The sequence below is a fragment of the Lentzea sp. NPDC055074 genome, assembly GCF_053608005.1.
In genome coordinates this window covers 55,305-279,972 of sequence record NZ_JBSGUQ010000006.1, presented here as the reverse complement: position 1 = coordinate 279,972, position 224,668 = coordinate 55,305, and the positions used below count along the sequence as shown (strand labels likewise).

Annotated in this window: 227 protein-coding genes, 2 tRNA genes and 1 riboswitch (2 of these 230 only partly in view); of the genes, 97 read left to right on the top strand and 132 right to left on the bottom strand. The window is 69.3% G+C overall.

Translation table 11 applies throughout. The features are described from left to right. From ACWF7A_RS17180 to ACWF7A_RS17170, 3 genes are all read right to left on the bottom strand, one after another. Window positions 1-153: the 5' portion of a hypothetical protein gene (locus ACWF7A_RS17180; RefSeq protein ID WP_452251405.1), read on the bottom strand. The gene continues 498 nt to the left of window position 1, outside the view; only the first 153 of its 651 coding nucleotides appear in the window; it begins with the start codon at window positions 151-153; its stop codon lies beyond the left edge, outside the window. Between the two features lie 13 nt (window positions 154-166). Next, window positions 167-934 (bottom strand): hypothetical protein, encoded by a 768-nt coding sequence (locus ACWF7A_RS17175; protein ID WP_452251404.1) that lies wholly within the window; start codon window positions 932-934, stop codon window positions 167-169. Window positions 935-1,078: 144 nt separating this feature from the next. Then, window positions 1,079-2,275 (bottom strand): acyl-CoA dehydrogenase family protein, encoded by a 1,197-nt coding sequence (locus tag ACWF7A_RS17170; RefSeq protein WP_452251403.1) that lies wholly within the window; start codon window positions 2,273-2,275, stop codon window positions 1,079-1,081. Window positions 2,276-2,477: 202 nt separating this feature from the next. Between ACWF7A_RS17170 and ACWF7A_RS17165 the strand changes: the two genes are divergently transcribed. After that, window positions 2,478-2,885, top strand: a complete 408-nt coding sequence (locus ACWF7A_RS17165) for a DUF4190 domain-containing protein (protein ID WP_452251402.1) — start codon at window positions 2,478-2,480, stop codon at window positions 2,883-2,885. A gap of 32 nt (window positions 2,886-2,917) precedes the next feature. On the opposite strand, the gene ACWF7A_RS17160 is transcribed toward ACWF7A_RS17165, so the two are convergent. Together ACWF7A_RS17160 and ACWF7A_RS17155 are read right to left on the bottom strand one after the other, a co-directional pair. After that, window positions 2,918-3,094 carry a hypothetical protein gene (locus ACWF7A_RS17160; RefSeq protein WP_414099906.1) on the bottom strand — a complete coding sequence of 59 codons (177 nt, stop codon included), beginning with the start codon at window positions 3,092-3,094 and terminating at the stop codon, window positions 2,918-2,920. 146 nt (window positions 3,095-3,240) lie between these two features. Next, window positions 3,241-4,200: an HpcH/HpaI aldolase/citrate lyase family protein gene (locus ACWF7A_RS17155; RefSeq protein ID WP_382427682.1), complete on the bottom strand. Its 960-nt coding sequence runs from the start codon at window positions 4,198-4,200 to the stop codon at window positions 3,241-3,243. Between the two features lie 110 nt (window positions 4,201-4,310). Here ACWF7A_RS17155 and ACWF7A_RS17150 point away from each other — a divergent pair, with 110 nt between their 5' ends. From ACWF7A_RS17150 to ACWF7A_RS17135, 4 genes are read left to right on the top strand one after another with little or no spacing between them, the layout of a single operon-like run. Then, a complete protein-coding gene (locus tag ACWF7A_RS17150) occupies window positions 4,311-4,646 on the top strand; it encodes a hypothetical protein (protein WP_452251401.1) in 336 nt (111 codons plus the stop codon). Next, window positions 4,643-5,482: an aminoglycoside phosphotransferase family protein gene (locus tag ACWF7A_RS17145; protein ID WP_452251400.1), complete on the top strand. Its 840-nt coding sequence runs from the start codon at window positions 4,643-4,645 to the stop codon at window positions 5,480-5,482. The genes ACWF7A_RS17150 and ACWF7A_RS17145 overlap by 4 nt, the downstream gene beginning before the upstream one ends. Before the next feature lie 15 nt (window positions 5,483-5,497). Continuing rightward, entirely contained in the window at window positions 5,498-6,751 is a 1,254-nt protein-coding gene (locus ACWF7A_RS17140) for a magnesium transporter MgtE N-terminal domain-containing protein (protein WP_452251399.1), read from the top strand. Continuing rightward, the gene (locus ACWF7A_RS17135; protein WP_452251398.1) at window positions 6,744-7,226 is read left to right on the top strand and encodes a DUF1003 domain-containing protein; all 483 of its coding nucleotides are present in this window, start codon (window positions 6,744-6,746) and stop codon (window positions 7,224-7,226) included. The genes ACWF7A_RS17140 and ACWF7A_RS17135 overlap by 8 nt, the downstream gene beginning before the upstream one ends. On the opposite strand, the gene ACWF7A_RS17130 is transcribed toward ACWF7A_RS17135, so the two are convergent. Together ACWF7A_RS17130 and ACWF7A_RS17125 are read right to left on the bottom strand one after the other, a co-directional pair. Further along, a complete protein-coding gene (locus ACWF7A_RS17130; protein WP_452251397.1) occupies window positions 7,216-7,614 on the bottom strand; it encodes an NUDIX hydrolase in 399 nt (132 codons plus the stop codon). The genes ACWF7A_RS17135 and ACWF7A_RS17130 overlap by 11 nt on opposite strands. A gap of 4 nt (window positions 7,615-7,618) precedes the next feature. After that, window positions 7,619-8,086: a MarR family winged helix-turn-helix transcriptional regulator gene (locus tag ACWF7A_RS17125; RefSeq protein WP_089909775.1), complete on the bottom strand. Its 468-nt coding sequence runs from the start codon at window positions 8,084-8,086 to the stop codon at window positions 7,619-7,621. Window positions 8,087-8,189: 103 nt separating this feature from the next. On the opposite strand from ACWF7A_RS17125, the gene ACWF7A_RS17120 reads away from it, so the two are divergent. Continuing rightward, entirely contained in the window at window positions 8,190-9,335 is a 1,146-nt protein-coding gene (locus tag ACWF7A_RS17120; RefSeq protein ID WP_452251396.1) for an Mrp/NBP35 family ATP-binding protein, read from the top strand. Between the two features lie 64 nt (window positions 9,336-9,399). Here ACWF7A_RS17120 and tatB read toward each other — a convergent pair whose 3' ends face one another. From tatB to sigE, 4 genes are all read right to left on the bottom strand, one after another. Continuing rightward, complete coding sequence (gene tatB / locus ACWF7A_RS17115; RefSeq protein ID WP_452251395.1) at window positions 9,400-9,777, bottom strand: Sec-independent protein translocase protein TatB; 378 nt, start codon at window positions 9,775-9,777, stop codon at window positions 9,400-9,402. A 177-nt stretch (window positions 9,778-9,954) separates the two neighbouring features. Then, on the bottom strand, window positions 9,955-11,475 hold the full coding sequence (locus tag ACWF7A_RS17110) for a trypsin-like peptidase domain-containing protein (protein ID WP_452251394.1): 1,521 nt from the start codon (window positions 11,473-11,475) through the stop codon (window positions 9,955-9,957). Between the two features lie 65 nt (window positions 11,476-11,540). Beyond that, on the bottom strand, window positions 11,541-12,071 hold the full coding sequence (locus ACWF7A_RS17105) for a zf-HC2 domain-containing protein (protein ID WP_452251393.1): 531 nt from the start codon (window positions 12,069-12,071) through the stop codon (window positions 11,541-11,543). After that, window positions 12,068-12,649: an RNA polymerase sigma factor SigE gene (gene sigE, locus ACWF7A_RS17100; RefSeq protein WP_439663329.1), complete on the bottom strand. Its 582-nt coding sequence runs from the start codon at window positions 12,647-12,649 to the stop codon at window positions 12,068-12,070. The genes ACWF7A_RS17105 and sigE overlap by 4 nt, the downstream gene beginning before the upstream one ends. Window positions 12,650-12,868: 219 nt before the next feature. Here sigE and ACWF7A_RS17095 point away from each other — a divergent pair, with 219 nt between their 5' ends. Beyond that, window positions 12,869-13,501, top strand: a complete 633-nt coding sequence (locus ACWF7A_RS17095) for an O-methyltransferase (protein WP_452251392.1) — start codon at window positions 12,869-12,871, stop codon at window positions 13,499-13,501. A 59-nt stretch (window positions 13,502-13,560) separates the two neighbouring features. Here the strand turns inward: ACWF7A_RS17095 and glgC are convergent, their stop codons facing one another. Next, window positions 13,561-14,775 (bottom strand): glucose-1-phosphate adenylyltransferase, encoded by a 1,215-nt coding sequence (gene glgC, locus ACWF7A_RS17090; protein ID WP_360037695.1) that lies wholly within the window; start codon window positions 14,773-14,775, stop codon window positions 13,561-13,563. 88 nt (window positions 14,776-14,863) lie between these two features. On the opposite strand from glgC, the gene glgA reads away from it, so the two are divergent. Both glgA and ACWF7A_RS17080 read left to right on the top strand, forming a co-directional pair. Then, entirely contained in the window at window positions 14,864-16,015 is a 1,152-nt protein-coding gene (gene glgA / locus ACWF7A_RS17085; RefSeq protein WP_452251391.1) for a glycogen synthase, read from the top strand. Between the two features lie 100 nt (window positions 16,016-16,115). Then, a complete protein-coding gene (locus ACWF7A_RS17080; RefSeq protein WP_452251390.1) occupies window positions 16,116-17,510 on the top strand; it encodes a hypothetical protein in 1,395 nt (464 codons plus the stop codon). A gap of 16 nt (window positions 17,511-17,526) precedes the next feature. On the opposite strand, the gene ACWF7A_RS17075 is transcribed toward ACWF7A_RS17080, so the two are convergent. Continuing rightward, window positions 17,527-18,741 (bottom strand): MFS transporter, encoded by a 1,215-nt coding sequence (locus tag ACWF7A_RS17075; RefSeq protein WP_452251389.1) that lies wholly within the window; start codon window positions 18,739-18,741, stop codon window positions 17,527-17,529. Between the two features lie 85 nt (window positions 18,742-18,826). On the opposite strand from ACWF7A_RS17075, the gene ACWF7A_RS17070 reads away from it, so the two are divergent. Continuing rightward, window positions 18,827-19,717, top strand: coding sequence for a LysR family transcriptional regulator (locus ACWF7A_RS17070; protein WP_452251548.1), 891 nt, complete (start codon window positions 18,827-18,829; stop codon window positions 19,715-19,717). Here ACWF7A_RS17070 and ACWF7A_RS17065 read toward each other — a convergent pair. From ACWF7A_RS17065 to ACWF7A_RS17050, 4 genes are all read right to left on the bottom strand, one after another. Next, window positions 19,701-20,063, bottom strand: coding sequence for a hypothetical protein (locus ACWF7A_RS17065; RefSeq protein ID WP_452251388.1), 363 nt, complete (start codon window positions 20,061-20,063; stop codon window positions 19,701-19,703). The genes ACWF7A_RS17070 and ACWF7A_RS17065 overlap by 17 nt on opposite strands. 25 nt (window positions 20,064-20,088) lie before the next feature. Continuing rightward, window positions 20,089-21,687: a hypothetical protein gene (locus ACWF7A_RS17060; protein ID WP_452251387.1), complete on the bottom strand. Its 1,599-nt coding sequence runs from the start codon at window positions 21,685-21,687 to the stop codon at window positions 20,089-20,091. An 81-nt stretch (window positions 21,688-21,768) separates the two neighbouring features. Next, window positions 21,769-23,178: a leucyl aminopeptidase family protein gene (locus ACWF7A_RS17055; protein ID WP_452251386.1), complete on the bottom strand. Its 1,410-nt coding sequence runs from the start codon at window positions 23,176-23,178 to the stop codon at window positions 21,769-21,771. A gap of 162 nt (window positions 23,179-23,340) precedes the next feature. Continuing rightward, a complete protein-coding gene (locus tag ACWF7A_RS17050) occupies window positions 23,341-23,508 on the bottom strand; it encodes a DUF3117 domain-containing protein (RefSeq protein WP_065914675.1) in 168 nt (55 codons plus the stop codon). Window positions 23,509-23,728: 220 nt separating this feature from the next. On the opposite strand from ACWF7A_RS17050, the gene ACWF7A_RS17045 reads away from it, so the two are divergent. Together ACWF7A_RS17045 and ACWF7A_RS17040 are read left to right on the top strand one after the other, a co-directional pair. Further along, window positions 23,729-24,526, top strand: a complete 798-nt coding sequence (locus ACWF7A_RS17045; RefSeq protein WP_452251385.1) for a PaaX family transcriptional regulator — start codon at window positions 23,729-23,731, stop codon at window positions 24,524-24,526. A gap of 10 nt (window positions 24,527-24,536) precedes the next feature. Further along, window positions 24,537-25,322: an enoyl-CoA hydratase-related protein gene (locus ACWF7A_RS17040; RefSeq protein ID WP_452251384.1), complete on the top strand. Its 786-nt coding sequence runs from the start codon at window positions 24,537-24,539 to the stop codon at window positions 25,320-25,322. Between the two features lie 143 nt (window positions 25,323-25,465). Here the strand turns inward: ACWF7A_RS17040 and ACWF7A_RS17035 are convergent, their stop codons facing one another. The 5 genes from ACWF7A_RS17035 to ACWF7A_RS17015 are packed head-to-tail and all read right to left on the bottom strand — an operon-like array spanning window position 25,466 to window position 27,695. Beyond that, window positions 25,466-26,008: a DNA-3-methyladenine glycosylase I gene (locus ACWF7A_RS17035; protein ID WP_452251547.1), complete on the bottom strand. Its 543-nt coding sequence runs from the start codon at window positions 26,006-26,008 to the stop codon at window positions 25,466-25,468. Then, on the bottom strand, window positions 26,008-26,409 hold the full coding sequence (locus ACWF7A_RS17030) for an SRPBCC family protein (RefSeq protein WP_452251383.1): 402 nt from the start codon (window positions 26,407-26,409) through the stop codon (window positions 26,008-26,010). The genes ACWF7A_RS17035 and ACWF7A_RS17030 overlap by 1 nt, the downstream gene beginning before the upstream one ends. Then, window positions 26,393-26,701 (bottom strand): DivIVA domain-containing protein, encoded by a 309-nt coding sequence (locus ACWF7A_RS17025; protein ID WP_452251382.1) that lies wholly within the window; start codon window positions 26,699-26,701, stop codon window positions 26,393-26,395. Before ACWF7A_RS17025 ends, ACWF7A_RS17030 begins: the two co-directional genes overlap by 17 nt. Continuing rightward, a complete protein-coding gene (locus tag ACWF7A_RS17020) occupies window positions 26,698-27,375 on the bottom strand; it encodes a permease prefix domain 1-containing protein (protein ID WP_452251381.1) in 678 nt (225 codons plus the stop codon). Before ACWF7A_RS17020 ends, ACWF7A_RS17025 begins: the two co-directional genes overlap by 4 nt. After that, a complete protein-coding gene (locus tag ACWF7A_RS17015) occupies window positions 27,360-27,695 on the bottom strand; it encodes a PadR family transcriptional regulator (protein ID WP_452251380.1) in 336 nt (111 codons plus the stop codon). Before ACWF7A_RS17015 ends, ACWF7A_RS17020 begins: the two co-directional genes overlap by 16 nt. 131 nt (window positions 27,696-27,826) lie before the next feature. Here ACWF7A_RS17015 and ACWF7A_RS17010 point away from each other — a divergent pair, with 131 nt between their 5' ends. Genes ACWF7A_RS17010 through ACWF7A_RS16995 form a run of 4 tightly spaced genes read left to right on the top strand, consistent with a single transcriptional unit; the run spans window position 27,827 to window position 32,227 of the window. After that, entirely contained in the window at window positions 27,827-28,987 is a 1,161-nt protein-coding gene (locus ACWF7A_RS17010) for a cytochrome ubiquinol oxidase subunit I (protein ID WP_452251379.1), read from the top strand. After that, window positions 28,987-29,610, top strand: coding sequence for a cytochrome d ubiquinol oxidase subunit II (locus ACWF7A_RS17005; protein ID WP_452251378.1), 624 nt, complete (start codon window positions 28,987-28,989; stop codon window positions 29,608-29,610). Before ACWF7A_RS17010 ends, ACWF7A_RS17005 begins: the two co-directional genes overlap by 1 nt. Then, window positions 29,580-30,929, top strand: coding sequence for an ABC transporter ATP-binding protein/permease (locus ACWF7A_RS17000; RefSeq protein ID WP_452251377.1), 1,350 nt, complete (start codon window positions 29,580-29,582; stop codon window positions 30,927-30,929). Before ACWF7A_RS17005 ends, ACWF7A_RS17000 begins: the two co-directional genes overlap by 31 nt. Continuing rightward, on the top strand, window positions 30,926-32,227 hold the full coding sequence (locus ACWF7A_RS16995) for an amino acid ABC transporter ATP-binding/permease protein (protein WP_452251376.1): 1,302 nt from the start codon (window positions 30,926-30,928) through the stop codon (window positions 32,225-32,227). Before ACWF7A_RS17000 ends, ACWF7A_RS16995 begins: the two co-directional genes overlap by 4 nt. Here ACWF7A_RS16995 and ACWF7A_RS16990 read toward each other — a convergent pair. Next, complete coding sequence (locus tag ACWF7A_RS16990) at window positions 32,159-33,070, bottom strand: glucosyl-3-phosphoglycerate synthase (protein WP_452251375.1); 912 nt, start codon at window positions 33,068-33,070, stop codon at window positions 32,159-32,161. The two genes, ACWF7A_RS16995 and ACWF7A_RS16990, sit on opposite strands and share 69 nt — an antisense overlap. Beyond that, window positions 33,070-33,408: a hypothetical protein gene (locus ACWF7A_RS16985; protein WP_452251374.1), complete on the bottom strand. Its 339-nt coding sequence runs from the start codon at window positions 33,406-33,408 to the stop codon at window positions 33,070-33,072. Before ACWF7A_RS16985 ends, ACWF7A_RS16990 begins: the two co-directional genes overlap by 1 nt. A gap of 129 nt (window positions 33,409-33,537) precedes the next feature. Between ACWF7A_RS16985 and ACWF7A_RS16980 the strand changes: the two genes are divergently transcribed. Both ACWF7A_RS16980 and ACWF7A_RS16975 read left to right on the top strand, forming a co-directional pair. Then, window positions 33,538-35,034 (top strand): CocE/NonD family hydrolase, encoded by a 1,497-nt coding sequence (locus ACWF7A_RS16980; protein WP_452251373.1) that lies wholly within the window; start codon window positions 33,538-33,540, stop codon window positions 35,032-35,034. Window positions 35,035-35,044: 10 nt separating this feature from the next. Continuing rightward, window positions 35,045-36,097: a winged helix DNA-binding domain-containing protein gene (locus ACWF7A_RS16975; protein ID WP_452251372.1), complete on the top strand. Its 1,053-nt coding sequence runs from the start codon at window positions 35,045-35,047 to the stop codon at window positions 36,095-36,097. On the opposite strand, the gene ACWF7A_RS16970 is transcribed toward ACWF7A_RS16975, so the two are convergent. The 3 genes from ACWF7A_RS16970 to dapE all read right to left on the bottom strand — a co-directional run bounded on the left by ACWF7A_RS16970 (window position 36,068) and on the right by dapE (window position 38,629). Continuing rightward, a complete protein-coding gene (locus ACWF7A_RS16970) occupies window positions 36,068-36,601 on the bottom strand; it encodes an LOG family protein (RefSeq protein ID WP_452251371.1) in 534 nt (177 codons plus the stop codon). The two genes, ACWF7A_RS16975 and ACWF7A_RS16970, sit on opposite strands and share 30 nt — an antisense overlap. Further along, on the bottom strand, window positions 36,601-37,383 hold the full coding sequence (locus ACWF7A_RS16965; protein WP_452251370.1) for an LOG family protein: 783 nt from the start codon (window positions 37,381-37,383) through the stop codon (window positions 36,601-36,603). The genes ACWF7A_RS16970 and ACWF7A_RS16965 overlap by 1 nt, the downstream gene beginning before the upstream one ends. A 178-nt stretch (window positions 37,384-37,561) precedes the next feature. Then, the gene (gene dapE / locus ACWF7A_RS16960; protein ID WP_452251369.1) at window positions 37,562-38,629 is read right to left on the bottom strand and encodes a succinyl-diaminopimelate desuccinylase; all 1,068 of its coding nucleotides are present in this window, start codon (window positions 38,627-38,629) and stop codon (window positions 37,562-37,564) included. Window positions 38,630-38,689: 60 nt separating this feature from the next. On the opposite strand from dapE, the gene ACWF7A_RS16955 reads away from it, so the two are divergent. The 3 genes from ACWF7A_RS16955 to ACWF7A_RS16945 all read left to right on the top strand — a co-directional run bounded on the left by ACWF7A_RS16955 (window position 38,690) and on the right by ACWF7A_RS16945 (window position 41,133). Next, window positions 38,690-39,103, top strand: coding sequence for a hypothetical protein (locus ACWF7A_RS16955; RefSeq protein ID WP_452251368.1), 414 nt, complete (start codon window positions 38,690-38,692; stop codon window positions 39,101-39,103). A 97-nt stretch (window positions 39,104-39,200) separates the two neighbouring features. Then, on the top strand, window positions 39,201-40,157 hold the full coding sequence (dapD, locus tag ACWF7A_RS16950) for a 2,3,4,5-tetrahydropyridine-2,6-dicarboxylate N-succinyltransferase (RefSeq protein ID WP_452251367.1): 957 nt from the start codon (window positions 39,201-39,203) through the stop codon (window positions 40,155-40,157). A 151-nt stretch (window positions 40,158-40,308) separates the two neighbouring features. Beyond that, a complete protein-coding gene (locus tag ACWF7A_RS16945) occupies window positions 40,309-41,133 on the top strand; it encodes a hypothetical protein (protein WP_452251366.1) in 825 nt (274 codons plus the stop codon). Here the strand turns inward: ACWF7A_RS16945 and dapC are convergent. Both dapC and fdxA read right to left on the bottom strand, forming a co-directional pair. Further along, complete coding sequence (gene dapC, locus ACWF7A_RS16940) at window positions 41,123-42,214, bottom strand: succinyldiaminopimelate transaminase (RefSeq protein WP_452251546.1); 1,092 nt, start codon at window positions 42,212-42,214, stop codon at window positions 41,123-41,125. The genes ACWF7A_RS16945 and dapC overlap by 11 nt on opposite strands. A gap of 2 nt (window positions 42,215-42,216) precedes the next feature. Beyond that, a complete protein-coding gene (gene fdxA / locus ACWF7A_RS16935; protein ID WP_030480843.1) occupies window positions 42,217-42,543 on the bottom strand; it encodes a ferredoxin in 327 nt (108 codons plus the stop codon). A 153-nt stretch (window positions 42,544-42,696) separates the two neighbouring features. On the opposite strand from fdxA, the gene ACWF7A_RS16930 reads away from it, so the two are divergent. Continuing rightward, entirely contained in the window at window positions 42,697-43,419 is a 723-nt protein-coding gene (locus ACWF7A_RS16930) for a GNAT family N-acetyltransferase (RefSeq protein WP_452251365.1), read from the top strand. On the opposite strand, the gene ACWF7A_RS16925 is transcribed toward ACWF7A_RS16930, so the two are convergent. The 9 genes from ACWF7A_RS16925 to typA form a co-directional block, all read right to left on the bottom strand. After that, window positions 43,395-43,820 carry a hypothetical protein gene (locus tag ACWF7A_RS16925; RefSeq protein ID WP_452251364.1) on the bottom strand — a complete coding sequence of 142 codons (426 nt, stop codon included), beginning with the start codon at window positions 43,818-43,820 and terminating at the stop codon, window positions 43,395-43,397. The genes ACWF7A_RS16930 and ACWF7A_RS16925 overlap by 25 nt on opposite strands. Then, window positions 43,810-44,649: an N-acetyl-1-D-myo-inositol-2-amino-2-deoxy-alpha-D-glucopyranoside deacetylase gene (gene mshB, locus ACWF7A_RS16920; RefSeq protein ID WP_452251363.1), complete on the bottom strand. Its 840-nt coding sequence runs from the start codon at window positions 44,647-44,649 to the stop codon at window positions 43,810-43,812. The genes ACWF7A_RS16925 and mshB overlap by 11 nt, the downstream gene beginning before the upstream one ends. Before the next feature lie 249 nt (window positions 44,650-44,898). Continuing rightward, window positions 44,899-45,891 (bottom strand): ABC transporter ATP-binding protein, encoded by a 993-nt coding sequence (locus tag ACWF7A_RS16915; RefSeq protein ID WP_452251362.1) that lies wholly within the window; start codon window positions 45,889-45,891, stop codon window positions 44,899-44,901. Further along, window positions 45,888-47,048 (bottom strand): ABC transporter ATP-binding protein, encoded by a 1,161-nt coding sequence (locus ACWF7A_RS16910; RefSeq protein ID WP_452251361.1) that lies wholly within the window; start codon window positions 47,046-47,048, stop codon window positions 45,888-45,890. Before ACWF7A_RS16910 ends, ACWF7A_RS16915 begins: the two co-directional genes overlap by 4 nt. Then, on the bottom strand, window positions 47,048-47,971 hold the full coding sequence (locus tag ACWF7A_RS16905; protein WP_452251545.1) for an ABC transporter permease: 924 nt from the start codon (window positions 47,969-47,971) through the stop codon (window positions 47,048-47,050). The genes ACWF7A_RS16910 and ACWF7A_RS16905 overlap by 1 nt, the downstream gene beginning before the upstream one ends. Window position 47,972: 1 nt before the next feature. After that, window positions 47,973-48,971, bottom strand: a complete 999-nt coding sequence (locus ACWF7A_RS16900; RefSeq protein WP_452251360.1) for an ABC transporter permease — start codon at window positions 48,969-48,971, stop codon at window positions 47,973-47,975. Window positions 48,972-49,065: 94 nt separating this feature from the next. Continuing rightward, window positions 49,066-50,847, bottom strand: coding sequence for an ABC transporter family substrate-binding protein (locus tag ACWF7A_RS16895; protein WP_452251359.1), 1,782 nt, complete (start codon window positions 50,845-50,847; stop codon window positions 49,066-49,068). 301 nt (window positions 50,848-51,148) lie between these two features. Then, complete coding sequence (locus tag ACWF7A_RS16890; protein ID WP_452251358.1) at window positions 51,149-52,810, bottom strand: ABC transporter family substrate-binding protein; 1,662 nt, start codon at window positions 52,808-52,810, stop codon at window positions 51,149-51,151. Between the two features lie 280 nt (window positions 52,811-53,090). Continuing rightward, on the bottom strand, window positions 53,091-54,986 hold the full coding sequence (typA, locus tag ACWF7A_RS16885) for a translational GTPase TypA (protein WP_452251357.1): 1,896 nt from the start codon (window positions 54,984-54,986) through the stop codon (window positions 53,091-53,093). A 165-nt stretch (window positions 54,987-55,151) separates the two neighbouring features. Between typA and ACWF7A_RS16880 the strand changes: the two genes are divergently transcribed. Next, entirely contained in the window at window positions 55,152-55,307 is a 156-nt protein-coding gene (locus tag ACWF7A_RS16880) for a hypothetical protein (protein ID WP_162185756.1), read from the top strand. Next, window positions 55,304-56,164: a S41 family peptidase gene (locus ACWF7A_RS16875; protein ID WP_452251356.1), complete on the top strand. Its 861-nt coding sequence runs from the start codon at window positions 55,304-55,306 to the stop codon at window positions 56,162-56,164. Before ACWF7A_RS16880 ends, ACWF7A_RS16875 begins: the two co-directional genes overlap by 4 nt. Here the strand turns inward: ACWF7A_RS16875 and ACWF7A_RS16870 are convergent. After that, entirely contained in the window at window positions 56,161-56,463 is a 303-nt protein-coding gene (locus ACWF7A_RS16870; RefSeq protein ID WP_452251355.1) for a YciI family protein, read from the bottom strand. The two genes, ACWF7A_RS16875 and ACWF7A_RS16870, sit on opposite strands and share 4 nt — an antisense overlap. Window positions 56,464-56,640: 177 nt before the next feature. Between ACWF7A_RS16870 and trpS the strand changes: the two genes are divergently transcribed. After that, a complete protein-coding gene (trpS, locus tag ACWF7A_RS16865) occupies window positions 56,641-57,564 on the top strand; it encodes a tryptophan--tRNA ligase (protein ID WP_452251354.1) in 924 nt (307 codons plus the stop codon). Here trpS and ACWF7A_RS16860 read toward each other — a convergent pair. From ACWF7A_RS16860 to ACWF7A_RS16850, 3 genes are read right to left on the bottom strand one after another with little or no spacing between them, the layout of a single operon-like run. Next, on the bottom strand, window positions 57,557-58,330 hold the full coding sequence (locus ACWF7A_RS16860; RefSeq protein ID WP_452251353.1) for a (deoxy)nucleoside triphosphate pyrophosphohydrolase: 774 nt from the start codon (window positions 58,328-58,330) through the stop codon (window positions 57,557-57,559). The genes trpS and ACWF7A_RS16860 overlap by 8 nt on opposite strands. A 9-nt stretch (window positions 58,331-58,339) precedes the next feature. Further along, entirely contained in the window at window positions 58,340-59,596 is a 1,257-nt protein-coding gene (locus ACWF7A_RS16855; protein ID WP_452251352.1) for a sensor histidine kinase, read from the bottom strand. Beyond that, window positions 59,593-60,306, bottom strand: a complete 714-nt coding sequence (locus ACWF7A_RS16850; RefSeq protein WP_452251351.1) for a response regulator transcription factor — start codon at window positions 60,304-60,306, stop codon at window positions 59,593-59,595. Before ACWF7A_RS16850 ends, ACWF7A_RS16855 begins: the two co-directional genes overlap by 4 nt. 155 nt (window positions 60,307-60,461) lie before the next feature. On the opposite strand from ACWF7A_RS16850, the gene ACWF7A_RS16845 reads away from it, so the two are divergent. The 3 genes from ACWF7A_RS16845 to ACWF7A_RS16835 are packed head-to-tail and all read left to right on the top strand — an operon-like array spanning window position 60,462 to window position 63,345. Then, window positions 60,462-61,538, top strand: a complete 1,077-nt coding sequence (locus ACWF7A_RS16845) for a LolA family protein (RefSeq protein ID WP_452251350.1) — start codon at window positions 60,462-60,464, stop codon at window positions 61,536-61,538. Next, entirely contained in the window at window positions 61,535-62,539 is a 1,005-nt protein-coding gene (locus ACWF7A_RS16840; protein ID WP_452251349.1) for an ABC transporter ATP-binding protein, read from the top strand. Before ACWF7A_RS16845 ends, ACWF7A_RS16840 begins: the two co-directional genes overlap by 4 nt. Next, complete coding sequence (locus ACWF7A_RS16835; RefSeq protein WP_452251348.1) at window positions 62,536-63,345, top strand: ABC transporter permease; 810 nt, start codon at window positions 62,536-62,538, stop codon at window positions 63,343-63,345. Before ACWF7A_RS16840 ends, ACWF7A_RS16835 begins: the two co-directional genes overlap by 4 nt. Before the next feature lie 101 nt (window positions 63,346-63,446). Here ACWF7A_RS16835 and ACWF7A_RS16830 read toward each other — a convergent pair whose 3' ends face one another. From ACWF7A_RS16830 to ACWF7A_RS16815, 4 genes are read right to left on the bottom strand one after another with little or no spacing between them, the layout of a single operon-like run. Next, window positions 63,447-64,196: an SDR family oxidoreductase gene (locus ACWF7A_RS16830; protein ID WP_452251347.1), complete on the bottom strand. Its 750-nt coding sequence runs from the start codon at window positions 64,194-64,196 to the stop codon at window positions 63,447-63,449. Between the two features lie 12 nt (window positions 64,197-64,208). Then, window positions 64,209-65,159: an ABC transporter ATP-binding protein gene (locus ACWF7A_RS16825; RefSeq protein ID WP_452251346.1), complete on the bottom strand. Its 951-nt coding sequence runs from the start codon at window positions 65,157-65,159 to the stop codon at window positions 64,209-64,211. After that, window positions 65,159-66,766, bottom strand: a complete 1,608-nt coding sequence (locus tag ACWF7A_RS16820; RefSeq protein WP_452251544.1) for an ABC transporter permease — start codon at window positions 66,764-66,766, stop codon at window positions 65,159-65,161. The genes ACWF7A_RS16825 and ACWF7A_RS16820 overlap by 1 nt, the downstream gene beginning before the upstream one ends. Beyond that, the gene (locus tag ACWF7A_RS16815; RefSeq protein ID WP_452251345.1) at window positions 66,742-67,740 is read right to left on the bottom strand and encodes a thiamine ABC transporter substrate-binding protein; all 999 of its coding nucleotides are present in this window, start codon (window positions 67,738-67,740) and stop codon (window positions 66,742-66,744) included. Before ACWF7A_RS16815 ends, ACWF7A_RS16820 begins: the two co-directional genes overlap by 25 nt. A 138-nt stretch (window positions 67,741-67,878) precedes the next feature. Between ACWF7A_RS16815 and ACWF7A_RS16810 the strand changes: the two genes are divergently transcribed. Beyond that, on the top strand, window positions 67,879-68,172 hold the full coding sequence (locus ACWF7A_RS16810; RefSeq protein WP_452251344.1) for a 4a-hydroxytetrahydrobiopterin dehydratase: 294 nt from the start codon (window positions 67,879-67,881) through the stop codon (window positions 68,170-68,172). Between the two features lie 59 nt (window positions 68,173-68,231). Continuing rightward, on the top strand, window positions 68,232-69,215 hold the full coding sequence (locus ACWF7A_RS16805; protein WP_452251343.1) for a glycoside hydrolase family 88 protein: 984 nt from the start codon (window positions 68,232-68,234) through the stop codon (window positions 69,213-69,215). Here ACWF7A_RS16805 and ACWF7A_RS16800 read toward each other — a convergent pair. From ACWF7A_RS16800 to ychF, 5 genes are all read right to left on the bottom strand, one after another. Further along, the gene (locus ACWF7A_RS16800; RefSeq protein ID WP_452251342.1) at window positions 69,132-70,346 is read right to left on the bottom strand and encodes a mannosyltransferase; all 1,215 of its coding nucleotides are present in this window, start codon (window positions 70,344-70,346) and stop codon (window positions 69,132-69,134) included. The two genes, ACWF7A_RS16805 and ACWF7A_RS16800, sit on opposite strands and share 84 nt — an antisense overlap. 280 nt (window positions 70,347-70,626) lie before the next feature. Beyond that, window positions 70,627-70,782: a DUF6131 family protein gene (locus ACWF7A_RS16795; protein WP_189158217.1), complete on the bottom strand. Its 156-nt coding sequence runs from the start codon at window positions 70,780-70,782 to the stop codon at window positions 70,627-70,629. 62 nt (window positions 70,783-70,844) lie between these two features. Beyond that, the gene (locus tag ACWF7A_RS16790; RefSeq protein WP_452251341.1) at window positions 70,845-73,583 is read right to left on the bottom strand and encodes a BTAD domain-containing putative transcriptional regulator; all 2,739 of its coding nucleotides are present in this window, start codon (window positions 73,581-73,583) and stop codon (window positions 70,845-70,847) included. Window positions 73,584-73,612: 29 nt separating this feature from the next. Then, window positions 73,613-74,749, bottom strand: a complete 1,137-nt coding sequence (locus ACWF7A_RS16785) for a Fic family protein (RefSeq protein ID WP_452251340.1) — start codon at window positions 74,747-74,749, stop codon at window positions 73,613-73,615. A 78-nt stretch (window positions 74,750-74,827) separates the two neighbouring features. After that, a complete protein-coding gene (ychF, locus tag ACWF7A_RS16780) occupies window positions 74,828-75,907 on the bottom strand; it encodes a redox-regulated ATPase YchF (protein ID WP_452251339.1) in 1,080 nt (359 codons plus the stop codon). Between the two features lie 80 nt (window positions 75,908-75,987). Between ychF and ACWF7A_RS16775 the strand changes: the two genes are divergently transcribed. Continuing rightward, a complete protein-coding gene (locus tag ACWF7A_RS16775) occupies window positions 75,988-77,274 on the top strand; it encodes an AlkA N-terminal domain-containing protein (RefSeq protein WP_452251338.1) in 1,287 nt (428 codons plus the stop codon). Then, complete coding sequence (locus ACWF7A_RS16770; protein WP_452251337.1) at window positions 77,271-77,768, top strand: methylated-DNA--[protein]-cysteine S-methyltransferase; 498 nt, start codon at window positions 77,271-77,273, stop codon at window positions 77,766-77,768. The genes ACWF7A_RS16775 and ACWF7A_RS16770 overlap by 4 nt, the downstream gene beginning before the upstream one ends. A 146-nt stretch (window positions 77,769-77,914) precedes the next feature. Here the strand turns inward: ACWF7A_RS16770 and ACWF7A_RS16765 are convergent, their stop codons facing one another. Genes ACWF7A_RS16765 through ACWF7A_RS16755 form a run of 3 tightly spaced genes read right to left on the bottom strand, consistent with a single transcriptional unit; the run spans window position 77,915 to window position 82,476 of the window. Beyond that, a complete protein-coding gene (locus ACWF7A_RS16765; RefSeq protein WP_452251336.1) occupies window positions 77,915-78,454 on the bottom strand; it encodes a hypothetical protein in 540 nt (179 codons plus the stop codon). A 9-nt stretch (window positions 78,455-78,463) separates the two neighbouring features. After that, window positions 78,464-81,340, bottom strand: coding sequence for an AAA family ATPase (locus ACWF7A_RS16760; protein ID WP_452251335.1), 2,877 nt, complete (start codon window positions 81,338-81,340; stop codon window positions 78,464-78,466). Further along, window positions 81,337-82,476 carry an exonuclease SbcCD subunit D gene (locus ACWF7A_RS16755; protein ID WP_452251334.1) on the bottom strand — a complete coding sequence of 380 codons (1,140 nt, stop codon included), beginning with the start codon at window positions 82,474-82,476 and terminating at the stop codon, window positions 81,337-81,339. The genes ACWF7A_RS16760 and ACWF7A_RS16755 overlap by 4 nt, the downstream gene beginning before the upstream one ends. Before the next feature lie 99 nt (window positions 82,477-82,575). Here ACWF7A_RS16755 and ACWF7A_RS16750 point away from each other — a divergent pair, with 99 nt between their 5' ends. The 3 genes from ACWF7A_RS16750 (at window position 82,576) to ACWF7A_RS16740 (ending at window position 87,731) form a co-directional block, all read left to right on the top strand. Further along, entirely contained in the window at window positions 82,576-83,487 is a 912-nt protein-coding gene (locus ACWF7A_RS16750; protein ID WP_452251333.1) for a DNA recombination protein RmuC, read from the top strand. Between the two features lie 89 nt (window positions 83,488-83,576). Then, entirely contained in the window at window positions 83,577-84,308 is a 732-nt protein-coding gene (locus ACWF7A_RS16745) for a DUF6542 domain-containing protein (protein ID WP_452251332.1), read from the top strand. 81 nt (window positions 84,309-84,389) lie between these two features. Beyond that, window positions 84,390-87,731, top strand: a complete 3,342-nt coding sequence (locus ACWF7A_RS16740; RefSeq protein ID WP_452251331.1) for a WD40 repeat domain-containing protein — start codon at window positions 84,390-84,392, stop codon at window positions 87,729-87,731. On the opposite strand, the gene ACWF7A_RS16735 is transcribed toward ACWF7A_RS16740, so the two are convergent. Continuing rightward, window positions 87,728-88,672, bottom strand: a complete 945-nt coding sequence (locus ACWF7A_RS16735) for a 4-hydroxy-3-methylbut-2-enyl diphosphate reductase (protein WP_452251330.1) — start codon at window positions 88,670-88,672, stop codon at window positions 87,728-87,730. The two genes, ACWF7A_RS16740 and ACWF7A_RS16735, sit on opposite strands and share 4 nt — an antisense overlap. 63 nt (window positions 88,673-88,735) lie before the next feature. Here ACWF7A_RS16735 and ACWF7A_RS16730 point away from each other — a divergent pair, with 63 nt between their 5' ends. The 9 genes from ACWF7A_RS16730 to ACWF7A_RS16690 all read left to right on the top strand — a co-directional run bounded on the left by ACWF7A_RS16730 (window position 88,736) and on the right by ACWF7A_RS16690 (window position 94,571). After that, window positions 88,736-89,227: a lipid droplet-associated protein gene (locus ACWF7A_RS16730; protein ID WP_452251329.1), complete on the top strand. Its 492-nt coding sequence runs from the start codon at window positions 88,736-88,738 to the stop codon at window positions 89,225-89,227. Then, on the top strand, window positions 89,224-90,462 hold the full coding sequence (gene xseA, locus ACWF7A_RS16725) for an exodeoxyribonuclease VII large subunit (RefSeq protein ID WP_452251328.1): 1,239 nt from the start codon (window positions 89,224-89,226) through the stop codon (window positions 90,460-90,462). The genes ACWF7A_RS16730 and xseA overlap by 4 nt, the downstream gene beginning before the upstream one ends. After that, complete coding sequence (locus ACWF7A_RS16720; protein WP_319988341.1) at window positions 90,455-90,796, top strand: sugar ABC transporter substrate-binding protein; 342 nt, start codon at window positions 90,455-90,457, stop codon at window positions 90,794-90,796. Before xseA ends, ACWF7A_RS16720 begins: the two co-directional genes overlap by 8 nt. Next, window positions 90,793-91,008, top strand: coding sequence for an exodeoxyribonuclease VII small subunit (locus ACWF7A_RS16715; RefSeq protein WP_355300186.1), 216 nt, complete (start codon window positions 90,793-90,795; stop codon window positions 91,006-91,008). The genes ACWF7A_RS16720 and ACWF7A_RS16715 overlap by 4 nt, the downstream gene beginning before the upstream one ends. 67 nt (window positions 91,009-91,075) lie before the next feature. Continuing rightward, entirely contained in the window at window positions 91,076-92,116 is a 1,041-nt protein-coding gene (glpX, locus tag ACWF7A_RS16710; protein ID WP_452251327.1) for a class II fructose-bisphosphatase, read from the top strand. Between the two features lie 131 nt (window positions 92,117-92,247). Continuing rightward, a complete protein-coding gene (locus ACWF7A_RS16705; RefSeq protein WP_452251326.1) occupies window positions 92,248-93,018 on the top strand; it encodes a S1 family peptidase in 771 nt (256 codons plus the stop codon). 126 nt (window positions 93,019-93,144) lie between these two features. Further along, on the top strand, window positions 93,145-93,687 hold the full coding sequence (locus ACWF7A_RS16700) for a L,D-transpeptidase (RefSeq protein ID WP_452251325.1): 543 nt from the start codon (window positions 93,145-93,147) through the stop codon (window positions 93,685-93,687). A 9-nt stretch (window positions 93,688-93,696) separates the two neighbouring features. Next, entirely contained in the window at window positions 93,697-94,104 is a 408-nt protein-coding gene (locus tag ACWF7A_RS16695; RefSeq protein WP_452251324.1) for a L,D-transpeptidase, read from the top strand. 56 nt (window positions 94,105-94,160) lie between these two features. Beyond that, window positions 94,161-94,571, top strand: coding sequence for a L,D-transpeptidase (locus ACWF7A_RS16690; RefSeq protein ID WP_452251323.1), 411 nt, complete (start codon window positions 94,161-94,163; stop codon window positions 94,569-94,571). Between the two features lie 45 nt (window positions 94,572-94,616). On the opposite strand, the gene ACWF7A_RS16685 is transcribed toward ACWF7A_RS16690, so the two are convergent. Beyond that, complete coding sequence (locus tag ACWF7A_RS16685) at window positions 94,617-95,045, bottom strand: hypothetical protein (RefSeq protein WP_452251322.1); 429 nt, start codon at window positions 95,043-95,045, stop codon at window positions 94,617-94,619. An 87-nt stretch (window positions 95,046-95,132) separates the two neighbouring features. After that, the gene (locus ACWF7A_RS16680) at window positions 95,133-96,119 is read right to left on the bottom strand and encodes a Glu/Leu/Phe/Val dehydrogenase dimerization domain-containing protein (RefSeq protein ID WP_452251321.1); all 987 of its coding nucleotides are present in this window, start codon (window positions 96,117-96,119) and stop codon (window positions 95,133-95,135) included. 109 nt (window positions 96,120-96,228) lie between these two features. Here ACWF7A_RS16680 and ACWF7A_RS16675 point away from each other — a divergent pair, with 109 nt between their 5' ends. Then, window positions 96,229-96,690 carry an Lrp/AsnC family transcriptional regulator gene (locus ACWF7A_RS16675; protein ID WP_452251320.1) on the top strand — a complete coding sequence of 154 codons (462 nt, stop codon included), beginning with the start codon at window positions 96,229-96,231 and terminating at the stop codon, window positions 96,688-96,690. A gap of 18 nt (window positions 96,691-96,708) precedes the next feature. Here the strand turns inward: ACWF7A_RS16675 and ACWF7A_RS16670 are convergent, their stop codons facing one another. Next, the gene (locus ACWF7A_RS16670; protein ID WP_452251319.1) at window positions 96,709-97,677 is read right to left on the bottom strand and encodes an NAD(P)/FAD-dependent oxidoreductase; all 969 of its coding nucleotides are present in this window, start codon (window positions 97,675-97,677) and stop codon (window positions 96,709-96,711) included. A gap of 63 nt (window positions 97,678-97,740) precedes the next feature. Here ACWF7A_RS16670 and ACWF7A_RS16665 point away from each other — a divergent pair, with 63 nt between their 5' ends. Then, window positions 97,741-99,135 carry a class II fumarate hydratase gene (locus ACWF7A_RS16665; RefSeq protein WP_452251318.1) on the top strand — a complete coding sequence of 465 codons (1,395 nt, stop codon included), beginning with the start codon at window positions 97,741-97,743 and terminating at the stop codon, window positions 99,133-99,135. A 233-nt stretch (window positions 99,136-99,368) separates the two neighbouring features. Continuing rightward, window positions 99,369-101,096, top strand: coding sequence for a GmrSD restriction endonuclease domain-containing protein (locus tag ACWF7A_RS16660; RefSeq protein WP_452251317.1), 1,728 nt, complete (start codon window positions 99,369-99,371; stop codon window positions 101,094-101,096). Window positions 101,097-101,268: 172 nt separating this feature from the next. On the opposite strand, the gene trhA is transcribed toward ACWF7A_RS16660, so the two are convergent. Further along, complete coding sequence (trhA, locus tag ACWF7A_RS16655) at window positions 101,269-101,940, bottom strand: PAQR family membrane homeostasis protein TrhA (RefSeq protein ID WP_452251316.1); 672 nt, start codon at window positions 101,938-101,940, stop codon at window positions 101,269-101,271. A gap of 77 nt (window positions 101,941-102,017) precedes the next feature. Between trhA and ACWF7A_RS16650 the strand changes: the two genes are divergently transcribed. Beyond that, window positions 102,018-102,800 carry an isoprenyl transferase gene (locus ACWF7A_RS16650; protein ID WP_452251315.1) on the top strand — a complete coding sequence of 261 codons (783 nt, stop codon included), beginning with the start codon at window positions 102,018-102,020 and terminating at the stop codon, window positions 102,798-102,800. A 57-nt stretch (window positions 102,801-102,857) separates the two neighbouring features. On the opposite strand, the gene ACWF7A_RS16645 is transcribed toward ACWF7A_RS16650, so the two are convergent. Together ACWF7A_RS16645 and ACWF7A_RS16640 are read right to left on the bottom strand one after the other, a co-directional pair. Further along, the gene (locus tag ACWF7A_RS16645; protein ID WP_452251314.1) at window positions 102,858-103,127 is read right to left on the bottom strand and encodes a hypothetical protein; all 270 of its coding nucleotides are present in this window, start codon (window positions 103,125-103,127) and stop codon (window positions 102,858-102,860) included. A gap of 88 nt (window positions 103,128-103,215) precedes the next feature. Then, complete coding sequence (locus ACWF7A_RS16640) at window positions 103,216-103,485, bottom strand: hypothetical protein (RefSeq protein ID WP_452251313.1); 270 nt, start codon at window positions 103,483-103,485, stop codon at window positions 103,216-103,218. Window positions 103,486-103,714: 229 nt separating this feature from the next. Between ACWF7A_RS16640 and ACWF7A_RS16635 the strand changes: the two genes are divergently transcribed. Both ACWF7A_RS16635 and ACWF7A_RS16630 read left to right on the top strand, forming a co-directional pair. Next, on the top strand, window positions 103,715-104,965 hold the full coding sequence (locus ACWF7A_RS16635) for a DUF885 domain-containing protein (protein ID WP_452251312.1): 1,251 nt from the start codon (window positions 103,715-103,717) through the stop codon (window positions 104,963-104,965). Window positions 104,966-105,354: 389 nt separating this feature from the next. Further along, on the top strand, window positions 105,355-106,659 hold the full coding sequence (locus ACWF7A_RS16630) for a PhoH family protein (protein ID WP_452251543.1): 1,305 nt from the start codon (window positions 105,355-105,357) through the stop codon (window positions 106,657-106,659). 63 nt (window positions 106,660-106,722) lie between these two features. Here the strand turns inward: ACWF7A_RS16630 and ACWF7A_RS16625 are convergent, their stop codons facing one another. The 6 genes from ACWF7A_RS16625 to ACWF7A_RS16600 all read right to left on the bottom strand — a co-directional run bounded on the left by ACWF7A_RS16625 (window position 106,723) and on the right by ACWF7A_RS16600 (window position 112,685). Then, window positions 106,723-107,493, bottom strand: coding sequence for an ABC transporter permease (locus ACWF7A_RS16625; protein WP_452251311.1), 771 nt, complete (start codon window positions 107,491-107,493; stop codon window positions 106,723-106,725). Beyond that, window positions 107,490-108,443, bottom strand: a complete 954-nt coding sequence (locus ACWF7A_RS16620; protein WP_452251310.1) for an ATP-binding cassette domain-containing protein — start codon at window positions 108,441-108,443, stop codon at window positions 107,490-107,492. Before ACWF7A_RS16620 ends, ACWF7A_RS16625 begins: the two co-directional genes overlap by 4 nt. Window positions 108,444-108,447: 4 nt before the next feature. Continuing rightward, on the bottom strand, window positions 108,448-109,887 hold the full coding sequence (locus tag ACWF7A_RS16615) for a GuaB1 family IMP dehydrogenase-related protein (RefSeq protein ID WP_452251309.1): 1,440 nt from the start codon (window positions 109,885-109,887) through the stop codon (window positions 108,448-108,450). A gap of 40 nt (window positions 109,888-109,927) precedes the next feature. Beyond that, on the bottom strand, window positions 109,928-110,707 hold the full coding sequence (locus tag ACWF7A_RS16610) for a GNAT family N-acetyltransferase (RefSeq protein WP_452251308.1): 780 nt from the start codon (window positions 110,705-110,707) through the stop codon (window positions 109,928-109,930). An 87-nt stretch (window positions 110,708-110,794) separates the two neighbouring features. Beyond that, on the bottom strand, window positions 110,795-111,136 hold the full coding sequence (locus tag ACWF7A_RS16605) for a hypothetical protein (protein ID WP_452251307.1): 342 nt from the start codon (window positions 111,134-111,136) through the stop codon (window positions 110,795-110,797). 19 nt (window positions 111,137-111,155) lie between these two features. Continuing rightward, window positions 111,156-112,685: an ATP-dependent DNA ligase gene (locus ACWF7A_RS16600; protein ID WP_452251306.1), complete on the bottom strand. Its 1,530-nt coding sequence runs from the start codon at window positions 112,683-112,685 to the stop codon at window positions 111,156-111,158. Between the two features lie 90 nt (window positions 112,686-112,775). Between ACWF7A_RS16600 and ACWF7A_RS16595 the strand changes: the two genes are divergently transcribed. Continuing rightward, complete coding sequence (locus tag ACWF7A_RS16595; RefSeq protein ID WP_452251305.1) at window positions 112,776-112,931, top strand: hypothetical protein; 156 nt, start codon at window positions 112,776-112,778, stop codon at window positions 112,929-112,931. Here the strand turns inward: ACWF7A_RS16595 and pdxR are convergent. Continuing rightward, window positions 112,928-114,274, bottom strand: a complete 1,347-nt coding sequence (gene pdxR / locus ACWF7A_RS16590; RefSeq protein ID WP_452251304.1) for a MocR-like pyridoxine biosynthesis transcription factor PdxR — start codon at window positions 114,272-114,274, stop codon at window positions 112,928-112,930. The genes ACWF7A_RS16595 and pdxR overlap by 4 nt on opposite strands. A gap of 47 nt (window positions 114,275-114,321) precedes the next feature. Between pdxR and ACWF7A_RS16585 the strand changes: the two genes are divergently transcribed. After that, the gene (locus ACWF7A_RS16585; RefSeq protein WP_452251303.1) at window positions 114,322-115,209 is read left to right on the top strand and encodes a DMT family transporter; all 888 of its coding nucleotides are present in this window, start codon (window positions 114,322-114,324) and stop codon (window positions 115,207-115,209) included. 92 nt (window positions 115,210-115,301) lie between these two features. Here the strand turns inward: ACWF7A_RS16585 and ACWF7A_RS16580 are convergent, their stop codons facing one another. Next, the gene (locus tag ACWF7A_RS16580; RefSeq protein WP_452251302.1) at window positions 115,302-115,856 is read right to left on the bottom strand and encodes a hypothetical protein; all 555 of its coding nucleotides are present in this window, start codon (window positions 115,854-115,856) and stop codon (window positions 115,302-115,304) included. Window positions 115,857-115,913: 57 nt separating this feature from the next. Continuing rightward, window positions 115,914-117,887: a thioredoxin domain-containing protein gene (locus tag ACWF7A_RS16575; protein ID WP_452251301.1), complete on the bottom strand. Its 1,974-nt coding sequence runs from the start codon at window positions 117,885-117,887 to the stop codon at window positions 115,914-115,916. A gap of 55 nt (window positions 117,888-117,942) precedes the next feature. Between ACWF7A_RS16575 and ACWF7A_RS16570 the strand changes: the two genes are divergently transcribed. From ACWF7A_RS16570 to ACWF7A_RS16555, 4 genes are read left to right on the top strand one after another with little or no spacing between them, the layout of a single operon-like run. Continuing rightward, window positions 117,943-119,280 (top strand): 3' terminal RNA ribose 2'-O-methyltransferase Hen1, encoded by a 1,338-nt coding sequence (locus ACWF7A_RS16570; RefSeq protein WP_452251300.1) that lies wholly within the window; start codon window positions 117,943-117,945, stop codon window positions 119,278-119,280. Then, window positions 119,280-121,748, top strand: coding sequence for a polynucleotide kinase-phosphatase (locus ACWF7A_RS16565; RefSeq protein ID WP_452251299.1), 2,469 nt, complete (start codon window positions 119,280-119,282; stop codon window positions 121,746-121,748). Before ACWF7A_RS16570 ends, ACWF7A_RS16565 begins: the two co-directional genes overlap by 1 nt. Further along, window positions 121,745-122,359 carry a nucleotidyltransferase domain-containing protein gene (locus ACWF7A_RS16560; RefSeq protein ID WP_452251298.1) on the top strand — a complete coding sequence of 205 codons (615 nt, stop codon included), beginning with the start codon at window positions 121,745-121,747 and terminating at the stop codon, window positions 122,357-122,359. The genes ACWF7A_RS16565 and ACWF7A_RS16560 overlap by 4 nt, the downstream gene beginning before the upstream one ends. Further along, window positions 122,356-123,114, top strand: a complete 759-nt coding sequence (locus ACWF7A_RS16555) for a nucleotidyltransferase domain-containing protein (RefSeq protein WP_452251297.1) — start codon at window positions 122,356-122,358, stop codon at window positions 123,112-123,114. Before ACWF7A_RS16560 ends, ACWF7A_RS16555 begins: the two co-directional genes overlap by 4 nt. Here ACWF7A_RS16555 and ACWF7A_RS16550 read toward each other — a convergent pair. Beyond that, the gene (locus ACWF7A_RS16550) at window positions 123,111-123,389 is read right to left on the bottom strand and encodes a hypothetical protein (RefSeq protein WP_452251296.1); all 279 of its coding nucleotides are present in this window, start codon (window positions 123,387-123,389) and stop codon (window positions 123,111-123,113) included. The genes ACWF7A_RS16555 and ACWF7A_RS16550 overlap by 4 nt on opposite strands. A gap of 2 nt (window positions 123,390-123,391) precedes the next feature. Continuing rightward, window positions 123,392-124,261 (bottom strand): mycothiol conjugate amidase Mca, encoded by an 870-nt coding sequence (gene mca / locus ACWF7A_RS16545; RefSeq protein ID WP_452251295.1) that lies wholly within the window; start codon window positions 124,259-124,261, stop codon window positions 123,392-123,394. A gap of 96 nt (window positions 124,262-124,357) precedes the next feature. On the opposite strand from mca, the gene ACWF7A_RS16540 reads away from it, so the two are divergent. Then, the gene (locus ACWF7A_RS16540) at window positions 124,358-124,780 is read left to right on the top strand and encodes a DUF4307 domain-containing protein (protein WP_452251294.1); all 423 of its coding nucleotides are present in this window, start codon (window positions 124,358-124,360) and stop codon (window positions 124,778-124,780) included. A 187-nt stretch (window positions 124,781-124,967) separates the two neighbouring features. Beyond that, a complete protein-coding gene (greA, locus tag ACWF7A_RS16535; RefSeq protein ID WP_045309976.1) occupies window positions 124,968-125,462 on the top strand; it encodes a transcription elongation factor GreA in 495 nt (164 codons plus the stop codon). A 31-nt stretch (window positions 125,463-125,493) separates the two neighbouring features. On the opposite strand, the gene ACWF7A_RS16530 is transcribed toward greA, so the two are convergent. After that, complete coding sequence (locus ACWF7A_RS16530; RefSeq protein ID WP_452251293.1) at window positions 125,494-126,003, bottom strand: Lrp/AsnC family transcriptional regulator; 510 nt, start codon at window positions 126,001-126,003, stop codon at window positions 125,494-125,496. Between the two features lie 74 nt (window positions 126,004-126,077). Between ACWF7A_RS16530 and hppD the strand changes: the two genes are divergently transcribed. Both hppD and ACWF7A_RS16520 read left to right on the top strand, forming a co-directional pair. Further along, window positions 126,078-127,259, top strand: a complete 1,182-nt coding sequence (gene hppD, locus ACWF7A_RS16525; RefSeq protein ID WP_452251292.1) for a 4-hydroxyphenylpyruvate dioxygenase — start codon at window positions 126,078-126,080, stop codon at window positions 127,257-127,259. A 99-nt stretch (window positions 127,260-127,358) separates the two neighbouring features. Continuing rightward, window positions 127,359-127,601, top strand: coding sequence for a hypothetical protein (locus ACWF7A_RS16520; RefSeq protein ID WP_452251291.1), 243 nt, complete (start codon window positions 127,359-127,361; stop codon window positions 127,599-127,601). Window positions 127,602-127,660: 59 nt separating this feature from the next. Here ACWF7A_RS16520 and ACWF7A_RS16515 read toward each other — a convergent pair whose 3' ends face one another. From ACWF7A_RS16515 to ACWF7A_RS16505, 3 genes are all read right to left on the bottom strand, one after another. Continuing rightward, window positions 127,661-128,806 carry a cystathionine gamma-synthase gene (locus tag ACWF7A_RS16515; RefSeq protein ID WP_452251290.1) on the bottom strand — a complete coding sequence of 382 codons (1,146 nt, stop codon included), beginning with the start codon at window positions 128,804-128,806 and terminating at the stop codon, window positions 127,661-127,663. 116 nt (window positions 128,807-128,922) lie between these two features. Beyond that, window positions 128,923-129,999 carry an RDD family protein gene (locus ACWF7A_RS16510; RefSeq protein WP_452251289.1) on the bottom strand — a complete coding sequence of 359 codons (1,077 nt, stop codon included), beginning with the start codon at window positions 129,997-129,999 and terminating at the stop codon, window positions 128,923-128,925. A gap of 90 nt (window positions 130,000-130,089) precedes the next feature. Next, window positions 130,090-131,460 carry a cystathionine beta-synthase gene (locus tag ACWF7A_RS16505; RefSeq protein WP_452251288.1) on the bottom strand — a complete coding sequence of 457 codons (1,371 nt, stop codon included), beginning with the start codon at window positions 131,458-131,460 and terminating at the stop codon, window positions 130,090-130,092. 118 nt (window positions 131,461-131,578) lie between these two features. Here ACWF7A_RS16505 and ACWF7A_RS16500 point away from each other — a divergent pair, with 118 nt between their 5' ends. From ACWF7A_RS16500 to ACWF7A_RS16490, 3 genes are all read left to right on the top strand, one after another. Continuing rightward, window positions 131,579-132,451 (top strand): SGNH/GDSL hydrolase family protein, encoded by an 873-nt coding sequence (locus ACWF7A_RS16500; RefSeq protein ID WP_452251287.1) that lies wholly within the window; start codon window positions 131,579-131,581, stop codon window positions 132,449-132,451. Between the two features lie 92 nt (window positions 132,452-132,543). Next, window positions 132,544-133,764, top strand: coding sequence for an acetyl-CoA C-acetyltransferase (locus ACWF7A_RS16495; protein ID WP_452251286.1), 1,221 nt, complete (start codon window positions 132,544-132,546; stop codon window positions 133,762-133,764). 162 nt (window positions 133,765-133,926) lie between these two features. Then, window positions 133,927-134,136 (top strand): hypothetical protein, encoded by a 210-nt coding sequence (locus ACWF7A_RS16490; protein WP_452251285.1) that lies wholly within the window; start codon window positions 133,927-133,929, stop codon window positions 134,134-134,136. On the opposite strand, the gene ACWF7A_RS16485 is transcribed toward ACWF7A_RS16490, so the two are convergent. Continuing rightward, on the bottom strand, window positions 134,133-134,543 hold the full coding sequence (locus ACWF7A_RS16485; RefSeq protein WP_452251284.1) for a GNAT family N-acetyltransferase: 411 nt from the start codon (window positions 134,541-134,543) through the stop codon (window positions 134,133-134,135). The genes ACWF7A_RS16490 and ACWF7A_RS16485 overlap by 4 nt on opposite strands. 70 nt (window positions 134,544-134,613) lie before the next feature. Continuing rightward, window positions 134,614-135,420, bottom strand: a complete 807-nt coding sequence (locus ACWF7A_RS16480; protein WP_452251283.1) for a Bax inhibitor-1/YccA family protein — start codon at window positions 135,418-135,420, stop codon at window positions 134,614-134,616. A 318-nt stretch (window positions 135,421-135,738) separates the two neighbouring features. Between ACWF7A_RS16480 and ACWF7A_RS16475 the strand changes: the two genes are divergently transcribed. The 3 genes from ACWF7A_RS16475 (at window position 135,739) to ACWF7A_RS16465 (ending at window position 139,050) form a co-directional block, all read left to right on the top strand. Continuing rightward, window positions 135,739-137,127, top strand: a complete 1,389-nt coding sequence (locus ACWF7A_RS16475) for an MSCRAMM family protein (RefSeq protein ID WP_452251282.1) — start codon at window positions 135,739-135,741, stop codon at window positions 137,125-137,127. Further along, entirely contained in the window at window positions 137,112-137,831 is a 720-nt protein-coding gene (locus ACWF7A_RS16470) for a class F sortase (RefSeq protein ID WP_452251281.1), read from the top strand. The genes ACWF7A_RS16475 and ACWF7A_RS16470 overlap by 16 nt, the downstream gene beginning before the upstream one ends. Before the next feature lie 70 nt (window positions 137,832-137,901). Then, window positions 137,902-139,050, top strand: a complete 1,149-nt coding sequence (locus ACWF7A_RS16465; RefSeq protein ID WP_452251280.1) for a polysaccharide deacetylase — start codon at window positions 137,902-137,904, stop codon at window positions 139,048-139,050. 29 nt (window positions 139,051-139,079) lie between these two features. Here the strand turns inward: ACWF7A_RS16465 and ACWF7A_RS16460 are convergent, their stop codons facing one another. Continuing rightward, on the bottom strand, window positions 139,080-140,114 hold the full coding sequence (locus tag ACWF7A_RS16460) for a PQQ-dependent sugar dehydrogenase (protein WP_452251279.1): 1,035 nt from the start codon (window positions 140,112-140,114) through the stop codon (window positions 139,080-139,082). Window positions 140,115-140,401: 287 nt separating this feature from the next. Here ACWF7A_RS16460 and pqqA point away from each other — a divergent pair, with 287 nt between their 5' ends. The 6 genes from pqqA (at window position 140,402) to ACWF7A_RS16430 (ending at window position 144,683) form a co-directional block, all read left to right on the top strand. After that, window positions 140,402-140,524, top strand: a complete 123-nt coding sequence (gene pqqA, locus ACWF7A_RS16455) for a pyrroloquinoline quinone precursor peptide PqqA (protein ID WP_063758378.1) — start codon at window positions 140,402-140,404, stop codon at window positions 140,522-140,524. A 78-nt stretch (window positions 140,525-140,602) separates the two neighbouring features. Continuing rightward, entirely contained in the window at window positions 140,603-141,298 is a 696-nt protein-coding gene (pqqC, locus tag ACWF7A_RS16450) for a pyrroloquinoline-quinone synthase PqqC (RefSeq protein ID WP_452251278.1), read from the top strand. Continuing rightward, entirely contained in the window at window positions 141,295-141,573 is a 279-nt protein-coding gene (gene pqqD, locus ACWF7A_RS16445; RefSeq protein ID WP_452251277.1) for a pyrroloquinoline quinone biosynthesis peptide chaperone PqqD, read from the top strand. The genes pqqC and pqqD overlap by 4 nt, the downstream gene beginning before the upstream one ends. Then, window positions 141,566-142,645: a pyrroloquinoline quinone biosynthesis protein PqqE gene (gene pqqE, locus ACWF7A_RS16440; protein WP_452251276.1), complete on the top strand. Its 1,080-nt coding sequence runs from the start codon at window positions 141,566-141,568 to the stop codon at window positions 142,643-142,645. Before pqqD ends, pqqE begins: the two co-directional genes overlap by 8 nt. Next, window positions 142,642-143,520 carry a pyrroloquinoline quinone biosynthesis protein PqqB gene (gene pqqB / locus ACWF7A_RS16435; protein WP_452251275.1) on the top strand — a complete coding sequence of 293 codons (879 nt, stop codon included), beginning with the start codon at window positions 142,642-142,644 and terminating at the stop codon, window positions 143,518-143,520. The genes pqqE and pqqB overlap by 4 nt, the downstream gene beginning before the upstream one ends. Before the next feature lie 14 nt (window positions 143,521-143,534). Then, window positions 143,535-144,683 (top strand): PucR family transcriptional regulator, encoded by a 1,149-nt coding sequence (locus ACWF7A_RS16430; RefSeq protein WP_452251274.1) that lies wholly within the window; start codon window positions 143,535-143,537, stop codon window positions 144,681-144,683. Here the strand turns inward: ACWF7A_RS16430 and ACWF7A_RS16425 are convergent. After that, window positions 144,637-145,482: an SGNH/GDSL hydrolase family protein gene (locus tag ACWF7A_RS16425; protein ID WP_452251273.1), complete on the bottom strand. Its 846-nt coding sequence runs from the start codon at window positions 145,480-145,482 to the stop codon at window positions 144,637-144,639. The two genes, ACWF7A_RS16430 and ACWF7A_RS16425, sit on opposite strands and share 47 nt — an antisense overlap. Before the next feature lie 117 nt (window positions 145,483-145,599). Between ACWF7A_RS16425 and ACWF7A_RS16420 the strand changes: the two genes are divergently transcribed. Then, window positions 145,600-146,340 carry an inositol monophosphatase family protein gene (locus ACWF7A_RS16420; RefSeq protein WP_452251272.1) on the top strand — a complete coding sequence of 247 codons (741 nt, stop codon included), beginning with the start codon at window positions 145,600-145,602 and terminating at the stop codon, window positions 146,338-146,340. Beyond that, complete coding sequence (locus ACWF7A_RS16415) at window positions 146,337-147,020, top strand: SDR family NAD(P)-dependent oxidoreductase (RefSeq protein WP_452251271.1); 684 nt, start codon at window positions 146,337-146,339, stop codon at window positions 147,018-147,020. The genes ACWF7A_RS16420 and ACWF7A_RS16415 overlap by 4 nt, the downstream gene beginning before the upstream one ends. 45 nt (window positions 147,021-147,065) lie before the next feature. On the opposite strand, the gene ACWF7A_RS16410 is transcribed toward ACWF7A_RS16415, so the two are convergent. From ACWF7A_RS16410 to ACWF7A_RS16355, 12 genes are all read right to left on the bottom strand, one after another. Further along, on the bottom strand, window positions 147,066-147,914 hold the full coding sequence (locus ACWF7A_RS16410) for a hypothetical protein (protein WP_452251270.1): 849 nt from the start codon (window positions 147,912-147,914) through the stop codon (window positions 147,066-147,068). A gap of 640 nt (window positions 147,915-148,554) precedes the next feature. Beyond that, window positions 148,555-148,631: transfer RNA gene (locus tag ACWF7A_RS16405), tRNA-Leu, on the bottom strand. A gap of 118 nt (window positions 148,632-148,749) precedes the next feature. Further along, window positions 148,750-149,853 carry an ATP-grasp domain-containing protein gene (locus tag ACWF7A_RS16400; protein ID WP_452251269.1) on the bottom strand — a complete coding sequence of 368 codons (1,104 nt, stop codon included), beginning with the start codon at window positions 149,851-149,853 and terminating at the stop codon, window positions 148,750-148,752. Further along, a complete protein-coding gene (locus ACWF7A_RS16395) occupies window positions 149,850-149,972 on the bottom strand; it encodes a hypothetical protein (protein ID WP_256238980.1) in 123 nt (40 codons plus the stop codon). The genes ACWF7A_RS16400 and ACWF7A_RS16395 overlap by 4 nt, the downstream gene beginning before the upstream one ends. Window positions 149,973-150,205: 233 nt before the next feature. Next, entirely contained in the window at window positions 150,206-151,531 is a 1,326-nt protein-coding gene (locus ACWF7A_RS16390; protein ID WP_452251268.1) for an NAD(P)/FAD-dependent oxidoreductase, read from the bottom strand. 142 nt (window positions 151,532-151,673) lie between these two features. After that, window positions 151,674-152,129, bottom strand: coding sequence for a hypothetical protein (locus ACWF7A_RS16385; RefSeq protein ID WP_452251267.1), 456 nt, complete (start codon window positions 152,127-152,129; stop codon window positions 151,674-151,676). Further along, window positions 152,129-153,358, bottom strand: a complete 1,230-nt coding sequence (locus ACWF7A_RS16380; protein WP_452251266.1) for a DUF58 domain-containing protein — start codon at window positions 153,356-153,358, stop codon at window positions 152,129-152,131. Before ACWF7A_RS16380 ends, ACWF7A_RS16385 begins: the two co-directional genes overlap by 1 nt. Then, window positions 153,355-154,296: an AAA family ATPase gene (locus ACWF7A_RS16375; RefSeq protein WP_452251265.1), complete on the bottom strand. Its 942-nt coding sequence runs from the start codon at window positions 154,294-154,296 to the stop codon at window positions 153,355-153,357. Before ACWF7A_RS16375 ends, ACWF7A_RS16380 begins: the two co-directional genes overlap by 4 nt. Further along, window positions 154,293-154,643, bottom strand: a complete 351-nt coding sequence (locus ACWF7A_RS16370) for a hypothetical protein (RefSeq protein ID WP_452251264.1) — start codon at window positions 154,641-154,643, stop codon at window positions 154,293-154,295. Before ACWF7A_RS16370 ends, ACWF7A_RS16375 begins: the two co-directional genes overlap by 4 nt. Continuing rightward, the gene (locus ACWF7A_RS16365; RefSeq protein WP_452251263.1) at window positions 154,640-155,236 is read right to left on the bottom strand and encodes a DUF4129 domain-containing protein; all 597 of its coding nucleotides are present in this window, start codon (window positions 155,234-155,236) and stop codon (window positions 154,640-154,642) included. Before ACWF7A_RS16365 ends, ACWF7A_RS16370 begins: the two co-directional genes overlap by 4 nt. Window positions 155,237-155,256: 20 nt before the next feature. After that, window positions 155,257-155,751 carry an SMI1/KNR4 family protein gene (locus ACWF7A_RS16360; RefSeq protein ID WP_452251262.1) on the bottom strand — a complete coding sequence of 165 codons (495 nt, stop codon included), beginning with the start codon at window positions 155,749-155,751 and terminating at the stop codon, window positions 155,257-155,259. A gap of 10 nt (window positions 155,752-155,761) precedes the next feature. Next, on the bottom strand, window positions 155,762-156,379 hold the full coding sequence (locus ACWF7A_RS16355) for a uracil-DNA glycosylase (RefSeq protein WP_452251542.1): 618 nt from the start codon (window positions 156,377-156,379) through the stop codon (window positions 155,762-155,764). 30 nt (window positions 156,380-156,409) lie between these two features. Here ACWF7A_RS16355 and ACWF7A_RS16350 point away from each other — a divergent pair, with 30 nt between their 5' ends. Genes ACWF7A_RS16350 through ACWF7A_RS16340 form a run of 3 tightly spaced genes read left to right on the top strand, consistent with a single transcriptional unit; the run spans window position 156,410 to window position 158,837 of the window. Next, complete coding sequence (locus ACWF7A_RS16350) at window positions 156,410-157,867, top strand: S10 family peptidase (protein WP_452251261.1); 1,458 nt, start codon at window positions 156,410-156,412, stop codon at window positions 157,865-157,867. Then, window positions 157,864-158,292 (top strand): GNAT family N-acetyltransferase, encoded by a 429-nt coding sequence (locus tag ACWF7A_RS16345; protein WP_452251260.1) that lies wholly within the window; start codon window positions 157,864-157,866, stop codon window positions 158,290-158,292. The genes ACWF7A_RS16350 and ACWF7A_RS16345 overlap by 4 nt, the downstream gene beginning before the upstream one ends. Further along, window positions 158,289-158,837: a chloramphenicol phosphotransferase CPT family protein gene (locus ACWF7A_RS16340; protein ID WP_452251259.1), complete on the top strand. Its 549-nt coding sequence runs from the start codon at window positions 158,289-158,291 to the stop codon at window positions 158,835-158,837. Before ACWF7A_RS16345 ends, ACWF7A_RS16340 begins: the two co-directional genes overlap by 4 nt. On the opposite strand, the gene ACWF7A_RS16335 is transcribed toward ACWF7A_RS16340, so the two are convergent. From ACWF7A_RS16335 to ACWF7A_RS16255, 17 genes are all read right to left on the bottom strand, one after another. After that, window positions 158,767-161,031 carry an ATP-binding protein gene (locus tag ACWF7A_RS16335; RefSeq protein WP_452251258.1) on the bottom strand — a complete coding sequence of 755 codons (2,265 nt, stop codon included), beginning with the start codon at window positions 161,029-161,031 and terminating at the stop codon, window positions 158,767-158,769. The genes ACWF7A_RS16340 and ACWF7A_RS16335 overlap by 71 nt on opposite strands. A gap of 81 nt (window positions 161,032-161,112) precedes the next feature. Then, on the bottom strand, window positions 161,113-162,108 hold the full coding sequence (locus ACWF7A_RS16330) for an ABC transporter ATP-binding protein (protein WP_452251257.1): 996 nt from the start codon (window positions 162,106-162,108) through the stop codon (window positions 161,113-161,115). After that, on the bottom strand, window positions 162,101-163,087 hold the full coding sequence (locus ACWF7A_RS16325) for an ABC transporter ATP-binding protein (RefSeq protein ID WP_452251256.1): 987 nt from the start codon (window positions 163,085-163,087) through the stop codon (window positions 162,101-162,103). The genes ACWF7A_RS16330 and ACWF7A_RS16325 overlap by 8 nt, the downstream gene beginning before the upstream one ends. Before the next feature lie 9 nt (window positions 163,088-163,096). After that, the gene (locus ACWF7A_RS16320; protein WP_452251255.1) at window positions 163,097-164,071 is read right to left on the bottom strand and encodes an ABC transporter permease; all 975 of its coding nucleotides are present in this window, start codon (window positions 164,069-164,071) and stop codon (window positions 163,097-163,099) included. Continuing rightward, a complete protein-coding gene (locus ACWF7A_RS16315; RefSeq protein WP_452251254.1) occupies window positions 164,064-164,993 on the bottom strand; it encodes an ABC transporter permease in 930 nt (309 codons plus the stop codon). Before ACWF7A_RS16315 ends, ACWF7A_RS16320 begins: the two co-directional genes overlap by 8 nt. Before the next feature lie 121 nt (window positions 164,994-165,114). Further along, window positions 165,115-166,740: a peptide ABC transporter substrate-binding protein gene (locus tag ACWF7A_RS16310; protein ID WP_452251253.1), complete on the bottom strand. Its 1,626-nt coding sequence runs from the start codon at window positions 166,738-166,740 to the stop codon at window positions 165,115-165,117. A gap of 178 nt (window positions 166,741-166,918) precedes the next feature. Continuing rightward, window positions 166,919-167,860, bottom strand: a complete 942-nt coding sequence (locus ACWF7A_RS16305; protein ID WP_452251541.1) for a Ppx/GppA phosphatase family protein — start codon at window positions 167,858-167,860, stop codon at window positions 166,919-166,921. A 150-nt stretch (window positions 167,861-168,010) separates the two neighbouring features. After that, a complete protein-coding gene (locus ACWF7A_RS16300) occupies window positions 168,011-168,571 on the bottom strand; it encodes a GNAT family N-acetyltransferase (RefSeq protein ID WP_452251252.1) in 561 nt (186 codons plus the stop codon). 49 nt (window positions 168,572-168,620) lie between these two features. Next, complete coding sequence (locus tag ACWF7A_RS16295; RefSeq protein ID WP_452251251.1) at window positions 168,621-169,073, bottom strand: SUKH-3 domain-containing protein; 453 nt, start codon at window positions 169,071-169,073, stop codon at window positions 168,621-168,623. Beyond that, entirely contained in the window at window positions 169,070-169,228 is a 159-nt protein-coding gene (locus tag ACWF7A_RS16290; RefSeq protein ID WP_452251250.1) for a DUF397 domain-containing protein, read from the bottom strand. Before ACWF7A_RS16290 ends, ACWF7A_RS16295 begins: the two co-directional genes overlap by 4 nt. Then, window positions 169,200-170,072, bottom strand: a complete 873-nt coding sequence (locus tag ACWF7A_RS16285) for a Scr1 family TA system antitoxin-like transcriptional regulator (RefSeq protein ID WP_452251249.1) — start codon at window positions 170,070-170,072, stop codon at window positions 169,200-169,202. The genes ACWF7A_RS16290 and ACWF7A_RS16285 overlap by 29 nt, the downstream gene beginning before the upstream one ends. 102 nt (window positions 170,073-170,174) lie before the next feature. Further along, window positions 170,175-171,467 carry a lytic transglycosylase domain-containing protein gene (locus ACWF7A_RS16280; protein ID WP_452251248.1) on the bottom strand — a complete coding sequence of 431 codons (1,293 nt, stop codon included), beginning with the start codon at window positions 171,465-171,467 and terminating at the stop codon, window positions 170,175-170,177. A gap of 151 nt (window positions 171,468-171,618) precedes the next feature. Further along, window positions 171,619-172,116, bottom strand: coding sequence for a DUF501 domain-containing protein (locus ACWF7A_RS16275; RefSeq protein WP_452251540.1), 498 nt, complete (start codon window positions 172,114-172,116; stop codon window positions 171,619-171,621). After that, entirely contained in the window at window positions 172,098-172,592 is a 495-nt protein-coding gene (locus ACWF7A_RS16270) for an FtsB family cell division protein (RefSeq protein ID WP_229693874.1), read from the bottom strand. The genes ACWF7A_RS16275 and ACWF7A_RS16270 overlap by 19 nt, the downstream gene beginning before the upstream one ends. Window positions 172,593-172,604: 12 nt before the next feature. Continuing rightward, window positions 172,605-173,891, bottom strand: a complete 1,287-nt coding sequence (eno, locus tag ACWF7A_RS16265) for a phosphopyruvate hydratase (protein WP_452251247.1) — start codon at window positions 173,889-173,891, stop codon at window positions 172,605-172,607. A gap of 151 nt (window positions 173,892-174,042) precedes the next feature. Continuing rightward, on the bottom strand, window positions 174,043-174,696 hold the full coding sequence (locus tag ACWF7A_RS16260; protein ID WP_452251246.1) for a hypothetical protein: 654 nt from the start codon (window positions 174,694-174,696) through the stop codon (window positions 174,043-174,045). A gap of 21 nt (window positions 174,697-174,717) precedes the next feature. Continuing rightward, window positions 174,718-175,941 carry a cytochrome P450 gene (locus ACWF7A_RS16255; RefSeq protein ID WP_452251245.1) on the bottom strand — a complete coding sequence of 408 codons (1,224 nt, stop codon included), beginning with the start codon at window positions 175,939-175,941 and terminating at the stop codon, window positions 174,718-174,720. A gap of 15 nt (window positions 175,942-175,956) precedes the next feature. Here ACWF7A_RS16255 and ACWF7A_RS16250 point away from each other — a divergent pair, with 15 nt between their 5' ends. Continuing rightward, window positions 175,957-176,658: an alpha/beta fold hydrolase gene (locus ACWF7A_RS16250; protein ID WP_452251244.1), complete on the top strand. Its 702-nt coding sequence runs from the start codon at window positions 175,957-175,959 to the stop codon at window positions 176,656-176,658. Here the strand turns inward: ACWF7A_RS16250 and ACWF7A_RS16245 are convergent. After that, the gene (locus tag ACWF7A_RS16245) at window positions 176,643-177,383 is read right to left on the bottom strand and encodes an SDR family NAD(P)-dependent oxidoreductase (protein ID WP_452251243.1); all 741 of its coding nucleotides are present in this window, start codon (window positions 177,381-177,383) and stop codon (window positions 176,643-176,645) included. The genes ACWF7A_RS16250 and ACWF7A_RS16245 overlap by 16 nt on opposite strands. A gap of 50 nt (window positions 177,384-177,433) precedes the next feature. Continuing rightward, window positions 177,434-178,951 (bottom strand): BTAD domain-containing putative transcriptional regulator, encoded by a 1,518-nt coding sequence (locus ACWF7A_RS16240; protein WP_452251242.1) that lies wholly within the window; start codon window positions 178,949-178,951, stop codon window positions 177,434-177,436. Window positions 178,952-179,057: 106 nt separating this feature from the next. Here ACWF7A_RS16240 and ACWF7A_RS16235 point away from each other — a divergent pair, with 106 nt between their 5' ends. The 3 genes from ACWF7A_RS16235 (at window position 179,058) to ACWF7A_RS16225 (ending at window position 181,112) form a co-directional block, all read left to right on the top strand. Then, window positions 179,058-179,693, top strand: a complete 636-nt coding sequence (locus tag ACWF7A_RS16235) for a type IV toxin-antitoxin system AbiEi family antitoxin (protein ID WP_452251241.1) — start codon at window positions 179,058-179,060, stop codon at window positions 179,691-179,693. Next, complete coding sequence (locus ACWF7A_RS16230) at window positions 179,686-180,447, top strand: nucleotidyl transferase AbiEii/AbiGii toxin family protein (RefSeq protein ID WP_452251240.1); 762 nt, start codon at window positions 179,686-179,688, stop codon at window positions 180,445-180,447. Before ACWF7A_RS16235 ends, ACWF7A_RS16230 begins: the two co-directional genes overlap by 8 nt. A 293-nt stretch (window positions 180,448-180,740) precedes the next feature. After that, a complete protein-coding gene (locus ACWF7A_RS16225) occupies window positions 180,741-181,112 on the top strand; it encodes a tetratricopeptide repeat protein (protein WP_452251239.1) in 372 nt (123 codons plus the stop codon). On the opposite strand, the gene efeB is transcribed toward ACWF7A_RS16225, so the two are convergent. The 3 genes from efeB to efeU are packed head-to-tail and all read right to left on the bottom strand — an operon-like array spanning window position 181,113 to window position 184,318. Beyond that, window positions 181,113-182,360, bottom strand: coding sequence for an iron uptake transporter deferrochelatase/peroxidase subunit (efeB, locus tag ACWF7A_RS16220; protein ID WP_452251238.1), 1,248 nt, complete (start codon window positions 182,358-182,360; stop codon window positions 181,113-181,115). Continuing rightward, window positions 182,357-183,475 (bottom strand): iron uptake system protein EfeO, encoded by a 1,119-nt coding sequence (gene efeO, locus ACWF7A_RS16215; RefSeq protein ID WP_452251237.1) that lies wholly within the window; start codon window positions 183,473-183,475, stop codon window positions 182,357-182,359. Before efeO ends, efeB begins: the two co-directional genes overlap by 4 nt. An 18-nt stretch (window positions 183,476-183,493) precedes the next feature. Beyond that, complete coding sequence (efeU, locus tag ACWF7A_RS16210) at window positions 183,494-184,318, bottom strand: iron uptake transporter permease EfeU (RefSeq protein WP_452251539.1); 825 nt, start codon at window positions 184,316-184,318, stop codon at window positions 183,494-183,496. A 130-nt stretch (window positions 184,319-184,448) separates the two neighbouring features. On the opposite strand from efeU, the gene ACWF7A_RS16205 reads away from it, so the two are divergent. Continuing rightward, the gene (locus ACWF7A_RS16205; protein ID WP_452251236.1) at window positions 184,449-185,267 is read left to right on the top strand and encodes a hypothetical protein; all 819 of its coding nucleotides are present in this window, start codon (window positions 184,449-184,451) and stop codon (window positions 185,265-185,267) included. An 81-nt stretch (window positions 185,268-185,348) separates the two neighbouring features. Here the strand turns inward: ACWF7A_RS16205 and ACWF7A_RS16200 are convergent, their stop codons facing one another. The 5 genes from ACWF7A_RS16200 to mfd all read right to left on the bottom strand — a co-directional run bounded on the left by ACWF7A_RS16200 (window position 185,349) and on the right by mfd (window position 194,749). Then, complete coding sequence (locus ACWF7A_RS16200) at window positions 185,349-186,017, bottom strand: hypothetical protein (protein WP_452251235.1); 669 nt, start codon at window positions 186,015-186,017, stop codon at window positions 185,349-185,351. Window positions 186,018-186,124: 107 nt separating this feature from the next. Next, complete coding sequence (locus ACWF7A_RS16195) at window positions 186,125-189,295, bottom strand: S41 family peptidase (RefSeq protein WP_452251234.1); 3,171 nt, start codon at window positions 189,293-189,295, stop codon at window positions 186,125-186,127. Window positions 189,296-189,324: 29 nt separating this feature from the next. Then, a complete protein-coding gene (locus tag ACWF7A_RS16190; RefSeq protein WP_452251233.1) occupies window positions 189,325-190,245 on the bottom strand; it encodes a MazG family protein in 921 nt (306 codons plus the stop codon). After that, window positions 190,242-191,183, bottom strand: a complete 942-nt coding sequence (locus tag ACWF7A_RS16185; RefSeq protein WP_452251232.1) for a hypothetical protein — start codon at window positions 191,181-191,183, stop codon at window positions 190,242-190,244. The genes ACWF7A_RS16190 and ACWF7A_RS16185 overlap by 4 nt, the downstream gene beginning before the upstream one ends. Before the next feature lie 14 nt (window positions 191,184-191,197). Next, complete coding sequence (mfd, locus tag ACWF7A_RS16180) at window positions 191,198-194,749, bottom strand: transcription-repair coupling factor (RefSeq protein WP_452251231.1); 3,552 nt, start codon at window positions 194,747-194,749, stop codon at window positions 191,198-191,200. 152 nt (window positions 194,750-194,901) lie between these two features. On the opposite strand from mfd, the gene ACWF7A_RS16175 reads away from it, so the two are divergent. Together ACWF7A_RS16175 and ACWF7A_RS16170 are read left to right on the top strand one after the other, a co-directional pair. Then, window positions 194,902-195,429 carry a DUF4291 domain-containing protein gene (locus tag ACWF7A_RS16175; protein WP_452251538.1) on the top strand — a complete coding sequence of 176 codons (528 nt, stop codon included), beginning with the start codon at window positions 194,902-194,904 and terminating at the stop codon, window positions 195,427-195,429. Window positions 195,430-195,436: 7 nt separating this feature from the next. Continuing rightward, complete coding sequence (locus tag ACWF7A_RS16170; RefSeq protein WP_452251230.1) at window positions 195,437-196,546, top strand: PQQ-dependent sugar dehydrogenase; 1,110 nt, start codon at window positions 195,437-195,439, stop codon at window positions 196,544-196,546. A gap of 161 nt (window positions 196,547-196,707) precedes the next feature. Here the strand turns inward: ACWF7A_RS16170 and ACWF7A_RS16165 are convergent, their stop codons facing one another. Continuing rightward, the gene (locus tag ACWF7A_RS16165; RefSeq protein WP_452251537.1) at window positions 196,708-197,307 is read right to left on the bottom strand and encodes a TetR/AcrR family transcriptional regulator; all 600 of its coding nucleotides are present in this window, start codon (window positions 197,305-197,307) and stop codon (window positions 196,708-196,710) included. Window positions 197,308-197,340: 33 nt separating this feature from the next. Continuing rightward, window positions 197,341-198,282: an acyl-CoA desaturase gene (locus tag ACWF7A_RS16160; protein WP_452251229.1), complete on the bottom strand. Its 942-nt coding sequence runs from the start codon at window positions 198,280-198,282 to the stop codon at window positions 197,341-197,343. A gap of 173 nt (window positions 198,283-198,455) precedes the next feature. Here ACWF7A_RS16160 and ACWF7A_RS16155 point away from each other — a divergent pair, with 173 nt between their 5' ends. The 8 genes from ACWF7A_RS16155 to pth all read left to right on the top strand — a co-directional run bounded on the left by ACWF7A_RS16155 (window position 198,456) and on the right by pth (window position 206,640). Further along, a complete protein-coding gene (locus ACWF7A_RS16155) occupies window positions 198,456-199,595 on the top strand; it encodes an alpha/beta hydrolase family protein (RefSeq protein WP_452251228.1) in 1,140 nt (379 codons plus the stop codon). An 89-nt stretch (window positions 199,596-199,684) separates the two neighbouring features. Next, window positions 199,685-199,755 (top strand) — tRNA-Gln (locus ACWF7A_RS16150). 40 nt (window positions 199,756-199,795) lie between these two features. Then, the gene (locus tag ACWF7A_RS16145; RefSeq protein ID WP_452251227.1) at window positions 199,796-201,475 is read left to right on the top strand and encodes a GGDEF domain-containing protein; all 1,680 of its coding nucleotides are present in this window, start codon (window positions 199,796-199,798) and stop codon (window positions 201,473-201,475) included. A gap of 47 nt (window positions 201,476-201,522) precedes the next feature. Beyond that, a complete protein-coding gene (gene glmU, locus ACWF7A_RS16140; protein ID WP_452251226.1) occupies window positions 201,523-202,995 on the top strand; it encodes a bifunctional UDP-N-acetylglucosamine diphosphorylase/glucosamine-1-phosphate N-acetyltransferase GlmU in 1,473 nt (490 codons plus the stop codon). 14 nt (window positions 202,996-203,009) lie between these two features. Beyond that, on the top strand, window positions 203,010-203,981 hold the full coding sequence (locus tag ACWF7A_RS16135) for a ribose-phosphate diphosphokinase (RefSeq protein ID WP_189158309.1): 972 nt from the start codon (window positions 203,010-203,012) through the stop codon (window positions 203,979-203,981). 934 nt (window positions 203,982-204,915) lie between these two features. Continuing rightward, complete coding sequence (locus ACWF7A_RS16130) at window positions 204,916-205,518, top strand: 50S ribosomal protein L25/general stress protein Ctc (protein ID WP_452251225.1); 603 nt, start codon at window positions 204,916-204,918, stop codon at window positions 205,516-205,518. A gap of 62 nt (window positions 205,519-205,580) precedes the next feature. Beyond that, the gene (locus tag ACWF7A_RS16125; protein ID WP_452251224.1) at window positions 205,581-206,087 is read left to right on the top strand and encodes a DivIVA domain-containing protein; all 507 of its coding nucleotides are present in this window, start codon (window positions 205,581-205,583) and stop codon (window positions 206,085-206,087) included. Continuing rightward, on the top strand, window positions 206,077-206,640 hold the full coding sequence (gene pth / locus ACWF7A_RS16120; protein WP_452251223.1) for an aminoacyl-tRNA hydrolase: 564 nt from the start codon (window positions 206,077-206,079) through the stop codon (window positions 206,638-206,640). The genes ACWF7A_RS16125 and pth overlap by 11 nt, the downstream gene beginning before the upstream one ends. 348 nt (window positions 206,641-206,988) lie before the next feature. Here pth and ACWF7A_RS16115 read toward each other — a convergent pair whose 3' ends face one another. Beyond that, window positions 206,989-208,602 (bottom strand): fatty acyl-AMP ligase, encoded by a 1,614-nt coding sequence (locus ACWF7A_RS16115; RefSeq protein WP_452251222.1) that lies wholly within the window; start codon window positions 208,600-208,602, stop codon window positions 206,989-206,991. 100 nt (window positions 208,603-208,702) lie between these two features. On the opposite strand from ACWF7A_RS16115, the gene ACWF7A_RS16110 reads away from it, so the two are divergent. Beyond that, window positions 208,703-210,040 (top strand): DivIVA domain-containing protein, encoded by a 1,338-nt coding sequence (locus ACWF7A_RS16110; protein ID WP_452251221.1) that lies wholly within the window; start codon window positions 208,703-208,705, stop codon window positions 210,038-210,040. Between the two features lie 24 nt (window positions 210,041-210,064). Here ACWF7A_RS16110 and ACWF7A_RS16105 read toward each other — a convergent pair whose 3' ends face one another. The 9 genes from ACWF7A_RS16105 to metG form a co-directional block, all read right to left on the bottom strand. Beyond that, the gene (locus ACWF7A_RS16105; protein WP_452251220.1) at window positions 210,065-211,837 is read right to left on the bottom strand and encodes an ABC-F family ATP-binding cassette domain-containing protein; all 1,773 of its coding nucleotides are present in this window, start codon (window positions 211,835-211,837) and stop codon (window positions 210,065-210,067) included. Window positions 211,838-211,960: 123 nt separating this feature from the next. Then, window positions 211,961-212,926 (bottom strand): 4-(cytidine 5'-diphospho)-2-C-methyl-D-erythritol kinase, encoded by a 966-nt coding sequence (locus tag ACWF7A_RS16100; RefSeq protein WP_452251219.1) that lies wholly within the window; start codon window positions 212,924-212,926, stop codon window positions 211,961-211,963. A gap of 54 nt (window positions 212,927-212,980) precedes the next feature. Beyond that, window positions 212,981-213,781, bottom strand: coding sequence for a MetQ/NlpA family ABC transporter substrate-binding protein (locus tag ACWF7A_RS16095; protein ID WP_452251218.1), 801 nt, complete (start codon window positions 213,779-213,781; stop codon window positions 212,981-212,983). Window positions 213,782-213,810: 29 nt separating this feature from the next. Further along, the gene (locus tag ACWF7A_RS16090; RefSeq protein ID WP_452251217.1) at window positions 213,811-214,494 is read right to left on the bottom strand and encodes a methionine ABC transporter permease; all 684 of its coding nucleotides are present in this window, start codon (window positions 214,492-214,494) and stop codon (window positions 213,811-213,813) included. Continuing rightward, window positions 214,491-215,489: a methionine ABC transporter ATP-binding protein gene (locus ACWF7A_RS16085; RefSeq protein WP_452251216.1), complete on the bottom strand. Its 999-nt coding sequence runs from the start codon at window positions 215,487-215,489 to the stop codon at window positions 214,491-214,493. The genes ACWF7A_RS16090 and ACWF7A_RS16085 overlap by 4 nt, the downstream gene beginning before the upstream one ends. Before the next feature lie 221 nt (window positions 215,490-215,710). Further along, a riboswitch (SAM riboswitch) is annotated at window positions 215,711-215,804 on the bottom strand. 251 nt (window positions 215,805-216,055) lie between these two features. Next, window positions 216,056-216,886 carry a 16S rRNA (adenine(1518)-N(6)/adenine(1519)-N(6))-dimethyltransferase RsmA gene (rsmA, locus tag ACWF7A_RS16080; protein ID WP_452251536.1) on the bottom strand — a complete coding sequence of 277 codons (831 nt, stop codon included), beginning with the start codon at window positions 216,884-216,886 and terminating at the stop codon, window positions 216,056-216,058. A gap of 112 nt (window positions 216,887-216,998) precedes the next feature. Then, complete coding sequence (locus tag ACWF7A_RS16075) at window positions 216,999-218,408, bottom strand: transglycosylase family protein (protein WP_452251215.1); 1,410 nt, start codon at window positions 218,406-218,408, stop codon at window positions 216,999-217,001. Between the two features lie 302 nt (window positions 218,409-218,710). Next, entirely contained in the window at window positions 218,711-219,556 is an 846-nt protein-coding gene (locus ACWF7A_RS16070) for a TatD family hydrolase (protein ID WP_452251214.1), read from the bottom strand. Beyond that, window positions 219,532-221,325: a methionine--tRNA ligase gene (gene metG, locus ACWF7A_RS16065; RefSeq protein WP_452251213.1), complete on the bottom strand. Its 1,794-nt coding sequence runs from the start codon at window positions 221,323-221,325 to the stop codon at window positions 219,532-219,534. The genes ACWF7A_RS16070 and metG overlap by 25 nt, the downstream gene beginning before the upstream one ends. A gap of 54 nt (window positions 221,326-221,379) precedes the next feature. Between metG and ACWF7A_RS16060 the strand changes: the two genes are divergently transcribed. Genes ACWF7A_RS16060 through ACWF7A_RS16050 form a run of 3 tightly spaced genes read left to right on the top strand, consistent with a single transcriptional unit; the run spans window position 221,380 to window position 223,625 of the window. Then, window positions 221,380-221,931, top strand: a complete 552-nt coding sequence (locus ACWF7A_RS16060) for a PadR family transcriptional regulator (protein WP_452251212.1) — start codon at window positions 221,380-221,382, stop codon at window positions 221,929-221,931. Between the two features lie 58 nt (window positions 221,932-221,989). Then, a complete protein-coding gene (locus tag ACWF7A_RS16055) occupies window positions 221,990-222,922 on the top strand; it encodes an ATP-binding cassette domain-containing protein (protein ID WP_452251211.1) in 933 nt (310 codons plus the stop codon). After that, window positions 222,912-223,625: an ABC transporter permease gene (locus ACWF7A_RS16050; RefSeq protein ID WP_452251210.1), complete on the top strand. Its 714-nt coding sequence runs from the start codon at window positions 222,912-222,914 to the stop codon at window positions 223,623-223,625. The genes ACWF7A_RS16055 and ACWF7A_RS16050 overlap by 11 nt, the downstream gene beginning before the upstream one ends. On the opposite strand, the gene rsmI is transcribed toward ACWF7A_RS16050, so the two are convergent. Further along, window positions 223,617-224,462, bottom strand: a complete 846-nt coding sequence (gene rsmI, locus ACWF7A_RS16045) for a 16S rRNA (cytidine(1402)-2'-O)-methyltransferase (RefSeq protein ID WP_452251209.1) — start codon at window positions 224,460-224,462, stop codon at window positions 223,617-223,619. The genes ACWF7A_RS16050 and rsmI overlap by 9 nt on opposite strands. A 24-nt stretch (window positions 224,463-224,486) precedes the next feature. On the opposite strand from rsmI, the gene ACWF7A_RS16040 reads away from it, so the two are divergent. Further along, on the top strand, window positions 224,487-224,668 hold the start of the coding sequence (locus tag ACWF7A_RS16040; RefSeq protein WP_452251208.1) for a dolichyl-phosphate-mannose--protein mannosyltransferase. It continues 1,357 nt past the right edge of the window; 182 of the gene's 1,539 nt are visible here — the first part of the coding sequence; its start codon is at window positions 224,487-224,489; the stop codon falls past the right edge of the window.

Here is a 224,668-nt window from a genome sequence, read left to right as displayed (position 1 = left end):
GGCCTCGGCGTCCAGGCCGCGCAGGTGGTGCAGGACGTCGTCGAACTCCAGCGCGAGCTCGTCCGCCGACGGCGCGGTGCCGATGGACTCCAGGTAGCTGCGTTGCGCCTCGGCGGGCATGGCGAGCCTGCGCACCGGATCCACGAACGGCATGGCACCCCCTCCCTCAGTGCAGCACCGGGGTGAGGAACTCGGTCAGCTTCGCCACCACGTCCGGCGGCACCTCGTCGAGGTGCTCCGTGAGCTGCAAAAGTATGCGACCGCCGCCCAAGTGCTCAACGGAAAAACACGGCGCGGTCGCACAGACCTCTTGCACACCACCCAAAGCAGCGACCTGGCGCGGGCCGAGCAATGTCGCCCAGTGCGGGCCGCGCGTCAACTCCGCTGCCATGAAAAGGGATTCGTCGAGGCCCACACCGGCGGCCACCTCGTGCGCGGTCCGCACACCGACGCGGTCGAGCGTGATCCAGCCGCCCGAGGCCTGCACGAGAGTGGCTCCCGAGCGGAAGGCCGACAGCCATTCCTGTTGCACCACATGGGAGATCCACCCGGCGAACAGCGAGCGCGACGCCGTGACCACGACCTGGTGCGGGAACGCGGGGTCGTCCTTCAGCAGGATCTCCGCGCACCAACCGTGGTCGACCAGCGGCAGGCCCTGGCCGTCGAGCTGGACCAGTTGCACGCGCAGGAACGACGGCAGGTCGTCCAGGGCGGCCGACCACGACGGAAGGGTGAACTCACCCGATGAGAGCAGCAGGCGGGCATATCCCGGCGGCCCCCAGGGCGTTGTGTCGGAGGGGTGGTAGTCGCGCGCCACCGCCACGAGCTCCTCGACCGAGGCCGGGCAGAGGGGCGCGAGCAGCTCGGTGAACAGGGCGCCGAACCACCTGGCCAGCGCGGGACGGTCGACGCCGGAGAACGTGTCCAGCTCCATGCGGACCACGTGTGGCGGCGACACAGGTCTCGGAAGCGTCAGATCTGTGCTCAAAGTGAGCGAACCTTATGGCCCGCAGACAAAAACCGTTAGGGGCCAGTCCCGTGAAAGATTGGCCCCTAACGGAGGAATCAGCAAGTTCGTCTATCCGCGGGACTGGTAGTCGCGGAGCAGGCCGCGCGAGATGATCGTCTTCTGGATCTCGGACGTGCCCTCGCCGATCAGCAGGAACGGGGCCTCGCGCATCAGGCGCTCGATCTCGTATTCCTTGGAGTAGCCGTAACCGCCGTGGATGCGGAACGACTCCTGCGTCACCTCGGCGCAGTACTCGGAGGCGATGAGCTTCGCCATGCCGGCCTCGACGTCGTTGCGCTGGCCGGAGTCCTTGAGGCGCGCGGCGTTGACCATCATCAGGTGCGCGGCCTCGACCTTGGTGGCCATCTCGGCGAGCTTGAAGGCGATGGCCTGGTGCTCGGCGATGGCCTTGCCGAAGGTCTTGCGCTGCTGCGAGTACTCGATCGCGAGCTCGAAGGCGCGGATCGAGATGCCGCACGCGCGGGCGGCCACGTTCACGCGGCCCACCTCGACGCCGTCCATCATGTGGCGGAAGCCCTGGCCCGTGACGCCACCCAGCACCTGGTCCGCGGCGATCTCGAAGCCGTCGAACACCATCTCGGTGGTGTCGACGCCCTTGTAGCCCATCTTGTCGATCTTGCCGGGGATCGTGAGGCCCGGCAGGACCTCGCCGTAGCCCTCGGGCTTCTCGATCAGGAACGTCGTGAGGTTCTGGTGCGGCTTCTCGGCGCCCTCGTCGGTCTTCACCAGCACGGCGGTGAGGTTCGACGTGCCACCGTTCGTCAGCCACATCTTCTGGCCGTTGATGGTGTAGCCGCCGGCGCCCTTGACCGCGCGGGTGCGGATCGCGGCCACGTCGGAGCCGAGCTCGGGCTCGGACATGGAGAACGAGCCGCGCACCTCGCCCGTGGCCATGCGCGGCAGGTACTTCTGCTTCTGCTCGGGCGTCCCGTGCTGCTTGAGCATGTGCGCCACGATGAAGTGCGTGTTGATGACGCCGGAGACGCTCATCCAGCCGCGCGCGATCTGCTCGACCACCAGCGCGTAGGTCAGCAGGGACTCGCCCAGGCCGCCGTACTCCTCAGGGATCGTGAGACCGAAGAGGCCCATCTCCTTCATGCCCTCGACGATGTCGGCGGGGTACGTGTCGCCGTGCTCCAGCGTCTGGGCGTGCGGAATGATCTCCTTGTCCACGAACGTGCGAACCGTCGCGAGGATTTCTTCCTGGATGTCCGTGAGACCCGCGGTCTGGGCGAGGCGCGCCATCGCACTTCCCTTCCAAGGCTTGGTTACCGGCGAGTATGGACCGGTTAACGCCCGTTTGCGACCGGGGTGTGCTCTCCGCAACAACGCGAGCGCCCGCTGTACCGAAACAGCACCGCTGACAGGTGGAATCACGCACCCGCGCGCGACGAACGGCGCGGCGGGACCTTAAGATCCCCGCTCAACACTTCTAGGGGGACCAGCGATGACCTACGACCCGTACAACCCGAAGCAGCCCGGCGATCCGTACGGCCAGCAGCCCGGCGATCCCTACGGCCAGCAGCAGCCCTACGGCCAGCCCGGCCCGTACGGCCAGCAGCCCATGTACGGCCCCGGCCCCGGCTACGGGTACGTCCAGCCCAAGTCCCAGACGAACGCGATCCTCGCGCTGGTCCTGTCGTGCGTCGGGTTCGTCACCTGTGGCGTGACGGCGATCGTCGGCGTCATCTTCGGCCACATCGCGATGGGGAAGATCAAGCGGGGCGAGGAGGACGGTCACGGCCTGGCGGTCGGCGGCCTGGTCGTCGGCTACATCGTCATCGCCGGCTGGCTGGCCTACGCGGCGTTCATCATCATCGCGATCATCGCGGCCGCGAACAGCACGACCTACTGAGCCGCGACCTGCTGAGCCACGACCCGCTGGGCTCAGCCCGCGAGGGCGATCTCCAGGGCGCCACCGCAGTGGCGGCAGACGTCGGCGAACACGTGGACGTCGGCATCGCATCCCGGGCAACTGCGGAAGCTGCGCTCGAGCAGGTCGTCCTCGCGGCGTTTGAAGAGCCGCAACCGTCTGCTCGCCTTGCCGTTACTCGAACGTGACATGCCCCAGAGCATGCCCCCACCCCGGGGCTTGATCGCAAACTCCGGTGACGGATTGTGCGTTACTTCACCCGTTTTGAACGCAACCTGTGACGGTCGAACACGTCCGGTGACGTTCAGGGTGAAGTAGCGCACAATCCGTAACGGAATCAGTCCTCTGGCGGCGTCCACACGTTCGCGCGAGCCATGCCCGCGGCACGGCCCTTGCCGGAGATCACCAGCGCCATCTTGCGCGACGCCTCGTCGATCATCTCGTCGCCGAGCATCACCGCGCCGCGCTTGCCGCCCGCCTCCGAGGTGTAGAACTCGTACGCGTCGAGGATGTTCTCGGCGTGGTCGTAGTCCTCCTGCTTCGGGCTGAAGACCTCGTTGGCCGCCTCGATCTGGCCGGGGTGCAGCACCCACTTGCCGTCGAAGCCCAGCGCGGCCGAACGACCGGCGACGCGCTTGTAGCCGTCGACGTCGCGGATCTGCAGGTAGGGGCCGTCGATGGCCTGCTTGTCGTGGGCCCGCGCGGCCATCAGGATCCGCATCAGGATGTAGTGGTAGGCGTCGCCGACGTCGTAGCCGGGCGGCTGCTCGCCGACGACGAGCGACTTCATGTTGATCGACGCCATGAAGTCCGCCGGGCCGAAGATGATCGTCTCGACGCGCGGGGACGCGGTGGCGATGGCGTTGACGTTGTTCAGGCCCAGGGCGTTCTCGATCTGAGCCTCGATGCCGATCCTGCCGACCTCGTAGCCCATCGTCTTCTCGATCTGGGTGATCAGGAAGTCGAGCGCGACGACCTGCTCGGGTGTCTGGACCTTCGGCAGCATGATGCAGTCGAGGTTCGCGCCGGCGCCCTCGACGACCTCGGTGACGTCGCGGTAGGTCCACTCCGTCGTCCAGTCGTTGACGCGCACGACGCGGGCCTTGTCACCCCAGCCGCCCTCGTTCAGAGAGGCGACGATGGTCTTGCGGGCGTCCGGCTTGGCCAGCGGGGCGCAGGCGTCCTCCAGGTCCAGGAACACCTGGTCCGCCGGCAGCGTGCGCGCCTTGTCGATCATCTTCTGGCTGGAACCCGGGACCGCCAGACACGAGCGACGGGGACGCTGCTGGTCGACCACTGGAGTACCTCCTCGTACCGGCCGGTAACTATGAGCGCCACAGTGGCACGCATCAACTCCCGGCGCACATTCGCTGAGTCCGGTCTCACAGACCCTGGCAGTCTTGACCGGTGGAGATCACGCGAATCCTCGACTCGGCGCTGCGCAAGGCCGCGGCCGTCTGGATCACCTCACCCGGCCACGAGCCCCGTCTCGTGCACGCGCACTGGCGTGCCGACGCGTTGTGGGTCATCTCCGGCGGCACCGAACCGGAGGCGCCCCTGAGCGACGGCGCGCAGGTCACCGTCACCGTCCGCTCCCCCAGCACGCACTCGCACCTGATCGACGCGCAGGCCGTCGCGCACCTGACCGAACCCGACGACGAGACGACGCTGGCACTCAAGACCGCGCGGCTCAACACCACACCGTCGTGGGACGCCGTGTACCGCCTGGAGTTCAGCTCGTGATCACCGTGCCGGAAGGCTTCGGCACAGGTCTCGGCGACGGTGCGCCGGAATGGGTGGCGACTCTGCCGAGACTGGCCACGAAGGCCTGCGCGCGGTGGCGACTGACCCCGGACGGCGCGCTGATGAACGGGTTCTGCGCGGTCGTGCTGCCGGTGCGCCGGGCCGACGGGCATCCCGCGGTGCTCAAACTGACCTGGGTCGACACCGAGACCGAGCACGAACCGCTCGCGCTCAGGACCTACGACGGCGACGGCGCCGTGCTGCTGCTGGACCACGACGCGGAGCTCAGCGCGCTGCTCCTGGAACGCCTGGACCACACGCGTTCGCTGCTCGACGAACCGATCGAGACCGCGGTCGACGTGATCGGCTCGCTGCTGCGCCGCCATCGGCGGTTCGAGGCGCCGGCCGAGATCCACCGGTTCCGCAGCCACGTCCCGGATCATCCGGCGGTGCCGCGGAAACTGCTGGACGCCGCACGTGAGGTGGTGGCCACCCGGCCGATGGGCACCACTCTCGTCAACGCGGACCTGCACTACGAGAACGTGTTGCGCGGCGACCGCGAACCGTGGCTGATGATCGACCCGAAGCCGCTGGCCGGTGATCTGGAGCGAGCCGTCCTGCCGTTGCTGTGGAACAGGTTCGGCGAGATGGACGGGCGAAGGGGGCTCACCGACCGTTTTCTCGCGCTGTGCGACGCGGGTGAGCTGGACGTGGCGAAGGCGCGGGACTGGACGCTGTACCGGGCCGTCACCAACTGGATGTGGTGTCTGGAGGAGAACGACGAAGAACAGGCCGTGATCTGCGCCGAGATCGCCGGGTGGGCGGCCTCCACCTGATCTAGCCTTGGTCCTGTGGTGGCAGTGAACCGGGTCTACATCGCTCAGCTGGCCGGACTTCCCGTCTTCGGCCCCGACGGCGAACCCGTCGGCAAGGCCCGGGACGTCGTGATCAGCCTCCGCATCGACCGGCAACCGCCGCGCGTGCTCGGCATGGTCGTCGAGCTCGTGACGCGCCGGCGGATCTTCGTGCCGATGCTGCGGCTCACCTCGGTCGAGCCGAACGCCGTGACGCTCGCGACCGGGTCGGTGAACCTGCGGCCGTTCCACCAGCGCGTCAACGAGGTGCTGGTGATCGGCGAGCTGCTCGACGCCAAGATCGAGCTGGAGGACGGCGGCACCGCGGTCGTCGTGGACGCGGCGATGGAGCTGACCCGCACCCGCGACTGGCGCATGGTCCGCGTCGCCGGGCGGGAGCGCACCGGCCGGTTCAGCCTCAAGGGCCCGGTGCAGGTGTGGCGGTGGGAGGACGTCGGCGGCCTGAGCGTGAACGAGCTCGCCGGCCAGCCGCAGGGCGCGCACCAGCTCGTCGCGGTGTTCGAGGGCATGCGCGCGGCCGACGTCGCGAACGCCCTGCACGAGCTGCCGCCCAAGCGCCGCTTCGAGGTCGCGGACGCGCTCGACGACGAACGGCTCGCCGACGTCATCGAGGAACTGTCCGAAGAGGACCAGAAGGGCGTCCTGTCGCACCTGGACGAGGAGCGCGCCGCGGACGTTCTGGAGGCGATGAACCCGGACGACGCGGCGGACCTGCTGAGCGAGCTGGCCGAGGGCATCAAGGACCGGTTGCTGGAGCTGATGGAACCCGAGGAGTCGGCGCCGGTCCGCCGCCTGCTCGAGTACTCGTTCGACACCGCCGGTGGCTTGATGACACCGGAGCCGATCATCCTCACACCGGACGCGACGATCGCGGAAGCGTTGGCACGAGTGCGAAATCCCGACCTCACGCCCGCGCTGGCGTCGATGGTCTTCGTGTGCCGCTCCCCCTCCGCGACCCCGACCGGGCGCTACCTCGGCTGCGTGCACATCCAGCGGCTGCTGCGCGAACCGCCGTTCGACCTCGTCGCCGGAGTGCTCGACACGGACATGGCCCGCCTGCCACCGGGCGCCTCGCTGAGCGACGTGACGCGCTACTTCGCGACCTACAACCTGGTGTGCGCCCCGGTGGTCGACGAGGCCGAGCACCTGCTCGGCGCCGTCACCGTGGACGACGTGCTGGACCACCTGCTGCCGGCGAACTGGCGCGAGACGGGACTGAGCCATGCCTGAACTACCCCGGCGCAGACTCGACCAGCCCCGGGAGCCCCGCGGCTTCCGGTTCTCGGTCGACCCCGACACCTTCGGCCAGCTCTCCGAGCGCCTCGCGCGGTTCCTCGGCACCGGCAAGTTCCTGTTCTGGCAGACGCTGATCGTGATCGCGTGGATCACCCTGAACCTCGTCGCGGTGTCACTGCAGTGGGACCCGTACCCGTTCATCCTGCTCAACCTGGCGTTCTCGACGCAGGCCGCCTACGCCGCGCCGCTGATCCTGCTCGCGCAGAACCGGCAGGACGACCGGGACCGGGTGTCGCTGGAGGAGGACCGCAAGCGGGCGGCCCAGACGAAGGCGGACACCGAGTACCTGGCGCGGGAGCTGGCGGCGGTGCGGCTGGCGCTCGGCGAGGTGGCGACGCGCGACTTCATCCGGGGTGAGCTGGAGAAGCTGGTGAAGGAGCAGAACAACCTGAAGAAGGTCAGGCCCTGACCTGTCCGCTCGCGACCAGGTCGTCCAGGACCTCGTGGATCGCGGGAGCGGTCTCGGCGTGCCCGCGGTACTCGGCACGCGTCACGTAAGTCAGCTCGGCGATCTCACCCGTGGGCCGCGGAGTGCCCAGCAGCCTGGCCGTGAAGCAGGTCATGTCGACCATCGCGCCTTCACCTTCGCCGTACGCGAGAGAGATGTAGCGCTTTAGTTGCGAGGGCTCGTCGATCCCGACACCGAGCTCCTCCAGAACCTCCCGGCGCACCGCGTCCTCGAGAGACTCCCCCGGCTCGATCTTGCCGCCGGGAAGGTAGAAAGCCTTCTTGTTGCGTGAGCGCACAACGAGGAGACGGCCAGCCTCGACGTGCACGAGTCCCACCACCGTGATCATGCGATCAGGGGAACACGTCGTCCGCGGCGAGCCGGTCGCACGTGCGGCCGAACGCCTCGAGCTCACCGGGGCCGAAGCTCTCCCCGAAGTGCTCGGCGACGCCGGCGAGGTGGGTTGCGGAAGCACTGCGAAGACGTTCGGCGCCCAGTGGTGTGAGCACGGCCACGATGCCGCGTCCGTCACCGTCGGCGCGTTCACGTCCGACGAGACCGGCACGTTCCAAACGGTCCACCAGGCGGGTCACGCCAGAACGGGACAGCAGGACGGCATCGGCCAGTTCGGTCATGCGCATGCGCATGGAAGGCGTCTCGGCCAGTTGAACCAGCACGTCGTACGCCGCGAGCGATAGGCGCTGCTCAGCAATCAGTTCGGCCTCGAGGACCCTCGTGATCCGTGCATGCGCGCGGAGGAACGATCGCCACACCCCGAGCTCGACACGGGTGGGCAACCGGGAACTACCCGATTCCGGCACGGGCGTCGATGTTACGGACAGCGTGCTCCCGGCTACGACCTGGGCCTGTACTGGAAAGTGACCGGCCGGTAGGACGGGCACGAACCGGACGTAGCATGGATCGGTGACCACCACACAGCCCCTCCCCACCGTCGACGACGTCCGCAAGGCGCTCGCCGGTGTGCAGGACCCCGAGATCCGCCGCCCGATCACCGAGATCGGCATGGTCAAGGACGTCGAGGTCGGCACGGACGGTGCCGTGGTCGTGGGCATCTTCCTGACCGTCGCCGGCTGCCCGATGCGGGACAAGATCACGAAGGACGTCACCGCGGCCGTCGAGGCACTGGACGGCGTCTCGTCCGTGCGCGTCGACCTCGACGTCATGAGCGACGCCCAGCGCACCGAGCTCCGCAAGACGCTGCGCGGCGGCACCGAGGAGCCGGTCATCCCGTTCGCCCAGCCGGGCTCGATGACGCGCGTGTACTGCGTCGCGTCCGGCAAGGGCGGCGTCGGCAAGTCCTCGGTCACCGTGAACCTCGCCGTGGCGATGGCGGCCCGCGGGCTGTCCGTCGGCATCGTCGACGCGGACATCTACGGCCACTCGATCCCGCGCATGCTGGGCGCCGACGGCCGCCCCACGCAGGTCGAGAAGATGATCATGCCGCCGCAGTCGCACGGCGTGAAGGTCATCTCGATCGGCATGTTCACGCCGGGCAACACGCCGGTCGTGTGGCGCGGGCCGATGCTGCACCGCGCGTTGCAGCAGTTCCTCGCGGACGTGTTCTGGGGCGACCTGGACGTCCTGCTGATCGACCTGCCGCCCGGCACCGGCGACATCGCGATCTCCGTCGCCCAGCTCGTGCCGAACGCCGAGATCCTGGTCGTCACCACCCCGCAGCAGGCCGCCGCCGAGGTGGCCGAGCGCGCCGGGTCGATCGCGTTGCAGACCCGTCAGAGGGTCAGCGGTGTCATCGAGAACATGTCGTGGCTCGAGATGCCCGACGGCTCGCGCATGGAGGTCTTCGGCACGGGTGGCGGCGCGGCCGTCGCCGAGTCGCTGTCGAAGGCCATCGGCACCGACGTGCCGCTGCTCGGGCAGGTGCCGCTCGACCCGCGTCTGCGGGAGAACGGCGACTCGGGCACGCCGATCGTGCAGGCGGTGCCGGACTCGGCCGCGGCCAAGGTCCTCACCGAGGTGGCGACGAAGTTGTCCGTCCGTTCGCGCGGTCTGGCAGGGCGTCTGCTGAACGTCTCGCCCGCCGGCCGTTAAGCACTTACACAAAGCACGAGGGGCCCCTTCCGCTTGGGAAGGGGCCCCTCGTGGCGTTCAGGGCTCAGGTCGCGTCCGGGTCGTACGGCGGACGCTCGCCCGGTGCGAGCGGACGCTGTTCGGCCGCGGGCGGGGTCGAGGGCGTCGGGTAGCCGTTCGACTTGGTCGTCGGCTCCGAGTCGTCGAAGAAGTGCTTGGTCACCGCGCGCTTCGGATCGAAGTTGCGCAGTTCCCGCAGGTCCTCGAGGGGCTTGCGGAGCGACTCGAACTCCGGCCCCATCTCCTGCTTGAGCTGTTCGCGTGCGCCGGTCGCGTACTCGCGGACCTGCCTCACCGTCTTGCCCAGCCAGGCCGCGGCCGAGGGCAGGCGTTCGGGGCCCAGGATGAAGAGACCCGCGACGACGATGATGAGGATCTCTACCCATCCGATGCTGTCGAACACGAGTCCCAGCCTACTGCCCTTGGCGCGGAACCTCGCCGGGCGATTTCGCGGTCAGACGGGTGAGTCGCGGCACCGCCCCCATGCCCGCGTACTGGTTGTACGGGGGCATGGGGGCGGTGCCGCGAATGGCCCTGCTGAGCGTGAGATCGCCCGCCTGGGGGCCGTGCCAAGGGCAGCTCAGTCGCTCTTCAGCGTCACGTCTAGTTTGAGCTCACGGCCCTGGCGCGCCAGCGTCACCTGCACCGTCTGGCCGATTTCGTGCTCCCTGACCGCGACGACCAGTTCGGCGGCGTTGCGGACCATGCGGTTGCCGACCCTGGTGATGACGTCGCCCTCCTGGATGCCGGCGGCGGCCGCGGCACCTCCGGCGGGGACGTTCTGCACCTGCGCGCCCTCGGAGGTCTCCGCGGACACGGACTTCACGTTGATGTTCATGTCCGCGTGCTTGACCTGGCCGCTGCGGATCAGCTCCTGGCTGATCTTGCGGGCCTGGTTGCCGGAGATCGCGAAGCCGAGGCCGACCGACCCGCCGGTCTCGGTGCGGATCGACGAGTTGATGCCGATCAGGGCGCCGCGCGAGTCGACCAGCGCGCCGCCCGAGTTGCCCGGGTTGATGGCGGCGTCGGTCTGGATCGCGTCGTAGGTGACCTGGGGGCCGCCGTTCTCGCCCGCCGCCGTGACCGGGCGGTGCAGCGCGGAGACGATGCCCTCGGTGACGGTGTTGGACAGCTGCAGCGGGGAGCCGATGGCGATGACGCTGTCGCCGACCTGGAGCTCGTCGGAGTTGCCGAACTGCAGGACCGTCGGGTTCGTGACCTCGACCTTGATGACGGCGAGGTCGGTCTTCGGGTCACGGCCGACGACGCGGGCCTGGGCGCGGGTGCCGTCGGTGAAGACGGCGCTGAGCTTGGCCGACGAGTCCTGCGCGGCCGGAGCGACGACGTGGTCGTTGGTCAGGATGTAGCCGCCGGACTCGATGACGACGCCGGAGCCGACGCCCGCGACGTTCGCGCCCTTGAACTCGATCGAGACGACGCTGGGCGTCACGCGCTTGGCGATGTCCGAGATCGAGCCGGCCGGGCGTTCCTTGCCCTCGGTGACCTCGGCGAGCGTGACCGTCGAGTCGGTCAGCGGGTTGCCCGCACGGCCGATCAGCCAGCCGACCAGGCCACCGACGGCGCCCAGGACCAGCGCGACCGTCAGCAGCAGCGCGAGGGCCGTCGGCTTCACGCGACGGCCGAAGATCAGTTCGGGAACGCTGAGCTGCGGGCCGGGCTCGGGCTTGCCCTCGGGCTCACCGGGGGGGTCCTCGCCGACGGCGGGCGGGCCGATCACGGCACCGGAGGCCGGGTCGCGCCACGGGTCGCCGGCGGGCTTGTCGCCCCAGAACACGGGGTCGATGTCCGGATCCGGGTCGGACGTGGGCTGCGGCGGCCGCTGCAACAGCTCCTGCGAGCCCTGGCGGCCGAACGCCGTCACGAGGGACTCGGGGGGCGGTGGCGCGGACTGGAGCTGGGACACGGGCACGTCGCGCGAGGCGAACGCGCCGGGGACACCGGCTGGGCGGCCGAAGGCGTTGGCGTGCGCGGGGTCCACCGGCGGCTGCACCAGGGGCCGTGGCCGGAGCCTGCGATGCGCTCCGTCGTCCACTCCGGAAACGGGTGTGGACGTCTGGCCGTTGGGCGACTGCTGGCTCATCTCTCCCCGAGTTTTCCGCTAGGAGTGCTGGCCTACAGCGTGCCTCAACAACGGTGAAATGACTGTCAGGGGGTGGTCGCGAAGACCGCGCCGGCGTTCTGCGGTGCCGGGGCCTGCACGGGCGTCTCGCCGTCGGACGTCGTGAACGCGAGCGCGCTCAGCAACATGCCGCTCACGACGACACCGGCACCCTGGCGGGCACGGCGGCCGCTGAACCAGCCGTTGCTGCCCAGGGGTCTCGACGACCCCAGCACGGGCCCGGAGCCGAACGCGGGCTTGTCCGTGCGCTGGACGGCCACGAACTGACCGTCCTCGGTGATGGCGAGCCCGTCCGGAGCGGAGGGCAGGTCGACCTCTTGAGGAATCGCCCCGAGCCTGTCGAGCAGCGACGCCGACGCCGTGGGCGCCGAAGCGGTGCGCACGGCTGCGCGCGCCTGCTGCTGCGTATAGGTCTCGAACGCGCAGAAGCCACAGCGCTGAACGTGCGCGGATGCTCGTTCGTGGGCGGTCGAGGACAGTTCTCCGTCCACGAACGCGACCACGGCATCCGGCAAGAGATGCTGCTCAGGCAGGCCCCAACCTCGGAGGTCGGTCATGCAGAGTCCTCCAGCAACGATTCTTGACGACGACGTTCGAGCGCGACCCGCAGAGCCTGACGGCCCCGGTGGATCCTGCTCCTCACGGTACCCATCTTCACCCCGAGCGTGGCACCGATCTCCTCGTAGGAGAGTCCTTCCACGTCGCAGAGCACGACGGCGGCACGGAACTCCGGGGGGAGCTCGTCCAGCGCGGCCTGCAGGTCGGGGTCGAGGTGGTTCTCGTCGTAGATCTCCTCGGGGGACAGGTCGTCACCCTCGAGGCGGTCGTTGTCCTCGGGCAGCGCCTCCATGCGCACGCGGGAACGCCTGCGTGCCATGTCGAGGAAGAGGTTGGTGGTGATGCGGTGCAGCCACCCCTCGAAGGTGCCCGGCTTGTACGACGCGAGCGAGCGGAAGACGCGGATGAACGTCTCCTGCGTGAGGTCCTCGGCGTCGTGCTGGTTGCCGGTCAAGCGGTACGCGAGCCGGTAGACCCTGTCCGCGTGTTCACGGACGATCTCGTCCCACGAGGGCGGCGTCCAGTCGGCCGTCTCGATGGGCGCGACGGCCTCCGGAGAACTCGACTGCGTGCGCATCAGGTGTTTCGGCACCTCCATGTGGGCCGCCCGGCGACCCTTATGCGGCTCAACGGGCGACGGGTCCGGCTTGTTCCCGACTAGAGCCTGGCTTCTTGCTTCTGTACCTTCTCCCGCGCTCTTTAAACGATCGTGAGAGTGAGCTGAGAGCACCCTGAGAATTTCGGTTCGGGCCACGTTCACCCGTTTTGGGCACTGGACGCACTAACCTGCTACCCCGTGACCACGGAATCGGCCCTGCGGGAGTACGTCGAGCAGTACCTCCCCGAGGACGACGTGCACCTGGCGGCGAGAGCTCGCGGCCAGGAACTGGGCTGCGTGCCCATCGGCGCGGGCGGAGGGGCCGCCCTGCGGTTCCTCGCGACCGCACTCCAGGCCCGTGCGGTGGTCGAGATCGGCACCGGAGCGGGCACCAGCGGCCTCTACCTACTAGCGGGCATGCCGGCGTCCGGCATCCTGACCTCGATCGACGTGGCCTCCGAACACCAGCGGGCGGCCCGCGAGGCCTACGCGGCGGCGGGCATCTCCCCGTCCCGGACGCGCCTGATCATGGGCGAGGCGCTGGAGGTCCTCCCGCGCCTGACGGACGCCGCCTACGACCTCGTCTTCGTGGACGCCCACAAGCCCGAGTACCCGCAGTACCTGGAACACGGCGTGCGCATGCTGCGGCCGGGCGGGGTCATCGCGTTCGACAACGTCCTGTGGCACGGCGCGGTGGTCGACCCGGCCAACCGCGAGGACTCGACCCAGGCGATGCGGGACATCGCCCGCCTGGTGAAGGAGGACACCCGCCTGGTGCCGGTGATCCTCCCGCTCGGAGACGGCCTGCTGGTCGCGGCCCGCCGCCCTTAGCCGAACGCGAACGGGGCCCTGTCGCAGGTGTGCGACAGGGCCCCGTTTCGCGTTCGGGTTCAGTAGGCGCGGACGCCCTTGCCGAGCACGGTCACGCCGCTGGCGCTGACGGTGTACCGCTCCCGGTCCATCGGAGCGTCCACACCGATCAACGCCCCGTCGGGCACGACGACGTTCTTGTCCAAAATGGCCCGCCGGACCACAGCGCCCTTGCCGATCCGGACGCCGGGCAGCAGCACGGACCCCTGCACCACCGACCCGACCTCGACGGTCACGTCGGAGGAGATCACAGATCCGTGGATCTTCCCGGAGATGATCGAGCCGGGCCCGACCATCGAGTCCTCGGCGGACCCGCCGGCGATGAACTTGGCCGGGGGCAACGGAGGCGTGGCCGTCCGGATGGGCCACAACTGGTTGTAGAGGTTGAAGATCGGATGGACCGAAACGAGGTCCATGTGCGCGTCGTAGTAGGCGTCGATCGTCCCGACGTCCCGCCAGTACCCGCGATCCCGGTCGGTCGCGCCGGGAACGTCGTTGTCCTGGAAGTCGTAGACGTGCGCCTTACCCCGGTCCACCAGCATGGGGATGATGTCGCCACCCATGTCGTGGTCCGAGTCGGGGTTCAACGCGTCACCACGAAGCGCGTCCAGCAACGCCTCGGTGGTGAAGACGTAGTTGCCCATCGAAGCGAAGGTCACGTCGGGATCGTCCGGCACGTGCGGCGGCTCGGACGGCTTCTCCAGGAACCGGGTGATCTTCCCGGAGGCGTCGCTGTCGATGCACCCGAAGGCCTTGGCCTCGTTGCGCGGCACTCGAATGCCGGCCACGGTCACGGCCGCACCCGACTCGACGTGCTGCGAGATCATCTGGCCGGGGTCCATCCGGTACACGTGGTCGGCCCCGAAGATGACCACGTGGTCGGGCTTCTCGTCGTGGACCAGGTTCAACGACTGGAAGATCGCGTCGGCCGAGCCCGTGTACCAGCGCGGGCCCAGGCGTTGCTGGGCCGGGACCGGTGTCACGTACTGACCGAGCACATTGGACAGGCGCCACGTCGTCGAGATGTGGCGGTCCAGTGAGTGCGACTTGTACTGCGTCAGCACGCAGAGCTTCGCGAGCCCCGCGTTGACCAGGTTCGACAGCACGAAGTCGACCAGCCTGTAGTTGCCCCCGAAGGGCACAGCCGGTTTCGCGCGGTCGGCCGTCAGTGGCCAGAGGCGCTTGCCTTCACCACCGGCAAGCACAATTCCGAGAACGTGCGGCTGCCCCTTCACAGCATGTGACCCTATCCGTGCGATCGTTTTCGAACCAGACGCAAACCGGTTCGTCCCAACACCTACATCGGTGATCTACGGTGGGTGCGTGCGAGTTGCGCTGCTGACCCGGGAGTATCCGCCAGAGGTCTACGGCGGGGCTGGTGTGCACGTGGGTTTCCTCGTGCCCCACCTCCGCGAGCTCGTCGACGTCGACGTGCACTGCTTCGGTGCGCCGAGATCCGACGCCACGGCCCACAACCCGCCGCACAGCCTGGAGCAGGCGAACGCGGCCCTCACGACCCTCGCGGTCGACCTGGAGATGGCCGCGGCGGTCTCCGCCGCGAACCTCGTCCACTCGCACACCTGGTACGCCAACATGGGCGGTCACCTGGGCAAACTCCTGCACGGGATCCCCCACGTGGTGACGGCGCACTCGCTCGAACCGCGCCGGCCGTGGAAGGCCGAGCAGCTCGGCGGCGGGTACCGGATCTCGTCGTGGGCCGAGCGCACGGCGTACGAACACGCCGACGCGGTCATCGCCGTGAGCGACGGGATGCGGGCCGACGTGCTCGACGCCTACCCCGCTCTCGACCCCTCCAGGGTGCACGTCGTGCGCAACGGGATCGACAGCAACGCGTACCGCCCCGTCACCGAAACGGACGCGCTCACGTCCCGTGGAATCGATCCCACGAAGCCGATCGTGGCCTTCGTGGGAAGGATCACCCGCCAAAAAGGTTTGAGCCACCTCGTCGCCGCCGCGCACCACATCGACCCCGAAGCGCAGATCGTGCTGTGCGCCGGAGCGCCGGACACCCCCGAGATCGCCGAGGAGATCCGGCAGGCGGTCAGCGAGCTGTCGGAGAAGCGGCCGGGCGTCTTCTGGATCCAGAAGATGCTGCAGCCCGCCGAGGTCCGGCAGATCCTCAGCCACGCGACGGCGTTCGTGTGCCCGTCGGTCTACGAACCGCTGGGCATCGTGAACCTGGAGGCGATGGCGTGCGGCACCGCGGTCGTCGCGAGCGACGTCGGCGGCATCCCCGAGGTCGTCGTGCACGGCGAGACAGGCCTTCTCGTCCACTACGACGAGCATGATTTGTCGACATATCGACACCAGCTCGCCGAAGCGATCAACGAACTGATCACAGACCCCGATCGCGCCCGGCGTTTCGGCGCCGCCGGACGCACACGCGCTGAGCAGGACTTCTCGTGGTCGACGATGGCCGCGCAGACGGTCGAGGTGTACCGCAGTGTGATTTGAGTCACACTCGACCAGGGCAACCCGGACGAGTGAGCACCGCCTTTAACCAGTAGTGATGTTTTGACTTCAACTGGTTAGGGGCACGAGGACTGTGCGTGGTGTGGTGCTGGGTCTGACGGTCCTCCTCGCGGTGACCGGATGTGCCACCTCAGCTCCCGCCACGCAGCCGTCCGCCCTCCAGCCGACGATCGAGGGCAAGAAGCTCGCGGACCCCTCCGACCTGCAGTCGCAGGCGGAGGCGCAGCTCGCCTACACGCTGGAGTACGGCTACGTGGCCCGGGCGGGCGCCGCCGCGGTGAGCTGCTGGTTCTCGAAGACGGGCCTCGAGTCCGAGGTCGACCAGCGGCTGTGGTGCGGGCCGGTCCAGGTCCCCGGCACCGGTGCCGGCACCGACTGGGTGCCCGTGCCGATCAAGGAAGTCACCAAGTCGGAGGACGAGGTCCGCTACGAGGTGCAGTCGCCGCAGGTGCCCGAGAAGGGCAACCGCAGCACGCCGAGCGGGATGCTCGTGCGCACCGACGGCAAGGAGTTCGACCCGTCGAAGCAGCAGGACATGACGGCCGGGCGCGACTTCCTGGCCGTGCTGCCCGACGACGGCAAGCGCTCGAACCACGACCTGGGTCTCGGCGAGGCCGACATCAAGCTCCGCGACGACCTGCTCGGCACCGCCGTCACCGGCTGGGCGAACCCGGACATCTGGTTCACCTCCGAGGGAACGCTGCGCGCCGAGACCGGCTCACGGCTGCGCGTGGTCCGGATGAAGGTCGAGAAGCTCAACGAGACCGACAGCGGTTTCCACCGGACCAACTGGCAGGGCTTCGCCCCGCAGCCGTCGGAGCTCGCGCTGGAGGTGCCCGGCAAGCGCCAGGTCCTCCCGGCCGACCGGCTGCCGGCCAACGGCTCGGTCTTCGTCGTCTACACCGTGCCGGACCCGCAGGAGGGCCCCGAGCACCTCACACTCGGCACGCTCGGCGCCAAGTCGCTCGACCAGCGCGCCGAGGTCCCGTCCGGCAAGCGCTCCGACAGCCCGCCGCCGGTGCTGCAGCGCGCCGCCGCGCCCGCCCAGTTCAAGGAGCAGACGCAGAAGATCCGCTTCGGCGACCGCGAGCTCGGCATGAAGATCACCGGCGTCCGGCTCGGCCGGCAGCGGCCGGTCAAGCTCGGCGAGAGCCAGTACGACGTGGCCACGATCTCCGCGCCGGACAAGGCGTTGCTGGAGGTGCGGGTCGAGGCCACGGGCGACCTGCCCGACACCGCGGGCGGCCTGCTGACCAAGGACCTGATCACCGTGACGCTGCCGGACGGCTCGACCGCCCGGCAGGTCGGCGCCCGCTACGACGGCGGCCCGCTGCCGTTCGCGGTCGTCGTCGAGGTGCCGGTGGACACCCGCTCGGTCTCGGTCGGGATGGTCGACGGCGTGCTGGACCTGCCGCGCCTCGGCAGGACGAGCATCGCCCCGGTCGACTCGCGCGCCACCCTCGCCCTGGAGTTCTGAGCTGGTGGTGTGCTCGCTAACCCTCGCTGGTCCGTTTCGTGTCCAGGTGGGTGCCTCGCGGTGCCGCCCCCACGCCCTCATACCGGTCGGCGGTGCCGCGAGGTGCCCCGCTGGGCGCGGAACTGACCGGTGAGGACTGCGAGCACACCACCAACATCGCGGCCAGGGCCAGCCAGCCGAGCAGCACCAGGACGAGTCCGCCCCAGCCCCACTCCTCGTACGCGGTGGCGCCGGACGTCCCGCCGATGCTGCTGCCGACGTAGAACCCGGCGAGGTACAGCCCGGAGGCCTGGCCGCGGGCGTGCGCGGGAGCCCGTGCGGCGACCCATCCGCTCGCCGTGGTGTGCGAGGCGAAGAACCCGGCGGTGACGATCGCGAGGCCGAGCGGCACCCACACCAGGCTCGCCAGGGCCCCGGCCGCCAGCACGCCGATGCAGAGCAGCAGCACGCGACCGCGCCCGTACCGGTCGGCGAGCCTGCCCGCGAACGCCGCGGCGGTGCTGCCGAACCCGTAGAAGAGGAACACCAGCGTCTCGAGCCAGGCCGGGCCGGAGAGCTGGAAGCCCGCGACGTTGTAGAACGAGATGAACGTGCCCACGAGCAGCACCGCGACCACGTACATGGACAGCAGCACGGGGTCGCGCAGGGCGGCCTTCATGCCGCTGGGCGCCCGCTTCGGCCGCGCCTGGGCCTTCGGCAGGAAGAACACCACGACCAGGGCCGCGACCAGCCCGAACACGCCCGCCAGCAACACGGAGCCGCGCCACCCGAGCCAGTCCGAGGTCATGCCGGTGACGAGCCGCCCGGACATGCCGCCGAGGCTGTTGCCGGCGATCATCGCGCCCATGGCGGCGCCGAGCCTGTCCTTGCCCAGCTCGTCCGCCAGGTAGGCCATGGACGCCGCGGGCACCCCGGCCGCCGCGACGCCCTGCAGCACCCGCAGGACCAGGAACACCTCGTAGTTCGGCGCGATCGGCAGCAGCAGGCCGAGCAACGCCGCCACCAGCACGCTGACCACGATCACCGGGCGGCGCCCGACCCGTTCGGACAGCATCGCGATCGGCACCACGACGACCGCCAGCGCGAGCGTGGCGGCGGAGAGCGCGAGCGACGCGCTGCCCGGCCCCAGCCCGTACTCGGCGGCGATCTGCGGCATGACCGCCTGCGGGGTGTAGAGCAGCGCGAAGCACGCGAACCCCGAAGCGGCGATGGACGCGGTCAACCTGGTCACGTCTCCGACGCTAAGCCATACGTCCAATACGGAGATGCGCGAGAATCGATCCGTGAACGAATCGGACCTGGCACCGAAGCTGGCGATGCTGAGAGCGCTTGCCGCCGACGAGCACGTGACTCGCGTCGCAGAACGCCTCGGACTCCCCCAGCCGACGGTCAGCCGCTGGATCGCCGAGCTCGGTGAGCAGCTCGGCGCGCCGGTCATCGCGAAGAACGGCCGCCGCGTCCGCCTCACGCGGGCGGGCCGCCTGCTGGCCGAGGCCGCGACCCGGTCGCTGGCCGCGCTGGAACCCGGCCTGCGCGAGGTCGAGGAGGAGCTCGACCCGGAGAAGGGCCGCGTCGTGCTGGGCTTCCTGCACATGCTCGGCCGCGCGATCGTGCCCGAACTCGTCCGCAGCTACCGCGCCGAGCACCCGCACGTGCGGTTCGGCCTGGTCCAGAACGCCCGTCAGGCCGTGGTCGACAAGCTCCTGAGCGGCGAGATAGACCTCGCGCTGGTCGCCCCGCCACCGGAGGGTCCCGAGTTCGAGTCGGTGGTCGTGTTCGAGCAGCCCCTGATCGTCGTGGTGCCCGCGGGCCACCGGCTCGAGTCCCGCAGGGCCGTGCGGATCGAGGACCTCGCCGACGAGGACCTGATCACCCTGGAGCCCGGCTACGGCCTGCGGCAGATCACCGACGACATGTGGGCCGCCGCCGGGATCACGCCCCGCTTCGTGTTCGAGTGCCAGGAGATCGAGACCGTGCGCGGACTGGTCGCGCACGGACTCGGCGTGGCACTGCTCACCCACGCCGAGTTCGCGCCGCCTCCCGGGTTGCGGGAGCTGTCACTGACCCCGCGGACCGGCCGGATCTTCGGGCTGACGTGGTTGCGGGACAACCCGCTGCCACCCGCCGTCCGCGCGTTCCGCGACCACGCCCTGAGGACTCACGGCGTCACCGCGACCAGGTCTGGGCCTGCTAGCGCGACTCCGTGAACTCAGGGGTCTTCATGAACTCGACCAGGCTCACCAGGGCTCGTTCGAACTCCGCTGTGCCCATCCTGAAGTTCTGGAACTGCCCATACAGGTCCTGCACTTCCGCCCAGTCCTCGCCCAGCCGTTCCACGCAGGCGCTCGGCGTGTCGATCGAGTACTTCGGCCCGTGCTCGTCGCGCAGCACACGCCACTGCAGGAGGAAGTCCTCCGCAGCGTCCAGGTTGCCCATCGGGTCGAAGAGGGTCTCCAGCCCGAGGCGCGTGTTCTCCGTCGTCCCCGGAGGCCCTGACGGGATCACCATCCCGTCCTCGTCGACCGTGTACGACCAGTCAGCGACTTCGTTCATCGGTTCCCTCCTGGGACTCACGGCGTCACCGCGACCAGGTCTGCGTTCCCGCCCACGTCCTGAGGTACGACTCGGCGCCGCCGAGCATGTCCTGGACGAGCTGGTCCCCGCCGAGCTGGCGGACCTTCTCGACCCAGTCCGGCAGCAGGCCGATGTGCGCGCCGCCGTCCACGTTGATGTCCCAGACGCGCTCACCGGTGCGCTGCCGGTCGACCAGCGGGCCGTCCGGGTAGCTGCGGAACGGGTAGGTCACGCCGCTCTGCGGTGCCGGGTGCGAGCCGACGCCGTTGTAGTCGGAGCCGAACCCGATGCCCACGTCGTACTTGCGCCGCAACGGTTCCGCGGCGGCGGCCTGCGAGACGTAGCCGCCGGGGTCGTTCTCGTAGCCCGCGATGAACCCGCCGAGCTGGTAGACCTTCTCGGTCCACTGCGCGTCCATCCAGCTGTGGCTGGAGACGATGCCGGGGTACTTCGCGGCGGCCGCGAGATCCAGCGTCCGGCCGGCGGCCTTCACGCTCATGTGGTCGATCTCGATCATCATGTGCCGCTTCATCATGGCCTGCACCGCGTACTCGCCGAGCGAGGTCAGCCCGCGCACGTTGCAGCGCTTGGCCGGGTCGTAGGCGGGGGCGACGGCGGAGGCCGGGATCAGCGCGTTCGGGCCGACGGTGCCGATCGGGTTGTCCTGCTGCGGACCCTTGCAGACCTCGGTCTGCCACCACTGGCCGGTGCGCAGGAACTGGCCGGCGTTGATCACGCCGCCCTGCGTGCCCGAGTCGAACCGGACGCCGCACAGCGCGTTGTCGAACTTGTGGCACAGGAACGCGCTGCGCACGCCGAGCGCGTACATCTCGTCGAGCCCGCGGTCGATGTCGGCCTTGTTGCACAACGGGATGTCGAGGAACGTCCGGCAGCCGAAGAGCTCGGAGGTCTCGATGCCGAGCACCACCGCGAGCTTGCCCTGGGTGATCACGTCCCGCGCCTGCTCGGCGGAGGTGACGATGCGGAACCAGCCCTTGCCCGTGCCGCCGAACTGCTTGTCGATGAACGCCTGCAGCTCGTAGGTGCGCTGGGCCTGCAGCCGGACGGACTGCATCTCGTCGCACGGCTTGTCCTTGAACGGGTGGATGACGCACAGCGTGGCGTTGCTCGTCAGGTCTTGCACGAGCACGCGCTGGCCGCCGCGCCACGCCCGTTCCAGCCAGGCGTAGTAGTTCTGCTGGTGCGAGACCGTCGTGGAGGACGGCCAGTCCTTGAACGTCGGCCAGCCCACCGGGTCGTGGCCGTCGAGGTCACCCGTCACGATCGCCTCGAAGATCGCGCCGAGGCCCGCCGGGTGGTGCTCGGAGCAGTCCTTCAGCGCGTCCGCGATGCCGGCCTCGGAGAACGGCTTGCCGCAGATCAGCTTGCCGCCGAAGCCCTCGTTGGTCATGAGGTGGTTGTGCGCGTCGACGAACCCGCGCACCCTGCCCTGCCCGTCGACGCCCTTGAACGGCTCCCCGGTCACGTTGATCTGCGAGTCCGGTGCGGGCCTCGCCACCGGTTCCCACCACGGCGTGGCGGCCGTGGCCGGGGACAACGACGCTATGACCAGCGAGACGGCGAGAGCCAGGCGGAGTAACACTGGGGCGCTCCTCTACGGCGTTGTGAAGGAGCTCACATCATGCCGTGGAACGCCGCCGTCTCGTATGGCCATAAGTAGGTACTAACGCGAATATTTTTCAGCCAGCTCGACCAGCGTCCGCGCGCCGAAGCCCGTGGCTCCTGCGACGACCTCGTCGTAGACCTTCTCCGACCGAGCCGGGCCCGCGATGTCGAGGTGCGCCCACGGCACGTCGCCCGCGAACTTCTGCAGGAACAGCGCCGCCGTGATGCCGCCGGGGCCGGACGGGCACTGCTTGTAGTCCGCGATCTCGCTCGTGACGGCGGCGACGTGCTCCTCCAGCAGCGGCATCCGCCACCACTTCTCGCCGACGTTCGCTCCCGCGGCGACGACCTCGGCCGCGATCTCGTCGGACGCGCTGAACACCGCGGCCGTGCGCAGGCCGAGCGAGACCTTCATCGCGCCGGTCAGCGTCGCCACGTCGACGACCAGGTCGGGCTTCAGGTTCTTCACCGCGTACGCGATCGCGTCGGCCAGGACCATGCGGCCCTCGGCGTCGGTGTTCTGCACCTCGGTGGTCGCGCCGCCGTAGTGGCGCACGACGTCGCCGGGCCGGTAGGCGGAGCCGCCCACGTGGTTCTCCGCGCACGGCACGAGCCCGGTGACCCGGACCGGCAGCCGCCGCCGCGCGACGGCCAGCAGCGCGGAGATCACCGCGGCGCCGCCCGCCATGTCGGTGCGCATGAGGTGCATGCCGTCGGCGGGCTTCACCGAGATGCCGCCCGTGTCGAACGTGATGCCCTTGCCGACGAACACCAGGTGCGGGCCGGTGGTGCCGTAGGTCAGCTCCAGGAACCGCGGCGGGCGGGCCGAGCCGCCGCCGACCGCCAGCACGCCGCCGAAGCCCTGCTGCGCCAGCCACTTCTCGTCGCGCACGGTGGCGCTCAGCCCGTCGACCTTGTCCGCGAGCTTCGCGGCGGTCGTCGCGAGCCAGCGCGGGTCCTTGACGTTGGACGGGGTGTTGGCGAGATCACGCGTCAGCGACGTCGCCGTGGCGAGCGCGTGGGCCTTCAGCGCGGCCGACGTGAGCACCTCTTCGAACCCGGTGTCGGCGGTGATCAGCCGCAGCGAGCCGACGCGGTTCGGAGCGTCCTCGCCGGTGACCTTGAAGCGGTAGCCGCCGAGCGCCGCGCCCAGCACGAACGCGCGCATCTTGTCGGCGTCGAAGTCCGGGGTCAGCAGGACGTCCGCGGTCTTGGGGGCGTCGTCGCCGCTCAGCGCGCGCACGAGCGACGCACCGGCCGTGCGGTAGTCGGTGAGGGTGCCGGTGCCCACACCGAGCGTCCAGGTCTCGTCGTGCCGCACCGCCTCGCCGGCCTTGCCGGTCAGGTCGGAGACGTCGATGCCGTCGCCGCCCGGTCCCAGCGCCGGTCCCGTGGCCGCGAGCACGACCGACAGGACGTTGCGGCGCGAAGTGGTGGCCACCTCGACGTCCACGAGCTTGGTTGGCACTGCCGGCACCGTCGACGCCACGGTTGGACCTCTCCCTAATGCATTAACGACCGTTCATTCTCACCCAGGCCTTCGGTGAGACTCACCTGGGACGAGAACGAAGCGATGCCCCGGTCTCCACTGTGGAAACCGGGGCTCAACACTGCTTCCTCGCCGGGTGCCTCAGCCGGCGGCGGCCTTCAGCGCGTCGCCCAAGGCGCTGGCCTCGTCCGCCGACATCTCGACGACAAGGCGCCCACCACCCTCGAGCGGCACGCGCATGACGATGCCGCGTCCCTCCTTGGTGACCTCGAGGGGACCGTCGCCGGTCCGGGGCTTCATGGCCGCCATCGCGTGCTCCCTCCGTCAACATCTTCCCCGTCCGGCCAGGCCGGATCTGCTCCATTCTCCCCTATCGCGACTCAGGGGCGAAACCGAACCGATCTTTTGGCGAGTTCGGGTGACAGTTGTCGATCTTGACTTGTGCCTGATCAGTACCCGTTTTCACGACAACGCAACACTTTCGGCGGGCAGGACACCAGGCCGGGCGCGGCGTGACAGACTGGGCCGGGTGCGAGCCCGTTCCGCGCTCTTCGACGTCTACGGCGGCCACCTCCGCGAACGCGGTGGTGCCGCCACCATCGCCGCCCTCGTCCGGCTGCTGGAGCCCCTGGGTTTCGCCGCGCCGGCCGTCCGCACGGCGGTGTCCCGCACGGTCCGGCAGGGCTGGTTGCAGCCGTCACGGCTGCCTGACGGGCCCGGATACGCCATGACACCCCGGGGGGAACGGCGGCTCGACGAGGCCGCCGCCCGCATCTACCGCACCGGGCCGTCCACGTGGGACGGTCGCTGGCACGTGGTGGTGCTGGAGGAGATGCCGGGCCGCGACTCGCGCGACCACCTGGCGTCGGAACTGCAACTGCTCGGCTACGGCGCGCTCGGTCCTGTGACGTGGATCGCTCCCCGGCCCTCTCCGGAGCTCGCCGACGTGCTGGCCGCCGAGGAGGTCGCCGCACGAACTTTTCACGGTTCACACGACGGTGAGGACGCCGAGCTCGCGGCGAAGGCGTGGGACCTCGCCGAACTGGGCCGCGACTACGCCGCGTTCGTCGCGCACTGGCACGAGACGGTGTCCGTTGTGGACGCAACGGACGACGCGGCGGCGTTCGCGGCCTCACAGCAGCTGCTGCACGCGTGGCGGAAGTTCCTGTTCCGCGATCCCGGTCTTCCTGCTGAACTGTTGCCACCGGACTGGCCGGGGCACGCGGCAGCGACGTTCTTCGACGAACAGACCCTGCGGCTGGCACCGGGCACGAGCCGCTTCGTCGACGAGTGCCTGCGGCCGGTGCGCAACGTTTCCACTGCTTGATGGAGGTCCAGTGTCCGAACTCCTCGTCGACGACGCCGATGGTGTGCGCACGCTCACGTTCAACCGCCCCGAGTCGTTCAACGCCTTCACCGTCACGCTGAAGGAGGCGTTCCTCGCCGCGCTGCGGGAGGCGGCGGCGGACGAGTCGGTGCGCGCGGTGGTGATCACGGGTGCGGGCCGGGCGTTCTGCGCGGGCCAGGACCTCAAGGAGCACATCGGGTTGCTGCAGGCCGGTGATCCCGCGCCGCTGCACACCGTCGAGAAGCACTACAACCCGATCGTGCGAGAGCTGATCGGCATGCCGAAGCCGGTGATCGCCGCGGTCAACGGCAGCGCGGCGGGCGCGGGCGCGTCGTTCGCCTACGCCGCCGACCTGCGCATCGCGGGCCGGTCGGCCAAGTTCCTGATGGCCTTCGCGAACGTCGGCCTGACCGCGGACTCCGGCGCGTCCTACACGCTGCCGCGGCTGATCGGGCACGGCCGCGCGATGGAGATGATGCTGCTCGCGCAGCCCGTCGGCGCCGAGGAGGCGTTGCGGGTCGGCATGGTGAACCAGGTCGTGCCGGACGAGGAGCTGCAGGCCACCGCGCACCTGCTGGCCGCGAAGCTCGCCGCCGGGCCGACGACGGCCTACGCGAAGATCAAGGAAGCGCTGGCCGCCGCCGCGGACGGGACGCTGGAGGACGCGCTGGAGGCCGAGCGCCGCACCCAGGCCGACTGCGGTGCGACCGAGGACCACCGCGAGGCGGTCGACGCCTTCGTGAACAAGCGGGCGCCGAAGTTCAGCGGGCGCTAGTGGTGTGACTCGAAACGTTGCCGGGGGGATTCGCGGTCAGACGGGTGCATCGTGGTGTCGCCCACACGTCCTCGTACTGGTTGTACGGGGGGCGTGGGGGCGACACCGCGAGGTGCCCTGAGCGTGGATCACCTCGCCGAAGTTCAGCGGGAAGTAGCCCTGAAGCACGTCGAGATGTGGTCGTCGACCATGCCGGTCGCCTGCATCAGCGCGTAGCACGTGGTGGGGCCGAGGAACTTGAAGCCGCGCTTCTTCAGTTCCTTGGCCATCGCCTTGGACTCGTCGGTGATCGCCGGCACGTCCGCGAACGTCTTCGGCCGCGGGTGGCGGGCGGGCGCGAACGACCACAGCAGCGCGTCCAGGTCGACGGCCTCCTCGACGATCACCCGCGCGTTGTGGACGGCCGCGTCGATCTTCATCCGGTTCCGGACGATGCCCGCGTCGGCCATCAGCCGTTCGACGTCGGCGGGCCCGAACTCCGCGACGAGCTTCGGGTCGAAGTCGCCGAACGCCGCCCGGAACGCAGGTCGCTTGCGCAGGATCGTGATCCACGACAGCCCTGACTGGAACGCCTCCAACGACATCCGCTCGTAGAGCTCGGGGGTGCCGTGCAGCTCCACGCCCCACTCGGTGTCGTGGTACTCGGCGTAGTCCGGGGTCGAGTCGCCCCAGGGACAGCGGGAGATCACCGGTACGCCTCGGCGAACCGGGCGAAGCGGCGCAGCGAGCGGCGTAGCATCAGCACGAAGAGCGGCCGCACCAACGGGTAGAAGAACGGCACGTCGAGGCTTTCGCTCCACACGAACCGGCTGCCGCGCACGGCGAACACCCCGGTGCCCTTCACGACCTTGCCGAGGTGCAGCACCTCGACGGCGTGCGGCGGGTCCCAGCGCGTGATCCGCATCCGGTCGGAGACGCCGAACGTGACGGCGTCGATCTCGCTGCCGACCGACCTCCCGTCGCCCTCGACCACCTTCACGGTGGTGCCGAAGATCCATTCCGACTGGCGCTCCCAGTCGCTCATGGCCCGGAAGATCGTGTCCGGCGGCGCCGCGACCTCGACCGTCAGCTCAAGATCCGTGTTCACTGGTCTCCCGCGTCTCCAGTTCGGCCACCCGCGCCCGCAGCGTCTCGACCTCGGTCGCGAGCCGCTGCAACACCCAGTCGACCTCGGTCATCTTGTAGCCGCGGAACACCTGCTGGAACTTCAGCTCGCGGACGTCCTCCGCGGTGATGTCGTCGGCCGGCAGTCGCGTGGGCGAGGCGCCGGGCGGCAGGGGCGCGAGCTCCTCGCCGCGCCCGAACACCAACGCCGCGAGCAGGAACACCACTGCCGCGACGGCGATCATCACGATCAGGTAGATCAGGGCGTTCGTCACACGACGATCGTGGCACAGCTCAGGCTGCGGCGAGCGAGCAGACCGAGCCGGACGATCACGATCCAGGAGATCAGGCTCGCGACGTTCATCGGCAACGACTGCAGCAGCCGCGCCGGATCGAGGTGCGCGGTGGCGGCGATGATCGAGAGGTTGCCCAGCAGCACGGCGCCGACAGCCGCGAGCGCGACGCCCGCACCGACCTTGGCGAGCAGCCTCGTGTCGTACCTGCGGGCGAGGAGCCTGCCGAGGATCAACGCCACCAGGGCCACGCCGGACGCGATGCCGCTGGTCAGGTCGTTGGCCTTGGCGATGAACAGGTACCAGGAGGGCGGCATCGTGCCGAAGTCCTGCCACGGCCCGATGAGCAACATCCGGCCGTACTCCCACGCCATGTGCATCAACGGCAGCACGATCGCGAGCCAGACGAGCGTGCGCGTGCCATAGGCGACGGCCAGCTCGGCCTGGTACTCGTGGGCGATCTCGCGCACCGGCCCGAACTCCTCGACCGCGCGTTCCTGGGCCTCCGCCTCGGTCAGCCCGTCGTCGAGGTGCGCCTCGGTGGCGTCGGTGAGGCTGTCGCGGGTCTCCGTGAGGAGGTCGCGGACCTGCTTGCGCGAGCCCTGCAACCGTGACCCGAGATCGGTCACGTACCGCTCGATCACGTCTGTGCCCATGTGCCACCTCCCAGCACCCCGTCGATGACCGTCGTGAACTCGCGCCAGGCGTTGCGTTCGGCGCTCAACGCCCGCTGTCCCGCCTGCGTCAACCTGTAGGTGCGGCGCTTGCGGCCACCGACCGTGCTCCAGTCGCTGGCGACGTGCCCCGCCCGTTCGAGCCTTCTCAACGCGGGGTAGACCGTGCCCGTCGGGAGGTCCAGCGCACCCCCGCTGCCCTGCTGCAGCGCCTCGATGATCGCGTAGCCGTGCAGCTGCCTGCCGTCGAGCGTCGCCAGCAGCAACGCGTCTAGGTGGCCGCGGAGCGCGTCGGGCTTCATGGGTAGCGACTCTACTGATCCAGGCCTTCGGCGTGATCCCTGAAATCTTCGGTCAGGGTCAGCCCTGAGATCCCCCTGAGATGCGCTTTCAGGCCTTAATAAGTAGCCGCGCTACACATACCTTCAGCACCATGAGCGCCAGTGACCTCGCCCGCCTCCAGTTCGCGACGACCACGTCGTTCCACTTCCTGTTCGTGCTGCTCACGCTGGGTCTCGTCTCGCTGCTGGTGATCATGCAGACGAGGTTCACGATCACCGGGCTGCCCGTGCACGAGCGGATGACGCGGTTCTGGGGCCGGATCTACGTGATCAACTACGCGCTCGGGATCGTCACCGGCATCGTGATGGAGTTCCAGTTCGGCCTGAACTGGTCGGGCCTCGCGACCTACGCCGGCGACGTGTTCGGGGCGCCGCTCGCACTGGAGACGCTGATCGCGTTCTTCCTGGAGTCGACGTTCCTCGGCCTGTGGATCTTCGGGTGGGGCAGGCTCCACCGCTGGCTGCACCTCGCACTGCTGTACCTGACGGCGCTGACCGCGTTCGCGTCGGCGTTCTGGATCATGGCGGCGAACGGGTTCCTGCAGCACCCCGTGGGCTACCGGGTCGACGGCGATGTGTTGCGGCTGGACGACTTCGGCGCGTTGCTGACCAACCCGACGTTCACCTCGGCGCTGACGCACGTGGTCTTCGCGTCGATCACGGTCGGGGGTGTGTTCCTGACCGGCGTCTCGGCCTACCACTTCATCAGGCGGACGCCCGAGGTCGACTTCTTCCGGCGGTCACTGCGGATGGGCGTGGTGACGACGGCGCTGGCCACGCCCGCGCTGATCGGCGCCGGGTTCGCGCAGTTCCCGGTGATCGCGCGGTACCAGCCGGACAAGTCCGAGGCGGCGTCGTGGATCGGGGCACCGCTCGGCTTCATGATCATGATCGGGATGGGGCTGACCGTGATCAGCTGGCTCACGCTGCCGTTGCTCATCAGGGACGCGGTGATCCGGATGCGCTTTCCGCTGTACTTCATGGTGATCGGGATTCCGCTGCCGTTCGTGGCCGCGATCTTCGGATGGATGTTCCGGGAGATCGGGCGTCAGCCTTGGCTGATCTACGGCCTGCTGCGCACCGAGGACGCCGTGTCGCATGTGGGCGCTTCGCAGATCCTGTTGTCGTTCATCGTGTTCACGTTCCTGTTCGTGGTGCTGGCCTGTGTGGACTGGGCGTTGATCGCACGGGCGGTCCGTCGTGGTCCGGACGTCGCGCCCGCCCCTGTCTCGCCGATGGTGGTGACGCTCTGATGGAAGCTCTCTGGTTGACCGTGCTCGGTGTTCTCACCGTCGGGTACTTCGCGCTGGCCGGCTTCGACTACGGCTCCGGTCTGCTGCTGCCGTTGCGTGGACGCGAAGTCGCGCTGCAGCGCATGAACCCGTTCTTCCTAGGCAACGAGGTGTGGCTGGTCGCCGCGATCGGCGTGCTGTTCGCGGCGTTCCCGCGACTCGAAGGCGAGCTGCTCTCCGGCGCGCACAGCACGTTCACGCTGGTCCTGGCCGGGTTGGTGCTGTTCATGGCGGCCGTGCAGCTGCGGCTGTGGTGGTGGCTGGTGTTCACTGGCGCGCTGATGGTGTCCGTGGGCTGGGGGCTGTTCCTGGCGCACCTGCTCGAAGCGCCCTGGCCGGTGGCGCTCGTCATGCCGGTGCTGTTCGCCGTGCACGGCTGGGTGTTCCAGAACCGGCGCTGGAAGCTGTTCCCCGTCACCGCGGCGCTCTGCGCGCTGCCGATCCCGCTGGCGTTCGGCTCGATCGACGTCACCGGGCTCATGGCCCACTCCGACACCCTCGGCCTGCTCGCGTGGGTCGCGATCCCGATCATCCCGCTGGTGGTGGTGCTGCAATGGTCGATCGTCTCCATCTCCTCGCGCTGATCCCGGTCCCGTTCCTGGTGCTGGCCCAGGCCGAGCTGCTCGCGTCCGTGCTGAGCGGCGGCACGGGGTTCCTCCTGCTGGGCCTGGTGATCGGCGCCAGGGTGCTGGTGTGGTGGGTGCACCGCGAGTGGGCTCATCGGGCCGCCGAACGGACCCGCGTGCGGCTGCGGGAGGCGTTCCTGCGGCAGCCCGGCACCAAGGCCGGCGAGGTCGCCACGCTGGTCACGCGGGGCGTGCACGACGTGACGCCGTACGTCGCCGGGTATCTGCCGCAGCAGGTCCTGGCCGTGGCCGTGCCGCTCGCGGTGGTGGTCAGGCTGGCGTTCACCGACCTGACCGCGGCGCTGACGATCCTCGCGACGCTGCCGTTGATCCCGATCTTCGGCGCGCTGGTCGGCGCCCACACCCGCGAGCGGACGGCCCGCCAGTGGGACGCGCTGGCGACGCTCGGCGGCCACTTCCTCGACGTGGTCAGGGGAATCGGCACGCTGCGGGCGTTCGGGCGGGCCGAGGCGCAGTCCGCGACCGTCCGCAGACTGGCCGCGCGGCACAGGACCGAGACGATGTCGGCGCTGAGGATCGCGTTCCTGTCCGCGTTCGTGCTGGAGCTGGTCGCGACGATGTCGGTCGCGCTCGTCGCCGTGCCGGTGGGGCTCAGGCTGCTCGACGGCGGAGTGCCGCTGCACACCGCGCTCCTCGTGCTCTTCCTCGCGCCGGAAGCGTTCTTGCCGCTTCGAGCGGCCGGGGCGCAGTACCACGCCAGCGCTCAGGGCCGGGAGGTCCTCGCGAAAGTCCCGGCCCACAACGAAACCACTGGTCTCACGCCACCGGACCTCGCCCACGCCGAGATCGTGTTCGACCGCGTGAGCGTGCGCAGCCTCAGCGAGTTCTCGTTGCGCATCCAGCCCGGCGACCGGATCGCGCTGGTCGGCCCGAGCGGTGCGGGCAAGAGCACGATCCTCGGTCTGCTGCTGGGTTTCGTGCGACCCGACCACGGCCGCATCACCGTCGGCGGCGTCGACCTGAACGACATCGACCGACGCCAGTGGCTTGCCGCGTTGTCGTGGGTGCCGCAGCGCCCCACGCTCGTCCCGGCGGCCCTCTCGTCCGGCGAGCGGCAACGGGTCGCGCTGGCCAACGCCCTGGACCGGCGTCAGGCAGGGCTCTTCCTGCTGGACGAACCGACCGCACACCTCGACGCGGAGACGGAGACCCTCGTGCTCGAAGCAACACGGGAGTTCACCCGCGGCCGCACGGCCGTGATCGTGGCGCACCGCCCGGCACTGCTCGGCGAGGTCGACCGGGTGGTCCGGGTATGAGACTCGCGATCCTCGCCGGCACCCTCGCCGAACTGGCCGGAGTCGGGCTCACCGCCACGGCGACCTGGTTGGTCATGTGCGCAGCCGAACACCCTCCGATGCAGGCGCTGACCGTGGCGATCGTCGCGGTCCGCACCCTCGCGCTGGCCAAGGGCGCCCTGCGCTACCTCGAACGCCTGACCAGCCACGAGGCGGTGCTCAGCGAGGCCGTCGAGCTGCGCGGCAAGGTCTACGACGACCTCGTGCACCGCAGGCACGTCCCGTCCGGCACGGCCCTGACCCGCATCGTCACGAACGTCGACCAGCACCTCGACACCCGGCTGCGCGCCACCCTCCCGTGGATCACCGCGGCCCTCGTCGGCGCCGTCGTCACCGCGGCCTCGGGCTTCTCGTTGCCGCTGGTCGCGGGCCTGCTGATCAACCTCGCCCTGCTCCCGTGGCTCGCGATCCGCTCCCCGCGCGACCTCACCCCGTTGCGCGCCAGGCTGACCGAACAGACCACGGAACTCGTGCACAGCAAAGAAGAACTCATCGCCTACGGCCTGTTCGACGAGAAACTCCGCGCTGCCACGAGAACCGCGAGACGACTGTCCCGTGAGGAACGCACGCGCGACCTGACCCCATTGGCGATCGCCGTCCAGTTCGGCACGGCGCTCTTCATGCTCGCCCAGCACGAACCGGCCTGGCTGATCATGGCCGCCGTCGCGACGTTCGAGATCACCGTCCCGCTCGCCGCTCTCACCAGGCCCCTGCCGGAACCCACCGACGAACCCGAACCCGAGCACTCCCAGCAGATCCCGGAACTCCGCGGCAGGACCGCGATCGTCGGCCCGAGCGGCGCGGGCAAGACCACGCTGCTCAACGCCCTCGCCCGCGAACTGGAACCCAGCAAGGGCGCGCTGGCCGACGCGCACGTCTTCCACACCACGGTCCGCACGAACGTCCTGCTGGCCAAACCCGATGCCACGCAGGAAGAACTGGACCGGGCCGCCGCGATCGCCGAACTGGACCTCGACTGGGACCAGGTCGTCGGCGAACGCGGTGAGGAGATCTCCGGTGGCCAGCGCCAGCGCCTGGTCCTCACCAGGTCGGTGCTCGCGAACCCGGAGGTCCTGCTCCTGGACGAACCCACGGAGGGCCTCGACCCGGACCAGGCCGACCGCGTGCTCGGCAAGGTCCTCGACCACTGCCGGGGCACCGCCCTGGTCGTGACGCACCGCGAAGAGCAGCTAGCCCTGTTCGACCACGTGCATCATCGGCGGCCGATCGGCGACCAGCACGTCGGTCGAGTCGGGTAGCCACTCCCCGCCGACCTGCACGAACTGCGTCAGCGGCCCGGACTGCGCGGACACCCCGCACCGGGCCAGCGCCGTCCCCATGATCTGCGACGACATCGCGCCGAGCTGCAGCAGCGACCGGTTGCGGTGCTTGCGCACGCCCAGGTTCACCTGAGCCAGCGCGGAGAGCCCGTGCACCCGGTGCACGTCCAGCAACAACCCGATCTCCACGCCGTACCCGGCCGCGAACGGAACGGACTCCAAAAAGGACCGGGTGGCCGCGTACTCGCCACCGAGTGGTTGCACCACACCGGAAAGCTCGGGCCGCAGCGTGTTCAGCAACGGCCGCGCGACCAGCTCGGTCACCCGTCCGCCGCCGGAGCTCTCCAGCCGCAACGGCCGCCGGTAGAACCCCTTCACCAGGTGCACGCCGCCGTCCAGCAGCAACGGCCCCAGCAACGCCGTGACGAACGCGGTCTCCGGGTCCACCAGGTCGGAGTCGAGGAAGACGACCAGGTCCCCGGTGGTCGCGGCCAGCGAGCGCCACAGCACCTCGCCCTTGCCGGGCAACGGCGGCAGCCACGGCACGACGTCCTCGCGCAGCACGACCCGCGCACCGGCGGCGGCCGCCACCTCGACCGTCCGGTCGGTGGAACCGGAGTCCATCACCACCAGCTCGTCCACGAGCGTCCCGAGCAATGGCCGGACCACGGAGACCACGGCCCCGACGGTCTCCTCCTCGTCCAGCGCGGGCAGCACGACGGACACGGTCCGGCCGCGCTTCAGCGCCACCAGCTCCTCGACGGTCCAAGACGGCTGCTGCCAGGTGTGCGTGGCGAACCAGGCTTCGACGGAGGGCAGCATCAGGCGAGCGCCCGCATCGCCCGGACCGGCGGACGGGTCCCCGTCACGCTCGCCACCATCTCCACGACCTTCCTCGCCTGCCGCACGTCGTTCGCACGAACGGCGCGTGCTCCGGACAGCGCAGCGACCGTGGCGGCCGCCAGCGTGAAGTCCTCGTCCCCTTCGGGAACCGTCACCACGTCCAACGCCTCGGACAGCGACGGCAACTCCAGCTCACCGTCGAACTCGACGACGTCGGCGCCGGCCTCCACCGCTCGTGCGACGGCGTCCGCGCTGGTCAGATGCGCAACGACCAGCACGCGGTCTTTCGGCAGCTCAGTGACGCGGAATCGGTTCACGCCACCCAGCGTAGACAGTGGCCAGAACGGTGACCTGGCTCACAGCCTCTTGCTACCCATGAGTAGCAACCTGGTTTACTCCCCGGTAACAACCCTGTGTGATCTACGTCATGGTCAAGGAGGACCAGAGTGCGACGATCACTTGTTTTAGTCCTGGTACTCCTCTCCACCCTGCTCGGTGCTCCGGTTGCCGCCACGGCGGCCCCCGGCCACCAGATCTCGTACCGGTCGATCCCCGGCGTCGGCGGCACCGTTCTGAAGGCCCTCGTCGTCGAACCCACCGGACTGGGCAGCGGCCCGTTCCCGCTGCTCGTCATGCCGTCCAGCTGGGCGGTTCCCAACATCGAGTACGTCGGCGCGGCGGCCAAGCTCGCCAAGGAGTCCGGGTACGTCGTGGTGAGCTACACCAGCCGCGGCTTCTGGGACTCGGGCGGCACGATCGACGTCGCCGGCCCTGAGACCGTCGGTGACGTCAGCAAGGTCATCGACTGGGCGATCGCCAACGCGCACGCCGACGGCACCAAGGTCGGCGCGGCCGGGATCTCCTACGGCGCGGGACAGTCCCTGCTGGCCGCGGCGAACGACAAGCGCATCAAGGCCGCGGCGGCGCTGAGCACGTGGACCGACCTGGCCCGCTCGCTCTACCCGAACAACACCGTGAACAAGCAGGCCGTCGAGGTCCTGCTCGCGGCGGGCAAGGCCACCGGGCGTCCGGGACCGGTCCTCGTCGAAGCCGAGGACGCCTACCGCGACGGCAGGTTCTGGGAGGTCGTGCCGATCTCCGCGGAGCGCTCGGCGGCGTCCAAGATCGCCCAGATCAACGCCAACGGGACCGCGGTCATGCTCGGCAACGCCTGGAACGACGGCATCTTCGCGCCGGGCCAGATCGCGGACTTCTACGGCAAGCTCACCGGCCCGAAGCGGCTCATGCTCTCGCCGGGTGACCACGCCACCGCCGAGCTCTTCGGCGCGGCGGGGCTGCCCAACGAGATCTGGGAGTCGGTCGGCCGCTGGTTCGACCGCTACGTCAAGGGCACGGCCAACGGCATCGACGCCGAGCAGCCGGTGCGGCTCAAGCCCAACAACGGCGGCGCGTGGCGGACGTTCGGCGCGTGGCCCAGCGGCAACGCGGACACGGTGCAGCTCGACGCGAAGAGGATCCACGCGGGCTGGGGCACGGTCGCGGACAGCGGCACGATCCTGCTCTCCGGTGCGCTGCAAGGGTTCCTGAACATCCCGACCGGGGTGTCGCTGCCGTTCGTCGACCGCAACGTGGCCGGCGTGTGGAGCGGACCTCAGTACCCGAGGGGCGCGACCCTCGCCGGCACGCCCAAGCTCAAGCTCCAGGTCACACCGAGTGCGGAGACGACGACGTTGTTCGCGTACCTGTACGAGGTCGGGCCGCTCGGCCTGGGCGCGCTGATCACGCACAAACCGGTCAAGGTGACCGGCGCGGGCCGCACCCAGACGCTCGACGTGGAGCTCGAACCGACCACGTGGAACGTCGCCCCGGGCAACCGGACCGCACTGGTGATCGACACGGTCGACCCGCGTTACCTCACGGAATCGACTCGCGGCTCAACCGTCACCTTCGGACCGTCGAGCCTCACGGTTCCGAAGGCGTAAGAATGTCCGGGTGGACCTCACCCGGCAGCAGGTGCTCCTCCACCGGATCCATCAGCACGAACTGGACCGGCGGACCAGTGACGCGGCCGAGCTGGCGGTGTTCTCCCTGGGCGTCCAGGACAACACCTCCGGCTCGGCCCTGCTGAGTCTCGCCGCCCGTCTCGCTGAACCGACGGTGGACGACTTCGTCGTGACCTGGTCCGTGCGCGGTGCCCCGCACCTGCACCGGGCCGGCGAGCTGAAAGCGTTCTCCCGCGCGCTGTGGCCGTGGAGCGACGCCGACGCCCGCGCCAGGGCCGCCCGCCCGAAGGTCGACGACCTGCTGGACGCGCTGCGGCACATCGCGACCGCCATGCGGTCCATCGTCACGAAGCCGATGACCAAGGGCGAGGTGAGCAAGGCGCTGACCCCGTTGGCACCGAAGCAGACCGTCGAACCGTGCCGGGGCTGCCAGACCGAGCACGTGAGCGACCCGATCTTCCGCCTCGGCGCGCTGCCCGCGGGTCTCCGGATCCTCCCGGAGGAGAAGACCGTGACGTTCGAACGCGTCCACGGCTGGCCGGGTGTCCCGCGCAGGACCGCGGGCTTCGACGAGCTGGTGCACCGCTACCTGACGCTGCACGGCCCGGCCGGACCGTCCGAAGTGGCCGGTTACTTCGGCACCAGCACCCGCGAGGTCAAGAAGCGCTGGCCGAAGGACGGCCTCGTCGAGGTGACCGTCGACGGGCAGAAGGCCTGGCTGCCGGAGGACGTGGAGATCGTCGACGCCGAACCGCCGGCCGTCCGGCTGCTGCCCCCGACCGACCCGTACCTGCAGGCCCGCGACCGCGACCTCCTGCTGCCCGACAAGGCGGCGCAGAAGGACATCTTCCGCATCCTCGGAAGGCGCGGCGCGATCCTGGTGGACGGTGAGATCGCGGGCTCCTGGCAGGGCAGGGTGGTGTCCGGCAAGCGGTTCGAGGTGACGGCGACGCCATACCGCCCGCTCCCGGACCTCCTGCCGGAGACCCAGTTCCTGGCTCAGGCCAAGGGACTAGACGACGCAAGCGTCAAGGGCGACTGACACGTCGTCCGTGACGATCAGCGACTTCAGCGCGGTGTGCGAGACGAAACCCTTGTCCCGCAGCTCGGTCAGCCACTCGACGAGTCCCTTGTAGTGGTCGTCGACGTCCAGCAGCACCACGGGCTTGCCGTGCATGCCGAGCACACCGGCCGTCCACACCTCGAAGAACTCCTCGGCGGTGCCGATGCCGCCGGGCAGCGTCAGGAACGCGTCCGCCTTGTCGTCCATCATCTTCTTGCGCTCGCGCATGGTGTCGACGACGTGCAGCTCGGTCGAGTCGCGGTCCGCGATCTCCCTGGTGGCGAGGCCCTTCGGGATCACGCCGTAGGTGTGCGCGCCGCCGGCGCGGGCCTCCCGGGCGACCGCGCCCATCATCGACGTCTGCCCGCCGCCCCAGACGAGGTGCCAGCCGCGTGCCGCGATCTGGCGCCCCACCTCGGCCGCGAGGTCGACGTAGCTCTGCGGGACCGTCGCGAGACTTCCGCAGTAAACAGCGACATACATCAGTGTGCGTCCGCCCATGCCTTGTGCGCGTCCTTGACCACGCGCACCGCGTCGTCGATGTCGTCCGTCAGGTGCAGCAGCGCGAGGTCCTTCTCGCCGACCTTTCCGCCGGGGAGCACCGAGTTCTGGATCCAGTCGTACAGGCCCTGCCAGTACTCGGTTCCGAACAGCACGACCGGGAACTTCGTGACCTTCTTCGTCTGCACCAGGGTCAGCGCCTCGAACAGCTCGTCGAGGGTGCCGAACCCACCCGGCAGGCAGATGAAGGCCTGCGAGTACTTGATGAACATCGTCTTGCGCACGAAGAAGTAGCGGAAGTTCACGCCGAGGTCGACCCACGGGTTCAGGCCCTGCTCGAACGGCAGCTCGATGCCGAGACCGATCGAGAAGCCACCGGCCTCCGAACACCCGCGGTTGACCGCCTCCATCGCGCCGGGGCCGCCACCGGTGATCGCCGCGAAACCGGCCTGTGCCAGCGCCGCGCCCAGGTCACGTCCGAGCTGGTACTCCGGGTGGTCACGGCCGGTGCGCGCCGAACCGAAGACCGTCACCGCGCTCGGCACCTCCGCCAGCGCGCCGAACCCCTCGACGAACTCCGCCTGGATGCGCAGCACCCGCCACGGGTCGGTGTGCACCCAGTCCGAGGGGCCGCGGGAGTCGAGCAACCGCTGGTCGGTGGTGGTGGTTCTGTCATCCTTGCGATCGCGCCGCTCCACGACCGGGCCGCGCCGCTTCTCACTGGGGCGCTCGTCGACGGCGCCGTTCTTCTTCTCTTCCGTCATCACTGAGATTCTAGTGGTGTGGCTCAGAACGTTGCCGGTGTATTCGTGTTCGGACGGGTGTGTCGTGGTGCCGCCCCCACGTCCTCGTACTGGTTGTACGGGGGCGTGGGGGCGGCGCCGCGACGGATCCTGCTGAGCGCGGATACGCCGCCCACGTTCTGAGCCACACCACTGGTGATCAGTTCAACAGAAATCGCTCAAGCACGTCGAAACACTCGGTGATCTGCCGGACGGGGACGTTCTCCTCCCGGGTGTGCGCGAGAGTCGGGTCACCCGGCCCGAAGTTGACCGCGGGCATCCCCAGAGCCGCGAACCGCGCCACGTCCGTCCAGCCCAGCTTGGCCACCGGAGTGCCCCCGGCCGCCTGCACCAGTTCCTGGGCCGCGGGAGCGTTCAGGCCCGGCAGCGCACCGGCCGCGAAGTCCGTGACGGTGACGTCGAATCCCTCGAAGACCTCGCGCAGGTGCTGCTCGGCCTGCTCGACCGTGCGGTCCGGCGCGAACCGGTGGTTGACCGTCAGCACCGCGGCGTCCGGCACGACGTTGCCCGCGACGCCGCCGCTGATCTTCACGGCCTGCAGGCCCTCGTGGTAGTGGCAGCCGTCGATCTCGGGCTGCCGCGGGACGTACGCCTCGAGCCTGCGCAGCGCCTCGCCCATGCCGTGGATCGCGTTCGCGCCCATCCACGCCCTGGCGGTGTGGGCGCGCTTGCCGGACGTCCTGATCTCGATGCGCATCGTGCCCTGGCAGCCGGCCTCGACCGTGCCGTTGGACGGCTCGCAGACGATCGCCAGGTCGCCGCGCAGCCACTCCTCCCTCTCCCGCTGGATGCGCGTCAGCCCGTTGCGCTCGGCCTCGATCTCCTCGCAGTCGTAGAAGACGAACGTGAGGTCGTGGCGCGCGTCCGCGCTCAGGGCCGCGATCGCGAGCATGACCGCGTCGCCGCCCTTCATGTCGACGGTGCCGCAGCCGTGCAGGATCCCGCCCTCGCGGCGGCTCGGGAAGTTCTCGTTGATCGGCACGGTGTCCAGGTGCCCGGCGAGCACCACGCGGCGCTCCCGGCCCGCGTTCGTCCGCGCCAGCACGGAGTTCCCTGATCGGGTGATCTCCAGGTGGGGCGCGTGGAGCTGGAGCGACCGTTCGACGAGGTCCGCGATCTCCGCCTCCTCCCCCGACACGCTGCGGACATCCACCAGCGAGGTCGTCAGGTCGATCGGGTCGGCGTGGAGATCAAGGGTGTCGGACACGCGGGTCACCCTACCCAGGCGGCTTGGGCGCTCGGCCGTTCAGCCGATACCGTGCTGTGCGTGATCAAGCGCACACTCCTGGTCATCTCCCTGCTGCTCACGGCCACCGGCTGCGGCGAGGCCCCCGCCGCGTGCGACCGGCAGTGCGGCGAGATCCGGACGTTGGTCACGGCGCCCTGCGGCTCGCAGCACAGCTTCAGCCCGGCCGACTGCGCCGCGTGGGTCGGCGAGGTCGGCGCGATGACCCGGCAGCTCGACAGGTCGTTGCGGGGCAAGGAGGTCCAGCAGGACGTCAGCGAGGTCCTGCCCCGGCTGATGACCGCCGTGGGCGACTTCGAGGCGCACCAGTGCGGCGAGGTGCGCGTCGACAACGTGTCCAGCACCGACGCGCGTCAGTCGAAGTGCAACGAGGCCCTCATCGCCACCCGCGGCGACCTGGGCTCGCTGTACTTCAGCGCGGAGGTTCCGGACTGACCCGCCGCGGCGGGGATCGAGATGGCCTGATCACACGGCACGTCACACGTCCCCGCCCCACGGTCGCGGCGCCGCCGTCGGACTAAGCTCGGTAGCCGTGAGCACCGCATACGGCATCGGCCTGGCCACTGTGACCCCGGACGGCACCGTCCTCGACACCTGGTACCCGTCCCCCGCCCTCGGCGAGGCGGGCGAGCTGGGCACCGTCCGCGTGTCCTCCGCCGAGATCGCGGAGGCGCTGGGCGAGGCCGCCGCGAAGCTGCTCGGCGAGGACCTGGAACGCGGCGTCGAGGTCGTCGGCGTCAAGGTCGTCATCGACCTCGACGCGGCCCCGGAGACCACCTACGACGTCTGGCTGCGCCTGCACCTGCTCAGCCACCGCCTGGTCCAGCCGCACGGCGCGAACCTCGACGGCCTCTTCGGCCTGCTGACGAACGTCGTGTGGACGAACCACGGCCCGTGCGCGGTCGAGGGCTTCGAGCAGACCCGCACCCGCCTGCGCCTGCGCGGCCCGGTGACGGTCATCAGCGTCGACAAGTTCCCGCGCATGGTCGACTACGTCGTCCCGTCCGGTGTCCGCATCGGTGACGCGGACCGGGTCCGACTCGGCGCCCACCTCGCGGCCGGCACGACGGTCATGCACGAGGGCTTCGTGAACTTCAACGCCGGCACGCTCGGCGGCTCGATGGTCGAGGGCCGCATCTCCGGCGGCGTCGTGGTCGGCGACGGCTCGGACGTCGGCGGTGGCGCGTCGATCATGGGCACCCTGTCCGGCGGCGGCAAGCAGGTCATCAGCATCGGCGAGCGCTGCCTGCTCGGCGCGAACGCGGGCCTCGGCATCTCGCTCGGCGACGACTGCGTGGTCGAGGCCGGCCTCTACGTCACCGCGGGCACGAAGGTCACGCTCCCGGACGGCGAGGTCGTCAAGGCGGTGTCCCTGAGCGGACAATCGAACCTGCTGTTCATCCGGGACTCCGTGACCGGCGCCGTCCGGGTGCTGCCCCGCAAGGGCACGGGCGTCGAGCTCAACGCGGCGCTCCACGCGAACGACTGACGCCAGAACTCGGTGTCGGGGCCCGGTCTGCGAAGGCAGACTGGGCCCTCCTCACCTGAAGGAGGTGCACGTGCTGAAACAGCGACTCGAGTTGAACGCTCGAGCTGCCATAGAGCGTGCCCTCCAGGGCGCGCAGTCGGAGGACTCCTTCGTGGAGTTCAAGACGCAGTGGCCGATCGACCACGGCAAGGCCGCGCGCCAGATCGCCGCGCTCTGCAACGCCGCCCGCGGGTCCGAGGCCATGTGGATCGTCGGTGTCGACGAGAAGGGCCGCTACGTCAAGGGCGCCCCGGCCGAGGAGCTGTCGAGCTGGTGGCCGCGGGTCGAGAGCCACTTCGACGGCGTCGCACCGGGACTGACCACGGTCGCGTTCGACTGGGCGAGGAACCGGACGGTCGTGGTCCTGTCGCTGCAGACCGACAACGCGCCGTACGTGTTCGTCACGAAGAAAGAGCCCTACAGCAGGGAGATCCCGTGGCGCTCGGGTGAGCGCACCAGGTCAGCGCGCCGTGGCGAGGTGCTGGAACTGCTGGTGCCCAAGCTCGACATGCCCGGCTGGGAGTTCGTCAGCGCCCGCGCGACGCTGAGCCAGCACTCGCCGACGCTGCGGTTCGAGGGCGACCTCTACCTGGAGACGAACCAGCCGTTGTCGTTGCCGCACCACAGATGCCACTCGTACGCGACGTACGGGCTCGACCTCGCGACGGTCGACCTGCAGTTCAGCTTCCGCACCAACACGCGGGACGTGAGGGCCGTCGAACGCGTCGTGCGCGTCGCGGAACCGGCCGTGCTCCACGTGAGCGCGGACGCCGACGTGGAGCTGGACTCGTTCGCCGACCTCTGGGACCTGCACTGGCACCTCGTGCTGGGCCTCGGCCTGAGCGGCGAGGAGATCAGCACGTCGGTGCGGCTCACGACGGACGCCGTGCCACCGAACCAGTTCACGCGCAGGGTGTGGTCGGCCCTCAAGCCTTGAGGCGCTCGGCCGCCGCGGCGATCCGTTCGTCGGTGGCCGTGAGCGCGACCCGCACGTGCCGGGCGCCCTCCGGGCCGTAGAACGTGCCGGGGGCCGCGAGGATGCCGCGGTCGGCCAGCCAGGAGATCGTCTCCCAGGCGTCCTCACCGCGCGACGACCACAGGTAGAGCCCCGCCTCGGAGTGCGACACGGTGAACCCGGCCGCCTCCAGCGCGGGCTTGAGCACCTCACGCCGGGCCAGGTACCTCGACCGCTGCTCGGCGACGTGCTCGTCGTCCTCGAGGGCGGCGCGCATGGCCTCCTGCACCGGCCGCGGCACGATCATGCCCGCGTGCTTGCGCAGCTCCAGCAGACCCGCGACCAGTTCCGGGTCGCCGGTGACGAACCCGGCCCGGTAGCCCGCGAGCGACGACGACTTCGACAGCGAGTGCACGGCGAGCACGCCGTCGAAGGAGTCCACAACGGACGGATGCAGCACCGACACCGGCGAGGAGTCCCACGGCAGCGCCAGGTAGCACTCGTCGGACGCCACGACCGCGCCGACCTCACGCGCGGCGGCGACGGCGTCGCGCAGCTGACCGGCCGACAGCACGCGCCCGGTCGGGTTCGACGGCGAGTTGAGCCACACGAGCCTCGTGCCGGCGGGCGGGCGTTCCCCGTCGGCGAGGCGGACGACCTCGGCCCCCGCCATCAGCGCGCCCACCTCGTAGGTGGGGTACGCGACGGCGGGCACGGCGACGACGTCACCCGGCCCGACGCCGAGCAGGGTGGGCAGCCACGCCACGAGCTCCTTGGAGCCGATGGTGGGCAGCACCGCGTCCACCGACAGCCCGACGATCCCGTACCGGCGCTCCACCGCGGCGACGAAGGCCGCGCGCAGCTCGGGAGTGCCGTGGGTGGTCGGGTAGCCGGGAACGTCGGAGACCGACGCCAGCGCGGACCTGATCACCGCGGGAACCGGGTCGACAGGGGTGCCGACCGACAGGTCGACCACGCCACCGGGGTGCTTGCGCGCCTTGGCGGCGTGGCCTGACAGCTGGTCCCACGGGAAGTCCGGCAGCGCCGGCCCCCTACGTCGGATGATCAATGCCCTTCGGCCTGCGGCGCGAGGACCTTCACGAACTCCGGGTCGGCGCTGACCTTGCCGACCTTCGACGCGCCACCGGGCGAGCCGAGCTCGTTGAAGAAGTCGACGTTCGCCTTGGTGTAGTCCTTCCACTCGTCGGGGACGTCGTCCTCGTAGTAGATGGCTTCCACCGGGCACACCGGCTCGCACGCGCCACAGTCCACACACTCGTCGGGGTGGATGTAGAGCATCCGGTCGCCTTCGTAGATGCAGTCGACAGGGCACTCTTCGATGCACGCCTTGTCGAGCAGATCCACGCACGGCTGGGCGATCACATAAGTCACTGCGCTCTCCAACTTCATCTGGTCACACCGCGCAAGCCGGAGAGTACGCGGCACGTTCGAGTATCACCCGGTCAGGCTTGCCTTAGCTGTGCGATGTGACACGTCCCCACGGCTACCTGGAAAACCTCTCGCCAACGTAGTCAGGATGGACGTGTGCACACCGTGGATCACCTGGAAACCCTCTGCGCGCGAGCATGGCCCGCCCTGGCAGAAGTTCCGCTCGGAGACTGGTTGATGCGCGCCGCCGAGGGCTTCACCGGCCGCGCGAACAGCACGCTGACCTGCGGCGACCCGGGCATGCCGGTTCCGGAGGCGTTGAGGGTCGTGCAGGGGTTCGCCCGTGAGCACGGCATCAAACCCACGGCGCATGTGGTCAACGGCTCATCACCGGAGCCGGCGATCGAAGCCGCAGGCTGGAGGGTGGATCTGGATCATCCGGGTGGTGCCGAGTCGCTCGTGATGACCGGCCCGCTGGAGAAGTTCGCGGAGGGCGTAGCCGAGAGTCGTGATCTTCCCGGATGGTGGGAACTGACGGCCGGATCCGAGGTCTCCGCCGCGCAACGGCACGTGCTCGGCAGTGGCGGCGGCGTCTGCTTCGCGAGCCTGGCCGAGGACGGGGTCGTGATCGCGGCCGTGCGCGGCGCGGTGGTCGAGGACGTGCTGCACGTGGCCCGGCTCGCCGTACGCCCGTCACATCGCCGTCAGGGCCTCGCGAGGCGCCTCATGGGCGAGCTGGCGGGCTGGGGCCTCGAGCAGGGCGCCACGACGTGCGTGCTGCAGGTCGCCGAGCACAACGACCCGGCGATCAGGCTGTACGAGGAGCTCGGCTGCACCGAGCACCACCGGTACCGCTACTGGATCCCGGCGGTCTCGTAGAGGCCGGGCCGGTTGGCGGCGTTGCGCGCCATCACGGCGCCCACGGCCACCGCGCCGGGCATCGCCCCGCCCGCGATCAGCAGGAGCGAACGCCAGTCGCCGAGCAGGAACTGGCCCTGACCGCCCGGCTCCAGGAAGCCGAGCGTGAAGATCGTGAAGAACCACACGATCAGCGGGGCCGCGGCGGCGAGGACCCGGTCCGACAGGCCGGCCGCCCACTGCACCAGCATCGGCGTGGTGACGATGGCCACCGCGATCGTGACGGGGAACGGGATGTCCCCCAGCCTGGGCAGCAGGGTGCCGTCCAGGCGCACCGGGAGGAAGAACGTCTCGAGCACAGCGAGCACTGCCGCCTCGACGCACAGAAGCAGCAGGAAGACGACTCGCCAGCTACCTGTCACCACCCAGTCCTCCGAACAGATCCGTCTCCGCGCCGGCCGCGGAGCCCTTCGCGAGCACGTAGTACTCGGCACCGACGAGCGGCTGCGCGATGTCGTTCGACAACGCGTACCCGCCGTCCCACACACTGACCTGGGTCGAGTGTGCCCGCAGCGCCCGCCGTTTCGCCGTCAGGTGCTCCGACACGTCGACAACCGTTGTGATCTCTTCATCCGGCGTCACCGGGAGCTCACCGGCCTCGGGCAGCCGGAACGCGTCGGGGACGTTCTCCAGGCCGGCCACGCCGGCGGCCGTGGCGTCGCGGGACGTCACCGCGTAGAAGACCCGCTCGACGTCGGAGACCTGGGCGCACGCGGCGACCGTGATCTCGTGCGCGCGGATGTGGTCCGGGTGGCCGTAGCCGCCGAACGCGTCGTAGCTCACGACGACCTGCGGCTTGACCTCGCGCAGGATCTCGGCCAGCTGGGCGGTCTGGTCCTCGATCGCGCCCTGGATGAACGCGCGGGGCTTCGCGTTGGACGGCACGTCGACCATGCCGGAGTCGCGCCAGCGGCCGATGCCGCCGAGGAACCTGTGGTCCGTCACACCGAGTGCGGCGCAGGCTGATCTCAGCTCGCCCACGCGGTACCCGCCCAGCTGGTCGGCGGCGTCGGCGGCGAGGTTCGCCAGCGCGGGCGGGATGATCTCGCCCTCTTCGCCCAGCGTGCAGGTGACGACGGTGACGTGCGCGCCGGCGGAGGCGTAGCGCGCGATGGTGCCGCCGGTCCAGAGACTCTCGTCATCCGGGTGGGCGTGCACGAAGAGCAACCGTGGTGGGGCAGTCAGCGTCACTGAAACAGAGTAAAGCTGAGTTAATGGCTGTGTTTGTCGGCCCCTGCTCCGCAGGAGCGGCGAGATCGCCGGGAAGTCGGTCGTCCGGCCGAATCGTTCGCACCGAATTGGGCTTCGCCGAATTCGGTGCGAGCGGTTGACCGGACGACCGACGCGATCTCGCGAACCTCGCGCGTTTGCCCCCGGGCCAAGCCAGAGCGTTGCCCTGACCTGGCCATAAGGCTTCGTTTACTGCGGAAGCGAGCGCGCCTAGACGACCGCGCGTTCCTCGGCGAAGTGGCAGGCGGACAACGTTCCCTCCGGGCCACCACGCCTTTCGAGCTTCGGTTCCTCGGTCGCGCAGATGTCCTGGGCCTTCCAGCACCGGGTGCGGAAGCGGCACCCCGACGGCGGGTTGACCGGCGACGGCACGTCACCGGTCAACACGATCCGCTGACGCTTGCGTTCCGCCTTCGGGTCGGGCATCGGCACGGCCGACAGCAGCGCCTGCGTGTACGGGTGCATCGGCCTGGCGTAGATCGCCTCGCGCTCGCCCATCTCGATGATCTTGCCGAGGTACATGACCGCGACCCGGTCCGAGATGTGCCGCACCACCGAGAGGTCGTGCGCGACGAACAGGTAGGCGAGCCCGAGCCGTTCCTGCAGCTCCTCCAGCAGGTTCACGACACCGGCCTGCACCGAGACGTCCAAAGCGGACACCGGCTCGTCCAGCACCAGGAACCGCGGGTTCAGCGCCAGGGCCCGGGCGATGCCGATGCGCTGCCGCTGACCGCCGGAGAACTCGTGCGCGTAACGGTTGCGGTGCTCGGGGTTGAGGCCCACGAGCTCCATCAGCTCGTTGACCCGCCGCTGCACACCGCCTTCGACACCGTGGATCACCAGGGGTTCCGCGATGATGTCGTTGACCTGCCACTTGGGGTTCAGCGACGCGTACGGGTCCTGGAAGACGATCTGGATGTCCTTGCGCAGCGGCCGGAGCTGCTTGGTGCTCATGGTCGTCAGCTCACGGCCGTCGAACTTCACCGAGCCCGAGGTCGGCTTGTGCAGCTGCAGGATCGCGCGCCCGGTCGTGGACTTGCCACAGCCGGACTCGCCGACGAGGCCGAGCGTCTCGCCGGGGTGCAGCGTGAACGACACCCCGGACACGGCCTGCACCGTGCCGACGTTGCGCGGGATGATCCCCTTGCCCCGCACGGGGAACTCCTTGACGAGGTCGGTGACCTCCAGCAGTGGCGCGGTCACTTCGCCTCCTCATCCTCGAGCAAAGACCCGTGCGCGGCGGTCACTTCGAGCGACTCGTCGGGGTTGGCCGCGGCGAACGCGGCCGGGTTCTCCACCGTGCCGATCTCGTCGTGCAGGAACAGCCTCTGCGGCGTCTCGATCGTCGCCAGGTGCTCCCAGCGGTGGCACCGCGTCGTGTGGTTCGCGGCGCCGGCCTCCTCCAGCAGCGGTTCCCACTCGTTGCACACGTCGGCGACGAGCGGGCAGCGCGGCGAGAACGAGCAGCCGGTCGGCAGGTTCACGAGCGACGGGGGCGCGCCCTTGATCGGGGTCAGCCTCTTGCCCAGCGTGGACGGGTTCGGGACGGAGCCCAGGAGCCCGACCGTGTAGGGCATCCGCGGCCGTTCGAAGACGTCGTCGACCGGGCCGGACTCGACCACGGTGCCGCCGTACATCACCTGCACGCGGTTGACCATGCCCGCGACCACGCCGAGGTCGTGCGTGATCATGACGATCGCCGCGTCGGTCTCGGACTGCAGCCGCAGCATGGTGTCGAGGATCTGCGCCTGCACCGTCACGTCGAGCGCGGTGGTCGGCTCGTCGGCGATGATCACGCTGGGGTCGTTGATGATCGCCATCGCGATGACCACGCGCTGCCGCATGCCGCCGGAGAACTCGTGCGGGTACTGGGCCGCGCGCTTGTCCGGCTGCGGGATGCCGACCAGTTCCAGTGCCTCGACCGCCTTGGCCCACGCCGCCTTCTTGGAGACGTCGTGGTGCGCGCGGTAGGTCTCGGCGAGCTGCCACCCCACGGTGTAGACGGGGTTCAGCGACGTCATCGGGTCCTGGAAGATCATCGAGATGTGCTTGCTGCGGAACGGCTGCATCTGCTTGTAGGTGCGGCCGTTCAGCTCCTCACCGCGGTAGCGGATGGAACCCTCGATGACGGCGTTCTTGGGCAGCAGGCCCATGATCGCCATGGACGACACGGACTTGCCGGAGCCCGACTCGCCGACGATCCCCAGCACGTCGCCGGGGTTGAGGTCGAACGAGACGTTGCGCACGGCGCGGACGTCGCCGTCGTCGGTCGGGAACGTGACGCTCAGGTCCTTGACCGAGAGCAGCGGTGCGGTGGTGCTGGAGGGCAGGAAGTCCTCCGACAGTTCGGAAACACTCATCAGGCACGCACCTTCGTCTGCCTCGGGTCGAACGCGTCGCGCAGGCCGTCACCGATGAAGTTGACGGCCAGGGAGAGCGACACGAGCACGATGAACGGACCCCAGAACAGCCACGGCCGGTTCATGAACTGCCCGTAGTTCTCCAGCACGATCACGCCGAGCGAGGTGTCCGGGGGCTGGACGCCCAGTCCCAGGAACGACAGCGCGGCCTCGGTCAGCACCGCGGCGGCGATCGCCAGCGTGGCGTTGACGGTGATGCTGCCGATCATGTTCGGCACGAGGTGCTTGAAGATGATCCGCGGCGTCGAGGCGCCGCACGCGCGCGCCGCCTCGATGAACTCGCGCTGCGCCAAGGAGAGCGTCTCACCCCGGGTGATGCGGGCGATCGACATCCAGGCGAACGCGGCGAGCACGAGCGCGACGACGTACCAGCTGCCGGAGAACCCCTTGACGACGATCGCGGCGACCGCGATCTGGGGGATGATCAGCAGCAGGTCGACGAGCCGCATCAGCGCGGTGTCCACGAACCCGCGCAGGTAGCCGGCGAGCGCACCGAAGGTCACACCGATCGCGGTCGCCAGCGCGGCCACGATCAACGCGATCTGCAACGAGTACCCGGTGCCGCGCATGAGGAGCGCGAGCATGTCCTTGCCGACCTGGGTGGTGCCGAGCGGGTGGGTGCCGCTCATCGGCTGGTAGGACTTGCTGGTCACGTCCTCGTAGTCGAACGTCCAGATGAACGGCCCGACGAACGCGAACAGGATGAGGAACACGAAGACGGCGAGGCTCACCATCGCGAGCCGGTGACGCAGGAAGCGCCGCATGACCAGCTGGCCCTGCGTGCGGGTCTTGGTGGCGTCGAACTCGTGCGAGTCGGACTGCGGAGCGCTGTTCACCACGCCGCCCTCGGACGCCAAGTTGATGTTAGCCAAGGCGAATCCTAGGGTCGAGGATGCCGTACACGACGTCGGCGATCAGGTTGAACAGCACGATCAGGGTCGCGGTGACGGCCAGCCAGCCCATCAGCATCGGCGGGTCGAACTGCCGCACCGAGTTGACGAGCAGGGTGCCCATGCCGGCCCAGCCGAACACCGTCTCGGTGATGATCGCGCCGGACAGCACGGCACCGAAGTTCAACGAGAACAGCGTGGACACGGGGATCAGCGCGTTGCGGAACGCGTGCCGGAAGATCACGCGGCCCTGCGAGATGCCCTTGGCCCGCGCGGTGCGCACGAAGTCCGAGTGCAGGATCTCCAGCATCGACGCGCGTTCGAACCGGCTGTAGGCGGCGAAGCTGATCAGCATCAGCGCGACCGTCGGCAGCAGGAACGTGCCGGTGTACTTGAAGATCACTTCACCGAAGCTGCCGGTGAACCCGCCCGGACGCGGGCCTGCGGTGGTGAGCCAGCGGTCCAGCCCCATCGACTCCAGGACGTTGTTGAACTGGATGCCGTAGTTCTTCACGATGACCGCGACGCAGAAGATCGGCATCGAGAACATGAGGAACGCGGTGCTCGTGGCGAGGTAGTCGAAGATCGAGTACTGGCGCACGGCGGCGAGCACGCCGACCGAGACACCCAGTGTCAGAGCGAGGAGTTCGGCGCCGATGACGAGGCGCCCGGTGGTCCACAGCGCGTCGGTGACGGCCGGGAAGACGGCGGTCTTGGCCTGACCGAGGGCGATGCTCTGGCCCCAGTCACCCGACAGGAAGTCGGCGAGCCAGTTCCAGTAGCGGATGAAGACGGGCTTGTCCAAGCCCAGTGAGACCTCCGCGGCCTTGATGTCGGCTTCGGTGACACCGGGCCGGAAGCGCATCTCCGCCAGGGGGTTTCCGGCGGTGGCGACGAGGACGTAACAGGCGAAGCTGCCGATCAGCAGGATGGGTATGGAGATCAGCAGGCGCCGGATGATGTAGCGGATCACGGGCGGGCTCCTAGGGAACAACCCGGCTCGGGCGGGGCCGGACTCGTGGTCCGGCCCCGCCCGGTCAGGCGTTGCGCACTTCAGCTAAGACGAATTACTTGGTCTGCCACTCGTTGGCGTTCCACAGCGCGCCGTAGTAGCTCTGGAAGTACACGCGGTCGAGACCCTTGAAGGCCCACATGTTCGGCATCTGGAAGAGCGGGAGCGAACCGTAGGCGTTCGCGATCTCCTCGTCGGCCTTCTGGAAGAACTTGAGCGAGTCCGCGATCGACGTCTGCGAGACACCCGACTTGAAGGCCGCGTCCGCCGCCGGAACGCTCAGGTTCTGCCAGTTCTGGCCACCGCCGGTCTCGTAGATCGACTTCTTGTCGCTCTTGAGCGGGCCACCGGACCACGCGAACAGCGCGACGTCGTAGTCGCCCTGGCTCACGCGCTCGTCGAGGAAGTTCGGGTCGGTGTCGTCCTTGACCTCGATGCCGGCTTCCTTGCACTGGCCCTGGATGAGCTCGACGGTCTGCTTGCGACGCGGGATGTCGGTGTGGCTGATCCGGAAGGACGCACGCACGCCGTCCTTCGCGAACACGCCGTCTCCACCCTGCGCCCAGCCGGCGTCGGTGAGGATCTTCTTCGCCTCGGCCGGGTCGCCCTTGGCCTTGTCGGCGTAGACGTCCTTGTAGCCCTCGTCCTTCGGGAAGAAGATCAGGCTGCCGAGCGGCTTGGCGTCGGCCTGCACCTCGGTGATCAGCTTGTCGATGATGTCCTGGCGCTTGACGCACATGAAGAACGCCTTGCGGATCTCTTCCTTGGCCAGCACCGGGTTCTTGAACTGGATGTCGAGGTGCTCGAACGACAGGCCGGGGCCCGCGCCGAACGTGATGCCCTGAGCGCTGAGGCTCTTCAGCTTCGTCGCGGCGTTCGCGTCGGGCTGGGCCATGGAGTTGACGGCGACCTCACCGTTCTCCAGCGCCTGCGCCTGCGCGACGGGGTCCGAGACGGCCTTGAGGATGATCTTGGCCGGGCCACCGGCCTTGCCGACCCACTTGGGGTTGCGCTCGAGCGTCACCGACTGGTTCGGCTCGAAGGCGGTCAGCATGTAGGGACCCGCGCCGGGCGAGAGGTCCTTGGTGAAGCCGTTCCACTTCTCGTTCCAGAAGTCGGCGGCCTTCTGCAGGTCAGCGGCTGCGCTGTCCTTGTTGAGCTTGGTGATGTCGGCGATGCCGGCGTTCTTCTCCAGGATGTGCGCGGGGAGAACGTCGTTGTTGAACAGGCCGATGTAGTCCGGGTACGGGTCGGCGAACGAGCCGACGAACGTCTGGTCGTCCTTGCACTCACCGGTCATGAGGTCGTACCCGGTGGAGCCGGCCGGCTTGAAGTACTTGCTGCCGTCGGCCTTCTTGGACGAGTTGCTCTGGGTGAACCAGGCCATGTAGAAGTCGTCGCAGTCCCAGGCTTCGCCGTCGGACCAGGTGACGCCCTTCTTCAACTTCCAAGTCACAACCTGCGGAGACTTCGAGGTGACCTCGACGCTCTCCATGACGTCCTTGTTCAGGCTGTACTTGTTGTTGCCGTTCAGGATGTTCGCACCAGGCTGCGTGAGAACCAGCGCGAACGTGTTGTACGACTGGTTGGCGTCCTCGGTCGCGTTGTTGTACGACGTGTACGCCTTGTCCGTCGACACCACGATCTGGTCGCTCTGCTTGGTGTCCGGCGCGGTGTAGCCGTCGGCGGACTCGCCGCGTGCGACAGCCATCTCCGCGATGGTGGAGTCGCCACCGTTCGCGTCAGTGCCGCCTCCACCGCCACCACCGCAGGCCCCCAGCACGAGTGACGCGCTGGCGACCAGCGCGATCGCCGGAACTGCTTTGGTTCTCCTCATCGACACGTGCCCTCCTAGCACTGGGCGGCCGTGGCCAGGTCGGCATGCACGCCCATAACCGTGATGTGCCATACGCGCCCCGAACCGGCACATCGTGGGCAGCACGGTAAGAACCCCTTGAGGCGGCGGTCACTACCTGGGAGGGCGATCGTGACCCAATGGAAACAGGTTGTAGCAGGCCGCAATGGCCCGATTACCGGGCGCCAGCGTTCGTTGACCGGGCGGCTGGAATTCTGTCAACGAGAACGGCCGAACGTAGCAACGCCGAAAGGATGCGCGCAACGCAATTTCGACCCCTCGACTACTTGTCGAGGCGCCGCCATTCGGGCGCACCGCTGAGCACGCCCGCCAGGGGTGCCCCGGTGCCGACACCTGAAACCGTGGGAAGCACACCGAGTAGATCGACGACCTGGAACAACGGCACCGAGACGGCCTGGGCGGCGATGAGCGGCTCGACCCGGGCCAGCACGTCGGACACGAGGACCTTGCCGTTGAGGGCCGCGTCGATGTCCGCCTGGATCGCCGGGTCGCAGAAGCCGGCGACGTTCTGCGGGCTCGGCGTCGCCCCGTCCGGAGCGTCACCGGCGCACCCGAACTCGCTCGCGAGCGCCGCCGCCGTGTCCCCCGCGTCGACCCGCGGCACGACGGCGATGTCGACGTCGGACCCGGTGAGCTGCTTGCTGAAGAGGTCCTCGGCGCTCGGCGTGACGACCTCGGAGTCGATCCCCCGGTCCTTGAGCTGAACCTTGATCCGGTTCGCGATGCTCACGTAGGGCTCGGACTTCTCCGGCGCGGCGATCCGGAGCTTGAGGGCCTTGCCGGCCTTCTGCCACTCGGTGCCGGCCTTCGCGTACCCGGCCTCGGTCAGCAGCTGGTCGCTCGCCGCGGCGTCGAGCGTGTTCGCGTTGATCGTCTTGACGTACCCGGCGCGGCTCGGCGGCACCACGTACGAGTCGGCCCGGAACGAGGCGCTGGGCCCGCTCTGCGTGCCGGAGGCGATGAGCGCCTCGCGGTCGAGGGCGGCCATGATCGCCCTGCGGGTCTTCACGTCCTTGAGCTGCTCGCTCGCAGGCCGCAGCAACACCTGCACGACCTCGTTGCGCGGCACGGGTTTCGTCGTGACGTCCTTGATCGACTTGAGCATGTTCACGTCCGCCGCGTCGGCCCGCAGCAACGCGGCCTGGTTGTCGCCTTTGGACAGTGACTCGGCCATCGCGCTGCGCGTGGCCCTGCGGATGACGACCCGGTCGAGCGTCGTCGGCACCTCCCAGTACCGGTCGCTGCGCTCGAGCACGACCTCGCCGCGCGGCTCGTCGAGGCTGCGCACCTGGAACGGCCCCGCGGTCGCCGGGAAGCCGGTGGCGAGCACGTTCGACCACGTGCCGGGCGCGTCCTTGAGCAGGTGCGCGGGCAGCAGGTTCGAGAAGAGGGAGCGCCAGCCCGGGAACGGCTCGCCGAAGGCGACCTCGACGACCTTGCCGCCCTCGCGCGCGCTGATGTTGTTGATCAGACGGTAACCCGCCGGATCCACGACTCCGGGCTCCGCGCGCATACGCTGCCACAGGTAGTAGAAGTCCTCGGCGGCGATCGGAGCGCTGTCCGACCAGCTGGCGTCCTTGCGGATCGTGTAGGTGACCGTGAACGGCTCGGCCTTGGTGACCTTCGCGCTCACCATCAGGTTCCGGTCGAGCTGCGGCGCGCCGTCGTTGCCCGGCCTGAACGGGCTCGGCAGCAGCAGCGAGCTCAGCGCCGTCGTGATGGGGCTCTGCGCGGCGAGGGCGTGCGGGTTGTAGCCACCGGCCACGTCGTCCACGCCGACCACGATCTCGGTCACCTTGGGGCCCGTGGTGGTGATGACGGGCGCCTCGGACTTCGGCACCAGGGGCGGAGGAGGCGCGTTCGTGCACGCCGCCGCTGTGCCGCACAGCAGCGCCGCGGCAAGCACTCCCCCGAGTCGCCTCATGGTCCTCACATTGCCAGAAGGTGGGTGGTGGCGTTCGGGCAACCCAGGTTTTGTCACCCGCGCCACTAGAGGTGACGTGCCGCGCCGCCGCGGGGTTGCTCGCACGGTGGGTAGTACGGCTCACCTGGTCGGGTGGTTCGGTGCCGGAGCCGCCTGTTTCGCAGGCGTCGGAACGCGTGCGGCGGGTATCAGAGAGGCCATGAGCGCTTCGGGCCCCGGACACGACGAAGGGCGACCAGGCCACAGGCCCGGCCGCCCCCGTCAGGCGTTCACCTCGGCGTCAGCCGCGCGCCTTGAGACGCGAGCGCTCGCGGCCGCGCAGGTTCGCGTCCAGCGTGACCTTGCGGACGCGGATGACGTCCGGGGCCACCTCCACGCACTCGTCGGAGGCGCAGAACTCCAGCGCCTCCTCCAGCGAGAGCTTGCGGGGGCGGGCCAGGGTCTCCATCACGTCGGCCGTGGAGGAGCGCATGTTCGTGAGCTTCTTCTCGCGGGTGATGTTGACGTCGAGGTCCTCGGCGCGCGGGTTCTCGCCCACGACCATGCCCTCGTACGCGTCGGCACCCGGCTCGACGAAGAACGTGCCGCGGTCGGCCAGCTGGATCATCGCGTAGGCGGTGATGGAGCCGGTGCGGTCGGCGACCAGCGACCCGTTGTGGCGGGTGCGGATCTCGCCGGCCCAGGGCGCGTAGCCCTCGGAGACGGCGTTCGCGATGCCGGTGCCGCGGGTCTCGGTGAGGAACTCCGTGCGGAAGCCGATGAGGCCGCGCGACGGGACCACGTAGTCGAGCTTGATGCGGCCCGTGCCGTGGCCCGACATGTTCTCCATGCGGCCCTTGCGGTTCGCCAGCAGCTGCGTGACGGCGCCGAGGTGCTCCTCGGGGCAGTCGACGGACAGGCGCTCGAACGGCTCGTGGACCTTGCCGTCGACCGTGTGCGTGACCACCTGGGGCTTGCCCACGGTCAGCTCGAAGCCCTCGCGGCGCATCTGCTCGACCAGGATGGCCAGCGCCAGCTCACCGCGGCCCTGCACCTCCCAGGTGTCGGGACGCTCGGTCGGCAGGACCTTCACCGACACGTTGCCGACGAGCTCGGCGTCGAGACGGGCCTTGAGCACACGCGCGGTGAGCTTGGTACCACCGTTGCGACCGGCCAGCGGCGACGTGTTGACACCGACGGTCATCGAGATGGCCGGCTGGTCGACCGTGATCCGGGGCAGCGCCTCGGGGGTCTCGGCGTCGGCCAGCGTGTCACCGATGGTGATGTCGGCGATGCCGGCGATGGCGACCAGGTCGCCCGCACGGGCGGACTCGGCCGGAACGCGGTCCAGCGCCTCGGTGATGAGGAGCTCGGTGATGCGGACCTTGACGGGCTCGCCGTCCTCGCGGCACCAGGCCACGGTCTCACCCTTGCGCATCGTGCCCTGGTGGATGCGGCACAGCGCGATGCGACCGAGGAAGGTCGAGGCGTCGAGGTTGGTGACGAGCGCCTGCAGCGGCCCGTCCACGTCGACGTGCGGGGCGGGGATGTGGTCGAGCAGCACCTGGAACAGCGTGTCCAGGTTCTCCTCGTCCGGCAGGCCGCCGTCCTCGGGCTGCGTCAGCGACGCACGACCGGCACGCGCGGAGGCGTAGACGACCGGCAGGTCCAGCACGGACTCGTCGGCACCCACCTCGGTCGCGAGGTCGAGCAGCAGGTCGTGGGCTTCCTCGACGACCTCGGAGATCCGGGCGTCGGGGCGGTCGACCTTGTTGACGAGCAGGATCACCGGCAGACCGGCGGCCAGCGTCTTGCGCAGCACGAAGCGCGTCTGGGGCAGCGGGCCCTCGGAGGCGTCGACCAGCAGGACGACACCGTCGACCATGGACAGGGCACGCTCGACCTCACCACCGAAGTCGGCGTGGCCGGGGGTGTCGACAACGTTGATGATCACATCGCCGTCCGGCGTGTGCCGACGCACAGCCGTGTTCTTGGCGAGGATCGTGATGCCCTTCTCGCGCTCGAGCTCGCCCGAGTCCATGACCCGGTCGACGAGCTCGGCACGCGCGGAAAAGGCACCGGACTGGCGCAGCATGGCGTCGACCAGGGTGGTCTTACCGTGGTCGACGTGCGCGACGATCGCGACATTTCGCAGGTCAGTTCGCGTCTGAAGGGCAGACGCGGTGGCCGTGGGCACGCAGAACTCCTAGAGCTTCGAAGGCGTTGGAGGGGCTCGCGCCGGACACTTCGATGCGCAGGGCCGTTGCTGATACTACCGGCTGCGTCGCCATTACCACACAAGAGTGCCAGTGAAGTGAGCCTCACCTACTCTAGCGATACGTGTCGGAGTGGAGTCCAGCCTGTGGGTAAGAAGCTCAAGAAGAAGTGCTGCCGGTCGAAGCCCCAGTGCAAGCGCTGCCCGGTTCCGTTCCTGCTCAAGGAGCGTGACAAGGCCAGGAAGAAGGCCGCGAAGAAGGCGGCGAAGGCAGCCAAGAAGGCCCTGAAGAAGGCCGCTTGAGACCGGTCGCGGTGGGTGCCTACGTCGACGCGGCGCTAGGCCTTCTCGAGCGTCACTCGATCGAGAGCGCCGAGGCCGACTGGCCCGCATTACGTGCCGAAGCTCACGCCGCCACCGCCTCGGCGCGCGGTCCCGGGGACACCTACGACGCGATCCGTCACGTGATCGCCGCCCTCGGCAACCCGCACACCCACCTGATCACGGCCGAACGCGCGGCCTCACCACGGCGGCACGCCATGCCGACCGGTCGGTTGCTCGGAACGACCGGATGGTTGGTCCTGCCGCCGACGCACTCGCGCCACGGGCGCGCCTATGTCACGGCGGGCCTGAGGGCGTTGAGACAGCTGATCGCGACACGACCGACGGGGTGGGTGGTCGACCTGCGCGGCAACGGCGGCGGCGACATGCACCCGATGCTCACCGTGGTCGCCCCGCTGCTCGGCGAGGGCGAACGAGGCAGGTTCGTCGGCCCGCACGGCTCCACGGGCTGGGGTGTCCGGCGCGGCCACGTCTACAACGGCGACCGGACGGCGTACCGGTGGCGCCGGATCCCGGCGGCCCGCACCGAACCGGTCGCGGTGCTCACCGACCACCGCACGGCGAGCTCGGGCGAAGCGGTGCTGATCTCGTTCCTCGGCGGCACCGGCACGAGGACCTTCGGCACGGCGACCGCCGGCTACGCCACGGCGAACCGGTCGTTCCCCCTGCCCGACGGCGCGCGGCTCGCGATCACGACGGCGGTCATGGCCGACCGGACCGGCCGGACGTACGGCAACGTCCCGGTCGTCCCGCAGGCAGTCGTCGACGGCGACGCGCTCACAGCGGCGATCGAGTGGCTCTCCCGCGAGGGGCGCTAGGGCTGCAGCACCGCCTCGTTCAACTTCAACAGCTCCGGTGCCGTACGAGTCGCCTCGAACTCGCAGATCTCGTACTTCACCAGCTTCTGCTCGGCCCAAGGATCCGTGGCGAGCAGCGCTTCGAGCTTGCCCCGGGGCATGGGCCGCGTGATGATCACGCCGCCCGTCCTCGGCACCTGACGCCCCGAGGCGAGGAAGAGCCCTCGCTCGTATTGCTTCTCGACCCACTCGCGGTGGTCGGGGAGGGCGTAGTCGATCTGTTCCAGTGGCGCGGCGTACTTCAGCAGCACGATGAACATGCTTTGACGGTAGCCCTATACTGACGATCGTGCGCACTCTCAACGCCTTCTGGTGGGCCGCTTTCAGGCGGCCGGAGTAGCAGCGCGCAGACACCACTGACGCGACACGCGGGCCGCCCGGACGGGCGGCCTTTTTGATGCGTTCCGGACGGGTGGTCCCTCACGAAGGGACGAACCATGATCCGGCTCTCGGCCATCACCCCCTCCGGCCAGGTCCACCTCGGCAACTACCTCGGCGCGCTGCGCACGTGGGCCGCGGAGGGCACCGACGAGGACGTGTACTTCATCAGCGACCTGCACGCGATGACGTCGTCGCACAACCCGCAACGACTGCGATCCATGACGCGGGAGCAGCTCGCGGTGCTCGTCGCGTCCGGCATCGATCCCGCCAGCGTCTGCGTGCAGAGCGACCTGATCCGTGAGCTGGGAGCGCTCAACTGGGTCCTGGAGTGCACCTGCACGTACGGGGAGGCGGCGCGGATGATCCAGTTCAAGGAGAAGTCGCTCGGGCGCGAGTCGGTGCGGCTGAGCCTGCTGACCTATCCGGTGCTGATGGCCGCGGACATCCTCCTGCAGGGCACGGCGGAGGTGCCGGTCGGCGAGGACCAGCTGCAGCACGTCGAGCTGGCCCGTGCGCTCGCCCGGCGGTTCAACCACGCCTACGGCGACGCGTTCATCGTGCCCACCGCGGTGGTGCCGAAGGTAGGGGCGCGCATCAAGGACCTCTCGGACCCGACGCGCAAGATGGACAAGTCGGCGCAGAGCTCCGCCGGCGTCGTCTTCGTGCTCGACGAGCCGGACCTGGTGCGGCGCAAGGTCCGCAGGGCCTTCTCGTCGATCGAGGGCATCGCGAACCTGACCGAGATCCTCGCCTCCTGCACCGGCAAGGAGCCCGAGGACTACACGTCCCGGTTCGCCGACCTGAAGAACGTCGTGGCCGAAGCGGTGATCGAGGAGCTGCGGCCGGTGCGCGACCGCACGCTGGAGCTCCTCGCCGACCCCGCGGAGCTGGACCGGATCAGGCAGGAGGGCGCGGAACGTGCTCGCGAGCGGGCGCAGCACCGGCTGAACGCGGCGCTGCGCCTGTCCGGGCTCAGTTGAGGAGCTCCTGAAGGGCCGGCACCAGCACTCGGTCGGCGGGCAGCCAGTCCAAGCCGGGCAGCTCGCCGGCGGTGAGCCACCGGACGGCGTTGTGCTCCAACGCCTCCGGCTCACCGTCGGCGAGCTCCGCGGCGAAGATCCGCAGCACCAGGTCGCGTTTCACCGGCACGTCCGGCCCCACCTGCTCGCCGACGACGACGGAGACACCCATCTCCTCCACGCACTCGCGCACCAGCGCGTCCGCGGGCTTCTCGCCGGGCTCGACCCGGCCGCCGGGCAGTTCCCACTGTCCCGCATGGCTTTCCGGGTAGGAACGCTGCTGCGCCAGCAACCGTCCATCCCGGACGATCGCCGCCCCGACGACGACCCGCGCCGCCGACAGCTCCGAGCACCGCCGGGTGAGCAACGCCGAGCGCTTCTCCAGCACCCGCAACGCCACCCCGCGCGCGACCGTGACGTCCGCGAACCGCCCGACGACACCGCGGACCGAGGTCCACGAGACGCGGTCGACCACCATCGTCCCGGCCCCGGTCACCACGAGATCCGTGTGCAGCTCCAGGAAGTCACCGGCCGCGGACACACCGGACAGGTCGGCGCGGGTCACCGAGAGCCGGACCCCGAACGGCCCGGTGAGCACATCTCCCACGCACAGCAGGGAACCCGGGGCCTTCACCCCGGACCCCGCGATCAGCGACGTGTCCAGCAGGGCACCCGCCACCACGGAAACTGGCGCGTCGACCAGTGCCGACGCTCGCAACTCTGGCACCAGAGCTTGCTACCAGGACGGCCAGCGGATCTCCAAACGAGCACCCCCGGCGGGGGACTCCGCGGCACGCACCGTCCCGCCCCGCCGCTGCACGAGGTGCGACACCAGGGCCAGCCCCAGCCCGAACCCGCCGGAGCGCCGCCCGCGGTCCTCCTCCACCCGGTAGAACCGGTCGAACACCTTCGTCCGGTGTTCGAGAGGGATCCCGTGCCCGTCGTCGTCCACGATCAGCCGCACGTCCCGGCCGACCGGCACGAGCGTCAGCGTGATCGTCGAGTACGCGTACCGGGCGGCGTTGCGCAGCAGGTTGTCGAGCACCAGCTCGACCTCGGACCGCGTCGCCGACACCAGGCAGGCCGACGGCGGCGCGGTGAGGCGCACCAGCAGCTCCGTGTCCAGCCGGGTGATCGCCGCCTCGGCCTCCAGCACCAGGTCGACGGCCTCGGCACGGGGCGGTGCCGCCGTGTCCGCACGCGCCAGGATCAGCAACGACTCCACCAGAGCGCTGAGCCGGATCGACTCCTCGACCACGGACTCCAGCACCTCGATGGAGAAGTCGGGGTCCGGGTGCGCCACCGCGACCTCGGCCTGCGCCCGCACGGACGCGACCGGCGACCGGAGCTCGTGCGCCGCGTCCCCGGTGAAGCGCCGCAACCGGTCCGAGGCCTCGTCGCGCCGCGCCAGCAACGCGTTCAGCGCCTCGGCCAGCGCCTGCAGCTCGTCCCGCGAAGGCGGCACGGGCAGCCGTTCCCCGTGCGGCAGCTCCCCCGCCGCGACCCTCATCCGTTCGACCGGCCGCAACGACGACCGCACCGAGAGCCACGTCGCGATCCCGACCAGCCCGGCCACCAGCACCGCGGCGAACGCCAGCCAGCGCGTGCCGAGCGTGTTCGCGTTCTCGTACCCGAGCAACGTGCTGCCGTACACCTCCAGGCGCGGCGTCCCGTCCGCCGAGAACACGACCTGGCCCCGGTAGCGCAGCGCGGACTCGCCCTCCATCCGCAGCACGGGCTCGCCGGACCGCAGCGTCCGGATGTCCTGCTCCGTCAACGGAAGCGGCGGCTTGCCGTCCACCGGCGTCCCGGACACGTCCAGCACCCGCGGCTCCGACTTCGCGAGCTCCTGGTCGACCGCCGTGATCTGGATCAGGCCGATCAACGCGGGTGCGAGGCCGGTGAACGCCAGCAGGCACAGCAGCGCGACCCCGGTGGCCACGACGGTGATGCGGAAGCGCAGCGAGCGCCGCAACCACCAGCCAGGGCTCACTTGTTCCCCAGCGCGCTGTCCAGGTCCGGGGTGGACGCGATGTACCCGTGCCCGCGGATGGTCCGCACGACCTCGCCGGCTCCCACGGCCTCCAGCTTGCGCCGCAGGTACCCGACGTAGACCTCGACGGCGTTGCGGGTCGCGGCCTGCTCGTCGCCCCAGACGGTCCGCAGCAGCTCGTCCTTCGTCACCACGGACCCCGCGCGCGACGCCAGCACGTCGAGCACCGCGTACTCGCGCGGCGAGAGCGACACGTCCTGCCCGCCCCAGCTGACCTCGCGCAGTCCGCGGTCGATGACCAGGTGTCCCAGCGTGAGCTTCCGGCGTGCCCCACCACCGCGCCGCAGCAACGCCCTGACCTGCGCCACCAGCACCACGAAGCTGAACGGCTTCACGAGGTACCCGTCGGCGCCGAGGTCGAGGCCGTCGGCCTGGTCGATCTCGCCGTCCTTGGCGGAGACCATCAGCACGGGCGTGCGCACCCCGTCGGCCCGCATGCGCTGCAGCACGCGGTAGCCCGACAGGCCGGGCAGCATGATGTCGAGCAGCACCACGTCGAACGCGCCGGTCAACGCGACCCGCAGCGCCGTGGGCCCGTCGGACGCGGTGACGACCTCCATGCCCTCGGCGGAGAGGCCGCGCTCCAAGGCCCGGCGCACGCCGACTTCGTCGTCCACGACCAGCACTCGAGGCTTCACGACACACAGCATGCCGCGCGGGACTCCCCGCCGCGCGCAAGATCTCAGCCGACTCTCAGAAAGCACCTCACCACGAGCGGAAAACCGCAGGTAGAAGTAGTCTCAGCACCATCTCAGCAACCCACCACCAAGCTGTGAGTACAAGCCCTTGGAGGAGGGGACCACTGATGAACAAGCGAAAGGTGACCCTGGTCGCTGCGGCGACCGGTGTGGTCACCGGTGTGGCAGGCCTGAGCCTGCTCGCCATGCCAGCGGGTGCGGGCCAGCCGCCATCACTCCCGGACGTGTCCGCGGAGTCACTCGTGCAACAGGTGCTGACGAGCAAGCCGGGTGCGTTCGGCGGGACCGTGGAGGTCGACAACAAGCTCGGTCTCCCGGCGATCTCGCAGATCCCGCAGCTCGCCGACGGCAAGCACAGCGCCCGGATCTGGACGGACGGCAACGGCAAGTTCCGCGCCGCCCTGCCGAACGGGCAGTCCGAGCAGACCATCGTCAACGACGGCAAGACCACGTGGTCCTGGAACTCGCAGGACAACGAGGTCACCAAGGCCGAGCACAAGGACGAGCCGAAGGCCGATAAGCCGGAGAAGGCCGAGTCGGTCGACCCGGCGACCGCCGCCAAGCAGGTCGTCGAGATGACCAGGGAGTTCAGCGAGATCTCCGTCGACGGCACCGCGCGAGTCGCGAACCGTGCCGCCTACGAGCTCGTGCTGACCCCGAAGGCCAGCGAGAAGACCCTGGTCCGCGAGGTGCGGATCGCGGTCGACTCCGAGCTGAAGATGCCGCTGCGCGTCGCCGTTCTCACCAACGGCACGGCCGAGCCCGCGGGCACGGTCGGCTTCAGCGAGATCAACGTCGGCCCGCAGGACCCGAAGCTCTTCGAGTTCACGCCGCCGGCGCAGGCCAAGGTCACCACGCCGGAGGCCAAGGAGGAGAAGCAGGGCCGCGACCAGAGGCCGGAGCTCGGCTTGGAGCAGGCGCTGCAGGGCAAGGACCCGCAGATCTTCGGCACGGGCTGGGACACGGTCGTCGGCGCACGCATTCCGGCCGAGGCCATGACCCAGGTGCCCGCCGAGGCGCAGGGCCTGGTCGACAAGTTCACCAAGAAGGTCAGCGGCGCCTGGGGTAGCGGTCAGATCTTCACCACGAAGGTCGCCACGATCCTGATCGCCGACGACGGCCGCGTGGTCGCGGGCGCCGTGCCCGAGCAGGTCCTGTTCGACACGATCGGACAGGTGAAGTGACCACCTCGACCAGCGCGCCGGTGACAGCGCCTTCCAAGACCGCTGTCGCCGCGCGGACCAAGGGACTGCGCAAGGAGTACGGGAGCACGGTCGCCGTGGACCGCGTCGACCTCGAGCTGCCTGAAGGTGCCGTGCTCGGCATGCTGGGGCCCAACGGGTCCGGCAAGACGACCACGATCCGGATGCTGCTCGGGTTGGTCCGCCCCACGCAGGGGGAGATCGAGCTGCTCGGCAGGCCGCTTCCAGAGGGAGCCGAGAAGTCGCTGCCGCACGTGGGCGCGCTGGTCGAGGGTCCGGGGTTCCACCCGTTCCTGAGCGGGCGGGAGAACCTCGTCAGGTGTGCCGCGTTCGAACCTCTGCTGCCGAGCAAGGAGATCAAGCAGGCGGTCGAGGACGCCATCGAACGCGTCGGGCTCGCCCAGGCGGCCCACCGCAGGTACCGGGGGTACTCGCTCGGCATGAAGCAACGTCTCGGCCTGGCCGCGGCGTTGCTCGTGCCGCGCAAGCTCGTCGTCCTCGACGAGCCGACCAACGGCCTCGACCCGGCCGGCACGCGGGAGATCCGCAAGATCATCGCGGACCTGCACGCGGCCGGCAGCACGGTGCTGGTGTCGAGCCACCTGCTCAGCGAGGTCGAGGCGACGTGCACGCACGTCGCCGTGCTGCACCGCGGAACCGTGGTGGCACAGGGAGAGCTGACCGAACTGCTGCAGGCGGGCGGTTCGGCGCTCCAGGTGATCACGCCGGACGTCGAGAGCGCGTTGAGCGCGTTGCGACAGGCCAAGATCTCCGCACGACCGCTCAGCGACGGCCTCCGGGTCGAGCTCGCCGGGACGAGCGCGCCGCAGGTGATTGAGACCCTGGTCAAGGGCGGCGCCCGCGTCTTCGAGGCGACGCGCTGGAAGACCGGTCTGGAGGAGCTGTTCGCACGGCTCACCGAGGCCGAGGAGGCCGAGCGCGGAATGTCCGCTGTGGACACTCTGGACGGGGGACGCCGATGATCACGCGTCAGTTCGGCTCCGAGGTGCGCTGGATGCTGCGCCGGCCGCGGACCCTCATCGGGTTGTTCGGCCTGATCCTCGTCCCGATCATCATCAGCTTCGGCATCTGGACCGCCGGCTCCGACGAGGGTGGCGGCGGGCCTCCCGGCCTCGGCGCGATCCTGCAGGGCAACGGCATGGTCGTGCCGATCTTCACCTTGTTCCTGTCGCTCAACCTGTTGCTGCCGCTGGTGGCGTCGATCTGGGCGGCGGACGGCCTCGCGGGCGAGGCCCAGCACGGCACGTTGCGCGGCCTGCTGGTCGCGCCGGTGTCCCGCGTGCGGCTGCTGTTCGTGAAGCTGTTCGGCCTCACCGCGATGTCGTTGTTCGCCGTCACGCTGATGGCCGTCGTCGGCATCATCGCGGGCACGGCGTTCCTCGGCACCGACGGCATGATGACGTTGTCCGGCACCACGCTCTCCTTCGCGGAGGGTCTGCTGCGCATCGGGTTGTTCATCCTGCTGGTGACGTTCCAGATGGTCGCGATCGGCGCGGTCGCCCTCGCCGTCTCGTCCACGACCGAGCACCCGCTGGTGGTGCAGGCGGCGACGATGACGACGATCATCGTGTTCCAGGTGCTGGGGCAGTTCTCGTCGCTGGACTGGCTGCACCCGTTCCTGATCACCACCGGGTTCCCGGGGCTGATCGACGTGATGCGCGACCCGATCCCGTTGGGGCAGATCGGTGACAGCACGTTGCTGGCCGGCTGCTACCTGCTGATCGGTGTCGGGCTCGCGGCGATGCGGCTGGTCACGAAGGACAGCTAGCACCGTGGCCTGAACCGTCGCCGAGCGAGTTCCCGGTTAGGCGGGTGCCGCGAGGCATCCTGCTGAGCGTGAGTTCACCGCCGACGTTTCAGGTCGCGGCGCTAACGCCGGAAGCCGCCCTCGCTGTTCAGCACCTGGCCGGTGATCCACGCGCCGTCGTCGGTGCAGAGCCAGGAGATCAGCCGGGCGGCGTCGTCCGGCCGGCCCCAGCGCTTCGCCGGCATCCGCTCGTTCACGAACTCGGTGAGCTCCGGCCCCGCCCACCCCGTGTCGGTGGGGCCGGGGTTCACCGCGTTGACGGTGATGCCCCGGTCCGCCAGCTCGTGCGACAACGTCGCCACGATCGCCGCCAGCGCGCCCTTCGACGCCGCGTAGGCGATCTCCCCAGGCATCGGGCCGAGGTTCTGGCCGGAGGTCAGGAACACGATCCGCCCACCATCGGTCCTGTTCCAGTGCCGGGCAAACGCTTTCGCGAGCAGGATCGACGACCGCGTGTTGATGGCGTAATGCTCGTCGAGCATCGCCGCGTCGACGTCGGCCAACGAGCCGTCGCCGCCGTCGCGCGCGTGGTTGCAGATCAGCACGTCGACGCGGCCGTACGCATCGACGGCGGCGTCCATCAGCAGGTCCGCCGCGTCCGGCTCCGAGAGATCCATGCCGAAGGAACTGGCGCCGAACTCGCCCATGATCTGGCGGACCGGGTCGTCACTCCACGGCGGATCGACCGGGTGGTAGTAGTGCAGGAACAGCTCCGCTCCCAGGCCGGAAAGCCTGGAAGCGATGGCGTATCCGATGCCTTCACGCCGGCTCACACCCGTGACGAGCGCGACGCGTCCCCCAAGTTGGCTCATAGGCCCTACTGCCTACCCGACGACCGCGACGCCGTCCAAGTCAATTGCGAGCCGCACGCGGTCTCCCACGGACACCGGACCGACGGCCTCGTACTCCTCGCCGCCGATCTCCACGAGCAGCCGCACGTGGTCGCGCCGGTGCACCCGCTCCAGCACCGTGCCCTCCATCAGCCCGTCGGAGTCGACCCGCAACGCCGTGGCGCGCAGCCCGACCCGCTCGACGTCGAGGCCCACGAACGAGCCCGGCACGAACTTGTTGCACCCCAGGAACTTCGCGGTCCCCACGTCGACGGGTGACGACCACACCTCGGCCGGCGGACCGACCTGGACGATCCGGCCGCGCGACATGATCGCCACGCGGTCGGCCAGCGTGAAGGCCTCGTCGTGGTCGTGCGTCACGACCAACGCCGTCGTCGCGGCCTCGCGCAGCAGCCGGGCCAGGTCGACCGCGAGCTGTTCGCGCAACGCGCGGTCCAGCGCCGACAGCGGTTCGTCCATCAGCAGCAACCGCGGCGAGGGAGCCAGAGCCCGTGCCAGCGCGACGCGTTGCTGCTCGCCACCGGACAGCTGCGTCACGCGGCGGTCGGCATACCCTTCCAGCCCCACGAGCTCCAGCAGCGACAGCACGCGCTTGTCCCGCGCCTCGCGCTCGACCTTCTGCATCCGCAGGCCGAACGCCACGTTCCCGGCGACCGTCCGGTGCGGGAACAGCTGCCCGTCCTGGAAGACCAGCCCGAACTCGCGCCGGTGCACCGGGACGCCGGCCAGGTCGGCGGCATCCCACCGCACGGCGCCGGAGGAGGGCTTCTCCAGCCCCGCGACCGCGCGCAGCAACGTCGACTTGCCGCACCCCGACGGTCCGAGCAACGCGACGACCTCGCCGTCCGCCACCGAGAGCGACACGTCCGACACCGCCGCCGTCCGTCCATAGCGGACGGTGATCGAGTCCAGTTCCAGTGCCATCAGAACTCCCCGCTGCTCGGCACGCGCAACCGTTCGATCAGCAGCACGCACCCGACCGTCACGACCATCAGCAGCGCGCACGCCGCGTAGGCCATCTGGCTGTTCAACTCCCCCGGCCGCGACATCAGCCGCGCGATCACCACCGGCAACGTCGGCGCGTCCGGCCTCGCCAGGAAGCTCGTCGCCCCGAACTCCCCCAGTGCCACCACGTACCCGAACCCGGCCGCCGCGGCCAGCGTTCGCCCGGCCAGCGGCAGGTCCACCTCCCGCCAGACCCGCGACGGCGAGGCACCCAGCGTCGCCGCCGCCTGCCGCAGCCGTTCGTCGACGGCCCGCAGCACCGGCAGCACCATCCTCACGATCAACGGCGTCACCACCAGCGCCTGCGCCAGCGGCACCAGCATCGGCGACGTGCGGAAGTCGCCCGGCAGCGCGTCCATCGTGATCAGGTAACCGAAGCCGACCGTCACCGCGGACACCCCGAGCGGCAGCATCAACGCGGTGTCGAGCACCTCGGCGACCCGCGCGCCGGACCGCCGCAGCCCGACCAGCACCACGGCCGAGAACACCCCGACCACCAGCGCCACCAGCGTCGCGTCGAAGGCCGTCCGCAGCGAGTTCACCGCGGCGTCGATCCCGGTCACCGCCAGCGTGCCGCGGTCGCCGCGGGTGTTCAGGGCCACGTACCCGGCGAAGCTCCAGCCGTCCCGTGTGGACAGTGACCGGGTCACCAGCCCGACCACCGGCGTCAGCAACGCCGCCACGACGGCGAACGCGGCGGCCACGACGTACCACTCGCCGCCGGTCGGCCGTCGCGCCAGCTCCTCCCTGCCCCGCAACGCCAGCGCGGTCTCGCGGCGGCGCCGGGCCAGCGCGCCCAGCACCAGCACCGCGAGCACGGCGGCGAACTGCAGCAGCGACAACGCCGCCGCCCCGGACAGGTCGAACAGCTCGACCGTGCGCAGGTAGATCTCGGTCTCCAGCGTCCGGTACCGCGACCCGCCCAGCACCAGCACGACGCCGAAACTTGTGGCGCAGAACAGGAACACGACCGCCGCGGCCGACCCGATCGCCGGTGCCAGCGCCGGCAGCACGACCGAGACGAACGCCCGCGGCCGCGAGGCACCGAGAGCCCGGGCCGCGTCCTCGGCGCGTCGATCCGTGTGCGCCCACAGCCCGCCGACGGTCCGCGCGACCACGGCGACGTTGAAGAACGCGTTGGCGAGAACGATCGGCAGCACGCCGCCGTCCGGCCAGAACGTCCGGAAGGCCAGGCCCACCACCACGGTCGGCAGCACGAACGGCACCATCACGGCGGCCCGGACCAGCCCGAGCCCGCGAATCCGGCACCGCGCGAGCACGAACGCCAGCGGCATCCCGGCGACGACCGCCACGACCGTCGACGCCAGTGCCTGCCCCAGCGTGAACCCGACCAGCTCCCAGGTGTCGCCCTCGAAGAGCACGGAGAGGACGCCGCCCTCGCGCAGGCCCAGCGACACGATCGCCAGCACGGGCCACGCGAAGAACAGTCCGAGGAAGGCCAGCGGCAGCAGCGCCGCCGCCGACCACCCGGTGCGGGAGCTCAGCCCTGCACGAGCTTGCGCCACTGCTCGACCCACGCTTCGCGGTTGTCCTTCACCTTGTCCGCGGGCAGCGACTGCGGCGAGGACGGCAGCGGGGCGTCCTTGGCCCACGACTCGGGCAGCGCGACGCCCTCACGTGACGGGTAGACGTACATCTGCTCGGCCACCTGGGCCTGGAACTTCTCGCCCAGCAGGAAGTCGAGGACCTTCTGCGCGTCCGACGGGTTCTTGGCGCCCGTCAGCACGCCCGCGTACTCGACCTGGCGGTAGCAGGTGTCGAGCACGGCCTTGGTCTTGCCGCCCTCGGCCGACGGCGACGACGCGTACGACACGACGATCGGCCGGTCGCCCTTGGTGGCGGAGAACTCCTGGTTGTAGGCCTCTTCCCAGCCGCTCACGACCTTGACGCCGTTGGCCTTGAGCTTGGTCCAGTACTCCTGCCAGCCGTTCTCGCCGTACTTGGCGATCGTGCCGAGCAGGAACGCGAGACCGGGCGAGGACGTGGCCGGGTTCTCGACGACCAGCTTGTCCTTGAACCGCGGGTCGACCAGGTCGTCGTACGACTTCGGCTCGACGCCGCCGAGCTTGGCAGGGTCGATGTTCAGGCACACGTCACCGACGTCGACGGCCTGGAGCCGGTTCGAGTCGTCGGCCTTGTACCGCTGGGCGCCCTTCGAGGCCTCCGGCGAGGCGTACTCGGCGAACACGCCCTCGCTCAAGGCACGCGAGGCGAACGTCGAGTCGACGCCGAACGCGACGTCGCCGATCGGGTTCGCCTTGGTGAGCACCAGCTTGTTCGTCAGCTCGCCCGCGTCCCCGCTCGCGAGCTGCTTCACGGTGATCCCGGAGGACTTCTGGAACTCCTCCAGCACCTCCGGCTTCACCACGAACGAGTCGTGGGTCACCAGCGTGACCTCGTGCGACTGCGGTGCGGTCGACGTCCCGGCCGAACACCCGGCCAGCACGAGAGCAGCACAAACAGCGAAAATCCTTCTCACGTCAAATCTCTCCCTACGCCGGTATGACCCGGATCAGGTGGACGGTCGAGGGCTTGCGAGCCCTCCTCTCAGCCCGGCGCTTCACCGGACTCCCGTGGCAAACGCGCAGCTTACGTGACGTGGTGGGACGATCAGGACATGGCCGAGCTGTTGAGCGACGATCAGTTGAACGACGTGCTGCCCAAGCTGCCCGACTGGACCGCCCAGGACGCGGCGCTGGTCCGGACCGTGGAGCTGGCGAGCTTCTCCCACGCGATCATGGTCGTGAACCGGATCGCGGAGATCGCGGAGAACGACAACCACCACCCGGACATCGACATCCGTTACAAGACACTGACATTTCGCCTGAGCACGCACTTCAAGGGAGGAATCACCGCCCTCGACGTGACTCTCGCCGAAGAGATCGACGGAGTCCTGGACGCGATGAGCTGATTCGGTCAAGATGTGCGCTGCCGCCGCCCGCGGACAGGAGAGGGAACACCCTCATGCGGTTGCGCACATCACTTTTCGTCGTCCTTCTGACCGGGACTCTCACCGCGACTCCGGCCGGTGCGAACGCCGTACCGTGTGCCGTGACGGACGCGATGATCAAGGCCAGTGCCACCTGGGTCACCAAGGGCTCCGACCTCGCGGCGAACACCTGGTCCAACGCGGGCTTCCACGTCGGCAACCTCGCCCAGGTGCGGACCACCGGCATCAGCAACCACAAGACGTGGCCGTGGGTGCAGGCGAACTCCTACCTGCTGCCGGTCGACCCCGCGAACCCCTTCGCCCCGGACGCGCAGGCGACCGGCGAGCCGTACCTCGACGTGGCGTACTTCCACCCGGAGCCAGAGGTGCTGCAGCCGTTGCGCGACAACCTGCACGCCCAGGTGAAGGACGGGAGGACGAACCACTGGCGTTCACCGGACGCGCTGAACATGGCGCTGCCGTCGTTCACGCGCGTCGCCTTGGCGGACGACGACCAGGCGATGCTCGACTACTCGTTCACGTCCTACCGCAGCCTGAAGGCCAGGACGTTCAACGAGTTCACGGGCCTGTGGAGCCTGAACGCGCAGACGAACGGCTGGGCCGTGCAGGGCCTGGCCAAGGCGATGCTCGCGCTCCCGGCCGACCACCGCTACCGCGCCGAGTACGCCAAGACGCTGGCCAAGAGCCTCAAGACGCTCAAGTTCCTGCAACGCCACGACGGCTTCTGGGGCGCTACGGGCAAGGACTCGGCGGCCACCGCGATGATCACCTACGCGATCGCGGCGGGCATCAACGCGGGCGTGCTCGACCGAGCCACCTACCTGCCGCATGCGCAGAAGGGCTGGCAGGCGTTGCTGACCGCGCTCGACGCCGACGGACTGCTCGGCTGGACCGCGGCCCGCAACTCCTGGAAGCCCGCGTCAGCCGGCGACTCGGCTGGGTTCGCCGTCGGGAGCTTCCTCATCGCCGGGCAGCAGCTCGTTCCGCTCACGCCTGGTTGCTAGCCCGATGGCGACCAGCGTGAGCATGCCCGCGGCGGGATAGCCCCACCCGAGCAGCACGAAGATCCACGGTCGCGGGAAGTCCCAGATGTTCGGCTGGGCGAGCAGCAGGAACGAGATCAGGTAGCCGCCGGTCAGCAGCACCCACAGGCCGGCGGTGATCTTGCACAGCAGGTGGCCGCCCTCGTAGACCAGCCACAGGAGGGCGGGCACCATCCACACCCAGTGGTGGCTCCACGAGATCGGCGAGACGAGCAGGCCGAGCATCTGGACGCTGACGATCAACGCCAGCACGTCCTTGGTCCTGCTGACGGCGAACCACGTGAGCGCGGCCGCGACGAGCACCGCGACGATGTAGATCGGCCCGGTCTTCACGTCGTGACCGACCGTGCGGCTCAACGCTCCGCGCAGTGACTGGTTGATGGCGCTGCCGACCGGACCGACGCGGCTCGCGTCACCGAGCAGCTGGAACCAGAACTTGTCCGACTGCGACGGTGAGATGGCCCAGCCGATGCCGTACACCACGACAAAAGCGACGAACGACCACACAGCGGCCATCCAGCGGCGCTGGATCAGGAAGTACAGCCCCGAGATCGCGGGCGTGAGCTTGATGCCGGCGGCGAAACCCACACCGGCTCCCCCGACCCAGTTGCGCGCGCTCGCGAGCGTGCCGATCAGGATCGCGACCAGCACCAGGTTGATCTGGCCGTAGTTCAGCGTGGTGCGGACCGGCTCGATCCACAACGTCAGCGCGGTCCACATCATGGCGCGGCGCGGGTCCTGGAGCTTCAGCAGCTTCAGGCTGGTGCGCACGATGAAGTAGAGGCACCCCAGGCAGATCAGCTGCCAGATCCAGCGCGACGCCTCCCACGGCACCCAGCTCATCGGCGTGAAGATCGCGGCCGCGAACGGCGGGTAGGTGAACGGCAGCGGGAACACGTCCGCGTACTGGTCGAGCCGCCACTCGTACAGGTCGCCGGAGAACAGGTGCGGCGACCCGTTGCGGTAGACCAGCAGGTCGATCATGGTCATCTTCGTCTGGAACGCGACCATGAACAGGTGCCCGAGCACCGACAAACCGAACAGCCACGGCGCTACGGAGAGCACTCGCGCTTCCACAGCACGGAGTTTCACCCCGAAAACGTTACCCGAGGCAACGAACTGGGGTACCCCGGCGTCATAAGGACGGGAGAGATCGCAAGAGGGAGTTTTTCTGATCATGTCTGTTGATCTTGTTGTTGCCGCTGTCGCCGCTCTGGGCATGCTGGGGGTCGCGTTCGGAGTGTTCGCCGCTGCCGCACGCACGAAGAACAACGTCTAGCCGTTGTGAGAACGAAAGAAGGGGCAACCTCCTTTGTGGAGGTTGCCCCTTCACCGTTTCCGAGGGGGAGGGAACGGTGCTCTAGGTGCGCGTTTAGAAGTAGTGCGCACGCCCGCCGATCGGCTTGCCGACCGCGCCGAGAACGGCGAGGATCGCGCCGATCACCAGAAGCACCACACCGAGCGTCGTCAGGATGTTGATACCGACCAACCATCCGACGACGAGCAGAATGAGACCGAGGACGATCATGACACCTCCAGGTGGGGACTCTTTCTCAGGATTACCCCGGGGAGGTCGGTACAAACCTCGCTTCATACATTTGTCACCGATGCAAGCAGGTCCCGTGCCTCCTGCAGCGTGAGGCCGTCGAAGTTGTGCCCGTCCCGCGTGGCATCGATGACGTCCAGCCCCTCGGTGAGAGCCTCTCGGGCGCGCTCGGGCCGCCCCGCGTCGATGAAGGCCCTCCCCAGCATCAGCAGGCAGTCGGCGACGTTGGTCCCTCCCCGCATCGACCGCCACACCACCAGCGCCCGCTCGTAACTCTCGATGGCCTCGTCGTGCCGGCCGAGACCGCGGTAGATGTCTCCCAGCGTCTCGAGGTTGCCCGCAGGCCCCTCTTCCTGGCCGTTGTACTCGGTCTCGCTGAACTTCCGGGCCGCGCCCAGGCAGAGTTCGAGCGCACGGGCGCCTTGGCCCGTGTTGTGGTGCGCTCTGCCGAACGCGGCGAGGTGCCGTCCCACCTCGTAGCTGTCGCTGTGCCCCTCCATGCGCGGATGAACGTCCGCCAGCACGTCGAGCGCCTCCGCGAAGCGGCCCTGCTTCTCGTAGGTGAACGCGAGCCCGCGCCGCAGGTGCGCCTCCGCGAGGACGTCACCGGCGGGCTCCGCGCACCGGATCGCCTCCCGCAGGTGGTGCTCCCCCTCGTCGTACTCGTTGAAGCTGATCAGCGTGGCGGCGAGCCTGCGGTGCATGAGGCTCTGCGCGTGGAAGTCGCCGAGCCGTTCCGCCGCCGCCAGCCCGCGGCGGTGCCCGGCGGCGACGTCGTAGAGGTACCCCTCCCGGGAGAGGTAGCCGTGCATCACGAACATCACCTTCCAGGTGAAGTCGTCCGCTCCGAACTCACCCGCGCGTTCGGCGGCGTTGAGCATCACCCGGTGTTCGACGCCGAACATCGCCCATGCCTCGTCCGCGTCCGCGACCGGTTCGAGCACCACCCCCGCGGCGGGCGGCTCCGTCACGATCGGAGGGATGTTGAACTGCAGCTGCTGCCAGCAGGCGTGCGCGGTGTGCAGGTAGTGGTCGAGCATCCTGCGCAGTGCCAGACCCCGCTCCTCCTCAGGCATCTCCATCACGCGTTCGGCGGCGTAGTCCCGCAACAGGTCGTGCAGCGAGAACCGTCCGTTGTCCATCGCGGTGAGCAGGCTGCGCGCCACGAGTTCGTGCAGCGCCCGCCGTGCCTCCTCCACCGGCAGCGCGGTGAGGCTCGCGGCGGCCTCCACCGCGAAGTCCGGCCCCGGATGCAGACCGAGCAGCACGAACAACCTGCCCGCGGGCTCGCTGATGGACCGCAGTGACCAGGAGAAGACGGAGCGGACACCGGTGGTGGGGTCGTCGATGTCGAGCGCGTCGAGCCGTTCCCGCTCCAGCTCGTCCGCGAGCACCGCGAGCGAGTCGCCGTAGGCCGCGCGGGCGGCCACGACACCCAGCGCCAGCGGCAGGCCCGCGCACCGTTCGACCAGCCGCGCGACAGCGTCCTGCTCGGCCGAGGCCCGAGCCGCGCCGATCCGTTCGACGAGCAGGTCCGTCGCGGCCTGCTCGTCCATGACGTCCAGCGCGACAGGCCGGGCCCCCTCCCGCGCGACGAGCCCGCTCAGGTGGTTGCGGCTGGTGACCAGCACCAGGTTGCCGGTGCCACCGGGTAGCAGCGGACGCACCTGCTCGACGTTCCTCGCGTTGTCCAGCATCACCAGCATCCGGCGCTGCGCCAGCATCGACCGGTACTGGGCGACCACCGCGTCGTCGGACATGATGCGCACCGTCGGCGCGGGCACGCCGAGCGTCACGAGGAAGTCGCGGACCACCACGTAGGGGTCGAGCGGCTCGGCGCGCGTGTCGAAGCCGCGCAGGTTGACGTGGAGCTGGCCGTCCGGGTAGCGACCGACGACCTGGTGTGCCCACCGCAGCGCGAGCGTCGTCTTGCCGATGCCGCCGATGCCGTTGATCGCGGAGATCAACACGGGCACCCCTGGCCGTGCCTCGGCCATCTCGGTCAGCCGTGTGAGCTCGTCCTCGCGCCCGACGAAGTACGGGGGCACGGCGGGAAGCTGCCGCGGCACGACGACCTGGGCGGGCACCTCGCCGCTGAGCACCTGCTCGTGCGCCTCGCGCAACCGTTGGCCGGGATCCACCCCGAGCTCGTCCGCCAGCCGCGTGCGGACCTCCTGGTAGGTCGCGAGCGCCTCCGCCTGCTGACCCGCGCGGTGCAGCGCGAGCATCAGCTGGGCCCAGAACGTCTCGCGCAACGGGTGCCGCCGCACCAGCGACCGCAGCTCCGGCACCAGCACGTCGGTGGCGCGGGCGAGGTCCTCGTCGATCCGCCGCTCCAGCGCGACGATCTGCTCCTCCAGCAGCGACGGCACGTCCTCGTGGTGCAGCGAGTCCGACGCCACGTTGCCGAGCACCGGGCCACGCCACAACTCCAGCGCCGCGCGGTGCTCCCCCTTGGCGGTGAGCTCGCGGAACCGGGCGAGGTCGAGCTGCCCGGCCCCGACCTCGGCCGAGTAGCCGCGCGACGACGTGCGGACGCAGTTGGCCTCGCCGAGCGACTGCCGCAACCGCATCACGACCGTCTGCAGTGTCTTGTGGGCGCGGTCGGGGGCGGGCGGATCGCCGTCCCAGACACGTTCGACCAGTTCGTCGACGGGCACGAACTCGTTGGCGCGCAACAGCAAGGTGGCGAGCAACACTCGTCCGCGTCCGGCGGGAACAGCCACCGGCTCGCCGTCGAGCAGTACTTCGAGGGGCCCCAGTACCCGGTACTCAGCTCTCACGCCGTGGAAGTCTAGGGGCGCGAAGTGGATCAGCGCCGGTACGGATCGGTCAGCGTCAGCGGGGTCCGGGCCGCTTCCAGTGCCTGCTCGGGAAAGGCGGGCCCGACCGTGTAGAAGCGGGCACGCGTGCGGCCGACCGACGCCAGAACGCCGGCCGTGGCCAGGTCCCGCAGGTCACGTTGGGCTCGTTGCAGCCCCAGGTCCTCCGCCCTTTCGTACCGCGTCCGGCGCACACGACCCGACATCGCCACGTCGTGCAGCGCCGACACCACTCGCTGCTCCAAGCCTCTGGCTTCCGCGAACTCACCGAGCAGCACCCACACCCGGCTCGAACGGTCCAACCGACCACGGACGGTCTGCGCCTGCTGGTGGTAGGCGGTGAGGTTGAAGCGAACCCAGTCGGAGACGTCCTGGTCGGGACGGTAGGTCGCGCCGCGGTGCTGCAGCTCGCGGTAGTACTCCCAGGTGTTCCCGGGCCGGCCCAGCCAAGCCTCGATCGAGGAGAACTCGGGGGCCAGTTCTCCTTCTCTCGCGATCATCAGCGTCTGAAGAGAACGGGACATGCGGCCGTTCCCGTCCGCCCACGGGTGGATGGACACGAGATGCAGATGCGCCATGGCGGCCCGCACCAGCGGATGACTGCCGTCATCGGTGTTCAGCCAGTCGACCAGTTCATCCATCAACGCCGGCACGTCGGTCGCGTCGGGCGCCGTGTAGACCGCGATGCTGGGGTCGCGGGCGTCCGTCACGTACACCGGACCGCGCCGCCATTGCCCCGCCAGTTTTCGCGGGGTGTGCCGGTGCCCCTGCAGCATCCAGTGGAGCGCGTTGAGGAACTCCTTGCCGTAGCGGAAGTTCTCGACGTCGTGCAGCGTCTGGACGTAGGTCGTCATCCGCTGGTAGGCGAGCGTCTCGTCGCGGTTCTCCTCCGAGACGTCGACATCGCGCTCGCCCTCGAGCAAGTCCTCCACGTCGACCGTGGAGACCTTGAAGCCCTCGATCGAGTTGGAGGCCGCCACCGCGTCGGCGGTCAGGAACTTTCGCAGCCCTTCGGCCCACTTCGCCGGAGTGCGGCGGACCTGTTGACACAGCGAGCGGCGAAGTTCGTCGATCTCGCCCAGAACTCGCTCGTCATCGGCTTGGAGAGCAGGCGACGGGTACAGCATGTGACAAAGATGGATTGACGCAATCATTACGTCAATGCGTCAGGCGCCGGAACCCGCAGGACCCGGCGCCCGCCACCATCAGACGTTGAAGCGGAACTCCACCACGTCGCCATCGGACATGACGTAGTCCTTGCCCTCCATGCGGACCTTGCCCGCCGCCTTCGCGTCGGCCTTCGACCCCGAGGCCACCAGGTCGTCGAACGACACGACCTCGGCCTTGATGAAGCCCCGCTCGAAGTCCGTGTGGATCACGCCGGCGGCCTGCGGGGCGGTGGCGCCCTGCGGGATCGTCCAGGCGCGCGACTCCTTCGGGCCTGCGGTGAGGTACGTCTGCAGGCCGAGGGTGTGGAAGCCGGCGCGGGCCAGGGCGTGCAGGCCCGGCTCGGTCTGGCCGATCGACTCCAGCAGCTCCAGGGCCTCGGACTCCTCGAGCTCGATCAGCTCGGACTCGACCTTGGCGTCGAGGAACACGGCGTCGGCCGGGGCGACCAGCTCGCGCAGCTCCTTCACGCGGGCCTCGTCGCTGAGGATGCCCTCGTCGGCGTTGAAGACGTAGAGGAACGGCTTGGTCGTGAGCAGCGAGAGCTCGCGGAGCAGCTCACCGTCCACTTCGGACTGCGCCGAGAACAGCGTGCGGCCCGAGTCGAGGATGTCCTTGGCCTTCTTGGCGTTCTCGAGGGCGGCGCGGCGGTCCTTCTGCATCCGCGCCTCCTTCTCGATCCTCGGGATGGCCTTCTCGAGGGTCTGGAGGTCGGCGAGGATCAGCTCGGTGTTGATCGTCTCGATGTCGCTCGACGGGTCGACGCGGCCGTCGACGTGCACGACGTCCGGGTCGTCGAAGACGCGGATGACCTGGCAGATCGCGTTCGCCTCGCGGATGTTCGCGAGGAACTTGTTGCCGAGGCCCTCGCCTTCCGACGCGCCCTTGACGATGCCGGCGATGTCGACGAACGACACCACGGCGGGCACCTCGCGCTCGGAACCGAAGATCTCGGCGAGCTTGGTGAGGCGCGCGTCCGGCAGCGGCACGACGCCCACGTTCGGCTCGATGGTCGCGAACGGGTAGTTCGCGGCGAGCACGTCGTTGCGCGTCAGCGCATTGAACAGGGTGGACTTGCCGACGTTGGGCAGGCCGACGATACCGAGGGTCAAACTCACGAGCGACGAGTCTACGGCAGGTGACGGTCGTGTCCGATTCCCGCGAGCCATAGCGCGTTCGCGCTGGCAGGATCGTTGGCATGGTCATTGACGAAGAACACGCGTACCGGGTGTGCTCCGCACGTGACGCCCGTTTCGACGGGTGCTTCATCCACGCGGTCCGCACGACCGGCATCTACTGCCGGCCGTCGTGCCCCGCGGTGACCCCGAAGCGCCGCAACAGCCACTTCTTCCTGACCGCCGCCGCCGCGCAGTCCGCCGGCTACCGGGCCTGCCGCCGGTGCCTGCCGGACGCGGTGCCGGGCTCGCCCGAGTGGAACCTCCGCGCGGACCTCGCCGGCCGGGCGATGCGCCTGATCAGCGACGGCATCGTGGAACGCGACGGCGTGACGGGCCTCGCGTCGAGGCTCGGCTACTCGGAACGCCACCTCACGCGTGTGCTGGCCGCCGAACTCGGCGCCGGACCGCTCGCCCTCGCCCGTGCCCACCGCGCCCACGCCGCGCGGTTGCTGATCGAGACGACCGAGCTGTCGTTCGCCGACATCGCGTTCGCCGCGGGCTTCGCGTCGGTGCGGCAGTTCAACGACACGATCCGCATGGTGTTCGCCTCGACCCCGTCCGACATGCGCGGCCGCGGCAAGGCACCGGTCGGCACGCCGGGCCGCATCGTCCTGCGCCTGCCGTACCGGCCACCGTTCGACGCCACGGGCCTGCTCACCCACTTCCGCACGCACGCGCTGCCCGGCGTCGAGGAGGTCACCGCCGACTCCTACGCCCGCACGCTGTCGCTCCCCCACGGCGAGGCGACGGTGCGGCTGACGTTCCCGGCCGACCACGTCCTGTGCTCGCTGCGCCTCGCCGACGTGCGGGACCTGGGCGCGGCCGTGGCCCGCGTCCGCCGTCTCCTCGACCTCGACGCCGACCCGGCGGCCGTCGACTCGTTCCTCGGCTCGGACCCGCTGATCGGCCCGCTGGTCCGCGAGGTGCCCGGCATCCGCGTGGCGGGCAGCGTCGACGGCGCCGAGACGCTGCTGCGGCTCGTGGCCCCGTTCACGGGCGTCCCGTTGCAGATCCCGGACGGCGCCCTGACCCACCTCTACTCCGCGGGCGACCACCCCGTCACCGAGGCCCTCGCGAGCGGCGGACTCGTCGTGGACGTGGGCCGCTCGATCGAGGACCTCACCGAGGAGCTGACCCACCTGACCGGTCCCGAGGTGGCCGACGAGGTGGCCATGCGCGTGCTGGGCGCACCGGACGTGCTGGTGCTCCCGAAAGCCGCACGACACCTTGCTTCCCACGGCCCCGAGTGGCGGCCGTGGCGCTCCTACGCCGGAGCACACCTGACGAGGAAGGCAGCAACATCATGACCGTCGCGCACACGTCCACCGTGGACACCCCGGCGGGGCCGTTCACCGCGATCGTCGCGCCGGACGGAGCGGTGCTCGCCAGCGGCTGGACCGCCGACCTGGCCCTGCTGACGCCCCAGATCCACGCCTCCCTGACGCCGTCCGAGATCGTCCCGCGACCGGACCTGGGCGACGTCACCAAGGCCGCCGTCGCCTACCACGAGGGCGACCTGACCGCGATCGACACGATCCCCGTCCGGCAGAAGTCCGGCCCGTTCCTCCAGCACGCCTGGGACGTCCTGCGCACGGTGCGGGCGGGGCGACCCGTCACCTACTCCGAGTACGCCGAGCTCTCCGGCCGTCCGGCGGCGATCCGGGCGGCGGCCTCGGCCTGCGCTCGCAACTCCGCGGCGCTCTTCGTCCCCTGCCACCGGGTGATCCGGCTGGGCGGGAACATGGGCGGCTTCCGCTGGGGCCTCGACGTCAAGCGCTGGCTGCTGGCCCACGAGGGCTAAGCGCTGTCCTGCAAGTCTCGTCGGGCGAGAGCGGCGGCCGAGGGCCCCGGAAACGGCACCGCCGCAATGCCCGAGTACGCCGGTACGAGGTCATCGCGGCGGCACCGCTTCCGGGACTCTCACCTGACGAACTCGCAGGACAGCACCTAGCCGACGAGCGTGATCTCCGGGCGTCCCGTCATCGTCACCAGGTCCGTGCCGCACCGCGTGCACGGCCTGGCGACGGGCAGGGTCACGTTGGTCTGCAACGACTGCTCGCCGTTGAACCAGTCGGCCTCACCGGCGTCGCGGCAGGCGTGGCAGCCGACGCGGTAGAACAGCCGCACCCACGGACCGGCGCCCAGTTCCCCGCCTTCGGCCTGCGTGCGCTCGGCGTCGGTGAACGGCGACCACCAGAACGACAGCCTGCACCGCAGCTCACGAGCCGTGCCGCTGCCGTTGACGTCGAAGCTCGTGACGCGGATCGGCGCCGGGTGGCTGCCTCGCTCGGACTGCTCGGCCTGCCAGTCGAGCGGGGTCTGCGAGGAGTGGCACACGCCGTGCGTCGCGCCGTGCCGCAGGCTGACGGTCCGGCCCGTCCTGCCGCACACGAAGCAGTCGTGCGAGTACTCCAGCCTGTTCGCCCACCCGAAGTGAGCGGCCTCGGTGAGGGTGACGCGCGCGGTGATTTCCACGTGGGACAGCACCGGCCGAGGCTAACCGAGCGAGACCTCCAGCGTGGACCCGGAACGCGCCTTGCGGACCCTCAACCGGGTGGGAATCCGCTGCCTCAGTTCCTCCACGTGGGACACGAGCCCCACGACCCGGCCGCCGGCCCGCAGCTCGTCCAGCGTGTTCATGACGATGTCGAGCGTGTCCGAGTCGAGCGTGCCGAAGCCCTCGTCGACGAACAGGGTGTCGAGCAACGCGCCACCGGTCTCGTTCGCCACCACGTCCGCGAGGCCGAGGGCCAGCGACAACGACGCCAGGAACGACTCGCCGCCCGACAACGTCTTCGCCGGGCGCGCACGGCCCGAGTAGTCGTCCAGCACGTCCAGGGTCAGCCCGCCACGGGTGCCCCGCGCCCCCGCCGAGTCCGAGTGCACGAAGCTGTACCGGCCCTGGCTCATCCGGTGCAGCCGGGCGGACGCCGCGACCGCGACCTCCTCCAGCCGCGCCGCCAGCACGTACGACCGCAGCGTCATCTTCTTCGAGTTCTGCCCACGGCCGTTGATCACGTCCGTCAACGCGTCCAGCTCGGCGTAGGTGGCCTCCAGCGGCTCCAGCGACTTCCACTCGGCGCGCAGCCGGGCGGCCAGCTGACCGACCCGGTCGAACGCCGCCTGGGCGCGGGCCAGCCCGGTCGCCGCGGACGACGCGGCGGCACGGGCGGACGACGCCGCCGACGTCACCTCGCCCAGGTCCACCGCGGACTCCGGGTCGACCCCCGCCAGCTCCTCCAGCGTCGCGAGCGCGGAGGCCCTGGCGCGTTCCCAGGAGGCGATCTTCTCGTCGAGCGCCTGCAGCTTGAGCGCGGGACGCGCCGCGGCCAGCGCGGACTCGACGTCGGCGAACCCGGCCTCGGCGGCGAGGCGGGCGACCTGCGTCTGCTGTTCGGAGATCCGCCCGGCGGCGGCCTCCTGGGCCGAACGACGGTCGGCCAGCTCCACCAGGGCCTTCGACAGGCGGAGCAGGTGGTCACGACGGGTCAGGACGTCCTCGTGGTCGCCCCTGGCCTTGTCCAGCCGGGCACCGCGTTCCTCGACCACCCCCACCAGCGAGGTGTGCTCGGTGCGCAGGCCCACCAGGTCCTGCTCCACCTGGGCCTTCTCCGCGCCCAGCTCGCGCGACTTCGCCTCCAGCCCCACGAACTCGTTCTGGCGTTGTGAACGGGTGCGCGCGAGCTCCAGCGCCGTGCGGTGCTCGGCGATCGCGGTGGCCGGTTCGGCCGAGCCCAGCGCCTCCCAGCAGGCCTGGATGCGCAGCTCGGCGGCGTGGGCCGCTCGTTCTGCCTCGGTGCGGTGGTCCAGGGCCCTTTGTTCGTCGGCCGCCGCGTCGTCCTCGTCCGTCGCGCCCACGCCGCCGAGCATCGGCTGGGCGGGCGCCGGGTGCGAGGGAGAGCCGCAGACGGCGCACGGCTTGCCGCGTTTCAGGGCCGCCGCCAGTTCGATCGCCATGTTCTCCAGGCGCTGGTGGCGGACCTGCTGGAGGACGTCCTTCGCCTTCTGGTGCACGTCGATGGCCTCGTGCACGGCCTTCTTGGTGCGCTCCAACGCCTTCGTGGCGTCCGGCAGCGCGAGGGCGGCGTCGGCGCGGGACCTCAGCGACTCCAGGCGGGCGGAGGCCTCCACCGCCGCGTCCAGCTGGAGGCGGCACTGGACCAGGCGTTCCGGCAGCACCTCCAACTCGGCGTTCAGCGCGAGCAGGCGGCGTTCCACCTGGTACGAGGAGTTCTTCAGCACGGACAGGCGGCGCACGTCGGCCTGCTGGCGCTCGGCCTCGGCGGCCAGCTCGCCCAGACCGCCCGCCTCCTCGCGGAGGCGTTCGGCGTCCTCGCGCAGCGACGAGCCCTCGTAGCCCAGGCGTGCCAGCGACTCCGCCGCCCTGGCCTCGTCGCGGACGGCGAACTTGTAGCTCTCCTGGAGCTTCTCGATCTCCTTGAAGGCCGGGACGACCGGGCTCGCTCGCCGGGCCGCGTCGCGTTCGGCGAACCACGACGCCGAGTCCGCCGCCTCCACCCGCGCCAGCAGCTCACGGGCCTCGCGCACGCGCCGGACCTGGTCGGCCTCCACACGGGCCTGGGCCAGCAACGCGTCCGCCCCGTCCGCCACGCCCGCCGTCTCCTCCGACAGCGCACTCGCCGCCGCGACGGCGGCGGACAGGCGCTCCAGCACCGACTCCAGCCAGCCCGGCTCGAACGACGGCTCCTCGCCCGCGGCCTCGGCCACCCGGTGCATCAGCTCGTTGGCGCCCTGGCGGCGCTCCTCCAGCACCCGGCCGGCGACGACTCGCTTGTCCCGGAACCACTTCTCCACGTCGAGGAACCGCTCGGTGCCGAAGAGCTTCTCCAGCAACACCTCGCGCTCCGCCGTGTCCGAGCGCAGGAACCGCGCGAACTCGCCCTGCGGCAGCAGCACGACCTGGAAGAACTGCTCGTACGACATGCCCAGCATGTCCTCGACCGCGCGCGCCACGTCGTCGATGCGCGTGATGCCCTCGCCGTCCCAGCCCTCGAGCCACGTCAGCGAGCACTTCGCGGGCTGCGTGGTGAAGCCGCCGCCGCGCTTCTTCGGGCGGTCGAACTCCGGCGAGCGCACGATCCGGAACCGCCGCGACTGCACCGTGAGCTCGAGCGACACCTCCGTCGGCACCTCGGGGTCGGCGTACTCGCACCGCAGCTTCTTCACGTCGCCCCGCGCGCCCGGCACGCGGCCGAACAACGCGAACGCCACCGCGTCGAGCAGCGTCGTCTTGCCCGCGCCCGTGTCGCCGTGCAGCAGGAACAGCCCGTCCGCGCCCAGCTCGTCGAAGTCGACGACCTCGGGCTTCGGGTAGGGCCCGAACGCCGTGAGCTCCAGGCGGTGCAGTCTCATTGCTCCTGCTCCCTCGCCACCGACGCGAACGCCTCGCGCAACAACGCCATCTCCGCCGCGGAAGGCTCGGAGCCGCGCGCGTCCGACACGAAGCAGCAGGCCACTTCCTCGTCGGTCCGGCCGCGCACCCGGTCCGCGTACGTCATGTCGTGCTGCTGCCCCTGCTCCGGACGCCACTCCACGTGCACCGCGTGCTCGAACCGCTTCTGCAGCTGCCGCAACGCGTCCATCGGCCGCACCTGGTCCGTCAGCACGACGGACAGGAAGTGGTCCTCCAGCGGCTTGTGCTCCGGATCCTCCAGCACCTCCGCCAGGGTGCCCGAGACGACCGCGAGCTGCCGCGGCACCGGCAGGTCCCGCCGTTCCACCCCGACGAGCCCACCGGAGTCGAGCTCCACCAGCCACACCGACTTGCGGTGCCGTGCCTCGGAGAACGAGTACGCCAAGGGCGAGCCCGAGTACCGCAGGTTCTCCGCGAGGGTCTGCGGCCCGTGCAGATGCCCGAGGGCCACGTAGTCGACGCCCGCGAACACCTGCATCGACACGTCCTGCACGCCGCCCACCGCGATGGTGCGCTCGGACTCCGACGGCGCCCCGCCCGTCACGAAGGCGTGCGCCAGCACCACGGAGCGCGCCTCGCGCGATGCCAGATCGGCGCGAATCCGCCGCATCGCCTCCCCGAGAACGGGCGCGTGCCCCTTGTCCGCCACGCCGAGCACGTGCCGCGCCGGTTCCGGCTCCAGGAAAGGGATGCCGTACACCGCGACGGGCCCGTGCTCGTCCTCCAGCTCGACCGGCTTGTCCAGCAACGAGATCTGCGTGCGCAGGTACAGCCCGCCCGCCGCCGCGAACTCCCCGAACACCCCGATCCGCGCCGCCGAGTCGTGGTTGCCCGGCGTGATCACGATCCGCGCCCCGGCCGCCCTGATCCGCATCAGCACCCGCGCGCACAACGCCACCGCGTCCGCCGACGGGACCGCCCGGTCGTACAGGTCCCCCGAGATGACCACGACGTCGATCTTCTCGGAGGACACCAGGTCAGCGAGGCCTCCCAGCACCGACTCCTGCTCCACGAGCAGGTCGCGGCCGTGGAAGGTGCGCCCCACGTGCCAGTCGGAGGTGTGCAGGATCCGCATGGCCCCAACCGTAGAGACGAGGTCCGACAAATCTCCGGGAGGGTTCCCGGCGTGTCACCCGATCGAGTTCAACATCTCTGGGGGAGCATCATCGGTGCCGTGACCGCAGTGATCATCACCGCCTCGCTCGTCCTGGCCCTCGTCTGTGCCGGGGCGCTGGTGTTCGTCTACCGCCTGTACCAGGACAGCGTCCGGCGCACCGACGAAGCCCTCCAGGCCATCGGTTCCGAACGCGCCCGCTACGACGCGCAGCAACAAGCCCTGCAACGCTACGAAGTCGCGTTCTCCAGCGTCAGCGGCCGTGGCGAGCTGGGTGAACAGGTGCTCGTCGAGACGGCGCGCGCACTCGGCCTGAGGGAAAACCTCCACTACACGCTGCAGACGGACGTGGCGGGCGGTGGCGCCGTCCGTCCCGACATGGTGCTGAACGTCGGCGGCGGCCGCGCGGTCCCGGTCGACTCGAAGATGTCCATGGCCACCTGGGCCGAGGCGGTCGAGACCGACGACCCACAGGAACGCCAGGACGCGCTGCGGGTGCACGTCCGCAACATCCGCTCGCGCGCCGCCGAACTGGCCGGCAAGGGCTACCAGCGCTGGGCCGACGCCATCTACGGCACGATCATGTTCGTCCCCAACGACGGCGCGGTCGTCGCGGCGCTCGACACCGATCCCGAGCTGCTGCGCTGGCTGCTCGACCGCCGCGTCTTCCTGTGCGGCCCGACGGGCTTCGCCGTGATCGCGTCGAGCGCGATGTTCGCGGTCACCGAACGGGCGCTGGCCGACGACGTCGAGCAGGTCAGGCTGCAGGCGGGCCGCGCGAACCGGGCCGCCGACTCCGCCATCGACGCCGTGAACCTCTCCACGACGCACCTCCAGCGGTTCCTCTCGGCGCGGCGCCGGGAGCTCGACGCGCTGGAGGGGTTCCGGGCGAGCGTGGAGCCGCTGACGGACGCCTCCGCCACTCCTACGCCCCTCCCACTCGTCCGAAGGGCGGACGAACAGTCCGCTTAAAACGCACGCAGTGTGCCCATAGGTTGCTTCTGGGTGAGAAAGCAACGGACCCACGAACACCGATTGGCCGAACGGCTACCGTGTGCGTCGTGAGTGCGTTGCGCGAGCGTTCAGCAGCCTTCGATGACGACGTCGAAGACGACTACGACGTGATCCCGTGGAACTACCGGGCCATGTTCGGCGAGTTCAAGGGGATCCCGTGGTGGGCGGCGATCCTGGCCGCCCTCGTCCCGTCGTTCATCGGCGCGTTCATCGACATCAACTCCAGCAAGACCGTCGGCTGGACGTTCAACGTCGCGTTCTTCGTCGGCGCGCTGGCCGCGATCCTGCTCGTGCAGCGCCGGAGCCTCTTCGGGCCGATGGTGCAGCCGCCGCTGGTCCTCGCCGCCACGGTGCCGACGCTCGTGCTGCTCACCGGCGGCGTCGCGAAGGGCGGCCTGTCCGCCATGGCGCTGGGCCTGGGCAAGCCGCTCATCGACAGCTTCCCGGTCATGGCCATCACCACCGCCGTCACCGTCGGCCTGGGGATCCTGCGGATCTTCCTGCAGAAGAACCCGAACCGGCCGACCAAGGACGAGGTCCGCGAGGCCAAGGCCGAGATCAAGGAACGCGCCAAGCCCGTCCGCAGGCCCCGCGAGGAGCCCGAGGAGGAAGAGCGCCCGCGCCGTCCCCGCCCGGAACGCGCGGAGCGGTCTGAGGCCGCCCCCGCGCGCCGCCCGCGTCCCGAGGGCACGCCCGCCCGGCGCCCGCGCCCGGAGGGGTCCCGCGGCGAGCGTCCCGCGGGCCAGCGCAGGCCCCGCCCGCCGCGCGACGAGCGCTAGGCCGTTGTTCGCGGCCACTCCCCGAACCGCGAACAACGAGGTCGGAACAACGACCAGGGAAAGCGGCAGCACTCTGCCAGCATGAGCGCGATGCCTAGGGGAGAACGTCCACTGGACGAGGGCGACAGCCCGCTGCTGCGGTTCGCGAGGGATCTGCGCCGCCTGCGCACCGACGCGGGCACCCCGACCTATCGGGAGCTCTCCCGGCGCGCGCACTTCTCGGTCACGACACTGTCCGACGCCGCCGCGGGCCGCAAGGTGCCCGGCCTGGACGTCACGCTCGCCTACGTCCGGGCGTGCGGCGGCGACGAGCAGACCTGGACGCGGCGCTGGCAGGAGGTCGACGAGAGCTGGGCGCTCTCGAAGGTCAGCCCCTCGCCGTATGTGGGCCTGAGCGCGTTCACGAGAGAGGACGCGGACCGTTTCTTCGGCCGCGAGAAGCTCACCAACGCGCTGAAGAGCCGGCTGGAGACGCACGACTTCCTCGCCGTCTTCGGAGCGTCCGGCGAGGGCAAGTCATCCCTGCTCAAGGCAGGTCTCGCCCAGCACTTCCGCCACCCGGTCGGCTGCACGCCCGGCACCGACCCGGACGCGTCCGTCGCCGAGGCCCTCGCGCAGGGCCCCGACCTGCTGATCGTGGACCAGTTCGAGGAGCTCTTCACCCTCTGCGACGACCCGGTCCAGCGCGAGGCGTTCCTGACGCAGCTGCTCGGTGCGAACACCAAGGTGGCGATCGCGGTCAGGTCCGACTTCTACCCGCACTGCTCACAGCACCCGGCACTGGCCGAGGCGCTGACCGACGCCCAGGTCCTGATCGGCACGATGACCCCGGACGAGCTGCGCCGGGCGATCACCCAGCCCGCGGCGAAGGTCGGCTGCACCGTCGAGGGCGCCCTGCTGACCACGCTGATCGCCGAGGCGAGCGGCCGCAGCGGCGTTCTGCCGCTGGTCAGCCACGCCCTGGTCGAGACCTGGCACCGCAAGCGCGGCAACATCCTCACCGTCGGCGCCTACGAGGCGGCCGGCGGCATCGACGGGGCCCTCGCCCAGAGCGCGGAGACCGCGTACGCCCAGCTCACCGATCCCCAGCAGCGCCTGGCCCGCCAGCTGCTGCTCCGGCTGGCCGCGGACGGCACGAAACGTCCCGTCCCACGCGCCGAGGTGATCGGCGACGAGGTGCTGGACGTCCTCGCCAACGCCCGGCTCGTCACCGTCGGCGAGGACACCGTGGAGGTCACCCACGAGGCGTTGTTCCGGGCCTGGCCACGCCTGACGACCTGGCTCGACGAGGACCGCGAGGGCCTCAGGACGCACCGCAGGCTCACCGAGGCGGCCCGGCTGTGGGAGGAGCTCGACCGGGACGCCGGCGCGCTCTACCAGACCGTCAGGCTCGCGGAGGCCTGCGAGTGGGCCGCCCGCAGCGACGCCGACCTCACCCCCACCGAAGACGCGTTCCTGGCCGCGTCGAGGAACCTCACCCGTCGCCGCACCCGTCGCCTGCGCGCAGCCGCGGCCGTGCTCGTCTCGCTCGTGCTCGTAGCGGGCGTCAGCGCCGTCACCGCCACCCAGCAACGCCGCGAGGTCGAGCGCCTGAGCCTCCTCACGCAGTCGCAGCAGCTCGCCGCGCTGTCGGCCGCGCTGCTGCAGAGCAACCCGGACGAAGCCGCCCGCAAAGCCGCCGAGGCGTACCGGATCGCCCCGACCACGGAGGCGCGCAGCCAGATCCTGAGCGTCGCGGCCAGTCGTGAGCGCGAAGCACGGACCGTCTACGGCCACGATCTGAGGACCGGCAACGGCGTCATCGGGGTGCTGGGCAACGAGGGCGTGGCACGCGTCTACGACAGCAGCACGCTCGCCCCTGTCGCCACCCTGCGCACGGACGGGCCCGCGGTGGCCCTGGACATCGCGCCGGACGGCACCCTCGCCCTCGGGGACGAGAACGGCCGCGTCACCCTGCACACCTCCGCCGGCGCCGACCCAGTCGTGCTGCGGGAGTCCGGAGCGCGGCTGGTCCTGCGGTTCGTCGAGGACGGCCGGGCCCTCCTGATCGGCAACCAGATCTGGGACGTGGCCACCCGCCGGATCCGCGCCGAGCTGCCCGTTGGCGCGAACTGGTTCCGGTTCGACGCGGCCGGCGACACCCTCGCCACCCTCGACGAGTCGTCCGTGTCGCTGTGGAACCTCACCACCTCCCAGCGCATCACCAGCTTCGGCATCGGCACGAACACGAGCTCCGCGGTGCTGTTGCGGGGCGGGATCCTCGCGGTGGGCACGTTCCAGGGCGAGGTCCGGCTGTGGAACACGGCGACCGGCACCCAGATCCGGACGCTGCCCGCGCACCAGGGCTTCGCGACCCTCGCCGCCAGTGCCGACCGCACGGTGCTCGCCAGCACCGGGACCGACGACACCGAGGCGCGGCTGTGGGACGTCGTGCGCGACGCCGTGCTGCCGCCCGTCCGCATCGAGGCCGACACGACGGAGATGGCCTTCACCCGCGACGGCAGGCTCATCACGTCCAACGGCCCGGTGCTCCGGCTCCTGCCGCGCAGCGCGGTGGCCGTGGCGTCCACTCACCCGGTGCGAGCGCTCGCGCTCGACCCGGACGGCAGCATCCTCACGTTCAACGGCGCCGGCCTGCTCGAACGCCGTGACGCGTCGATGCGCACCCTCAGCCGCGTGGAGACCGGCGCGCAAGGCTGCACCCTCAGTCGCTTCAACGCGGATCGCAGTCTGCTCGCCACTTCCGGCTCCGGCGAACTGGTGGCGGTGCGCAGCACCTCCGACGGCAGTCTCGACATCAACCCGAGCGAGGACGTGCCTCCCGCCGCGCTGGCGTTCGCGGGCGACAACCGGTTGCTCTCGGCGGGTGGCGACAAGTCGGCGACGGTCTGGACGCCGGACCCGACGACCCTCGACACCCAGCGCGAAGGCACCCCGACCGCCGCCACGTTCGGCAAGGACGACCAGGAGGTCGTGCTCGGGACCGACTGGGGACTCGTCGTCGTCCGGGACCTCACCACCGGCAAGGACCGCAACCTGGGCGCGGTGCACGAAAGCCCGGTGCGCGCGCTCACGATGTCCCCGGACAAGCGCACCCTCGCGACCGCCGGCGAGGACGGCCGCATCCTGCTGTGGGACACCACGACGTGGAAGAAGAAGAGCGAACTGCTCGGCCACACGGGCACGATCTCGGCGTTGGAGTTCAACCGGGACTCGACGATGCTCGCGAGTGGCGGCGACGACGAGACCGTCATCGTGTGGGACGTGAACGCCCAGCAGCCGTGGGCGACCCTGCGCGGCCACGCCGAGGCCGTCAAGCACGTTGCGTGGATGCCTGACGGCCGTGCGGTCGTGTCGGCCGCCGCGGACGCGCTGCTCGTGTGGCAGCTCGACGTGGAGACGGCCTTGCGGGAACTGGGTTAGCGGACCAGGTCCTTGCGGAGCTCACGCGGCAACGAGAACGTGATGCGCTCGTTCGCCGTGGTGATCTCCTCGACATCGCCGTACCCGTGCGACTCCAGGAACTTCAGCAGCTCCATCACCAGCAGGTCCGGCACGGACGCGCCCGACGTGACGCCGACGGTCTCGACGCCCTCGAGCCACGCCAGGTCGACCTCCTTGGCGTAGTCGATCAGGTAGGAGGCCTTGGCGCCGTGCTGCAGCGCGACCTCGACCAGCCGGACCGAGTTGGAGGAGTTCTTCGAGCCCACCACGAGCACCAGGTCGCACGACGGCGCCATCGTCTTCACCGCGGTCTGGCGGTTCGACGTGGCGTAGCAGATGTCGTCCGAGGGCGGGTCCTGCAGGTCGGGGAAGCGGTCCTTGAGCTGACGCACGCGCACCATGGTCTCGTCGACCGACAGCGTGGTCTGGGACAGCCAGATGACCTTCGACGGGTCGCGGACCTCCACCGTGGCGGCGTCCTCGGCGGTGTCGACGAGCTGCACGTGGTCCGGCGCCTCACCGGCGGTGCCCTCGACCTCCTCGTGCCCCTCGTGGCCGATCAGGAGGATGTCGTAGTCCTCCTTGGCGAACCGCACCGCTTCTTTGTGGACCTTCGTCACCAGCGGGCAGGTGGCGTCGATGGTGCGCAACGAGCGCTGCTCGGCCTCCGCGTGGACGGCCGGCGACACGCCGTGCGCCGAGAACACGACGAGCGCGCCCTCGGGAACCTCGTCCGTCTCGTTGACGAAGATGGCACCGCGGTCGGACAGCGTCTCCACGACGTACTTGTTGTGGACGATCTCCTTGCGCACGTAGACGGGCGCGCCGTACTTCTCGAGGGCGAGCTCGACCGTCTCCACGGCACGATCAACGCCCGCGCAGTAACCACGCGGCTTCGCCAACAGGACTCGCTTGGGCATGCCCCCAGGGTACCCAGTTGCGTTCCTAGGCATTTCAGACGCGGTTGCGGCAGGCTTAGCGGCATGAAGCCACTGCCATTGGGTGTCCGCATCGCGGCCGGGCTCGCGGTGACCGCCCTCGAACAGGCCCGCAAGCTGCCCCAGCAGCTCGCCGGACTGCCGTTGACGGTGGTCAGCGAGGCGATGCAGTTGTCGATGCGCGTGCAGCAGCATGTGACCGAACTCGCCATCAAGGGCGACGACGTCCTCTCTGGACTGCGCCCGGCGGAGGAAGAACCGGAGTGGGCGACCTTCGACGAGGACGAGACGCCCGTCACGACTTCTCAGGAAACTCCCGCCGGCGACCCGTGGGAAGAGGAGGAGCGGGCGATCGCGGAGGTCCCCGAGTTCCTGCCGTCCTACGACGAACTGTCGATCGCGCAGCTGCGGGCACGGCTGCGCAACCTCGACGTCGAGCAGCTCGGGGAACTGCTGCGCTACGAGAAGGCGCACGAGTCTCGTCCTGAGTTCGTCGGCATGCTCAACCGCCGGATCGCGACGGTCAAAGCTCAGTGACCGAAGCGAAATCCTCGCCGGAGAGCCCGTGGCCGGTGCGGACGGTCGCCCGCAAGCTGCTCGACTGGATCAACCGGCTCGGCGACGTGTGGGTCGAGGGGCAGGTCACGCAGCTCAACGCGCGCAGTTCCACGGCGTTCCTGACCTTGCGCGACCCGAGCGTCGACATGTCGATGTCGATCACCTGCAACGCCTCGCTGGTGCGCGAGCTCCAGCTCACCGAGGGCAGCAGGGTCATCGCGCACGGCAAGATCAGCTTCTACCCGAACCGGGGCACGCTGTCGCTGCGCGCGGACGAGATCCGCGCCGTCGGCATCGGCGAGCTGCTGGCGCGGATGGAACGGCTGCGCAAGCTGCTGCACGCCGAGGGCCTGTTCGACCCGCGCCGCAAGCGCCGTCCGCCGTTCCTGCCCACCAAGATCGGTCTCATCACCGGCAGGGCGTCGGCGGCGGAGCGCGACGTGCTCACGAACGCGCGGAACCGCTGGCCCGGCGCGCACTTCCGGGTCATCAACGTCGCCGTGCAGGGCCCGACCGCCGTCACCCAGGTGATGACCGCACTGTCCACTTTGGAACGTGACGCCGAGTGCGACGTGATCATCATCGCGCGCGGCGGCGGCAGCGTGGAGGACCTGCTGCCGTTCTCCGACGAGGCGCTGTGCCGCGCGGTCGCCCAGTGCCGCACGCCGGTGATGTCGGCGATCGGCCACGAACCGGACACCCCGCTGCTCGACCACGTCGCTGACGTGCGTTGTTCGACGCCGACCGACGCTGGCAAACGGGTGGTTCCGGATGTCGCTGAAGAGAGTGAACGCGTCCGCCAGATGCGCGATCGGGGCCGTCGCGCGCTGCGCGGCTGGGTTGATCGAGAACGCGAACTGCTCACCGCGTTGCGCTCCCGACCAGTGATTTCGGACCCCTACGGCCCGTTGGAGCGCCGCTCCGAGGAAGTGAAGCGGTTTCGCGACCAGGGTCGCCGGGCAGTCACGCAACGACTCGATCGGGAGGACGTCCACCTCTCGGGGACGAAGGCCCGCTTGACGACCCTCGGACCAGCCGCCACGCTGGCGCGCGGATACGCCGTTGTGCAACTCGTCACACCTGACGGTCCCGACGGCGTGTTGCGTTCTACCGCGGACGCGCCGAGCGGAACACAACTGCGGGTACGCGTCGTTGACGGAGCAGTGCTGGCCACTGTCACCAATGTGGAAGGGGGAGGTACCGATGATGCGTGATGCCGTGTTCCTGCCCCTCACCATGGAGGCGGCGGGTTCCTGCGGCTCTGGCCTGCGCACGAAGGCGGAGGCGGCGAACCGCGCCGCGGCGGACTGCTGGACGGCGATGGTGGGCGACTGCGACACCACGGGCCGCCGCACGCTGATCCTGACGTTGCACGACCTGAGCGAGGCCACCGCCGGCACGGTCCAGTACCGGCGCGTCGCGGAGGCCGAGGCGCTCATCGACGAGGCGGTGCGAGAGGGTGACGGCGAGGAGTTCGCGGAGGCGCTGGTCGGCTACGACCTGGCCGTCGCGACCGTGCTGAGCCGTCTGAGGAGCCAATCCGCGTGAGTTCGGAAACACTCGGTTACGAAGCCGCCCGCGACGAGCTGGTCGACGTGGTCCGCAAGCTGGAGGCCGGCGGTCTGTCGCTGGAGGACTCCCTCGCGTTGTGGGAACGCGGTGAAGCGCTCGCCAAGACTTGTGAGCAGCATCTCGCCGGTGCGCGCGAGCGAATCGATGCAGCTCTGGCTGTCGTCGAGGAGGACGTTTCGGACGCGTGATCCCGTGCAAGGATTCAGTTGCCGATCACAAAATCCGGCACGCTGAGTAGTCGCATGGAGGCGCGCAATGGTGAACACCCCCGCGGAACGACGTCGCGAAGCCCCCGACCGGAACCTGGCATTGGAGCTCGTGCGCGTCACCGAGGCAGCGGCCATGGCCGCGGGCCGGTGGGTGGGGCGCGGCGACAAGAACGGCGGTGACGGCGCGGCCGTCGACGCGATGCGCAAGCTCATCCACACCGTCTCGATGAGAGGCGTCGTGGTGATCGGCGAGGGCGAGAAGGACGAGGCGCCCATGCTGTTCAACGGCGAGGAGGTCGGCAACGGCGAGGGCCCTGACTGCGACGTCGCGGTCGACCCGATCGACGGCACCACGCTGATGGCCAAGGGCATGCCGAACGCGCTGGCGGTGCTGGCCGTCGCCGAGCGCGGGGCCATGTTCGACCCGTCCGCCGTGTTCTACATGGAGAAGCTCGCCGTGGGCCCGGAGGCGGCCGACGTCATCGACATCACCGCGCCGCTCGCGGAGAACATCCGCCGCGTCGCGAAGGCCAAGCACAGCGACGTGTCCGACGTGAACGTGTGCATCCTCGACCGGCCCCGGCACGAGCAGATCGTGCAGGAGGTCCGTCAGGCCGGCGCGCGCATCCACTTCATCTCCGACGGCGACGTGGCCGGTGCGATCGCGGCGGCGCGTCCCACCTCGGGCGTGGACATGCTCGTGGGCATCGGTGGCACGCCCGAGGGCATCATCGCGGCGGCGGCGCTCAAGTGCGTCGGTGGCGCCATCCAGGGCCGGTTGTGGCCCAAGGACGACGAGGAGCGCGAGAAGGCGATCGGCGCGGGCCACGACCTGTCCCGCGTGCTCACGACGAACGACCTCGTCTCCGGCGACAACGTCTTCTTCTGCGCCACGGGCGTGACCGACGGAGACCTCCTGCGCGGCGTGCACTACCGGGCGGGCGGCTGCACCACGCAGTCGATCGTGATGCGCTCCAAGTCCGGCACCGTGCGCATGATCGACGGCTTCCACAGCCTTCACAAGCTGCGTGAATACGCCTCGGTGGACTTCGACCTGCCCGAGGACGTCCAGCAGCCGATGCCGTAGCTCTGTGTGAATCTGTGAACCGTTAACGGAGGGTCACCCTCCGAGTGACCCTAGTGACCGAGTCACTTTCGTCCTTAGTTTCCGTCTTGACCCCGGCAACCCTGCGCCGGGTTCAGGAAAGGAACTCAACGATGAGGGCACGTTCGTTGTTCTCCGCAGTAGTCGTGGCCGCCGGCGCCCTGCTCGCCACGGTCACCGCTGCTTCCGCGGCTCCGGCTCCCACCGCAGACGGCGAGGTCTCGCCGATGATCGTCGGTGGCACCAACGCCTCGCAGGTCTACCCGTTCATGGTGTCCCTGCAGAACACCTCGGGCAGCCACTTCTGCGGCGCCTCGCTGGTCAAGGCCAACTGGGTCGTGACGGCGAAGCACTGCGTCCAGGGCTCCTCGGCGTCCTCGATCCGCACCCGGATCGGCACCACGAACCGCACCAGCGGCGGCACCACGACCGGTGCGTCGCGGATCATCCTGCACCCGTCCGCCGACCTGGCGGTCGTGCAGCTCAACACCTCGGTCAGCCAGGCGCCGATCACCATCCCGACCTCGTCGGGCGCGGTCGGGACCGCCACCCGCATCATCGGCTGGGGCCAGACGTGTCCCGTCCGCGGTGCCTGTGGTGCCCCGGTGACCCTGCAGGAGCTCAACACCTCGATCGTCGCTGACAGCCGGTGCTCCGGCATCAGCGGCGTGTCGGAGATCTGCACCAACAACACCGGTGGCAACAAGGGCGCCTGCTACGGCGACTCGGGTGGCCCGCAGGTGAAGTCGGTCGGCGGCCGCTGGGAGCTCATCGGCGCGACCAGCCGTTCCGGCGGCGGCGCGAACTGCGCCCAGGCCCCGTCGATCTACGTCGACGTCGCCTACTACCGCAACTGGGTCAGCTCGAACGTGGGCGGCCTGTAACCCGGTAAACGCATTCCGAGGGCCCGTCTCCCATTCGTTATGGGAGGCGGGCCCTCGCCGTTGCAACCTGGGCACTCGTCCCGCCGTCTACTTCGGCAAGGGATGGAACAACCAGGGGGTTGCGCGATGAGGATGCTGCTCGTGGCGGTCGCGTTGATGTCGGTGGCGGGATGCGCACAGGGGACCGTGCAGGCCGAGACTCCAGCGGCGCCACCGCATTCGTCTTCGGCCCCGGCCTCGGAAGCACCGCCTTCCGCGCCTCCCTCGACGTCGTCGGAGGCCCCTCCTCCGCCGCCGCCTCCCCCGCCCGTCGTGAAGCCGACGCCGTGCACCATCAGCGACGGCGCGTGCATCCAGCTCTCCACGAACAAGTCGTGGATCGTGCGGGGCGACAAGATCGTCCACGGCCCGTCCCCGATCACGCACGGGCGTCGCGGCTTCGAGACCCCGCTCGGCAACTTCCCGGTGCTGCGCAAGGTGAAGGACGAGTGGAGCCGGCCGTACAACGCCGCGATGCCGTGGTCGACGTACTTCACCGAGAGCGGCATCGCGTTCCACGAGGGCTCGCTGACCGATCCGTCCCACGGCTGCATCCACCTGGACCCGGCGGCCGCGCGGTACTACTTCGAGAACCTCTCGATTGGCGAGACCGTGCAGGTGGTCTCATGATCATCAGCCATGAGACTCCTGGCCGCAACGGCCTTGCTGCTGCTTAGCTTCGCAGCACCCGCGCACGCCTCCGGCTGCACCGTCCACAACGGAGCGTGCGTCCAGAAGCACACGAACCTGGCCTGGCTCGTCACCAACGGCGTGACGAGCTACGGCCCGGTTCGGATCAGCCACGGCAAGCCCGGCTTCGGCACGCCTGTGGGCAACTTCCCCGTGCTGCGCAAGGTGAAGAACGACTGGAGCGTCCCCTACAACGGTCCGATGCCCAACTCGGTCTACTTCACCACCGACGGCATCGCGTTCCACCAGGGCGACCTGAACTCCCAGTCGCACGGCTGCGTGCGGCTCACCTGGAACGACTCCGAGGTCTTCTACAACAACCTCTTCCCCGGCGAGCGCGTCCAGGTACTTCCATAAAAACATGATTGAGGTCACCCCACAGTGGCAACTCCACTACTGAGGGGTGATGAGAGATGCGAGTTCTGATCGCGACGGTGCTCCTGATCCTCGGCTTCGCTGTTCCCGCACAGGCTCAGGCGGGATGCACCGTCTACAACGGAGCGTGCCTGGAGAAGCATTCCAACCAGGCGTGGCTGGTCTTCAACGGCAACATCAGTTATGGGCCGGTGACCATCAGCCACGGCAAACCGGGGTACGACACCCCGGTGGGCACGTTCTCGGTGCTGCGCAAGGTGAAGAACGACTGGAGCGTCCCCTACAACGGCCCGATGCCGAACGCGGTGTACTTCACCACGACCGGTATCGCGTTCCACCAGGGTGACACTGCCGTCCAGTCGCACGGATGCATCCGGATGGCGATGGATGCGTCGCTCGTGTTCTACGACAACCTGATGGTCGGCGAGCAGGTGCAGGTGCTGCCGTAGGTCCGCCCGGTTGCGAAGGCCTGACCGGTGGCACTGGTCAGGCCTTCAGCACTGCTCGCGTTTTTTCGCGAACTCGTCCGCGCTCAGGTAGTCGTCCCCGAACTTGACCTTGCCGTCCTTCAGGCCGTCGAGCGTGAACTCCACGGCGGGCTTGCTGCCGTCCTGCAGCTGCACGGACAACTGGAGCGACTGGTCGCCCTTCGGCTGCCGCCAGGCGACCTTCTCCTCGGCGCCCGCAGGCTTCTGGCTGACCGCGAGCTCGCGCACCTCGGCCGGCTGGGCGAACCCGATCCGCCAGATCTCCTCGCCACCGGCCCGCACCGACGCCGCGGTGACGCCCGGCCCGCCGCACCCGGCGTCCACGAACTGCGGCAGCCCGGTCGGCGTGAGCTTCACGGCCCAGGTCTCACCGGAGGAGCAGCCCCCGAGTGCCGTGACCGCGACCAGCACCGCGACCAGCCTCCACCGGGTCATGTGCACTTCTCCCTCAGCCGATCGCCGCCCACAGGCACCCATCATCGCGTCCCACGACCGAGACACGCGCGGCGACCGGCCCGTGAGCTACATCCCCATGCCAGCGACGGGCGCGGACCTCCCGCTTTCGTCGCGCTGACGCCCTCGCAGCAGCCGCTCGACCGTCGCCTCGATGCCATCGACCCTGGTCAACGCGGTCTCGTGGTCCACACCCTCGTCCTCACGGGCCAGCGTGTAGATCACCCCACCGGCACTGGCGACGTGGTCGGGCACCCACACGATGCCGCGCTCCTCCAGCAACGCGGCCACCCCGTCGTCGGTGAGCTGGTTGTTGGCGGGCCCCACGACCAGCCGGACGTCGAGACCCCGGACGGTCTCCGGGCTCAGCACCCCGCCCACCGCCGCGGGCACGAGCACGTCGGCCTCGACCCGGTACGCCTCGTCGGGACGCACCCAGCCGAACTCCCCCGTCCGCCTGCTCTCGTCCATGTCGGACACGATGACCTCGGCGCCGTCGAGCCCCCTCGCGATCAGCTCCCCCACCGACCCGAACCCGCTGATGACGACCTTCCTGCCGGTGAGGTCCGGCGTGCCGAACGTGTGGCGCGCGGCCGCCTTCAACGCCGCCAGCACACCCCGCGCCGTGGGCCCGCTCGACGACCCGGTGCCGCCGTGCTCCTCGGGCAGGCAGTAGGCGTACGGCGTGAGTTCCTTCAGCACCACCATGTCGTCCGGCCCGGTCCCGACGTCCGGCCCGGCGCGGTAGGCACCCTCGAACTCGTTGATCAGGTCGGCGTGGTCGAGCAGCACGGCCCGCCTCAGTTCCGGCGTGAGCTCTCGGTCGGCCACGATCACGCTCTTGGCGCCGCCGTGGGGAATCCCGGCCGCCTCGCACTTGAGCGTCATGGCCTTGGACAGCCGCAGCACGTCCGTGACGGCGTCGGTGATCCGGTCGTACGACTTCATCCGGCACCCACCGACCGCCGGTCCCGCCTCAGTCGAGTGCAGGGCGACCATCGTGGTCATCCCCGACCGCCTTCCCGTGCGGACGACGAGCCGCTCGTGCTCCCACATCTGCGTTCCTCCCGAACTTCGGTCAAGCCTCGACCACGAAGTTAGGGTGAGTGACAGGTGTGCAGACGCTTCGCCGAACGTTGTTCGGCAGAACGGCGTGAGGAACGAGATGGATGAACTTGATTCGGCGATCGTGCGCGAACTGCAGCGCGATGCCCGGCAGTCGAACCGCGACATCGCGCGCAAGGTGGGCATCGCGCCGTCGACGTGCCTGGAACGCACGCGCCTGCTGCGCGAACGAGGTGTGATCCGCGGCTACCACGCCGACATCGCCCCGGCGGCGCTGAACCGGGGCGTGCAGGCGTCGGTGTCGGTGCAGGTCCGCCCGCTGAGCCGCGCCGTGATCGACTCTTTCAAGGCGTACGCCCACGGCCTGCCGGAGGTGACGGCGGTGTTCGTGATGGCGGGCAACGACGACTTCGTCATCCACGTGAGCGCGCAGGACAACGACCGTCTGCACGCGTTCCTGGTCGACAGGCTGAGTCACCGCAAGGAGATCGTCGGCTTCCGCACGTCGATCATCTTCCAGCACCTGGCGAAGCACGACCCGGCGCCGCTGCCGGGGGCCTGACGGACCCCGGCACGCGCGTCAGCTGCCGTCGCTCGAGTGCCCGGGGAACAGGTGCGCCGACGGGTTGAGCGCCACCGCGATGTTGTTGACCGCGGTCGCCGCCTCCCCGAACCCGGTCGCGATGAGCTTGACCTTCCCGGGGTACTGCGCGACGTCGCCCGCCGCGTAGACCCTGTCCAGCTTGGTCTTCATGGTGGTGTCGACGAGCACCGCGCGGTGGTCGAGCTCGAGCCCCCACGACTCGATCGGCCCCAGGTCGGCCGTGAACCCGAGTGCGGCGACGACGGTCTGCGCGGGCAACGTCCGCGCGTCACCACCCTTGACCTTGACGTCCACTTCGGACAGTGGCTCGCCGCGCAACGCCAGCACCTCGGCGTCGGTGATGATCTCGACCCCGAGCTCCCGCACCTGCCGCACGGTCGCGGCGTGCGCGCGGAAGTTGGCCCTGCGGTGCACGATCTTCACGCTCGCCGCGATCGGGTGCAGCGCCAGCGCCCAGTCGAACGCCGAGTCGCCACCGCCGACGATCACCACGTGCTGCCCGGCGTGCTCGGCCAGCACCGGCACGAAGTGGACCATGCCGCGCCCCAGCCGCCCGTCGCCCGCGGGCAGCGGACGCGGGTTGAACTCGCCCATGCCCGCCGTGATCAGCACGGCCCTGGTGGTGATCGAGGACCCGTCCGCGAGCCCGATCCGCAGACCGTCCTCAATGGACTCACAGGTGCGCGCCTGACGGCCGAGCAGGTAGGTGGGCTTGAACTGCGCTGCCTGCTCCACCAGTCCGTTCACGAGGTCGCGGCCCCGCACGGCGGGGAACCCGGCGACGTCGTAGATCATCTTCTCCGGGTACATCGCCGTGACCTGGCCGCCCGGCTCTGGCAGGGCGTCGACGACGGCGACGTTCATTTCCCGGAAGCCTGCGTAGTAAGCGGCGAACAACCCCGTGGGACCAGCTCCCACGACGAGGAGGTCGACGTCACGCTCCATGAGTGGTGCCCTTCTGCCAGTGGTGGGTGGCAGTGCTGTGATCGACCATAGAGACTCGAAGGTATGTCTGAACAGGAGTACCGCGTCGAGCACGACACGATGGGTGAGGTCCGCGTGCCGGTCGACGCATTGTGGCGCGCCCAAACACAACGCGCGGTCGAGAACTTCCCGATTTCCGGTCGAGGCCTGGAACGCGCCCAGATCCGAGCACTGGGCCTGCTCAAGGCAGCGGCGGCCCGGGTCAACGCCCAGCTGGGCGTTCTCCCCGACGACATCGCCGGCGCCATCGCCACCGCGGCCGACGAGGTCGCCGCCGGCAAGTGGGACGCCCACTTCCCGGTGGACGTCTTCCAGACGGGTTCCGGCACGTCCTCGAACATGAACGCCAACGAGGTCATCGCCACCCTCGCGACGAAGGCCCTGGGCCGCGACGTCCACCCGAACGACCACGTCAACGCCTCGCAGTCGTCGAACGACACGTTCCCGACGACCCTGCGCGTGGCCGCCACCGAGGCCGTGGTGACCAACGTGATCCCGTCCTTGGAGCACCTCCAAGGCGTGCTCGAACAACGCGCGGCCGAGTGGTCCGACCTGGTCAAGTCCGGCCGCACGCACCTCATGGACGCGGTCCCGATCACCCTCGGCCAGGAGACCGGCGCGTGGGCGTCGCAGGTCCGCTACTCCGTGGAACGCCTTCGAGCCTCCATCCCGCGTCTCGCGGAACTGCCGATCGGCGGCACCGCGGTCGGCAGCGGCCTGAACGCCCCCGCGGAGTTCGGCGCGCGAGTCTCAGCCGAACTGGCCTCCGCGACCGACCTCCCGCTGGTGGAGGCCCGCGACCACTTCGAGGCACAAGCCACCCAGGACGGCGTCGTCGAGATCTCGGGCCAGCTCCGCGCGTCGGCCGTGGCGTTGTTCAAGATCGCCAACGACCTCCGCTGGCTGGGCTCGGGCCCCCGCACGGGCCTCGGCGAACTGGCGCTCCCCGACCTCCAGCCGGGCAGCTCGATCATGCCGGGCAAGGTCAACCCGGTGATCTCCGAGGCCACGATGATGGTGGTCGCCCAGGTCATCGGCAACGACGCCACCGTCGCGTTCGCCGGCTCACAGGGCAACTTCCAGCTGAACGTGATGCTGCCGGTCATCGCCCGCAACGTCCTGGAGTCGTCCCGCCTGCTCGCCGCGGTGGCCCGCCTCCTGGCCGACAAGGTGCTGCTCGGCACCGAGCCGCAGGCCGAGCAGATGAGCGAGTACGCCGAGTCGTCCCCGTCCATCGTCACGCCGCTGAACCGCTACATCGGCTACGAGGAGGCGGCGTCGATCGCGAAGCAGTCGCTGAAGGAGCGCAAGACGATCCGCGAGGTGGTGCTGGAGCGCGGGCACGTGCCGGGCAAGCTCACCGAGGAGCAGCTGGACGCGGCGCTGGACGTGCTGCACATGGCGCGCGGCGGCCGCTGACGCTCAAGGGGTTCCGGTGTCGGCAGGCACCGGAACCTCATCGCGAGCGAGATACACGCAATCGCAGCTTGTTCCGCATCCCAACTCTCAGTTCGACCATCTCAGGGCGACTGGAACCAACTCGAACTCTAGTCCAGACAGGTGACATACACCCGTTCGTGTAACAGTTCGCCGCATCTGAACGTATAGATGCATAACCCATCTGAACTGGAACAGTGAGACGGAGTTCGTGCGTGACTAGCGGCTACGACGCAGATCCGATCTTTCAGGCGACACCACGCCAGATCGACAACCTCATCCATCGGATCCACGATGGCTCACTGATGATTCCTGACTTCCAGCGCAACTTCACCTGGGAGCCGAAACGCACGCAGGAACTCATCAGGTCGGTCATGTCCCGATACCCGGCGGGAACCCTCCTGTTCTGGGCGATGGACAGCGAGAACAACTCTTTTCACTGGCGACCGGTCGAGGGAGCACCGGAGAGCAAGGCGGCACCTCAGGAGCTCATCCTGGATGGACAGCAGCGACTGACCTGTCTCTACCGAGCTCTCAACGACAAGGGCGAAGAGCGCTTCTACCTGCGCCTTCAACGCCTCTTCGACGAGAAGACCAAGAATGTCCTCATCCCAACAGAGATCGACTTCGAGGACGCGATCTTCTGGCACGAGAAAAACCAGAAGGATGGGGACAAGTACGAAGATCCGGCCGTCCAGTTCGAAGGAAACATCTTCCCGCTGCACAAGCACAGGGAGTTCGACGAGTGGCTGGACCATTACATCAGCCACCAAAGCGACAAGGTCGACATCAGTTCTGCGAAGCGAACGCTCCGCAAGGTGCGCGACCAGTTCCTGACCCCGCTTAAGTCGTACGGATTTCCGGTGGTCACCCTCCCGGCGACCACCTCGCTGGATGCGGTGTGCAACGTCTTCGAGACGCTGAACAAGACAGGTAAACCACTTGGCGCGTTCGAGCTGCTCACTGCGAAGCTCTACCCCAAGAACGTGAAGCTGCGCGACCTGTGGGCAACTGCCGTCGATACCCACGAGCTCCTGAAAACCTTCAAAATCGAGCCGTACAACGTCATGCAGGCAGTGGCCCTGCGTTCACAACACTCCGCGCAGCGATCAACAGTACTTCGCATCACGGCCGATGAGGTCAACGAGAACTGGGAAGACTGCGTACACGGCTACGCGAAGGTTCTCGATCTCCTCGCCACCGAATGCGGCGTGATCACTCCGAAGTGGCTGCCCTACTCCATGCTTCTTGTACCGATGGCAGCCGTGTGGGCCAACGTGGCCAAGCTGAAGGGGCCGGCTCGGCAGAAGGCCAAGGAGCGACTCAAGCAGTACTTCTGGTGCACGGTCTTCACGTCGAACTTCGACCAGGGTGCCAACAGTCAAGCAGGCGCCGACTACATCACCCTCGTCAAGTGGGTCGTCGGTCAGGACACGACAGCGCCCGAGGCTGTTGGGACGCTGAACATCAGCGCATCCGTGATCGTCAACGCCACCACTCGGCGCAAGGCGATCTACTCCGGCCTCGTCGCGCTGAGCATCCAGAGCGGCGCACGCGACTTCCACGGAGGCGACAAGCTCACGCCGGAACGACTCAAGTCGCAGACGGACTCGCACCACGTCTTCCCGAAGGCGTTCTTGGCCAAGCAGTCAGGCAGCCAGCCAAGTCCCGAACTCGCGCTCAACCGGGTCCTGCTCACGCCGGGCACGAACAAGGGCATCGGGAAGACCGCGCCCAGCGAGTACCTCGCCGAACTTGAGGCCACGATCACCACAGATGACATCGCCGACATCTTCGAGTCGCACCTCATCAGCGACGATGCAGTCGACGCACTTCGCAAGGACGACTACACGGGGTTCATCCAGAAGCGCCTTGATCGCGTGATCCAGCAGATCGAGCAGGTGACTCATCGAACTGTGAGTCGCGACGACCGCAGCCGCTGATGCCCCATGACTCTGGTGCCGAGCGTGTTCGGCACCAGAGCTCAGATGCGCAGACGCAGCGCGACCGTGAGCTGGTCACGTGCTACCTGGCCGCCGGTCAACCGAACCTTGACCACACCCCGTTGCGGTTCGCAGCTCGCCCAACTCACCTCGGTCTTCGCAGACCGGACGGTCACGAGTACATCGCGAGCCAGATGGCGATGTAGTGGCAGATCGCCGCCACCACGGTCGCGGCGTGGAAGAACTCGTGATACCCGAACACCTGCGGCCACGGATTGGGCCACCGAGTCGCGTAGAACACGGCCCCCACGGTGTAAAGCGCCCCACCGACGAGCAGCAGCACCAAAGCAGCGACACCGGCGTGGTGCAGCAACTCGGGCAGCACGAACACCGCCACCCACCCGAGAGCGATGTAGATCGGCACCCCGAGCCACCGAGGCGCGTGCGGCCAGGCCAGCTTCATCGTCACGCCGAGCAGCGCACCGATCCACACCACCCAGAGCACGGTCGCCCCGGTCCCGGGATTCATCGCCAGCAGCGCGAACGGCGTGTAGGTGCCCGCGATGAACACGAAGATCATCGAGTGGTCCATGCGCTTCATCCACGTGCGCACGCGGTCGGACTCCCACGTCACGCGGTGGTACAGCGCCGAGACGCCGAACAGCCCGAGGACTGTCAGGCCGTAGACGGAGGTCGCGAGGGCCGCGCGCGCGGACACCGTGGACGCCGCCAGAGCGATGAGCGTCGCACCTGTCGCCACCGAGGCGACGAACGACCAGAGGTGCAGCCATCCACGTAGGCGCGGCCGCAGTCCGGGCTGGGGAGGAGTGGGCGCAGTGGTCACAGGTCACTAGGTTACGCCACCGTAGGTTTCCGACCAGTACTCAGTGATGAACCTTGCACGGCGTACGCTGTTCGGACGTGGCACTCCGCACCCGTGTGAAAGACGTCGCTATCCACCTCTACGAGTGGATTCTCCGCCGCGAGCTGAGCACGACGCCACAGGCTCCCAAGCACGTGGGCGTGGTCCTCGACGGCAACCGCAGGTGGGCCAGAGAAGCCGGTTTCACCGATGTCGCGCACGGCCACCGGGCCGGCGCGCGCAAGATCCTCGAACTGCTCGAGTGGTGTGGTGACGCCGATGTCGAGGTCGTCACCCTCTGGATGCTGAGCACCGACAACCTCAACCGCGACAACGACGAGCTGGCGCCGTTGCTCGACATCATCGCGGACATCACCGACGAGCTGGCGGGCGACGGCAAGCCGTGGCGGGTCCGGCACGTCGGCGCGCTCGACATGCTGCCCAAGGAGCACGCCGAGCGACTCACGAACGCCGCCGCGCGCACCAAGAACCGCACGGGCATCCAGGTCAACGTCGCCGTCGCGTACGGCGGGCGGCAGGAGATCGCGGACGCGGTCCGGAAGCTGCTGCAGGCGCACGCCGAACGGGGCGGCACCATCGAGGAGCTCGCCGAGGTCCTCGACGTCGACCACATCGCGGAGCACCTCTACACGTCCGGGCAGCCCGACCCCGACCTGATCATCCGCACGTCCGGTGAGCAGAGGCTCTCCGGCTTCATGCTCTGGCAGTCGGCGCACTCGGAGTTCTGGTTCTGCGAGGCGTACTGGCCGGGCTTCCGGCGCACCGACTTCCTGCGGGCCATGCGCGAGTACGCCAAGCGCCACCGCAGGTACGGCAGCTGAACGAGAAGGGGCGCCCACCGCGAAGGTGAGCGCCCCTTCTCAGAGCAAGAGCAACGATCAGCCGTGGTAGTGGCCGAAGTCGTCGCCGTCCTCGATGCCACCGGCGGCGCAGGTCTCGGTGATGGAGGGCGAGTTCACCGGAACCGCCGCGCCGAGCACGCCGACGTTGTTGCCACACGCACCGACAACACCGTTCAGGTTGTTGGCGTTGCCCACGATCAGCAGCGGCTCGTTGACCCAGTGGTGGCCGGGAGCGGCCATCGCGGGGGAACCGACGACAACGAACGCAGCAGCGACGCCCAGGGCGGCAGCAGCCTTCTTCAGCACGATTTTTCTCCTCATGAAGGTTTAATCGGGGAAAACGCGTCTGGGGGCGCCAGAAATGACGCCCCCAGACGTAGAGCTAAAGGGAGATTCAGCCCTCGTCGACGATGCCGCCGGCGGCGCAGGTCTCGGTGATCGACGGCGAGTTGATCGGCACAGCGCCACCCAGCACGCCGACGTTGTTGCCGCAGGCACCGATCGTGCCGTTGAGGTTGTTGCCGTTCAGGAGGACCAGCAGCGGGCCGTTCGACCAGTGGTGACCGTGGCCGTGGTGGCCGTGGCCCTCGCCGGCCATGGCGGCCGGGGCGAACGCGAGCGACAGCGCGGCTGCAGCGGCAACCACGGCACAAGCCTTCTTCATGTGATTCTCCTTCATGTCGGGTTATCCCCGTCATTTCCGGAGTCTTCGGGGATCTCCGGAGCGGTGGGGTCTCCGGGCGGAAACGCTATAGGCAAAGATCGCAATCGGCCGCACGAGTGACACCATTGTGTGACGGCAAGATCAACAACATTCCCCGATCAGGTGGTCGTCGATTCACGATTCGGTCGCGAGTAAGGCGCTGTGGTAGACGCCCTAAGCTCTCCGGATCATGGACGCCAACGACCTCGTGCGCGCATACCTGGTGCTGGGGCTGCGCCTCGGCCGCCTCGTGCCCGGGTTCGTCGACTCCTTCACCGGCGACCCGGCGCTGAGCCGCTCCGTCGACAACGAGCCGCGCCTGCACCCCAGGGCGCTGGGCGAGCAGGCGCGGCTGCTGCGCCGGGAGCTGCCGGGCAGCGACCTGACCGAGCAGCGCAAGCAGTTCCTCGACGCGCACCTGCGGGCGTTGGACTGCACCGCGCGCAAGCTCGACGGCGAGCGCATCTCGTTCGTCGACGAGGTCGAGCATTACTTCCAGGTCCGCGTCCGTCCCGGCGACGAGGACTCGTACGCGCAGGCCCACCGCAAGCTCGACGCGGTGCTCGACGGACCAGGAACGCTCGCCGAGCGCCTCACGGCCCACCGCACGGCCGACGAGGTGCCCCCGCGCAGGCTCCAGGGCGCCGTGCAGGCCCTGTCGAGCGCGCTGAGGGACCGGGTGCGCCAGAAGTACGCGCTGCCCGAGCAGGAGATCGTGGAGTACCAGGTCGTCACGAACAAGCCGTGGAGCGGCTTCAACTACTACCTGGGCGGCTACCGCAGCCGGGTCGCGGTCAACGCCGACCTAGGCCACCGCATGTCGAACCTGCCGCACCTGGTCGCCCACGAGTCCTATCCGGGCCACCACACCGAGCACTGCCGCAAGGAGTCGGGCCTGGTCGCCAAGCGCGGGCACGCCGAGCAGTCGATCTTCCTGATCAACACGCCGCAGTGCCTGATGGCCGAGGGCATGGCGGACCTGGGCCTGCACGCCGCGGTCGGGCCGGGCTGGGGCCTGTGGACGGAGCAGATCTTCGCCGACCTCGGGTTGCGAATGGACGGCGAACTGTCCGAAAAGGTCGAGTCGGCGGCATCGGGCCTGCTCACGGTGCGGCAGGACGCCGCGCTCCTGCTACACGATCGGGGTGCGGATCAGGATGACGTGGTTGCGCATCTGCGCAGGTGGCTGCTAGTCCCCGACCGCCGCGCACGGCAGATGGTCCGTTTTCTGGCCGATCCGCTGTGGCGCGCGTACACCACCACATACGTCGAAGGGGTGCGTCTCGTACGGGCCTGGCTCGACGTCCGCGCACCCGGTGAAACGCTCGACTCCCGCTATCTGAGACTTCTCGACGAGCCCCTCACGCCGAAATCACTCGAATCCCAGGTCAGGGACGGCCTGTCGTGGCTCGCGCGCAACTCTCACGAGAACACCATGTGACCAGCGGAAACACGGAAGCGGTCACGTTTCGGGTTGTTGTCCGGAAGATGACAAATTCGGATTCACCTGTGTGGCTTCGTGCCGATGGGGCACTTCCACAGGTAACTTCGAAAGCGGCGGGACGCGACCACTGCGGACCGCGCAGGGAGGCTCTGATCGTGGCAGAAAAAGTCGCGAGGGGGCCGGCACCCGGCCCTCGTGGTCGACCTGCCTGACGCCCTCACCGGCGGAAGGCGAGACGACCGATCAGGGTGGTGCCTGGCCCAGCGAGGAGCGGACGCGGGTGCCGCGTTCGTGAGGGAGTTGCCGTGAACGCACGACGTCCCGCGAGCCGTACCTCAGGCTCATCGCGCAGTTCTTCCTCCCGGCGCAAGTCCGCCGCCCCAGCCATCACGACATATGTGCTGGACACGTCGGTACTGCTGTCCGATCCTCTCGCCGCCACCCGTTTCGCGGAGCACGAGGTCGTGCTCCCGCTCGTGGTGATCAGCGAGCTGGAGGGCAAGCGCCACCACCCCGAACTGGGCTGGTTCGCGAGGGAAGCCCTGCGCCTCCTCGACGACCTGCGCTTGCGGCATGGTCGCCTCGATTCGCCGATCCCCATCGGGGATCTGGGAGGCACCTTGCACGTCGAGCTCAACCACTCCGACCCGGAGGTGTTGCCATCAGGTTTCCGAACGGACTCCAACGACGCCCGAATCCTCGCGTGCTCCCTCAACCTCGCTGCTGAGGGGCGCAACGTCACCCTGGTGACGAAGGACATGCCGCTGCGGGTCAAGGCCGGATCGGTCGGCCTGCCGGCGGAGGAGTACCGGGCGCACGACGTGACCCTCTCAGGCTGGACGGGAATGTCCGACATGGACGTTCCGCAGTCCCTGGTGGACAGCCTGTTCAAGGAGAACGTCGTCGACCCCACCCAGTACGAGGACCTGGAGCACATCGCCGAACTGCCGTGCCACACCGGAATCCGGTTGCTGGCGGGCACGTCGAGTGCGCTGGGCCGGGTGACCGCGGACAAGCAGATCAAGCTGGTGCGCGGAGATCGGGAGGCGTTCGGACTGCACGGGAGGTCCGCCGAACAGCGGATCGCCCTGGATCTGCTGCTGGACTCGGAGGTCGGCATCGTCTCGCTGGGCGGACGAGCCGGCACCGGAAAGTCGGCACTGGCGCTGTGCGCCGGTCTCGAAGCGGTGATGGAACGCAGGCAGCACCGCAAGGTCGTGGTCTTCCGGCCGTTGTACGCGGTCGGCGGCCAGGAGCTCGGCTACCTGCCGGGTTCCGAGAACGAGAAGATGGGGCCGTGGGCGCAGGCGGTGTTCGACACCCTCGGCGCGCTGGTGAGCCAGGCGGTCGTGGAAGAGGTGATGGACCGCGGGATGCTCGAGGTCCTGCCCCTCACCCACATCCGCGGCCGCTCGCTGCACGACTCCTTCGTGATCGTCGACGAGGCGCAGTCGTTGGAGCGCAACGTGTTGCTGACCGTGCTGTCGCGTCTGGGCAGCAACTCGCGGGTGGTGCTGACGCACGACGTGGCGCAGCGCGACAACCTGCGGGTCGGCCGGCACGACGGCGTGGCGGCGGTGATCGAGAAGCTGAAGGGCCACCCGCTCTTCGCTCACGTCACGCTGACGCGCTCGGAGCGTTCGCCGATCGCGGCCCTCGTCACCGAGATGCTGGAGGACTACGCCTCCTAGTGTCGTGACACGGAGAACGGCCCCGCGCTGTCGTTGCGCGGGGCCGTTCTCCGTCGGCAGCGCCTAGTCCAGGGCCCTCTTCATGAAGCCCCGCAGGCCGAGGCCGCCGAAGCCCGCGATGGCGACGACGAGCACCAGCAGCACGATCGGCAGCGGGATGTGCGGCACACCCGGCACGAGCTCGGCGCGCATGCCCTCGCTCACGTACGTCAGCGGGTTGAGCGCGCAGACCACCTTGAACCACAGCAGGTCGTCGCTCAGCGACCGCCACGGGAACTGGGCGGACCCGGTGAACAGGATCGGGGTGAGGATCACCGCGAACATCACGTTGACCCGGCGCGCGGGCACCGAGGTGCCGATGACCAGGCCGACGCTGCCGCCGGCGAGGCACCCGAGGACGATCACCAGCAGCGCGCCCGGGATGCCCGACCACTCCCACGACACGTCGAGCATCACGAACCCGACCGGCACCATCAGCACGGCCGCGAAGAACCCGCGGACGGCGCCGAACACGATCTTCTCGACGGCGACGAGCGGGATGGAGATCGGCGCGAGCAGCCGGTCCTCGATCTCCCGCGTCCACGAGAAGTCCAGCACCAGCGGCAGCGTCGTGTTCTGCAGCGCGCCCAGGAACCCGTTCATCGCGATGATCCCCGGTAACAGCACCTGGGCGAAGTCGTCCTGGACGTACCCGATGTCCCCCAGCACCTTCGCGAAGATGAAGAGGATGAAGAACGGCTGGATGATCACCTGCGCGAGGAAGCTCGGCAGCTCGCGGCCCGTGACGAAGACGTCGCGCCACAGGATCGCCTGGAACGTCCTGAGTTGGCTCACCGGAGCTCCCTGCCCGTCAGGTGGATGAAGACGTCTTCGAGGCTGGGCTTGCCGATCGCGACGTCGCTGACCGTGACGTCGAGGTCCCGCAGCACGTTCAGCACTGCAGGCAGCGTGATCGCGGTGTCGGCGTCGGTGTAGACGCGGTACGTGCCGTTCAGTTCCTCGACGCGCTGGACGCCGTCCACTTCGGACAGAGCCTGGGTGATCTTGGCGATGTCGTGGCCGTTCGGACTCACCGTGACGCTGACCGTGTTGCTGCCGGGCAGGGTCTTCGTGAGCTCGTCCGGGGCGTCGAGCGTGAGCAGCCTGCCGTGGTCGACGATGCCGACCCGGTCGCACAGCTTGGTGGCCTCGTCCATGTCATGCGTGGTGAGCACGACCGTGACGCCCTCGGCGTGCAGTGCGGCGACGCGTTCGTGGACGAAGAGCCGCGCCTGCGGGTCGAGGCCGGTGCTCGGTTCGTCGAGGAACAGCACCTTCGGCCGGTGCATGAGCGCACGGGCGATCATCAGCCGTTGTGCCTGGCCGCCGGAGAGCGTGTCCACGAGCGCGTTCCGGTGGTCCTTGAGACCCATCCGCTCCAGGATGTCGTCGGCGAGCGCTTGACGTTCCTTCGGGCCGATGCCGTGGTAGGCCGCGTGGAACAGCAGGTTCTGCCGCGCGTTGAGCGACCGGTCGAGGTTGTTGCGCTGCGGCACGACCGCGAGCAACTGCCGCGCCCGTTTGGAGTCGGCCACGACGTCGACGCCCTCCACGAGCGCCTGCCCCGAGGTGGGACGGACGCGCGTGGTGAGGACACCGACCGTGGTCGTCTTGCCCGCGCCGTTGGGCCCGAGCAATCCGAAGACCTCACCGCGGCGGACGTCGAAACTCAATCCGTCCACCGCAGGTTTTTGTCCCGTTTTATAGACTTTGCGGAGATCTCTTACCGAGACCGCTTCGTCCACTTATTCACCATCCCCCTGGCAACGGCCTTCCTTCCGCGAAACCGGCGGCGGACTGGATGCCGAGCACAGCCTTGTCGTGGAATTCCTCCAGCGAGTTCGCACCGGCATACGTGCAGGCCGAGCGAACGCCGGAGGTTATCGCATCGAGCAGGTCCTCCACGCTCGGGCGAACCGGGTCCAGCTTCATCTTCGAAGTGGAGATGCCCTCTTCGAACAAGCCCTTCTTGGCCCGCTCGAACGCGTTGTCACCGCGGGTCCGCGCCGTCACCGCGCGCTTCGACGCCATTCCGAAGGATTCTTTGTAGAGGTTTCCGCGCTCGTCGCGCTGCAGGTCACCCGGCGACTCGTAGGTGCCCGCGAACCAGCTGCCGACCATCACGCTGCTGGCCCCGGCGGCGAGCGCCAGCGCCACGTCGCGCGGGTGCCGCACGCCTCCGTCGGCCCACACGTGCTTGCCGAGCCTGCGCGCCTCGGCCGAGCACTCGGCGACGGCGCTGAACTGCGGGCGTCCCACACCGGTCATCATGCGCGTCGTGCACATCGCGCCGGGCCCGACGCCGACCTTGATGATGTCCGCGCCCGCCTCGACCAGGTCCCGGACGCCCTCGGCGGTGACGACGTTGCCCGCCGCCACCGGCACGCTCGGGTCGGCCTCCTTGACGGCCCGCAGCGCCGCGATCATCTTCTCCTGGTGCCCGTGCGCGGTGTCCACGACCAGCACGTCGACCCCGGCCTTGATGAGCGCCTCGGCCTTGGCCCGCACGTCCCCGTTGACCCCGACCGCCGCCGCGACCCGCAGCTTGCCGTCGTCGTCCGTCGCGGGGTGGTAGACCTCGGCCCGCAGCGCCGTCAGCTCGGTCAGCACGCCGCGCAGCCGCAGTTTCTCGTCCACTCCCAGCGCGACCTTGTGCGCGCTGTGGTGGAGCTCGTCGAACACGTCCTGGGGCCGCGAGTCGAGCGACAGCTTCAGCACGTCGGTGTTCATGACGTCGCCGAGCCGTGCGAACCGGTCGACACCGGTGAGCGCGGCCTCGTCGACGACACCGAGCGGCCGCCCGCCGTCGTCCACGACGACCACGGCCCCGTGCGCCCGCTTGTGCAGGAGGTTCCACGCGTCCGCCACCGCGTCACCCGTGGTGAGCGTCAAGGGCGTGTCCCACACGGGATGCCGTTCCTTGACCCACGCGATGATCTCCGCGACGGCCTCCGTGGGCACGTCCTGCGGGATGACGACGAGCCCGCCGCGCCGCGCGATGGTCTCCGCCATCCGCCGCCCGGCCACGGCCGTCATGTTCGCGACGACGATCGGGATCGTGGCCCCGGTGCCGTCCGAGGTGGAGAGGTCGACGCCGAACCGGGACTCCACGGCACTGCGGCCGGGAACGAGGAACACGTCGTCGTAGGTCAGGTCGTAAGAGGGTCGATGCCCTTCGATGAACCGCACGTGCTTCCACGATACCCGCGACGTCTCACTTGGGCATTCGTCACGGGTTCCAGGCGTATCCCGTGGTCGTGGTGACGGCCACGAACCCGAGCCGCTCGAGGATCGGCCGGCTGTCCTCGGTCGCGTCGACCTGCAGGTACTTGATGCCGCGTTCGACGGCGAGCCGGGCCCGGTAGCCGATCAGCGCCCGGTAGACGCCCTTGCCGCGCCACTCCTGCAGCGTGCCGCCGCCCCAGAGGCCCGCGAACTCCGTGCCGTCCACGATCTCGATCCGCGACGACGAGACGACCTTCCCGTCCGCCTCCGCGATCACCGCGACGGTGTTCGGGTCGTCCTTCTTCTCCAGCAGGCGGGCGACGAGCCAGTCGTGGCCGCGCCCGAACACCTCCGTCGCGGTGGCCGCCAGCCGGTGCACGTCCTGCTCGCCGGAGGCTTCGCGGATGACGACGCCGTCGGGCTCCGCCTGTGCCGTCATCTCCTCGGCCACGCCGATCAGGACCGTCTCGCGGCCCTCCGACTCGAACCCGGCCGCGACGAGCCGTTCGGGCAGGTCGGCGGGGGTGTCGTGGCTCCAGGTCTTCCACTCGGCGCTCTGCCCGCGGGCGGTGAAGAAGTCGCGCTGGCGGGCGATGAGCGCGTCCAGATCGGCACCGCCGACGCCCAGGTCGGGCGGGCCGCCGACGAAGCCCCGCCGGTGCGGCCAGTGCACGCGGAACACCGGACCGTCCCGGTGGACCTCGGCGCCGGGGTCGAGGATCGTCCACTCGGCCGGGCGGGCCTGGCTGTCGAAGGCGCTGAGCAGCGCGGAAGCGTCGGTCACCGGCCCGACGCTATTGCCGGGCCGTGCGCGGCCGCACCTGGTTTTCGCCGCTGAGCTCGCGCTGGAGCACCTCGTGGCCGGAGCCGGTCACCGCCGCCGGTTCGGGTCCGTCCACGGCTTCAAGGGTGACCGGCGCGCCGAACACCTGCGGCCAGGGCTCAGGCGCGTCGAGGAGGTACCCGCGGAAGGTGACCCACCCCAGCCGGCCTCGAACCTCGCGTGGACCCGGTGGTCCCGGTCGTCGACGCCCACCCGGACGGCCAGCGCCGCCGGGTGCCCGGAGTCGAGCACGACCGGCATGGTCGCGCGCACGGCCACGCCGACGTCCTGGATCCTCATGACCCGGCCGTCGCGGTACCACCTCGTCACGCCGCGACGGTCGGCGTCGAAGTCGTCCGGTTCCGGGCACGTCCAGGCGAGATCCCCCATGCCGGCAGCGCAGTGACGTTCAGGCCTCGGGTTTCGGTCGTGCGGTGGGCAGGAGTGCCCGCACCTCCTCGATCGTCGTCGCCTCCGACGGATCCTTGTCCGGGCGGTAGCGCACGACGCGGGCGAACCGCAGCGCGACGCCACCGGGATAACGCGGCGAGACCTGCACGCCGTCCAGCTCGATCTCGATCACCAGCTCCGGGCGGACCATGACCACCCAGTCGTTCCGCTCCGAGGCGATCGCCTGCAGGGCCTCGGTCTGCCACTTCAGCAGCTCGTCGGTGAGGCCCTTGAAGGTCTTGCCGACCATCACGGGCGGGCCTCCGTCCGGGTCGCGGGCGCCCAGGTGCAGGTTCGACAGCCAGCCGCGGCGGCGGCCACTGCCCCACTCGACACCGAGCACGACCAGGTCGAGCGTGTGCACCGGCTTCACCTTCTGCCAGGCGCTGCCGCGACGGCCCGCCGCGTAGGGCGAGGCCAGCGACTTCACCATCACGCCCTCGTGGCCCGCCGCCAGCGCCGCCGTGACGACTCCGGCCGCCTCCTCCGGCGTCGGGTCCAGCACGCCGGGGATGACGTGCTCGCCCGCGACCTGCCGCAGCGCGGCCAGCCGGTCGCGCAACGGCTCGTCGAGCAGGTCCTTGCCGTCGAGGTGCAGGCAGTCGAAGAAGTACGGGTGCAGCAGCAGCTCCCGTTCGTCCTGCGCGCCGAACCTGCTCATCGTCTCCTGGAACGGGCGGGGTCTCCCCTCGTCGGTCAGCGCCAGCGTCTCCCCGTCGAGCACCACCGACGTGCACGGCAGGCCTCGTACGAGCTCGACGAGCTCCGGCACCGTCTTGGTGATCTCGCGCAACGTGCGCGTGTAGACGTGGACCTCGTCGCCCGAGCGGTGCACCTGGATGCGCGCACCGTCGAGCTTGTGCTCCACCACGCAGCTGCCGAGCAACGTCAGCGCGTCGTCGAGCGACTCCGCCGGCGAGGCCAGCATGGGGCGAAGGGGGCGCCCGACCTCCAGCCGGAACGCCTCCAGGACGGGTGCGCCGCCGTCGAGGGCGGCCACCGCGGTCTCCGGTAAGCGGCCGGACAACATGAACGCGCGCCGCACCGTCTCGCCCGGCACGTCCGCCGCGGAGGCGATCGCGTCGAGCATGACGCCCTCCAGCGCGCCCTGGCGGAGCTCGCCGGTGAGCAACCGGCGCAGGAAGTCCTGTTCGGCCTCGGTGGAGCGCGCGAAGAGCGCCGTCAGCAGGGCGACCCGGCGCTGCGCCGAGCCCTTGCCGGACGTCGCGGCCACCTCGGCGAGCGCGGCGTCGACCTCGGCGATCGTCAGTCCGGCCTGGGCGGCCGGCGGCACGGACAACTCCAGGACCGTGCGCCAACCTGCGCCGATGCGACCCTGCCGCGGTGTGCCTATGAGGAACGACACCACCGCGACCACCACGTCCGCCGTCGCCGCGCGCAGCAACGCGGACAACGCCTTGACCTTGGCCAGGCGCGACCGGGTCGCCGCCACCGCGGCTGACGTGTCGACCAGTTCGGAGAGGAGCACGTGTTCAATGGTGCACCCGAGCACTGACAATTTCTGGAGTCGCGGGCTAGGCTCCGCCGCCGACCGTCCTACCTGGGGGTTCACCGAACCATGAACGCATTCAAGATCGTCACGGCCGCTCTGCTGTTCGCCGCCGCGGTCACGACCCTCGCGGGTCCCGGTGCCGGGACCGACCGCGAGCACATCCTGGGCAGCGGTGACGACCGCGAGCACATCCTCGGCGCCGCTCGCGAGCACATCCTCTAGGCGGCGTTCGCGATCTCCCTGACCGCCTCGCGCAGGCGGTCGGGAGTGAGTGACGCGTATCCGAGCACCAGACCGGGCCACATGGGCGTGCGCGTGTACTGCGCCAACGCCCAGACGTGCACGCCTCGGTCCGCGAGCCTGTTCTTCAACGCGAGGTCGTCCGTCCCGTCGGGCATGCGCAGCACCATGTGCAACCCGGCAGCGACGCCGATGGGCTGCCATGCGGGCAGGTGTTCCTCAACGGCTTCCAACAACGCGTCACGCCTCTTGCGATAGAGCGCGCGCGTACGGCGCAGATGGCGGTCATAGCCGCCTGTCCGCAGCAGGTGTGCGAACGCGGCCTGAGGGATCGTGCCGGTGCCCATGTCGTTGTACTTCTTGCGTTGCACGATGCCCTCGCGCAGGCGTTCCGGCACCACCAGCCATCCGAGCCGGAGCGCGGGCGCCAGCACCTTGCTGGTCGTGCCCTGGTAGACCACGTGGTCGGGAGCGAGCGCCTGCAACGCACCGAGCGCAGGCCGGTCGTACCGGTGCTCGGCGTCGTAGTCGTCCTCGATGATCAACGCGTCCCGCTCGCGCGCCCAGTCGACGAGCGCCCGCCGCCGTTCGGGATGCAGCACCACGCCCAACGGGAACTGGTGCGCCGCGGTGACGAGCACCGCCTTGCAGTCCGTTTTGGACAGGAGATCGACCCGGATCCCCTTGTCGTCCACCGGAACCGGCACGGTGTTCAGCCCGTGCGACCGCAACATGTTCTCGCCGCCGAAGTGGCTGGGCTCCTCGATCGCGATGCTGCCGTTCAGGATCCGCGCGGTGAGCTGCAACCCGTCAGCGGCACCGTTCGTGATCACCGCGTCCTTCGCCACCACCGCCCGCACCCGCGCGAGGTAGTCGACGATCTCCTTGCGCAGCCCCAGAAACCCGGCCGGATCGGGATACGCGAGGTCGTCGTCGGGCAGCTCGGCGAGCGCCGCCCGATGTGCCGCGACCCACTCGGCCCGGGGAAACGCGCCCAGCGCGGGCAACCCGGGCCGCAGGTTGTACCGCCACCGCATCGGCGGCTCCGGCACACCGCAGGCGCCGGCGGGTCCGAGACTCGCGACCGTGGTCCCCGACCCGCGCCGCGTGGTGAGGTACCCCTCCGCGACGAGCTGCGTGTACGCCGACGTCACCGTCCCGCGGGCCACCCCGAGCTGCGCGGCCAGGTCCCGGCTCGACGGCAGCCGCGTCCCCGGCGGCAACCGCCCGTCCCGCACGGCCCGCCGCAGCTCGACCTCCACCCCACGCCGCCGCTGGTGCCCGGGCAACAGCAGCTCGCGAAAAGTGGTCCAGTTAGTGGTCATCAAAGTGGAGCTTATATCTGGGCCAGTCCAGCGCAAGGCTCCAGGACATGAAACTCGGGGTGGCCGCAGGAGCGACAGCGGCAACGATCGTCGGCGCATCGGTGCCGATCACGGGCATGCTCGAGGGCTACCCGGTCCTGACCGGCCAGGCCATGCGCTACGCACTGGGCGCGGCCGTCCTCCTGCTGGTGGCACGCCGCCTGCCCATGCCGTCGTGGCGTGACATCCCACCGCTGCTGGGCGTGGTCATCACGGGCATGCTCGGCTTCAACGCCGTGCTCATCGCAGCGCAGCAATACGCGGAACCGGGCTTCGTGGCAGCGGTGATGGGCGGCGCCCCCATCGCGCTGGCCCTTCTCTCCCGCCAACGAACCGCATCAGCCGTAGTGGGCGCCGTAGTAGTAGCGGCAGGCATCGTGCTGCTGTCCGGCGGTGGCTCGTGGCACGGCCCAGGCCTGGCGTTGGCACTGGTCACCATGGCCGGCGAGGTCTGCTTCACCTTGTTCGCCGTGGGGATCGTGCGACGCCTGGGCGTCCTGGGCGTGGCCACCTGGACGTGCATCCTGGCGACGGTGATCGGCGCGGTGCTCGGCACGTTCTGGGGCGGCTGGCAGATGCCGACCGTCCGTCAGGGCTTCTCGCTGGCCCTGCTCGCGGTGGTGGTGACCGCCCTGGCCTTCGGTCTCTGGTACTTCGCCGTGAACCGCCTCGGCTCCGACCGCGCAGGCGTGCTCATCGGCCTGATGCCGGTGTCCGGCCTGGCGACCTCCGTGCTGCTGGGCGCACAGGAACTCTCTCTCGTGTCCGTCGCCGGCGTCACCACGGTCGCACTCGGGTGCGTCATCGGTCTCCGCAGAAGCACGCACGCCGCAGAAGAGGACCGCACTCCGATCCGGGAGAACGCTCAGGCGTCGCCCACCGCGACCGTCATCTGACGCACAACAGCCCAAGACTCACCGGGCTCAGCACCAGGGCCGCCGCCGACACCTCGTCGAGCGAACGGCCCTGGACCTCTTCGATGCACTTCTCAGGTGAGATCCGGCCCCTGCGACCGAAGGTCGTCGACACGCGACATGGCGTCGCGCAGCTCGTCGAGCCACGTGTCCGCGTGCTCGCCCACGAGGCGCACGGCCCATGCGAGGGCGTCTGCGCGTGAGCGGGCCACGCCGGCAGCTACCAGCGTGTCGAGCACCTGGCGTTCCGGCTGACGCAGTCGCGTCATGACCGGCACGGCCAGGTGCGTGAAGAGCTCGCGGGTGCTGCCCAGCGAAGCGCCCCAGGCGACCTTGCGGCCGTAGCGGTGCTCGGCCTGGCGCGCGATCTCGATGCGTTCGTCGCGCGTCTCCTCGCGCCACCGCGAGATGCGGCCCGACTCGGCCGCGGCACGCGAGGCCTCGTCGAACTCGCCTTCCAGCGGCGTGAGCGTGCCGACGACCGTGATCTCCTCGCGGTCGACGACCACCTCGGCGGCACCGGTGAACCAGCCGTCCGGGAGCCTGCCCGCGAACCACGCCGCCGCGTCGTCGGCCGGCGGCAGGTCGGCCTGCTGCCACCCGCCTCGTCCTCGCCATCCACGTCCCATTACAACCAACCCCTGATTACATGATTACGTTGCAACCGACGTTACGCCTGCAATCAGTCAGGGAGTGTTCGCCGTCAGCGAAGTGACCAGGGCTTCTGCCGAAACCACGGGCCGATCGCACACGTACCCACGGCACACGTAAGCCGCAGGGCCGTCGTCGACCAACGGACGGTCTTCCAGCAACGGCACGGACGCAGGCTCTCCGGCCACGACTACGCCGCCTCCAGGCACACGGGCGACCGCCGCCGCCCACAACGACGCACGGCGCGAGTCGTCGGCACCCACCACCGCCACCTGCAACGGGCCCGCGACCAGTGCCTCGGCGACGGTCAGCCAGTGGCCGGCGAACCGAGGTGCCCGCGCGGCGAGCAGACCGGCCCGTGTCACGGCACCCGAAGCAGCCTCGTAGTACCGCGAAGAACGATCGGCGCCCGTCAGCAGAGAAGCCGTCAACAAGGCCGAGGCCAGCGAAGAAGCACCGGAAGGCGACGCGTTGTCGGTCGAGTCGGCAGGGCGCCGGACGAGAGCCTCCGCGTCGTCCGCGGTGTCGTAGTAGGCGCCCGGCGAGTCCGGCACGGCGAACCGCGCGAGGGCGGTGTCGAGGAGCCCGCACGCCAGGTCGAGCCACCGGATCGAGCCGGTGACCTGGTGCAGCGCCAGCAGGCCGTCGGCGACGCAGCCGTAGTCCTCCAGCACGCCGAACGACGGCCCTACGACGCCGTCGCGGGAGGTCCGCAACAGCCTGCCCTCGACCAGATGCACCGAGGCCAGCAGCGACGCCGCGTCCGAGGCCGCCGCGATCCACGACGGCTCACCGAAGAACGCGCCCGCCTCGGCCAGCGCGGCGATCACCATGCCGTTCCAGGAGGCGACCACCTTGTCGTCCCGCCCCGGCTGCGGCCGCAGCGCGCGCTCCGCCAGCAGCGCGGCCCGCACCTCCTCCCCCGGCTCCGACACGAACCGCAGGGTCGACCTGCCGTCCTCGAAGTTCGGGTCAGGAGTCACCCCGAAGGCAGCGGCCGCCGAACCGAGCTCCTCGTACGACCACACGTACGTCAGGCCCTCGACGCCTTCGGTGTCCGCGTCCAGCGACGCCGCGAAGCCACCCTCGGCCGTCCGCAGGTCCCGCAGCAGGAACGTCACCGTGTCCCGCACGACCCGTTCATAACGCCCGGAACCCGTCAACCGCGTCAGGTGCGTGTAGAAGCGGAGCAGCAAAGCGTTGTCGTACAACATCTTCTCGAAGTGCGGCACCACCCACGACGCGTCGACGCTGTAGCGCGCGAACCCGCCGCCGAGCTGGTCGTAGAGCCCGCCGTCGGCCATCGCGTCCGCCGTCGCGGTCGCCATCGACACGGCCTCGACCGACCCGGTGCGTTCGTGGTGGCGCAACAGGAACTCCAGCGCCATCGACGGCGGGAACTTCGGCGCGCCACCGAACCCGCCGTTGCGCCGGTCGAACTCGCCGAGCAACGACACCACCGCGCCCGCCAGCACGTCGGCATCCACAGTGGACGGCGGCAACGGCGTGGCCTGGCGCGAGATCTCCTCCACCACAGCGGAGGCGGACTCCAGGATCTCGCCCGGCTGCGCGGCCCACGTCGCCGACACGGCCTCGACGAGCTGCCGGAACGACGGCATGCCCGGCCGGGGAGCCGGCGGGTAGTAGGTGCCCGCGTGGAACGGCCGCGCGTCGGGCGTGAGGAACACCGTCATCGGCCAGCCGCCGTGGCCGGTCATGGCCTGCGTGACCTCCATGTACACGGCGTCGACGTCTGGACGTTCCTCGCGATCCACCTTCACCGACACGAAGTTCGCGTTCAGGAACGCGGCGACTTCATCGTCCTCGAACGACTCGTGCGCCATCACGTGGCACCAGTGGCACGCCGCGTACCCGACGGACAGCAGCACCGGCACATCTCGCCGTCGCGCCTCCTCGAACGCCTCCTCGGTCCAGGGCCACCAGTCGACCGGGTTGTCCGCGTGCTGCAGCAGGTAAGGGCTGGTCGCGTCCGCAAGCCGGTTCGTCATGCGAACCACACTAAATGAGCAGCGCAAAGGCCGACTGTCGATCAGACTCGACCTCGTGTTGCTCACCATGACCACGACGCACCAGCCGGCGACCGATCTCGGCCACCTGCTGCACAAGCATCCCGACCGGGCTCAGTCCTTCACGACGAGCTCGGGCACCGCGCACGTCTTCTACCCGAAGGCGACGAACGAGGAATGCACGGTCGCCCTCCTCCTGGAGGTCGACCCCATCGCGCTCGTTCGAGGTCCCGGCAGCACGCTCACCCAATACGTCAACGACAGGCCGTACGCGGCCGGGTCGTTGCTCACCGTCGCGCTCGGCAGCGTGTTCCGCACGGCCATGAACGGCCGCAGCGACAGCTACCCCGAGCTGGCCGCGACGCCGATCCCGCTGGTCGTCCGCGTCCCCGCGCTGCCCCACCGGCTCGCGGAGCGTCTCTTCACGCCCCTGGGCTGGGAGGTGACGGTCACCGAGCACGGCGACTCGCGCTTCGGCGACGTCACGCTGAGCGGCACCGTGCGGCTCAGCGACGCCCTGAAGCACCTCTACGTGCTGCTGCCCGTGCTCGACGGCGGCAAGCACTACTGGGTCGCGGCTGACGAGGTCGACAAGCTGCTCAAGGCCGGTGACGGCTGGCTTTCGCAGCACCCGGACAAGGAGCTGATCACCACCCGCTACCTGGCGCGCAAGCGTCCGTTGATCACCTCCGCCCTGGAACGCCTCGCGGACGTCGCCGAGGTCGAGCCCGAAGAGCTCGACAACGCGCTGGCCGAGCCGAAGATCTCCCTTGCCGTGCAGCGCAAGGAGGCCGTGATCGCGGCGTTGAAGGAGGCCCGGGCCAAGCGCGTGCTCGACCTCGGCTGCGGTGGCGGGGCGTTGTTGCGCGCGCTCGTGAACGAGCCCGAGTTCACCGAGATCCACGGTGTCGACGTGTCCGCGAAGGCGTTGCAGGAGGCGGCCCGCAAGCTGCACCTCGACCGCATGGGCGAGCGTCAGCGCGAGCGGATCACGTTGCGGCAGTCGGCTTTGACGTACGCGGACCCCGAGCTCGCCGGCTACGACGCGGCGGTGCTGATGGAGGTCGTCGAGCACGTCGACCCGTCGCGCCTGCCCGCGCTCGAGCACTCGGTCTTCACCGTGGCCCGGCCGGCGACCGTGCTGGTCACCACGCCGAACGTCGAGTACAACGTGCTGTTCGAGACGTTGCCGGAGGGCCAGATGCGCCATTCGGACCACCGTTTCGAATGGACCCGCGCCGAGTTCGAGGCGTGGGCGGGCGGCGTCGCGAGCCGCCGCGGTTACGCCGTGCGATTCGTGCCGATCGGACCGGAGGACGCCGAACGCGGCGCGCCGACCCAGATGGCCGTTTTCAGCTTGGGGGAAGAGAACTGATGGAGCTGAAGATCCCCGACCTGTGCCTGGTGGTGCTGGTCGGCGCCTCCGGTTCGGGCAAGTCGACGTTCGCGCGCAAGCACTTCCTGCCCACGCAGGTGCTGTCGAGCGACTACTTCCGCGGGCTCGTGTCCGACGACGAGAACGACCAGTCGGCGTCCGCGGCCGCGTTCGACGTGCTGCACCACGTGGCGTCCAAGCGGCTGGAGGCCGGTCGCGTCACCGTGATCGACGCGACCAACGTGCAGCCGCAGGACCGCGCCCAGCTGGTCGCGCTCGCGCGCAAGGCGAACGTGCTGCCGGTCGCGATCGTGCTCGACACCCCCACCGAGGTGTGCCTGGCGCGCAACGCGCAGCGACCTGACCGCGACTTCGGCGCGCACGTCGTCAAGCGGCACCGGGCGGCGTTGCGGCGCTCGCTGAAGTTCCTCGGCAAGGAGGGCTTCAAGCGCGTCCACGTGCTGCGTTCGGCGTCCGATGTGGACAGCTCGACGATCGTGTACGAGCGCCTGCTCAACGACCTCAGGCACGAGACCGGACCGTTCGACGTGTTCGGCGACGTGCACGGGTGCCGCGCGGAGCTGGAGGAGCTGCTCACCGAGCTCGGCTACGGCCTGGTGCGGGACGACGAGGGCCGCGCGGTGGACGCGGTCCCGCCGGGTGACCGCAAGGCCGTGTTCGTCGGCGACCTGGTCGACCGCGGCCCGGACACTCCCGGCGTGCTGCGCCTCGTGATGGGCATGGTCGCGAACGGCCATGCCCTGAGCGTGCGCGGAAACCACGAGGAGAAGCTCGTCCGGGCCATGCGCGGCCACAAGGTGACGGTCCGGCACGGGCTGGAGAAGTCGCTGGAGCAGTTCGCGCACGAGCCGGAGGAGTTCCGCCTCGCCGCGACGAAGTTCTGCGACGGCCTGGTCGCGCATTACGTGCTGGACGGCGGAAACCTCGTCGTGGCGCACGCCGGCCTGCCCGAGCGCTACCACGGCCGTGCGTCCGCGAAGGTCCGCAGTTTCGCCCTGTACGGCGACACGACCGGCGAGACCGATGCGCACGGACTGCCCGTGCGCCTGCCGTGGGCGAACGACTACCGCGGCTCGGCGATGGTGCTGTACGGGCACGTCCTGACGCCCGAGGCCGAGTGGATCAACAACACCATGTGCCTGGAGACGGGCGTGGTGTTCGGCGGCAAGCTGACCGCGTTGCGCTACCCGGAGAAGGAGCTCGTCTCCGTCAAGGCGCATCAGACCTGGTACGAGAACGACGCGCCGTTCCCGCCGAAGGCCGTCGGACGCGCGCCGGACGTGCTGGCGTTGAGCGACGTCACGGGGACGCGCCGGGTCGACACGTCGTTGATCGGTGCCGTGACGATCCGCGCGGAGCAGTCCGCTTCGGCGCTGGAGGTCATGAGCCGGTTCGCGATCGACCCGCACGAGCTGCTGTACCTGCCGCCGACGATGGCGCCTGTGGCGACCTCGCAGCGCGACGACGTGCTGGAGCACCCGGAGGAGGCCTTCGCGGAGTACCGCGCCGCGCGCGTCGGGCAGGTGATCTGCGAGGAGAAGCACATGGGCTCCCGCGCGGTGCTGCTGGTGCGGAAGGCCGGCGGCGCGATCTACACGCGCACCGGCCGTGCGTTCTTCGACGGCGCGCTCGGCTCGGAACTGCTCGATCGCGTGCGTTCGGCGTGTGCCGGGCTGTTCGAGGAGTTCGCCACGGACTGGCTGCTCCTCGACGCCGAGCTGATGCCGTGGAACGCCAAGGCCTCCGGGCTGATCCGCGAGCAGTACGCGGCGGTCGGCGCGGCGGCCGGTGGTGCGCTGCCGGTCGCGGTCGAGGCCTTGTCCGCGGCTGCGGCACGGGGTGTCGACGTCGGCTCGTTGCTGGCACGCACCACCCAGCGAGCCGCGAACGCCGAGGCGTACAGCGCCGCCTACGAGCGGTACTGCTGGCCGGTGGACGGACTGGAGGGCGTGCGGATCGCGCCGTTCCAGCTGCTGGCGGCCGAGGGGCGGACGTTCCACGACCGTTCGCACCTGTGGCACCTGGAGACGTTGGGGCGGCTGGAGGGCCCGCTGTTCCAGCAGACCCGGCACCTCGTGGTCGACGTCGACGACCCCGCGCAGGTCGCCGCGGGCGTGAAGTGGTGGGAGGAGCTGACCGCGGACGGCGGTGAGGGCATGGTCGTGAAGCCGCTGGCGAACACCGGCGGACGCTGCCAGCCCGGCGTGAAGGTGCGCGGACGCGAGTACCTGCGGATCATCTACGGCCCGGACTACACCTCGCCCGAGAACCTCTCGCGGCTGCGCAAGCGTTCGCTGGGACGCAAGCGCGGACTGGCGCTGCGCGAGCACGCCCTGGGCATCGAGGCCCTGGAACGTCTCGTGCGCGGCGAACCCCTGTGGCGGGTGCACGAGTGCGTCTTCGGCGTGCTCGCGCTCGAGTCGGAACCGGTGGACCCACGACTGTGATCCTCGAAGCCGTGATCGGCTCGCACGCCTACGGCCTGGCGAGCGATGAGTCCGATGTAGACAGACGCGGGGTGTTCGTCGCGCCCACGGAGGCGTTCTGGCGCCTGGAGAAACCCCCGACCTCGGTCGAGGGACCGGACCCGGAGCAGCTCAGCTGGGAGGTCGAGCACTTCTGCAAGCTGGGCCTGAAGTCGAACCCGACGGTGCTCGAGACTCTGGTGAGCCCGCTGGTGGAGATCAGCACACCGCTGGGAGAGGAACTGCGGGACCTGCTGCCCGCGTTCCTCTCGCAGTACGCCGTGCGCGCGTTCACCCGGGCAACGGAGATGCAGCTGTCGCGCGCGGGCCGCAATCTCAAGCCCAAACAGCTCATGCACGTGGTGCGATTGAGGTTGGTGGGTCTGAATCTGATCCGCACGGGCGTCTACGACATCCGCGCGGACCGCTCACTCTTGAAGATCCGCGACGGCTCGATGGACTGGGACGAGGCGGTGGCGTGGGCCCACCGGCTCGGTGACGAGATCTCGGTGGCGGACGGACCGCTGCCCGAGGAGCCCGACCGGGCGAGGGTCGAGGACTGGTTGGTGTCGGTGCGCAGGAGGATGTTGTGAGCTACGAGGTACCCGACCTGAGCGCGGTGGTCGCAGAGCAGTCGCACGACCTGCTGTTCGCGACCGTGTCCGGCGCACACCTGTACGGCTTCCCGTCGCGCGACTCCGACGTGGACCTCCGCGGCGTGCACGTGCTGCCGCTGGCCGAGATCCTCGGTCTGCGGCACGGCCCGGAGACCAAGGAGCGCATGTGGGTGCGCGACGGGGTCGAGATCGACCTGGTGACGCACGACGTGCAGAAGTTCTGCCGGCTCCTGACCCGGCCCAACGGGTACGTGCTGGAGCAGTTGCTCTCGCCGCTCGTCGTGCACACGACAGAGGCGCACCGGAAGCTGTCCGCCCTCGCCGCGGGGTGTCTGACCTCACGGCACGGGCACCACTACCGGGGCTTCGCCGTCACGCAGTGGCGACTGTTCGAGAAGACCGCCGAGATCAAGCCGCTGCTCTACACGTTCCGCGCGCTGCTGACCGGCGTGCACCTGCTGCGCACGGGCGAGGTGAACGCGCACCTGCCGACGTTGCTGGAGAAGCTCGACGGCCCCGACTACCTGCCGGAACTCATCGAGGCCAAGATCCTCGGCGAGCACCGCGCGCTGGCCGGGGTGCCGGACAGGCCCACGCCCGAACGGCTGGAGGCGGACCTCGAGCACTGGCACGAGGAGCTGCGGCGGGCGCGGGAGACCAGCGACCTGCCGCTGGAGCCGCCGGCCTTCGAGGAGGTCCACGACTTCGTGGTGGAGCTCCGGAGCCGCTAGTCCTTCTTCGACGTGTCCGAAGGCTCGGCCGGGGCTTCCTTGGAAGCCTCGGCCGGCTCGTCGAACGAAGCCGGCAAGCCCTTGATGTGCTTGTTCATCGACTTGACGAGGAAGAACACAGCGATGAAGAACACGATCAGCAGAACGAGGCCGACCGGCGAGGACTTGCCGAAGTCCTCGCCCTGGCCACCCTTGTCGTTGCCGTCGTTCGTGTTCGACGGCTGCACGGCGACCAGGGCCACCGTGCTGCCGAGGGAGAAGTCTGGGGAGAGCACCCCTAGACCTTAACTCCGGCGAACAGGTCGTTCTCGGGCAGCGTCGAGTCCACCTGCGAGCGGACGAGTTCGTACTCCTCCGTCGGCCAGATCTCGCGCTGCAGTTCCATCGGGATGCCGAACCAGCGGCTGGTCGGGTCGATCTGGGTGGCGTGGGCCTTGAGAGCCTCGTCTCGGACGTCGAAGTAGTCCGCGCACTCGACCTGGGTCGTCACGCGGTCCATGACGTCCGGGCGGTCGGAGTTCCAGTTCGCCAGCCACTCGGCGTACGGGGACTCCATGCCGCGGGCTTCCATGGCCTCGTGGAACGCGAGGATCTTGGCCCGCGAGAAGCCGTGGCCGTAGTAGACCTTCTGCGTTTCCCAGGCCTCGCCCAGCTCCGGCATGAACGAGGCGTCGGCGGCCGCGTCGAGGGCCGCCATCGAGATCTCGTGCGTGCGGATGTGGTCCGGGTGCGGGTAGCCGCCGTTCTCGTCGTAGGTGACGACGACGTGCGGGCGGAAGTCTCGGATGGCCTCGACCAGGGACGGCACCGACTCCTCCAGCGGCACGAGGGCGAAGCAGCCCTCGGGCAGTGGCGGCAGCGGGTCGCCCTCGGGCAGACCCGAGTCCTTGAAGCCCAGCCAGCGGTGCTGGATGCCGAGGATCTTGGCCGCGTTGGCCATCTCCTCGCGGCGGACCTCGATGATGTTCTCGAGCACGTCCGGCTTGTCCATCGCCGGGTTGAGGATGCTGCCCGCGCCGCCGTCGGTACAGGTCACGACCATCACGTCGTGCCCTTCGGCGATGTAGCGAGCCATCGAGGCCGCGCCCTTGCTCGACTCGTCGTCGGGATGTGCGTGAACTGCCATAAGGCGCAGCTTGTCGGCCATGACCCCCGTGGTCCTCCTGTGTGAACGGTCCTGCGACACTCATCAACTGAACGTCGGGCACCATTGTTCCCCAGAGCCGGAGGAGGGCGCGGACAAGTGGCACAGCGCGTGCTCCCCGAGGGGCGCTACAGCAAACAGAGCCGCAAGCCGCTGGCCACGTGGGCGCGCTGGGCATTACTCGCTGTAGCTGTCGCGGTAGGTGCCGTCATCGCCTTCGTCGGTTACCGAAATCTCGGTACAAAGCCGATCGAGGCGAAGCAGACCGCGTTCATCCTCCTCGGCGACGACCAGGTGAAGGTCAGTTTCGAGGTTTCTCGCGATCAACCAGAGCGTGCCGCTGTCTGCATCATTCGGGCCCGGTCCAAGGACGGGGACGAAGCGGGCAGGCGCGAGGTTCTGGTTCCGCCGGGAAATGACGTCGTCGTCGAGACAACAGTTCTCCGCACTTCGAAACCGCCGGTCACCGGCGAGGTGTTCGGGTGCTCCTACCAGGTTCCCGCCTACTTGTCCACGAGCTAGCGGCCAAGCGGGTGATCTGCGGTTTAAACGGCGAGATGGGGAACAAATCGCCGTCGCTGAACGTTGTCTGCGTGTTACTATTGCCGCTCAAGCACGGCCCCGGCGCGGGCCGTGTTTTTCCGTTCCGAGCCCCAGGCCCGGGAACTATCTGGTGCACACGCATGTACCAGAGCAAGACGAGGAGTTGGTGACCGTGAGCGACACCCAGGTGACCTGGCTGACCCAGGAGGCCTACGACCGGCTCAAGGCTGAGCTGGACGAACTGATCGCGTACCGCCCGGTCATGGCTGCCGAGATCAACGCCCGTCGCGAAGAGGGCGACCTCCGCGAGAACGGCGGCTACCACGCGGCTCGCGAGGAGCAGGGCAAGCAGGAGGCGCGCATCCGCCAGCTGCACGAGCTGCTCCAGGCCGCGAAGGTCGGCGAGGCTCCCACCACGAAGGGTGTCGCGGCACCGGGCACGGTGCTCACGATCCGCTACGACGGGGACGACGAGACGGAGACCTTCCTGCTCGCGACCCGTGAAGAGGGCGCGCACGGCGAGATGGAGGTCTACTCCCCGCTGTCGCCGCTCGGCAAGGCCCTGAACGGCGCGAAGGACGGCGAGACGGTCTCGTACGAGCTGCCCAACGGCAAGCAGCAGAAGGTCACGCTGATCTCCGCCGTTCCGTACCAGGCGTAGTCACACCACCCAAAAACGTGCGAAAGGCCGGTCACTTCGGTGGCCGGCCTTTCACGCGTTCCAGCAAGGGCCGCACGCGTGGGGGCACGGGCGTCGACAGGGCGATCGACGTCGACAGCCGCCGGACGTGGGGCACGTCGACGATGTGATCGACAACGCGCTGCAGGTCCGCGTTGGACCTCGCGACCATCCGCACGAACAAGTCCCCCTGGCCCGTCGTCGCGTGCACCTCGCACACCTCGCTGATCGCGGCCAGCCCCTCACACACCTCGGCACGGCGCCCCTGCGCGATCTCGACCGTCGCGAACGCCGTCAGCCCGTACCCCATCGCCCCGAGGTCGAGCGCCGGCGGGAAACCGGTGAGCACGCCCCTGTCGGTCAATCGATCCAGCCGGGCCTGCACCGTTCCCCGTGCGACGCCGAGCCGGCGGGAGCATTCGAGGACGCCGAGACGGGGCTCGTCTGTCAAGAGCAGGAGCAGCTTCGCGTCGAGTTCGTCGACGGGCTGGTCAGAGTGCTCACTCTGCTGGTCCGAAGGCATAGATCACTGTACAAAATGCCCTGAGAAATCGCTGACTGTTGCTCACCCTGTTAGGTCGAATCATGCTGATGGACATGACTCAGCAGCTTGACGACGTGAGCTACGACCAGCTCCGGCAGCTCGTGGGGTTGGTCGACTACGACGCGACCAAGGACCCCTTCCCCGTGCGCGCCATGGACGCCGTGGTGTTCGTCGCGGGCAACGCCACGCAGACCGCGTGGCTCTACCAGGTGGCGTTCGGCATGGAGCTCGTGGCCTACGCGGGCCCCGAGACCGGCCAGCGCAGCCACAAGTCGTTCGTGCTGAAGTCGGGCTCGGCCCGCTTCGTGATCAACGGCGGCGTCACGCCCGGTTCCGAGCTCCTCGACCACCACCGCCGCCACGGTGACGGCGTCGTCGACCTGGCACTGGAGGTCGGCGACGTCGACCAGTGCATCAAGCACGCCCGCGAGCAGGGCGCCACGGTTCTCGAAGAGCCGCACGACGTGTCCGACGAGCACGGCACGGTGCGTCTCGCGGCCATCGCGACGTACGGCGAGACCCGCCACACGCTCGTGGACCGCACCAAGTACAACGGCGTCTACCTGCCCGGTTACGTCGCCCGCACCTCGTCGGTGAAGCGTCCGGAAGGTGCTCCGAAGCGCCTGTTCCAGGCCGTCGACCACTGCGTCGGCAACGTCGAGCTCGGCAAGATGGACTACTGGGTCGAGTGGTACAACCGCGTCATGGGCTTCGTGAACATGGCGGAGTTCATCGGCGACGACATCGCCACGGACTACTCGGCGCTCATGTCGAAGGTCGTCTCCAACGGCAACCACCGCGTCAAGTTCCCGCTGAACGAGCCGGCGATCGCGAAGAAGAAGTCGCAGATCGACGAGTACCTCGAGTTCTACGAGGGCGCGGGCGTCCAGCACATCGCGCTGGCGACCAACGACATCATCTCGACCGTCACGGCCATGCGCGACGCGGGTGTCGAGTTCCTGGAGACCCCGGACTCGTACTACGACGACCCGGAGCTGCGTGCCCGCATCGGCGAGGTCCGCGTCCCGATCGAGGTCCTCAAGGAGCACCGCATCCTGGTCGACCGCGACGAGGACGGCTACCTGCTGCAGATCTTCACGAAGCCGATCGGTGACCGCCCCACGGTCTTCTACGAGATGATCGAACGCCACGGCTCGCTGGGCTTCGGCAAGGGCAACTTCAAGGCTCTCTTCGAGGCGATCGAGCGCGAACAGGAGCGACGCGGCAACCTCTAGTGGTGAGCGTGGATGCGCCGCCGACGTGCCGAGTGACGCCACTCGTGGCGTTCCCCCGGTAGGCTGCCTTACGGGGGACTCACATCGGGTGGAGGTGGCATGGCATTCGCGCGACGCGTGGCCGCGGTGATTCCGCTGGTCGGGGCCGTGACCACGGCTGCGGCGCTGACCGGCGCCGCTTTCCTGACCGTGGCGCACGCGGGTTGTGACGAGGCCGGCCGCTTCGTCCGCACCGGCGAGACGATCCAGTTCGTCGGCGGCTGCGTGAACGGCGCGGACCTGCCGGCGGCGCCCACGGCCGAGGTCGAGAACGTGGACAGGTTCGGCTCGAAGAAGCCTTGATCAACGCGGAAGGCCCCCTCCCAGCACGGGAGGGGGCCTTCGGCGTGTTCGGACCGAACTCAGCCCAGGGCCTCGATCAGGTCGGCCACCAGGTCGTCACCGGACTCGATGCCCACCGACACCCGCACCAGGTCCGCGGGCACCTCCAGCAGCGAGCCGGACGTCGACGCGTGCGTCATCTTGCCGGGGTGCTCGATCAGCGACTCGACGCCGCCCAGCGACTCCGCGAGCAGGAACAGCTTGGTGCGGGCGCACACCTCGAGCGCCGCCTCCTCGCCGCCCTCGACGATGAACGACACCATGCCGCCGAACCGGCTCATCTGCTTGGCCGCCACCGCGTGGCCGGGGTGCGACTCCAGGCCGGGGTAGATGACCTTCTTGACCTTCGGGTGCCGGGTCAGGGCGTCGGCCACGAGCTCGGCGTTGTCCGAGTGCTTGGCCATGCGCAGCTCGAGCGTCTTGATGCCGCGCAGCGTCAGGTAGGCGTCGAACGGGCCGGGAACGGCACCGGCGCCGTTCTGCAGGAACGCGAACGCCGCGTCCAGCTCCTCGTCGGAGGTGATCAGTGCGCCGCCGACGACGTCGGAGTGGCCGCCGATGTACTTGGTCGTCGAGTGCAGGACGACGTCCGCGCCGAGCTCCAGCGGGGTCTGCAGGGCGGGCGACGCGAAGGTGTTGTCCACGACCAGCCGAGCGCCGGCGCCGTGCGCGACCGAGGCGATGGCCGCGATGTCACCGATGTTCAGCAACGGGTTGGTGGGCGTCTCGATCCACACGAGCTTCGTCTCGGGACGGATGGCCGCGCGGATGGCGTCGACGTCGGAGACGGGGGCGGGCGAGTGGGTGACGCCCCACTGCGAGAAGACCTTGTCGATCAGCCGGAAGGTGCCGCCGTAGGCGTCGTTCGGGATGACGATGTGGTCGCCCGGCTTGAGGAACGTGCGCAGCGCGGCGTCGGTCGCACCCATGCCGGAGGAGAACGCACGGCCGTAACGGCCGCGTTCGAGGGACGCGAGGCACGTCTCCAGTGCGCGGCGGGTCGGGTTGCCGGTGCGGGAGTACTCGAAGCCCTCACGCAGACCGCCGACGCCGTCCTGGGCGTACGTGGAGGTCGCGTAGATGGGGACGTTCACCGCACCCGTGGTCGGGTCCGGGTCCTGACCGGCGTGGATCGCCCTGGTGGCGAAGCCGTATGGGGTGCTCATGTCCGAAGGGTACTCACCCGTCTGGCGGTCGACGGCGTGAGTCCACGAGGTGAACACCCCTGGACATGACACAGCCCCCGGCCACCAGGAGGTGATCGGGGGCTGCGCCGAAGGCTTTACCAGCCCTGCTGCTGACCGCCGTAGCCCTGCTGCGGGGGCTGGCCGTAGCCACCCTGCTGCGGGGGCTGCTGCTGCGGGTAGCCACCGGTGCCCGGCTGCTGCGGGTAACCGCCGGTGCCGCCGCCGTACGGCGAGGCCGTCTCCGGGGCGTTGATCACGATGGTCTTCATGATCTTGTCGGCCCAGGTCTGCTTCTTCGGCTCCCACAGGGGGGCGAGGAAGCCCGCGTAGCACGGGATGCCGTCGACGACGTGGCACAGCTGGCGCACGAACGTCGTACCGGCGCCGAGCGGCTGCATGGTCTCCTCGGAGACCAGCTTGATCTTGGCGATCTTCTTGCCGATCGTCTGGCCCGTCTGACCCTGGCGGATGATGACGTTCCAGATGAAGAAGCCGGCGAGGCCGAGCCACAGGACGAGGCCGACGATGCCGAAGATGCCCGCCGTCGTGGGGTCACCGGTCGACGCGCCGACGATGCCCAGCACGAGCACGATGCCGTAGACCACGATCACCGGGCCGAGGACGTCGATCAGGTAGCCGATGAACCGCTGGCCCCACTCGGCGTAGCCGGTGGGAGGCGGCGGGGCCATGCCGTAGGCGGGCTGGCCGTATCCACCGGGCTGACCGTAGGCCTGCTGCTGCGGCTGGCCGTACGGGCTCGACTGCGGCGCGCCGTAGGGCTGCTGCGGCTGGCCGTAGGGCTGTTGCTGCTGCGGCTGCCCGTACGGGTTGGACTGCGGAGCGCCGTAAGGCTGCTGCTGCGGAGCACCGTAGGGCTGCTGCGGGGCGCCGTAGGGCGGCGGCTGCTGAGCGGGGAACCCGCCCGAGCCGGGGCCCTGTGCCGGGAAGCCACCCGAAGCGGGAGGCACCTGCCCGGGGCTGACGACCTGGGTGGCGTCCGCGTTCTGCTGCGGTGCGGCAGGAGCCTGACCAGGCGAGACGACCTGCGTCGCGTCCGGGTTGGGGTTCGCCGCTGACGGCTGGCCACCTCCCGGGACGATCTGCGTTGCGTCCGCGTTGGGCTCCTGCGGCTGACCGCCGAACGGATTTCCTGGCGGCTGCGGAGCGTTCATCCGGTTTCCAACCCCCTTGGCTGGGCCGTGTACGAGTGAGACAGGTGTTGATCTGGGGCGTCACGCTATCGGACGCACCGGCTTCTACGCTCAGCGACCAGCCAAGAACCCCAGAATGTCCTGTCGAGTTACGACACCGGCAGGCTTCCCGTCCTCCAGGACGAGGGCCGCGTCGGCGTGCGACAGGGCGTTCATGGCGATGCCGACCGGCTCGCCGGCGCCGAGCGTCGGCAGCGGCGGCGACATGTGCTTGTCGAGGCGGTCGGAGAGCTGGGCCTTGCCGGTGAACAGCGCGTCGAGCAGGTCGCGCTCGTTGACGGCGCCGGCGACCTCGGCCGCCATGACCGGCGGTTCGGCGTTGACGACGGGCATCTGCGAGACGCCGAACTCGCGCAGGATCGCGACGGCGTCACCCACGGTCTCGTTGGGGTGCGCGTGCACGAGGTCGGGGAGCATGCCGCCCTTGCGGCGCAGCACGTCGCCGACGGTCGCGCCGGTGGAGTCGGGCGGCAGGAAGCCGTAGGACGCCATCCAGCGGTCGTTGAAGACCTTGGACAGGTAGCCGCGGCCGCCGTCCGGGAGGATCACGACGACGACGGCGTCCTCGGGCAGGTCCTTCGCGATGCGCAGCGCGGCGGCGGCCGCCATGCCGCAGGAACCGCCGACGAGCAGGCCTTCCTCGCGGGCGAGGCGGCGGGTGATGTCGAACGAGTCGGCGTCGGAGACCTCGACGATCTGGTCGGCGACGGTCTTGTCGTAGGCCTCGGGCCAGAAGTCCTCGCCGACGCCCTCGACCAGGTACGGGCGGCCGGTGCCGCCGGAGTAGACGGAGCCCTCCGGGTCCGCGCCGATGACCTTCACGGCGCCGTCCGAGACGTCCTTGAGGTAGCGGCCGGTGCCGGAGATCGTGCCGCCGGTGCCGACGCCCGCGACGAAGTGCGTGATCCTGCCTTCGGTCTGGCGCCAGATCTCGGGGCCGGTCTGGTGGTAGTGGCTCGCCGGGTTCTCCGGGTTGGAGTACTGGTTCGGCTTCCACGCGCCGGGGATCTCGCGGACGAGCCGGTCGGACACGTTGTAGTAGGAGTCCGGGTGCTCGGGCGCGACGGCGGTCGGGCACACCACGACCTCGGCGCCGTAGGCCTTGAGGACGTTGCGCTTGTCCTCGCTGACCTTGTCCGGGCACACGAAGACGCACTTGTAGCCCCGGCGCTGGGCGACGAGCGCGAGCCCGACGCCGGTGTTGCCCGAGGTCGGCTCGACGATCGTGCCGCCGGGCCGCAGCTCACCGGACTTCTCGGCGGCTTCGACCATCCGCAACGCGATGCGGTCCTTCACGCTGCCACCGGGGTTCAGGTACTCGACCTTGGCCAGCACCGTGGCTTTGATCCCCGTGGTCAGGGAGTTGAGCTTGACCAGCGGCGTGTTGCCGACCAGATCGACGACGTGTTCGACGTACTCCACCGGTATCTACTCCCCTGCTCCCACTCTCCGAGATAGCGGGACGAAGCGTAGCTCTAGTGGCTGCGGAGGTTGATTCGAACGGCGGCGCCCACGATTCCACGGGAGAGGGGTGGTGCGGATGCTGGGACTCAGGACGCTGCGTGCGGTGGCGATGACCGCCATGACCGTCGGCGGGCTGTCGGGTGCTCTCGTCGGCCTGCTCACTGAGCAGGGACGACGTGCCAGGGTGGCCATCGGCGTGCTGGAGCACCTCTGGCCCGCGCCGGACGGCGTGTACCTCGACGACGGCGGTGATCCGCTGCGGCTGGCGGTGCTCGGCGACTCGATGGCGGTGGGGGTCGGTGTGACCCATCCCTCGCAGATGCCGGGCGTGTTGCTGGCCGAGGCGCTGGCCGAGGAGGCCGGACGGCCGGTGCGGCTGTCGACGTACGCCATCAGCGGCTCGACCACGCGTGACCTGGTGCCGCAGGTCGACGCGGCCGTGCGGGACGAGCCCCAGGTCGCGTTGATCATCATCGGCGCGAACGACGTGACGTCGCGGATGGGGCCGGCCGAGTCGGGCCGGTTGCTGGCCGAGCAGGTGCGCAAGCTGCGCGCGATCGGCTGCGGTGTCGTCGTCGGCACGTGCCCCGACCTGGGGATCGTGCGGCCGATCCCGCAGCCGCTGCGGATGGTCGGGCACCAGTACAGCCTGCGTCTCGCGGCCGCACAGACCGCCGCCGTGCGCCGGGAGGGCGGCGTGCCGGTGTCGTTGGCGAACCTGCTGGCGCCGGAGTTCATGGCGCGGCACGTCGACATGTTCAGCTCGGACCGCTTCCACCCCAGCGCCGTCGGCTACGAGGCCGCGGCGGGCGTGCTGCTGGCGCCGTTGTGCCAGGTGGCGGGGCTGTGGCCGGGCTGGGTCGCGCCGGTGCTGCCGTTGCGGTCCGCGGCTGCCCTGGCCGCGCGACCGTCTCGCGTGCCGGCGTGGCTGCAGAAGCGGCACGCCTGAGTTTCGGAAATCCTCGTCACTCGCGCTGGCCGGGGTGAGCGGCCGTTAACTAGGCTCGACGGCAACCTTGACTCTCAACGAGGAGTTTCGTGATGCCTGAGGCCGTGATCGTCTCCGCCGCCCGCTCCCCCATCGGCCGTGCGGGCAAGGGCTCGCTGAAGGACGTTCGGCCCGACGACCTGGTGGCGCGGATGATCCGCGCGGCACTGGACAAGGTGCCGCAGCTCGACCCCGCGCAGATCGACGACCTGATGCTCGGCTGCGGCCTGCCCGGCGGCGAGCAGGGCTTCAACATGGCGCGCATCGTCTCCGTGCTGCTGGGCTACGACAACCTGCCCGGCACGACCGTGACGCGCTACTGCGCCTCTTCGCTGCAGACCACGCGCATGGCCCTGCACGCCATCAAGGCGGGCGAGGGCGACGTCTTCATCTCCGCCGGTGTCGAGACGGTGTCGCGGTTCGCCAAGGGCAGCTCCGACTCGTGGCCGGACACGCACAACCCGCTGTTCGGCGAGGCCGAGGCGCGCACCGCGTCCGTCGCCGCGTCGGGCGCCTCGGAGTGGCTCGACCCGCGTTCGGTCGACGTCGTGCCGGACGTCTACATCCCGATGGGCCAGACCGCCGAGAACCTGGCCCTGCTCAAGGGGATCTCGCGTCAGGAGATGGACGAGTTCGGCGTCCGCTCGCAGAACCTCGCCGAGAAGGCCATCGCCGACGGCTTCTGGGCCCGTGAGATCACGCCGGTCACGCTGCCCGACGGCACCGTGGTCTCCGCGGACGACGGTCCGCGCGCCGGCGTCACCTACGAGGCGGTCTCCCAGCTCAAGCCCGTCTTCCGTCCCGACGGCCGCATCAACGCCGGCAACTGCTGCGCCCTCAACGACGGCGCCGCGGCCCTGGTGGTCATGTCCGACACGAAGGCCCGCGAGCTCGGCATCACGCCGCTGGCCCGCATCGTGTCGACCGGCGTCTCCGGCCTGTCGCCCGAGATCATGGGGCTCGGCCCGGTCGAGGCCTCGAAGCGCGCGCTGGCGCTCGCGGGTCTGTCGGTCTCCGACATCGACCTCGTGGAGATCAACGAGGCGTTCGCCGCGCAGGTCATCCCGTCCTACCAGGACCTCGGGATCGACCTCGACCGCCTGAACGTGAACGGCGGCGCCATCGCCGTGGGCCACCCGTTCGGCATGACGGGCGCGCGCATCACCACGACCCTGATCAACTCGCTGCAGTTCCACGACAAGCAGTTCGGTCTCGAGACCATGTGCGTGGGCGGCGGCCAGGGCATGGCGATGGTCATCGAGCGCCTGAGCTGACCTTTCGCTCAAGATCTGCAATTTGACGCTTGCAAGTAGCTCCGCTTCACCCGAACGGAGCTACTTGCAGGCCCCCTTTTCGCCGATGAGACAAACATCGCTCAATGGCGTCATCAGGCGAGGGGAAGTCCGTCCCTACCGATGAGCAAGGAGGGGTCGGACATGCCTTACGTGTGGTGGCACAGCGAATATGACCTGCAATGCCACGCTTTCTCTCTCGATCAAGCCAACGGGTCCCGCAGCTTTTACGAGGCCGTTTGTGAACATTCGGTTCCCGACGAACGGGTTTCGCGTGCCCAGGCGGGCGCGCTCTGCACGCCCTGCCTGATCAAGGTGGGCAGCGAACTGCCGGACGTGAGCTGGCGCGTCTAGCGCCTCCACATCCCGATCGAGCCCGGCGCGCTTTCCACGAAACCGTGTCGTGCGTACAGACGACGGCCGGGCGGATCGGCGAGCAGACTCACCAATGCGCCCGGTGAGGCTTCGCGCATCCGCGCGAGCAACGCGGTCATGATCGCGTCTCCGATGCCTTTGCGTTGGTGCTGTGGCAGCACCGCCATGTCGATGATGACGAAGTAGGTGCCGCCGTCACCGACCACTCGTCCCATGCCGACGATTTCACCTGATTCCACGTGAATGACGATCGCGCTGGTCCATGCGCCGGCGATGCCGATTTCGGCTTCTTCGCGAGTGCGCTCACTCAGGCCTGATTCTTTGCGCAGGCGCTGGTAGTCGTCGACGGTCGGCGATTCCATCTTCAAGCTGTATGCGTCGTCCACGCGGTCCAGCCTACGAACGCCGGAGGGGCGCCCCGCCGCAGCGGAACGCCCCTCCAGCACACCCGAAGCGTCAGTCCGAGTTGAAGTACGACAGCAGGCGCAGGATCTCGGTGTACAGCCACACCAGGGTGACCGTGAGACCGAACGCGATCTGCCACGCGAACTTGGCCGGCACGCCGGCGCGGATCGCCTGGTCCGCGGCGTCGAAGTCGATCAGGAAGCTGAACGCCGCGAGGCCGATGCAGACGAGGCTGAAGATGATCGCGATCGGCCCACCGGAGCGGAGGCCGAGGCCGCCGTCGGTGAAGAAGCTCATGATCAGGTTGAAGAGCATCAGGACGCCGACACCGATGATCGCGCCGACGATCCACTTGGTGAACTTCGGCGTGACGCGGATCGCGCCCGTCTTGTAGACCACGAGCATGCCGGCGAACACGCCGATCGTGCCGATGATCGCCTGGCCGATGATCACCACGCCCTGACCGGGGGTGCCGGTCATGCGGTCGACCATTCCGCCGATGATGCCGCTGAACGCGCCGAGGAAGATGCCCTCGAAGAACGCGTACGCGAGGACCAGCGGCGGGCTCGGGTTGCGCTTGAACGTGATGATCAGCGCGAGCACCAGGCCGATGATCGCGGCCGGGAACAGCAGGAACCATGCCTGCATGAGGTACGTGATGACGGCGGTCACGGCCACGACGGCCAGCGTGATGCCCGTCTTGGTGACGACGTCGTCGATCGTCATCGGCCGCTCGCTGGTCAGCGGCGGCGGCCCCTGCTGGTAGCCGGCCTGTTCTGGCTGGCCGAAGCCTGCGTAGCCCCCGTACCCGCCGCCGGTCGGCAGGTTACGGAAAGCCGGGTTGCTGCTCGAGCGCACCTGGTCCTCCTGTGGCGTTGCTTTACGCCGTCACTGGGTTCAACGAGCACGCTCGGTGCCATGTTCCCCATCGGTAAAGGCGACTTTACCCCCGACGACGATCACACGTGCGCAAATACTGCGCTAACTCCGGAGCGTAGTGAGATCACGGCGTGTCGCGGCGTGTCTTAGCCCATGCGAGTAAGCCCCGTCACATTCCGATCACGTTCACACCCAGAGTAGCGAGAGACTTCCCCCTCGTGGCGGCTTGTCCCCGGTGTGGGGGAACGAGAAGCTCCACGCGGGATCAAACCAGGTCAGAGGGGATCAAGATCTAAAATGGGCTGGAAACGTCTGGCTGCCGTGGCGATGGTCTCGGGGCTCGCGCTCCTGACCGTCCCCGCGACGGCGACAGCTGTCGGCGTCAAGGGAATCGGCCACAACGCGTCAGGGCTCCAGCCCAACGCCACACCCGGTAGTGAGTGGCACGGGTCGTACATCTGGCAGGACAAGCAGGTGTGGTGCGTGCAGTACGCACTGCCCGCGCCGGACAGCAACGTCGGCTACCAGCCCGGCGACGCCCTGCGCACCAAGGCGGGCAAGGACCTCGCCCCGGACGTCGCGGCGAACATCTCCTACCTGCTGCTGCGCTACTCCACGACGAAGTCGGCGGAGGAGGCCGCGGCCCTCGCGCACCTGCTGCACAGCTGGACGTCGGCGCCGGACGGCGCGGTGCGCCTCGACACGACCGACCCGAAGTACCTCGCCTACGACGCGCCCTTCTACGCCGCGCGCCTGCCGCAGCCCGTCCTGGACGCCGTCGCGCGCCTGAAGGCCGACGCCGAGGCCAACCGCGGGCCGTGGACGCTCACCGCGACCGCGCCGAAGGAACCGCTGATCATCGACACCGAGTCCACCTGGACCCTGTCGCTGGTGAAGGCGAACGACAAGGGCGTCACGAACGCCCCGATCAACTTCACGCTGACCGACGCGAAGCTGGCGGACGGCGCCACCAGCGGCACGGCCACCACGGGTGCCGACGGCAGCCCCGCCACCGTCAAGGTCATCTCCACCGGCCCGAAGCCGTCGATCGCGGCCGTCGCGGACTCCCCCGCAGACAAGCCGGTCGTGCACTTCCCGATCCAGACCGAGAACATGCAGCGCATGGTCACGACCGGTGGCGAGAAGAAGCTGAACGCCGCCGCGAACGGCACGGCCAAGACCGCTCCGGGCGCCGTGAAGATCACGAAGATCGACTCGGAGACGAAGAAGTCCATCCCGGGCGTCGCGCTGCGCGTCACGGCCAAGGGCCAGACGAAGGCCGCGAAGAAGCAGGACGACACGGACCTGGTCGGCACGGACGGCAAGCCGCTGGTGCTGCAGACCGGCCCGGACGGCACGGTCGAGATCCCGGACCTGCGCACCCCGCAGGAGATCTGCCTCGTCGAGGTGGCCGCTCCCAAGGGGTACGAGGAGTTCTTCGACCCGAAGGCGCCGCCGTCGGCGTGCGGCACGCTCGCGGCGGGTCAGACGCTGGCGCTGGAGATGGTGAACAAGCCGAACAAGCCGGTCGTGCCCAGCACGATCCCGGCCGGCGCGGACGGCCAGACGCCGGTGGCGACCGCGTCGTTCGACACGCAGCTCCGTCCGGGACTGATGCTGACGGTGGGTGGCCTGGTGCTGCTCGGCGCGGCGCTGGCAGGCTTCCTGGTGTGGCGCAGGCAGTGAGTCCCAAGGCTTTCCTGACCGGTGCGCTGGTGGCGGGTGTGGCCGCCGCCAGCGTGCTGGTCACCACGTCCGAGACCGAGGTCGTCGCCGGCCGCGCGGTCGCGGACGAGATCCCGGTGGTGGGTCCGGGGCCGGTGGCGGACAGCCTGAGCACCGGCCGCGGACCCGACCTCACCGGGCTGGTCGGCGGGGCGAACACGGCGAACGCCAGGCCCGTCGACCCGACGACACCGCCGCCGCAACAGCAGCAGCCCGCGCCACCCAAGGCCGGTCCGGGCTCCGTCCGCCTGCCCTCCGGGGGTTCGGCGACGCTGGTGCGCAAGGAGGTGAAGGACGGCGTGCTGCCGGTGCCGGACGGCATCGGCGAGGCGACGTGGTGGGGCACCGAGCTCGCGGCCGGCGAGGGCGCGACGGTGCTCGCCGGGCACGTCGACTGGAAGGGCGCGAAGGGCCCGTTCGCGGAGCTGTGGCAGGCGCAGAACGGCCGTGAGGTCGTCATCGCCGACAGCGCGGGCAAGGAGTTCCGGTTCCGCATCAAGCAGATCGAGACGATCCGCAAGGAGGAGCTCCCGGCGCGCGCCGTCGAGTTCTTCGGGCCGCGCGGGCCGCACCGGCTGGTGCTCGTCACCTGCGGCGGTACCTGGATCGGTGGTCAGCAGGGGTACGAGGCGAACCGAGTGGTCATCGCCGAACCCGTTCAGTAACCAATCCAGCACCTCACGCAACCCGTTCGGGTAATCAGTCGTCTCCTAAGGTGTGAAGCGGTGGGGATGGTTGACCACGGGCCTGGCTCTGGGGCTGGTTCTCGCGATGGTGATGACGCTGGGCTCTCAGAAGGACCCGGCGAACCAGGCGGACTCGGGCCCCCTGCCGATGGCACCGAGACTGCCCGCCCCCAAGGACGCGGGGCCGACGCCGACGGTGCCCGCGCCGACGCCCGAGCAGGTGGCGAAGCAGCCGTGGATGCACAAGCTCGCGCCCGGTGAGAAGCCGCCGCAGTTCGTGCTCTTCTCGTTCGACGGCGCGGTGTCGAAGAAGCACTGGGACAAGGTCCTGCCGATCGCGAAGGCCAAGAACGCGCACGTCACGGGCCTGCTGTCCGGCGTCTACATGCTGGCGGACCAGGACGGCGACCAGTACCAGCCGCCCGCGGGTCTCCAGCGCGGCAAGTCCGACATCGACTTCGGCGGCACCAGGCAGGACGTCATGTCCCGCATCGACTACCTGAACCAGGTGATCGCCGCCGGCCACGAGATCGGCACGCACTACAACGGCCACTTCTGCTCGAACGGCACGCAGCCCTCGGTCGACAAGTGGGACACCGCGGCCTGGAACGCGGAGCTGGCCCAGTTCAAGCAGATCGTCGACAGGTCCCGTGCCGCCGGGCTGAACCTACCCGCGGACGCCGTCCGGGGTGGACGGACGCCGTGCCTGGAAGGCAACTGGGACCAGGCTTTTCCCGCGATGGCCGCGAACGGGCTCGTCTACGACACGAGCAAGGTCGCGCTCGGCGTGCAGTGGCCGACCGTCCAGAACGGACTGTACGAGTTCCCGATGCCCGAGGTCCGCGTTCCCGGACTGGGCAAGCAGGTCGTCATGATGGACTTCAACCTCTGGTACTCGCTCAACCAGGCCAAGGAAGAACCCTGGCGTGCCGCCGACTTCGCGCAGATCGTGCTCCAAACCTACAAATCGGTGCACCAGGCCGCGTTGAACGGCAACCGCGCGCCGATCGTCGTCGGCAACCACTTCAACGAGTGGAACGGCGACGCGTTCTCGACGGCGATGGAGCAGTTCATGGAGTTCGTGTGCGACGAGCCGGAGACGGTGTGCGCCACCTACACCGAGGTGATCCAGTGGATGCAGCTGCAGGACCCGGCGGTGCTCGACCAGCTCCGCCGGATGCCCGCTGCTCGCAACTAGTGGTGTCTCGCGACCAAGTGGTGTGACTGTTAGCCGTCGGTGGAGATGATCCGGTCGTCGTTCGCGCCGGGTGAGCCGTTCGCGTCCTGGTTGGACGTGCCCAGCCACAGCGTGCCGTCCGGCGCCGGCGTCACCGCGCGCACGCGGCCGTAGCCCGTGAACACCGCCTGCGGGGTGCCGAGCGTGGTGCCGTTGACCGGGATCTTCCAGACGCGCTTGCCGGTGACCGCGCCGACGTACAGGGCGTTCTTGTAGAAGGCGATGCCGGTCGGTCCGGCCTGGCTCGTGGACCACGTCTTGACCGGGTTGGTCATGCCCGCGACAGAGCAGTTGCCCTCGCACGTCGGCCAGCCGTAGTTCTTGCCGGCCTCGATGCGGTTGACCTCGTCGGTCGTGTTGTTGCCGAACTCCGTGGCGTAGGCGGTGTTGCCGATCCACGTGATGCCCTGGACGTTGCGGTGGCCGATCGAGTAGACGACGCTGCCGGCGCGAGGGTTGCCGGCAGCGGGCCTGCCCGCGGCGTCGAAGCGGAGGACCTTGCCGCCCAACGAGTTCCAGTTCTGCGCGGTCGCGGTGTTCTGGCCGTCGCCCGTGGTGGCCCACAGGAAGCCGTCCGGACCCCACTCGAGGCCGCCGCCGTTGTGGTAGCGGTTCTTGGGGATCCCGGTGACGATCGGCTGCGGGGTGCCGCCGAGCTGCAGCTTGGCGACGCGGTTGTCGCTCGCCGTCGAGTAGTAGATGAAGACCGAGTTGTCGGTCGCGAAGCTCTTCGACACGGCGAGGCCGAGCAGACCGCCCTCACCGCCGGTCGTCTGGGCCTGTTCCACCGTGTCCAGCTCGGTCACCGTGGTGCCGCTGATCTTCTTGATCTTCCTGGTGTCCCGCTCGGTGAAGATGCCGCTGCCGTCCGGCAGGAACTCGATGTCCCAGGGGATGTCGAGCTTCGTGGCGAGTGTCCGTTCGGCGAGGACGGAGGGGTCGTCCTGCGCCGAGGCCGGCATGACGCAGAGGGACGCGGCCATGGCGGTGCAGGCTGCCGCGGCTGCGATACGACGAGCACGCATGTGCTCTCCTTCGGGTCCGCTCGTGGTTGTCTGCGGCGGCGGAGTTGCAGGGTGTGCTCACGCAATCACAGATCGCAGCACCCCGCAACAGTGGTCGGATGTCCCGGTATTCCCGGGTTTCACCTGGGCGAAACGAGACACCAACCGTCCGATGACTTTCGACAACTTCGTGGACGGTCTAGACCTTGACGGCCTGGAAGCCATACCGTGTGGGTCGCCGCCGCACCCCACGGAAAGCGCTTGCCAGCCCCTTCGGGCAGGCAGGCCCGACACCCGAGGAGTTGCGCATGAACGTTGCCGTCACCACGACCGAGACCAAGCTTCCCGAGGTCAGGCGCGAGTGGGTCAAGCCCGACTTCCGCGACTTCGAGACGCCGATGGAGGTCACCGCCTACGCGGCTCGCAGCTGACGTCAGGCATCGCGCCGGGGTTCCTGGCAGGCTGCCGGGAACCTCGGCCCCGCGCGCGTTCCGGAGGAGTTCTCGCCCATGACTGCCGTTGCCCCCGCGGAGTTCGTCGCCGAGCTTCGCGCCCTCGCGCCCCGGTACTGGGACACCCACCCGTTCCACCTGCGCATGCACGCCGGACAGCTGAGCAAGCACGAGCTGCAGGCGTGGGCCGCGAACCGCTGGTACTACCAGCGCTGCATCGCGCAGAAGGACGCCGCGATCCTCTCCAACTGCCCGTCGCCGGAGATCCGCCGCCAGTGGCGCGAGCGGATCGTCTGGCACGACGGCACCCAGCCGGGTGAAGGTGGTGCGGAGAACTGGATCCGGCTCGCGGAGGCCGTGGGGCTGACGCGGGAGGAGGTGCTCGACGAACGGCACGTGCTGCCCGGCACGCGGTTCGCCGTCGACGCCTACGTGAACTTCGCGCGCACCAAGCCGTGGGTCGAGGCGATCGCCTCCGGGCTCACCGAGATGTTCTCGGGTGCGTTGATGCGCAAGCGTTTGACGGCGTTGCGGGAGCAGTACCCGTGGATCGCCGAGGAGGGCTTCGCGTACTTCACGAACCGGATCGAAGCGGTCTCCGGTGAAGGACAGGCCACTGTGGACATCGTGGTCTCCCATTCCCTGACGCGTGAGCAGCAGCTCGCCGCCGTCGACGCGCTGTCGTTCAAGTGCGACGTGCTGCGGGCCGTGCTGGACGCCGTCGACTACTACTCGGGCAAGGGCAAGCCGTGACGACCGTCGTCGCGCTGGACGCCGTGCCGCGGATCCGGCGCGGCGTGAAGTGCACCTACGACCAGATCCGTGCCGCCCACGTGGTGCTGTTCCCCGAGGGCGTGCTGGTGCTGAACGAGACCGCGGCATCCGTCGTGGCGCTGTGCGACGGCGTCCGGTCCGTCGGCGACATCGCCGTGGTGCTGGCCGACTCCTACGACGGCGTCGAGCCGTCCGACGTGGCCGAACTGGTGGCCCGCATGGTCGAACGAAGGGTGGTGGACGTCGATGGCTGAGGCTCCCTTCGGCCTGCTGGCCGAACTGACGCACCGGTGCCCGTTGCAGTGCGGCTACTGCTCGAACCCGCTGGAGCTGGTCCGCCGTGACGCCGAGCTGTCGACCGAGGACTGGCGGCGCGTGTTCGACCAGGCCCGGTCGCTGGGCTGCCTGCAGATCCACCTGTCCGGCGGGGAACCGTTGCTGCGGCCGGACCTGCCCGAGCTGGTGGAGCACGCGAACAGCCTCGGCTGCTACGTCAACCTGGTCACCTCGGGTGTCGGCCTTTCGCGCGACCGGTTGCACACGCTGGCTTCCCTGGGCGTCGACCACGTACAGCTCTCGTTGCAGGACGCGACCCGTGCCGGGAACGACCGGATCGCGGGCATCAAGGCGTTCGACCGCAAGGTGGAGGCGGCCGCGTTCGTCCTCGACGAGGGCCTGCCGCTGACCGTGAACACGGTGCTGCACCGCCAGAACCTCGACAACATCGCGGGCATCATCGCGATGGCGGAGCAGATGGGCGCCGAGCGCCTGGAGCTCGCCAACACCCAGTACTACGGCTGGGCGCTGCGCAACCGCGCGGTGCTGCTGCCGACCCGGGACCAGCTCGCCGTCGCCGACCCGATCGTGGCCGCGGCGCAGGAACGCCTGCGCGGCCGGATGGAGATCGTCTACGTCATCGCGGACTACCACGAGGCGCACCCGAAGCCCTGCATGTACGGGTGGGGAGCGCGGCAGCTGACCGTGGCGCCGAACGGGGACGTGCTCCCCTGCCCCGCCGCCACCGTGATCAGCTCGCTGGAGATCGAGAACGTGCGGGACTCGTCGCTGCACTCGATCTGGCACGACTCGCCGTCGTTCAACGCCTTCCGCGGCTTCGAGTGGATGCAGGACCCCTGCCGGTCCTGTCCGCGCAAGGAGATCGACTTCGGCGGGTGCCGCTGCCAGGCGTTCCAGCTGACGGGCGACGCCGCGGCGACCGACCCGGTGTGTTCACTGTCGCCCTCACGGTCCACTGTGGACCTGATCCTGGAGACCGAGATGGCGCCGGCCGAGGTGCCCGCGATGGCGATGAGGAAGATGCGGTGAAGGCGGTTCTGCTCGGCACGACGGCGGGTGGCGGGTTCCCGCAGTGGAACTGCGCCTGTGCGCTGTGCGTGCGCGCTCGTTCCGGCTCGTTGCCTTCGCGGTTGCAGGACTGCCTGGCGATCAGCGGTGACGGCACCGGCTGGTGGCTCGTCAACGCCTCGCCGGACATCCGGACGCAGATCGCGGCGTGTTCGTCGCTGAACCCCGGCCCCGGCGCGCGCGAGACGCCGGTGCGCGGTGCCCTGTTCACCGACGCCGAGCTGGACCACACGCTGGGGCTGCTGACGTTGCGCGGCGGTGCGGGCCTGACGGTGTGGGCGCCGGGCGCGGTCCTGCACGCGTTGAAGGACCAGTTCGACCTGCGGACGGTCATCGACGGGTACGCGCCGGTGGCGTGGCGGCAGGTCGACGACCAGCCCTTCGACCTGGGCGGGCTGCGGGTCACCGCGATCCCGATCAGCGGCAAGCGCCCGAAGTACGCCCGCTCGTCCACTGTGGATGGCCACTGGGTGGTCGCGTACCGGTTCGCCGACCCCGTCACGGGTGGTGTGCTGGTCTACGCGCCCTGCCTGGCCTCGTGGCCTGACGGGTTCGACGAGGTGGTGGCCGGGGCGGACTGCCTGCTGCTGGACGGCACGTTCTACGCGGCCTCGGAGATGGGCTCGGCGACCGGCAGCACGTCCGGGCAGGCCGCCATGGGCCACCTGCCGATCACCGCGTCACTGCCCGAGCTGCGCCGGTTCCCGTCCGTGCGCCGGCTCTACACGCACCTCAACAACACCAACCCGGTGCTCGACCCGTCGTCGCCGGAGTCGGAGAAGCTGCGCGAGGCCGGGGTCGAGGTTCCTCTGGACGGCACGGTGATCGAGCTTTAGGTCAGAATCGGCGGATGTCCTACGTGATCGGCGGACGGCCGCTGGCAGCGCGACTCGTCGCGGAGATGCCGTCGTTCGTGCGGCAGGTGATCGCGGCACTGGTGGAGCGCGTGCCCGCGTACTCCCAGCTGCCCGCGGAGGAACTGGCCGGCGACATCTACCGCGTCACCGAGCACGCCCTGCGCGCGTTCGCCGCGGTGCTGGCCTCCGGCTCGTTGCCGTCGGCCGAGGAGCTGGCGTTCCTGCGCGAGTCCGCCGCGCGGCGCGCCGAGGAGGGCGTGCCGATCGACGTGGTGCTCACGGCGTACCACGTGGGCATCCAGGTCGTGTGGGAGACGCTGGTGCCCGAGGCGCGACCGGAGGAGGTCGCCGACGTCCTGGCGTTGAACGCGTTGGCGCTGCGGTACCTGCAGCTCGTGACGCCCGTGGTGAGTGCCGGGTACCTCGACGAACGCCAGACGATGTTCGACGACGAACGCTCCGCCCGTGCCACGTTGCTGACGGGCCTGCTCGCCGGAACCGTTGAGGCGCAAGGACCTTTCGTGGTGCTGGCCCTGGACGTGCCGCCGCACCCCGACGAGCTGCTGCCCGGCGTCGACGCGGCGGTCGCGTCCCGCCGCAAGCTCCGCCGGCTGCGGACCGAGCTGGAACGACACAGCCGGGAGCCCGTGCTCTCGTCGCTCACACCCGACGGCGGCCTCGCGTTGCTGCCCGGTGAGGACCTGCCGCTGGACCGGATCGTGGCGGACGTGACGAGGGCGTCCGGTGTCTCGCCGACCGTGGCGGCGGTCGCGGCCCCTCCCACCGGGGTCGCGGCCGCCGCCGTGCTGGCACGCGAGGTGCTCCTGGTCGCCCGCCGATCGGGACCAGGCCTCTACCGGCTGGACGACGTGCTGCTGGAGTACCAGCTCTCCCGCCCGAGCGCCGCACTCGCACCGCTGGCGGAGATCGTCGCGCCGCTGACCGACGAACTGGTGCAGACGCTCGAGGTCTACCTGCGGCGCGGCTCGCGCCGACCGGCCGCCTCAGAGCTGCACGTGCACCCGAACACCGTGGACTACCGGCTGCGCCGCGTCGCGGAGCTGACCGGCCTCGACCCGACGCGGATCGAGCACGTCACGCTTTTGACGGCTGCGCTTGCCGCGCGGCGCGCGCGACCGTAGCCCCGAAAGCCTGCATGCCCGCGGCGTTGGGGTGCAGCGGCGCCGCGATCGTCGTCGGGATCAGCCCTTCCAGGTACCGCTCGGACGGCCGGGCGCACGTGTCGTGCCCGACACTGACGGCCGCGAGGTCCACGTACGTCGCCCCGCGCTTCTCCGCCTCCTGCTTCGCCGTGGCGCTGAGCAGGTTCACCGACCCCTGCAGGTAGTCGGCGTCGCGGGCCCAGATGGGCTGCACCGGGTAGCAGCCGCCGGGCCGGATGTAGGTGCCGTAGCCGGTGACGAGGATCTTCGCCTTCGGCGCCCGCCGCTTCACCTCGTCGAGCGCCCGCCCGAACTCCGGGGCCCACTTCTCGATGGCCGCCGCGACCTGGTCCCCGCCCGCCGTCAGCCGGTCCTTGCAAGACAGCCCGATCGGCTCGGGCAGCAGGTTGATGCAGCCCAACGCCGTCTGCACGAGCCCCACGTCGTTGCCGCCGATGGTGATCGACACGAGGTCCGTCGTGGGCTTCAGCGCGTCGTACTGGGGCTTCACGAACCCGAACTGCCGCTGCGAGAAGTCCTCGGTCTTGGCCCCCGAACACGTGACATCGGTGAGGGTGGCGCCGAGGATCTTCGCGGCGATCCGCGGGTAGTTGTTGTCGCTGCTCCGCAGGCACCACAGCGCCGGGTCCTGGTTCGGAATCAGCGGCCCTGCCGCCGCCGAGTCCCCCAATGCCACGTAGTCGAGCGTGTCCGCCTGCGCGGTGCTTGTTCCGGCGACCAACATCGCCACGACAGCCAACCCGGCCACGATTCGCATCCCGATCCTCCAACGTCGTTGTCAGGTCAGCTCATCGTGGTGGCTCACGTCACCGCCGCGGGTAGGACGTTGCCCAGAGTCATCCGGTCGTGTTTGTGACCGATCACAATGGGCGGCGTGACTCCTCGCGATCTCCTCTCGCTGGCGGCGTCGTCCTGCGTGGACGCCGCCTCGTTGCTGCGCTCCGTCGAGGTCGACGTGGTCTCGAAGGGCGCCTTCGACCAGGTCAGCAACGCCGATGTCGAGGTCGAGAAGTTCCTGCGGACCGCTCTGACGGCCGGCGCTCCCGGCTCGGCCGTGGTCGGCGAGGAGCTGGGGAGTTCCTCCGCCTCCGTCACCTGGTACGTCGACCCGATCGACGGCACCCGCAACTTCGTGCGAGGGCTGCCGCTGTCGTGCATCTCCGTCGCCGCGGCCGTGGACGGCGTGCTGGTCGCGGGGTGCGTGCTCGACCCGTTCCGCGACGAGCTGTTCACGGCCGCCTCGGGCGTGCCGTTCGACGTCCGGTCTTCGGGACTGGTCGTCGCGCCGGGCGTGAGCCCACGGCCGTTGGTGCTGACCGACATCCCGCTGCCCGGCAGCCCGTACTCCGGCGAGATGGAGCTGCTCGGAGACCTGCTGGCGCGGGCCGACGTCCGGCGCATCTACTCGACGGCCCTGTCGCTGGCCTGGGTGGCCGCGGGCCGTGCGGACGCGGCGGCGAACATCGGCGTGTTCCCCTGGGATACGGCGGCGGGCGAGGTGCTCGTGCGGGAGGCGGGCGGGGAGTTCCGCTCGGTGGCCGCGAACGCGTTCGTCGCCGGCCGGGGTGAGATCGTCGACTGGCTGGCTACGCGGGTGGAGGGCATCGTCTCGTGATCGATCTCAACGGCAAGGTCGTCCTGGTGACCGGGGCCTCTGGCGGTGTCGGCGCCGGCATCGCCGACCGCTTCGCGGCCGCGGGCGCGTCCGTCGTGCGTCACCGGGGCCTGTCGGACGGCGACCTGCGCACGTCGGCCTCCCGCGTGGTTCTGGATGCCTTCTCCCGCCACGGCCGGCTGGACGCGGTGGTGAACAACGCCGGAGTGCAGCCCGTGGAACCGTTGCCCGGCATGACCGTCTCGCAGTGGCAGTCCGTTGTGGACATCAACCTGACCGCCCCGTTCGCCGTGACCCAGGCAGCCGTGGAGTATCTGCCGGCCGGTGGTTCGGTCACGCACATCGCGTCGATCGAGGGCACTCACCCCGCGCCGGGCCACGCGCACTACGCCGCGTCGAAGGCCGCGCTGATCATGCACGCGCGTGCGGCGGCGTTGGAGTACGGGCCGCGCGGGATCCGCGTGAACACCGTGTCGCCCGGGCTGATCACCCGTGCCGGCATCGAGTCGCAGTGGCCCGAGGGGGTGGCGCGGTGGGAGGCGGCGGCGCCGTTGGGCCGCTTGGGCACGCCGGAGGACGTAGGGGACGCGTGCGTGTTCCTGGCTTCGGATCTGGCTCGGTGGATCACCGGGCACGACCTCGTGGTCGACGGAGGCGTGACGGCCCGCCCGACCTGGTGATCGTGTCGCGTCTGCCGTCTTCCAAAGCACGTCGGGGAGGGTCTGCTAAGTGGAGCACCTGTGCAGCTTGACGACATTTCCCTGCGCTACCTGAATGGCCCGCCGAACTTCAGGCTTGGCGAAATCATCCAGTGAACACGTTCGACGCCCCACGATGTCGTCGGCCAGGATGTAGACCACACGCCTGTCCTTCTCGTTCAAGACCGCAAACCACTTGTCTGCCGTGGACAGCACGTATCCCACTTCCACCTTGCCCGAGCGCAACGATATCTCCTCAGCGGGCAGCCAGAGCTGCCGCAGGGCCCGAGACGCCATCGAGGGCTCCAGTGGCACGGAGTACATCTTCACCAAGGCAAGCATCACACTCGTCGTGACGAGGGCGACCAACAAACCGTAAGCGGCGCTGATGTCCTTTGATCTGTGATTCTGACGCCAGATCGAATCCTCCGCCTTCTTCCTTTCCTCTTCTGACTCAGACCCTGAATTCGCGGACCGCTCTGTGAGAACCCGCTTCGCCAGCCTGTCCGGAGGTATCGTCCACGCGATCAAGACACACAGGACCGCACACAGGACGTACCAGTAGTAGTGCCGATGCCACACCATGTAGTGCCCTTGGCCCGTCAGTGTTCCGAAAACCCTGGTCACGCTGTCGCGAAGGCTGGACGCGGCGTCGAGAACCGGCTTGTCCAGCGGAGCCAGAAGCAAGGTCGCCAGCAAGACGAACGAAGCCAGCGTCCACTGCCGGAAGACGAGCAGAACAACAACGGCTGCCGGCAGGTACACCGGAAGCATTGACGCCAGTCCGCCCACCAAGGTGCCGACCAGACCCTTGGACGAGATCAGAGCGATAGCGGTGGTCGTGTCGTAGTTGCAGACCACGACCAACCTGATCATGCAGAGCAGAGCAAAAATGGGAGGAGAAAGTATCAAAGCCTGCGCCGAGGACGGCAGTTCACTGATCGAGCGCCGGCGTTCCGCGGCCCCCGGCGTCCCCGAACTCCTTCTCAACTACATCCCCCAGCAGGCATCACAATGTGGGCCGACATCGAACACGTCCTCTATATCGGAACCACCGCCGACCAAAGTCAGTACGGTCGAACTTCACCCATAAAGACGAAGATCGTTCTTCGGATGTGAGGACCGGCAGTTCGTGGAACAACTTCGTCGCCCGATCTCAACCAGCCATGCCACCGAGGGCGTGAGCGACGCGACACTGGAGCTGGCCGTGACGAAGACCACATCCGCCGCCACGACCGTAGCGATTGGCCGCAGAACGTGGACATCGCGCCCCAGACGCACTCTTCGACCTGGTCGCGAACCTCGCAGAGGCTCCTGACCTGCTGCTACGACACCTGTTCAAGGTCACCCAGCTCGGCGTCCGCCTGAACGATGACCATGATCAACTTCTGATTACTCTCCGGCTCCCCTCCGCGCATCTTTCGGAGGTAGCGGATACCGCCGAACGGATCGCCGAAGCGGTGGCCGTGAGGGGTGAAACGCCTGATCAGGCACCTGATCCTTATGCGGATCTAGTTGGTGCCCCCGACGGGATTCGAACCCGTACTGTGATCCTTTTAAGGGACCTGCCTCTACCGATTGGGCTACGGGGGCGCGGTGAGCCTAGGCCTTGATCGTCGGCTTGTGTGAGCGGATGGTCGTTTCTCGCCCGAGCGGCCCAGCGAATTGGACTAGAGCGAGCATCCGGGTAAGCGTCGAACGGTCCCGAACATCAGCGTGCCCTCCCCGCTCCGAGCAGCTCCTTGAAGCGCAGCGCCACCCAGTCGTGCACGGCCGTGGAGACGCTCGTGTCGTCTGCCCTGTGCTCGAACCAGCGCCAGTCGCAGTTGACGTTGATCTCCAGGAACACGTGGTCACCGCCGGTCACGAGCAGGTCGAACGCCGCCACCTGCACTCGCCAGTGGCGGGCCAGGGCGAGCAGCTTGTCCGAGAGGGACGCGGGGACCGAGGTCGGCGTGACGCGGACCGCGTCCGGGTCCACCCAGAGCTGGGCCGGGTCCAGTTTGTCGACCTGGTAGGCGATGCACTGCTCGCCGACCACGAACACGCGCAGCTCCGTGTCCGAGGGGACGTACTCCTGGACGATCACCGGGGCTGGTTCCGGAGCGTCTGAGGCGCGGGAGGTTTCCAGGGGGCGCGGGAACAGGCCGTGTTGTACGCCGGGGCGCGGCTCGAGGAGGTGGCGGCCCGCGGTCTTGACGATGCAGGCGCCGCCGCCTGGGCGCGTGCGGCCCGGACGGGTCGTTACTGCCGTGCGCGGTACGCGCAGGCCGAAGGCGGCGGCGTCGGAAAGCTGCGTCAGACGGTCCAGGTGCGTCGAGAAGCGGGACGGGTTCACGTGAGCCCAGTCGACCCTCGAGGACAGCCAGTTGGCCACTGAGGCCCATTGGTCGACTGCGTAGGCGCCGGCGAGGGTGCCTGGTTCCACCGGGACCGCGGAGAGTTCGAAGTGGCGGCGCCAGACCAGCAGGGGGCGCAGGAGCCAGCGGTCCAGTTCGATCAGGGGCTGGTCCGTGTAGACCGAGAGCGGGAGGTCCACGCAGCGGTCCGCGTCGATGCGGGCCATGCGGATGCCGCGTTCCGCCAGGGCGATGGAGAGTTCGTTCATCTCCATGTCGGCGGCGCGGGCCAGCACGAGTACGCAGGGTTGCGGGTTGCCGTCGCCCTCCTCGACCATGCCGAGGCGGTGGACCTGCTCCTGGAAGTCGAGACACTTGGGCGGCGAACGGAAGAGGTATTCCTGGCCCTGGAGCAGAAGAGGTCTGGCAGCCTCGGACGGGGCACCTGGCACCCGCCCGTCAGCCGACCTGCTCAATCGTCCTTCTTGCTGCGGAAAACTTGCCCCGCCTGCGCGTACTCTGCGGCGTACTGCGCCAACGCGGGGTCCTCGATCTCGCCGCGACGAAGCTGTGCGGCCAGCTCCTCGAGAGACATCGGGTTCACCTCTCTCCCCACATGGCGAATCACGCATTCAGGTGATGCACCAGCCGTAGTCTCCGAAACACGTAACGCAATGTCAAGACGACGTCCGGAGCTTACTCCGATTGGGCGCTCAAGTTCCGCCTCGAGAGCAACGAGATGCCCCGAACGAGGAGCTCGTCCGGGGCATTCCGTCACTACAGAGCGTTAAACCAGTAACACTCGCGGAAGCAGCGATCCTGAGGTCGTCAGGACTGCACCGCGCGGTCGAAGTCCGACTTCGGGTCGTTGATCTGTCCCAGGGCCACGATCTCGCGGCCGTAGAACAGCGCCTGCGTCCAGTCCATCAGCACGCGCAGCTTGCGGTTCACGGTCGGCATGAACGCCACGTGGTAGCTGCGGTGCATGAACCAGGCGGGCACGCCCTTGAAGCGGAGGCCGAACACGTCCGCGACGCCCTTGTAGAGGCCGAGGCCCGCGACCGAGCCGAGGTACTTGTGGAAGTAGTCCTTCGGCTTCTGGCCGCGCAGCGACGCGACGATGTTCTTCGACAGCAGCTTCGACTGACGGATGGCGTGCTGCGCGTTCGGCACGCACGTCGCCGTCGGGTCCTCCTCGGTGCGCGAGAGGTCCGGCACCGCGGAGCAGTCACCGGCGGCCCACACGCCGTCGAGGCCCTGGACCTGCATGGCGGCGGTGCACCGGACGCGGCCGCGCTCGTCGAGCGGGAGGTCCGTGTTGCGCAGCACCGGGTTCGCCTTCATGCCGGCGGTCCAGATGATCGTGTCGGAGTCGAACTCGGTGCCGTCGTCGAGGATGACGTGGCCACCCTCGAGCGACTTCACGCGGGTGTCGAGGTAGATCTTCATGCCGCGCTTCTCGAGCGCCTCGACCGTCCACGCGCCGAGCTTGGCGGAGACCTCGGGCATGATCCGGCCGGCGGCCTCGACCAGGACCCAGTTCATCTCCTCGGGCTTGATGCCCTCGTAGTACTTGAGCGCATACCGCGTCATGTCCTCGAGCTCGGCGAGCGTCTCGATGCCCGCGAAGCCACCACCGATGACGACGAAGCTGAGCAGCTTCTTGCGAAGGTCCGCGTTGTTCGTGCTCGCGGCCTGGTCCAGGCGCGACAGCACGTGGTTGCGGACGTAGATCGCCTCGCCGATCGTCTTCATGCCGATGCCGACCTCGGCCAGGCCGGGGATCGGAAGCGTGCGTGAGATCGCACCCAGCGCGGAGACGAGCACGTCGTACTCGATCTCCTCGACGTGACCGTCCGACAGCTCGGCGGTCACGATCTTGCGCGCGTGCTCGATCTTGGTGACGCGGCCGGTGACGACGTGGCAGCGCTTGAGCACCTTGCGCAGTGGAGCGACGACGTGGCGCGGCTCGATCGAGCCGGCCGCCGCCTCAGGCAGGAAGGGCTGGTAGGTCATGTGCGGCTGCGGGTCGATTACCGTCACGGACGCCTCACCGGAACGCAGTTTCTTCTGCAGTCCGAGAGCCGTGTACATCCCGACGTATCCACCACCGACGATGACAATCCGAGTGGGGTGCGACTTCACAGCAGCCATACACACATGGTCGCACCAGGACCCCCTTTTTCGCGCGTCCGGAGGGGCTGTTGTGACTACCGTCGCCGGGTGATGCCGGACACGATCGGGGCTGACCTGCGCCTCCACCAGAACCCGAGGCATTCTCCCTGAGAGTCTCGATTCAGATCCTCAGTGCGACGACCCCGATCACGACCGTCAGAGCCCCCAGTCCCAGCACCTCCACGAGCCCTATGCGCGCACCCGATGGGACGAACGCCGCGAAGGCCGTGACGACAAATGTGATCACTTGGACAATGGCGAACCGGCGCGCTGGTGCTTTCAGCGCAGCGGCCTCGATTCTCGTTTTCACCGGAACGACCGCCGCGAGCGCGGACGTCACGTGAATGAGGTGCAGCGCCGGAATCATGATCAGCACTCCGAGCCTCAACGGGTGCCCCTCGCCGAACGCCATCGCGAGCGCCGCGTAGCCGATCAGCAACGCCGGGCCCGCGCTCCCCGGCATCAGCACGGTCAGCGCCGTCAGGGCCACGACGACCAGCAACGGCACGATCGACGTGGACTCCAGGTGCAGGATCAGCGCCACGGGCACCGCCGCGAGCACGATCGCCAGCCTCATCAGCACTCGCGCGTCACCGCCACCCCGTGCTCGGCCATGCGCCGCAACCGAAGCCGGTGCTCCGCGGCGATCATCTCGGCCGCGACCTCGCCCCACTCCGTCTCCGGATCGGGCCTCAACGGCACCGGCAGCGTGTTGATCGCCAGCACGACGTGCCCGTGCTTGCGCGTCTTCACGGCCAGCTCAGCGACGTCGTCGTCGAGGAACGGCGACAGCAGCACCACCACGCTCCCGTGCGGCAGCTTGCGCAACGCCACCCGCGACGACCACCCGGCGGCCTGCACGCACACGACGAGCTGCGTGCGGATCCGCAGCAGGTGCCGCCGCCCGACGCCGGAACGGACGTTGAGCTGCGGGCGCGACAGGTCCATCAACGCCACCCGGTCGCCCTGCCGCAGGTACCCGGCGGCCATCGACGCCGCGCGCCGCACCGCCCGGTCCAGGCTGCCGCCGGGCCGCGTCGTCGCTCCGTGGTGGGGAGACGCCCAGTCCGCCACGTCCGCACCGACGTCGGCCCGCGTGTCCAGGGCCAGCACGATCTCCGCGTCGGCCTCGGCGTGCCGTTCGCGGACGTGCAGGGTGCCGGTGCGGGTCGTGACGCGCCAGTCGATGCGCTTGAGCCTGTCGCCCGGCTGGAACGCCCTGATGTCGCGCAGCTCGGTCGAGTCACCGGGACGCGGCGAGCGGTGGATGCCGACGAGCCCGGCGGGCCGGGGCGGCAGCGGTCCGGACGGGTGGTGCTCAACCGGCGGCAGGATCGTGCGGACGTGCTCCACGCCGACGATCGGCCCGTAGACGTGCATGCCGTCCGGGCCCGCGAACAGGTGGTCCAGCCGCAGGTCGACACCCGGCCCCCACGCGTCACGCCGGATCTCCACCGGCAGGTCGGGCGAGTGCGCCGGCACCGCCCGGACGCCACCGGGCAGCTTGACCACGGCGATCTCGGCGTCCGCGCCGTCGACGTGCGCGACGGTGTGCACGACCCCCATGCCCGCCCCGCGCGGCACGGGACGGACGCTGACCTTCGGCGTGCCCCGCGGTTTGTCGGTGAGCAGCACGGACAGGATCAGCGGCACGCCGAACAGCACCAGCTCGACCTGGTGCAGGAACATCCCGCCGACGACGAGGCCGACGCCCAGCCAGACGGCCCGCGAGTACGCGTCCGTCGGGTGCCAGTGCGCGCCGTGCGCCTGGGCGAAGGCCTCCCTGATCTTGTCCGCTCTGCTCATGAGCTGGGCGGGCCCGGGACCTTGCCGAGCAGCTCGGTGACGACCTGCACGCCGTTCACGCCGGACGTCCACGTCTCGGGCTTCATCACGAGCCGGTGCGCCAGCACGGCGACAGCGCACTCCTTGACGTCCTCGGGTGTCACGTACGCGCGATCGTCCAAAGTGGCCAGCGCCCGTGCGACGAGCACGAGCCCCTGCGCGCCACGGGGTGAAGCGCCGACCTCGACAGACGGGTGGTTGCGCGTGGCGACGGCCAGATCGACGCAGTACCGCAGCAGATCGTCGTCCACTGTGGACTTCTCCAGCTCGCCCTGCAGCTCGGCCAGACGACCGGCCGCCAGCACCGGTGCCACCTCGGCCTCCTCCCGCTGCCGCGCGAGCCGCCGGCGCAGGACCTCGACCTCCTCCTCCGCGGGCGGGTAGCCGATGTCGAGCCGCACCAGGAACCGGTCGAGCTGCGCCTCGGGCAACGGGTAGGTGCCCTCGTACTCGACGGGGTTCGAGGTGGCCAGCACGTGGAACGGCCTGGGCAGCGGGAACGTGCGTCCCTCGACCGTGACCTGCCGTTCCTGCATGGCCTCCAGCAAGGCGGACTGCGTCTTCGGCGGCGTACGGTTGATCTCGTCCGCGAGCAGCAGCCCGGTGAACACGGGCCCCTGGTGGAACTCGAACTCACGGCTGCCGGGGTCGTAGAGGAACGACCCGGTGACGTCCGCGGGCAGCAGGTCCGGCGTGCACTGCAGGCGGCGGAAGTCCAGTGACAGCGCCTGCGCGAGCGACCGCGCGATCAGCGTCTTGCCCAGGCCCGGCACGTCCTCCAGCAGCACGTGCCCGCCCGCCAGCACGGCCGCGAGCGCGAGCCGGACCGTCCGCGTGCGGCCGACGACGACCTTGCCGATCTCGTCGAGGACCGCCTCGGCCTCGTGTGCGATGGTCACTCGACCCTCCTGAGCCTTTCCGCGAGTTCCTTCGGATCGGGCATCTCGGACGCCTCGACCCCCAGTCGTGCGAGCCGGGCGCGGAACCGTTCCTGGTAGCGCCTCGGGTCCTTCGCCGCCTCGTCCAGCCTGCTCGCGAGCGTGCCGGCGAGCGCGCTGCTGATCGACCCGGGCGGCGGCGGTGACGAGCTCCAGACGACGTCGGTGGCCCGCGGCAGCCTCGTGACGAGCACGCCGAACGCGGTGGGCGGCACGGCCAGCGCCGCGGCCCACGCGGGTGAGGCCCCGAGCCACCAGATCACGACGCCGACGACCACTCCGATCACCAGTGCCAGCACGGTTCTCACGCGAGCTCCCGGACGATGCGGCTCAGCTCCCGCTGCGCCTGTTCCGCCTGCGCCGCGGTCACGTCCTCGTGCCCGTACCGCGCACGCCGGTAGAGGTCCTTCAGCACCACGGCGTCCACTCCGAGCTTCTCGGTGAACTCGGTGGGCGTCTGGTGGGGCAGGCGTTCCTCGGCGGCCTCGAGCGCGAGCCACGCGGCGATCACGGCGTCGCGCGGCGGCCGGTTCGGGTGCTCGGTGAACTCCTGCAACGCCTTCTCGACCCGCCGCACGACCGACGACTCCCCCTCCTCGCCCTCCTCGATCTCCACCCCGCGCACACCGCGACGGCGCCAGCGGGGCAGCTCGAACGCGAGGACGATGCCGATGAGTCCGAACAGGACCAGCCCGGCGAGCACCACCAGGTAGACGGTGAGCGGCACGGCGAACACGCCCGGCAGCTCGGTCGGGAACGGCACGTCCGCCTGCGCCGAGGAGTCCTGCGGCGGCGGGCGGTCGTCGAGGCGGTTGACGAACGTGACCGGCGACGTCCCGCGGGCCGCGACGACGACGAGCAGCAACGCCGCCACCGCCACGCCTGCGCGCCACCACTTCATGGCGAGCAGCCTTACACGCGTCAGCGCCTTTCGGATGATCCTTTGGTCGGTTGCTCGAAGCTCTCGGCGGGCACCAGCCCGTCGAGGAACGTCCGCAGGTCGGGGGCCAGCTCCAGCTCCGACTCGTCGTCGGCGTCGAGCCAGACGACCGACGGCTCACCGCCTGCCCGGTAGTCCAGGGCGATCCAGGTGTGGCCGTCGCCGGTCAGCAGGACGACCGGGGAGGGCAGACCCCACTCCTGCACCAGGTAGGGCGTGTCCAGCAGCGACAGCGAGCGTCCCGCCCTGCCGATGCCCATCAGGCTGTCGAACGGCACGTGGTCGGACGCCCAGGACGTCCGCTCGGCCGTCGGGAACGCCGACCGCTCGTCGACCACCGTGCCGCCGTTCTGGACGCGCAGCAGCTCCAGCAGGGCGTCCGGCAGGCGCACGCCGAGCAGCTCCTCGGCCTCGCGGACGGCGTCGTCGGTGAGCGGTGCCTGCACGCCGTAGGTGCCGTCGGTCCAGAACTCCACGCCGCGCATCCTAGGCAGAGGCGCGTTTCAGCACGTCCTGAAGCATCTCCTGGGTCAGCCTCCCGGTGTACGTGTTGTGCGGCGAAACGTGGTAGCACCCGAACACCCGCAGCCCGCCCATCTCGACCTCCACCCCGTGCCCGAACTTGGGCCGCTCCGGCCCGAGCAGCGGCAGGAACGCCTTCCACCCGAACCCGCCGAGCACCATCACCGACCTCAGGTTCGGCATCAGCGAGATCTCCTCGCGCAGGAACCCCGAGCACCGGTCCCGTTCCGCGGGCGTCGGCCTGTTGTCCGGCGGCGCGCACCGCACCGGTGAGGCCATCCGCACGCCGTACAGCTCCAGGCCGTCGTCACGGGACACCGACGTGGGCTGCGAGGCCAACCCCACCTCGTACAACGCCCTGAAGAGGAAGTCCCCGGACGGGTCGCCGGTGAACATCCGGCCGGTCCGGTTGGCCCCGTGCGCGGCGGGGGCGAGGCCCACGACGAGCAGCGACGCGTCGAGCGGGCCGAAGCCCGGGACCGGTCTGCCCCAGTAGGTCTCGTCGCGGAACGCCGCGCGCTTCTCGACCGCCACCAGCTCGCGCCACGCGACCAGGCGCGGGCACGCTCGGCAGGCCGTTATCCGATCGTCGAGTTCCGTAGTGTTGCTCCCATGTCCGAGGAGAAGACCGAAGAGAAGCCCGAGTCTCCCGCTGATGATCTGGTCACCACCCAGCACAGCATCACCGTCAAGGGCCGCGAGCTGAACTACACCGCCACCACCGGGCGGATCGTGCTCAAGGAAGAAGTGCTCAAGGACGGCGTGTTCGAGGGCCACAAGCCCAAGGCCGAGGTGTTCGTGACCACGTACACCCTCGACGGCGCGGACCCGCTGAAGCGGCCCGTGACGTTCGCGTTCAACGGTGGGCCGGGGTCCGCGAGCGTGTGGCTGCACATGGGGCTCCTCGGGCCCCGCAGGGTGCTCAGCGGCGACGTCGGCAACCTCACCGCCCCGCCGTACGGGATCGCGGACAACGAGGAGAGCCTGCTCGCCGAGAGCGACCTCGTGTTCATCGACCCGGTGTCGACCGGCTACTCCCGGGCCGCGCAGGGCGAGAAGCCCGGCAACTACCACGGCTACCAGCCCGACATCGAGTCCATCGCCGAGATCATCCGGCTCTGGACCTCGCGCAACGGCCGCTGGATGTCGCCGAAGTTCCTCTGCGGCGAGTCGTACGGCACGCTCCGCGCGGCCGGTCTCGCCGAGCACCTGCAGAAGAAGTACGGCATGTACCTCAACGGGCTCATGCTGATCTCGTCGGTGCTGGACTTCGCGACGCTCGAGTTCAACGAGGGCCACGACCTGGCCTACACGCTCTTCCTGCCGACGTACGCGGCCATCGCGAACTACCACGGCCTGCACGGCGACCGTCCGTTGAAGGAGGTGCTCGCCGAGGCCGAGGAGTTCGCGGTCCGCGACTACCCCTACGCCCTCGCGCGCGGCAACCGGCTCACCGACGTCGAGCGCGCCGCGGCGATCGAGAAGCTCGCGCGGCTCACCGGCCTGTCCGAGGAGTACGTGGACGCCGTCGACCTGCGCATCGAGCACATCCGGTTCTTCACGGAGCTGCTGCGCCGCGACCGGAAGACCGTCGGCCGCATCGACGCCCGCTTCACCGGCTGGGACACCGACTACGGCCGCGAGGGCATCTCCGCGGACCCGTCCATCGACGCGATCCTCGGCCCGTACTCCGCGGTGCTCAACCACTACCTGCACGCCGAGCTCGGCTACTCGAGCGACCTGCCGTACGAGGTCCTCTCGCGGGTCATCGAGAACTGGTCGTACAAGGAGTTCGAGGGCCGCCACGTCACGACGGCGGGCAAGCTCTCGGCGGCGATGAGGGCGAACCCGCACCTGAAGGTCCACGTCGCGTTCGGCTGGTTCGACGGCGCCACGCCGTACTTCGCGGCCGAGCACCTCATCGCGCACCTGCAGATCCCGAAGGAGCTCACGGCGAACATCGAGTCGGCCTACTACCCGGCCGGCCACATGATGTACGTCCACGAGCCTTCGCGCGTGCAGCAGTCCGAGGACCTGGCGGCGTTCGTGCGGAACTCCTCCGGCACGTGATCCTCGACCTGTCGGACGACGCCGTCCTGCGCGAGCTCTGGACGGTGCAACGGCTGGCGTACGCCGTCGAGGCCGAGATCATCGGCTTCGACGGCATCCCGCCACTGCACGAGTCCCCGGACGAACTGCGCGCCTGCGGCGAGACCTTCCTCGGGCTCCACGACGAGGAAGGTCTCGTGGGCGCGGTGTCCTACCGGCTCGACGGATCCACTGTGGACATCCACCGGCTGGTCGTGCACCCGCGGGCCCATCGCCGCGGCATCGCGACCCGGTTGCTCGACGCCCTGCCGGCGGGACCGCAGGTCGTCAGCACGGGCACCGGGAACGAGCCCGCGCTGAGGCTGTACCGCGGGCGCGGGTTCGTCGAGACCGGCACGCGGGAGGTCGCTCCCGGCGTCACGCTCACCGAACTCGCCCGGCCGTGATCATCTTTCTCAACGGGACGTCCAGCTCCGGCAAGTCGAGCATCGCCGCGGAACTGCTGCGGGAGCTGGACACCCCGTACTTCCACCTGAGCGTCGACGCCTTCGGGGCGATGCGCGCCGTCGAACGGACGCTGGGGCTCGACGGCCCCGCCCAGCAGGAGCTCCTGCGGCGCACGAGGGCAGGCTTCCACCGGGCGGTGGCGGGCATGGCGCGGGCGGGCAACGACGTCGTGGTCGACCACGTGCTGAGCGAGCCGTGGCGCCTGCAGGACTGCCTCACCGTCCTGGACGGGCTGGACGTCGTGTTCGTGGGCGTTCATTGCCCTCCAGACGAGCTGGAGCGGCGTGAACGGGCCCGGGGTGACCGGACGCCCGGTGCGGCTGCCGCGCAGCTGCTGAGCGTCCACCGGCACGGGCTCTACGACTTCGAGGTCGACACCGGCTCGAGCAGCCCGCGCGAGTGCGCCCGGGCCATCAAGGAGTTCGTGGGCCGGGCTCCCGCTCAGCGCGCGTTCGACGTTCTGCGGCTGAAGGCAGAGCACTGAGCGCGTCCCGGATCGACTCGGCCTGAGCGGCACGACCTGTGCCAGAAACTCTTGCCAGAGCGTCGAGCGCCTCTTCCCAGCACCGGGCGGCCTCGACCTCGTTTCCCGCGGCGAGCTGAGTCGTACCGAGTTCCTGCAACGTCGTCGCGAGTTCCGCGAGGTGCTGGACGTCCTCGAACACCCCGACAGCCTCTTCCAGCCGGGTGATCGCCTCGGGCAGTCTCCCCAACCGCCGAAGCGTGCATCCGAGGTTCCGCAATCCCCGGCCCAGGTCCACGCCACCTCCCAGCGCACGGAACATCTCGATGCACTGTTCGTGGTGGTCGGCGGCCGCCGAGAAGTCCTCGAGAGCCTGATAAGTCAGGCCGAGGACATCCAGCACACGCCCGACTCCGATGTAGTTCCCGGTCACCTCACGGCAGATCTGCAGATCCTCGAGATGAAAGGCGAGCGCCTCCTGCGGCCTCCCCGAGAGCCTGTGTGCGACCCCCAGGTTGTGCAGCGCACTTCCTTGCACGTCAGGCAGATCCAGTTCCCTGGCCTCCCGCAGTGCCCGCTGGACGACGGTGATCGATTCCTCGTGACGCCCCAGTTGGTGGAGCACGTTGCCGAGATTGGTGAGCGCCCGAGCTTCTTCCTCACGCGCTCCGACCTCACGCAGGACCACCAAGGACTCCTCGAGACTCACGAATGCCTCGTCCAAGCGCCCCTGACGCCGGTGAAAGAGGCCGATCTCCTTCAGGACCCGGCCTTCCATCCTCCTGTCGCCGATGTCGCGGGCGGCCTTGAGAGCCAGCTCGTTCAGGACGGCGAGCTCAGACCCAGGCCGCAAGATGGTGAAGTAGACGTCCAGGCTGATCACCAGTCTGACGAGCGTGGCCAGTTCTCCGACCTCGGCCGCCAGCCTGACGGAGGCGATGAGGTTGTCGAGTTCTCGGCTGGCCCACCTCAGCGCCTCTATCAGGGAGGAGAAGTGGGGCGAGGACTCACCGGTTCCTCTCTCGATCCAGGTACCCAGTCGCACGCATGTCTCCGTGTAGTGGGCGATCATGCGACGCAACGCTGGTAGCCGATCCGGCTCCTGTTCGCCTTTCTCGGCGGCGTAGTTGCGGATCAGGTCGTGCATCCGCCAGCACCCGCGAACCGCAGCGGGGAGCACGAGATGCGCTCGTGCCAGCCCGCGGACCAGTGTTCGCGTCTGAGCCACGCTGCGATCGGCCAGCGCGGCCATCACCTCCATCGTGGGAGTCGGGCCGGGATGCAGGCCGATCAGCCCGAAGAGCCGCGCGTGCTCGGCATCGAGCTTGCCGTACGAGAGGTCGAAAGCCGTGCGCACGGCGAGGTTGCCGTCGTAGTCGAGGACTCTCAGTCGTTCGCGGTCGTCGGCGAGCTCCTCGGCCAGCTCGGTGAGCGAACGGTCCGGGTCCGCGACGAGCAGGGCGGCCACCACCCTGATGGCCAGCGGCAACCCTCCGCAGAGGGACACGATCCGCTCGGCCGCGGCCTGCTCGTGACCGACGCGGTCCTCGCCGGGATCTCCGGCCGCCACGGTTTCCGCGAGCATGCGCACCGCTTCCGCCTTCTCGAGAGCGTCGATGCTCAGCACCCGGACACCGTCGAGATCAGCGAGCCGGTCGCGGCTCGTGATGAGCACGCGATGGGTCCCGGTACCGGGGAGAAGGGGTCTCACCTGCTCGGAGGAGGACGCGTTGTCCGCGATGACGAGCATCGGCTGTTCGCGTTTCGCGAGAAGCGTCCGCCACAACCGCATGCGGTCGTCGAGACCGTCCGGAACGTGTTCCGCCGGCACACCCAGCGCCCCGAGAAGACTCGCCAGTGCCGCCACGGGTGGCACTCTCTTCTCCGGACCGTCGTAGCCGTACAGGTCGATCATCACGACGCCGCCGGGAAACCAGCCCGAGCCCTCGGCGAGCCTCGCGGTCCGGATCGCGAGCGCCGTCTTGCCCACCCCGGGCAGGCCGCCCAGTGCGCACACGAGCACCGGTGCCGGGTCTTCGCGGGGACGCAGAGCGTCGACCAACTGGTCGAGCTCGTGCTGCCTGCCGACGAACACGGGTTGTGCGGGCAGGCCCGCGACCGCCGCCGGTCTGGACGGGGCGCCGAAGTGCACGGTGCCCGCTTGGATCACCGAACCGTTCATGGGCCCGGAGACTTCGTTGTGCACCTCGTCCATGACGCCAGTTTCGCCACCTGCGGTCCCAAACGAAAGAGGGGCCGCGCCCGCGGGCACGACCCCTCATCCACGTAGAACCGGTCAGACGACCGCGCGCTCCTCCGCGAAGTGGCACGCCGCCGGGTGGCCCCCGTTGCGCGACACCAGCTCGGGAACCTCGGTCGCGCAGATGTCCTGCGCCTTCCAGCACCGCGTGCGGAACCGGCAGCCCGACGGCGGGTCGATCGGCGAGGGCACGTCACCCGTCAACCGGATGACGTCACGCCGGCCGCGCTGGGTCGGGTCCGGCACCGGCACGGCGGACAACAGCGCCTGCGTGTACGGGTGCATCGGACGCTCGTAGATCTCGTCCTCGGTGCCGACCTCGACCATCTTGCCGAGGTACATCACCGCGACGCGGTCCGACAGGTGGCGGACCACCGACAGGTCGTGCGCGATGAACACGTACGAGAGACCCATCTCGGACTGCAGGTCGCCCAGCAGGTTCATGACCTGCGCCTGGATCGAGACGTCCAGGGCGGACACCGGCTCGTCGCACACGATCACCTTGGGCTTCAGCGCCAGAGCACGCGCGATGCCGATGCGCTGGCGCTGACCGCCGGAGAACTGGTGCGGGTACCGGTTGATGTGCTCCGGGTTGAGACCCACGGTCTCCAGCAGCTCCTGGACCTTGCGCTGCCGGTCGCCCTTGGGCGCGACCTCGGTGTGGATCTCGTACGGCTCACCGACGATGTCGCCGACCGTCATGCGCGGGTTCAGCGACGTGTACGGGTCCTGCAGCACGATCTGGATGTCGCGGCGCAGCTTGCGCAGCTCCGCGCCCTTCATCGCGAACATGTCGCGGCCCTCGAAGCGCGCGACGCCGGACGTCGGCGGCTCCAGGCGCATCAGCACCTGGGCCAGCGTGGACTTGCCACAGCCGGACTCGCCCACGACGCCGAGCGTCTCGCCCTTGTTGAGCGTGAACGAGACGCCGTCGACGGCCTTGACGTGGCCCACGGTGCGCTTGAACAGCACGCCGACGCGGACCGGGAAGTGCTTGACGAGGTTCTCGACCTCGAGGATGGGCTCAGCCACGAGCGACAACCTCCTCCGCGATGTGGCACCGGCTGGTGCGGCCCATGCCCAGGTTGTGCACCGTGGGCACCTCGGTGGAGCAGCGGTCGAACACGCGCGGGCAGCGCGGGTTGAACGGGCAGCCCGGTGGGATGTTGGTCAGCGACGGCGGCAGACCCTTGATCGTCTTGAGCTCCTGGCCGCGCAGGTCCACGCGGGGCAGGGACTCGAGCAGCGACTCCGTGTACGGGTGCCCCGGCGCGCGGAACAGCTCGTAGACGTCGGCGTGCTCGACGATGCGGCCCGCGTACATGACCGAGATCCGGTCCGCGACGTCGGCGACGACGCCGAGGTCGTGGGTGATCAGGATCATGCCCATGTCGCGTTCCTTCTGGATCTCCGCGAGCAGGTCCATGATCTGGGCCTGCACGGTGACGTCCAGCGCGGTGGTGGGCTCGTCCGCGATCAGCAGCTCCGGGTCGAGCGCCAGCGACATCGCGATCATCGCGCGCTGCCGCATACCGCCGGAGAACTGGTGCGGGTAGTCCGAGACGCGCCCCTTGGCGTTCGGGATCTTCACCTGGTCGAGGAGCTCGACCGCCCGCTTGCGAGCGTCCGCCTTGGACATCCCGCGGCGGACCTTGAGCTGCTCCTCGATCTGGAAACCGATCGTGAACACGGGGTTCAGGGCGGACAGCGCGTCCTGGAAGATCATGGCGATGCCCTCGCCACGAACCATGCGGCGCTCTTCCGCCGACTGGGACAGCAGGTCCTCACCGCGGAACTTGATCGAACCGTTGGTGATGAACCCGGGCGGCGTGTCCAGGATGCCCATGATCGTCTGGGCGGTCACGGACTTGCCGGAGCCGGACTCGCCCAGCACCGCGAGGGTTTCACCCGCGGAGACGTGGTACGAGACGCCGTTGAGCACCTTCGCGACACCGTCGCGGGTGCGGAATTCCACGTGGAGATCCTCGACCTCCAGCAATGGCTGAGTCACAGGATCTTCCTAACGGGACTTGGGGTCGAGGGCGTCGCGCACGGCGTCACCGAGCATGACGAAGGCCAGCACGGTGATCGTCACGAACGCGGCGGGGAACAGCAGCATGTGCGGAGCCGACTGGAAGTAGTCGCGCGACTCCGAGATCATCACGCCCCACGACACGACCGGCGGACGCAGGCCGATGCCGAGGAACGCGAGCGTCGCCTCGGCGCCGATGAAGGCACCCAGCGCGATCGTCGCGTACACCAGCACGGGCGCCACGGTGTTCGGCAGCAGGTGCCGGAACACGATCCGCAGCGGGGAGGCGCCGAGACCGCGGGCGGCCTTGACGTAGTCCTGCTGCTTCGCCACGAGGGTCGCGGAACGCATGATGCGCATGGCCACCGGCCACGACAGCACGGCGATCGAGAGCACCACCTGCGTGATGATCCGGACGACGCCGGGGTTCTCCGTCGGGGCGTTGAGCGTCGTCAGGATGACGATCGCACCGAGCACGAACGGGATGCCGGCGAAGATGTCGCTGAACCGCGACAGCACCGAGTCGATCCACGTCTTCGCGTAGCCGGCGATGATGCCGACGGTCGAACCGATCAGCACGGTCAGCAGCGTCGCGAAGATGCCGACGAGCAACGACGCGCGGGCGCCGTGCATCGCACGGGCGTAGACGTCGTAGCCCTGCAGGTCGTAGCCGAACCACGCGTCGCCCGAGGGCGACTGCAGCGACTTGTCGAGGTCGGCCGCACGCGGGTCGACCGACGTGAACAGCGTCGGCCAGATCGCCATCAGCACGATGACCGCGATGATCACCAGCGAGATGATGAACGTGGGCTTCGTGCGGAGCTCGCCCCACGCGTCGCTCCAGAGCGAGCGCGGCTTCTTCTGCTTCTGCGACGAGTCGTCGACGTGGCTGAGCTGGTCGACACCGGCCGCCGCGGAGGCCTCGAGTCCGGTTCCGCCGGACACGGATCCTGGGTCACTCATAGCGAATCCTCGGGTCGAGAACGGCGTACAGGAGGTCGACGATCAGGCTCATCAGCAGGTACACGAGGACCAGCAAGGTCACGATGCCCGTGACCATGATGCCTTCCTTCTCCTGGATGCCGCGGAAGATCAGGCCGCCGATGCCGTTGATGTTGAAGACGCCCTCGGTGACGATCGCGCCACCCATGAGGCTGCCGAGGTCGGTGCCGAGGAACGTGATCACCGGGATCAGCGAGTTGCGCAGCAGGTGGATGCCGACGACGCGGGACTGCGGCTGGCCCTTCGCGATGGCCGTGCGCACGTAGTCGGCGCGACGGTTCTCGACGATGCTCGTGCGGGTCAGCCTGGCCACGTAGGCCATCGAGAGACTGCCGAGCACGAAGCCGGGCAGGATCAGCTCACCGAACGTCGGATCGGAGCTGACCGAGGTGTCCATCAGGTCGAAGCCCTGCGGGCCGAGGTAGAGCCGCAGCACGAAACCGGTGACGAAGACCGGGAGCGAGATGAGGAACAGGGTCGAGACGAGGACGAGGTTGTCCAGGAAGCCCTGCTTGCGCAGACCGGTGAGGACACCGGCGACGATGCCGATGACGGCCTCGATGATCAGCGCGATGATGCCCATCTTGAGGGTGATCGGCCACGAGGTGGCGATCTGCTCACCGACGGAGACGCCGTTGAAGGTGGTGCCGAAGTCACCGACGAGCAGGTTGCCCAGGTACTTGAAGTACTGGACGACCAACGGGTCGTTGAGGTTGAGCTTCTGGCTCATCTCGGCGATGTAGGCCGGATCGCACGGCCGCTGGCCGCACTTGCCCGCGAAGGGGTCCTGCGGGATGGCCCAGACCAGGGCGTAGATCAGAAAAGTGGTCCCCAGGAAGACCGGTATCAGCTGCAGCAGACGGCGCAGCACATAGCGACCCATGAGGTCGGCTCCTTGCGTGGTGGGGGGCGCCCAAGGTCCTGGACACCGCTCCGGCCCCGCGCCCGTAACGCTCGAGGGACGCGGGGCCGGACGGTGTGTTCAGAACTCAGGTGTTCGGCAATCAGGCCTTGACGCGGAAGGACTCCAGAACGCCCTGACGCTTGAACGACATCTTGGCCTCGAGGAGGTTCTTCGAACGACCACCGATGCCCTTCTCGTTCCAGGTCGGCATGGAGGGCAGGTCCTTCGCGATGAGGTCCTCAGCCTGCTGGTAGATCTTGATCGCCTCGTCCTCGTTCGCCGTCTCGTCGGCCTTCTTCAGAAGGGCGTCGACCGCGGGGTTCGAGTAGTTCGAGTCGTTCGAGGAACCACCGGTGCGGTACAGCGGGTTGAGGAAGTTCTCGATCGACGGGTAGTCGGCCGACCAGTCCGAACGGCTCATGCCGGTCAGCTGCTTGCCGTCGACGATCTGGCGGAACGCACCGAAGTTGGTGGCACCGACGAACTCGCAGTCAACACCGAGCGCCTGCTTGATGCTGTTGCACGCCGCCTCGAGCGGCTCCTTGCGGCCACCGTCCTGGTTGGACTGGATGGTCAGCTTGGTGCCGGTGAAGCCCGACTCCTGGAACAGCTGCTTGGCCTTGGCCGGGTCGTACTTGCAGAACTCGCCACAGGTGTCGGGGCGGTAGCCCTTGATGCCGGGCGAGACGTAGCTGGTCGACGGCACGTAGGAGCCGGCGAGCACGGTCTTCGTGATCTGCTCCCGGTTGATGGCCATCGAGACGGCCTGGCGCAGCTTCACGTTCTTGAACTCGGGGAGGTACTGCGGGAACGCGATGGCGCTCTGGCCGAGCAGGTTCGCGTTCACGACCGCGTCACCGAGGTCGGCCTTGTACTTCTCGCCGACCTTGGCCGACGGGGGCAGGGCCTCCATGAAGTCCAGCTTGCCCGCGATCAGGTCCTGGTACGCGGTCTCCTGGGAGGAGTAGATCTTGTAGTCCAAGGTCTTGAAGTTGACCTTGTCCTCGCCCTTGTAGTCGTCGAAGCGCTCCATCTTGATCAGCGCGTTCGGCGTGCGGGAGACGAACTTGACCGGGCCGTTGCCGATGGGCTTGGCCTCGGCGGCCTTCGGGTCCGCGAAGAACGAGTCGGCCATCGGCGAGAACGGCGTGTAGCCGATCATCGTCGTGAAGACCGAGGTCGGACCGTTGAGGGTGACCTTGAACTCGTAGTCGCCCACCAGCTCGAGACCGGACATCTTGTCCTTGGCCGGCTTGGCGTTCTCGTCGGCCGGGTGGACGTCCTCGAAGCCCGCGATCGGGGAGAAGAACGATGCCGCCTGCTGTGCGTTCGGCGCGTACGCGGCGTAGTTCCAGGCGTCGACGAAGTTCTTCGCCTTGACCTCGGTGCCGTCGTGGAACTTCCAGCCCTGCTTGATCTTGATGGTGTAGACCTTGGCGTCACTCGAGGTGATCGACTCGGCCATCAAGTTGTAGGGCGCGCCGTCTTCCGCCTTGTAGCCGACCAGCCGCGAGAACAGCGAGTCGGTGACCTTGCCACCGCCGGCCTCGGTCGTGTTGGCCGGGAACAAGGTGCTCTTGGGCTCGGTGCCGTAGATGGACACCGTGCCGTCCGGGTTGGCCTTGCCATCGGCGGCGTTGTTGCTGCTACCACCGCCGCCGCATGCGCTGAGCGTCATGGCGAGCGCGGCTGGCAAAGCCACCCACGCAACCCGTGATCGCGACATCAGTCTCTCCCGCCTTTCCCCGGCGCCGCTCCGCAGATATTGCGTGCGCGCGCCTCCCCGGGAGGTCTCGTCCACCTCCCAAAACGTGAGAGGACGTTAACCGGGGCGGCGAGTAGTACGCGCATCGAAATCGGTCACAAAATTGTCACGATCACCTCAAGGCGACCTTAATTCGGCGCTAGACCAGCGAAAACGCGATGCCGTCGAGGATGTCGTGCTCGCTGCACACGAGCGTGCGAATTCCCGCGCGATTCTCCAGCTCATCGGCAATCGCACGCAGTACCACCGCTCCACCGCAGATCACGTCCACTCGACCGGGGTGCATGGGTCCCAGCGAGGCACGCTCATCATGCGTCATGGAGAGGATACGGTCGGTGATTTCACGAACATTGTCAAGTGTGATGCGGCTGAGGTGAATATCGTCGCTGTTGTACACCTCCAGCCCCTGGACCAGGGCTGACAATGTCGTCACCGTCCCGGCGACCCCGATCCACGTCTTCATCTTCTCGACCGGGACGACTTCGAATGCCTCTTTGATTGCCTCACGCGCAAACGCTTCCGCCTGCGCGATTTCGTCCTTCGCGGGCGGATCGGACGCGATGAACCGCTCCGTGAGCCGCACGCAGCCGATGTCCATCGACCTCGCGGCCTCCACCTCCGAGCCCGTGCCGAGGACGAACTCGGTGCTGCCACCACCCAGATCGGTGACGAGGAAGGGTTCCTCGTCCGGGTCGAGGTCGGCCACCGCGCCGAGGTAGGAGAGCCTCGCCTCCTCGTCGCCGGTGATCACCTCCGCGGGCGCGCCGAGGATCTGCTCGGTCATGCCGAAGAACTCGTCGCGGTTGCTCGCGTCCCGCGTGGCGCTCGTCGCGACCATCCGTGCGACCTCGACGCCCTTGCGTTGCATCGTGCGCGCGTAGTCGAGGAGGGCCTGCCGGGTGCGTTCGATCGCGTCGGGGTGCAGGCGCCCGGTCGCGTCCACGCCCTGCCCGAGCCGGACGATCTTCATCTCGCGGTGGACGTCACGCAGCCAGGCGGTGCCGTCCTCGCGCTTGGTCACGTCCGCGATGAGCAGTCGGATCGAGTTGGTACCGCAGTCGATGGCCGCGACGCGCGACATGGTCACCCCTACTTCTTCGCCTGATGCTCCTCCGCAAGCATGGCGTAGACGAGGCAGTTGGCCCATTCGCCCTCGAAGAACTCGTTCCGCCGGACGAGCGCCTCGCGCTGCGGCCGAGCTGGGAGCGGCCGGTCCGTCCAGACCGGGTGGTCAGGCGTCAGCGCGGCGGTACTCCTCCTCCAGCAGCGCGTAGACGAAGAGGTCGCCCCACTCGCCCTTGAAGATCTCGTTGTGCCGGAAGTGGGCCTCCCGGCGCATGCCGAGGCGTTCCATCAGCCGCCACGACGGCTCGTTGCGCGGGTCGCACTCCGCGACGATCCGGTGCAGGCCGAGGTGGGTGAACCCGAGGTCGAGCATCGCGCGTGCCGCCTCGGTCGCGTAGCCGCGGCCCTGGAACTCGGGGTGGAGGCTGTACCCGATCTCGCCCTGCTCGTCCTTTTCACTGCGCCACCTGAGCACGGCACCACCGATGACCTTGCCGGCCTCGGGCAGGAAGATCGCCAGCGCGAGACGTTGGTTCTCCCCGGTGAGCTCGTCGTCCGCGATGAGCCTGTCCAGCAGTTCGGCGCACTCCTCGCGGCTGACGGACTCCTCGTAGAGGTAGCGGAAGACGTCCGGGCGGGAGCGGTAGGCGTAGAAGTCGTCGAGGTCGGTCGGGCGGAACGGGCGCAGGAGCAGGCGGCCGGTGTTCAGCGGGTAGTCGAGGCGCACACCGGCACCCTGCCAAGGAACCCGCGCCGTGCCACCTCAATTACCGCCCTCACGGAAAGCGGTCGTCGAGCGGTGCGGGCATGACGCCCAGGATCAAGCTCTCCAGCCCGGCGTCGCCGACACCGAAGAACCTGATCCCGTCGGTGACGACGTAGATCGCCCCACGGTCGTCCATCCCCAGGAAGAACCTGCCGCGGTCGAGCTCGCCCAGCGGTGCCATTACCCGGCCGATCTCGGCTCCGCACTCGCTGTACCTGTCCTCCTCGCCCTTCGCGAGGAGCGGGTCGAACTCGAACGGCTCCCTCGCCCGCGAGATGCCCGAGCCGTTGTCGGGGAAGGACAGGCCGTTGAACTCCGCGAGGAACCGCACGACGACCTCGGGGAAGACGAACCCGGACTTCTCCAGCGGCGCGCGCCAGGCCTCGGTGTCGACCGTCCTGCCGGGATACCAGCCCGCGCTCCGCAGGGTGCGCTCGGACTCTTCGGAGAACCTCGCGGTCACGGGGACTTCACGAGGTGCAGGAATGCCGACCAGGCTTCGCGGGACACGGGGAGGTGGGTGGCGGGGGCCTTGCTGTCGCGGACACCGACGCCGTGGCCGACCTCGACGCAGTCGCTGACGTCCGCGCTATAGCTGCTCTTGCGCCAGTTCGACAAGCGGAACGCCCCCTTGGGCTTCGAGGCTGCTGATCAGTCTCCTCGACTGTTCAGCATCGAGCGCGTGCTTGTCGAGCCACTTCAACACGTTGTCGTAGTCGTCCAGGCTCTTCTTGTCGTCGAGGAAGAGGCCGGTCCGCAGGGCTTCGATCCAGACGGCCGGCTCGTACTTGGCGTACTCCAGCTTGACGAACGGACCGCCTGCTCCGGCATGAGCGCCGAGCGCCGTCGGCACGACTCGGACAGTGATGTACGGGCGCACCATCATCGTCAGGAGGTGGAGGAGCTGGGCCTGCATCACGTCCGGGCCACCGACCTGCAGTCGGAGGGCGTTCTCGTGGATGTAGAAGAGAAACTCCCTGCTGCGGTTGAAGATCACCTGCCGACTGATCTTGAACCGGATCAGATCGTCGAAGGCCGGCGGCTTGATGACCGCCGAACTCTCCAGCAGCGCGCGGATGTAGGCAGCGATCTGAAAGAGCCCTGACACGTAGATGGGCGACCATGTCGTGATCTTGTTGGCGAGACGTTCCTGGTCGATGAGCGACTGCAGGACCTTGGGACTGCCGTCATCGACGAACTGCAGCCACCCCCTCTCCCGCGACTCGCGGTAGAGCGCGACCATGCGCTCGACTTCCTGGTGGTGGACGCGGCAGTACGAGAGCAGACGGACGAGGTCGAGCTCGCTGACGCCGCCCTTCCCGTTGACCGCGTCGGAGACCTTGGCCTCCTGCCAGTCCAGCAGTTCGGCGAGTCTGCACTGGGTCAGGCCGCTCTGCTCGATGGCGTCGCGGACGCCGCTACCGAACTCCCGGCCCACCACGCTCGAGTTGCGCTTAGGCATGCGGACGAACCTAGGAGACGGAATCCCCTGTCCCACAACGTTTCTGCCCGAATCGCCCCGAACGAGGTACGGCTTGGAATCGTTCCAACCCGACACGCCGCACTAGCTCGGCGTGCTCGTGACCAGACTCTGCGAGGTCGGTCCCACCGAACTGTTGGCGCTGCTGCTGCCGCTGTTGCTCGAGGACGACTGCTGCGGCGGGGTCGACTGCTGGGGCGGGGTCGACGGCTCCGTCTGCGGCGGGTTGGTCGTCGTCGTCGTGGTGGTCGTCGTGGTCGTGGTGGTGGTCGGCGGCGTCGTGGTCGTCGTGACGCACGGGTCGGCCGGCGGCCTCGTCGTCGTCGACGTGCTCGTGGGAGTGGTGGTCGACGTCGTCGTCGTGGGGCAGTTCGGGAACGTCGTCGTCGTGGTCGTCGTGGTGGTGGTCGTCGGGTCCGTGGTCGGGTTGCCGGTGTTCCCGTTGCCGTTGGTCGGCGGGTTGCCGGTGTTCGGGTTGCCCGGGACCGGGTTCTGCTGGTTGTTGCCGTTGTCCGGCAGCAGCGGCAGGGTGTCGACGTTGTCGCTGTAGTCCTTGGCCCACTTGAGGACCTTCTGGACGTACGCCTGGGAGTTGTTGTAGCGGAAGACGGCCTTCGCTCGGTCTTCCTGCTTGGTCATGTCGCCGCCGCCGGAGCAGAGGTAGCGGCCGGCGCCCAGGGCGGCGTCGTAGATGTTGTTCGGGTTGACGATGCCGTCGTCGTTCAGGTCGCCGCCGAAGCTCGCCCACGTGGTGGGGATGAACTGCATCGGGCCGACCGCGCGGTCCCAGGTCCCGTCGCCGTCGAGGCGGCCGCCGTCGGTGTCGCGGATCGCGGCCATGCCGGGGGCGCCGTTGAGGACCGGGCCGAGGATCTTGGGGTTGGCGTCGCCGGCGGCGTTCACGCGGCCGCTGTTGGCGTGGTTCGACTCGATCTTGCCGATGCCCGCGAGCAACGCCCAGTCGAGGTTGCAGCCCGGGACGAGCTCGGCCATCTTGTCCTCGGCGCGGAGGTAGGCCTCGACCATCACGCCCGGGATGTCGTGGACACCGGAGACCCCGCCGTCGTCCAGCAGGCCGTCGTCGAGGTCGCCGTCGTCGAACTCGCCGTCCTCCAGGTCGGCGAGCAGAGCCGCGCTCAGTTCCTCGGACAGCGGCAGGCGGCCGGACGCTCCGAGCTCGGACGGGTCGCGGTGCAGGGCGCCGTAGACGTCGGCGCGCCCTAACGAGACAGCGATGTCATCGTGCTTGGCGAGGTTGACCCAGTCGACGAGCTTGGTCCCGACGATCATGGCGGGGGCGAGCATCGCAGCCAGCGCGGCGACGGCGAAGCCCTTTTGCCTTGGGCTCAGCACCGACGGTCCACGCAACTTGGCCATTGCCACGAATACTCACCTCTCGTGCGTCATCGCGGCTCGCCGTCCTGCAGTTACGGCGAAAGCCCCCGTCGTGACCCGTTCCACCCTGCCCCACTACGAAGCCTAGGTGTACCCAAGACGGAGTGAAGCGTGTGTTCGGTTCCGTTGACCGTTAACTCGGCGCGCACTCACCCGCCGGCCACAGCCCCTGCTCGCTCAAGAGTGCCAGCGCCTCGTCCCCCATGGGATTGACCCCAGGGCCCTTCGCGAGGGCATGAGCGACGTGCACGTGAAGGCACTTGACCCTGACCGGCATGCCGCCCGCGGTGACCTGGGTGCCGAGCGACTCGATGGCGTCGCGCTCGGCGAGGTACGCCTCGTGGGCGCGCTGGTAGGCGGCCGCGAGGTCCGCGTCCGTGGCCAGGCGCTCCTGCTGCTCCTTCATCAGCCCGCCGCCTTCGAGCGTGCTGACCAGGGAGTTCAGCTTCGGGCAGGTGAGGTAGTACAGCGTCGGGAACGGCGTCCCGTCGGGCAGCCGCGGCGCCGTCTGCACGACGTTCGGGTGCCCGCTCGGGCAGCGCGAGGCGATCGCACGTGTCCCGCGCGGCGTGCGGCCGAGCTGCTGAGCGACCGTTTCCAGGTCAGCAGCACTTACTTGTGCGTCACCGATTCCCAAAGTTCCTCGTACCAAGATCCTTGTGCCGCCTGCTTGCCCGACGGCCTCTCCGTTTCCGTGTTGCGACTCTCGTCACCCGGCAGTTGCACGATGTAGGGCGTCTCGCCGGGCCGCACCCAGTGCAACCGCTTGCGCGCCTCGATCTCGACGTACGCCGGGTCCTGAAGCTCCGACTTGCGCTTTTCCAGCGCGGCGACCGTCTCGCGCAGCTTCTGCTGCTCGGCGCCCACGTCCCGCAGCTCGTCGCGCTGCGAGAGGTAGGTCCGCAACGGGACCGCGATGCTCAGCGCCAGTGCGCACAGCACCATCGCGAACATCGCGGCCCGCCGCGTCCCGGTCATGCCGAACGCGCCACCCGTGCCCTCGCTGCGCCGTGACGGCGCCTTCGGGCGAGGTGGTTTGCGCGCGCGTGCGGGCCGTGCCTCCCGCTCTTCGCGGGGGCGACGGGGACGACGCGCGCGCTCGGCCATGCTCTAACCCTCTCAGCTCTCCGGCGTGTAGCGCGGGAACGCGAGCTCGCCCGCGTAACGCGCCGCGTCGCCGAGGCTCTCCTCGATGCGCAGGAGCTGGTTGTACTTCGCGGTGCGCTCGCCACGGGCCGGGGCACCGGTCTTGATCTGGCCGGCACCGGTCGCGACGGCGAGGTCGGCGATGGTCGTGTCCTCGGTCTCGCCCGAGCGGTGCGACATCATCGACTTGTAGCCGTACGACGTGGCCAGCGAGACCGCGTCGAGCGTCTCGGACAGCGTGCCGATCTGGTTGACCTTCACCAGCAGCGCGTTGGCGGCGCGGCGGGAGATGCCCTCCTCCAGGCGCTCCGGGTTCGTGACGAAGAGGTCGTCGCCGACGATCTGGACCTTCTCGCCCAGCTCGGCGGTCATCTGGACCCAGCCGTCCCAGTCGTCCTCGGACAGCGGGTCCTCGATAGAGACCATCGGGTAGTCGCGGACCAGCTCGGAGTAGTAGCCGATCATCTGCTCGGCCGAGCGCTTGTTCTTCTCGAACGTGTAGGCGCCGTCGGAGAAGAACTCCGTGGCGGCCACGTCGAGCGCGAGCGCGATGTCGCGGCCCGGCCGGTAGCCGGCCTTCTCGATGGCCTCGAGGATGAGGTCGAGGGCGTCGCGGTTGCTGCCGAGCGACGGCGCGAAGCCACCCTCGTCACCCAGACCCGTGGCGAGGCCCTTGCTCTTCAGCACGGACTTCAGGGCGTGGTAGACCTCGGTGCCCCAGCGCAGGCCCTCGCGGAACGTCTCCGCGCCGATCGGCGCGATCATGAACTCCTGGATGTCCACCTCGGTGTCGGCGTGCGAACCACCGTTGAGGATGTTCAGCATCGGCACCGGCAGCACGTGCGCGTTCGGTCCGCCGATGTAGCGGAACAGCTCCAGGCCGCTGGAGGTCGCCGCCGCCTTCGCGACCGCGAGGCTCACGCCGAGGATCGCGTTGGCGCCGAGGCGGCCCTTGTCGGGCGTGCCGTCCAGGTCCACGAGCTTCTGGTCCACGACGCGCTGCTCGACGGCCTCGATGCCGACCAGCTCGGGCCCGATCTCGTCGAGCACCGCGGTGACCGCGCGCTCGACGCCCTTGCCGCCGTACCGCTTGGCGTCGCCGTCCCGCAGCTCCACCGCCTCGTGCTCACCGGTCGAAGCACCCGACGGAACGGCCGCACGCTCCAGCGTGCCGTCGTCCAGCGCCACCTCGACCTCGACGGTGGGGTTGCCGCGAGAATCCAGGATCTCGCGTGCTCCGACCTGCTCGATGACCGCCACTTGCGCTCCCTGTTTCTCCTGCGTCTCGTCTCGCGACGAGCCTACTTGGGCCAGGTGACCGGCTGGGGCTCGACACCGTCAGATCACAGTGGTGCCCCCGCGCCTGTCGTCTGAATCGTGCCAGACGCTCTACGTGCTGCCTACCCGCGCTTCAGCCGACCTCGGACAGCGTCTTCGCGCCACGCAGCACCGCCTCGGGCAGATACCGCAGCGTCGTCGCCTCCCCGCCGGCCCAGACCCGGAGCCCGACGACCAGATCCCCGCGCACGAGGAAGGCCTCACAGCCCCAGACGGGGGGCGAGATCTCGGCGAGGCTGCTGCAGAACGCGTACGAGCCTTCGATCCCCTTGAGTTCGGGCAGTTCCACGTCCGCCTTGACCTCCCGCTCCGGCTTGCCGGCCGCGTCGACCCAGGTCCGGCAGGATCGAGCCTTGTCCCGCACCGTGTCGAGGACGTGCCGAGCTTCAACGCCCACCAGCCCGAACACGATCTGGTCGATGGTCGCCGGCCCCGTGAACACCCGTCTGCGCGACGTCGGGACACCGGAATCGATCTTCGCGCCCCCGCACACCCGGCTGAGATCGCCCTTGCCGGCGGCGGGCTCGACGGTGAGGTCCGGCCTGTCCGACTCGAACCGGCCACCGATGTCGTCGAAGGTCTCCGGCGGCATCAGCGCCGCCTTCACCTTCACGTCGATCGCGTTCACGACGTCCGATGTCGGAGCCGCGACGGGCATCGGATTCGTCACGGTCTGCGTGCAGGCCGTCAGCGCGAGCGCGCACACGACTGTTGCGAGTCTCTTCATCTACATCCCCCCAGGACCCGCTCAGGCTAAACGAACCGGGAGGTGCTTCACGCCGTTCTGGAAGTTCGACCGCAACCGGCCGACCTCCCCGTCGAGCACCAACTCCCCCGGCAGGTCCAGCACCGCCTCGAACACCGCCCGCATCTGCGTCCGCGCCAGCTGCGCGCCCAGGCAGAAGTGCGGACCGTGCCCGAAGCTCAGGTGGTCGGCCTCGCGCCGCCCCACGTCGAACCGGTCCGGCTCGGTGAACACGCGCTCGTCCCGGTTGGCCGACGAGAACCAGACGACGACCTTGTCCCCCGCCTTGATCTCCTGCCCTGACAAGGAAGTGTCCTTCACGCACGTGCGGCGGAAGTGCATGACCGGCGTCCACCAGCGCAACATCTCCTCCACCGCAAGGGGAAGGAGCGTCCGGTCGGCCCGCAGCCGCCGGTACTGGTCCGGGTGCGAGAGCAGCGCGATCATGCCGCCCGGGATGCCGTTGCGCAGGGTTTCGTTGCCCGCCACGGAGAACAGCCAGAAGAGGTTCTCGAACTCCTCCAGCGAGATGTCCTCCCGCATGAGGTTGCTCAGCACGTCGTCGGACGGGTTCGCGCGCTTGTGCTCACCCAGCGCGTGCGCGTAGGCGTAGAGGTCGGGCATGCCGTCGCGGGCGCGCGGGTCGCGGCCGTCGTCGGGGCGCAGGGCCAGCGCTTCCAGCGCCATGTCGGTCATGCCCTCGGTCGAGCTGGACGACAGGGCGTACTCGGGGTCCTGGAAGCCGATCACGCGGTTGCTCCAGTCGTAGAGCAGCGCTCTGTCCTGCCGGGGAACGCCGAAGACGTCGGCCAGGGTCAGCAACGGCAGGTCGGCGACGTCGTGGGCGAAGTCGCCGGACAGCCCGGCCACGATCTCGCGGGCGTTCGCGTGGACGCGGTCTTCCAGCAGGGCCACGGCCCGCGGGGTGAACGCCCTGGTCAGCAGGCGGCGCAACCGCGTGTGCGACGGCGGGTCCTGGTTGAGCATCATGCGCTGGACGTAGGCGAGGTCGGCGGGCAGCGGGTCGCGGATCTGGGTGGCGCCGCGGTGCGAGGAGAAGACGGCGGGCGAGCGCAGGACCGTGCGGACGTCCTCGTGGCGGAAGATCGCCCAGAAGTCGTCGATGCGCACCACGTTCTTCTCACGCAACCGGGTTAGTGCGTCGTGCGGGACTCCCGAGGTATACGTGTCCGGGTCGACGATGAGGTCGGCATCGGTCCTGGGCATAGAACGGATTCTGACGTGCTTCATGTCGAACGTGGTGGAAGCGGGCCGTTGCTGGTGCTGTTGCACGGGCTGGGCGCTACCGGCGAGGTGTGGCAGGACGTCGTGAGCGAGTGGCCCGGGAGCTGGCTCGTGCCCGACCTGCCCGGTCACGGACGAAGCGCGCCGCTCGACCGGTACTCGTTCGGCGCGTTCGCGGCCGCGGTGGCCAATGAGGTCCCGCGTGAACCGGTCGTGGTCGTCGGGCACTCGCTGGGCGGCGTGGTCGGGCTGGCGCTCGCGAGCGGGTGGTTCGGGGTCGAGGTGACCACGTGCGTCGGCGTCGGGATCAAGGTGCAGTGGACCGACGAGGAGCTGGCGAAGGCCGCTTCACTCGCGGAGAAGCCGGCGAAGGTCTTCGCCACCGAGGAGGAAGCCGTGGAACGGGCGTCGAAGATGGCCGGGGTGCCGCTGCGACACGGTGTGTCCGAAGTGGACGGTGGGTGGGCGCCCTCGCTGGACATGAGGGCCTTCGGCGTGGGCGCGCCGGACATGGCCGGGCTGATCATGGCGTCGCAGGCCCACGTCGTGCTGGCGGCGGGCGAGAACGACCCGATGAGCCCTCAGGAGCACCTGAAGGAGCTGGTGCCCGAGCCGGTCGTGTTCCCCGGCGCGGGCCACAACGTGCACGTCGAGTCGCCCTCGTCCCTGCGCGCCGTGCTGACTCAGGTCGCCACGTAGCCGCCGTCGGCCGTGATCACCGAGCCCGTGATGAAGCTCGACTTCTCGGAGGCGAGGAACAGCACGGCCTCGGCGATCTCGTCCGGCTGGCCGACGCGCTGCAGCGGGAGGTCCTTCGCGATCTCGTTGAACACCTCACCGGCTTCGGCCAGGGCCTTGTCGGTGGCGACCGGGCCGGGCGCCACGGAGTTGACGCGGACGCCGGCGGCACCGAACTCGACGGCCCACGAGCGGGTGAGCGCGTCCATCGCGGCCTTGGAGGCGTTGTAGACGGACCCGACCGGGGTGCCGACGACGGCCGCGATCGACGAGACGTTGACGATCGAGCCCTTCCCCCTGGCGACCATCGCCGGGGCGAGCGCGGCGGTGAGGAAGTAGGTGCCGCGGACGTTGACGTCGAACACCTTCTCGTAGACGTCGAGAGCCTGCTCGGGGGTCGGCGAGAACGGGAAGATGCCCGCGTTGTTGACGAGCACGTCGACGTCGCCGACCTCCTGCGCGAGCGCGCGGACGTCGTCGACGCTGCCGATGTCCGAGACGATGAAGTGACCGGTGCCGCCGGCCTGCTCGATGAGCTCGACGGTCTCCTTGCCGAGCTCGGCGCGGCGGCCGGTGACGTAGACGGTGGCGCCGGCCTCGGCGAGCTTGACCGCGATCGAGCGGCCGATGCCCGAGGTGGCGCCGGTGACGAGTGCCTTCTTGCCTGCGAGTTCGTTGGTCGACATGTCCCCGACCGTGGCCCCGCCGCGTCGTCAGGCCATAAATTCCGGATGAATCAGCTGGTCAGGACCGGTACGCGCCACCCGAAGTACATGCGCACGAAGTGCGGCAGCCGGTAGCGGCCGAGCACCAGCGGTTCGATCAGGTGCACGTCGGCGAGCGACTCCAGCAGGAACTCGATCGCCCCCGGATCGGCCCCGGACATCTCGGCCGCCTCGCACACGTCGATCACGTCCTTCTCGCGCCGCGCGAAGCACTGCAGCAGGTGCCGTTCCTGGTCGGTGAGCTGCTTCTCGGCCTTGACCAGCGGAGCGAGCACGGCCCGGCAGTCGGACGGGATGACGTTGCCCAGCTGCGTCTCCCGTTCCATCTGGGCCAGCAGCATCGCGACCGTCCAGTCGGGGCGGGCGGCGAGCTTGCCGCCGAGCACGCGGATGGGGTTCGGCAGGTACGAGACGCGCGCCAGCACCACGTCCGTCACTCCTGCCTCGGCGTCGGCCCTCGCGGGGTCGAGAACCCTGCGGAACAGCTGGTTCGCGTCGGCCTCGGTCAGTCCGGCGACCTTCAGCCAGACCACCCCGGCCAGCTCGTTCCACCGGCGCACGCTCGTGAGGACCAGGGCGGAGCCGGGGGTGCGCAGGTCCGCGATCTGGGCGGGGTCCCGCACGTCGTCGACGACGACCAGGAACCGCTTGCCGCGCGCCTTCTCCCGCCACAGCGCGGCTTTGTCGCCGCGGGGGTTCTCGACGCCGACCGCGCGCAGCAGTTCGTTCGCGACGTCCGTGCCGCTGACGAAGATCTGCCCGTCGGGGTAGTCCCGCTTGGCGAGGTGCGCGACGTGAACGGCCAGCGCGGTCTTGCCGCTGCCGTGCATGCCGGTGATGCCGACCGTCTGCGGCAGGGCCCGCAGCGCCTGCGCGATCTCGGCGGCCCGTCCGGTGAAGTCGGGCAGGCCGGGCGGCAGCAGTTCGGGACGGCGCGCCAGGAACAGGTCGCCCCGGAGGATCTGCTCGTGGATCCCACGCAGGTCCGGTCCCGGTTCGAGGCCGAGCTCCTCGTTCAGCAGGGCACGCACCTGCCGGAACTGCTCCAGCGCCTCGGCCTGCCTGCCCTCGCGGTAGAGGGCCTGCATGAGCAGCGCACGCGGGCGTTCCCGGAGAGGGAAGGCGGCGACGTGCTTCTGCAGTTCGAGGACGTCCAGCTCGCGTTCGAGCAGGGCCTCCCGGCACTTCAGCCGCTCGTTGCGGATCCTGACCCGCTGCGCCTCGAAGTACGTGCTGCTGAAGCCTTCGAGCGGTTCGTCGCGGCAGTCGTCGAAGAGCTCCGCCCTCAGCGTGTAGCCGCCGTCCTTGGACCTCAGGTCCAGCTCGGGCATGACCTTGCGGATCTTGTACATGTACGTCCGCAGAGCCATGACCGCGCTCGGCGTCGGGTCGTCCCAGATCATGCCGATCAGCTGGTCGTTGCCCAGCCGGATGCCGTTGTTCAGCAGCAACGCCGCCAGCACCGCCCGTTGCTGGCGCGGTCCCAGGTCGATCTCCTCGTCGTCTCGCCAGGCTCGTACCGGACCCATCAGTGAGAAGCGCAGGCTCATGCAACGGGACAACGCCCTCGGGCATTCCCCCATGCCCCGGTGCAATGAGTATTATGAAAGTAGGCTCAGAGCCTACGGAGGTCGTATGAAAGACCGCGTGACCATCCCGACCAAGCTCGCCAGGAGAGCGAACAAGGTGCTGCGTCCCAGAGACGCGGCGGACGTCTACGCCCACCCTCGCAGTGAGTTCGAACGGCTGCTGGAACAAGCGGTCCTGTGCCACATCAGCACCGGCTACTACGCGCTGGCCCCGATGGACCGTCTCGGCGACCCGAGCTGGCGCCCGGATCTCGCGGCGGCGGCGCTCGGCGTGGCCCAGGCCGATTACGGACGGGACGCCGTGGCGCTGATGAGCATCACCGCCGCGCGTCGTCACGGCGCGCTGCCCCGCGCCATCGGCACCGCGGTCGTGGCCGTGCCGAAACAGCGACCTGTCCTGCGCACCAGAATGGGCAACGTGGTCTTCGTGAAGCGTGACGTGAGCCGCCTCGACCTGGAGCAGGTGGAAACGGAGCTCACGGCGGGATGGATGACCACGCCGGAGCAGACAGCGCTCGACATCGCCGCTCGGCCGAAGCTCGGCGGTGTCGGAGCAGCGGATGTCGAGGAGATCCTGCGAGCGCTGACCCGCCGGATCGACTGGGCCGTCGCCGAGGAACTCGCACACGATCAGCACAGGCCGGCGGCGCTGGCGCGGGTGAAGGGGGCGGCGGATGCTTGACCACGAGGAACTCCGCGCGGTCGCCGGCGCGTTCGGTGTCGCGGAGGACCAGGTCAGGCGGGACCACCTGATCAGCCACGTGCTGGCAGTTCTGCCGAAGATCGCACCGGACGTGCTGTTCGTCGGCGGAACAGCTCTGGCGAGGACACATCTCGCGGACCCGGCGTCGGGCGGACGCCTGTCAGAGGACATCGACCTGTGGACGCCGGATCGTGCCGCGGTCGCGACCGCGCTCGACGACCGGCTGCCGCGACTCCTGCGCCGCGAGTTCCCCGGGACCAGGTGGGATCCTCCGCTGCGCTCCGCGAGGTCCGCGGTCGAACCAGGCGTTCTGGTGACGACGACCGATCTCCGCGTCCGGGTGCAGCTGCTCGACCACGAGGACTGGGCACGCTGGCCGAGTCAGGCCGTTCGCGTGGAGACCAGGTACAGCGACATCGTGTCGGAGGTCGTGCTCAGAGTTCCCACGTTGCAGGCGTTCGCGGCGATGAAGACCCTCGCCTGGGCAGACCGGCACGCCGCGCGGGACCTCTACGACCTCGCGCGCCTGGCCGAACTCGGCGCGCTCACCTCAGAGGCGGCCGGCCTCGTCCGCGACGCGACGGGTGCCTCGGTCCAGAAGTACGAGTTCGCCTCACTACCGTCCACACTGGACTGGCAGTCGCAGCTGGCTCACCAGACCAGCGAACTTCCCTCAGCCGACTGGTGCCTGCAGATCGTTCGGGAGGCCTACGGGAGGGCACTCGCCTGGTAGCGGTGCGCGCCGGTCGAGGCGCGGTGCCTCTCCTCTGCACCCCGCAGAACCCGACCTGGTCTGGGCGTCCGGCTACCCGGTCGGCGCCCTCGCGGTGGCCGTGGCCGCTGCTCGGCGTCCGCGGGGGCGGTGCGGCGACCACGCTGTCCTCTGTGGTCCCGTCCGTCACGGCGTTGATCGCGTGGCCGCTGCTCGGGCAGGTGCCGGCGGCCGGGCCGGCACGGCCACACCTTCGAGTTCTGTCGCCCGGACGGCAGTCGAAGAACGTGCGAGCGGTAGGTACCGTTGATCGAATGACGGACGGCACCTTCGAGGCGTTCCGGAAGGCCGAGGCGTTGATGGCCCAGCGCAGGCCGCTCGACGCGCTGCGCGAACTGAGGCCGGTGCTGGACGAGGCCGGCGAGGCGCCGTCCGTGCAGCTGCTGGCCGGCCGGGCCTATCTCGGGTCCGCGCAGCTCACCAGGGCGGAAGAGGCGTTCCGCAAGGTCCTCGACCTCGATCCGAGCGATCACTACGCCCGGTTCGCGCTCGGCAAGACGCTGCAACGGCAGGGGCGCCTCCCCGAGGCGCTCGCCCAGCTCCGGATGGCGGTCGCGATGAACCCGTCGCCGGAGTACCAGGAAGCGCTCGGAGAGGTCAAAGCCCGGCTGGCCCTGGGGAACTGATCACCGGAACAGGGTGTCGCCCCAGAACCCGCCCTCGCGCACGCCCGGAGGCACGGCGAAGTGCCCGGACCCGGTGTGCTCGATGTACTCCATCATGTCGTCCTTTGTGGACAGCGCCTGCTGCATCGGCACGAACTGCGTCCGCGAGTCCCGGTTGAACGCCACGAAGAACAGTCCCGCGTCGAGGTGGCCGAGCCCGTCGGAGCCGTCGGTGAAGTTGTAGCCGCGGCGCAGGATCCTGGCCCCGTTCAACGCTTCCGGTGAGGCGAGCCGGATGTGCGCGATCTCGCCGATCAACGGGATACCGCCCGCGCCCTTGACGTGCAGGTCGGGTTCGTCGAACTCCTTGCTCTGCCCCAGCGGGGCGCCCTCGCCCTTGGTGCGGCCGACGATCTGCTCCTGCTCGACCAGCGACGTGCGGTCCCAGATCTCGATGTGCATGCGGATCCGGCGCGACACCAGGTACGTGCCGCCGACGAGCCAGTCCGGCCCGTCCTCCTTCGAGACCCAGACGTGGTTGCGCAGGTGGTCGGCGTCCTCGGCCTTGATGTTGCGGGTGCCGTCCTTGAACCCGAACATGTTGCGCGGCGTGGCCTGGTCGCGCGTGGTCGAGGACGTGCGGCCGAACCCGAGCTGCGACCAGCGCACCGCGACCCGCCCGAACCCGATGCGCACCAGGTTGCGGATGGCGTGCACGGCGACCTGCGGGTCGTTCGCGCAGGCCTGGATGCAGATGTCGCCGTTGCTGCGCGCGGGGTCCAGGTCGTCCTGCGGGAAGCGCGGCAGGTCGATCAGCCGTTCCGGGCGCTTGTCCTTGATGCCGAACCGGTCGTCGAAGAGCGACGGGCCGAAGCCGATGGTGATCGTCAGCGCGGACGCCGGGAGGTCGAGCGCCTCACCGGTGTCCTTGGGCGGCGCTTCGACGTTGCCGCCGACCGCGCCGTTCTCCGCGGCCTCCTGACCGGCCGTCATCCGTTCCGCGGCGACGGTCCACTCCTTGAGCAGACTGACCAGCTCGTCGCGGCTCTTCGTCTTCACATCGAGCGCGACGAAGTGCATGTGGTCCTGCGCGGGCGTGGTGATGCCGGCCTGGATCTCGCCGCGGAACGGCACCTTGGCCGCCGCGACGTTCTCGACGGCCGGAGACTCCCGTGACGCCAGCACACCGGCGGCGGCGCCCGCCCCCGCGAGCGCCACTCCGGCGCCCGCGAACCCGAGCAGCCTGCGACGAGGAACCTCGTTCGTCACTTGGCCGACACCACTTCCGCGACCTTGCTGACCGGCTCGCCGAGCGCGTCGACGGCCTCGGCCAGCGCCTTGACCTCGTCCTGCGTCAGCTCGGTGTAGAGCTTGAAGCCGTCGCCCTTGCGGTGCTTCTCCAGCGCCTCGTCCAGCGCCTTGAACTTATCGTCCAAAGTGGACACGAGGGCCTTGTCCTTCTGCTCCACCACGGGGCGCAGCGCGGCGATCGCGGCCTGCGACCCGTCGACGTTCGCGCGGAAGTCCCAGAGGTCGGTGTGCGAGTAGCGGTCCTCTTCGCCGGTGATCTTGCCGGTGGCGACCTCGTCCAGCAGTTCCTTGGCACCGTTGGCCAGCTGCACGGGCGTCAGCTCCACGGACTTCGCCTTGGAGACGATCTCCTTGACGTCGGTCAGCAGCTGGTCCGCGATCTTGTCGGAGTCGGCCTGCAGCCCGGAGGTCCACAGGTCCTTCTCGAGGCGGTGGTAGCCGGTGAACGCCATGCCCTCCTCGATGACGTCCTCGCGGCCGTCGATCTTGGGGTCGAGGTCGCCGAAGCTCTCCGCGACGGGCTCGATGCGCTCCCAGTACAGGCGCGACACGGGGAAGAGCGCCTTGGCGTCGTCGACCTTCTTCGCCTTGACGGCGTTGACGAACTCCTCGGTCTTCACGAGCAGCTGGTCGGCCTGCGAGCTCACGTAGCGCTGGTAGCTCTTGGTCGCCTCGGCCAGCATCGCGTCGCCGTCGGTCGACTTCTTGGCGTCACCGGTGACGGTGAAGTCGCCGCGGATGCCGTCCCCCTTCATGCCGGGCTTGCACGCGGTCTGGAACTTGCCGGACTCCGTGACCTCGACGATCAGCTTCCGCGACAGCCCGGGCCCGATGTTCTCGACCTCGCCGAGGATCCGGTCGCCCTCGGCGTAGAGGTAGAACTCGGTGACCTTGGTGCCCTTGTTGGTCACCTCGAACGTGACGTTGCCCGTCCCCGCCTCGGTCTTCGCGACCTTGCACGCGTCGTCGGTGGCCTCGACGGCGATGTTGCCGGAGGCGTCGGTCGTGCCGCCGTTGCTGCTGCACGCCGCCAGCACCGCGAGTGAGCCCAGGATGACTGCTGCCTTGCGCACGGAGAACTCCAGTGATGATCAGTTGGCCACGGCGGCGCGACGGCGCGGCCGGATGAGGAACAGCGACAGAACCACCACCACGTAGGACACCCACGCGATGGCCTGCAGCACCGACGTGCGCTGCGAGTAGTTGAAGAAGCCCTTGAGCAGCGCCCCGTACCAGGAGTCCTCCGGCAGGGTGTCGCTGATGTCGAACGCCAGCGTGTTCAGCCCCGGCAGGATCGCGGCCTCCTGCAGGTCGTGGATGCCGTAGCTGAGGACGCCGGCGGCCACGAACACGAGCAGCACACCGGTGACGGTGAAGAACCTGCCGAGGTCGAACCGGATCGCCCCCTGGTAGAGCAGCGCGGCGATGACCACGGCCACCAAGATCCCGCCCAGGAATCCGATGAGCGGCTCGGTCGTCCCCCCTCCAGCGGCCTGCACGCTGGAATAGAAGAAGACGGCCGTCTCGAGCCCTTCTCGTCCAACGGACAAAAGGGACACGACAATGATGGCGAAAGGTCCGATTTTGAGTGCTTCGTCCATTTTGCCGCGCAGCTCGGCCGCGATCGTCTTGGCCGCCCGCCGCATCCAGAAGATCATTCCCGTGACGAACGCGACCGCAATGATCGACATCGTTCCGCCGAACGCTTCCTGCTGCTCAAAGGTCATCCCGGCAGCACTGAACGTGATCACCGCACCGGCCGCCACGGACAGTGCCACCGCGATCACGACACCCGTCCAAACCCACTTGAGCGCGTACCGCCGGTCGGTCTTCACGAGGAATGCGATCAGGATGCTCACCACGAGCGCGGCTTCAAGCCCCTCGCGCAGCCCGATGAGCCCATTGGCGAACAACATCCCGACGCCTCCACAAATTAGGTCGGCCTCATTTAAGGTAAGGCTCACCTGATTGTCCAGCCGCCACCAGTGCCGGTTTCATCACGCTTCACTCCGTCACCACGTGGTCGGAGCACGTAGCCTGGGTTGCGTGGTCCCGCCGCCCGCAGTCCAGGAACAAGCCCGCCGCAACCGCAACGGCAACATCTTCGGCCGCATCGTCCTGGTGCTGCTGTTGATAGTCGTGGTCGCCGCAGGGGCCTGGGCGCTGGGCGCCCTGAACCGCAGAGATGTGACCCAGGCGGGCCCACCGCCGTTCCTGGTGCCCATCCAGGAGGTGGAACCGGGAGCAGCCGCCCCCGGCAGCGCCGCCTCCCCCGGCACCACGGCGACAGCGAACCCGCTGGCCGAGTGGGCGACACGGGTGGCGGGCAAGACCGACATCCCGGCCCGGGCACTGCACGCCTACGCGCAGGCGGACCTGACGATGCAACGGGAGGCCCCGGCCTGCCGCATCAGCTGGGCGACCCTCGCGGGCATCGGCAGGATCGAGTCCCACCACGGCAACATCAACGGAGCCCGCCTCCAGGAGAACGGCCTCCCGTCCCGCCCGATCGTCGGCATCCCCCTGGACGGCGGCCCCGGCGTGAAGGCGATCAGGGACACCGACGGCGGCCGCCTGGACGGCGACACGACGTGGGACCGTGCGGTGGGCCCGATGCAGTTCATCCCGGGCACCTGGAACCGCTGGGCGAAGCGCGCGGCGGGAGACGGCCTCCCCGCAGACCCGCAGAACATCGACGACGCGGCGCTGACGGCAGCGCGCTACCTCTGCGGAGGGGGCGCCAGGGACCTGGGCACGGGCCAGGGCTGGTGGGCAGCGGTGCTGACCTACAACAACTCCGTGGAGTACGGCCAGAACGTGTTCAGCGGGGCGGACGCCTACGCACGGGCGAGCGCGCAGCAGTAGCAGCGCCCACGCCGCTCAAGCGAGGCCGGAGCACCAGAAAAAGGCTGGGACCAGACGGAAGTACGGCCCCAGCCCTCTCCGTCAGGCCCCTGCCGAGGGCGCGGCGACGTCCTCCGCAGGGGAAGCAGTGTCCTCAACCCCGCCACCACTTTCCTCATCCGAAGGCGGCTCGGCCCGATCACAGGGCGGCTCGACGGGAGAGGTGGTGACCGGCGGAACAGGGTCCTCGGCCCGAGGGGTCGAGGAGGGCGGCACCTCGACAGGAGGAGTCTCGGCAGGAGGCGCAGGCTCCACGCTGGACACGACCACAGGCGCAGAAGCACTGGCGGTGGTCGTGGTGGTGACGACCGGCGCCTCCGACGAAGCAGCCGGCACTTCTTCCTCGGGCTCGGGTTCGGGCTCGTTCCGCCCGGTGACAGCGGGCTTGACCGCGGAGACCCGGACGGTCTCGGTGACGGTGGCCCCGCCGACAACCCGGGTCTGGGTGGCGACCCTGGCAGCGAGAACCTCCCGAGCAGCCCCCTGAGCCACCACGGTCTCGGTGACGGTGGACAACGAGACCCCGGTCTCGAAGGGCTCGGTCCACCACTGGGCAGAAGGCCGCGAAGGCGGAGGCGCGGCCCGGGGAGCCTCCGCGGGCCCCCCGGTCAACGCGATCAGCGCGAACATCCCGCCCAGCGCCAAGAAGGGCACGACCACCACGGCCCCGAAGCACCCACGACCACTGCGCGGCTCTTCACGATGACTCATCTCCAGCACACCCCCGAACGGTGACGGACTGTCCCATCAAGCTTCCATCTGGTTGATCGTCCACATGGAACAGTCCGTCACAGTTCTTTAGTCACACGATGGGGTGTTCACGCCAACGGGGGCAACTCCGGAGCGTGAGCGGCAGGCGAAGATGAAAGAGTTTCCAGAGCAAGGGAAACGGCCTTCTCCAGCTGCGGATCGCGACCGGAAACCCGGTCGGCAGGCGACATGACCACCTCGATGTCGGGGTCGACACCGTAGTTCTCCACAGCCCACCCGTGGCCCTTGAAGTACGACGCGTACCTCGGCTGGGTGACCATCGTGCCGTCGACGAGCGTGTACATCATGTCGATGCCGATGACACCGCCCCAGGTCCGCACCCCCACCACGGGCCCGATCCCGAGCTCCTTGATGGCCACGTTGACGATGTCGCCGTCGGAACCGGCGTACTCGTCCGCCACCGCCACGACAGGACCGCGGGGCGCGTCCTGCGGGTAGGACTCCGACGCCGTGTAGCCGCGAGCGACCGACCACCCGATCACCTTGCGGCCGAGCTTCTCGATCACGAGCTGCGAGGTGTGCCCGCCGCCGTTCTCCCGGACGTCGAGCACCAACGCCTCACGGGTCAGCTCGATCCGCAGGTCCCGGTGCAGCTGGGCCCAGCCGGCGCCCATCATGTCCGGGACGTGCAGGTAGCCCACGCGTCCACCGGACTGCTCGTGCGTGAAGGCACGGCGGTTCGCGACCCAGTCGTGGTACCGCAGAGGCTCCTCATCGGCCAGAGGCACCACCACGACCCGGCGCAGCTCGCCACCACCACCGGGGCGCACCGTCAGCTCGACGGGCTTCCCAGCCGTCCCCACCAGCAACGCCCCAGGGCCGGCGAGCCCGACGGGACGCCCGTCCACGGCCACGACGACGTCGCCGGCGCGCACAGCCACTCCGGGCGCGCACAACGGCGAACGGGCGTGCGGGTCGGAGGTCTCGCCCGGGATCACGCGCTCCACGACCCAGTCGTCACCCGAGCGCACCAGATCAGCGCCCAGCAGCCCCTGACGGCGAGAAGCGGGCACGTGCGGCGCCGAGCCCCACACGTAGGCGTGCGAGGTCCCCAGCTCGCCCTGGACCTCCCACAGCAGGTCGACCAGGTCGTCGTGGCTGCCCACCTCGGCCACCAGCGGCCGGTAGCGGTCGAGCTCGCCCTGCCAGTCGACACCGCCCATGTCGGTGCGCCAGAAGTGGTCGCGCATGAGCCGCCCGTTCTCGGCGTACATCTGCGCCCACTCCTGTGCGGGATCGACGACGACGCGCACGCGCGCGAGGTCGATCTCCACGTAGTCGGCCGAGTCCTCGTCGGCCTTGCTGTCCGTCGGCACGACCCGCAGGTCGCCTCGGTCCTCGACGAGCATCCGCTTGCCGTCGCCGGACACCGCGAACGCGTCCGCGCTGTCGGACAGGCACTCCGTCTTCTGCTTGCCGAAGTCGTAGCGCTCCAGCACCGTGCGCGGCGGGCGGGCGTCGGGCGAGGCCAGGTTGTCCCCCAGCACGCCGAGCAACGGCCGGCGCAGCCACAGCAGGCCGCCACGCGCCGCCTTCAACGACACGTAGTCCGCCGCGGCGACGGGAACGGGCACGATGCGGTCGGTGAGGCCGTCGAGGTCGACCTTCGTCACCGGGGTCTTCTCGTCGTCGTCCTCGGAGTCCTTGTCCTCGTCGCCGACCGGGCGGCCGCCGCGCATCGGGGCGAACGGTGACGGCGTGGTGGCGGCCAGCGGCACGAGGTGCGGGCGGCAGCCGGTCGGGAACGACAGGTCGAACACGTGCGCGTCGTAGACCGGGTCGAACGTCCGGATCGACAGGAACGCCAGGTACTTGCCGTCCTCGGTGAAGGTCGGCGCGAAGTCGGCGAACCGCAGCGACGTCACGTCCACAACGGACAGATCCGCCGCGTTCACCATCTTGATGTGCCGCAACGGTGTCGGGCCGGGGTGCGACCACGCGAGCCACGCCGAGTCCGGCGAGAACGCGAGGTGCGTGACGTGGGCGTTCGCGCCGCGGACGACCTCGCGCACCTCGCCGGAAGCCACGTCCACCAACAACAACCGGCCGTCGTGCGTGGCGACGGCGACGCGGGAACCGTCGGGCGCGGCGGCCAGGGACATGACCCGGCCGAGCTGACCGGACGCGACGCGGCGGGCGGTGTTGCCCGGCTCGACGCCGCCGACGGGCGCGATCTCCAGGGCCTCCTCGCCCTCGACGTCGGTCACCCACACCACGTGGCCGGTCTCGCCGAGCACCTTCGGCAGCCGCGCCCGCACGTCGGAACGGTCGGCCAGCACGCGAACGGGGCCGTCGCGGTGCGTCACCCAGTGCACGGAACCGCGGACCTCGACGGCCGACGCGCGGCCGGTGTGGTCGACGCTGAACGACTCGATGTTGCCGGAAGCCTTGACATGGCGCGGTTGCAGGCCGGTGCGCGGGCCGCCGAGCTTGATGTCGAGCTTGCGCAGGTCGGAAAGGCCTTCGAGCAGCCACAGTTCGCCGGCCTGGTGGAAGATCACCCGCGAGCCGTCGCTGGAGGCGTTGCGGGCGTAGAACTCGCCCTCCGAGTGGCGGCGCAGGTCGGTGCCGTCCGGCAGCACCGAGTAGACGCTGCCGACACCCTCGTGGTCGGACAGGAACGCGATCCGCCCGTCGACCCACATCGGGTTCGACAGCGTGGACTTCAGGTCGGCCAGGATCCGGGTGAAGTCACCGGAACCCTCCGTGTCGACCCACAGCTTGCCCGCGGTGCCACCGCGGTACCGCTTCCACATCGACGGTTCCTGCATGTAGCTGGACGACGTGACGACCTGGCCGTCCGGCCCGAAGGAGACGTCGTTGACCCACCCGTACGGCAGCACCTCGGACGGCCCGCCGTCGAGCGGGACGGCGTGCGCCTGCTTGCGGTGCCGCGACATCTGACCGGTGTGCGTCACCGCCAGCACTCGCCCGTCCGGCGTCCACCCGGACACGGCCGTCCGGCCCACACCCCAGTGCGTCAGCCGGCGTGCAGGGCCACCGTCCACAGGCGCCACGCGCACCTCCGGGGCCCCGTCGATCACGCTGGCCCACGCCAGATGCGTGCCGTCGGGCGAGAAACGGGGCGTACGGGCCGGTACCTGATCAGCGGACGCGCGCCAGGCCCTTCCTCCGTCGACGGGCGCGAGCCACACGTCGTCCTCGGCCACGAACGTCACCAAGTCACCGCGCAGATGCGGATACCGCAGGTAAGTCACGAGATCGACGTTAGCCCACGTTCACCGTTTCAGGAGGGCAAAAAACGCCGCCAGTCCTCAGCCTCGAGAGAAACAAGACCTTCGGCCCGTGCCTTGGCCTCCGCCTCGCGCACGTTCGCGGCGAAACGGCGGCACACCTGGCGGAGCTCCGTCTCCGGGTCCTCCCCGGCGAGCTTGGACAAAGCGGTCACAGCGAACAAAGTCGTGCCCGTGTCGTCGCCCTCGGGCAGCAGGTCGACGGGGAAGCCGGCGCGTTTGGTGCGCTGCACCAGTTTCGCGGCCAGCGCGACGGCCGGCTGACCCAGCGCCACACCGTCCACACTGGACTCGCGCTGCTTCTCGGCCTGCTTGAGCTCCTCCCAGCGGTGCTGCTGCGAGGTCGCGTCGTGCACGGCGGGATCGTTGCCCTCGAAGACGTGCGGGTGCCGGCCGACGAGCTTCGCGACCAGCTCGGCCGCGACGGCGTCGACGTCGAACGGGTCCTCGGCGTCCTCGGCCGCGACGCGGGCGTGGAACAGCACCTGCAGGAGCACGTCACCGAGCTCCTCGCGCATCGCCGCGCGGTCGCCGTCCTCGATCGCCTCCAGCAGCTCGAAGGTCTCCTCGACGAGGTACTGGCGCAACGAGTCGTGCGTCTGCTCGGCGTCCCAGGGACATCCGCCCGGCGAGCGCAGCCGGTGCATGACCGCGGCCGCGTCGAGCAGCCCCGCTCCCAACGGCTCCGGCGTCGTGATCACCTCGGCGTCCGGGTACGCGGCGGCCGAGGTCGTGATCACCACCGCGCCGTCCTCCACGTCGACCGGCGCGGGTCCGTCGACACCGAGGTCCGACCAGGTCCGCGGAGGGACGCCCTCGCCCGCGTAGACGGCCTTGGCGGCGCGCAACGCGGGCAGGGCGGCAGCGGGCAGCACGGCTCCGAGCCGCTCGCTGAGGACGACGACGGTGATCAAGACTTGTTCTTGGTCGTGCTCACACCGACGTACCCCGCGCGCTCACCGGCGTTGCCGACGACCTGCGCGTTGGTCGGGTCCCACACGCCGTAGCGGGGGTTGACCTCGACGGTCTGGTCCGCGGTCAGGAACTGCGCGATCCGCAGGCCGAACGCCGCGAGCAGCTGCGGGTCGATGCGCTCGATCAGGTCCTCCTCGCCCGGCGTGGGCGAGACCTTGTTGCGCTCCTTGACGAGCGCGACCATCCAGCTGGACTGCTGCTCGTCGGCCGGGAAGGCCACGACGGTGCCGGGCTTCACGCCCCACAGCATCGTGTGCACCAGCGACGGGTTCTCGGTGACGCGGACCTTCTGGCCCGTCGCCGACGCCTGCTGACCGCCGGTGGTGCGCGGGGCCTCCTGCACGAACCGCGACATCTTCGACGGGTCGGCCGCGACCTGCGCCGCCTTCTCCTTGGCTTCCTTCGGGTCCTGGACCTGGAAGAAGTCGATCACGACCTGGAGCGTGGAGAGGTTGCGGCGGGCGAGCTCACCCATCACCAGCACGTCGCGCTGGTGGCGGTAGATCGTGGTCTCGTCCTGCTCGCTCTGCTTCGAGGCTGCCTCGGGGCCGCCCTTCTCCTTGATCGCGTCGAACACCTTGGTCTCGTCGACCGTGATGTTCTCGATCTGCGCGGCCCGCTCGGCGAGCTTGTGACTGATCTCGTCGGACAGCACGAGCCGCGAGACCTGGTCGAGCTTGCCCTGGTCCTGCATCTGCTGGGCCGCGGGCTCCTTCTTGAGCACCTTCACGGTGCGCTCCTGGACGGTCTCCAGGTTGATCGCCTGATCACCGACGATCGCGGCCGAACCGGCCTTCGCGGGGCCGGTGCCACAACCGGTGGCCAGCAGCGCCACAGCCACACCGACCAGCGAGAAACGCTTCAGAACAGTGCTCACGAGGATCTACCCTCTCACGCCTTGGTGACTCCGGTCACGGGAGTCCCCGCGAGTGAGTCGAGGAACGCACCGCACCAGTCCAACAGCTCCTGGTCGCGCAGCTGCGGTGCACCCATCCGGCCGCCCGCCGCTCCCTCCGTCGGCCTAGGCACGGTGACCGTGCCCATCGACTGCTTGTAGACGGCCTTCGGGAAGAGCCGGCGCAGCCTGACCAGCTGCGAGTCGAGCAGCTCCAGCTTCGCGAACCTCAGGTTCTGGCCCATCGCGATCACCTCGGTGACCCCGTGACGGCGGCACGCGTGCCGCAGGCGGGCCACGCCGAGCAGGCGTTCGACGGTCTCCGGCGGGGTGCCGTACCGGTCCTTGAGCTCGTCCCAGACGGACGTCAGCGACGCCTCGTCGGACGCGGCCGCGATCTTGCGGTACGCCTCCAGCCGCAGCCGCTCGCCCGGCACGTACTCGTGCGGGATGTGCGCGTCGACGGGGAGGTCGACGCGGACCTCGGCGAGCTCCTCCTCGATCTCGCCCTCCGCCCCGGCGTGCTTGCGGAACGCCTCGACGGCCTCGCCGACCAGCCGGATGTAGAGGTCGAAGCCGACGCCCGCGATGTGACCGGACTGCTCGGCGCCGAGGATGTTGCCGGCGCCGCGGATCTCCAGGTCCTTCATCGCGACGGCCATGCCGGCGCCGAGCTCGGTGTTCTGCGCGATCGTCGCGAGCCTGTCGTGCGCGTGCTCGGTCAACGGTGTCTCGGGCGGGTACAGGAAGTACGAGTACCCGCGCTCACGACCACGGCCGACGCGGCCCCGCAGCTGGTGCAGCTGCGCGAGGCCGAGCAGGTCCCCGCGTTCGACGATCAACGTGTTCGCGTTGGAGATGTCGAGGCCCGTCTCGACGATCGTGGTGCAGACGAGCACGTCGTACTCGCGTTCCCAGAACCCCTGGATGAGGTGTTCGAGCTTGTCCTCGTTCATCTGGCCGTGCCCGGTCACGACCCTGGCCTCCGGCACCAGCTCGCGGATGCGCTTCGCGGCCTTCTCGATCGTCGAGACCCGGTTGTGCACGTAGAAGACCTGGCCGTCGCGCATCAGCTCGCGCCGGATGGCCGCACCGACCTGCTTGTCGTCGTACGCGCCGACGTAGGTGAGGATCGGGTGCCGTTCCTCCGGCGGGGTCAGGATCGTGGACATCTCGCGGATGCCGGCGAGCGACATCTCCAGCGTGCGCGGGATCGGCGTCGCGGACATGGTCAGCACGTCGACGTGCGTGCGCAGGGCCTTGATGTGCTCCTTGTGCTCCACACCGAAGCGCTGCTCCTCGTCGACGATCACAAGGCCGAGATCCTTGTACCGCACGTTCTTCTGCAGCAGCCGGTGCGTGCCGATCACGATGTCGACCTCGCCGTCCGCGAGGCCCGCGATGGTCTGCGCGGACTCCTGCGGGTCGGTGAAGCGGCTCAGGCCCTTGACGTTCACCGGGAACTGGCGCATGCGTTCGGCGAACGTGTTGAGGTGCTGCTGGGCGAGCAGCGTCGTCGGCACCAGCACGACGACCTGCTTGCCGTCCTGCACCGCCTTGAACGCCGCGCGGACCGCGATCTCCGTCTTGCCGTAGCCGACGTCACCGCAGATGACCCGGTCCATCGGCACGGACCGTTCCATGTCGGCCTTGACCTCGTCGATCGCGGCCATCTGGTCCTGCGTCTCGGTGAACGCGAACGCGTCCTCCAGCTCGCGCTGCCAGGGGGTGTCGCTCGCGAACGCGTGGCCGGGGGCGCTCTGACGGGCCGCGTAGAGCTGCACGAGCTCGGCCGCGATCTGCTTGACCGCCTTGCGCGCCTTGGACTTCGTGTTCTTCCAGTCGCTGCCGCCGAGCTTGTTGAGCGTCGGCAGCTCACCGCCGACGTACCGGCTGACCTCGTCGAGCTGGTCGGTCGGCACGAACAGCCGGTCGCCGGGCTGGCCGCGCTTCGACGACGCGTACTCGAGGACGAGGTACTCGCGGGTGGCGCCGGCGACCGTGCGCTGGACCATCTCCACGTACTTGCCGATGCCGTGCTGCTCGTGCACCACGAAGTCGCCCGCCTTGAGCGCCAGCGGGTCCACCGCGTTGCGCCGCTTGGACGGCATCTTGCGCATGTCCTTGGTGGACGTGCCGCCGCGGCCGCCGGTCAGGTCGGTCTCGGTGAGCACCACCAGCGCGAGGTCCGGCAGGATGAAGCCGTCCTCGAGCGCGCCGCGCACGACCGTGACCATGCCGGCCTTCGGTGCCTCGTCGAGGGACTCGACGCAGACGGCGGCGACCTCGGCCTCCTTGAGCCGTTCCTCGGCCCGGTGCGCGGTGCCGGCGCCGGGCACGACCAGGACGGCCACGCCACCCGTCGCCGTGTGCGCCTTCAGGTCCGCGAACGCGCGCTCGACGTCGCCCTGGTAGGCCTCGACGGGCTTGACGTCGAGGTGGACGACGTCGGACGAGTCGGTGGTGAGCTGGCTGAGCGTCCACCAGGGACGGTCGTTCTCCTTGGCGTGCCGGGAGATCTCGCCGATGCCCTGGTAGGCGCTGCGGCCCAGGTCGATCGGCGCCTGGCCGCCGCCGGCCGCCGCCATCCACGACGCCTCGAGGAACTCCTGCCCGGTGCGCACCAGGTCCGCGGCGCGGGCCCGGACCTTCTCCGGGTCGTTGAGCAGGACGTGCGTGCCCGGTTCCACGACCTCGGTGAGCAGCTGCAGCTCGCCGGGGCAGAGCGCCGGGATGAGCGCCTCCATGCCCTCGACCGCGATGCCGCCGGAGATCTTCTCCAGCATCTCGGACAGGTGCGCGTCGGACTGGTGCTCCAGCGCCAGCTCGGCCGCGCGGTGCTTGACGTCGTCGGTCAGCAGCAGCTCGCGGCACGGCGGCGCGACGAACTCAGCCACCTCCTCGGGCAGCGACCGCTGGTCCTGCACCGAGAACGGCCGGATCTCGCTGACCTCGTCGCCCCAGAACTCGACGCGGTACGGGTGCTCGGCCGTGGGCGGGAAGATGTCGAGGATGCCGCCGCGCGTCGCGTACTCGCCGCGCTTCTCGACCATGTCGACGCGGCTGTAGGCGTTCTCGGCCAGGCGCGTGACCAGCTCGACGAAGTCCTGCTCCTCGCCGACCTTCAGGTGCACGGGCTCGAGATCGCCCAGGCCCGGCGCCATCGGCTGGATGAGGCTGCGGACCGTCGTGACGAGGACGCGGATCGGGTTGCCCTCGGGGTGCTTGAGGCGGCGCAGCACCTGCAGGCGCGCGCCGACCGTGTCCGCGCGCGGACTGAGGCGTTCGTGCGGCAGCGTCTCCCAGCTGGGGAAGAACGCGACCTTGTCCGGTCCGATCAGGTCGCGCAGGACGCTCGTCAGCTCCTCGGCCTCGCGTCCCGTGGCGGTGACGGCGAGGACCGGCTTCACGGTGGACAGCGCGGCGGCCACGAGCGGGCGGGCGGCCAGCGGACCGTCCAGCTCCAGCTCGGGAACGCCGGCTGAGTCGATCAACGTGCGGAGGGCTTTGTCGGGCAGGACACCATCGAGCAGGCCGAGCAGCGGCATGTGAGAAACCCCGGTCGAGTGCGGAACGGCGACGGGACGCCGGACAGACCCCTGCCTGGGACGAGGGGTCTCACCACCCACCATAGCTCGTTCCGCGACTCCTTATCGGGTGGCTCGAGCACGGCCCGATCCGTCACTCTGTGCACGTGTCCATGAAAGAGATCAGGGCTGACTACGACGATCAGTCCATAGTGGTTTACCAGGCCTATTCACCAGCGATCGCCGCACCGGCCGTCGCTGCCCAACGGTTCGTGCCGCCGTTCAAGATGGAGCGGATGACGTGGATCAAGCCGTCGTTCCTCTGGATGATGTACCGCTGCGGGTACGCCCAGAAGGAGGGCCAGGAGCGTGTGCTGGCCGTGCGCATCACCCGTGAGGGCTTCGACTGGGCGGTCTCCAACGCCGTCTCCAGCAGGATCCCGGGCAAGCCGTCCGTACGCGTGCAGTGGGACCCCGAACGCGGCCTGAACCACGAGGCGCTGGAGCACCGGTCCATCCAGATCGGGCTGACCCGCGAGGCCGTCGACATGTACGTCAACGAGTGGACGGTCGGCATCACGGACGTGACGTCCCTTGCGCGCGAGGTGCACGAGAAGGTGCGTGCGCGTGATCTGGACGGAGCGCGCGCGTTGCTGCCCGTCGAGCGGCCTTACGGAACCTCCACGGCACAAAACGCATAGTTGGGACATGCGCGCACTCGTTGCTGCAGGGTTGGTGCTGGTCGTAGCCGCTTGTTCGGCGCCGGAACCGGGCGGCAACGCCCCGTCGAAGGCTCCAGCACCTCAAGGGCTGAAGGTCGAGGAGGTCGCCGGCGGTCTCCAGCACGCCTGGGACATCGGGTTCCTGCCCGGCGGCGCGATGCTGGTCACCGAACGGCCCGGCGCGATCAAGCTGGTGCGCGACGGCCAGGTCTCGCCCGTCGACATCGACCTGGCGGACCTGCAGGCACGCGGCGAGGGCGGCCTGATGGGCCTCGTGATCCACCCGGACGACCAGCGCTTCACCGTTTGCTACAACACGTCGAAGGACGTGCGGCTCGTGACGTTCCGGCTCGACGGCACCAAGGCGACCAAGACCAAGGACCTGCTCACCGGCATGCCGTCGAACTCCAGCGGGCGCCACTCCGGCTGCCGCCCGACGCTGGCGCCGGACGGCTCGATGTACGTCGCGACCGGCGACATCGCGCAGGCCCGCAACCCGCAGGACCGCACGAGCCTCGGCGGCAAGGTGCTGCGCATCGACGCCGAGACCGGCGAGGGCGCGGCCGGCAACCCGTTCATCACCTCGGGCAACGCCAACGAGCGCCGCGTCTACACCTACGGCCACCGCAACGTGCAGGGCGTGGTGTTCCGGCCGGACAGCGACCAGATCTTCTCCAGCGAGCACGGCCCGAGCGTCGACGACGAGGTCAACCTCCTGCAGAAGGGCGCGAACTACGGCTGGGACCCGTCGGAGGGCGGCACCAAGGGCGGGTACGACGAGAGCGTGCCGATGACGGACCTGCAGCGGTTCCCGGACGCGGTACCGGCGGCGTGGTCGTCCGGCTCGCCGACCGAGGCGATCTGCCAGGCGGCGTTCTGGAACGGCAAGCTCGCGATCACGGCTCTCAAGGGCTCGAAGCTGCTGCTCTTCACGCTGGACGCGGCGGGCAAGGTGCAGAACGTGAGCATCCCGGAGGAGCTGAACGACAAGTACGGCCGGCTGCGCGCCGCCCGCACGGCGCCTGATGGATCGCTCTACATCACGACGTCGAACGGCAACGGGGACAAGCTGCTGAGGCTCTCCGGAACCGCGTGAAGCCGTCCGAGCCGTACGACCCCTCGACGCACGGCTCGGACACCGGGCTTCACCGGAGTCATCGCTGAGGAGTGCCCGGACCGTTTCACTGCGTGCACGGGTTCGGCAGGATGCACGAACACCTGGGCCATCAGCCGTGCAGGTGCACTACGGCAACCAGCTCAGGAGCGGCTGCGCAGCTTGGGCTTGTGCTCCATCGCGGACAGCCCGTTCCACGCCAGGTTCACGAGGTGCGCCGCCACCTCGTCCTTCTTCGGCCTGCGCGCCTCGAGCCACCACTGCCCGGTCAGCGCGACCATCCCGACCAGCGCCTGCGCGTAGAGCGCGGCGAGCTTGCGGTCGTAGCCCTGCTTGGCGAAGTGCAGCGCGAGGACGTGCTCGACCTGCGACGCGATGTCGTTCAGCAGCGACGAGAACGTGCCCGAGGACGAGGCGACGGGCGAGTCGCGCACCAGGATGCGGAACCCGTCCGTCGAGCCCTCGATGTAGTCCAGCAGCGCGCAGGCGGCCTGTTCGAGCAGCTCACGCGGGTGCGAACCGCCGTCCAGCGCGGTGATGATCTGGTCCATGAGGCGCTGCATCTCGCGGTCCACGACGACGGCGTAGATGCCTTCCTTGCCGCCGAAGTGCTCGTAGACGACGGGCTTCGACACGCTGGCGCGGTGCGCGATCTCCTCGACCGAGGTCGCGTCGAAGCCCTTCTCGGCGAAGAGGGCGCGGGAGACGTCCAGGAGCTGTTCTCGGCGCTCCTTGCCCGTCATCCTGACCCTGGCCACCGAACCAGCCTACAAACCTCACTTCCTCGCGGTGATCCTGGCCAGCCGCTGTTCACTCGGCCAGCGGACGTTCGTCGCCCAGCCGAGCTTCTCGCAGACCCAGATCAGCCGTGCCGTGATGTCGAGCTGGCCGCGCTTCACGCCGTGCCGCGCGGAGGTCGGGTCGGCGTGGTGCAGGTTGTGCCACGACTCGCCGAAGCTGAGGATCGCGAGCGCCCACACGTTGGCCGAACGGTCCCGGGCGGCGAACGGGCGGTCGCCGACCATGTGGCAGATCGAGTTCACCGACCACGTCATGTGGTGCAGGAACGCGACGCGGACGAGGCCCGCCCAGAAGAACGCCGTCAGGCCGCCCCACAGCGACCACGTGAGCAGCCCTCCGAGCACACCCGGCAGTGCCAGCGAGATCGTCGTCCACAGCACGAAGTGCCTGTCGACCCACACGACGTCCTCGTCGGCCAGCAGGTCGGGGGCGAAGCGCTCGTGGTTGGTCTTGTCGCGGCCGAACAGCCAGCCCATGTGCGCGTGCCAGAAGCCCTTGGCCAGGGCCGCGGGGCCGGTGCCGAAGAGCCACGGCGAGTGCGGGTCGCCCTCGCGGTCGGAGAACGCGTGGTGCCGGCGGTGGACCGCCACCCAGTCGATGACAGGCCCCTGCAACGCCGCCGAGCCGGCGATCGCCAGCGCGATCTTCAGCGGGCGCTTGGCCTTGAACGACCCGTGCGTGAAGTGGCGGTGGTAGCCGATCGTCACGCCGAGGCCGGAGAGGTAGTAGAAGGCGACGAAGAGGGCCACGTCGACCCAGCCGAGGCCCCAGCCCCAGGCGACGGGGACGGCGGCCAGCAGGGCGAGGAGGGGAACGATGACGAACACGTACACGCCCAGTTGTTCGGCGTGGTTGCGCTTTCCGTCGAACAGCGGCTTGGGTCCTCGGTCAGTGGACCTGTTCATGGTCGAAGTCATCCGGAGACCTCTGGGGGTGAGGGGGTTGACGAACCTACGCGACCGTAACTTACGGAAGCGTAAGTTAGGTGCCCCTGCTTTCGCCATACCCCGCGTGGAAACTCATCGGCCTTTCTCAGGTTCCAAGCGCTGTGTCGCGTGGAATCGAGACCTCGGCCCGGCATCATCGGTGAATGGCCAGACGCAAGATCATCCGGATCACCGTGACCTCGCTGCTCGTCCTGCTCGTGCTGGTCACAGCGGCTCTGGGCGGCGTCGGCTGGTACTACAGCGGTGAGCTGCTCGAACCGGAGGAAGTGCCGCGGCGCTACCCCGAGACCGCGCTCGGCGTGGACGACAAGAACGTCGTGCTCGCCGAATCGAAGCTCACGACGCTGCGCGGCACGTTCGGCATCGTCTGGCCCGGCGGCACCGCGAAGGTCGGCGACATCGCGTCGAACAAGGACGGCCGCGTGGAACGTCCTCTGCTCGAAGGCACCGCACCGCCCGAGGGCACGAAGGTGCGCATCGAGACCGACGTCTACGAGGGCACCCCGAAGTCGACGCTCGGCCTGGTCTACAGCGACGTCGCGATCCCCGGCGAGCTCGGCGACATGCCCGCGTGGTTCGTCCCGGGCTCGAACCCGGACACGTGGGTCATCACCGTGCACGGGCGGGGCGCGTCCCGCGAGGAGGCGCTGCGCGTGGTCCCCCAGCTCCACGGCGCCGGGCTGCCCGTCCTGCTGATCACCTACCGCAACGACGCCGGCGCGCCGAAGTCGCCCGACGGCCTCTACCACCTCGGCGACACCGAGTGGCACGACGTCGAGGCCGCGATCAGGTACGCGCAGGGCCAGGGCGCCAAGAAGGTCGTGCTCTACGGCTGGTCGATGGGCGGCGCGATCGTCGGGCAGACGCTCGGCCGGTCCGGACTCGCCGCGGCGGTCTCCGGAGTCGTGCTCGACTCCCCCGTCACGAACTGGACGCAGACGCTGAACCTGCAGGCGCAGAACCGGGGCGTGCCGACGTGGCTCACGCCGGTCGCCGAGGTCGTGTCCGGATGGCGCGCCGGCATCGACTTCGACCGGTTCGACCTCGTCGCGAACCCACCCGCGCTCAAGCCGCCGACGCTGCTCATCCACGGTTCGGCGGACGGCACGGTGCCCGCCCAGTCCTCGCGCGACCTCGCGACGGCCGCGAGCGGGCTCGGCTGGCCGCTGCAGTACGTGGAGATCCCGGGCGCCGACCACATCTCCGGGTGGAATGTGGCGACGGACACGTATCGAACGGCCCTCGGGGACTTCCTGACCAGGTCAATCGGCGCCCAGCCGTGATCTTGAACTGAGCCGAGCGAGTGGTGGTTGGACAACAAGAGGAGCACTCGTGACAACATGTGCGCGTGGGCGGGCGCGAGTTCGCCCGTTCCGCCATGGTGTAAAGGCAGCACCTCTGATTTTGGTTCAGATGGTCCAGGTTCGAATCCTGGTGGCGGAGCAGGGGCCTTGAGGGCACAGGGTCGCACTCTTTGGGAGGTGTGAAGCTGCCCGAGGAAACGATCGACGAGCAGGGCAACGTGGGCCACCGCCATCACGAGATGTCCGACGCGTGGCTGGTGGGTCGCGCGTCCGAGCTTGTCGCCGTGGCCCAGAGCAGCCACCTCGCCGCGCAGCTGGACGCGGCTTCCGAGATCGACCACATCCTCGCCGAGGCGCAGGGTCGTGGCGAGCCCCGCATCGTCGCGCAGCTGCTCAGAGCCGCGGCCGTGGTCCGCCTGGTCACGCCGGGCCTCGTCGACATGTCCGACCCGCAGCTCGACGAGATGCTCGCCCACTGCCGCCGCCACGGCCTGCTCGTGCTGGAGGCGGACGCGCGGGCGTTGCGCGGACGCCGGTTCCTGCTGGGCAACGCCGAGGACAAGGCGCTGACCGAGATCGCGTCGGCGCTGGCGATGATGCTCGACGAGGAACCCGACGTCGACCCGGTCTTCGACAAGCGCATCTGGGACCAGCTGCTCGCCAACACGTTCCAGGACATCGCGCTGGTGCTGACCCAGCTCGGCGTCTACGAGATGGCGGACGACGTGCTGGCGGGCGCGAACAACGCGTTGCGCGAGAGCGGCCAGCCCCATCAGATCTACGTACACCTGGTCAACCGCGCGCGGCTGCGGATCGGCTGGGGCATGCGCCTCGAACGAGTGAACCTGCACGACGCCGCGGCCGAGCAGTTCAAGGTCGCCTCCGGGCTCGCCGAGGCGGCCGAGGTGCCGTTCCGGCAGTCGCTGCACCCCGGCCGCCGCGACATGGACGCCGCCGAGCAGGTGCCGATCCTCGGTGCCGCCCACGCGCTGACGAACCCGAGCGAGGGCCACCTCGACCGGCTGTGGTCGTTGCGCGGCCTGTCGATGTACGCGCGGGAGCTGATCATCGTCGCGATCGCGCTGGCCCGGTGCCTGGTCGAGGCGAACCGGCTGGACGACGCGCTCAAGGTCCTCGGCGACACGCGCACGCAGATGGAGCACGACACGTCGGAACCGTCACTGGTGCTCTCGCTGGAACGCGAGTACGCGCACCTGTGCGGGCCGCACACCACGTCGGCGCTGCAGGCCTACAACGCGGCGCTGGAGATGGAGCTGTGGCAGATGCGCGAGTCCCGCGTGGCCACCCTGCAGACCCGCCGCGAACACGAAAGGCTGACGCGCGCGCACGGCCAGATCGCGCAGCAGGCGTTGCAGGACCCGCTGACGGGCCTGCCGAACCGCCGCGCGCTCGACGACAAGATGGGCGAGCTCATCGCCGGTCAGGTCGATCCGTTCTCGATCGCGCTGGTCGACCTGGACGGGTTCAAGGGCGTGAACGACCGGCATTCACATGCCGAGGGTGATGATGTTCTTCGGGTGATTGCCAGCACACTCCGGCAGGCCCTGCGGGGGGACGACATGGTGGCCCGCTACGGCGGTGACGAGTTCGTCGTCCTGCTGCCGGGTGCCCCTCTGCACGCCGCCGAAGCAGCACTCGGACGGGCCGTGGATGCGGTGGCAGGCTTGCCAATCGACCTCTCCCGGGGCGTGACGCTGTCGGTCGGCGTCATCTCGCTGCGTCCCCGCGAATCCGCCAACCAGGCCCTGTCAAGGGCGGACTCGGCGATGTACGTGGCGAAGCGTCAAGGTGGCTGCCAGGTTGCGGCCGTGGCCGGGGAGCCGTCCGCGGAGGCTTAGGCTGGTCCGCGGACTTCGAAACACCCAGCCTGTTAGGGAGAGCATTGATGCTCGAGGGCCCTGTCAGCACGGTCGTGCTCGCCGCCGGGGAAGGCACCCGCATGCGGTCGTCCACGCCCAAGGTGCTGCATCGGATCGCCGGACGCTCACTCGTGGAACACGCGGTGCGCGCGGCGGCCGGCACAGACCCCGACCACCTGGCCGTCGTCGTCGGTCACGGCCGTGAAGCCGTCACCGAGCATCTCGAGACCCTCGCCGGGACGCTGGGCCGCAAGGTCACCGTCGCGGTGCAGGCCGAGCAGAAGGGCACCGGGCACGCCGTCTCCTGCGGCCTGGCCGAGCTGCCGCACGACCTGGCCGGCACGGTGATCGTCAGCTACGGCGACGTGCCGCTGCTCGACACCCAGACGTTCCAGGGCCTGCTCGCCGAGCACCGGTCGGCCGGCAACGCGGTGACCGTCCTGACGGCCGTGGTGGAGAACCCCACCGGGTACGGCCGGATCGTCCGCGACGCCGACGGCACCGTGCAGCGGATCGTCGAGCAGAAGGACGCCGACCACGCCGAGCAACTGATCCAGGAGATCAACTCCGGCGTGTACGCGTTCGACGCGGCGGTGCTGCGCGACGGCCTCTCGCGCCTGTCCACCGACAACGCGCAGGGCGAGCTCTACCTGACCGACGTCCTGGGCATCGCCCGCGGCGACGGCAAGCGCGTGGGCGCGCTGATCGCGTCCGACCGCTGGCTGGTCGAGGGCATCAACGACCGAGTGCAGCTCGCGACCGTCGGCGCCGAGATGAACCGCCGCATCGTCGAGGGCCTCATGCGCGGCGGCGTGACCGTCGTCGACCCGGCCTCGGTGTGGGTGGACGCGGGCGTCCAGGTCGGCCAGGACGCCCTGATCGAGCCGAACGTGCAGCTCCGCGCGGGCACGGTGATCGGCGCCAACGCGACCATCGGCCCCGACACGACCCTCTCGGGCGTGACGGTCGGCGAGGGCGCCTCGGTGATCCGAACCCACGGCAGCGACTCGGTGATCGGCGACAACGCGTCCGTCGGCCCGTTCGCCTACCTCCGCCCAGGCACGTCTCTAGGCGTGAAGGGCAAGATCGGCACGTTCGTCGAGACGAAGAACTCGCAGATCGGCGACGGCTCGAAGGTCCCCCACCTGTCCTACATCGGCGACGCCACGATCGGCGACCACAGCAACATCGGCGCGGCATCGGTGACCGTCAACTACGACGGGGTGAACAAGCACCGCACGATCGTCGGATCCCATTGCCGCACCGGCTCGGACAACATGTTCGTAGCGCCGGTGACGGTGGGCGACGGCGCGTACACCGGCGCGGGCACCGTCCTGCGCCGCAACGTCCCGCCGGGCGCGCTCGCCGTGTCCGGAGGCCCGCAGCGCAACCTCGAAGGCTGGGTCCTCAGCCGTCGTGAGGGCACGGCCGCCGCTCAGGCAGCAGCCGAGGCCCTGGCGAAGCAGAATGCCGACGAGAAGACTGAGGAGGGTCGCTGACCGTGAACCCGCAGATGCCCGGCACACCGAAGAAGAACCTGATGCTCTTCGGCGGGCGTGCCTACCCGGAGCTGACGGAAGAGGTCTCGAAGCACCTCAACGTCACGGTGACCCCGCAGTCCGCCTACGACTTCGCGAACGGCGAGATCTTCGTCCGCTTCGAGGAGTCCGTCCGCGGCTGCGACGCCTTCGTGATCCAGTCGCACACGGCCCCCATCAACCAGTGGCTGATGGAACAGCTGATCATGGTCGACGCCCTGAAGCGCGCCAGCGCCAAGCGCATCACCGTGATCATGCCGTTCTACCCGTACAGCCGTCAGGACAAGAAGCACCGGGGCCGCGAGCCCATCTCGGCCCGCCTGGTGGCAGACCTCTTCAAGACCGCGGGCGCGGACCGCCTCGTCTCGGTCGACCTCCACACGGCCCAGATCCAGGGCTTCTTCGACGGCCCGGTGGACCACCTCTGGGCCATGCCGCTCCTGGCGGACCACATCCGGGGCAAGTACGCGGGCCACGACATCACCGTCGTCTCCCCCGACTCGGGCCGCACGAAGCTGGCGGAGAAGTGGGCGGACACCCTCGGCGGCACGCCGATCGCGTTCATCCACAAGACCCGAGACCCCCTCCGCCCGAACGAGGTCGTCTCGAACCGCGTCGTCGGCAAGGTCGAAGGCCGCCTCTGCATCGTGATCGACGACATGGTCGACACCGGCGGCACCATCGCGGGAGCCGTGAAGCAGCTCCTCAACGAGGGCGCCTCGGACGTGGTCATCGCGGCCACGCACGGCATCCTCTCCGGCCCGGCCACCCAGCGCCTGCAGGACTCGGGCGCCCGAGAGGTCGTCTTCACCGACACCCTCCCGATCCCGGCGGAGAAGCGGTTCCCGAACATGACAGTCCTGTCCATCGCCCCGCTGCTGGCGCGAGTGATCCAGGAAGTGTTCGAGGACGGCTCCGTGACGTCGCTCTTCGACGGCAACGCCTGACCCACGCAGACAGGGGCCTTCCGCAACAGTCCCAAGGGACGCGGAGGGCCCCTTCGCTTTCCGCGATGCCGAAGGCGAGCCGCACTCAAGCGATGCCGAAGGCGAGCAGTCTTTCCACAAGGGCTGGGCGGTGGGGTCCCATCACGAGTCGCGCCACAGCTCTTGCTGCATGCCTGGAGGGGTGTCAAGCGGACACGCTTTTCGTCCGTTTGACACCCCTCCAGGCATGTGGCCCGCTCTTGGCTCGGCTCGTGATGGGACCCCACCGCCAACGCAAGCAAACTACGAAACAGGCAGCCGCTCAAAGCAACAGGCGTGCCATCAACCCGCAAGCAGCGCTGGCCCCCTGATCAGATTGCCGGGGTCTGGGGCAGAGCCCCAGGGGAAGCACGCAAGGTGACCTGGCCGCCCGCAAGGCGACCACCCTCTTAGGCAGCCCCACGCACAGGCAGCCCCACGCACAGGCAGCCCCACGCACAGGCAGACCCACGCACAGGTCGCCCCAAGCCAGGTCAGCTCACCGCAACGGTCTCTCACGCAACGGTCAGTCCCGGCAAGGGTCAGCCCCACGCCAGCTCAGCCCCACACACAGCTCACCCCACACACAGCTCACCCCACGCAAGGCGCCCAGGCCGCCCTCAGCCGACCACCCGTCAAAGTCAGCCGCCCTCAACCCGACCACCACCACCCCGACCAGCCACAACCCCCACAACACCCCCGATTAGCACCCACCCATCCCCCTCACCTACACTGGTCGGGTTGCCTCGGCGAGGGCGAGCTTCCAGCTCAACGTGATCGACGCGGTGGCTCGATGCCGCGCGTGTTGAAGTCATCCGTGTGCTGCTCGCCACCGCAGGCCACCCCCATCGCTGAACCGCTGATACTTGTGCACCGCCCCGACGTACAAGGCCAGACTTGTAAGGAGTACCCCACCGTGTCCGAGGTCCGTCTCGCCGCTGAGCAGCGCTCTGAATTCGGCAAGGGCGCAGCCCGCCGCACCCGTCGCGCCGGCAAGATCCCCGCGGTGCTCTACGGCCACGGTTCCGACCCGAAGCACCTGGCCCTGCCGGCGCTTGAGTTCGCCCGTGTCATCCGCGAGCACGGTCAGAACGCCGTCCTCACCCTCGCCCTCGGTGGCGAGAGCGAGCTGGCGCTCACGAAGACCGTCACCACGCACCCGATCAAGAACTACATCGAGCACGTCGACCTGCTGCTCGTGAAGCGCGGCGAGAAGGTCACCGTCGAGGTGCCGCTGGCCATCTCGGGCGAGCCCGCCTCGGGCACGCTGCTCACGCAGGACCTCAGCACGATCCAGATCGAGGCTGACGCGCTCAACATCCCGGAGCAGATCGAGCTGTCGATCGCGGGCGTCGCCGCCGGCACCCAGATCCACGCCAGCGACCTGACGCTGCCGGAAGGCGCCGTCCTGATCACCGACGCCGACGCGCTCGTCGTCGCCGTCAACGAGGCGCCGTCCGCCGCGCAGCTCGAGGGTGACGAGGCTGCTCCCGCGGCCGAGGCCACCGAGGAAAGCTGAGCCCCATCACGTCGGGCCGAAACGACGGCGCGTCGCCTCCTCACAAGGGGGGCGGCGCGCCGTTGCAGTACCTGCGGCCCGCCGACGTGCGGTCGAAGACGTTCCGCCGCAAGAAGCAAGGGTACGACCCCGGCCAGGTGCACGAGTTCCTGCTGATCATCGCCGACGCGCTGGCCGGCAGGCTCCGGCTGAACCCGGACCACGTGCGCACCGTCCGGTTCGCCTCGGTCCCGAACGGCTACGACCCGCTCAGCGTCGACGGGGTCCTGCACCTGCTGGAGTACCAGGTCCGCAACGGCATAGTGCCGCCGACGGGCCTGAACACCGGCGCGGACCTGCACGCGCGCAAGCTCACGAAGGCCGGCACCGGCTACGATCGCGCCGAAGTCGACGCCTTCATCCTCCGTGCCGCGGCCAACCTGGACGGCCGGGGCGCCATGACCTCCACCGAGGTCCGCAACACCCGGTTCAGCACCACGTCCGGCCTGCTGGGCAAGGGGTACCAGGTGCAGGCCGTCGACACGTTGCTGGACGATCTCGAGCAGGAGTTGCGGTTCCGTGGACGCTGACCTCGCCCTCATCGTCGGGCTGGGCAACCCAGGCCCCAAGTACGAGGGCAACCGCCACAACATCGGCTTCCTCGTCCTGGACGAACTGGCCGCGCGCGTCGGCGGCAAGTTCAAGGCCCACAAGTCCGGCGCCGAGATCGTCGAGGGCCGTCTGTCCGGCCACCGCGTCGTGCTGGCGAAGCCGCGCAGCTTCATGAACCTCTCCGGCGGCCCCGTCGCGAGCGCCGTCAAGTTCTTCAAGCCCACCACCATCGTCGTGATCCACGACGAGCTGGACCTCCCGTTCGCCCAGCTGCGCATGAAGCTCGGCGGCGGCGACAACGGCCACAACGGACTCCGCTCCATCACGAAGTCCCTGGGCACCAAGGACTACCACCGCCTGCGTTTCGGCGTCGACCGCCCGTCAGGCCGCCAGGACCCGGCGGACTACGTCCTCAAGGACTTCTCGACGGTCGAACGCAAGCAGCTCGCCCTGGAGATCGACCGGGCGGCCGACGCGGCCGAGGCCCTGGTCACCAAGGGCCTCGAAGCCGCGCAAAACAGCTTCCACTAGCGGGCACAATGGACGGCATGAGCAACCGAAAGGGCCATGCCGCGTAGGCGCCCCAACGAGCTGAGCAGGTTCAGCGACCGTTTCATCCGCGACGTCATGTCGCTGGAGCTGAACCGCGGCTACCTCTGGCCGTTCGCCGTCCAGCAGGCCCTGACGTCGTGGGCCACGTTCGTCCGCAACCCGTACCGGCGTCTGCTGGTCGACGACGACAACCGCGGCTGCGGCTTCTGGGGATGCTGCGACGATCCGCTCGAGGCAAGAGAAATCCTCGGCTTCGTCGTCCGCGCAACTCCCCCGCAGCAGTGCGAGGGAGTTGCGCGAGCGACTGGCAGAACTGGACGACCTCTACTAGACCAGTCCGGCGGCCGCCGACCGGCGAAGCTTCCCGGACGGCGTCTTCGGCAACGTCCCCGGCGGCTGCACCACCACGGCGAACGGCCGCAGCCCGACCGCGTCCACGACCCGGGCCGTCACCTGCTTGACCAGGTCCTTCTCGGCTTCGGCGTCCCCGGCGAGCTTCGACTCCAGCACCACGGCGAACCGCTCCCGCTGAGTCCCGGCGTCCAACCGCACCGCGACGGCGTTACCGGGCCGCACGCCCTCCACCGAGCAGGCGGCACGCTCCACATCGGTCGGGTAGATGTTGCGCCCACCCATGATGATGACGTCCTTGCGGCGCCCGCAGACGACCACCTGGCCGTCTTCCACCACGTACCCGACGTCCCCGGTGGACAGCCACCCCTCCGCGTCCTGTGTGGCCAGTGGGCCGTTCACGGTCAGGTACCCGGGAGTGACGGCCTCGCCGCGGATCTGCAGCTCGCCGACGTCCCGGACGCCCAGGACAGCACCGTCGTCCGACACCACCCGCAGCTCCAGCCCGGACAACGGCGGCCCGAGCAACGGGAACGCACGCCCACCCTCGGTGGGTACCGCGCGATGCTTGGCCTCCAACGCGTCCGCATCGACCACGTCCACCGACAGCCCGGTGAACAGGGGCGCGAAAGCGACACCCAGAGTGGTCTCCGCCATGCCGTAGGCCGCGAGGATCGACTCCGGCCGCAGTCCGAACCGAGCCCCGGCGTCCACGAACGACTTCACGGCCGCCGGGTCGATCGGCTCGGCGCCGTTCAGCGCCAGCCGCAACGAGGACAGGTCGAAGGAGTCGGACGACGAGGCGAGCCGGCGCGCCACGATCGCGTAGGCGAAGTTCGGCGCCGCGGTGATGGTGCCGCGGTGCCGGGTGATGAGGTCGGCCCACAAGGTCGGGCGGGACAGGAAGTCGACGGGTGTGACCTTCACCAATTCCAGGCCGAACAGCATCGGCACGGTCAGGAAGCCGACCATCCCCATGTCGTGGAACAACGGCAGCCACGAAACCATGACGTCCGAGGTGGGATCGAGTGCCGCCGCGATCCGCATGCCCTCGGCGTTGGCCATCAGGTTGCGGTGGGTGATGCGGACGGCCTTCGGATCGGCGGTCGATCCACTCGTCAACTGCAGCAGTGCCGTGGCATCCTCGTCGGTGGGAACAGGAGCAGCGATCGGTTCCGCATCGAGTTCGGAGAGCAGTTTGTACGGCACTCCGTGCTGGTCCAGAACGGCAGCCAGGGCGTCGAAGGGGCTGCCGAGCAGGACCAGGTGCGAATCGATCATGGCAAGCACCCGCAACGTGTCCTCGGCCCACTCGGCCAGGTCGGTGCGTGGTGTGGGTTGATGCAACATCGTGACGCTGCCACCACACAGCCATGCGGCCTGCACGGCTGGGGCGATCACGGCTGGTTCGGCGGCGAGCACGGCGATCGCGGTGCCCGGCGCCACGTCGAGCGCACCGGCCATCCGCCGGGCGCGTTCGTGCACCTCGGCCCAGGTCCGGCGGACGGGCGCGGCGGGTTCACCCGTCGTCATGCCCCTGTCCCGGCCGTTGGAGGCCGTCGCCAGCATCAAATCCACGAACTGACTCATGTTCGCGATCGTAGTGGCGCCGTTTGGTCCATCAGGGCGAAACGTTATGCCACGCGAAACGCGATACTCCCCAGTACAGGTACGCAGGAGGAGGTCATTGGTGGATCGGGGCGGCCCCGGAGCGCAGCATCGTCTGCCCGCGCATCCGGCACCTCTGCTGTCCGCACAGGACGTGGCCCTGGTCGCGTTCCACCGTCCCCCGCTGGGTCAGCGCGGGTACGACGCGGCTGAGGTGGACGCGTTCCTCGACCGGGTCGAGGGCACCATGAAGAGCAAGGACATCCTCACGCGCGAGGACGTGCTGGGCGTCAAGTTCAGCACGGCGACCCGGGACCCGGGCTACGACGTGAACGAGGTCAACGTCTTCATGGAGCTCGTGGCGGACACGCTGCGCTCCACCCCGCAACGCCAGCAGGCCTCAGCGCCCGCCCAGGGCGCCCACGCGACGTCGCAGGCGATGAGACCCGCGGTCCGGCTGTCCCCCGACGACGTCGCCGCCGTGCGCTTCCACAAGCCCAGACCGGGGACCCGCGGTTACCACGAGGGCCAGATCGACGCGTTCCTCGACCGCATCGAGCAGTCCCTTCGCGGCAGGGACAACCTGACCGCCCAGCAGGTGCAGGACGCCGTGTTCGGCGAGACCGCGCCCGGCACGTTCGGCTACGACGAGGAAGACGTCGACACGTTCCTCGACCTCGTGGTGCTGATGTTCGAGACCGCCCCGCCGCCGCGCGACGCAGGCCCGCCGACGACCCAGCTCCCGCCGCTCCCCCAGCAACAGCAACGGCCGCAGGAACGCCGTGCTCAGCCGGACCCCCGGCCCCAGCCGCAGCAGCGCCCACGGGCCCCTCAGCCCCAGAAACGGCAGCCCGCGCAGCAGCCCGCCTCCCAGCAGTCGGTCGAGGCTGCGAAGTTCACCGCCGCGGACATCCGCAACATCGCGTTCCACCGTCCTCCCCGCGGCCGCCGCGGCTACCAGGAGTCCCAGGTGGACGCGTTCCTCGACCGCATCGAGGCGACGTTGCTCGGCCAGGACAACCTGACCGGCAAGGACGTCCGCGACATCAGGTTCTCCCGCCCGTTGATCGGCCGGCGCGGCTACGACGAGACCGAGGTCGACGCGTTCCTCGGCCAGATCGAGCTGCAGCTCTCCGGTCCGGTGCGCAGCAGCATGCCGTCGGTGAAGTCGTGGAAGGACCTTCGCCAGCTGCGGATCCCGCAGGCGGCGTCCGGCACGCGCGGCTACCGCACCGCGCAGGTCGACCGGATGCTGGAGGAGATCGGCGTCGCGCTCGACGGGATGCTGGGCGCGAGCTCCGACGAGGTCATGAAGGCCCGCTTCAGCTACGCGCTGCTCTCCGGCCAGGGCTACGACACGTCGTTCATCGACGAGCTGCTGCCCCAACTCGCCGACGAGCTGCGCCGCAAGGGCAAGTAGCCCTCGAGCGCCGCCCCGAGGGCCTCAGCCTTCGACGACCTCGGCCGCGACCATCCACTGGGCCTCCACGTCGGACTCCTCCGCCAGCACGGCGCGGAGCTCGGCGTCGAGCTTCAGCAACCGGCTGGAGTCCGTCGCGGCCTCCGCGAGCGCCGCGTGCAGCTCGGCCTCCTTCTTGTGCAGCACCTCGAGCCTGCGCTCCAGCCGGGCCAGCTCCTTGCGGGCGGCACGCTGGTCCGCGGCGTTCGACGGAGCCTTGTCCGCGGCCGGGGCGGCGGTGGCGGACTCCCTGTCGCGCATCGAGTCGCGGCGCTTGAGGTACTCCTCGATGCCGCCGGGCAGCTCGGTCAGGCCGCCGTCGCCGAACAGCGCGACGACCTTGTCGCACACGCGCTCGACCAGGTACCGGTCGTGGGAGATCACGACGAGCGTGCCGGCCCACGAGTCGAGCAGGTCTTCGAGCTGCTGCAACGTGTCGATGTCCAGGTCGTTCGTCGGCTCGTCGAGCAGCAGCACGTTCGGCTCGGCCATCAGCAGCCGGCACAGCTGCAGCCGGCGCCGCTCACCACCGGACAGGTCGGAGACCGGCGTCCACTGCTTCTGCGACGAGAACCCGAACCGCTCGCCCAGCTGCGACGCCGACATCTCGTACTTGCCGAGCACGACGCGCCGCGCGACCTCCTCGATCGCCTCCAGCACGCGCATCGACCCGTTGAGGTCGAGCAGCTCCTGCGAGAGGTGCGCGATCTTGACCGTCGAGCCCTGGATCCGCTTGCCCGTCTCGGTCTCGCGCTCGCCGGCCAGCAGCTTCAGCAGCGTCGTCTTGCCCGAGCCGTTGACGCCGACGAGTCCGATCCGCTCACCGGGCCCGATGCGCCACGTCAGGTCGCGCACCAGCACCCGGTCCGGAATGGACAGTGTGGCGTCCTCGATCTCGATGACCGTGCGGCCCAGGCGCTTCTTCGCGAACGCGAGCAGCTCCACGTTGTCCCGCAACGGGGGCACGTCCGCGATCAACGCCTCGGCGGCCTCGATCCGGTAGCGCGGCTTGGACGTCCGCGCGGGCGCGCCGCGGCGCAGCCACGCGAGCTCCTTGCGCGCCAGGTTCTGCCGCTTCTCCTCCAGCGTGTCCGCGAGCCGCTGCCGTTCGGCGCGCGCGTAGATCCAGTCGGCGTACCCGCCCTCGTACTGCTCGACCTTGCCGTTCACGACTTCCCACGTGCGGTTGCAGACGGTGTCGAGGAACCACCGGTCGTGGGTGACGACGACGAGCGCGCACTTGCGGGCCAGCAGGTGCTCCGCGAGCCACCGCACGCCCTCGACGTCGAGGTGGTTGGTCGGCTCGTCCAGCACGAGCAGCTCGAGGTCCTGGATGAGCGCGGCGGCCAGCACGACGCGGCGCCGTTCACCACCGGACATCCGCGACACCACGGAGTCGAGGCCCAGCGCGGTGATCCCGAGTCCGTCCAAAATGGACCGGACGCGGGCGTCGGACGCCCACTCGTGTTCGGCGTCGAACCCGAGCGGGTCGATCACCGCGTTGCGCACGGTCGAGCCCTCGGGCAGTTCGGTCCGCTGCGTCACGACGGCCATCCGCAGGTCGCGCGACCGCGACACCCGGCCCTCGTCGGACGGCTCCACCCCGGCCAGCACCTCGAGCAGCGTCGTCTTGCCGCCGCCGTTCAGGCCGACGACGCCGATGCGGTCGCCCTCGTTGACGCCGAGCGACACGCCGTCGAGCAGCGGCCGGACGCCGAACGACTTCGACACGGACTCCAGGTTGACCAGGTTGGCCATCAAAACCTCACGACTAGTAAGAAACTGCCCCGCGAAGGCTACCTACCGAGCCCAAAGGCCCTGTTCACCAGCCTTGAACAGGGCAAGCGGCCGCACGGCCGCGAAGAAGGGCCCCGAAAGCCGTTACGCGTGCACCTCGGGAGGGACGGGCTTCGGCTCCTCGGTCGTGATCACGCGGGCACCGGGCACCGGCCCGTGCGCGACCCGGACCGTGCGGCAGACCCCCGCGCCGGCGAGCTCGGCGGCCACCTTCACCGCTGTGTCACCGTCCTCGCAGAGGAACGCCGTCGTGGGGCCGGACCCGGACACGATGCCGGCCAGCGCACCCGCGTCGACACCCGCGCGCAGCGTGCGGCGCAGGTTCGGGCGCAACGAGACCGCGGCGGCCTGCAGGTCGTTGCCGAGCAGCAGGGCGAGCTGCCTCGGATCGCCGGAGGACAGCCCCTCGAGCACCGCCTCGACCGCGCCCACGCGGGGCGGATCTCCTTCTGCGCGCAGGCGGTCCAGCTCGTCGAAGACGTCCGGAGTGGACAGTCCACGACGGTCGAACGCGAGCACCCAGTGGAACTGGTGACGGCCCAGCACGGGCACGATCCGCTCGCCGCGGCCGGTGCCGACGGCGGTGCCGCCGTACAAGGCGAACGGGACGTCGGCGCCGAGCTTGCCGGCCAGTTCGGCCAGCTCGTCACGGGTGATCTCCAGGCGCCACAACGACGACAGGCCGACCAGCGTCGCCGCCGCGTCGGCACTGCCGCCCGCCATGCCTCCCGCGACCGGGATGGCCTTGCGGATGACGACGCGGACCTTCGGGTCGTCCGGGTCCTTGCCGACGTGCGTGGCGAGCAGCTGGACCGCGCGCCAGGCGAGGTTCGAGGCTCCGGTGGGCACCTGGTCGGCGCCCTCGCCGTAGACCTCGACGCCTGGCTCGTCGGCGACCGCGACCGTGACCTCGTCGACCAGCGACAGCGCCTGGAAGATCGTCACCAGGTCGTGGTAACCGTCCGGGCGCACGTCTCCTACGGCCAGGTGCAGGTTGACCTTGGCCGGGACGCGAACTGTGACCGGGGGAGGAACGACTGCGAGCACCATGTCAGCCTACGGGCGTTCTGGGGTCCCGGACTCCTCCCCCGGTCACTGTGCCGCTCAGACCGGGATGACCGAACCGTTGAAGGTCTGCTTGATGTAGTCCTTGACCTGCTGCGACGCGAGCAGCTCCGCCAGGTCCTTCACGCGCTTGTCGCCCTTGAGCTCGGCGCGGGTGACCAGGCCGTTCGCGTTCGGGTTGCCCTCGGCCTTCTCCAGCGCGAGCGAGTCGGTGGCGGGCTTGAGGCCCGCGTCGATCGCGTAGTTGCCGTTGATCACGGACGCGTCCGTGTCCTCCAGCGACCGGGGCAGCTGAGCGGCCTCCAGGGGCACGAACTGCAGGTTCTTGGGGTTCTCCGCGAGGTCGCGGACCGTCGGCTGGTCGACGGCCTTGAGCTTGATCAGGCCGTTCGCCTCCAGCAGCTTCAGGCCGCGGGCCTCGTTGGTGGCGTCGTTGGCGACGGCGATCTTGGCGCCGGACGGCAGCTCGTCGAGCTTCTTGGCCTTCTTCGAGTAGAGGCCGAGCGGCTCGACGTGGACCGGCTGGACCCACTCGACCTTCGCGCCGGACTCCTTGGTGAACGTCTCCAGGTACGGGACGGTCTGGAAGTAGTTGGCGTCGAGCGACCCGTCGACCAGCGCCGTGTTCGGCTGCACGTAGTCGGTGAACTCGACGACCTCGATCTTGAGACCCTTCTGCGCGGCGAGGTTGTCGGCCACGTACTTGAGGATCTGGGCGTGCGGAACCGGGGAGACACCGACCTTGAGCGTGTCGGAGGCACTGGCACCACCCGACGAGCAGGCGGACAGAGCGGTCAAACCGGTCAAAGCAACTGCGATCAGGGCAGCACGAATACGCATGACGTTCCTTTTGAGAATCTTGCTACGGGTCAGACGGAGGCGTGCCGGCGCCGGTCGGACGCACGGGCGGCACGGGTGAAACCGAACTGGATCACGGTGGTGAGCACGGCGAGCCACGCCACGGTGCTCCACAGGATCCGGTCGTTGAAGCGCTGGTAGCCCTCGCGGATCGCCAGGTCGCCGAGGCCACCGCCGCCGATCACGCCCGCCATCGCCGAGTACCCGATGAGGGCGATCACGGTGACGCCGATGGCGTTGATCAGGGCGGGCAGCGACTCGCGGATCAGCACGCTGCGCACGATCCTCAGCGTCGAGGCGCCCGTGGTGATCGCGGCCTCGACCACGGTCACGTGCACCTCGGACAGGATGTTCTGCACCAGCCTGCCGACGAAGGGGATCGCTCCCACGGCGAGCGGCACGATGACCGCCGTGCTGCCGATGGAGCCACCGACGAGCAGGCGGGTGACCGACGTGAGCGCGACGAGCAGCACGATGAACGGCATCGAGCGGCCCAGGTCGGTCACGAAGCTGAGGATCCTGTGCACCACGGCGTTCGGCCGCAGCCCACCCTGAGCGGTGAGCTGCAGCCAGACACCTACGGGAACTCCGAGAACGGTGGCGATGACGGTCGAGACGCCGACCATGTAGAGCGTCTCGCCCGTGGCTTCGAGCAGAAAGCTGAAGACGTCGGACCAGGGTGTTGCAGACCTCACGCAGCTACTCCCTGGGGGCCCTTCAGGGACCTCTGCACCGAGCCGCCGGCCTCGCCGATCCACTCGAGAGCGGAGTCCGAGCGCTCGCCGTTCAGGCCGAGCCGGAACCGTGCGACCGGCGTCTCGCCCAGTCGCGTGAGGCCACCACCGACGATGTTCAGCTCGACGCCGAACCGGTGGGAGACCTCGGGAAGAAGGGCGCCGACCGCGGCGAACCCGACGAGCACGACGTCCGCGACGCGGTCGTAGCTGCTCTCGTTGATCGGGTTCAGGTCGACGGCGGGCAGCAGCGCGCTGCTCGTCCGGCTTCCCGCGTTGTTGACCAGGTCGAGGACCTTGCCGTGTTCGACGACGCGGCCCTGCTCCAGCACGGCGACGTCGTCGCAGATCTTCCGGACCACGCCCATGTCGTGCGTGACGACGAGAACCGTCACCCCGAGCTCGGCGCGCGCACGGTCGAGCACGGTCAGCACGGAACCGGTGGTCTCCGGGTCCAGCGCGGACGTGGGCTCGTCGGCGAGCAGCACGGACGGGTTGGCGGCGAGGGCGCGTGCCACGGCGATGCGCTGGCGCTGCCCGCCGGAGAGCTGGTCGGGGTACGAGGCGGCCTTGTCGGTGAGCCCGACGAGGTCGAGCAGCTCGCCCACGCGGGTGCGGCGCTGCGGTCCGGGCACACCCGCGGACTCGAGCGGCAGTGCGATGTTGCCGGCGGCCGTGCGCTGACGGAGAAGCGAATCCCCTTGCGGCACAACGCCGATCTGCCTGCGGGCCGCACGGAGCGCGGAGCCGTCGAGGCTCGTGATGTCGGTGCCGTCGACGCGGATCGCCCCGGAGTCGGGACGCTCCAGCAGCGCGACGCACCGGGCGAGCGTCGACTTGCCGGCACCACTCGGGCCGACCACGCCGAGCACGGTGCCCGCCTCGACGTCGAGGGTCACGCCGTTGAGGGCCGAGACACCCTGGAAGGACTTGGTGAGGTTTTCGACAGTGATCACTTCTGCTCCACGGCTGCGCGCGACGGCACCTCGTCCGCTCGTGGCGGACGTGCGCGGTCGAGGTTTCTGCTCAGGTGTGTGCGCCACTCTTCAAGCGAGTGCGCGTCAAAGGACTTTGAGAAGGCGCCTTAGACGAGGTGGCGACGACATGCAGAAGCGGTGCGACGGCACTGGTCGACGACTCGACGGCGCGTCAGCATTCGCGTGGTACCCATGGTGATCCTCCATCGGTCCTGGCGTTAGCACCTGCCCGCATCCAGCGGGTGGTTGCTGCGACGTCGTAGAGCCAGGTCTCTCAGTCGCTCCGGATGGCAAGTAAGAGTCAACCGGACGGACGTTCGGTTGCGCAAGCCAAAACCCGATTCGTTCGACAGATCACACTGATGGCCGATGGATCCCCGGCCAGGGCCTGTGTCGAAGTTCGGTTCGCCGGGAGCCGCGCTTGAGGTGGTTCCCGGTGGTGCGGCCGGACGGCCTGCGTACCGGTGTTGTACGTGGGCCGGCCGGCCGGGCCGCCAGGGGCCGCCTCGGGCCCGGCTACCTCGGACCGAACTTCGACACAGGCCCTAGACCTCCGCGATCCGGATGAAGTCGATCACGCTCAGCTGCTCGCCCCGGAGCTGCGGGTCGACGCCCGCTTTCGCGAGCAGTTCGTCGATGTCCATCGTGTTGCCGGACCAGCCCCTGAGGGCGGCCCGCAGGGTCTTGCGGCGCTGCGCGAAAGCGGCGTCGACGATCTGGAAGAGCCGCTTGCGGTCCACTGTGGACAGCGGCTTTTCGTGGCGCTGGAACCAGACCAGCCCCGAGTCGACGTTGGGCGCGGGCCAGAACACGTTCTTGCCGATCGAGCCGGCCTTCTTCGACTCGGCGTACCAGGCGAGCTTCACGCTGGGGACGCCGTAGATCTTGTTGCCGGGCTTGGCCGCCATCCGGTCGGCCACCTCGGCCTGCACCATCACCAGACCCTTGCGAAGGCTGGGGAGTTCGGCCAGGAGGTGCAGCACCACCGGGACCGCGACGTTGTAAGGCAGGTTCGCGACGATCGCGGTGGGTTGTGCCGGCAGGTCTTCTTGGGTGACTTTCATGGCGTCCTCGAGGACGACGTGGAGCTTGCCCGCGTTCTCCGGGTCCATCTCCGCGACCGTCTGCGGGAGCCGTTGCGCCAGCGGCGGGTCGATCTCGACCGCGACGACCTGCTTGGCGCTGGGGAGCAGCGCGAGGGTCAGCGACCCGAGACCGGGCCCGACCTCCAGGACGACGTCGTCCTCGGTGAGACCGGCCGCGGCGACGATCTTGCGGACCGTGTTGGGGTCGTGCACGAAGTTCTGGCCCAGCTTCTTGGTCGGGCGGATGTCCAGCTCGGCGGCTAGACGGCGAACTTCGGCAGGTCCCAGCAGGCTCACCGGTGCATTCTCGCACCAGGCCGTTGCCAGAGGCCGCACGGCCCGCAACGGCGAAGGCCGCCCGTGGCGAACCACGGGCGGCCTTCGGCGGGGGACGGAGAGAGGTTTACGGCAGGCCGAGCTTCGCGCGGCAGCCCGGCCAGGCGCCGTACGTGCCACCTGCGCGGTCGCGCAGCTTGGTCGCGGTGGCGATCTGCTGTTCGCGGGTCGCCTGGTGCGGCAGCTGCGCGTAGGCGGTGCCACCGTTCGCGGCCCAGGTGCTGGCCGAGAACTGGAGGCCGCCGTAGTAGCCGTTGCCGGTGTTGATGGCCCAGTTGCCGCCCGCTTCGCACTTGGCGAGGCGGTCCCAGACCTCACCGTCGGGCAGCGGCTTCGTGCCCACGGTGATCTTCTTGGGCTTCGGCTCCTTGGTGACCTTGCTGCTCAGCTTCTCGCGGCTGACTTCCTTGCCGTTCTTGACCGTCACGCGGTACTGCGAGGTCTGCTCGCCCGGCGCGCCGGGGTCGGTGACGGTCTGCTGGCCCGCGGTCATGTTCGGGTCGTTGGTCTTCTCGACCGGCGGCGCGACCGGCTCGTTCACGTTGATGACCGTGACGCCGGTGCGGGAGATGTAGACCTCGGCACCGGTCGCGAGCTTCACGTCCACGCCGGACGCGACCGCGTCCTCCGGGCCGAGGGAGAGGTTCTCGCCCTTGAGCAGCTCGTCGACGGTCAGCGCGGTCGTCTTGACCTCGCGCATCGGGTTCGCGCCGTCGAACAGCTTGATGGTCTTGCTGGTCTTGACCTCGAGGTTCATCCCCTCGAGCGGCACGGCGTGCGAGCCGGGCATCGACATCCACGCGCCCTCGAGCGGCACGCCGAGCTGCTTGGCGGCCTCCTCGACGGTGACGGAGCGGACCCAGTCCTCGCGAGCCTGGCCGTCGACGCTCATCTTGAGCAGGCGGCCGCGGTCGAGGCTGATCTTGCCGCCGTCGGAGATCGGGGCGTTCAGCGAGGGCGACAGGGCGTCGTGCTCACCGACGACGATGCCCTCCTCCGCCAGGACGTCGCCGACCGTGCCCTCGTAGGAGTGGACGGTCTGCAGCGCGCCGTCGACCTCGACGGTCAGCGACTTGTCCATCGCCATGGCGGTCACGCCGCCACCGGAGATCGACACGAGGATCGCGGCGACGGTGCCCTTGAGGAAGCGGCGCTTCCACGTGGAGGCGGCCTTGACGAGGACCTGCGGGTCGGCCTGCTCCTCTTCCTCCGACGGGAGGACGAGGGGCGGCATGATCGTCGTCTCGGCGTTGATGAGACGGATCAGCTCGTCGACGTCGACGTTGGCCGAGGCCAGGAGGTCGTCGGCGTCCGGGCCGAGCACCTCGAGCACGTCCGCGGGCGTGATGGTCAGCGCACCGGCGGGGAAGCTCGGGTGGGGATCAGCGACGTCCACCGCCGTGCCACCGACCGGCGTGAACCAGTCCGTGTCGTCGTTGAAGTCGTACGGAGCGGCAGTTCTGTCGCTACCAGACAAGGGTCGATACCTCCATTGCGGAAGCTGTGAGGCCACCGCACAGTTGGCGTTGACAAGATCATTCGAGTTGGAGCTCGAAGGTTCCCGGCAACTCCTCCTACGTGGTCTCGCTTCTTCGCGCTTCTGGCTTCGGTCCCGCCCCGACTGCGGGCGTGCTCCGAACCGACAGGGTCGGCTCAGGTGGCACGGTCACGGGACAGTAACGGGGTAGCCGACGTTGCGCAAACACCCCCGCCAATGTTGTGACGTCAGTCACCCCATGGGGGTAGCAACCCTGTACTCCGTTCGCTCTACGTCGCATTTCAGTGGTCCAGCCCGAACACTCGTTGAGCAGTACGGGTGACAGCGACGCAGAGTTCAGAAAGATCTTCGCCACGCAACGTAGCGATATCGCGAACTGTGTAATTCACACAATAGGGTTCATTGGGACGTCCGCGGTACGGATGCGGCGTCAGGAACGGCGCGTCCGTCTCGACCAGCAGCTGATCTTGCGGCACGAGCTGCACCGCTTCCCGCAGCGCACGGGCGTTCTTGAACGTCACCGGCCCCGCGAACGACAGCACGTACCCCGCGTCGACGCACCGCCGCGCGAAGTCCGCGTCTCCCGAGAAGCAGTGGAAGACCACAGTGGACGGTGCTCCCTCGGAGTCGAGCACCTTGAGGATGTCCTCGTGCGCGTCCCTGTCGTGGATCATCAACGGCTTCCCGACGCGCTTGGAAAGGTCGATGTGCCAACGGAAAGCGTCGTGCTGGGCGGCGGGCGGCGAGTAGTCCCAGTAGTAGTCCAGACCGGTCTCGCCGATCGCCACCACTCGGTCGAAGGCGGCGAGACGTTCCAGCTCGGCCTTCTCCGCGTCCCCGAAGGACGACGTGCGCGTCGGGTGCACGGCCACCGCCGCGTAGACCCTCGGGTCCCATGTGGACGCTTCGGCGGCCCACCGCGCGGCGGCCAGGTCGTCCGCCACGGTGATCACGTGCGAGACGCCGGCGGCCTCGGCCCGGTCGAGCAGGACCGCCACGTCGGCAGCGGTGGAGGCACCACACGCGTCGAGATGGGTGTGGGCGTCGATCACCGGTGCCGGAAGAGCTTCCGGCACCGGCGGTCGTTCACGCTTGTCCGCCACTACTCGGTCACGATCGGAGCCCATTCGGGCCCGACCTCGCCCAGCTTCGCGTCCAGCTTCGCGAACAGCGGCGACGGCTTCTGCAGCGGCCGGCCGACCTCGATCGGCGTCGACTCCCACTTGGCCTGCTCACCGGCGTAGTCACCGGTCAGCACCGGGTACGAACGCTCGGGGATGTCCAGGTCGTCGACCTCGGTCAGTTCCGGCTGTGCGGCCCACACGCCCGTGCCACCCAACGCCTCGTGCACCTTCTGCGCCGAGTGCGGCAGGAACGGCGTCATCAGCGTGTTCGCGTCCTGCACCACCTGCAGTGCCGTGTGCAGCACCGAGTCGCGGCGGTCCAGGTCGTCCTTGAGCTTCCACGGCTCCTGGTCGGACAGGTACTTGTTCGCCAGGGAGATCACGCGCATGGCCTCGCCCGAGGCCTGCTTGAACCGCGAGCGGCGCAGGTGCGCGCCGACGGTCTCGAACGCCGCCTTGGACTGCGCGAGCAGCTCGTGGTCGGCCGGGGTCAGCGACGTGGCCTTCGGGATGGCACCGACGTTCTTGTGCGCCATCGAGATCGAGCGGTTGACCAGGTTGCCCCACTCGTTCGCCAGCTCGAAGTTCGTCCGGCGGACGAACTCCTCCCAGGTGAAGTCGGTGTCCTGGTTCTCGGGACCCGCGACGGAGATGAAGTACCGCAGCGCGTCCGGCCCGAACTCCTTCAGGAAGTCGCCGACGTAGATCACGGTGCCGCGCGAGGTCGAGAACTTCGAGCCGCTCATCGTCAGGTACTCCGACGACACGACCTCGGTCGGCAGGTTCAGCGTGCCGAACCGGCCGGGCTCGCCGCCCTTGTCGCCCGCGCCGTTCTGCCCGAGCAGCAGCGACGGCCAGATGAGCGAGTGGAAGACGATGTTGTCCTTGCCCATGAAGTAGTAGCCCTGGGCGTCGCCCGTCCAGAACTCCTTCCAGGCATCCGGGTTCCCGGTGCGCCGCGCCCACTCGACGGACGCGCTCAGGTACCCGATGACGGCGTCGAACCACACGTAGAACCGCTTCATCGGCTGGTCGCTCCACCCGTCGAGCGGGATCGGCACACCCCAGTCGAGGTCGCGGGTGATGGCGCGCGGCCGCAGGTCCTTGATCAGGTTCTGCGAGAACTTGAGCACGTTCGGACGCCAGTCGGACCGCGTGCCCATCCAGCTGCCCAGCGAGTCGATGAACGCGGACAGGTCGAGGAACAGGTGCTCGGTCTCGACGAACTTCGGCGTCTCGCCGTTGATCTTCGAGCGCGGGTTGATCAGCTCGGACGGGTCGAGCTGGTTGCCGCAGTTGTCGCACTGGTCGCCGCGCGCGCCCTCGTAGCCGCAGATCGGGCAGGTGCCCTCGATGTAGCGGTCGGGCAGCGTGCGGCCGGTCGACGGGCTGATGGCGCCCATCTCGGTCTTGGGGACGACGTAGCCGTTCTTCCACAGCGCGGAGAACAGGTCCTGCACCACCTGGTAGTGGTTGCCGGTGGTGGTGCGGGTGAAGAGGTCGTAGGACAGGCCGAGGCCCTGCAGGTCACCGGCGATGACGCGGTTGTACTTGTCGGCGAGCTCGCGGGCGGTGAGCCCTTCCTTCTCGGCCTGCACCTGGATGGGTGTGCCGTGCTCGTCCGTGCCGCTGACCATGAGCACCCGGTGTCCGGACATTCGCATGTAGCGGGAGAAGACGTCGGACGGGACACCGAAACCGGAGACGTGACCGATGTGCCTGGGGCCGTTGGCATAAGGCCAGGCCACCGCGGTCAGTACGGAGGCACTCATGGACATAGCCTACGGAGGCGGTGCCAGGGTGTTTCCACCGAGTGGGAGGTCGGTTTGTCCGCGACCAGAATGCTGGTGCTCGGCGTGGTCAAGCTCGTCGGCGAGGCACACGGTTATGTGGTGCGCCGCGAGCTGAGGTCGTGGTCGGCGGAGGCCTGGGCGAACGTGCAGCCGGGCTCGATCTACCACGCGCTGAAGGCGCTGGCCAAGGACGGACTGCTGGAGCCGGTGGGCACCGAGTCCGGTGAGGGCCCCGCCCGCACCAGCTACCGGATCACCCCGGCCGGCGAGCACGAGCTGGAGGACCTGCTCGGGCGTGCGCTGGCCACCGCGGACGCCGCCAACGACGAGGTCTCGGCGGCCGTCGCGATGCTCAACCTCGTCCCGCGCGGGCGGGCGGTCGTGCTGCTGAAGAACCGGCTCGCGGACCTCGAAGGCCGGCTCACCCCCACCCGGCACGGCATCTCCTCGATGCCGGAGATGGGCAAGCCCGCGCACGTCAGCGAGCTGTTTCGACTCTGGCTCGTCCATCTCGAAGGTCAGGTGCGCTGGACTCAGGAGCTGATCGAACGCCTAGAGGCCGGTGCGTACGAGCTGAGGGACTAGTCAAACTTGATTAGTTCTCGCTAGCCTCTAGTCAAAGTTGACTAGAGGGGGTTCCGTCATGATCGAGGCACGCGGCCTCGCGCGCCGGTTCGAGACGAAGGCCGGTCCCGTGGACGCTGTGCGGGGTGTGGACATCGACGTCGCCGAGGGCGAGCTCGTCGGGTTCCTCGGCCCGAACGGCGCCGGCAAGTCCACGACGTTGCGCATGCTCACCACGCTGCTGCAGCCGACCGCGGGCGAGGCGACCATCGCCGGGCACGACCTGCTGACCGACCCGGCGGGGGTGCGCCGCAACATCGGCTACGTCGGCCAGAAGAACGGCGCGGGGCTCGACCAGCGGGTCGCCGACGAGCTCGACTTCCAGGCCCGCTTCTACGGCCTGTCCAAGCACGACGCCCGCCGCAAGGTCGCCGGCCTGCTCGACCGGTTCGACCTGACCGGGCTCGAGAAGCGCGGCGTCGTCACGCTCTCGGGCGGCCAGCAGCGGCGGCTCGACATCGCGATGGGCATGCTGCACGACCCGCGGCTGCTGTTCCTGGACGAGCCGTCCACGGCCCTGGACCCGCAGAGCCGGCGCAACCTGTGGGACCACATCAGGCAGCTCAAGACCGACGGCACCACGGTCTTCCTGACCACGCACTACCTCGACGAGGCCGACTTCCTGAGCGACCGGCTGCTGGTCATCGACCACGGCTCGATCGTCGGCGAGGGCTCACCGGACGACCTGAAGCACCAGGTCTCCGGCGACCTCGTCGTGCTGGGCACGCCCCAGGCGTCGATCGTCGCGTCGAAGTTCGAGAACGCCGTCGTCGAGGGCGAGAAGGTCAGCTTCCGCATCCCGAACGGCGACCGCGCGTTGCCGGGACTGCTGCGCGACCTCGACAACATCGGTGTCGAGCTGCACAGCGTCCAGGTGCACCGGCCGACGCTCGACGACGTGTTCCTGACCATGACCGGCCGTTCCCTGCGGGAGGAAGCCCATGCTGCATGACACCTGGCTCGTCTTTTGCCGCGTGATGCTGCCGGTGGTGCGCAACCCTGTCGCGATCGTGTTCGGGATCGCCCAGCCGTTGCTCTACCTCGGCCTCTTCGGACCGCTGCTCGGCGACACCGGCTGGCAGTGGTTCGTGCCGGGCCTGCTCGTGCAGATGGCGTTGTTCGGCACCGCCTACGCGGGCTTCTCGCTGCTGCCCGAGGTCCGCACGGGCGTGATGGAACGGCTGCGGGTCACCCCCGTCAGCCGGGTCGCGCTGCTCGTCGGGCGGGTCGGCAAGGACGTCGTGCTGCTGGTCGTGCAGAGCCTGCTGATCATGCTGGCCGCGATGCTGTTCGGCTTCCGCGCCTCGCCCGGGCAGATGCTGCTCGGGCTCGGGCTGGTGGCGTTGCTCGGCATCGCGATCGGCTCGGTGTCCTACGCGATCGCGTTGAAGGTGAAGCTGGAGTACGTCTTCGCGTCCGTGCTGTCGGCGTCCATCGTGCCGTTGATGCTGTTGAGCGGCGTGCTGCTGCCGATGTCGAACGGCCCGCAGTGGCTCTACTGGCTGTCGCGGATCAACCCGCTGGCGCACGTCGTCGACGCCGAGCGGTCGATCTTCAACCCCGGCTCGATGCTCTACGGGCTGATCTCCGTCGCGGCGTTGGTGCTGGTCGGCGTGTTCTACGGCGTGCGCACGTTCAACAAGGAGTCAGCTTGACTTGATCGCCGCGTCGTAGAGCGTCTTCTTGCTGATCCCGGCCGCCTCCGCGACCTCGGCGGCGGCCGACTTCATCCGCTCTCCGTCCGCGACGCGCTGCTTGACCTCGGCGACGAGCGTCTCGAGGTCGGGCGTGGCCGCCACGGGCGCGGGCCCGAGCACCACGGTGATCTCGCCGCGTGCGCCTTCCACGGCCCACTCGGCGAGCTCGCCGAGGCTGCCGCGCACGACCTCTTCGTACTTCTTCGTCAGTTCGCGGCACACGGCGGCGCGGCGGTCCGGCCCGAGCACCTCGACGGCGTCCTTCAGAGTCTCCGCGAGCCGGTGCGGCGCCTCGAAGAACACGACCGTCCGCTGCTCGGTGGCCAAAGGGGCGAACCAGCGCTTGCGCTCGCCGGACTTGCGCGGCGGGAAGCCGTCGAACGCGAACCTGTCGCTCGGCAGGCCCGAGAGGGCGAGCGCCGTCGTGACCGCGGAGGGCCCCGGCAGGCACGTGACCGTGAGGTCCTGCTCGACACACGCGGCGACGAGCCGGTAACCGGGATCGGAAACCGACGGCATTCCGGCGTCCGTCACGAGCAGCACGGTCTCGCCGTTGTGGAGCGACTCCAGCAGTCCCGGAAGGCGCCCGACCTCGTTCTGGTCGTAGAAGCTGATCACCCGCCCCGAGGGCTTGACCTGCAACGCCATGGCCAGGCTGTGCAGCCGGCGGGTGTCCTCGGCGGCGATCACGTCGGCCGTCTCGAGTGCCTCGACCAGGCGCGCCGAGGCGTCGCGGATGTCCCCGAGCGGGGTGGCTGCCAGGACCAGACGGCCTGAACCGGATACAGGACTCACAAGCTTCACCCTACGATCGGCGGCGTGACAGTCCTCGTGCAGCCAGGAGAGGCGCCCGTCGTCGTCGAGGAGCCGCCTACGGATCGTGCGGCGGTACTAGACCCGCCACCGTCCGGAGACCGCTTGCGCGGGTGGCTCATGACGGCCGTCGTGACGCTGATCGGTGCCGTCGTGCGCTTCTGGAACGTCGGTTATCCGACGGACAA

What these genes read in the sequence shown, in the direction of transcription:
- ACWF7A_RS17175 (WP_452251404.1), bottom strand. Translation starts at nt 934, where the DNA reads ATGGAGCTGGACACGTTCTCCGGCGTCGACCGTCCCGCGCTGGCCAGG.
- ACWF7A_RS17170 (WP_452251403.1), bottom strand. Translation starts at nt 2,275, where the DNA reads ATGGCGCGCCTCGCCCAGACCGCGGGTCTCACGGACATCCAGGAAGAA.
- ACWF7A_RS17165 (WP_452251402.1), top strand. Translation starts at nt 2,478, where the DNA reads ATGACCTACGACCCGTACAACCCGAAGCAGCCCGGCGATCCGTACGGC.
- ACWF7A_RS17160 (WP_414099906.1), bottom strand. Translation starts at nt 3,094, where the DNA reads ATGTCACGTTCGAGTAACGGCAAGGCGAGCAGACGGTTGCGGCTCTTC.
- ACWF7A_RS17135 (WP_452251398.1), top strand. Translation starts at nt 6,744, where the DNA reads ATGCCTGAACTACCCCGGCGCAGACTCGACCAGCCCCGGGAGCCCCGC.
- ACWF7A_RS17130 (WP_452251397.1), bottom strand. Translation starts at nt 7,614, where the DNA reads ATGATCACGGTGGTGGGACTCGTGCACGTCGAGGCTGGCCGTCTCCTC.
- ACWF7A_RS17110 (WP_452251394.1), bottom strand. Translation starts at nt 11,475, where the DNA reads ATGAGCCAGCAGTCGCCCAACGGCCAGACGTCCACACCCGTTTCCGGA.
- ACWF7A_RS17105 (WP_452251393.1), bottom strand. Translation starts at nt 12,071, where the DNA reads ATGACCGACCTCCGAGGTTGGGGCCTGCCTGAGCAGCATCTCTTGCCG.
- sigE (WP_439663329.1), bottom strand. Translation starts at nt 12,649, where the DNA reads ATGCGCACGCAGTCGAGTTCTCCGGAGGCCGTCGCGCCCATCGAGACG.
- ACWF7A_RS17070 (WP_452251548.1), top strand. Translation starts at nt 18,827, where the DNA reads ATGCTGAGAGCGCTTGCCGCCGACGAGCACGTGACTCGCGTCGCAGAA.
- ACWF7A_RS17065 (WP_452251388.1), bottom strand. Translation starts at nt 20,063, where the DNA reads ATGAACGAAGTCGCTGACTGGTCGTACACGGTCGACGAGGACGGGATG.
- ACWF7A_RS17050 (WP_065914675.1), bottom strand. Translation starts at nt 23,508, where the DNA reads ATGGCGGCCATGAAGCCCCGGACCGGCGACGGTCCCCTCGAGGTCACC.
- ACWF7A_RS17020 (WP_452251381.1), bottom strand. Translation starts at nt 27,375, where the DNA reads ATGGGCACAGACGTGATCGAGCGGTACGTGACCGATCTCGGGTCACGG.
- ACWF7A_RS17015 (WP_452251380.1), bottom strand. Translation starts at nt 27,695, where the DNA reads ATGAAGCCCGACGCGCTCCGCGGCCACCTAGACGCGTTGCTGCTGGCG.
- ACWF7A_RS17010 (WP_452251379.1), top strand. Translation starts at nt 27,827, where the DNA reads ATGAGCGCCAGTGACCTCGCCCGCCTCCAGTTCGCGACGACCACGTCG.
- ACWF7A_RS17005 (WP_452251378.1), top strand. Translation starts at nt 28,987, where the DNA reads ATGGAAGCTCTCTGGTTGACCGTGCTCGGTGTTCTCACCGTCGGGTAC.
- ACWF7A_RS17000 (WP_452251377.1), top strand. Translation starts at nt 29,580, where the DNA reads ATGGTCGATCGTCTCCATCTCCTCGCGCTGATCCCGGTCCCGTTCCTG.
- ACWF7A_RS16995 (WP_452251376.1), top strand. Translation starts at nt 30,926, where the DNA reads ATGAGACTCGCGATCCTCGCCGGCACCCTCGCCGAACTGGCCGGAGTC.
- ACWF7A_RS16990 (WP_452251375.1), bottom strand. Translation starts at nt 33,070, where the DNA reads ATGCTGCCCTCCGTCGAAGCCTGGTTCGCCACGCACACCTGGCAGCAG.
- ACWF7A_RS16970 (WP_452251371.1), bottom strand. Translation starts at nt 36,601, where the DNA reads ATGTATGTCGCTGTTTACTGCGGAAGTCTCGCGACGGTCCCGCAGAGC.
- ACWF7A_RS16965 (WP_452251370.1), bottom strand. Translation starts at nt 37,383, where the DNA reads ATGACGGAAGAGAAGAAGAACGGCGCCGTCGACGAGCGCCCCAGTGAG.
- ACWF7A_RS16910 (WP_452251361.1), bottom strand. Translation starts at nt 47,048, where the DNA reads ATGAGTGTTTCCGAACTGTCGGAGGACTTCCTGCCCTCCAGCACCACC.
- ACWF7A_RS16895 (WP_452251359.1), bottom strand. Translation starts at nt 50,847, where the DNA reads ATGAGGAGAACCAAAGCAGTTCCGGCGATCGCGCTGGTCGCCAGCGCG.
- ACWF7A_RS16890 (WP_452251358.1), bottom strand. Translation starts at nt 52,810, where the DNA reads ATGAGGCGACTCGGGGGAGTGCTTGCCGCGGCGCTGCTGTGCGGCACA.
- ACWF7A_RS16870 (WP_452251355.1), bottom strand. Translation starts at nt 56,463, where the DNA reads ATGTTCATCGTGCTGCTGAAGTACGCCGCGCCACTGGAACAGATCGAC.
- trpS (WP_452251354.1), top strand. Translation starts at nt 56,641, where the DNA reads ATGATCCGGCTCTCGGCCATCACCCCCTCCGGCCAGGTCCACCTCGGC.
- ACWF7A_RS16850 (WP_452251351.1), bottom strand. Translation starts at nt 60,306, where the DNA reads ATGCTGTGTGTCGTGAAGCCTCGAGTGCTGGTCGTGGACGACGAAGTC.
- ACWF7A_RS16845 (WP_452251350.1), top strand. Translation starts at nt 60,462, where the DNA reads ATGAACAAGCGAAAGGTGACCCTGGTCGCTGCGGCGACCGGTGTGGTC.
- ACWF7A_RS16835 (WP_452251348.1), top strand. Translation starts at nt 62,536, where the DNA reads ATGATCACGCGTCAGTTCGGCTCCGAGGTGCGCTGGATGCTGCGCCGG.
- ACWF7A_RS16830 (WP_452251347.1), bottom strand. Translation starts at nt 64,196, where the DNA reads ATGAGCCAACTTGGGGGACGCGTCGCGCTCGTCACGGGTGTGAGCCGG.
- ACWF7A_RS16825 (WP_452251346.1), bottom strand. Translation starts at nt 65,159, where the DNA reads ATGGCACTGGAACTGGACTCGATCACCGTCCGCTATGGACGGACGGCG.
- ACWF7A_RS16810 (WP_452251344.1), top strand. Translation starts at nt 67,879, where the DNA reads ATGGCCGAGCTGTTGAGCGACGATCAGTTGAACGACGTGCTGCCCAAG.
- ACWF7A_RS16795 (WP_189158217.1), bottom strand. Translation starts at nt 70,782, where the DNA reads ATGATCGTCCTCGGTCTCATTCTGCTCGTCGTCGGATGGTTGGTCGGT.
- ACWF7A_RS16785 (WP_452251340.1), bottom strand. Translation starts at nt 74,749, where the DNA reads ATGCTGTACCCGTCGCCTGCTCTCCAAGCCGATGACGAGCGAGTTCTG.
- ACWF7A_RS16775 (WP_452251338.1), top strand. Translation starts at nt 75,988, where the DNA reads ATGGTCATTGACGAAGAACACGCGTACCGGGTGTGCTCCGCACGTGAC.
- ACWF7A_RS16770 (WP_452251337.1), top strand. Translation starts at nt 77,271, where the DNA reads ATGACCGTCGCGCACACGTCCACCGTGGACACCCCGGCGGGGCCGTTC.
- ACWF7A_RS16760 (WP_452251335.1), bottom strand. Translation starts at nt 81,340, where the DNA reads ATGAGACTGCACCGCCTGGAGCTCACGGCGTTCGGGCCCTACCCGAAG.
- ACWF7A_RS16755 (WP_452251334.1), bottom strand. Translation starts at nt 82,476, where the DNA reads ATGCGGATCCTGCACACCTCCGACTGGCACGTGGGGCGCACCTTCCAC.
- ACWF7A_RS16740 (WP_452251331.1), top strand. Translation starts at nt 84,390, where the DNA reads ATGAGCGCGATGCCTAGGGGAGAACGTCCACTGGACGAGGGCGACAGC.
- ACWF7A_RS16735 (WP_452251330.1), bottom strand. Translation starts at nt 88,672, where the DNA reads ATGCCCAAGCGAGTCCTGTTGGCGAAGCCGCGTGGTTACTGCGCGGGC.
- ACWF7A_RS16730 (WP_452251329.1), top strand. Translation starts at nt 88,736, where the DNA reads ATGAAGCCACTGCCATTGGGTGTCCGCATCGCGGCCGGGCTCGCGGTG.
- ACWF7A_RS16720 (WP_319988341.1), top strand. Translation starts at nt 90,455, where the DNA reads ATGCGTGATGCCGTGTTCCTGCCCCTCACCATGGAGGCGGCGGGTTCC.
- glpX (WP_452251327.1), top strand. Translation starts at nt 91,076, where the DNA reads ATGGTGAACACCCCCGCGGAACGACGTCGCGAAGCCCCCGACCGGAAC.
- ACWF7A_RS16705 (WP_452251326.1), top strand. Translation starts at nt 92,248, where the DNA reads ATGAGGGCACGTTCGTTGTTCTCCGCAGTAGTCGTGGCCGCCGGCGCC.
- ACWF7A_RS16700 (WP_452251325.1), top strand. Translation starts at nt 93,145, where the DNA reads ATGAGGATGCTGCTCGTGGCGGTCGCGTTGATGTCGGTGGCGGGATGC.
- ACWF7A_RS16695 (WP_452251324.1), top strand. Translation starts at nt 93,697, where the DNA reads ATGAGACTCCTGGCCGCAACGGCCTTGCTGCTGCTTAGCTTCGCAGCA.
- ACWF7A_RS16690 (WP_452251323.1), top strand. Translation starts at nt 94,161, where the DNA reads ATGCGAGTTCTGATCGCGACGGTGCTCCTGATCCTCGGCTTCGCTGTT.
- ACWF7A_RS16685 (WP_452251322.1), bottom strand. Translation starts at nt 95,045, where the DNA reads ATGACCCGGTGGAGGCTGGTCGCGGTGCTGGTCGCGGTCACGGCACTC.
- ACWF7A_RS16680 (WP_452251321.1), bottom strand. Translation starts at nt 96,119, where the DNA reads ATGTGGGAGCACGAGCGGCTCGTCGTCCGCACGGGAAGGCGGTCGGGG.
- ACWF7A_RS16675 (WP_452251320.1), top strand. Translation starts at nt 96,229, where the DNA reads ATGGATGAACTTGATTCGGCGATCGTGCGCGAACTGCAGCGCGATGCC.
- ACWF7A_RS16670 (WP_452251319.1), bottom strand. Translation starts at nt 97,677, where the DNA reads ATGGAGCGTGACGTCGACCTCCTCGTCGTGGGAGCTGGTCCCACGGGG.
- ACWF7A_RS16665 (WP_452251318.1), top strand. Translation starts at nt 97,741, where the DNA reads ATGTCTGAACAGGAGTACCGCGTCGAGCACGACACGATGGGTGAGGTC.
- ACWF7A_RS16640 (WP_452251313.1), bottom strand. Translation starts at nt 103,485, where the DNA reads ATGAAGAAGGCTTGTGCCGTGGTTGCCGCTGCAGCCGCGCTGTCGCTC.
- ACWF7A_RS16635 (WP_452251312.1), top strand. Translation starts at nt 103,715, where the DNA reads ATGGACGCCAACGACCTCGTGCGCGCATACCTGGTGCTGGGGCTGCGC.
- ACWF7A_RS16605 (WP_452251307.1), bottom strand. Translation starts at nt 111,136, where the DNA reads ATGGGGGATCTCGCCTGGACGTGCCCGGAACCGGACGACTTCGACGCC.
- ACWF7A_RS16595 (WP_452251305.1), top strand. Translation starts at nt 112,776, where the DNA reads ATGAACGCATTCAAGATCGTCACGGCCGCTCTGCTGTTCGCCGCCGCG.
- pdxR (WP_452251304.1), bottom strand. Translation starts at nt 114,274, where the DNA reads ATGACCACTAACTGGACCACTTTTCGCGAGCTGCTGTTGCCCGGGCAC.
- ACWF7A_RS16585 (WP_452251303.1), top strand. Translation starts at nt 114,322, where the DNA reads ATGAAACTCGGGGTGGCCGCAGGAGCGACAGCGGCAACGATCGTCGGC.
- ACWF7A_RS16580 (WP_452251302.1), bottom strand. Translation starts at nt 115,856, where the DNA reads ATGGGACGTGGATGGCGAGGACGAGGCGGGTGGCAGCAGGCCGACCTG.
- ACWF7A_RS16575 (WP_452251301.1), bottom strand. Translation starts at nt 117,887, where the DNA reads ATGACGAACCGGCTTGCGGACGCGACCAGCCCTTACCTGCTGCAGCAC.
- ACWF7A_RS16565 (WP_452251299.1), top strand. Translation starts at nt 119,280, where the DNA reads ATGGAGCTGAAGATCCCCGACCTGTGCCTGGTGGTGCTGGTCGGCGCC.
- mca (WP_452251295.1), bottom strand. Translation starts at nt 124,261, where the DNA reads ATGGCCGACAAGCTGCGCCTTATGGCAGTTCACGCACATCCCGACGAC.
- ACWF7A_RS16530 (WP_452251293.1), bottom strand. Translation starts at nt 126,003, where the DNA reads ATGCCTTCGGACCAGCAGAGTGAGCACTCTGACCAGCCCGTCGACGAA.
- hppD (WP_452251292.1), top strand. Translation starts at nt 126,078, where the DNA reads ATGACTCAGCAGCTTGACGACGTGAGCTACGACCAGCTCCGGCAGCTC.
- ACWF7A_RS16520 (WP_452251291.1), top strand. Translation starts at nt 127,359, where the DNA reads ATGGCATTCGCGCGACGCGTGGCCGCGGTGATTCCGCTGGTCGGGGCC.
- ACWF7A_RS16515 (WP_452251290.1), bottom strand. Translation starts at nt 128,806, where the DNA reads ATGAGCACCCCATACGGCTTCGCCACCAGGGCGATCCACGCCGGTCAG.
- ACWF7A_RS16510 (WP_452251289.1), bottom strand. Translation starts at nt 129,999, where the DNA reads ATGAACGCTCCGCAGCCGCCAGGAAATCCGTTCGGCGGTCAGCCGCAG.
- ACWF7A_RS16500 (WP_452251287.1), top strand. Translation starts at nt 131,579, where the DNA reads ATGCTGGGACTCAGGACGCTGCGTGCGGTGGCGATGACCGCCATGACC.
- ACWF7A_RS16495 (WP_452251286.1), top strand. Translation starts at nt 132,544, where the DNA reads ATGCCTGAGGCCGTGATCGTCTCCGCCGCCCGCTCCCCCATCGGCCGT.
- ACWF7A_RS16490 (WP_452251285.1), top strand. Translation starts at nt 133,927, where the DNA reads ATGCCTTACGTGTGGTGGCACAGCGAATATGACCTGCAATGCCACGCT.
- ACWF7A_RS16475 (WP_452251282.1), top strand. Translation starts at nt 135,739, where the DNA reads ATGGGCTGGAAACGTCTGGCTGCCGTGGCGATGGTCTCGGGGCTCGCG.
- ACWF7A_RS16460 (WP_452251279.1), bottom strand. Translation starts at nt 140,114, where the DNA reads ATGCGTGCTCGTCGTATCGCAGCCGCGGCAGCCTGCACCGCCATGGCC.
- pqqA (WP_063758378.1), top strand. Translation starts at nt 140,402, where the DNA reads ATGAACGTTGCCGTCACCACGACCGAGACCAAGCTTCCCGAGGTCAGG.
- pqqC (WP_452251278.1), top strand. Translation starts at nt 140,603, where the DNA reads ATGACTGCCGTTGCCCCCGCGGAGTTCGTCGCCGAGCTTCGCGCCCTC.
- pqqE (WP_452251276.1), top strand. Translation starts at nt 141,566, where the DNA reads ATGGCTGAGGCTCCCTTCGGCCTGCTGGCCGAACTGACGCACCGGTGC.
- ACWF7A_RS16430 (WP_452251274.1), top strand. Translation starts at nt 143,535, where the DNA reads ATGTCCTACGTGATCGGCGGACGGCCGCTGGCAGCGCGACTCGTCGCG.
- ACWF7A_RS16425 (WP_452251273.1), bottom strand. Translation starts at nt 145,482, where the DNA reads ATGCGAATCGTGGCCGGGTTGGCTGTCGTGGCGATGTTGGTCGCCGGA.
- ACWF7A_RS16410 (WP_452251270.1), bottom strand. Translation starts at nt 147,914, where the DNA reads ATGATCAGGTTGGTCGTGGTCTGCAACTACGACACGACCACCGCTATC.
- ACWF7A_RS16395 (WP_256238980.1), bottom strand. Translation starts at nt 149,972, where the DNA reads ATGTCTCTCGAGGAGCTGGCCGCACAGCTTCGTCGCGGCGAGATCGAG.
- ACWF7A_RS16390 (WP_452251268.1), bottom strand. Translation starts at nt 151,531, where the DNA reads ATGGCTGCTGTGAAGTCGCACCCCACTCGGATTGTCATCGTCGGTGGT.
- ACWF7A_RS16385 (WP_452251267.1), bottom strand. Translation starts at nt 152,129, where the DNA reads ATGAGGCTGGCGATCGTGCTCGCGGCGGTGCCCGTGGCGCTGATCCTG.
- ACWF7A_RS16380 (WP_452251266.1), bottom strand. Translation starts at nt 153,358, where the DNA reads ATGAGCAGAGCGGACAAGATCAGGGAGGCCTTCGCCCAGGCGCACGGC.
- ACWF7A_RS16365 (WP_452251263.1), bottom strand. Translation starts at nt 155,236, where the DNA reads ATGAAGTGGTGGCGCGCAGGCGTGGCGGTGGCGGCGTTGCTGCTCGTC.
- ACWF7A_RS16350 (WP_452251261.1), top strand. Translation starts at nt 156,410, where the DNA reads ATGTCCGAGGAGAAGACCGAAGAGAAGCCCGAGTCTCCCGCTGATGAT.
- ACWF7A_RS16335 (WP_452251258.1), bottom strand. Translation starts at nt 161,031, where the DNA reads ATGGACGAGGTGCACAACGAAGTCTCCGGGCCCATGAACGGTTCGGTG.
- ACWF7A_RS16320 (WP_452251255.1), bottom strand. Translation starts at nt 164,071, where the DNA reads ATGAGTGACCCAGGATCCGTGTCCGGCGGAACCGGACTCGAGGCCTCC.
- ACWF7A_RS16315 (WP_452251254.1), bottom strand. Translation starts at nt 164,993, where the DNA reads ATGGGTCGCTATGTGCTGCGCCGTCTGCTGCAGCTGATACCGGTCTTC.
- ACWF7A_RS16310 (WP_452251253.1), bottom strand. Translation starts at nt 166,740, where the DNA reads ATGTCGCGATCACGGGTTGCGTGGGTGGCTTTGCCAGCCGCGCTCGCC.
- ACWF7A_RS16305 (WP_452251541.1), bottom strand. Translation starts at nt 167,860, where the DNA reads ATGTCGCGCGTCGCGGCCATCGACTGCGGTACCAACTCGATCCGACTG.
- ACWF7A_RS16285 (WP_452251249.1), bottom strand. Translation starts at nt 170,072, where the DNA reads ATGCCTAAGCGCAACTCGAGCGTGGTGGGCCGGGAGTTCGGTAGCGGC.
- ACWF7A_RS16280 (WP_452251248.1), bottom strand. Translation starts at nt 171,467, where the DNA reads ATGGCCAAGTTGCGTGGACCGTCGGTGCTGAGCCCAAGGCAAAAGGGC.
- ACWF7A_RS16270 (WP_229693874.1), bottom strand. Translation starts at nt 172,592, where the DNA reads ATGGCCGAGCGCGCGCGTCGTCCCCGTCGCCCCCGCGAAGAGCGGGAG.
- ACWF7A_RS16260 (WP_452251246.1), bottom strand. Translation starts at nt 174,696, where the DNA reads ATGAAGAGACTCGCAACAGTCGTGTGCGCGCTCGCGCTGACGGCCTGC.
- ACWF7A_RS16255 (WP_452251245.1), bottom strand. Translation starts at nt 175,941, where the DNA reads ATGCCCAGGACCGATGCCGACCTCATCGTCGACCCGGACACGTATACC.
- ACWF7A_RS16245 (WP_452251243.1), bottom strand. Translation starts at nt 177,383, where the DNA reads ATGTCGACCAACGAACTCGCAGGCAAGAAGGCACTCGTCACCGGCGCC.
- ACWF7A_RS16240 (WP_452251242.1), bottom strand. Translation starts at nt 178,951, where the DNA reads ATGGGTCCGGTACGAGCCTGGCGAGACGACGAGGAGATCGACCTGGGA.
- ACWF7A_RS16235 (WP_452251241.1), top strand. Translation starts at nt 179,058, where the DNA reads ATGAAAGACCGCGTGACCATCCCGACCAAGCTCGCCAGGAGAGCGAAC.
- ACWF7A_RS16230 (WP_452251240.1), top strand. Translation starts at nt 179,686, where the DNA reads ATGCTTGACCACGAGGAACTCCGCGCGGTCGCCGGCGCGTTCGGTGTC.
- ACWF7A_RS16225 (WP_452251239.1), top strand. Translation starts at nt 180,741, where the DNA reads ATGACGGACGGCACCTTCGAGGCGTTCCGGAAGGCCGAGGCGTTGATG.
- efeU (WP_452251539.1), bottom strand. Translation starts at nt 184,318, where the DNA reads ATGTTGTTCGCCAATGGGCTCATCGGGCTGCGCGAGGGGCTTGAAGCC.
- ACWF7A_RS16200 (WP_452251235.1), bottom strand. Translation starts at nt 186,017, where the DNA reads ATGAGTCATCGTGAAGAGCCGCGCAGTGGTCGTGGGTGCTTCGGGGCC.
- mfd (WP_452251231.1), bottom strand. Translation starts at nt 194,749, where the DNA reads ATGCCGCTGCTCGGCCTGCTCGATGGTGTCCTGCCCGACAAAGCCCTC.
- ACWF7A_RS16175 (WP_452251538.1), top strand. Translation starts at nt 194,902, where the DNA reads ATGAAAGAGATCAGGGCTGACTACGACGATCAGTCCATAGTGGTTTAC.
- ACWF7A_RS16170 (WP_452251230.1), top strand. Translation starts at nt 195,437, where the DNA reads ATGCGCGCACTCGTTGCTGCAGGGTTGGTGCTGGTCGTAGCCGCTTGT.
- ACWF7A_RS16165 (WP_452251537.1), bottom strand. Translation starts at nt 197,307, where the DNA reads ATGACGGGCAAGGAGCGCCGAGAACAGCTCCTGGACGTCTCCCGCGCC.
- ACWF7A_RS16160 (WP_452251229.1), bottom strand. Translation starts at nt 198,282, where the DNA reads ATGACTTCGACCATGAACAGGTCCACTGACCGAGGACCCAAGCCGCTG.
- ACWF7A_RS16155 (WP_452251228.1), top strand. Translation starts at nt 198,456, where the DNA reads ATGGCCAGACGCAAGATCATCCGGATCACCGTGACCTCGCTGCTCGTC.
- glmU (WP_452251226.1), top strand. Translation starts at nt 201,523, where the DNA reads ATGCTCGAGGGCCCTGTCAGCACGGTCGTGCTCGCCGCCGGGGAAGGC.
- ACWF7A_RS16135 (WP_189158309.1), top strand. Translation starts at nt 203,010, where the DNA reads ATGCCCGGCACACCGAAGAAGAACCTGATGCTCTTCGGCGGGCGTGCC.
- ACWF7A_RS16115 (WP_452251222.1), bottom strand. Translation starts at nt 208,602, where the DNA reads ATGAGTCAGTTCGTGGATTTGATGCTGGCGACGGCCTCCAACGGCCGG.
- ACWF7A_RS16105 (WP_452251220.1), bottom strand. Translation starts at nt 211,837, where the DNA reads ATGGCCAACCTGGTCAACCTGGAGTCCGTGTCGAAGTCGTTCGGCGTC.
- ACWF7A_RS16100 (WP_452251219.1), bottom strand. Translation starts at nt 212,926, where the DNA reads ATGGTGCTCGCAGTCGTTCCTCCCCCGGTCACAGTTCGCGTCCCGGCC.
- ACWF7A_RS16095 (WP_452251218.1), bottom strand. Translation starts at nt 213,781, where the DNA reads ATGCGTATTCGTGCTGCCCTGATCGCAGTTGCTTTGACCGGTTTGACC.
- ACWF7A_RS16070 (WP_452251214.1), bottom strand. Translation starts at nt 219,556, where the DNA reads ATGGGCTCCGATCGTGACCGAGTAGTGGCGGACAAGCGTGAACGACCG.
- metG (WP_452251213.1), bottom strand. Translation starts at nt 221,325, where the DNA reads ATGAGTGCCTCCGTACTGACCGCGGTGGCCTGGCCTTATGCCAACGGC.
- ACWF7A_RS16055 (WP_452251211.1), top strand. Translation starts at nt 221,990, where the DNA reads ATGATCGAGGCACGCGGCCTCGCGCGCCGGTTCGAGACGAAGGCCGGT.
- ACWF7A_RS16050 (WP_452251210.1), top strand. Translation starts at nt 222,912, where the DNA reads ATGCTGCATGACACCTGGCTCGTCTTTTGCCGCGTGATGCTGCCGGTG.